The organism is Brakhagea baltica (assembly GCF_052161605.1).
GTDB lineage: Bacteria > Planctomycetota > Planctomycetia > Pirellulales > Pirellulaceae > JBKCUI01.
The window spans coordinates 5,536,463-5,767,148 of sequence record NZ_CP197409.1; the positions used below are offsets into that span (position 1 = coordinate 5,536,463).

A 230,686-nucleotide genomic window follows, 5' to 3' on the forward strand; every position below is an offset into this window, starting at 1 on the left:
TTGGGTCGACGACTTTAAAATTCAGCATCGAGGTGACGGGTTTACCGAATCGATCTTGGGTCTCGACGACGGCCCGATAGACTCCTTGGCCGAGTTTCCACTCCTGCTCGCTACTGCCGGCATCATTCGTTTCAAGGCCACGCTCCTCTACCAAATCGGCGGTCTCCCACGTTGCGATATTGCTCGGGTCAGCAGGAGCAGCGGGAGGGTTGATCACATTGCCCCGCATCGCGCGACCCCGTCGAACAGCGGGTCTCACGGCACCTAGTAGGTCGGGTCGGATGACACTCTCAGGCTGCTTGAGTGTAAAGAGCTTTATCTTGCCTGAGGCAGCAACTCCATCACCGTTAAGGGAAGTCGTGCTAAGAGCAATCTTTGTTGCTGAACTCGCGACATTCCAATCGGAGGTGGTCATGTTGGCTTGCAGAGCAACATACCCGACTGTGACGGACGAGGAACTCGAGCGAGTCTCGCCGGTAGTGTCTGTTACATCGGCTGTGATGCTATAGTGAAACTGCGGGCTATCACTTTCGTTTACCGATCGGTCTGGTTTCGCCAGGAATGTGATCTTGAACGTCCCGTCTGGTTCACTTTGCAATACGCCGTGCGCGATTTCTTGCGCCGAACCGGATTGAGGAGGCATGCGCCACGGAAAGCAGTAGCTGAACCAAATCGGCCAGCGAACGGATCGATTCACTCGGTATGTTACCTTGGCTCCCTGGATCGGCATGCCGGTATAGCTGAGAGCTTTGCCAATGACGACCACCTCATCGTTCAGCTTGGGAGATTCTTTGGGGGAACCTAGAGTCACCTCGAATTTCGGTCGTTTGTACTCTTCGACTTGGACTCCAGCCGTTTGGATGCCGTTGACGAGTAGAGTCATATGACCTGTGCCACGGTCTCTAGGTGTATCAAAGGTACCGCTGAAACTACCGAAGGCATTGGAGGTGAGCTCCTTGGTTTCAATCACTTGGCCATTGATGTCTCGCAATTCGACACTCACGCCAATATTGGAAACGGTGTTGTATTTGTTGTTAGCTTGGTCGACCGACAGAACGATTCCTTTGAAGTGAACGGTTTGTCCAGGGCGATAGAGGGCTCGATCCGTGAACATGGTGTACTGAACGTTGGGCCTCTGGGGCGGCTGAGATTGGCCTGTGTAGGCAAAATCTCGTGCGGCCAGCATGTGTCCTTTGTGTTCTGCGAGAATCATGACCGCTTGATTGACCATCGAGAACGAGAACCGGCCATCGGCTTTTGTCTTCGCCGAGGTTTCTTTCGTGGTGTTGTTTCTGTGATCGATCGTAAACGCACGGATGGTTGCGTCAGCGATCGGTGTCCCCGTTTTGCTATCGAGCAAAAATCCATCAACGGTTCCATTGTTCGTGTTTTGGTCGACCACGAGGGAAAGGTGTGAGACCCAAACGGTGGCTAACGAAACGACATTGTTCGTATTGCTGAAGCTGGCGTTGGAGCTGGTTAGCAAGTAATAGAAGCCAGGCTTGAGAGAATGAGGAATCGAAACATCCTGAGTTGAGTCCTGATAGTCTTCTGTTGGTGCTAAGTCCGCGTTCCATTCGAAGTCGGGTTTCGTATTTTTAACCGAATTCCACTCATCGCCGTTGAGATAGTTGGGTGCCGATCGATACTGTTTGAATCTTGCTAGCCAATCCGCTTTGTGAAGTCGGAAGTAGGCCTTGTTCACATTTCGGTATGCAACACGTACGGTGGACTTATCACTATCCCAGACTCGTTCGGTCACAGCAGAAAGACTTTTGCTTTCGATCTCCGCAATGAGATTTTTACAGCTTATACCTCCAACACTCTTGGGAAAAGTGTTAAAGCCTTGTTGAGCTACTTCGCGAGCTGCTACACGGTCCCCGCGTTCCATGAGAAGCAAGGCCCATCGATGGCGAGCGGTTGCCGAAAGTTCATGCTTGGCATTGGTTTCTGCAAACGATTTCAGAGCAGCTAGATAGCGTTCATTCTTTTCTTCGCCAACAGCATTGGCATGGCAGAATTGCAAACGGCCCAGCTCGGCATCGAGGTAGGCGCTTTGATCGCTATCGTCGCTGTGCAATCGCAGGAGCTTTTGGTAGAGCTTTACCGCTTTCATTTTGACCGAGTTTGCGTCGGTTGTGATCGGCTCCCAAGCAAGAAAGTCGGCTGTGGTGCCTAAAGCAGGACTGGATGCTTCGATTTCAAACGCATCTTCCGCCTTCGCTCCTGCTTGTTCCCCTGCCGAATAGAAATTGATGGCCTCGAAAGCCACAAAATCGAAGAGAGTCGGGCGGTAGGAATCAGGTAGCGTTCCGGCTTTCAGCAGCGGCTCGAAGCTAGCGACTGGCATGGAGCGGAGATAGTCTTCTGCTTCGAGTGCTTTTTCATAGTGGAATGCAATCTGATCGAAGAGCCGTTTCAGATCCCAAGTCGTAAAGTCATCACCCGTTGGTACAGCAGTCGTGGTGCGCTGCCCGAATCGCCAACGATTGTTCTCGAAGTAGTTCCAAAAGAATCGAGCTTGAATCGCGTGAAGGATAGGCTGAGCCTCGGCGGGTGCGATTGCCAGATCAGCGGCCAGTTTCTTGATGCTAGCTTCTGGGTTGTTTCCTTCGAGGCTTGATTCGAGGCTGGCCCGCATGGCAATCGCCTTGATCGCTTCGCCGAATTTCTTCTCGGCCAAGGCGGAATCTGCGATTGTAGTCAGGATTTCGATCGCGGTTTTGGGGAGTCCTTCGTTGCGAGCTTGTTCGACTTTTTTCCAACTGTCGTTGCGATTTTCTTGCTGGTAAGCCATCATCGTTCCCAAAAGGAGAGTAAAAAACGAAAAGGCAGCAAGCCACTCTTTGGCCTGAAGGACCTTGGCTAACATGAGGAAAGCTCCGCAGTAGGGGTGGTCGTGGGTTTGGTTTTTGCACCTAAAACACCAACGTACCAGAGATTGGAAAAGGAATCGAGCAGGCCCGGCTCGTTTGAGCAGGCCGGTCTTTTGAATTCGAAGTGCCCGTCAACTTCGAAGCGACTAGTCAATTGGACGAAACGGGCTCTAGTTCGGTTCCAGGAAATTTCCACGACGCACCGCGCCCCGAGACATCATTCTGCCCTGCATCATTCTGCCTACTAGGTTCTCATTTGCAGGTCCACCATAATCCCTCCATACATCACGGTGTTGTAACTTAGAATAATACTTCCTGATTGGGAACTCGTATAGCAAACCATACTCCGGCCGCACAAAATGGCTGCCTTGCGAATTTCCATGCCGCCACGAATGGTTTCTTTTGTGCGATGAGTTCTGCTATTGTGTCAAAATGCATTAAGGTTAGTAGCAAAAATGAATTCAACACGGTTACACGCGTTGAACTAAATGGCTTTGCTCTCTTCTATACCACCATCGTATCCAAGCTCTTCTGTCCGATGATCGCTTCGGTGCAGTAGCCTGCTCCTCGCCTTCTGCTTGCGTGCTCGGAAGTTTGGATGACTGCGTCGCTTTCTTGCTTGCAAGCAGACAAAGCCTTTTCTTTTTTTCTTCTCTCATTCATCCCACTACCGACCACGCTACGCCTTACCCCAACCGCAAACTCACCCAGTATCCCTTCCGGTTGTAACGATTACCGAACACAAATACTTTTCAACCCGTAACGAAGATTCCGATTAAATCACTTGCGCTATCTGTAACGCTAATCATCCTGATTTGTAGAGCCAGCTCTTTCGTTCTAGCTGGCCATTTTCACTTTCTGTTTCAGGATTAGGAACCGAGTTATGACTCCCTATCACAAACTTGTCACGGCCTTCACCAAACGCATGGCCGAACTGTATCTGTTCTATTGGGCAGCTACGCAATCTCTCACCCCGAACCATCGATGCCTACACCTATCACGTCGATCGATTCGCCCTACGGTTCGGAAAACACCCCGAAGAATTAGGAGGACCTGACGAAATCCGAGAGTTCCAACTCTGGATGATCAATGAGTTGAAATCCTCTTGGAGCCAATTCAATCAAGCCGTCTGTGCCCTACGATTCTTCTACACCGTCACTGCGAAGCGAGATTGGCTCGATAAGACCCGGGAGCTTGTCGCTCCCCGGAGTCACCTACTTCCAAGTCATCTTTACGCTTCCCGAGGAATTGTCTGCGTTAGCACTTGGTAACCGCAAGGAGATGTACGATCTCTTGTTCCAAGTCGCTTGGCGATGCCTGAGTCGCAAGATCGAGAAGGAGCTAGGGATCCGGAGTGCCGGGCAAGCCGTCTTGCACACGTGGAATCAAAGACTGGGGCATCATCCGCACGTGCACTTGGCTGTTCCCGGCAACGGCCCCAGTTTAGACGGCACGCGACTTAGCTGAACGGAACTGGAATGTCTTTATAGAACGTCCTCCGAAACCGGACATGCCAGCCGAGCGGATGTTCAAGTACTTGGCTCGCTATATGACTGGAGGCCCCATCTCAGATCGCAGGATCTTGGGAGAAAAGGATGGTCGCATCTGGTTCTTGGCCCGTAGTCTTAGGAAAGGCGAAGGCCAAATCGCAACATCGCTGGAGAGCGTCGAGTTCGTCAGGAGTTGGTGCATGCATGTTCTTCCCAAGGAGTATACCGAGGTCAGGAGCTATGGAGCATGGAGTTGCTCGAAACGGACCAAGTACCGGCAAGACTGCGAGCGATTGCATCCTGCGACCGTCGAGGAGTCGGAATCGACAAGAGAAAAGACGGAATTGGAAAAACCAAAAACCAAGACCGCCCCGAATTGCCCGCACTGCGGGCAGTGCATGGAGGTGCTTCGGTGCGATGATCGCCCGAGTTGGAGAGAAGTCATTTTAAAGAACGATCACCCTGGTTGGTATCAGCCAACGGATGTCGAGTGCGAGTTCCCCCCTGAACCGAAACCGTCTTGGGAGCATGCTTACGGGCCATATATTAGGCCTAAGAGTGACGAGCCTGACCTCTTTGACGAGATCATTGCCATGCGAGAGAGCTTAGCGGAGTCGAACACGGCCTGACAGGCTCAAAGCCTAGCAGACACAAACAACAAGACTATTACGCAGCCATTTAACGAGCAAACCGCTCGAGCACGTCCCCACTTTAGAAACACGCACAAAACCAGCAGTACCAAGACCCATCGCATGGCCCGCCCTCTCAATGCAAGCGGGTTTAGCGAGCGATAGAGCAGTTCACGTAGGAGTCTAAACAGAGCTCGGGGAGGAGCGAAAAAGAGAAGAATCCGCAGTTAGGTTGCAAACCGAGTCCGGTCAAGCGATAATCTCTCGGGATGCGGAGCAAAGCCACACAGTTCAACGCACAATCTATCCCACCGCTCTGCTACGCTCCGGTAGGGATAGATTGCAATTCGTTATCCAACGGAATTACAATGATGCATGACACAACTCTGAATCCATCTACCGCACCAATTATTTTTAAGTCCGGCGTACAATCGAGGCTACCAAATTCGCAGCTCTTTCGACTGGGACTGTCGACGCTCTCCACATCACTCTTCGTGATCGTTTTACTCCAATCATTTGTATGGCAAGGGCATTTCCGGCTTTATTCGCTCCATGACAAAGCGCACTTGATTGCACTGATCGTATCGGCTGGCCTCGCGATTGCCGCCTGCCTTTCCCATTTCATCACCCGTAAATTTTCGTTCCGATATTCGGCAAACATTCTAACTGCTCTACTCGGTATTACCGCAATTGGCGTTTTAACATTTTGGTCGTGGCCGATTATGATTCCTCCCTCGATGTTTATCGACCTATCCAAAGTATTTGCCATTTACACCGCTATAGGTCTGATTCCAGCACTCGTCGTGTCATCGCCGCGGATGCTCACCCGAGCGGGATGGGCAGCGATTGCATCTTTGACTGCTGTTGCAATACTTGCCCTATTCGCCAGTACGCAATGACTACACAATTGCGGACAACATAGATAGGCTTAGCTGTTGCGTCCGATAGTTGGGGGAGGGCGTAGGTCGAGCCTGATTGTTTTTATTCGCTTCTTTGCGGGGACGTTGAATAGAGTTTGGCTATCCCCAGATCGTCCACAGAATAAACGTACCGACCAGAAGACGATAGATCGCAAACGGTATAAATCCCCGAGTCCGTACCCATGCAATGAACCAAGCGATAACAGCATAGGCGACTATAAAGCTCACCACGAAACCTACGGCTAGGTTGATCCATTCGGCGGAGGTTGGCATTGAGTGTTTCAACATGAATTGCAACAGCTTGAATGCCGCAGCGGCCAGCATCACAGGTATGGCGAGGAAGAAGCTGAATTCCAGTGCAGCGGTTCGGGACAGGCCAAAGAGTTGTCCACCGACGATGGTCGACATAGAGCGGCTGGTACCAGGGAACGCGGCCGCGAGAATTTGAAATAGTCCTATCGCGATCGCTTGTTTCGGAGAAATTTCCTCGATGCTGTGTGTCGTCGGATTCTTGCCAAACCAATAGTCGACCACGATCATCACTATGGCTCCCACGATCAGGGCGATTGCGATGACGAGCTGACTCTCCATGTTGTCACCGATCAGTTTGTCGATGAGCAAGCATGGAACGGCGGTCACAACAAAACTGAGCATGACGAGTGACAACGGATGAGTGAGCCAGTGCGTTTTGGTGGCGGCTGATTTGCTCCCTTTTTCGCCCGAGGATGAGGCCGACTCGGATGGAGAATCTACTGCTTCGGGGGCGATGCGTGCACTGCCTTTGGAGTGTTTCCATGCAACCCAGAACGACTCGACAAAGCCAAGCAATCGCGAGCGAAAAAAGACCACAACCGACAGGATCGCTCCCAACTGGATAAAGACGGTGTACATTTTCCAAAACGGGGATTCTCGGTCTGTCCCGAGTAGCTCTTGGGTCAGCAAAATATGGGCTGTGGAGCTAACCGGCAGGAATTCGGTTAGGCCCTCAACGATGCCTTGAATGATGGAGGAGAGCAGGTCGTTCATTGGAGAAACTTCGAGCTTGAGTAATACTGTCGTCAGCCAGTGTGAAGTCCAAGACCGCCAGAAGGCGACCTTATTGGCCGAGTTTACTCAAATTAACGAGCCTCAGCCGAAACTTTTTGGTCTGTAGCGATTATGAGGATGGGAATACACTGCTGCCTATGAAGCTTAGATTGCGATTATGGGGTAAGAAAAAAGGTGGCCGGATGACTGGCTGGTGGATCATTGGGTCCCTCGGCGAGGCATTTTTTTTTGCGGCCTGTTTCATCGTTGGGGTTCTGGGGCTCTCCACCTTTGTCAATTGGTTTGAAGTTGGGGGAGGTTTTTGGCTCCTGGTTGGGGTTTCGACAACCTTGATCATCCTCGGTGCAGTGGGGTTTTGGTACGGCGTCATCAAAGTTGCGATGAGTGACGAGCACCGAGAAGCCATCTCGCAGAGCGGTTTGTTACCTAAACCCAAGGGGCGTGCGAAGAAGATTCCGCCTCCGATGATTCCATCGCTCGAATCGTTTACGGACAGCCCGGGCGCCAAACTGGCGTATCGCCTACCTGGTTTTGCGAGGGAACGTTTTTCACTGATCGCACTTGGGCTGCTGGCCATGGCTTGGAATGCAATGCTAGCAGTGTTTCTGGTCGTAGCTGTGCGCAGGATGGCGGATGGTCAATTCCCGTTCGTTCTGCTGGTGTTGATCGGTTTAGGTGTCTTTATCGGATTTCGAGTTTCGAAGCTTTTCGTGAAGTCCTATGTCCAAGCGATTGGGATCGGGTCGACGACGGTTGAGATTGAGGAGTTGCCGCTGGTTCCTGGTCGGACTTATCGGATTGTTTTGGTTCAATATGGCAAGTTGGTGTTGAAGAAACTGACTTTGAGACTGGTATGTGAGGAGGAAAGCACCTATCATTTTGGGACAGACGTTCGCACAGAGAGAGCGATTGTCCAGGAGCAGCCTGTACTCAATCAAGGTAGAACCAGGATTGATTGGGGCCGGCCGTTAGAGCTCGAGGGGGAAGTGCACATCCCGGTAGATGCGATGCATTCCTTTCAGAGTCTTCATAACGCAATACATTGGAAGTTTATTGTCGAAGGAGAAGCGAATCGATGGCCATCGTACTGCCGAGATTTCCCCGTGGTGGTGTACCCACGCGAAGCGAAGTCGCTAGCCGAGGCAAAGTCATGATTCGATTGCTCGGACTGCAGCCTGCTTACATGCCCAACGACGTGCTCGAGTTCGAGTACACGATCGAGAACATCGACGAATCGAATATATCTGCCGTAGAGGTTTCGGTATTGTGGTTAACGGAGGGCAAGGGAACCGAGGATATGGGAGTTCACTTCTTCCAGCGACTGGCTGGCAATTCGCTGGGCTCGATTGATTGGTCTATCCCCCAGACGCTGAAGGTCCCGTTGCCAGAGTCTCCGTTATCCTATGAGGGACGGATCGTCAAAATTTCCTGGTGCGTTCGAGCTCGGTTCTATATGAGTGACGGAACGGAGTATTTGGGCCAAGAGCCCTTTTATCTGGGGGCGATCACCAGGGCGATTTAGCGGGAATGTAGCCAAGGGATCTGGAGTTGGCGGTCTGAAACTGCCGACTTGAACTTGACACAAAGGAGCTAGATTGGAAAATCTGGCTCCTCTGGACGGTTAGCTCAGTTGGTTAGAGCACCACGTTGACATCGTGGGGGTCGTTGGTTCGAGTCCAATATCGTCCACTAGTAAAAACCTGGGGTTTACACTAGGTTTCTTTAATTCCTGAGGGGTGTCTTCCCTCATAGGCTCGCGGTTCCACACCATTGGGCGTTTTTCGTACAATGATTGGTGGCTCAGGCGAATAGGTCGAATGAGTCTTATAGGATCTATATGTCCCATGAGTCCTATGTGTCCTATTCTCTTTAGGATTTCAACCATGAGCGGTTTTATTCCAGCCCACGGTGGGTACGAGGAACTACTGTCCTTTCGCAAGTCCCGCATCGTATACGACGGTACTGTCCGCTTCTGTGAGCGATTCCTCGACCGACGCGACCGGACCGTGGACCAGATGGTGCAGGCCGCCCGATCCGGCAAACAGAATATCCTCGAAGGCTGCATGGCCAGCGCTACGTCCAAAGAAACGGAAATCAAACTCGTCAATGTAGCCCGCGCGAGTCTAGAAGAGCTGCTGGAGGACTACCGGGACTTTCTACGCACTCGCGGCCACGCGCTTTGGGAAAAGGATTCCCGCGAAGCGACTTTTGTTCGAAAGTTGGGTGCTAAGAGTAATGTGTCCTATGAGTCATATAGGACCTATATTGAAACCCGGCCAGCCGAGACAGTGGCCAACATCCTAGTCTGCATCATCCATCAAACCAACTACCTTCTAGACCAACAAATCCGAGCTCTGGAAAAGGCATTCCTCGCCGAAGGCGGCCTCCGCGAGCGGATGACCCGTGCTCGCCTAGAGGCCAGAAGCAAACAGCAGCGGGGAGACTCATGAGCCAGCCTGCAAGATAAACTCTACCGAGCCGTTGGGTTACGAGCCCAGAGGGAGATCTACTGCGCTAGTTGCACTCAACCAAGACGGTTTTACCGCAGATAATCGAGTAGCCATTTGGTATAGGCCTCGGAGGCAGATACCTCGAACCATAAGATTTCGGGAGTCTCATAGGGGTGTTGCTTTTTGAGCGAGCCTAGCAAGGACTCCAGCTTGCTACGACACGTCTTGACCGTGAGACGAAACTCAGTCGACTCTTCGATGGTTCCTTGCCAGCTGTAGGTGCTACAAATGGGACCATCGATCTGGACACATGCAGCCAGCCGCTCCTCGACCAGCGCGCGTGCCACTCGATCAGCCGACTCTCGCGTATCCAACGTGGTGAACAACTGAATGATCGAGTACTCCGCAGTCTCCGGCGATCCTTCCAATTTCCCATGCCCCCAGTGTTGTAGTTACGCCATTCCCCGTTCGACCAGATCTCGTTCGTGCGACTCCTCGTCGAGTATCTCACTATGAAGCTTGCGAAAGTCGTCGCTGATATCTGCAATCTCATCACGCTGAGGGTCGAAATTCTGTACATGATGGATGATATTGTCGAGCTGGTCGATCAGACGGCATTGCCAGCACTCAATATCTCGCAACTCAGAATACATGCCCGGTCTCCGGCATGCGACGTTCTCCAAATACCCTTCGCCTGCAACACGCGTAAAGTGCTGATCGAGCACCCAACGGAAGCTGACCAAGTGCTCCATGAGTTTAGTCCAGGGAACACGCTGATGCGGATGTTCGCACCAACTCCGGAAATCCGCTTCCAATTCCACAAGGCCCTCCTCAATACCGGCCTGGCTGTGATTGAGACTCAGTTTCACATTCGCCCTATTGCTCGCTCTTTCCTTCATGACCAACCCCTCAACAATGATTTTGGACAATGACCCGGAGACGAAGATACGAACCAAACATGCGGCTCGCAGTACTTGACCTGTTGCAACTCATCGAAGAATCCCTAAATTTTCGCAGACAGGTCCCTCGGGCGTCAAGGAAATCCGATGCATAAATCGAAATTTCCCCCTGAAACCCTGTTCGTCGATCTCCACTCGAACAAAGCAGCAAATTTGATACCATATGGGGAGTCGTCAGTCGATGTTGTTAACTCCACCCGATTCCGCCTCGATTTGGATCTTGGATGTCAAAGGTTATTGATTGGAAATCTGCAAGCGATCCCAGGGACGTTGTTCACCTAGCAGTCCAAGCGATTGCGGAAGGGCACGTTGTCGCAGTTCCCTCCGATTGCTCTTATTTGTTGGTCGCTTCCGGGCTTCAGAAGGACAGTGTGGCACAGTTGTCACAACTAGCTCAAACAGGAAGGTCACAATCACCGTCGCTGGTTCTCCGGTCCCCATCGGAGTTACAGGATTATTTTCCGAGCGCATCGCCCGCCATTAGAAGGCTCGCTTCCAAGGTTTGGCCAGGACCAATTTCCTTCGACTTCGAAGCTGGCCAAGAACTGAGCTTGCTGAAGCAAATAGAGCCGGGCGTTCTCCGAGACATTCAGCTCGAGAACCAAAAGGTAAGGGTTTCTATGCCCGCTCATCCCTTGCTCGACCAGCTGTCGAGATTGCTGGCTGGCCCTCTGGTGAGTTTTCCTGTTCTCGATTCCAAGGGAGGCCTTGCTCGTAAGATCGAGATCGTAGATTCCAGCCTCTATACGCTAGCTGTGGATGACGGCAACTCGACGATCGCCACTGCCCCAACTGTGCTTGATTTCGAAGGGAGCAAGGGACGTGTGCTGCGAGAAGGGGCACTTCCTGCGGAGTATCTAAAAATGCTTTCGCGTTGGACCGTCCTTTTTGTCTGTACTGGCAATACCTGCCGCTCCCCGATGGCTCAAGCCATGATGAACCGCAAAATCGAGGAGAAATTTTCGAAACAGTTCGGAGCGCGTGATCTGCCGATCTATGCTATATCCGCTGGCGTCGCAGCCTATGGAGGAGATCCTGCTTCGCCGGGAGCCCAGCAAGCTATCAAGAAATACAGAGCCAGTCTCGACAAACATCAAAGCAACCAACTTACAATGGAGCTTGTTGACCAAGCCGACTTGATATTGACTATGGGAAGCCGGCACAAGCACGTGATCATGTCTCAATGGCCAGCAGCAGGCAACAAAGTTCAGATGATCTCGCCTGATGGGTCTGAGATTGCTGATCCCTTTGGTGGGCCTCTCGAAATATATGCACGCTGCGCCGAGCAATTGGATCAATGCACGGACTACTGGATCGATCGGCTGAATGTTTCTGATCTCATTGAATGGTCATAAGGAGAAGTTCGCATGAGAATTGCAATCGGAAGCGATCATCGCGGCTTCCAAATCAAAGGAAAGCTTGTCACGCTGCTAAACGCTGATGGTCACGAGGTGGAAGACTATGGTACGCATAGCGATCAGCCTGTGGATTATCCAGACTACGCGATTAGCGTCGCGAAGCGGGTGGCCGAAGGAGCTGTCGAGCGAGGAATTCTGATCTGCGGAACGGGGTTCGGAATGGCTATCGCAGCAAACAAATTTAAAGGGGTTCGAGCGGCGTCTTGCTGCGACGAAGTGATGGCAGAGATGTGCCGTCGCCACAACGACGTCAATGTGCTCTGTTTGCCTGGCGATCTAATTGGGGACCGACCTGTCGGAGATTTAGTCCGCGTATGGCTGGCGACTGAGTTCGAAGGTGGTCGTCACAGTCGTAGGATTGAAAAGATCTACGACATCGAAGGCACTGAAGCTCACTCGCAGTAGCTCTCACCCATCGAATCGGGGGTGAAGCACTGGGGACGATTGGGGGGCATATCCTGAGAAAATAAAAGAGGGGATCAACTGCACGCCCTTCGTTTCTCAGAGCGTGCCACACGGACCATCCCGCATGAATAAGTTAGGTGAATCACCAAGACCTCAATTTTTCCAGATACCAGAATCGATCAGTTGTTGAAGGACGGTTCCCTCCCAGTCGCGGTTCGCGGCAGGAGATGCCGGGCTGGGATGAAGGATTCTGGAAATGCGAAAAGTACTTTCATCCCCGGTAACTCGCCGCAAACATTGCTCTGCAAACGCCCCAACTCCTACCAGAGTATCTGGTTTTAAGGCAGCTAAAATGCGGCTGAGGTGTTCGTCGCAAACGAGGTTTAGCAGCGTGGCATCATCCCGTTTGAGCTTGTCGGGAGTAATATTACGACCTCCGTCATCCATAAAGACGAGCGGGCAGTAGTTGGTCACAAAATGGGTACGGAAAAACTCTTGGGGCGTGGCGAACCTACTCGCGAACATACCCCAAAGTCGGCGACCGGAGACCTCCGATTTCGTGCACGCGAACCCTTCTACGGGACGCTTAGGATGCTCGTTTGCGGGCTTCGCGATCTCCGTTTCAATTCCCAACCAGTCTTTGACGGCCGCAATTTCGCCGAAAGGAACTCCCGTTTGCGCCATGCCGTATGGTCCGGGGTTCATGCCAAGAAACAACACTTGGCAGGTCGATTTGGCATATTTTTTCACGTAGCTTTCGTGAGCGGACCAAGCGTAGTCCAACGGATTATATTTCCACGATACCGGTGATTGAAATGTCAGCTTATCGCACTCGTCGCGAAGCCACGAAGCCGCATCGAGGAGTTGTTGCACCAGCTTGCTCATGCAGTTACGTTTCGAATTAAGGCTTGAGGATTTTGCGACCAAGAGTTGGATTAAAGGGCGTCCATGGATCTTTGGTTCGATCTGATTCGATCATTCCCCGTGCAGAACTCAGCTTGGCATCCATCTCGTCGAGGTAATGAAATGCTAAGGCTTCCAGGGTCATCGGAACCTTTGGGCTGCCATGCTCTAAGCAACCGTGATGGCTTACGATGATGTGCTGCAGACGAAGTATTCTTGCGGCATCTAATTGTACTCCCTGCGAGGTGAGCTTGTCTCGATGTCGGTCTATCATCTGGACACCTTGAACCAAGTGTCCGAGCAATTGCCCTGCGTCGGTATACCCCAGTTCGCTACCAAACGACATCTCTTCCAATTTGCCAATGTCGTGTACAAGGGCACCTGCAATCATGAGGCTGCGATCTAAGTCGCCGTAGTGTGATGCTGAAAGATCGGCAAGCTTCATAAGGGAAACGATATGCTCGAGCAAGCCGCCGGGATAAGCATGATGCGCCTTGATACCAGCGGGGGCCATCTTCAGGCTCGATACAATCGTTGAGTCTTGAACGAGAGAATCGCACAGTTGCTTCAGAGTCTCGCATTCGATTCGGTTTACCAGGCTCATCAATTCTGACCAAAGGGCTTCTACATCAACGCGATTGGCCGCGTCAAATTCCTCTATGTCGACGCTATTGGATTCAACGCTCTGCATGTTGTTAACGATGAGTTGCAAAGCGCCGTTGTGTAATTGGGATGCGGCTTGAATTCGAGCAAAGCTTCCCTTGGGGAATTTTTCCACAATCCGCTCGTCGGCATTCCATCTCATTCCTGAGATCGTGCCTGTGCGATCCTGCAATTGGAGCAGAAGATAGTGATTACCCTGCCGGTTGGCCCTCAGTTGGCGATCCACGATTCGAAAGACTTCGTCGACGTGCTGTTGGGGCTGGATATCGCTAATAAACTGTCTCGGCATTATTTTTGGTCCTTTGGAGAAGCTAGCTGCTGGCGCTCGAGTAGCTGCGCAAGGCGCGAAGAAACACGAATCGACTTAAGAGTAACGCGAGAACTGTGGCCATCAACGCAAAAAACGCAAGGCCCCACTCCCAGTTTTGGGTCGGCACCAGAGGTTGGGCTAGGAGGCGAGCGGGCACATTCACAACCACCAAAACGGGAACGATAAAGGTGAAGAGATACCACAAAGGGATGCCCCAACTCCCTTGATAAATGTCGGCGGGATACCTGGAAAAGTTGGTTATGTAAAACCAAAAATCGTAGAGGCTCTGATTTCTACCTAACCAAATGCTGGTAGCTGCCAAGCAGATCATCAAACTATAGAGGATCGCGACCCCGCAACAAATGTAAAAAACGTATAGCCCTAGAACCAGAGGCTGAAACACCCACGGAGGCTCTGTCCGCGAGCTTAACTGAACCAAAGCATAAATTAAGATAACGATGCCAAATACAAAGTTGCTGAGAGCGGACCACTCTACCTTGCGAAAGGAAATCAGGAACTGCGTATCAACGGGTTTCAGCAATGCAAAATCCAATCCCCCCGTTCGGATGAGTTCGCTGAACTCCTGTGCGTTAGGCATCAAGAACGCTTGAATCAAAGAGTTGATGAGCCAGGTGGTAGCGAGGAAGACGAAAAACTCGTTTCGCCCCCAGCCTGTATTTAGGCCTATCGATTGGACGTGATGAAACACGATGAGGTAGAAACCTAGATTCATCAGCAACCACGACAAGCTAGAAACACAATCGAGGAGAAAGTTACTGCGAAAGGTCATATCGCGGATGAGGCTGTTCCTCGCGAACGCAAAGAAGATTCGCAAGTACTCGCTCCATCTACCTCGGTCGGAGATTTCGCGTTCTCGCATTCGTTCGTTCGTGCCTTTTCATCAAGGACCTAAGGCTCGCGTGCACGGCGAGCCCCATTCGATTCCATTGGTAACACAATAAAAAAAGGCTATGGGAATACCATAGCCTGTTATAGTTAATGCAGTTGACTACTCTGCGGCAGCAGTCGCGGCCTCTGGCGCTGCCGAGTCCCCAAAGGCTGGTTTGGTTGCCTTAGCTACAACCCGATCGTTCTTTCCAACGAACTCGAGGATCGCACGAGTACCGTTGTCGCCGAGTCGCGGCTTAGCTAGACGCATGATCCTTGTGTAACCACCGGGACGATCTGTGAACCGTGGAGCGATTCGGTCAAATAAAATTTTGACTGCATCACGATCTTTAACGATTGCATACACTCGTCGCCGAGCAGTAACGCCAGGGGAGCGGGCAGCAGCCCACTTTTGCCATTGTTCACTCGCTCGCCATTTCTTCCATTCTTCACTACCCTTTTCGGCGGTGGTGGCGAACTCAAGTGCCTTTTGTTCGGCAGCCAAGCCTTTCTTGGCGATCGTAACAACGCGCTCCACCATAGGACGCACTTCCTTGGCTTTTTCCAAAGTCGTGATGATTCGGCCAGCGACCTTTGGTGGGTTTGGGTCCAATTCGGTCACTTCTCGCTCGGTCAATATGATGGCAGTGATCAAATTGGAGAAGAGGGCTTTTCTGTGCGACGGAGCACGTCCCAGTACGCGGCCTTTTCTACGGTGTCTCATAACTGTCTATCCAGTATCAATAAATTGCTTTTTTGCTGTTCAGTAACCGACCAATTAAAAAGGTCGGACAAAAGTTATCGAATCGAGGAAGGAATCCTCATGCCTAGGTGCAAGCCCATCGAGGCCAAAGTCTCTCGAACTTCACTCAGAGTCGTCTCACCAAAATTGCGAACCTCGAGCAACTGATCCTCGGTTCGCTGAACCAAATCCCTAACTAATCGGATACCTTCGGACTCGAGGCAATTGTTAGCTCGAACCGACAACTTGAGGTCCATAACACGTTGGTTGAGTTTGGCTTCGAGTTGTGCCTCTGCACTGCCAGGTCCGCCACGAGCGGCAGCGTGAACTTGCCGTCCGAGCTCCGACGACTGCACGAATGGGTTGAGATGCTTTCGGAGGATCTTTGCTCCTTCGACGAGAGCCATCTCTGGATGTACTGAACCATCCGTCCAGATCTCAACTACCAATCGATCGTAATTGGTTTTTTGACCAACCCGAGTCTCTTCCACGGTGTAACGCACTCGAACCACAGGACTGTAGACAGCGTCGACAGGGATGATGCCGATCTCGTGATCGCCAGCGCTGTGTTCCGTACCAGGTACGTAGCCGCGACCGTTCTCAACCACCATTTCCATCATAAAAGATGTATCGGCGGTTAGAGTCGCTAGGACGTGTTCTTTGTTGATGATCTCGACATCAGAGTCGGTTTGAATATCGGCTCCCGTGATCAACCCAGCCTTGTCAGCCGCAACAGTAAGAACTCGCGTGTTGTCGCTGTGGTTTTTGACCACCAAGCTTTTCACGTTCAAGACGATCTCGGTAACGTCTTCCAAGACGCCTGGAATCGAGGAGAACTCATGCTGAGCACCGCGAATCTTGATCTGGGTGACCGCACTACCTTCCAAGCTTGAGAGCAAAACACGTCGCAAGCTATTGCCGATGGTCGCACCGAAACCTCTTTCGAAGGGCTCAGCTACAAACCGACCATAGGTTTGGCTGAGAGTTGAGCGATCGACGCTAACTTGGCTCGGTAGTTCTAATCCACGCCAACGAACATGCATTCCAGAGGTACTCCAATAAAAGAAACGGTGGAAATCTGATAACCGGTATTAAACGCGACGCTTTTTACGAGGACGGCATCCGTTGTGCGGAATCGGTGTAATGTCTTCTATCTGCTTAACAGAAATTCCGGCAGCTTGGATGGCGGTGATAGCGGATTCTCGTCCCGATCCCGGTCCGTTGACTCGAACTTCGATTTCCTTCATCCCATACTTCATCGCCTTTTCGGCAGCTTGTTGAGCGGCTAATTGGCCCGCGAAGGGAGTGCTCTTGCGAGATCCTTTGAAACCGCTCGTCCCGGCGCTCGCCCAACAAAGTGTGTCGCCTTTGGTATCAGTTATGGTCACGTGCGTGTTGTTAAAGGTCGCCTTGATGTGGGCGATCCCTGCCGTGACGTTTCGACGGACTTTTCGTCTCTTGTTTGCGTCCTTAGCGCCAGATTTCTGTTGTTGCTTGGCCACGGAATTTCCTTCGAATCACTTAAACATTATTCAGTACTATGGATCTAATCGGCGAGGTTGTAATCTCGCCCGGTTCAGTGCGATAACATTCCCACTGAACCTCTTCTGAGCGTCGTTTGATTTGCATTCCAGCTAGTTGCCTCACCCTTAGCCAGCTCGATTTCGTACAGAGCAGGTTCCTGGCGGGGTTGTCCACTGGCGGGGCCATCCAAAGGACTACTTCAAGTCCTTAACGCCCTTCTTACCGGCAACAGTCTTCCTCGGACCCTTTCGAGTGCGAGCGTTGGTTCGGGTCCGCTGACCTCGCACAGGCAAACCGGCTCGGTGCCGAAGCCCGCGATAGCAACGCACCTCTCGGAGCCGTCCGATGCTTTGAGAGACCTGCCGACGCAGAGGCCCCTCAACGGTGTAATCTCGTTCCAAAAGGCTAGCGAGACGGCTCAACTCGTCCTCGTCCAGCTCCTTGGCTTTCTTCGTCGGATCAATTTTTGTTGTCACGCAAACCTGACGAGCGACCGCAGGCCCCACTCCATACAAATACTGAAGGGAATAAAGGACCTGTTTGTCGTTTGGAAGGTCAACACCGAGAAGACGCGGCATTCTAGCCCACTCCTAAAGGTAGTGAAAATCACGAGTTACACTGGTTTCGACCGGCCCCTACGGAAGAGGAGCCGCTCAATTGCCGAAATTGGAAGCCCCAGAGTGTACTAAGGAGTGGTTCGATCTGGCAAGGCTTAATTCGCCAGATTGGCACGCATTTTTCAGTGAGACTCTGGTTGGCAAAGGAAAACTACTCCGTTTTTTCCGTTTGCTTCTCGCTTTTTGGCATCACGAAACGTCCATGATCGGCCGCTAGGTACGCCGTAATGTAGAAAAGACGTGCTGCCGAGACAAGTTTTTTGTAATTGATCTTTTCAGGCTTGTCGGTTGGTTGATGGTAGTCTGGATGGAAACCGCCGAATAAGAAGGCAACAGAAACTCCCTTTTTGTAATAGTTTGCCTGATCGCTTCGACCAAACACCCCTTCCTCGTCGAATTCGAAGACTAGGTTGATGTATTGGTTCGATTGTTCGATGATGTCGTGCAGTGCCAAATCTCCCTTTTTGCTACCAACTAAATGGAGCGTGTCCTCATTTTCTGAGGCTGGCTCGTTCGGCTTTTCCTCGTTTCGCCCTACCATGTCAATGTTTAGCATGCAAACCATGTCTTCAAAAGGAAGAAGCGGGTTGTCGCAATAATATGCCGATCCCACCAGCCCGACTTCCTCCGCCGCGAACCAGGTAAAGAGGATGCTGCGTTTCGGTTTTACGGGATTGGCGGCCATGGCTTTGGCAATGTTGAGGATCGCAGTCGATCCCGACCCGTTGTCATCCGCTCCTGGGTACATAAGTCCCCCCTGGTAGCCTAGGTGGTCGAGGTGGGCTCCGATCACAATGTACTCATGTCGCAAATCGGGATCCGAGCCGGGTAGCCAAGCGAGAACGTTGGGGACTGCAACCGGCTCATCACGAATTCTCAGGGTTATCGATAGATCGAAGTCGGTAGTGGTCGAACCGGTCTTGTCTTCAGCCGAAATGCTGAGCCAGTCTGCGGAAACCCCACCAGCCTCAGCGATGGCTTGCGCCGCCTGCTTGGTGATCGTGCCTGAGGTTCCCGTTGGATTGCTCCGGGGGCGGCGAAGTTGGGGAGAGGAGCTTGGTGTGCCATCGACCACCCGTAGAACGACAGCAGGTCGCTGCCTGGCCAACAAAAAACTGGCACGACCGGCATTCTGCTCATCGGCGATGCATATGACGACTTTGTCTCGCAGATTCTCCTCGACGCGAGGGGAGTTGCCAACGAGCTTCACTACCGCCAACTTGCCAGCAATCTCAGCTTGGTTCAGGAATCGATCCAATCCAAACTCTGTTCCCGGGATGCTTAACCCCTCACCACCCACAATTTGCGACTGATCAGGATCGATGGTTTGTCGGGTTACAGGGAGGAATTGGAAATATGTACCCGCTTCTCCTTTGGGCTCGAGCCCAAACTCGGCCACCTTGCCTGCCACCCAGTGAGCTGCCCTTACATAACCTAACTGTCCCGTGCCACGTCCTTCGAAAACGGGGCCCGCTAAAATGCCAAGCCATTCTCGTGACTGCTCTTCAGACATGGCTTGAAAACCAGTAGCTAGGTGCTCAGGTGGCTCGACAGCACCGTTGTACTGCGAGAACGAGACGGATGCAGTCGTTGCGACTGCGGCGAAGAGAGAGGATCGAATAGCTTTGCTAAGAAAAATCATGTGTTAAACCAAGAATACGAAGCATGAAGAAACAAAACACCTGTGTCGCATCTTAAGCTCTAGCGGACGAAAATTCGATCCTTTAAGAAAAATAATCGGCCAAACTCCCCAGCGGTTGTTAGTGCCAAAGCCAAGTTCCCCCCCCTTCGCGAGCCAACCTATGCTAGTTTTCCTCGAGCTACGCATCTATTTCTGCTATCATAAGTAAGAAGCCTGGGTACACCTCTCTTCTTCGCCTGGGATCTCGATTGGATTGTCTATTCGGAGTTCCGGTATGAAGATGCGTTTTCAGTCACACGCACGTTGGATTCTAGGTTGGCTTAGTTTGCTCGGACTAGTTGGCGTCGCTAGCTCGCATCCTGCCTTAGCGAAAGACTATTTTTTGGTCGTCGGCGGTGGCTACAGCCCCGAAAGCAATCAAGCATCGCTCGAGGCAAATTTCATCTTCTTCCAAGATATCTTGGTGCAATTGAACAAGGGTGATGAGCCACAGTTTTATTTCTTCTCTGATGGTGATGATCCAAGCGAAGACTTGCAAGTAACTGCACCCAAGCCCAATGCAGAGCACGAACTGTTCAAACTCATGCGAGGAATCCATCGTCAGGAAACCGATGAAGTTATCTATCGAAATCATCAGGTGCCACGGGTAGAAGGGGCCAATACGCCAGCAAATGTGAAACAATGCCTCAAACGAATTGCTTCGGAGGCAACCGCCGGTGATCGAGTCATCATTTACATCACGGCCCATGGCGGTTCAGGCCCTCGCAAAACCCCACGCAATACAACCGTAATGGGGTGGAAACGCAGCTCGTTCTCCGTCTCTGACCTAGCGGGCTGGTTGCAATCGATACCAACCGAGGTGCCATGCATTTCCATCATGGCACAGTGCTATTGCGGCGGGTTTGCGGATTCGATTTTTGCGGATGGCGATGAAAAGAAATCTCTTACGGAGCGGCTGCAGATAGGTTTCTTTGCTCAGCAGCACAATCTTCCAGCAGCAGGCTGCCGCCCCGACATAGAGAACGACGAGGAGTTCAGCAGCTATTTTTGGGGGGCCATGATTGGACGATCTCGTACGGGTGAGCCTTTCCATGATGCCGATGAGAATCAAGATGGCAAAGTTTCATTCGCCGAGGCTTACGCTTTCACCGTTATTAAAAGCAGAACTATTGATATTCCATTGCGAGCATCTGAGCGACTGCTGCGTGTATACAGCACGCTCGATGTGGCTAGCAAGCGGGCAGTGACCGATGCGAACGAAAAGGCTAGTGCCGCCATCGACGAATCTAGCGTAGAACGCTCGCCCGACGAGATTGGGAGCGAGAAATTAAGTGCCCTCGAGCCCTCCAAGGGATTTAAGCTAGAAGGGGCCGTGAGCGACTTACTGGAGGACACCAACCCTACAACACGTCGCATTGCTGTCGAGCTGATGAAACAACTTGATGTACCTGAATCGGCAGAAGTAGCCGATGTATTCCGGCTTCAAGAGGACCGTGATGCGGTCAGTCGAAACACTGGCGGCCGGGGCCGTGATCGGTTTCGTTCCGGTCGGCGTCAGCTGCTAACGCTAATCGGTTCGCGATGGGAAAAGCTTGCCGACCGTGAGCAATGGAAAGTCTTTGCGGCGGAATTACCACAGGAAGAATGCGATTCTATCTTCCAAGAAATTCAGATTCTGGATGGTTTCAGCGACTACAACAAGCTTCGCGAGGAGACGCAAAATCGAGTCAAGCTATCGCAAGCGAAGGAGATGGACCAAGTAGCCTTTAAACGCTTGATTCATCAGCTAGAGCTTGCCGTGCTTGAGAAGAACCTACCTCTCGTCGCTTCGCCCGAGATCCAAGATCGCTACCGAGCGATGATAGCCCTAGAGAACGAATCACTATAAGGGGGCATTCGTAATCGAGTAACCTATTCGAGCCCGAACGCTGACTTGAGTTCCTCAATCACGCTCTGATTCATGGCAGAGATCTTGCCAAGGCTACTCGCGTTGATAATCGCTTCAGCCGTTGTCTCTAAGACTTCCAAGCGATCAAAGGCATCCAAGACACTGATACCCAAGACGACAACGCCATCATTATCGATCAAAGCTGCTGGTTGATTCAGGCTTATCGATCTGGCCAATATGCTTGCGTCCTCCTGATACTGAGATCCAAAGGGTAACCGCTTAACTTCCCGTAGGAAAATATAGCTTTCGGGAATGGTGCGAGAGTCCAAATCAAGATCGGTAATGCTGAAAGCGGTTGCGTTGACCGGATGGGCAAAAACAATCGACTTTACGTGTGGGTGCGCTTCGTAGATTGCGGCGTGCAAACGACATGCACGGCTCGGGCTCTTGCCGGTTTCGTGCTTGCCACCACTTACGCGAACCAAATCGGATACTTGCAAGGTTTCTCGGTCTTTTTGTGATGGAGTAATGAGAAACTCGTCGTTTCCTAACCGCGCAGAGAAACTGCCTTCCGTACTGATAAGTAGTCGTTGCTGACATCCTCGCTTCAAAAACTGGATCAATTGAACTCGGAGTTCTTTCTCCTCCGTTGTGGCTGGTCCCAAGTCGGTTGGTTCGCTTGTGCTCTGCCGCTGGTTAGCTTGGCTCAATTGATGCTCATCCAGATATCGAATCGTACCGGCGCGGCTGGCCTTGAGAATGGTCTTGGCGGAGAACTCGAACGCTTCAAATCGCTGAAAGGCTTGATCAAGCGAACCGGCCCCCACGACCACTCCATGATTTTCCAGCACGACGCTATCACAATTGTCGGCAAAGCTCGCGGCGATGTTCTCCCCTAACCTCTGACTTCCCGGCAAAGCGTACGGAGCAAAGCCCACCTGGCCCGACATAAAGTAGGACTGGTGGAAAATGCGGGTATTGGGAACTTGCCCACAAATACTAAAGGCGACCAACGCTACCGGATGGGCATGAACGATGGCGTTGATGTCGGGCCGAACATTATAAATCGCCCGATGGAAAGGGAATTCAGACGACGGTTTGTGCTGCCCAATGATTTGGCCGTTTGGCCGAACTGCAACAATATCGTCGCGTCTCAACCCACCTTTGTCGACCCTCGCTGGCGTGATCCATATGGTGCCATCTGTATCTCGAATAGATAGATTCCCACCAGAAGTTGTTGTCATTCGATAGCGATAGATGCGCTCCATTGTTTGGAGAATTTCATCTCGTGGAGGCAACTCGGACTTTTTAGTTGTTGGCAGGTTCAAAGGATTGCTCGCTCGCTAAAGGTCAATTGTCTGTTTGGAATTTCTATGCTTATCTAATAGTTGATGCGGTGGATTCCCCCAACGATTCTCGATTGGGAAACATCTCGTACCATGCGGCGATGTCTTTGACCGATGCATTCCCACCGCAAATGACAATCACAATGTTTTCGTCTTCTCGAAACGAAGCGTGCTGTCGCTCAGCAGCGGCTAAGCAACACGAAGCCGCCGGCTCCGTAAGCCACTTGCCACGTTCTAACAAGTAGAACAATTCCGACACTGCTTCGCGGTCCGAAACAACGAGAACCTCGTCTACCAATTCTTGAACCGCTTTCAGTGTCATTTGGCTTACGGCGGGCGAGCCAAGCGTCCGAGCGATGCTCGTGATAGCAGGCAACTGAACGATTTCCTTGGCCGCGACAGCTCTCGCCATCGCATCAGCACCCTCGGTTTCTACACCAATGATTCGTAGAGCAGTACCACTTGGCTCACCTTCACCAGACTCAAGGCCGGATTTGCTCCCTCGAAGTGCTGTCGCCACTCCTGTGATCAGACCACCTCCTCCAATGCTGACGTAGCAGCGAGATACGTTGGGCAAGTCTTCTAAGATTTCCAGCCCTACGGTTCCCTGCCCAGCCGCGATCCACACATCATCAAAGGGATGGATGAGCGTCATACCTTGCTTTCGCAAATTCTCGGCATCTTGAAACGCTTCGTGAATGGTGGGTGACAAACGAATCGTTGCACCGTAGCCCTCCGTAGCATCCAGATAGTTTCTAGGAGTTGTAGACGGCATGCAAATTGTCGCATCAATTCCAAGTGTCTTAGCTGCAAAGGCAAGCCCCTGTGCATGATTTCCACCGCTAACGCCGACAACGCCAGCAGATCGCTCATCGGCCCCTAAATTCAGTAGCTTGTAAAAAGCACCACGTGGCTTGAAGGAGCCGGTCTTCTGAAGCGACTCCATTTTCAAGTAAACGTTCGCTCCCCATCGGGTCGAGAGAGCTTGCGACCGAACCAGCGGTGTTCTATGAACGTAAGGCCAAATCTGCTGCTGTGCCTGACGAATCATTTCCAGTGTGATCATATTTGACCTCCTTACCGCAGACGCACACTGTACAACACTCCACCGCCGGTGACGTAGAGAGTCTTGGAATCCGAACCACCTAACGTACAGTTGGTGACCTCGTCGGTGGGAACAGCCAAGAAATCCAGTAGCTGACCGCAGATGTCCATCACGTAAATCCCTGCGCGGACCGTATCGTCAGGCTCATACGGCGGATTCGAATGGTTGAGCCCCGCCGCAACGAAAAACCGGCCTTGCGAATCCTCTACAAGCCCGTCTGGTCCTCGACCTCGTCCCCAATCAAAGAGCATCGTTTTCGAATCGAGATCTACTGTGCCATCCGCTCGCAAATCGAATCGCCAAAGTGCCCGAGTGGTCTGCTCGGAATTGTTGTTATTGTCGGCAACGAGCAAATACTTATCGTCTCGCGTCACTAACACGCCATTCGCTCGATCCACTTCCCGTCCAATGATCCGGTGCACGGAGCCATCCAAGTCAATAAGATACACTCCCTCGACTGTTTTACCTGACGCGTCGATCTGCTGCATATCGTCTCGTTCTCCGTATCGCGGATCGGAAAAGTAGATCCGACCTTTGGAATCGACCGTGATGTCATTCGGCTGATTGTAGGGCTTTCCCTCGTACGAATCCGTCAGAACCGTTTTCGTTCCATCGCGATCGACGCGGGTAACCCGCCGATACTTAGGTTCACAGCACAACAACCGGCCTTGTTTATCGAAAAGCAATCCGTTTGTTCCTGCACCTTCCAAGAAGACAGACTTGGTTCCGTCAGGGGAGAGACGCTGGATGTTTCCGTTTCCACTAGTTAGCACGCCAAGATCAGCATCCCATGCAGGCCCTTCACCTCCATGACCTTGATCGGCTTCGATTTTTAACACGCTACCTGGTTCAAACACTCGCCTCGTCTCGACCCTTGGGATCGAAAGTATGGAATTCGCGAACTGCTTTCCGAGGTCGATGTATCCCATCGAGTCGTAGTGCCAGGGATCAGAGTAAGCGTAGAGATCGGTATCTATTACAACCTTGGCTGCGGCATCCTCTGCTGCGAACCTCCTCTGTTGTGCTCGCAACTGGTCTCCATACTTCCAAGTGCGATTCGCCTGCCCCTTCTGAGAATCAGAGATCAAGCCGATCACGACTGGCAGATCATCAACTCGCAAAGATGCCCGCATGAGATCCATCAATCGCTTTAAATTCGCACCGTAGTTGTTCGCAATCTCTTCGGTAGCGGTCGCGTCACTCTCCCCTTGCATCCACAAAATCCCCGCAGGAATCAATCGATCCTTAATGCCATCGCCGTCGATGTCGTCAACGTCCATGGCGTTGCGTACCGTTGCAAGAAAGTGATCGTATTGATTGATATCGCGCCAATCCCCCTCTGCCGCTTGAAAGTCTGGTTCCCAACATCCCCACGGCCCTGCTGCTGGAGCAGCGATGGAGGAGCCATTGCGAGCATATTTGATGATGGCAATTTTGCGACCGGGTTTGCGGTTTCGCATTTCCCTCGCAAAACTCAACTCCAAACCGAAACGATCGGATTTACGACTACTCGTTCCATCGGTAGAAAAACCTGTTCCGTGCCCCGGTTCAACAGCTTCCCATTTCCCCAGCCCCAACGCGGGAACTTGGTCTGGCAATGCTGTAGAGTGAAATATCAGCGCTCCCTCGATCGGCTGTTTCCAATCATCCGACAGATGCGAGTTGGTGCCAAAGCCTTCCATGTTGGATTGCCCACCTAGAAAGTAGACATCGAAATCGTCGGCCAAAGTACGCGATTCAAAACCACCTAAAAGACTCAGGACGGAAACAAGTGCACTTAGGCGCACAAGATTGTTCGTTATCTTGATTGGACGCAAGCAACAATAGTGATACATATTGATGTTCTTATGGAAAGGAATTGGTCGGCAAGCGGAATGAGGTCAAGGTTATTCCCATACAAACCGGCGGCCCCTAGCTTCGTTGTCGTGATGGAATGAGACCAAGTTCAGATGATGAGCCAGGGCTCGCGCGATGGCTCGGTCTACTGCTTTTTAAGGGTGGTGAGATACTCGACTAAGTCGACTAGGCCTTGGTCGGAAAAGAGCTCATGGAGGTTCTCGGGCATCAACGACTTTTCCTGCTTTTTAAGCTCATCGATATCCTCTTTGGCGAACGTGAAGTCGATTCCCTTGGCATCCCGCAACGTGATCGCTTGATCGGTATTGGAAACCATCAACCCTACTACGATCTCATCATCCTTGGTTCGCACCGCGAATGATTCGTAGTTATGGCTTATCCCCGCACTGGGAGACAAAATCGAGACATACATCGCTTCCTTGGTGAGCTTGCTGCCGATCTCGGTCAAGCTAGGCCCGACGTTCTTTCCTTCTGTTCCCACCGTATGACACTGCGAACAAGTGGCTACGCCAAAGTACAGATTCTTGCCTTCCTGTACGTTTCCACGTTGTTTAACAAGCTGCTGCACAGATGGCATTTCCCGAGCGTTTGCAGAACTAGCCGGGAATAGTTCTTGAGCCGCTTTGCGAACTTCCTCGTTCTCGGAAGTTCTGAGAGTCGGCCCGAGGAGCATCTTGGTATCGTCTGGGATTTTCCCTGCCCGAACCAACTCCACTAGCTTCGGATGGTACGCCGTATTGCGAGCCAAAGCCACGACAGCCTCCGAACGGACGAATTTGCTGGCTTCCTGTCCGCTAAGCAACTCTTCTTGAAGTTGTAAGAACTCTCGTTTGTTGCTGAGAGAAACGATTCTCGCCAACGTAAACGTTTCCTCGGTAGGACTCGCATCGCAAAGCTTCCGCTTGATGAGCTCCAAACCTTCTTGCTGAGCAATCAGCTCGACCGCTTGAACCGAAGAGGTCGACATCCCCCACTCCATCGCTTTGCTTAACAACCGATCAGTCAATCCTGACAAGCGAAGCTTTCGGGCAATCTCGATCTGTTTCGGGTCGTCGCCTAGCGAATCAATATAACGTAGAACGGTTTGCTTGAGCTCATCATTCGCGTTCACATCGACGCTCGGCAAACGAGTTAACGCCTCCACCACGATGCGATCACGAACGGCTTGTTTGGTCGCAACGTCGTCCGTCTCGAGAAAATGGGAGCGGACTAGTCCGGTTCCCGCGTTGGATACTAAACCAAAGCTCAGAGTAATGAGTAGTAAGCGTTTGGTCGAAAATGGGAATCTCATAAAGTCACCAAGGGATCGCGTTGTAGGTTAGAATGGATTGTTGGAGGAATCGAGGACAGCCAAGTCGCTGTACTACGGAGCCAGATTCAGCAGACTCTTCAATGCGGCTTCTCTCGACTCTCGATCTTGAAAATCCAACGCCCGGAACAACGCGGGGACGGACTCTTCGGTGATGCTGTCTTGTTTCAGCAATGCCGCTTGCATACTGGCTGCCTGGCTACCTCTCGCACGCCAAATGAGCCCCTCCATGGCCTTGGCATTAGACAGTGGCTTGGCCTTTAGCATGGCCAAGCATTCCGCCCAACGGTCAGTCGCCGCAATCCCGAGGCTTTCCAGATACCAGCGATCCTTGCCATCGTAGCGAGATGCTAGGGCTAACCAGTAAGATGGCATCTCTGCGGAAGTGTCCTCACGAAGCGCCAAGGCCCCTTCTCGCAGCACATTAGCTTCGGAATCTTCGAGTACCTTGGGCATGTAGGTCTTCGTGGGCAGCCCTGCTTGGCGAGCAATGCGAATCCCCGTGCAACGAACATTTGAGTCGGCGTCCGCAAGTGCTTGCTGAACCACCTTGGTTGGGTCAGAGATCTTGGACAGAACCCACAAACCACGAGCTCGCATGCGAGGGTTCTCGTGCTTGGCGAGCTTTTCAACTGCAGATTTGGCCGCAGCACCCATGCCGACCAAGCTCTTGTAGGCCATGTACCGAACCGAATTGTTAGGATTCATCAGTGCCTTGGTGGCTCCCTCGGCGGTTGAGAAGTCATAGTCTGGAACGATATATTTGGTATTCGGGGGAGCCAGTCGGAAAAGTCGTCCGCGATTCATATCCTCCATGTGGTGCCCCCCGACTCCGGGATCGTACCAATCGGATACGAACAGGGAGCCGTCAGGAGCAACGCAAACATCCGCAGGTCGGAACCAACGGTCTCGAGCGCCGACGAGCAAGTTCTCGATGATTGCCGTGTAGCCCGCTCCATCTTTGGTGGTTGGGTAAGCTCGAACGACGTTCGGACCGGCATCGCAATGGATGACTTCGTTTTGGAATCGCTTCGGTAAGAGGTCCCCTTCGTAGACCGTTATACCTGTGGGTGAGCCTGCGCCAGTGAGGAGCATGGTTGGCACGACCCCAGGATCGTTCAAGTGCCAATGCCGCTCGGGGATTTCCTTTTCCCAGTTCGCTCGCTCGACTTGCCAGCCAGCGCCAGTCAGCTCGTCGACGTATCCATAGTTACCGAACTCCATCACAAAATTGATTCGGGTAGCTCGGTTGCCATCATCGTCGTTATCGGATTGCCAAAGTGCACCAAACGAGTCAATGGCCACTTCGTAGTTATTGCGGAAGTTGTGCCCCAGCACTTCCATGTCGGACAGGTCTTCGTTGCAGCGGAAAACCATGCCTTGGCGATACGGTCTTCCCGAGTCATTGATGTCGCGTCCCCATCTATCTTTTATGGGATTGCCATCCTTGTCACAAAGCTGTTTGCCAGTGTTGCCAAAGTTGAAGTAGAGTTTGTTGTCTGGTCCGAAAACAAAGGAGTGCACCGAATGATCGTGTTGCGGTTCGCCTGTCTTGGTAAGTATGGCCGTCTTGCGATCTGGGATGTCGTCCCCGTCTTCGTCGATGAATTCGAGCACGTAGGGGGCCGCGCTGACTAGGACGCGATTACCCAGCACGCATAAGCCGAGGGCCGAATCGATATCTCGGCCTTGGTAGAAGACCGTTGTTTTGTCCATGATCCCGTCCTGATTGGTATCTTCCAAAATCAGAATGCGATCTCCCTCCGGCCGATCGTTTCTGTGGCCTCGATAGTTTACGACTTCGCAAACCCAAACTCGGCCTCGATGGTCAATGTCGATATTGGTAAGGCTCTTGATGACTGGCTCGGATTGAGACAATGTCGCTTGGAGCCCCTCTGCGACATCGAGACCTGCGACTGCGTTCTGCGGGTCTCGAGTTTCGGAACTACCAGCTGGATCTTTGCCCCAATCGTTGAGGCCACCTGGGACTCCACCGGTTGCAACATGAAACTTCACCGAGGTCGCTTCGCCGTTGTTCTGATTCACTCCGCCGTCATCCAAAGCACAGGTGACTTTCAAGGTTTCATATCCTTCAGGTAAGTCGTAGGCGATGACGCTAAGAGCATGAGTGCCGATGCCTGAGACTCGTTGCCCTTGGACTGACATCGCGTCCCCGTTTGCATTGGCGTTCTTTCTCACCTCGCCCCAACCCGTTGTGGCTTGCTTCCATTTCAAATCGAGAAGTGACATCTCCCCTTTTGGCCCTACCAATACGGGGTTGACCCAATTCGCCCAATCACAAGCAAATCCGTCCAGCCCGGGGGTGACGATCAAGTACAGGTCCTTGGCCTCTTTGATGTCAACTTCGGCGGCAACTTTTTGCCCTGGCGTCTGCGAAGTTAAAACAGGGCTAGAGTAAAGGAGTTTTGATTGCCTTCTCCGCGAGGTCACCGGGCGGCCTGCGGGCACACCGAACTCCTGAGCCGTTTTCGAAGTATCGAAGTTGGCGGGAGGCTGTTCGTCTTGATTGGCGAGCAGACGATCCATCGTCAGGCCATCGATTGGGATTCCTGATTCTGGTACATTAACTTTGGTGGCCCAAAGAATAGCATTCGCCACCAATCTCGTTTGGTCTGCGCGTCCCCAATTCCAGTGGAAATGCCCACCGGTGAATCCGAACGAACGGCCTCCATTGCTTCTTTCGGTAGCCCAAGCGACATGTTGCTTGTCACCACGAGCGACTTCTTCGCGAACTGCCGGGTTGCCGCTGTGGGGGCCATCGGGGCGTTCCATCGTGCTCTGTGGAGGGACAGCGGATAGAATTGGAGTCACACCGTCCATGTTATCGCGAAACCGCATGTGGAAGTACCATTCGTCGAACATAGTAAAGGGCTGCACGCCGCGTGTAATTTCATGAGTGGGGAGCTCTTTGAACTCCGCGTTCCAAATCGGGTTTACCGACCAATGGGTTTCGAAGTAGCCACCGAGCCAATCTTTGAAGAGGTCGCCCGGCGGTCCCTCGGGAACCTCGACTGCATAGTGCAGGCAGACGAAGCCAACGCCGCGATCGATCTGCTTTTTGAGTCGGTCTAAATGGGGCATGGCGGGATGGCCACCACCTCCGTCTGCGTAGATACAAATCGTATCGGCCGTATCCAGCAGGCTGTCGTCTTTTGGCCAACCATCTTTAATGACATGGCATTCAACTTCTGGATAGGATTTTTCGATGAGATCGGCGAGTAGTCGGCAACCGGCGTAGTGTTCGTGGGAGCCATAACCGTGACTCGCTCGACCGGCGATGAACACAATTTGCTTTTTCGCTTCGAGTTTTGGTACAGACTCCGCTCGGCTGACCTTTGCCAAAAGCAAGTTGGTGAACAGCACGACCGTCAGCAAACAAGCCGCCGTTCGAAGCCAAGAAAACATCTGAGCCAACATGGGAGAACCCTCGCAGGAAGTTAGAACGGATTTGGCCGGGAGAAAGGGCTCGGTTGGTGAGCCTGGATTACGAGTCATCAGCATCATGATATAAGGGTGCAGTCTGATGGGGCAGGAGGGAGAGGTGTATTGGGTAGGTTCGCAGCGACACGGGAGCATCGTAAGCGATAACCACGATTTTAGTTCAAAATCTACGCCCTAGGGGCCTGGTTCGTCAACCATTCTCGAGAAAAACTTGCGCAGCGAATCGACTTACCCGATTCTTGTGAGCTCCAGCCGATTCAACCGGTCCGGCAGAAGTCATGAGCGACCAGGGGCTGGAGTTACAGGCGTTACCAATTCTCAGTAGTCTGGTTACCCAACTACAGCAGCGCCTGCGAAGTCGAGATGCCTAAGCGGCTGGCTGAGTCCGACCACGCAACTATTTCAAACCCGAAAATGTAGAGAAAGCGGACCGCCTTAGGTGATGAGCCGTGAGCGCATTGTTGCTCTTATGTGGAAGCATTTCCGCAGTTCTTGGTTTCGCTGTGCGGAGAAAAATGTATTTGTCTGGTAGTTTTTCGTCTGTCGATCGCCTAGCGATCTACTTGGCCCCTTCGGTTTGAAGACTGCGAAAGTAGGCTTGAATCGCTTGGTCGAAATCGGGATCGAAGACTTCTCGCGAGCCTTCGAGATTCTGATCTGCCGCTTGCTTGCGTAGCTTGCCCCATTCGCTCTTCCTAGCGGGATCGGCATCCGGCAAAAAGTAAGAGTCATAGCTGGTGCGTTCGTCGGCCATTGTCTGTCCCGACATGCCGGCTGATCGGGACGATTGGCCCGTAGCCGATTGTTGTGTAGAAGACTGGCTCTGACCTGAGGATTGCATCTGACGGTTTCGTTGCTGCGACATGCGGGACGAAAGTTCATTCGCTGCGCTACGCAACGATGATTGCATTGAATCCGATGAGGCATTCGTACCGCTAGGCGATGAATTCGAGTTGCCCGAAAACACCATACGATCCATTCGATCAAGCAACTGGGCTCGCTCACGAGATCGTAAAATATCCGAACGACTTTCTGATCGATTGGTGGTGCTCGCGGTATTGGAGGTTTCAGATTGTTGGCCTGAAGAGGATTGGGACTGGATGATTGGATCGTTTTCTATCGATCTCCCCAGCGATTGTAGTTGCTGGGCTGCTTGGCCCAAGGCTGCTATTTCTTCCTGAACGGTAGGACGCGTTAACGGCTCGGTTAGCTCACGGTTTTGATTAGCTTGACTGAAATCTTTTTCTGTTGATTCCATTTGATTGGCGGCATCGGAAAGCTGAGTCTCCAAGGGACCCAATGTCGACTCTCTGAGCCCTTCGAGCTGTCGCTGGTAGTTCTGGAGGGCCTTACTGCTCGCTGATTGTTGCAGTCGGTCCTGGTGGCGAGCATTTCGTTGCAATTCGTCCTGAATACGATTCGCCGCTTGATTGATTTGGTTTTGTCGCTCGGTCGCAGCGGACAGGGTTTCCTGTTCCGCCTGAGGCGGAGCCCATTCTGATGAGGCTTGACTGGCAGACATTTCGGCCACCGCGTTGAAAAACTCCTGAGCCCGCTTAAGTTGATCCGTTATCAGACCCGCTGTGGGGTTGATATCAATGGAGGCCGGGGTGTATTGCGATTCTTCGAGAGCTTGTGCTTTGGCTGATAGTTCCGATGCTGTTGCCGCGATCTGCTCCATGGTAGCCTTCATAGCTTCGAGACTCTTGGCCTTGCGGTCGACTTCAATCGTTTTGCGTCGCAGTTCGTCTTGCGCCCAGGAGTCATCGGGTTTTCGGTTTGCGTTCTCTTGTGCTCGCGATCTGGATTCCTGGGACCGTTTCCAATCCTTTTCGGCTTGCTCGTACCTTTGGCTTTGTCGCTTTAATTCATCGTTCCAATTTCGCTCCAATTGAGTAGCAGTTGTTTTGCTTTCCCGCTGAAAGTTACGCTGCAAATCCTCGACCATCTTCGCGGTATCCCGAGCACGGCGAGCAGGTGCGACAACAGCGTCCGCAGTAGTCTTCGAGGCCTCCAATAGTTCCTGAATCTCTTTCGTTCCCTCTTGCAAAGTCGACTCGAGTCTCTGCCGAGCCTCGGCCAAAGTCCATGAGTCGGTGTTCTCATCCATGTTGCGAGCCTTATTAGCGGCGCTCTCCAAGGATCGACGCAACGGCTCCATCGAGCTTGCTAGCCTCTCGTTCCAAAATCCATCGCCTTTGTTCTGTGAGCTAACAGTTCGCATCGCATGTTGTAATTTTTGCATCCCGACACCATTGATAAAATCGGCCATAAGGCGGAGCTCGAGGGCTTGCTGACGCTTGCGTTCGCGCAAGATCGGATCCGATCGTTCGAGTTCACGTGCTGTGTTCTCCTCCGCCTTGCCGAGTGCTTGTAGCTCGCCTGATACACTTTGCTGCTGGGTATCAACAATCTCCATCAATTCTTCTTGCATGGTAGGATTGATTTGAAGCTCTTGCTCTAGTTGCCGAAGCAGATCTTCTTGGTTTGCTGATGCCAGTGCAGCGAGTTGTTCGGCTTTTTCGTAACCGGCTTCCAGATTGGCATCAGGAGATTCCGCTATAGGATTTGTCTGATTCGGATTTTGTGGTCGGAATTGTTCATCAAAGCGTTCCTGGATCGCTTCAAAGGTTGTCTCCAAGCGTTTCTCTGCTTGAAGGGCATTGGTTACGGACTCCTGGTTTGGGGGTTCGGCATTGCGGAGGGATTCCATCGCACGATCGAGTGCTTCTTTTGCTCGGTTGATCATGCCCAAGGCTGCGTCGCTATCGCGTGCTTTTTGACGCATCTCGCGATCGAGAAGATCCTGTCGCGATGCCTCGTCCGCAAGGGCTTCCTGCAGTCGTTTGGTGGCAGACTCGAGATTCTGTTCTGCTTGTTCGACGGCTTGTTTGGCCTGCTCTGAAGATGCCTTTTCCATCGCGGTTTCGGAGTCGAGGTTAGTTGACTCAAGGAGATCGCGAGTCCGGTCTTCGAGTTGTCTGGTTTTCTCGGCAGCGGTTTGGGCAAGCTCCGAAAGGGAGGGAGCTAGTTTACGTAATGCATTGCGAGCTTCTTCAATAAATGGCGAGGCCAAGCGATCCAGTTCGTTCCACTCGGCAAGTACTAAATCGAGGTCGGGTGAAGCCGAGTATCGCTCCATCTTTTTCGTATCCATGCGAGAAGAGAGCGCATTACTGGCGTTCGCGTAAGGAGCGGTCCAACGCAGTCCGTTGTAGCGATCGTGAAGTCCATCGGGGAAACGCGCTCGCCTCATACGCTGATGAGCACTTTCAAGTTGATGGGAGACTGCGGACCAGTGAAGATTGTGATCCAAACGACCTGCTGTGCTGGAGAAGTCGAAGCGATCAGATTCGGCTAAGCGTTCCAGTCCGACGCGAGCATCATTGGCTTGGTGGGCCGCGTCGAGAACTCGATACGCGTTGCGAACGATTTGCAAGTAGCTTTCGCTCATCTTCTGAGGAGGAGTTCCTCGGTTTGCGGAATCAGCCGTATCTGAGAGGTATTCGAGAGCACGCCAAGCCAGTCCCATATCCGATGGATAAGTCTGGTCCTGAATCGTGCGTTTAAGGTGGAGATCCCGTTGGGATTTGAGTTTCTCGACAAGGAGCGTTGCAAGAGCTGTTCGTTCGTTCTCCAGCAACCGACGTTGCCATCCTAATTCGGAGGTAGAGAGTTCTTTGTTCGTTGCCAAGCGATCCAGTGAGCCGGTAAGCTCGATCATACGCTGAAACATGGCATCGATCATGTCAGATCGATTGCGAAGCTCTTTTCGACGCGATTCGGTCGTCCAATAAAGATTGCCGTCCAAGTGCAGCAGCCAATGTCGGTAGCTCCACTCGCGGATTTCGTTCGCCACCAGTTGCGTTAGTTCCTCCAGGTTTTGCTCGGGTTGTTTCAGGTCTGTGTAGTCGGCGATTCGGCCTCGCGTCTCAGCCAGCCAACGGCGCCATTCCTCCAATCTATCCCCTAAACCTTTAGGAATGTCATCTCGCATCGATGATACTAGTTCGAGCATTGCATCCGCAATTTGCGAAACGAGGAATTGCGAGCGAGGTAGCGAAGCGGGGGAACTTTCGGATAGTTGTAAAGCTTCGGTTTGACGCTGCATGATATAAGTCGCATCTTTGGTGAGGGCACACTGGAGCCCCAGCCCAAGCAGATTTTGATGGAACTCATGGAGCTCTTTGGCTAAGTCTCCCCCGCGGTTGATCGAGTCACTCGCTTGTTGGAACAACTTTTGGCGAGTTTCTTCGACAGCCGCGCGATCGGCGTTTGGTTGGCTCTCCGTTTGAAGTAAAAGGAGCGATTCCTTTAGTTTGGGAAGGAATTCCCATTCGAGCCGCGCCACCTCGTTGAGAACCAGCTCGGTGTCATGCTGATCTATGTAGGCTGTCAGCAGAGGCAATAACGTCGCGCCAGTTTGCTCGGCAGCACGCAACGCGACATCGATGTTTGCAAGCCACTTCTGGATCGCTTCGAGGTTGGATTTTCGAAGCTCTTCGTCCGAATCCATTTGCACGAACGGCTGCAACGATTCTTGAATGGCATTGCGATTTGCATTCCAGGCAGCGTTTAGTTCGCGGAGGGGTAGGGAGAGTTGCCTTTTCAGTAGTAATTGGGCGTGCCGGTTGGAGGGGAAGTCGGATTCGGCGATGGAGAAGGAAAGAATTTCTGATTCACCACGTTGGTGCATGCGGTCGAAGGCCACGGCTCGGATTTGAACGTTGTCTCCCGTTTTAAGTCGATAGGAAAGCAGATCCCAATCCAGTTGATGAACGGAGGAGCTCCGTTTTTTACCTGCCACCGTGATGTCGGTTGATGCTGGGGAATCAACTCGATGCAACGCGGCCCAAGGTTGATCATTGATGGCGATTTCGTATTCGATTGAGGCGATAGGAAAATCGTCGTAGGTTTGGCAAGCGAGTTCCACAATCTCGGTATTCGCAATCATCCAATAGGTGGCTTTACGCGGGATTTTGGCGGAGGAGAGAGGTGATAGGGAGGCTCGGATCGGTTCTCTCCAGAGCGTGTTCGGAGTAACGACCCAGGCAACCGTTGGGGGCAAGTCGGAAAGCCATGCGAGGTTATGCCATGGTCGAAAGGAATTTTCGATCGGTTGATCATTAATCTTAGTTTTCGATGTTAAGTGAATTTGAAAGCGACCACTCCCCAGATTCGGGACTTCGACTGCCCAGTTTTCGACGTCATCTTTTATCGAGGAGGAACTTGAAATCTGTTGCAGCGGCAGGGTTGCTGTGGTTCCCGATTCACCTTCCCAGCGGAGAACGACATCCTGCATCGACTGGTTGACTGAGATGTGCAGCTTCAGCGTACTGCCTTGTAATACCGCCAGATCTCCTTCGGTCTGGAGGCGAATTTCTTCACTGGGTGGCTCGTTGGGAGAACTGGTGTAAGCTGGTGACATAATATGCCACTCGTACGCGAGGACTTTTGGGCGTTCTACAGGTTCGATGTAGCGATATGTTGTTCTGGCATCGGCTGCTAAAAAGCGGTATCGGATTTTGCGATTTCCCACGGGAGCGGTTACCGAGTAGGTCTGCTCGCGAACGTCATCGACTAACATGGGGACACGATTAGGAGAGGTCCAACCACTGGCCTCTTGGTCGCTCTGTTCCATCCATTCGAGTGTTACATCTTGATTCAATCCGGAGCTCGTCAAATATGACCCCAGTTTCACCGAGTATTGGATGTACTGTTCTGCGGGGGATTGTTCTATGGGAGACTTTGGGGCAAGAACCTCAAGCCGCCATATCGAGATGGGGGGAAGGTCGACGAGGGGAAGCACGGCACGCTGCAATCGTTCCGGAAAACGAAGACTTGGGATGAGGCACAGAGTTAGCATAGTCGCTAAGCCGATGGTGATAGCGATCAGGGTGTTGCGAAGCCGATCCCATGGGAACAGTTCTGTGATGCTGATTCGATTCAGCTCGACTGCGGTATCGTGTTCCAGCCGCTGCAAGAAAACTTCGCTACCGCTTTTGCTCGATCCATCTGGGATCCGCAGTTCGACACTGGCTAGGAGGCTCTCGCGAAAATGGGGGCAATGAGACTCCACTTCTCGCGCCAGATCTTCGCCCGTCGGTTTAAACAGGAGCGAACGGACAGCTCGTCCTAGACCGTTTCGCCAAGATGCAAAAGCCGTTACTCCGTACCCGAAGAGAATAAGAGTCCAGCGAACTGGTTCCGAAAGGAGTCCCGTACTATCGAACAAAACCATAAGCCACACGAGCGCGAGCCCGCAGACCAGAGCGGTGGCAGCTCCACGAAGCGCGTGATAGCGAGTTCGAACGACTTGGAATCGTTTTAGCCTAGACTGGATCGCGGATGCGGCCCTGCTTTTGGTTGCGGAGCTTCGGTTGGGTGTCGCGATTGCCTGACTCATCGCTCTCCTGACGGGATTCGCGTTAGGTAGATTAGCTGCTTGCAGAACCGTTGCCTACACATGACCGCATTCGCAAAGCGATCTGCCCGGCTGGATACCCATTTTAGCGGTAGCCTTGTCTCAGAGGCGTTCGCGATGCCAATTTGGGCTCAAGTATTTTCGCTGAAGCAGTTCTTCGGTGCGAGCGTGCCACTGATACCGGAAGGGGAATTCGGCCCAAGATTCGTTAGCTTGCCACGCCGTTGCCAGCTCCGCGATAAGTTGCTGTTTGAACTCGGCCTGATGGGAGAAGTCATCGGGGAGGAGATTGCATACAAAATCGCCGTGATCGCGATCGTTTCGGTATTCTGGTTGCCGGGGAGGCTGGAGAAGGTATCGGGAAATGTGATCGAGCGGCATGTGAAGCAGGATAGTACCGTGGTAGATCATGAAGTGGCGGCGGCAACGGAGCGCGTTTCCCGAAAATTTTCTACCGTCGATGGTCAAGTCGCAGGTTCCTTGCCAGTCCACCTTGCGATCCATGGCAAACGCATCGAGCGTGCTTTGGACGGCGACGGAGAGGCCGTTCATGACTTGTTGGTGAGCCACATCGAGCATCCGCCATGCGGGTCGGCTGCGGTAGTCAATGAGCAAGGTGTACATCAAGCAGCCTGGGCCAGCTACGATGGAGGCCCCGCCGCTCGATCGGCGAAGGTAGGGGATTTGGTCCTGCTCGCAGGCTTGGACATTGATCTCTTCGGAGATACGAGACGACCTGCCCATGACCGCAACGACTTGCGAGAACTCCCAAAGCCTAAGAACCTCCGCAGGCATCAAGTTCTCAGACGCGCTGAATTCAGGTTGCTCGTCTGAGATCTCAGACGCTAAAGTCGCATCCATGACATCCACTAGAGCTTCGTCTTTGGCGAGATCGGTTTCTGGAGATGTGGGTTGGTCAACTAGAAAGAACATCTGGAGCGGCAGTGGTATCAGAAAAATTAATATAAAATTCGAAATGCGAGAAGTAGTCCTGGGGCTTCGTCAACCGATTTCCGGCTTTTTTGAGTTGCGGGGGGGGAGTAGCTCGGTCAAACGGGGGGGTGGCTTGAATTGAGGGGCAAAACAAAACTTTTTTCTGTTCGGGAACTTCTTTAGCCAAAATCTCTCTAAATTCGGGATTTTCGGAAAAAGTGCTACGGACGGCTTATCGGGCTACCAAGGCATGATGATTGGGGAATTTGGGGGGACTAGGAAATATCTCGTTGAAATCCCGTCGGCGACTAGCTAACCTCACTGTACAGACTATACGCGATAATCCTGCGCAAACTATCCGTAGACCGTTCCTTTCTTGTCCTAGGTGGAAGAATCGATGACCGTTTTGCCAAAGCGAAATGCTAGCAAGTCCAAGGCTGCGACCAAGCCTGCCAACACCAATCGTCTCGAGAAAAAACGCTTGCTTTCCCGGGCGTTGAAGCTGGAAACGTTGGAGAAACGCGAGCTTTTCAATGTGGATGTGCCCGCCTTCCATAATGGGATGATCCCCCAGGATGTCGACGGAGATTTCTCGATCGGCCCGCTTGACGTCTTAGCCATCGTCAATCGACTGAATTCCGAAGGGGGGAGTGTTTATCTCGGAGATCAGGAAAGGAATCACTTTGACCCATTTCTTGACGTTGATGGGGACAATTTTCTCACACCTTTGGACGCGCTTTCGGTAATCAACTTTATCAACAGCGGCGAGGGGCTCGGGGAAATAGCGGGAATCCGGTACCAAGTTTTTGCCGCAAATCCTGATGGGACGCCTGATCTCAGCAGAATGCTCGGGCAGTCAGGAGGAGCATCCCCGGCGGTAATCGAGATCGGGGTTGGTCAAAATATCGTGATTCGTACGCAGGTCAACGACCTAAGGACGGGCGAGCATCGGGGGGGTGTTTTCGCAGGCTATCACGAATTGCGATACGAGAACGTGGACGGTTCGACCGCTGAGAGGTTGGAACTTTTGTGGGGTGAATATAACGAGATTCGTATTCCCACCTCGGCGACATCGGGCAGCTTTGGACTTTCCTATGCGGCGACATCTAGCCACCCTGCTACGACTGTGACGATCCAACCTGTGTACGTGAATAACGTCATCAACGCTGCTCAGACTAGAGCCGCTATTGTCAATGCGTTGCAGGCCGCATTCGGACCAAATACGATTCGAATGCAAACGTTGCCACCTTTGCCTGCTGTCGAAGACGGTAACTTCGTCTTCCGGTTTAATTTCACGGGCTCTCGTGCGCGGACGAATATTGGGGATGCTGTTGTTGTGAATAACAGCCTTTCCAATACGCAAGGGCCGCTGACGCCGACTTATGTGAACGATGCTAACCCGTCCCCCTTTAACACCCGAAACGTATCCCCTGCTAGAAACCACGATTTAGTTAGTCGGGTGGTAGACGAACTAGGCGATCTCGTTAATGCAAATGTACGGTACACGGACGGCGTAAGCGGTAACCTAAGGGCCCCAACCTCTGTACGGCTTGCAACGTCTCAGAATTATGTACTGACCACGAACAATTTCGTAGATTTTGAGCTCATCGACGACATTAGAACGATCGACGGAATCTCCATTTCCCCGGGAGATAGAATTTTAGTGCGTGCGCAAACAACAGCGTCGCAGAATGGTGTCTATGTTGTTACCGACCGCACCGTCAATAGTGTTACGAAGAGAACCTTAGTACGTGCCGATGATGCAGATGAGCCGGGAGAATTGGTTGATGCGTTTGTAATTGTCACGGAAGGAACCTTCGCCAATCAGACGTTCCAGCAGAAGACGGCGATCGTGAACGTTGGGTTCAGCCCGATCGTTTGGGGAGACAGCAATGTCTTTATGTTGGAAACTCTCGGGGGCTTCAGCCCTAACCGTTTGCAGGACAGCATTGCAGCGTCGACTTATGTAGATGTCGTCGATGTTCTATTCCGAGGTGGTGCTGCGGGAGAGGTGCGTCTGGACGGGCAACTCTCACGTGTCCCTAGTGCTGGCTTGCCACCTGGCGCCGTGCCAGGGCTTGCATTGCATGGAACATCCACTTACATCACCGACCCAAGCGTGGTCGTTCTGCCGAACAACGTACGAATCCGAATCCTGGATGAACTTACAGCATTCCCCGATTTCTATACCATTCAAGAGGATGCCCCTGCGACGCTACTCAACGTTCTAGAAAACGATCGCGACCGTGAAAACAGGTCTTTCTCAATTGTTGCTGGTGGAATCTCAGTACTGAGTGGGGCAGATCGCGCGACGGTAGCTGTGGCAAACAGCGGGTCAAGAGTCTTGTTCACACCGGCTCCGAATGCAAATGGTGAGGTCGTCTTTACCTACCGCATACGAAATACGGCCAATTTTGAGTCCGTCGGTACAGTCACAGTTAATATCACGCCGGTAAACGACCCGCCGATCGCTTTGACGCCAACGTTAACGGTTGCTGAAGACACTGCCGCTCCCGGTTTGGTTGTTCCGCCATCAACTTTATTTTTGCCTGGACCTCCAGACGAAGTTGCTGAGGGGCAAACGGTAACATTGACCGGGGTCGCGAACGTTCAAAATGGTACTGCGACCATCAACTCACAGGGTAGTCTGAGCTTCATTCCCGCTCCAGACTTCTTTGGGACTGCGACTCTATCCGTGACCGGTCAGGATAATTTGGGACTTTCCACCACGGGTGTATTCACGATCACTGTTACACCGGTGAACGATGCACCGATCGCCTTGACGACAAGCTTCCAAATTGCCGAGGATACATCGCTGCCCGCGGTACCGGCAACGACATTGTTCAGCCCAGGGCCTCCGAACGAGTCAACACAAACCGTAACACTTTCTATTCAACAGGCCCCTCCTGCCGCTCAAGGGACTGCTGCAATCCAGAACAATTCGCTGGTATTTACCCCAGCACCAAACTTCTTTGGCACTGTCGTCTTCACGGTGAGAGGAACGGACAACGGCGTTGGCACTCCGTCCAATCCGACAGCACCCAATCCACTGTCGACCGATTCCCAAATCACCGTCGTTGTAACGCCGGTTAACGATCCGCCGATTGCGGTGGATGATAGCTTATCCGTGATTGCAGCCGTGGGTGTACCGCAGACGCTGGATGTTTTGGATAATGATAGCCCTGGTCCGTTCGAAGAACAGATCGATAGCATCCGAGTCGTTGCAGTGACCCAACCTGCCGCTGGTGGTGGTGTGGTAACGATTGGCCCTGAGGGTGCGAACGTCATCTTCACTCCGGATGGAACCATCATCGAGGGAGTCGTTACCTTCAGTTACACCATACGGGACACGGGCAATCTCGAGGATTCCGCAACGGTTACTCTGCAGATTGTTCCACCAGCTAGGCCATATGCGTTAGACGATCGATTCACAATCGACGAGGATTCTCCGCAACAGACCTTTAATGTGCTTGCGAACGATTTTGTGCGTGAGGGAGCAACAGCACAGATCGATTCTGTGACCAGCATTCCTGCCAGCCAAGGCACCTTGATTGTTCAAAACAATCTCATTCTGTTTACTCCGACACCTGACTTCTTTGGTAACGTAGTATTCAGTTATACGATGTCAGACACCTCCGGGCTTCCACCCGAAGAGGAGAGCCGGCTGACTGCGGTCGTTACAGTTGTTGTTCGAGAGGTGAATGATCCGCCGGTTGCGGTAGAACGCCAACGAACAACGGCAGAAGACGTGGATCTGTTCATGTCCAATTTGAGCATCACGAATGGCGTTGGTAGCGAACAAAGACTTAGTCGCGGCCCGAACGAAGACTCGCAAACGCTGACGATCACTGCCGCTAGAGTCGTGAATCCGGCCACGGGAACCGTCGTGCTGCAACCCAACGGCGACTTGTTGTTCAGCCCTGCCCCCGATTACTTCGGTGAAGCTCTGATTGAGTACACTGTTACGGACAACGGAACCACCCGTGGTCAACCAGATCCACTTTCATCCACATCGACAATCCGGATTAATGTTACACCGGTAAACGATCCGCCAATCCCGGTTAACAAGAACTTCACGGCTGTTGAAGACACGCCTAGGAATTTCACAATTGCTTCTTTGATCGAAGGAGACTTACCTGGTCCGATCAATGAACAAGAGTTGCTCGGTCAAACGGTCATCTTCGATGGATTGCCTTCTGATAGAACTTCGCAAGGAGGCACGCTTGCTATCGTAGGAAACAGCGTCGTCTACACCCCGGCTCCAGATTTCTTTGGAGTGGATACGTTCCTTTACCAAATACGGGACAGCGATACTCCACCGCTTAGTGCGATCGGTACAGTTACTATCACGGTTTCCGAAGTCAACGATCCACCTGTTGCGACCGACGTTTCCAGAGATGGGATTTTCGCAAGCGTACGTACGGTCATCGATCTTAGTGCCGAGCTAGCACTGATGTCCCGTGGTGCACCGAACGAAGCAGATCAAACGCTTCGGATCGTTGCCGTAGGGCCCTCTGCAAACGGAGTTCAACCTACAATCGGAGCTGACGGAACCTCGATAATTTACATCGCACCGCTTGGTGCGAGCGGTCTCGATTCCTTCAGCTACACGATTGAAGATAACGGAACGACTAACGGTCAGCCTGATCCTCAACGATCAACAGCAACGGTTAGCGTCAACGTTCTCCCATTCATCCCAAGTTCGTTCTCCGGTCGTGTTTGGATTGATGAAGACATCAATCGCAACAACATGATCGATCCAGGGGAGCTGATGGTCTCAGGTGTAGACGTCTACCTGTTCGAGGGGACGATGGATAATCCAGCGCCCCAATCCACTTGGAGGCATGATATTACGGATAGGGATGGATACTATAGCTTTAATCTGCTGCCCCCTGGCACCTTTACTGTCATGTTTGTCGTCCCAGATATGATGATAGACTCTCAGGTGGCAAATTTCTTCACGCAAACCATCGTTGCGCCTGGCGATGTTAATGTGGAATACAATTTTGCCCTGCACGGTCCTAATGCAGCATTGGGTGTTCAACTAGAGAATTTGTCCTCGAGTTACTATCTAACCGACGCTGGAATGAGGAAGGATGGATTTGTCGCAGCAATCGGAGCTGACGGAACATCGCTCTGGACCATAGCTCGCGGTCGATTCGATAACGATATCTTCCATGAGATCGTTCTCTCTGCTGATGCAAGAACTGCTTACATAACCGCTATTCGAGAGAATAACGAAGTGTATACCGCTTCTATCGGCAGGAACCAATTCCGACGTGTTATTGATCCGACTACAGGTGGAATGCTCCTGCGAGTTCTGGCACGCAATAGCGAATTGAATTGGACAAAAGTCGATATGGCCGCCCCGCCCGTCAACAGTGCGGCTAAGTATCTTCGCTCGATCGACGAGTTCTTTTCAACGATGTAAATAGGCTGGATGGGGTACTTAGTTGTTCCCCGCTCGGTTAGATGAAATGGCATCGCCGCGAGTGCGGCGATGCTGCATTTAGGCCTCTAGTTTCCGCTACAAATCACCTGCCCGTGAGAGTAAGAGTCGGCAAACCAAGCCAGTACGTAACTGTTTCCACCGTTTCGAACGTCGACGTTGATCGATTTTCTTGGACCGTTTACACGGCCTCCACTCAGTGGAGCCAACTCCAATCTCGATATCCCCTTGGGAACCTCGACTCGCAACACTTGAATCTCGCTCGGCAAAAGTCCCCAACAACGCGTGTCAGCCGTCTCGAGAGCCTCCCAGGCAACACCAGCAAGATCCATACCCAATCGAGTTATACCGTCTCCCCCCATTTTCTCCTTGGCTGCAACGACTGTCGCTTTCTTGATTACACGTCTAGCTACTGCACGGGCCAAAATGATGTTCTTTTCAGCCTGATACGTCTCCAGTGCAAAATCTCGAATATTCGCGACGCAAAATGTTGGGCCGATAAACTGGCCGTTCATACTCACCGCGACGGCATCAATGTCGTTTCTAGGAACAACGATTTCAGGAATCTTGATCGGTGCAATGGTGGGTGGAAGATGGTAAGGGCCTACCGCCGAAATAATCCGATCAGCGATTAACAGTGCGTCGCTAGTTGGCTCTTCGGTGACCTCGACTTTGTAGGGGCCTTTTCCAACCAACGCTAAAACGTAAACGACTCCATTGCCAGGTTGGGAATGGACTCCACTCTCAGCTCGATTGCAGTCCCAATGCAGGGGCAGGCTGTTCGGAAGTAAGTCTCGGGCCGCCGAATAATTGCGAAAAGCATCGTCGTAGTCGCGCAAGGTTGCTTCTCTCAATAATCCTCGTAGATAGAATCCGAATGGCAGGGGACGATACGGAATCTTCGTTTGACTCTTTTCAGCAACCTTCTGCATCAGTCTCTCATGCGTTGCTTGCAATTGTAAGGTGTGACTCTCTGCGTCTCCTCCATCGTGAAGCAGATTAGAGATGGCGAGAAATGCATGAATCAGAATCTTCTCGTAGGATTCCCCGGCGTAAGCTCTCGTCTTATCATCGGTCCACATCGACAACGCTTTCTCTGCAATCGATTCCTTCTCCAGTTCAAGGAAACGGTCACGTGTTTCCTTGAGGAGCGTCTCCGCTTTCTTGGCATCGCCGTCCAATAAAGTCGCCATGGCCAAGTCGAGCTGCACGACATCTCGATCATGCCGAAAAGGTTGCGAAAGTTTCTCCAAACTCGTTCTGCACTCGGAAAGCTTGCCGTTATAGAACAAATTCCGAGACGTGGAGACCCGTTTTGCATGCGTCATGCAGCCGCTGACTCCACTCAATAGGAATAGAGCGATCAGCACCAAACTGCCGAACGGCAACCACCTGCTCATGGCACAGCGATTGGTCATCGCTTGAAAGGATTGTAATTCCAAGCGGCTCCAGCAGCCGTCTTATGATACCCCTTGCGTACCTCAGCCGACTCCTTATCGGAAACGCCTGAGTGAATATTCACCAGCTCCAAGGTAAGAGTATGGCTGCGCTGAGTTGAAGAATTACGTACTGTGGTTCCACTCGTTAGCACAGCATACAGCAAGTAGTCAACCGGTGCACCGTCTCGTTCTAAGACCGACATCAGCAATCTCATATTATCTGGGATGTATAGCGAGTCAGGACGCAACCGAGTTTCGAATAACGCTGCATCCAACATGCGCCGCGTGATAGGGCGAAACGCTGGAGACCTAAGAAGTTGGGAATCGATTTGTTGGTAAAGCTGATCCTTAAAGTCTCCAATGTCCTCAGCACTCTTGTTCTCAACACCTACGAAGAAAACCGTTTTGGGAAGAGGGGTGCCGTCCGGCCCGATGGGGGTGTCCTGCGTAATCTGATGCTGCCTGGCTAGAAGCTTTGCAACCGCTTCGTCTACCAGTGGGTCGTATACCTCCGAGCCAGCCTTATGACTTCCCACCAAACTGGGTGAATCTGGTTTGACGACATGCCCAAACTGGTAACCGCGGCAACCGACAGATCCGCTTGCTAGCAAAACACCACAGCTAACCAACCAATCTCTGCGGTTCATATGGGCATCCCTTCCCTCGAGTTGAACAATCGCCTGAAAAACCGGGCTCTATCGCTACTTTCCGTGAGTATTATCGGACCTCATACCCCAAGTTGCAGTGGGAACTCAGTCGACAACCTCTCTAAATAGCCGAAATCGCGAATGGAGAAAATATCGGTCGCTCTCTCTCTGCTCGATGATTTTATTTACTTCCACGCACAGACTGAGGAACCCATAGGCCAACTCGCCGCCGATAGCTGCAGTATTCTTCACCAAATTGCTCCGTGAGCATCTGCTCCTCCAGTGGCCTCACCAAGAATTGCCAAATGAGACCCCCACAGAGTACATAGATCAAAACCAATGGGGAGCCATACATCAGACCGACCCCAAATCCCTGCGACAGCCCAGTTACTGCCATCGGATTGCGGATCCAACGATAGAGCCCCCGACTTACCAAACGGTTCGTTTTGTCGTACGGAAAAAGACTCCGGCCAGAAATAAACGAAATTTGACGGATAGAGAATGAGCCAACTCCACCATGCGACGACCGCAGCAGCTTGCAATACGCAATACCACACTATGACCGTACGGATCTCTTGCCGTGCCAAGCTATTCGATCGCTCCATGGTCGCCCAACTATAAATCACCCGGATTGTTTGGCACCAATGGTGACAAATTTAGCTGCAAGCTATCAAGAAACGCCAATCTGGCAGGAATCGATCGCTCGATGGTCTCAATTTGGCTAGGAGTTAAGCGATCTCGTCGGTGCCTGATAGCAAACCAAAGCAAAAAAGTCTCTGCTAGGTCCTCGCGGTTTGGATGATCCTTGGCGTAGGTCGAGATAGCTGTCGGATCGGATTGTTGTGCTTTGATCCAATCAGGATGTCGAGCGTAAAGGGGATCCAAAGACGTATGCGTTGCTTCGTGAATGAGAGTTTCCTCAAGGATGCTTTGCTTGCGATACTCAGTGGTTTGGTCGATGTGAATCAATAAATTCTCGTTCCCACCGCCAAAGAGCTGCTTTCCAGCATGGATCCAGCTAGTACGGACGTTCATGCGAAGGCACTTAGGCAATCTACCGAACTCTATTGCATACTCCTCCGCGAGCTCAGCGGCACGCTCAGCCGACTCAAATTCGCTGTTGACTTGGATTTCGATTTTGAGCCCATCCTCGTAAAAGGCATCGAACAGAAAAGGTTCGTTCTCGATAAACTTGTTCACCCTGCGGTCAAACATCCGCCGTTTAGCCGAATCTTTAGGCTCGATCCGTTCGAACACCGACTTGTCCTCTTCGGTAACAATGTTGCCATTGATGAAGATCGTTCCATGATAGGGCGGCTTGTTGTCATCTGCCAGTGCGATCGAGCAAGTGACAAAGAGAATCGCGAAAGCCAGTGGGTTGTAAAACGTTCCCGTTGGAAGTGATCCTCTCAGGCCAAATCGTTCGGTAAGAAACATTGGTGTTTGCTCCCGTCTCAGCCTAAGCACTCGGTTACCATCTGCTGGATCTGACATCATATCTTGTGGTGGATTGTAGGAAGGTGAACAGAAAGCCGACCGAGGTTTTACGATGAACATAACATTCTCACTTTACGATTAGGTCGCCATTCATGACCATCCAGTGGCCTGGGAATGTACATAGATACGGATACCGACCTGGCTGCTCGGGGACTTGGAAATAGATCGTGAACTCGTTCTTTGGTTCCACCACATCGGTGTAGCAGATCACAGCGTCGCTGGCGGGTACGTAGTGGGTCAAGTAAGCATCGGGATCGTTAACGAGTCCATTGGCCAGAGTCCCGATCCTCTCGAGTGAACCTGGTTGAATCAGAGCCCAATTGTGAGGCACGACATCGGGGTTCCTAAAGGTTAACTTAATTGTCTCTCCTGCTTTAACCTCAAGCGACCGTTCCGAGAATTGTAGATTGTCTCTAGCTTCGAGGACAATCGACCGTGCTCCCTCGATTTCTTTGCCCCAGGGATTGGGGACACTCTTTTGCAATCGATCCAAATCGCGATTCAGCGGATGTGGCAACTCCAGCTTTCCCGCAATCGAAACAGGATTCTCGAACTGTAAAAACGGTTCATCCAACTCGTGTACCGTGAGGTAGAGGTCAAGCGGTTGCGTTGCGTTCGATGAGGCATCTCTCATCGCGAGGTTGACGTGCAAGTGAAGCTGATTGCACTTGGGAATAGTAGGAATCTCTAAGAAAAGGGATTTGTTACCGTCCAAGACATGGGCGGATGTGATTGGTAATCGATCATGCCCAGCAATCGTTGGGGCAAATACTGAGTACTCTTTCGAACCATAGCCGGGCGAGTAGCGATAGTTCCAGCACTGCGCAAATTGCTTTGTTGCATCCGTCGCGGTCTCTGCATCTATCGCATGGGAAAAATCGATCCGCACCCCATTGTTGAAAACATGAAAGCCAACCGGTACCAGTACATCGTCGCCGGTGAATCGCAATCTTTCAAAGCAACCAGAATCGATGGCGTAGTTCCCCCATCCGTGCATACCGCTTAGGTATAGCTGACCATCTACAGGGTTAACCTTAGCTCGATGCACTCCTGATCGATATTCGCCTGGCAAGACGAACACGCCCCCCTGATCTACTCCCTTCACTTGATCCCGCAATAACAACATTGCGGTAGCCGAACCAAAGGAGGTATGGACGATTTGGTTGGCGATCGGCCCCATTCGCGAGTCGGAGATCCAAGCTTGTCCGCCACTGGAGTTATCAATCCCGCGCGGAAGATAAACAAGAGGCAACTCGATCGCTTGGTCGGCTCTCGGCCCTCGATATCCAAAAAAGGGAGGGGGAGACACTGCGAACTCAGCTGGTTCCCGTCCAGGCAAGGGGCGAATGAGATTAACCATGGAAGCCGGTGTCCATTCTCCCTCGGAAACGGGAACCGTAATGGATCCATCAGGAAGCAAGCCAATACCGTCAGGATTGCGAAATCCCGTGCCGATGACTTGAGCGGTTAGGCCATCGGCCGATATTTGCAGAACACCTTGATTCCCCGAAGCAGTATAAAAACGTCCTTCAGGGTCACGTACCAGCCCACAAATGTAGTCATGACCGTTTGGTGACGTCTCCATGGCATTGGAAAAGCATTCGTACCAATCGATCTCTTGGTCACCGTTCAGATCGTGAAGTCTCGTGATCTGATTTCGCCCTAGTACAAAAATTTCATCGTTGTGGATGGCGACTCCGAGCGGGTGATGCAGGCCAGCGGCAATGCGGCGCCACTTCGCTTTTGGCTCGCTTTGCCCAACTTGATACGCCACCCCTTCGGCTCGAAACACATCCCCCTGCATGGTCGCAACAATGGCTGTTCCGTCGCTGAGGAAATCATGATCACCGATGGCCATCGAGGCTCGCCATGGGTTATCAAAGGGAATCTCAATGGTGTCGACGGTATATCCCTGGTCTTTACCCAGCTTGATTGGTGTCTCAAGAATTTGTGGCGAACGAGATGGGCCTCCTTGCAACCATCGGGAGTCCGGCAACTCGGACTTGGGAATAATGTGGCGGGTGATTTTTTCCGAGTCTTCTTGAAGGAAATCCACATAGAGATTTTCTCCTACTTGAAATTCAAAGAAAACTCGATCGCCGTGCAGATAGAAACCTCGGTAGCGAATTGGAACTGCCGGGTCGATGTTCAACTCCTGAGCAGCCGGGCCTATTCTCTCTGGTTTTACGATTTCATGACCAGCGATTCGCACGCCGTCCATAAATCCATGCCGCACGTCGGAATAAGTGACAAAATCACCCTTCCAGAAGAAGTCATACTGCAAGCGATCGGAATCGTAGCTCGCGGACCACCCCAAATCCTTTCCAAAACGAAAGCAGACAGCTCGGTTCACCGTCTTGTTCGGGTGTACAAGCACGTTGCATTGCACGAGATTTGGCTCGACCGCGTTCCATTCGTTGCCTCGCCATGAGTCTTCGTTTTGGCTCCCCCAGTGACCGAACCGGTCTCCATCCAATCCAGGGAATTCTTGCAGGAGATCGATCTCCGAGGGTTGCGTCAGAGAGTAACGAGCCTGTTTAGAATAGAAATCGTAGAGACGATTCGTATTGATCGCTTCTACCCAACCGGGGCGTTGCTCAGGATGAATGGGTTTGTAATCATAGGGGAAACTCGCTGGCTCATGGCGAACCGCGTTTTGGATTACGGATTCCATGTGCGCTCGGTCGAGCGATGGATTGGTCCCGAGGTCGAGTAGAAACTTAACCAAGTCGGCTTGTTTATTGAATTCCAGCGACTCGAAAAGTCCATTTGGCATCAAGGAGAGGGACGGGCTTTGCTCTTCAATGGTCTCACGATCCAGGAGTTGGACTTGTCCGGTTGCAGGATCTTTCAGGGCAACCGATGCTGCGGTTGACTGATCCTGCAGGATGTAACCCGATGCAATCGAGCCATCCTCCATCAGGAGTTTCCAAGCTTGATAGTTCGGTTCCAGTTTGAGATTCGGCCAAAGTAAACTTTCCACGATTTCGACTGGTGGCCGACTTTTCCCTATGAGAGTCAATTCCGGTCCAATTTCCCCGCCTGCCTGGCCAATGCTATGACAGGATGAACAAGCTGCCTTAGCATTGGAAAACACTTTGAGCCCACGTGCGGAGTCGCCGTGACTCAAGGCGGCGTCGAGAATGCGCTGAATCTGTGCCTCACGTTCGGGTTCTGATGGGAATTCGTCGTTGCCGACGCAACAAAGGGCATGGAACGGAGCGACCGAGAGAAGACTCAGCCAAGCCATGACCGACATGATTCGAAAGCAGGATGGGATAGTGAATCGTCCGCAAGGGCATTGATTAAGGTAGGGTGCTAGCATCGTATCCAGGAGAGGCATCAGTGAACCAAGCTGCCAGCAAACCGAGCGAATGGTGGGATCGCAGTTGCCGTGAAATGGTATTCCCGCATTATAACATGATCAGCCCGCTCCAGAATCAGCGGCCACGTATTTGCTCTTCGAAAATCTTTTGGGACCTTTTCGTCGACTTATGGCTCGGAAGATTCGGATACGGTATTAATCGAGCTGGGGAGTCTTGATAGGATATCGATCCCAGTCATTCCGTCACCATTGAGAAAAATCATGAGCTTTCAGCAAGGAGAATTGTTTTCGAACGACATTCCTCCTTGGGAAATGGACGCCGCCAGCGAGACGCCTGCCGTCTCGGTCGTCTTTCCTGAAGCTCCTTTTGGCCCTTATGATTATCGCATCCCCGATGAGCTGACAGGACAAATCAAGCCATCGATGAGAGTGGTGGTGCCGCTGGGCAAGGGGAACCGAGAGCTAGTAGGCTACGTATTGAGTGTGCAAATCGCGATCCTACCTGCGACCGCTCTCAAGCCGATCATTCGTTTGGTGGATCACGAGCCCCTTTGCACGGGTCGGATCATTGAATTGATTCGATGGATGAGCCTTTACTATTTGGTCCCTCTCGGTCAAATATTCGAAGCGGTCATTCCCGCAGGCGTGCGCGCAGGAGCAGGAACCAGAAATCAGACCTTGCTAAAACCATCCGATCAAGCGAAAGATGATCGGATGATCCAAACTCTGCCCGTAAAGCAACGTCAAACGCTCCAACAATTGATCCTTGCAGACGAACCGTTGTCGGTCGATCAATTAAAGCACTTGGCACAATGCTCCGACGGGATTATCAAGAAGCTCAAGGACTCGGGGTTCATCACTACCTACAAAGAAAGAGTCATGACCTACGAGTCAGGTACGTCTAACGTCACGTTTGAACGAATACCGGCACCGGCTCTTTCCGCTGACCAACGCATCGCTTTAAGAACGATTTACGAATCGATCGATTCCGGTGAGCACTCCACTATTTTACTACACGGAGTGACCGGTAGTGGCAAAACCGAAGTCTATATGCAAGCGATCGAACAAGTCGTCTCGTTCGGTAGGCAAGCCATCGTGCTAGTCCCAGAGATTAGCCTAACCCCCCAAACGAGAACTCGATTTCAAAATCGTTTCTCATCCGTGGCGGTGTTGCACTCCAATATGAGCGGGCCAGAACGCCATTATCAGTGGCGACGCATCGCAGACGGTCATGCACAAGTCATCATAGGTCCGAGGAGCGCCATCTTTGCACCAGCACCGTACCTCGGCTTAATCATTCTCGACGAAGAGCATGAGAACACATTCAAACAGGAAACCGTCCCTCGTTACCACGCGAGAGATGTCGCTATTCACCGCGCATCGCTTGAGAAGATTCCTTTGGTGCTAGGTTCCGCAACACCGTCTTTAGAAACATTCGAACGAGCCCAGCGGGGGGCTTATAAAAAAGTATCTCTCCCCAGAAGAATATTGAATAGGCCGCTTCCGGAGGTCACCACGATCGATCTGCGATCTTCGCGAATTGATGTGAATCGCGGGTCCATGTCGACTCCTTTGCTAAAAGCGATCGACAAAACGATCGGTGAGGGTGGTCAGTGCATCCTGTTGTTAAACCGCAGAGGATATGCGACCTCCATCCAATGTCCTTCATGTGGTCACGTGGTCACATGCCCCGATTGCGACTTAGCACTTACGCACCATAGGGATGGTAGCAAAGCCACCTGTCACTATTGCGACTACACCATTGCTGCGCCCAATGTTTGTCCCAAATGTGGATTTGACGGGATTCGGTTCGCGGGGTTGGGAACGCAAAAGCTGGAGATGGAGGTGCAACAACGATTTCCAGAGGCCAAGATCGCTCGAATGGATTCCGACACCATGAAGAAGCCAGGCAGCCACGAAAGGGTCTTGTCCGAGTTTCGAGATGGCAAGACTCAGATCTTGCTTGGCACGCAGATGATAGCCAAGGGGTTAGACTTTCCCAACGTGCTACTGGTCGGAGTCATCAACGCTGATTCCACACTACATTTTCCAGATTTTCGAGCTTCTGAGCGGACCTTCCAGCTCGTTACCCAGGTCGCTGGTCGAACCGGGCGTGGTGAGCGAGCGGGGGAAGTGCTCGTGCAAACCTACTCGCCAGATCATCCGGCGATTGTTGCTGCTTGCCGTCACGACTATGAAATGTTTTCTGAAGCGGAACTAAAACAGAGGGAACAGTTCGGATACCCGCCTTATTCCTCGCTGGCCCGAATCATTTTTCGCGGTCCCGTTCAGGAAGAGGTGCATGAATTCTCCGAGGAGGTGATTAAGCGAATTCAATCCGAGATTGCCAAAGGTGGCTACAAGATCCGCGTGCTCGGTCCAGCGCCACCCCCGATCGCAAAACTGCGAGGTCATTATCGCTACCACGCTATGATAGTTACCAACGACTCAGCAGGCTTGCACATCGTATTGTCAAAAGTACAAGCGACCACAAAACCACCCGGCGATAACTTGTACCTGATCGACATCGACCCGGTGGATATGCTTTGAGTCCGGGGTATTCGTGTAGGCCGAAACAGGGCTCTACGCGATTACCGCATTCACTCTCCCTCGAGGGAGAGTCGAGCGTAGCTCGGAGAGGGGGCAACCGCATAGCATCGCATAAAGGCTCCGACTGGTCGACGATTTTAAAGCCCCCTCCCCTCGTGATCTTCCCTCCACTCTGGTCCTCCCGAATTCTTCGGGAGGGCGAATAAGAACGCGAACGCCTCCATCCAACCTCACGTCGGTGGAGCGATGACTAACAGGTTAGCAACCCATCCCCCGATTATATCCCTCCCCCTTCCCTCCTGTCTCGCCTGCGGCGAGACAGGAGGGAAGGGGGAGGAGAACGTCGTTGCTAGCTTGTTAGTCGTGCGTTCAAATTCTGTTCAGTGTTAATAATCGCAATAGCTGCATATGTCGTTCCCACGAGAAAACTTGTCTCCACAGTCTGGATCGCACCGCCACATGTCAATAGTCAACAATTTACCTGAAGCTATCATCTCTAGCTTCTGTCGAGGAAGATAGAAATACCATCGCCGAGGGTACTTGGCATTTTGCGCTCTTGGCATTGCAAAGTAGGTACATCCAAAAAATTGCTCACCATCTTCTTCGTACATGCCACCGTATGCGAAATCGCACTGTATCAAATCGTCGGAATGAATATTCGTGCACTTGGACTTTTTCTCTATCGCTGCAACAACTTGGCAAAAGAAATCCTTAAGCTCGGTTGGCACAGTAACCTGTTCAAGAATTTTCATGTTTAGGTAGCACCCTTGTGATTGGAAAGGGGACGGAGAGTAGTAAGCTTATCGCTCAAGATACAATGCCCCATTAGCAATCCCAAATACTCGAGTGGTAATCTCTTTCGTACCGGTGGTGCTATTCAAAGACTACATTTACTTGACTCGTCGACGGGGTCTGTAACCAGGCGTCGACGCGTTGGGGGCTGCATTGGGAACTTGACGCTGCTCTTTTCTGGAACCCTTTTTCTTTCGCTTGTCGTTGCTCGCGCTGGATTCCTTGCCATCCCTAGTCGATCCGGTAGACGGACTCTTCCCGGATCCCGCTCCGGCAGGATTCGGAATGGTGTGAACGTACTCCCCACGGAACCGCTGGTTGGCATCGCTGCGGCGTTTTTCGATTGCTTCCCGTGGCGGCTTGGATGGGATCAAGCAATCGCAGCCTTCTCCGATCAAGTCGGTGCGATTGACCGAACGCAGCGCGTCTCGAACTTCGAAATAGTTCTCGGGCTTAAAGAACTGCATCAGGGCTCGCTGAGACTTGCGATCTCGCAAGGCCTTTGCAATGAACACCGGCTTGAGACTAAACGGATCGAGGCCCGTGTAGTACATGCTGGTTGCGATATCTAGCGGCGCTGGGATAAAGTCCTGCACCTGATCTGGTTTGTAACCGTTACGCTTTAGGAACAACGCCAGTTCGATCATCGATTCGATCGAGCTCCCCGGATGAGAGGCGATGAAGTACGGAATGAGGTATTGCTTCTTGCCAGCTTCTGCCGATGCTTCTTTGAATTGTTCCGTGAAGAATTCGAAGTCGTCGTTGGCGGGTTTTCGCATCTTGTACAGCACGTCGGGATCAACGTGCTCAGGAGCGACCTTGAGATGGCCCCCTACGTGATGTTGCGTTAGCTCTTTGATGTACTCGGGGGATTGACGAGCCAAATCCATACGAATGCCGCTCGCGACGAGGACCTTTTTCACGCCTGGTACCTCGCGTGCTTCTCGCATCAGTTCGATCACAGGGGTGTGATCGACACCTAGCAGTTTGCAAATCTTGGGATGCACGCAGGATTGTCGTCGGCAAACCGCTTCGACGTCTGGTTTGGTGCAACGCATGTGGTACATGTTGGCCGTTGGTCCACCGATATCGCTAACGATTCCCTTGAAGTCTTTGTCTTCGGTCATATTCTTGATCTCGTTGAGCACGGACTCTTTCGAACGAGATTGGATAATTCGACCTTGGTGGGCGGTGATCGAGCAGAACGTACAGCCGCCGAAGCAGCCACGCATGATCGTGACCGAATTTTTGATCATCGTGAATGCTGGGATGGCTTCTTTGTAGCTTGGGTGCGGACGTCGCGTGTAGGGTAGTCCGTAGATCCGATCCATCGCCTCTTGGCTGATGGGCAATTGAGGTGGGTTAGCGACTATGATCTGGGTGGAATGCCTCTGCATCAAGCGCCGAGCGTTGAGGGGGTTTGTTTCGTGGTGAATCATACGAGTCGCTTTGGAGAAAGCTATCTTGTCGGCCACCACGTCTTCATAACTTGGTAGTTCTAAAGCGTCGTCAGGCGGAGTCTCGGATGCTCCTAACGCATAGGCAATCCCCTTCATGTCACGCAGATCTTTGACCGTTTCCCCTGCCTCTAGTCGTCGTGCCATTTCGACAATAGAGTTTTCTCCCATACCAAAGGCGACTAAGTCCGCTTTGCTGTCTAACAAAATGCTGCGCCGAACTTTGTCGCTCCAATAATCGTAGTGAGCAAACCGTCGGAGTGAGGCTTCCACGCCACCGGCGATGACGGGGACGCCTTTGAAGGCTTCGCGAGCGCGTTGGCAGTAGGCGAGTGTTGCCCGGTCAGGTCGCAAGCCGATTTTGCCACCGGGCGAATAGGCATCATCGTTTCGGACTTTGCGGTTGGCCGTGTAGTGATTGATCATGCTGTCCATATTGCCAGCACTGATTCCGAAGAACAGCCGTGGGCGGCCAAAGGTCTTCCAGGGATCACAGGATTGCCAATCGGGCTGGCTGATAATCCCGACGCGGTAGCCTGCTGCTTCGAGAACTCTTCCTAATATTGACATCGCAAAGCTTGGGTGATCGATGTAAGCGTCACCGGTGACAAAAACCACGTCAATTTCGTCCCAGCCACGATCCCGCGCTTCCTGCATCGACATCGGAAGGGGTTGTTTGGCCAGTGGGCCATGGGGTTGCCGGTCACCGCGATCGTTTCCCAGATTATCCAGGTAGCGGGAAACAACGTTCGTTTGTCCGCCAGAAGAAGTGTCGCAGGTGGCAGAGTCTGCCATTAAGGCGGTTTCGTCCAGGTTGATAACGGGTAATTGGTTGGTCATTGGTCGCAGGCCTTCCGAGCCGAAATTAGATCATTACGTCCACTGAATCTTATTCTATGCGGGAAATTGGATTGCCTAGTCCGATTTCTTTGTGATTGCCCATGTTTCTACTGGGCATTATATTCGTCGCGACGTTTGGGCAGTCCTTCAGGGAAAGCTCGGAGTCGTCGGACTGTTAGAGCTACCAAGATTTTGGGCTTTAAGGCGGGGTTCGGCGACGGTTTAGAAGAAAAAAACTTTGTTTGGAGAGGTATTCAGGTGGCACTTCGAATCGCAATTAACGGGTTTGGTCGAATCGGACGTTTGACGTTCCGCAACTTAATGAAGCGCCCTAGCGAGTTCGAAGTTGTGGCCGTTAACGACTTGACCGGAACCGACATGTTGGCAACTCTTCTCAAGTACGACAGCATTCATCGTCGTTACCCAGGCGAGGTTTCGCACGATGCAAACAACTTGATCGTTGATGGCAAGAAGATCGCTGTGATTGCCGAGAGGGATCCAGCCAAGCTTCCGTGGGCTGACCATGGAATCGACATCGTTATCGAGAGCACCGGTCTTTTCACAGGCCGTGCGAAAGATGGCAAGCCCGGTTACGACACCCACTTGGCCGCTGGTGCCAAGAAGGTGGTTTTGAGTGCTCCCGCAAAAGACGGGGCCGATTTGACCTGTGTACTAGGCGTCAACGACGACAAACTCACAAAGGATCTCAAGTGTATATCAAACGCATCCTGCACGACGAACTGTCTCGCTCCTGTAGCAAAAGTTCTCAACGATACCTTCGGAATCGAAACGGGTTTGATGACAACGGTCCACGCTTACACCAACGACCAACGCGTCCAAGATATGCCTCACGCGGATGCTTACCGCGCCCGGGCCGCTTCTCTGAACATCATTCCTACGACGACTGGAGCAGCTTCGGCAGTTGGTTTGGTTATTCCTGAGCTCAAGGGCAAGCTAACTGGTATCGCGATGCGAGTTCCGGTTCCAACCGGTTCGGTTGTTGATTTGACTGCCAATCTCACCAAGGAAGCCACCGTTGCAGAGATCAACGCTGCCGTTAAGGCTGCTGCGGAAGGCCCGATGAAGGGCGTACTCTGCTACACCGAAGACCCAATTGTCTCGACAGACATCATTGGTGATTCGCACAGCAGTATCTTTGCTGCCGACTTCACCCAAGTGCTCGGTGACAAAGGCAAGCTTGTCAAAGTCGTTTCTTGGTATGACAACGAGTGGGGTTACAGCTGCCGAACGGCGGATCTTTGTGCACGGCTAGCGTCCCTCATGTAAATTTCTGAGGCTGGCCAGCAAAGCCAAGTGAGCAGAGACCCTTTAGGTTCGAGGTAGTATGCCTCGAAACGAAGGTCGAAGCCAACTAGGGTCATTGAAAATGCAGGAAGGACTGCTACAGTCTTTCCTGCATTTGGCATTTAAGCCCTAGATTTTTGCAGGATATTCCGATCGATTCCTTCCCCCGCAGCCCGATAGAATGGACGTTTTATGGCAGCTACATCAATGTCAACTGAGCAGATCCAGCAGGTCATTCCGCACCGAAAGCCGATGCTTTTGGTTGACGAGGTCGTGGAGCAGACAGAGAAGTTGATCGTTTGTCGAAAAACGTTTTCTAGCGAAGAATTCTTTCTGCAGGGACATTTCCCCAATTTTCCACTCGTTCCCGGCGTGATACTTTGCGAGTGCTGTTTGCAGAGTGGAGCCATCTTACTAAGTCAGTTCACACCTCAAGACGGTTCCGTCGTGCCGGTCGCAACACGGCTGGATGGCGTAAAGTTCAAGAAGATGGTGCGTCCCGGTGACACTGTTACGATTGAAGTGACGCTTAATGACGTGGTCTCGTCCGCGTACTTTATGACGGGTAAGGTTACCGTAGATGGCAAGCTCGCAGCACGGCTTGATTTTGCGTGCAGCGTGGCGGCGCCGTCGTAGCCACCTTTTCCATTTTACTGGGTCGTATTCGCCCAATAGCCCATCGAAGTCGCTGTGGGTTTAACGGCGCAACACGTAATTGAGGGGACGCTCAGATGTCGACCAAATTTGAATCACAGTCATGGTTGTTGCGTGGGCAGACCAATAGCAGCAGTCCCGCTCAGATCTCTCCTTTGCCAGAATCGGTCGAAACGTTATCCGGTGGATTTAAGCTTCGTTGGGAGAACGCGCGAGCTTCGGGTCATTGGGGGGGGAAAGCGATGGGGATGGAGATCCTGACCATCGATACGGGGGCGGTCAAGGCGGTCGTGTTGCCAGATCGTGGGATGGGGATTTGGAAGTGTTGGTGCGATGAGACGGAGTTTGGTTGGCAAAGCCCGGTGGACGGACCGGTTCATCCCAGTTTAGTGCCCGTGGGGGACCCAAGCGGTATAGGCTGGCTTGAAGGTTTCGATGAGTTGCTGGTCCGATGTGGGTTGCACAGCAATGGTGCTCCCGAGTTCACCGACAATGGCCAAGTGAAATACCCTTTGCATGGGCGGATCGCCAATCTTCCTGCCAGCAGTCTTGAGATTGCGGTTGATGCCAGAGAGGGAACGTTGGATGTCATCGGGACGGTGACGGAGGCTAGGTTTCTGGTCTATTCGTTGCAGCTTCAGTCCCGCATGCGATTCCGCGCGGGGAGTTCGGTCATCGAGATCACGGACACGGTGACCAATCCGGGGTCGCTGCCTGTGAGTATGCAGCTACTTTATCACATCAACATCGGTCAGCCGGTTGTGGAGGCTGGCGCGAGAGTCCATGCTTCGCCAAAAACGATTTGCCCGCGCGATGCCACGGCAGCGAAGGCGGCGGAGGGGTGGGACCGATGCGAAGGCCCCGAGTCCGGGTTTGCGGAACAAGTTTATTTTATGCAAGCCGCTTCGGATTCGGCTCACTGGTCGGAGGCGATGATTGCGTCGGCGAGTCAGTGTAACGGTTTGTCCGTTCAGTTTTGCACTCGGACACTTCCTTACTTTAATCTTTGGAAGAACACGGCCGCTGTCGAGGATGGGTACGTCGTGGGGCTCGAGCCTGCCACGGGGTTTCCGAACCCGAAATCTTTTGAGGAAAAGCAAAAGCGGGTAGTGTTGCTAGCAGGTGGAGAGTCGAGGGTGTTTCGGCTCAAGCTCGAACCGCTTGCATCGACGGAAAAAGTGGAATCCGCTATCAAGAGGATCGCTGGGCGTCGAACAAGTCCAGGCGTTATCCACAACGAGCCGCAATCGGGCTGGTGTTCATAGGACTGTGGGCTCAGGGCCAAGGGGGCAGGAAAACCCGAATAGTCCTCAGGTTCTTTTTGCCCGTATCTAGCGGAGTTGGCCAAGAATTTGCTAGTCTGGCAAGAAGAATACTTCGCATCGCCGAATTGGCAGCTGGAAATGAGAACTATGGCAGAGGACTACTACAAAATTTTAGGGGTCGAGCGAAATGCTAGCAGCGATGAAATCACCAAGGCTTATCGTAAGCTGGCTAGAAAGCATCATCCTGATTTAAACCCTGATGACAATAATGCGAAGCAGCGCTTTCAGGAGATCCAATCGGCTTACGATTGTTTGAGCGATTCGGATAAGCGAGCTCGATACGATCAATTTGGCTCGAATTATGAGCAGTACGCGGCGGGAGGTGGCCCGAACCCCTACAGCGGTGGGCATGGATTCGACTTTGGTGACATTTTTGGTGGTGGTCAGGTCGATTTGGGCAGCATTTTTGGCAACATGGGGGGTGGAACGCGTTCGCGGAGGACGGCTCGCGGCTCGGACGTATCGGCGGAGATTACTGTTCCGATTCGCACGATGATTGCGGGCGGGGAAACTCAAATTTCTCTGAATTTGAATGGGAGGACCGACTCCATTTCGGTTAAAATCCCATCTGGGATTTTGCCAGGCAAGAAAATTCGCTTGCGGGGCCGTGGGCAGTCCGTCGTAGGCGGCAAGCCAGGAGATTTGCTTTTGACGGTTCAACCGGACACGAATTCTCACTACAAGATTTCGGGTTTGAACTTGGAACTGCGATTGCCCGTGACGCTTGAGGAGGCGGTAAAGGGTGGCAAGGTGGATGTGCAGACACCAAACGGGACGATAGCCTTAACTGTGCCTCCTATGAGTAGCAGTGGTCGAAAGTTGCGTTTAAAGGGACAGGGGTTCCGAACTTCCGACGGCGGCGTCGGGGACATGATTGTCGAGTTATTGATCAAACTCCCAGAGAATTTGAGCCCTGAGATGGTCAGTCATGTGGCTGACACGACGGGGGCTTACCATCGTCCGGTTCGAGACGGAGTACAATTGTAAAGGAAGCGGTTCTTGGTGCGGGGCAATCGTCCTGGCGCAGGGGACAACACAAACGGAACCACCATGTCAGTAGCCAGCCCTCATGACCAGACGCTAGATGCGGATAGCCCGTTGGCGATTCCGCAGCGCCCAGAGTTTGCGGGTGCGTCTCCGGCTGAGATGGAGTTACTGGAGGGGGACACTAGTTCCAGCAGGCATGCGAACGATCTGCTGCAAACGCGTCTCCGGACCGCTGCGTTTGCCTTGGGAATCGGTTTTCTCATCTTTTCGTTGTGGTCTCTGGTTCAATTAGTTTGGGAATTTCCTTCCAACTCCGGAACCACCACTTTGGGTGTGGAGTTGGTTACCACGGTCGTGCTCATGGGGGTTGCATGGTGGCTATCGAAGCAGCAACAGGCTACCGCGAATTGCTTGCGTTGGAGCGAGTTTTTGATTTTTGCTTCACCTGCGGCTTCTTTGCTAGTTATGCACTATCGCGACGTCGTATTCTTGGCGTCTCATTATTCCTTTATCCCGCATATTTCGATGTCGGGATGGTTGATTTTGATCTTTACTTATAACATATTCGTGCCCCGAAGCTGGCGTGTTGTCTTGACCGTGTGCTTGGTAATGGCTTTGGCACCGATTATCGCAACAGTAGTGGCCGTCATTCTTCACGAAGACATTCAGCGGAGTCTTTGGTTCGATCCGTCTTGTCTGATTGAAATGGTTTTGATTCTGGTGGCGACCGTGTCGGCTTGTTTACTGGGGGTTCGAATGATTGCGTATCTCCGGGGCAAGGTCGACGAGGCTAAAGAATTGGGTCGTTATCATTTGCGAGAGAAGCTAGGTTCTGGGGGTATGGGAGACGTCTACCTAGCTGAACACCGGTTGATGAAGCGACCTTGTGCTATCAAAGTTATACGCCCTGAGAAGGCGGGAGATCCTAAGTCGATCGCGCGGTTCGAACGAGAGGTACGCTCGACTTCGCGACTGAATCATTGGAATAACGTATCAATTTTTGATTACGGCCGGACGCCGGACGGTAAGTTCTATTACGTGATGGAGTATTTGACCGGCTTGAGTTTGCAGCAGCTCGTAAAAAGAAGGGGGCCATTGTCTCCCGGGAGAGCGGTCTATTTACTGAATCAAGTCTGCAATGCTCTGAATGAAGCACATTCTATTGGTTTGCTGCATCGGGATATCAAGCCCGCCAATTTAATGGTCACCGAACTCGGTGGCGCGTTCGACATGGTCAAGTTGCTCGATTTTGGATTGGTCAAGTCTATAGACTCTTCGATTCAGAATGGTGAGGACACCGATCTTACTATGGCTGGTTCTTTGACCGGATCCCCGCTTTATATGTCACCGGAGCAGGCTATGGGAAATGTTGTTCCGGATCAACGCTCTGACATTTATGCTTTGGGCGGAGTCGCTTATTTTATGCTGACCGGGAAGCCTCCCTTTGATTCGGGGCCGACCCTGAAGATATTGCTTGCGCACCTGCACGAGGTACCACTTGCTCCGTCACGGGAGAGAGACCCTGCCCTGATACAGCCCTCGGCTGCCTTTGATGATTTGGTTCTCAAGTGTTTGGAAAAGAGTCCCGATAGTCGCTTTCAGTCAGCCAAAGAGTTGCAGGCTGCTCTTCAGCTGTTGCCCGAATATAATGATTGGGACGCCAGCAAGGCAGAGGGCTGGTGGACTAGCAATTGCAGTCATTATCAGCTTCAGAACGGATAGCCACTTGGACTCGGAACAAACTCGATTAGAAGCCGACCTGCGGGGAATTTTAGACGGCGAGGTTTATTGCAGCCCCTTGTTCACGCAGCTCTACGCCTCCGATGCGTCCTTGTATGAAATCCCTCCGCATGCGGTTGTTCGTCCTCGAAACGAGTCGGATGTTGTCCAGTGTGTGAAATATGCCGCGGAAAACTCGATCCCCTTGTTTCCTCGCGGCGGGGGAACGGGGCAAGCCGGGCAGTCGCTGGGCCCTGGAATCGTCCTGGATTTTTCTCGTTTTATGCGGCGAGTTATCCAACTCGATCGCGAAAACATGACCATTCGAGTGCAACCAGGTTTGACATTGGCAGAGCTCAATCGGAGTCTGTCGAAACACCGGCTTGTTTTTGGCGCGGATCCGGTGACTCGTTCGGTTACGACGATTGGGAGTGTCGTTGCTATCGACTCGATCGGGAGCCATTATTTGGCCTACGGGACGGCATGCGATTCGGTCTTGGAGGCTAACGCCGTTTTGGCGAATGGTGACAAGGTTAGTCTCGGAAAGCAGCGATGGCGAGCTCCGGGCACAGGGAACTTTCATTTGGACAAGATTGCTTCTGGTGTAGGAGAAATTCTGGCCTCCTATAGAGCAGCTTCCAAGGGGCCGCCGTGGCGTGGTGTAGCGCGAGGTTGCGGTTATCGGATTGAGACCAGTAACGCTGAGTATGTAGACTTAGCAAAACTGCAATCGGGTGCTGAGGGGACGCTTTCGATTCTCACGGAATTAAAATTGAAGGTGCGTCCCATGCCCGAAGCTCGCGGGGTCGTGCTGTTGTTCTTCGAGCGACTCGAATCGGCTGTCAAAGCAGCGGCCGATGCACGTCGAGACAAGGTTGCGGCATGCGATCTCATGGACCGTCGGCTGATCGAGTTGGCTCGTGATATCGATTCTCGTTATGAAGCCATGTTGCCACGTGGTGTCGAGGCTTGTTTATTGATCGAACATCATGGAGATGAAGCCCTCGACGTGCGGAGTCGCTTGACAGCTTTGGTGCAGCGAATTGTTCGGCGATCACCCTCGACCAAGCAATCCCGTATCATTTTGGACGACAACGAACGTGACTTTATTTGGAAGTTGAGCCGCCGTGTCATCCCGCGGTTGTATCGAATAAAGGGGAATGCAAGGCCCATTCCCTTTGTGGAAGATATTTCCATACCTCCTGATCGATTGCCAGAGTTTTTGGTTGAGGTTCAGAACACACTCAAGGCGGAACGGGTGACTAGTGCGTTATTCTCGCATGCCGCGCACGGCCACATTCATTTGAGACCTTTCTTAGATCCGCATTCAGACGATGATGTTTTGAAAATGCAGCGGATTGCCGATCGGCTTTTCGAGAAGGTGATCGAGTACCGTGGAGTCATTTCCGGGGAACATGCTGTCGGTCTCAGTCGTAGTTCTTACGTTCGTCAGCAGTTGGGTGATTTGTATCCGGTTTGTCGATCGATCAAGGAATTATTCGATCCAAAAGGAATTCTCAATCCGGGCAAACTCATTACCGACGCACCACAGAAAATCACTGACAATCTTCGTCCACTCACGTCGTTGAAATCCGGAATAGATCACCAGCTTTCACAGAGTGGTAACGCAACGAATGGTTTAAACGTGGGCAATGGCCAAGAAAAAAGCGAGAACGACGGGGGAATTCACATACCATCTCGGACGAGGGCTTTCTTGCCTATCCTCTCATGGACCGCGTCCGATAGCTTAGAAACCGTTTCGGATTCCTGCAATGGTTGCGGTAGATGCCGCTCCACGGCACCGAATGAACGCATGTGCCCTATGTTCCGTGCTGGTCGTAACGAAGAGGCGTCTCCGAGGGCCAAAGCCAATCTGATGCGTGGTTTTTTGGATGGTCGGATTCCGTCCGTCCTGATCGAAAGTGATGAGTTAAAAGCAATTGCCGACTCTTGCTTTCACTGCCATCAATGTAGAATCGAGTGCCCTTCATCGGTGGACATTCCTAAGCTTGTTATGGAGTTCAAAGCCCAGTACGCGGCCATCAATGGATTGTCGTTGAGCGATCGAGTCCTAGGACGACTCGACTTGCTTAGCTCCATAGCTTCCCGAGCCCCGTGGTTGGCAAACTGGGGGATCGAAAACCGGTATGCTCGTTGGTTGTTAGAGAAGTCGACGGGCATATCACAGGGGCGGAGATTGCCATTGATTGCCAAGCAGCCTTTTATGCGTTGGGCGGCGAGAAATCGGTTGACGCGTCCCAATCGTGCGGGAGGCCGAAAGGTTTTGTTCTTGGTCGACCATTATGCTAATTGGAACAATCCGCAGTTGGGGATGGCCTTTGTCGCCGTCATGCAAAAACAGAATGTCGACGTCTTCGTTCCGGCGTGGCAATCGGTCACTTGGATGACGCGAATTGCCTTGGGTGACGTTGAGAGGGTTCGTAAATCGATTGCGCCTCAGATTCGGTTATTGGCTGAGGCGGTGCGGCAAGGCTACGAGATCGTCAGTACAGAGCCTACTGCCATTCTTTGCTTGAAGAACGAATATGTCCACATCGTTGACAATGATGATGCGAGGTTGGTTGCTAAGCATTCCTGGGAAGCAGGCCAGTACTTGTGGAAAATGCATCAGCAGAACGAACTCGAACTCGACTTAAAACCTCTTTCGCTATCTGTTGTCTATCACACCCCCTGTCATCTCAGGGCCATAGATCAAGACCATACGGGCTTGAATCTGCTTGGGCTTATCCCTGGTGTCACGGTTCAAAACGCCAACGCTGGTTGCAGTGGAATGGCGGGCACTTTTGGCTTGTTACGGCGAAACTATCGGACCTCGCTTCGGGTAGGTTGGGACTTGGTTAGCACTATGCAACAGACTTCGGCACAGATTGGAAGCACGGAGTGCGCTGCATGTAAATTGCAGATGGAACAGGGGACCGACAAGCCCACCATTCATCCGATTGCCCTACTCGCCTACGCTTATGGAAAACTCCCATCGGTTGGAGAGTGGATCTCAAGCCGCAATGAGGGGCTCTCGGTGAAGTAGTCAGCCATAATGCGAATTGCCATCAAGGTTTTTCAAACCGACGGCAGCGGTTATAATCGCGAGGACTGAGTCATAGCCGATGCAAAGAAAGCCTTATTCCGGAATGTTAACCCCAAAGATCGAGACCGCAACGACTAGCAACCAGACTCTGTTCGCAGCTAGTGGACGAAGCCGTATGGGGAGCTTGGCCGGCATACGTATCGCAGCGACCGGATCCTATGTTCCCGATCAAGTGGTCACCAATGACGATTTGGCAGAGCTCGGATGTGATAGTGAGTGGATTGTAGCTCGCACTGGCATTCTGGAGCGAAGACGAGCCGCCGATACACAGGCCACCAGCGACTTAGCATGGCATGCCGCCCTGGACTGCTTGAGGAATGCAAACGTAGCACCTCATGAAGTGGATCTTCTTATTTGTGCCACGATAACACCAGATTTTATCACCCCTAGTACGGCGTGCTTGCTCCAAAGCAAGCTTGGTTGCATTGCACCGGCATTTGACATCAACGCCGCGTGTGCTGGCTTTATGGTGGGTTTGGTTACTGCGGCTCAGTTTATTGCAGCCGGTACTTCGCGAAATGCGTTGGTCATCGGCAGTGATCTGATGAGCCGAACCATCGACAAGACCGATGTACGCACCTATCCCCTGTTTGGGGACGGTGCCGGTGCTGCTCTTTTACAGCCTTGTGCACCGGAGCCAATGAATGGACTCATCCGCTTCTGTATAGGATCCGAGGGGACGAATGAGCCGCTTTGTATTCCCGGTGGCGGATCGCGAGAGCCACTTACTCCCGCGACGATTCAGTCCGGAAAACAGTATCTGCAAATGGATGGACGGACCGTATTCAAGTGGGCTGTTCGTGTTGTTGAGGATAGTTTGACCGATGTGCTAGAGTCTGCCCACGTAACCCCCGATGAAATTGGACTCGTGATTCTTCATCAGGCAAACATTCGGATTCTTGACGCGGCGATAGACAAGCTGAATATTCCTAGAGAACGAATGTTTGTTAATTTGGATCGCTATGGAAATACCTCGGCCGCTAGTGTTCCTTTGGCACTGGATCAGGCTAATAAAGAGGGGTTACTCAGTCGCGGTGATTTGGTACTTTTGTGCGGGTTCGGAGCGGGACTTTCCTGGGGAACCAGTTTAATTCGTTGGTAGGGGCTGACGATACTTACGCATCTCAAGAGTTCACGTGGGGCGGGACATTGTCCGTAGTTGGGGCGGGGGGGGGTGATTGGCGGTGGCTTGGGAAGCGAATAGAATTGGAGGACTCCGTTCTCATCAATTATCGCACAGGTGCAACAGCACCGGGAGCTCGCTATGTACTATCAACTGATCCCACTTTCGGGTACGCAATCTAGAGAGTCGGGATGGAGGCTTGATCTACCCGCCACCGTCGGTCGAGGATCAGAGGCTAGTTTGTGTATTGATGATGAATCGATAAGTCGGAGCCATTGCCAGATCTACTTGGCACCGGACGAGTCCTTGCAAGTACGAGATCTCGGCTCGACGAATGGCACGTACGTAAACGGGGAGCGGATTCGGCAGCATCACTCTCTGTTTCCAGGAGATGTGCTTCAAATTGGAGGCTTGACGTTAAAGGTGCACTACGAATCGGACACAGATCCCGGCAGCATCAATCCTCTGCCTAGAAATCCATCTTCGAACAAAACCATGCAAATGCCGACGGTGCAATCGCCAACATTTACAATGCATGAAGTTCCTATGCCGACGAAGAAATGGTGGGAGTTCTGGAAATCCTAGTTTCCTAGCATCAGGAAGAGCTCGTCATTCTCAGAAAACACTCTGTATTCGTTTGCCAAGTTGCGAAAAGCCGGGCTAGAATACAGGCTCGTAGCAATTGAATCCACTTGGTTCGGGAGATCACGTTGAACGTACATCGTCGCACTCGGTTTTCGGTAATTCTTTCATTTCTTGGAGCCGCATCCATAGGGTGCGGTGTTGCGAGTGTAAGCGTTTGCTTCGGGCAAGACCAAGCGGCGTTCGAGGCCAAAGCTGCTGCAATAGCAGGTGCATCTGAAAAGACTTTACCTAGATTCGACGACGGCGAGGCTCAGGTCGTTGACGGCTTCAAAGAGAATTGGGTTCAGCATGATCTCTGGGTCGAGACCGAGTTCGATTCGGATGGAGATGGTAAGCCGGATCGGATGCACGTTTCTGTGACGAGGCAACAGCAAACGGAAACGGAGGGGTTAAAGGTACCAGTTGTTTATGAGTCGAGCCCGTATTACTCCGGGACTGGTTCTAATAATCCACGCTTTATGTGGAGTCCCAAGCAAGAGTTGGGAACCGATCCTCCTGTTCATGATGTTGCCCCCGCGATCAAGCAACAACCACGCAGAACGGTCTTGTCCAGAGGATTGCAGGAGCAATGGGTGCCGCGTGGATTTGCGGTCGTACATTCTTCGTCACCAGGAACAGGGCTTTCACAAGGGTGCCCAACGATAGGTGGTGACAACGAATCGCTGGCACCCAAGGCAGTCATTGATTGGTTGAACGGCCGCGCCAAAGGCTTCACCTCTCCCGATGGCGATGAAGAGGTTAAAGCGTATTGGTGCACTGGAAAAGTTGGGATGACGGGGACATCCTATAATGGCACGCTCGCGCTGGCGGCAGCGACGACCGGAGTTGATGGCTTAGAAGCGATTATCCCAGTCGCTCCCAACACGTCGTATTATCACTACTATCGTTCTCATGGACTGGTGCGGCATCCTGGTGGTTACATGGGAGAAGACATCGACGTGCTTTATGACTTTGTTAACAGCGGAGCGGAGGATCGTCGCGAGTATTGTAATACCGAGGTTCGTGACAACACTTTGATTGCGAATCTGGATCGCAAGACCGGCAATTACAATGATTTTTGGCAGGGTCGTGATTACATTCACAAGCTCGAGCCACTCAAAGCAGCGATGCTCATGGCGCATGCATTTAACGATTGGAACGTGATGCCTGAGCACAGCATCCGCATTTACGAAGCGGTCAAAGCCAAAGGGGTTCCGACGCAACTCTTCATGCACCAAGGTGGACATGGTGGTCCTCCACCGCTCAAGCAGATGAATCGATGGTTTACTCGGCACCTGTATGATATTGAAAATGGTGTTGAAAAGGATCCTCAATCATGGATTGTTCGCGAATCTGCGAACCGTCGTGACCCGACCCCATATGAGGCTTATCCCCACCCAGAGGCGGAGCCAGTCATTTTGCGTCCACAGGGCAAAGGTTTTGCGATTGGAGAGCTAGTGAAAGACGGAGCACAATCTCCGAACAAGCAATCGGAGTGGACGATTATTGATAACTACGCCTTCGACGCCCCGATGCTATGCAAAGTCGAGTGGTCGAATCACAGGCTTCTGTTTGCGACCCCCAAGCTCAAAGAGGCTTTGCATCTGTCTGGTACGCCAACGGTGAAGCTCCGGATCAAGAGTAATCGTCCCGCCGTGAACCTATCGGTTTGGCTCGTCTCGTTGCCTTGGACTGACAGTAAGTCCATCAATGACGACGTCATCAATCGGGGCTGGGTAGATCCCCAGAACCATAGATCTATCTTGGAGGATGATCCCCTTAAGTTGGGTGAGTGGCGAGAGATTGAGTTCACTTTGCAACCAGACGATCAAATTATCCCAGAGGGAGCGCAGCTGGGACTTATGATCTTCTCTAGCGATAAAGACTTTACGCTATGGCCTGAGCCGGGGACAGAACTCACTGTCGATTTAGGTATGACGTCGATCAAGATACCGATCGTCGGTGGCGGGAAAGCGTTATCGGCAGCGATCGACTAGATGTCTGAACGTGTTCTTAAGACTCTACTTCTAGGTGTCGGAAGGAACAGAGTTGGCAATCGGATTATGAAGTGAAATAGTTTTAGGAAGCATATGCCAGTGTTTCGAATACATTGTCCCAATGGGTAGGAAGGCTCTGCGTGTGCTGCTCGAATATCCTCTACGCCATGTGGCCAGTCGGTGATTCTAGCAATGACCTTCTTAAGCCAATTTCTACGATAGGGATAGAGTTGAGCTTGTTCAAGCCAGTCGGCAGGGATTGTTTTCTTACCATTGCAGGCACCAGACAAGCCGCCAGCAATGGCGGCAACTAACGCACATTCGCCTCCAAGACATGCTGTTCGTTCTACAACCGTACGGAAATTTTCGAGATGCCTAAGCCAGGCATAGACACTAAGAACCGCAATGATGTTCGTGTTCTTCGGAACCCCCCCTAGGTAGCCTAATCGCGCGGAAACCCGAGCGATGCTGTAACGTTTCTCCAGATAGACCTCGCAACTCCGCAGGAGAGATTTGATTTCCGATGATTGAGTGTTTTCTATCAAACACAAAAGAATTTTTTGTGCACCCAGTTCTCGTGCGTCGTAAAGTTGAGTGATCTGCATAGCTTGTGCAATCAATAGTGATGCGGCTATGCTGGCGTCATTGTCTGTCGTGACCCCATTGCTCAACTCGAGCCAAGCCTTTGCATTTGCAGTTCCTTGAACCAATAAACTTATCGGTAACGCCCGAATCAGCGGACACGCTAAGCGTCCTCGAAATGCATAAGAATCCGCTCCTCCTTTAAATTTAGGAATCAGAATACGAGCCGCTTCGCTAAGACCATGGGCCGTCCGGTATGTCCAGATTCGCTTTTTCAGGCACTTTGAAAAAAGGCGGTGGTCGGCTCGCGATTGAAAAATTGCTTGCAAGGTAATCAGCATCCCATGAGTTTGTTCTCCGGGAAGCGCTGCGCCTGGTTTGAAACAGAACTTCAAAGGGGGGCGGCCAAACAAACGAAAGCCATTCCATTTCGACATCCCGTCACGGGCCAGCGCAAGAGACTCCCCGATCGCAACTCCCCAAATCATTCCCTCTGCGGAACGCTCGCGTCTCGCGACGCCGGCAGATCGCTCCCACGAAAGTGAGACCGTTGGAAACAATTTTGATTCGGATTCATCGTCGGGCATGGGTCAAAATCGCAGGTTAAAAAATAAACTGTGGCGAGGGAGTGGACCGCGGGCAATTGCAGTCGAATGCGACCAATTTCTGAAAGGTTATATGATATTAACGATTCGTGAAGTCCAATACCCTTTGTGAACTGTCTAACCGAAAAAGTCAACCATACTTATCGTTACAGGTTGTTCAGAGCGAATTTCGCATTTCTATGCTTAGTCAACTGGAGCACATCGATGATTTTTGTCACAATGGGTTTTCCTAACACCATTTCTATTTCGTCTTGGTTTGGCAAATATTCGCTAACACAGGGATTCTCCGGACCGTGAACATCAATCGACGTATCTTACTTAGGGCGGCTGCGGCGACCGGAATGTCGTCATTTTTGCAAAATCTTGTTTACGGTCATGATCGCCTGCTGACCCCGGCCCAGACCAAGGGGCCTTTCTATCCCATCCCGGACATTGAAAAACAGGCGTTTTTTGATTTTGATTTGACTAGAAAGGGGCCCGATTCCCCGCTGGCGGAGGGGAGAGTGATTGCCATCCAGGGGGGGGTGATTGGGCATGATGAGAATTCCTTGGGAAATTCCATCGTCGAAGTCTGGCAAGCTTGCGAAACCGGGCGTTACAACCATCCAGACGACAAGAACGATCGCCCGATGGATCCAAACTTTCAATATTGGGGGCGTGTTCAGACTGGCGAAAGCGGGGAGTTCCGGTTTAAGACGATTTTGCCGGGAAAGTATCCGGGACGGACACCTCACATTCATTTTCGAATCCTTTCGCCCGGCCGAAAGGAGTTGATAACTCAACTCTACTTCGGTGAGCACGAAGAGCTAAATCGCAAGGATTCTCTGTACATGTCGATGAATGTCGCACAGCGGGATGGAGTCACTGCGCATTTAGAGAACGTCCCGATGGATCCTCAGGATCCCAGCAGTGAGTCGATACCCACCGGGCGATTCACCATTGTTTTGGGGGATCCTGAAGATACGAAGTCGACTCCGCCTATGTAGCGGACAGTGTCAATGCTTTGCAGTCGCACGACGTTTAACTGTTACCAGCGTAGCGACCCGCAGCGCGATAAGTTTGGCCGGCGGTTTTTGATCGGTTAGTATGATCAGACCGCTTCATTATGCCGATGCGCCGAAAAAACTGCGTGGAGGGGAGGTGAGGCTATGCTTGGTACGAAGCGTCGTTATGTCATTGGTTTATCGTTGGCAATCGTTGGGTGGATTGGCACGCAATTCGTTTCGTTGAGTGGCCTAGAGCAGGTCCGGTTGACCCCAAAACTTTCCTGGATACCTACGACAGGAGATGGGCAACCTCAAGCTTCGGGGCAACCTCGAGCTTCTCAAGGGGAGCGGGGCTTGGGTGGATGGAGTGATGCTGATGACGCGACATGGACTTTGGGGCCATCGTCACCGAGTTATGTATCTCACAGAATTTCCTCATCGGGATCCTTGACCGATGATTCCGTCAGAAAATTCTTTGCCTCGCCGAGCAGCGCAGGACTGGGGGCGGGGCAAGTTGCCTCGTCTAGACGTGGAAGCTTTGACGGAGCAAGTGCCGCGAATCCGAGGGGAAATGCCGCAGGGGTCAATGTGCCGAGGATTCGTATCGCTAGCTTCAATCTCGGCGAATTCGGTGAGGATAAGCTAAGAAAACTCCCTGTTACGGAGACACTGGTTCGAATCATCCGGCAGTTCGATGTCATCGCCCTGCAAGGCATAACGTCTCGCCAGTCTGATACTCTTCCTTTGTTGACCGAGCTCATCAACCGTAACGGTAGGGAATTTGAATTTCTTTTGGGGCCGCCGGTCGGTAGAGAGCAGAAGCAGCAATTTGCGTTCTTGTTCGATACGGCACGCATCGAAACGGACCGGGGCCAGCTCTATACGGTTGAAGATCCGCAGGATCTGATAACCTATGCCCCTTTGGTAGCTTGGTTCCGAACCAAGCTACCTCAGAGGTCGTCGAGTTTTACATTTAGTTTGGTAAACGTGCGGATAGCCCCGAAAAGGGCGGATGAAGAGATTCAGCTTCTTCCGAGTTTGATTCGGAGTGTTCGTAGCGACGGAAGGCTAGAGGACGATACTCTTTTGGCCGGTGAATTCATGGCTTCAAGTCAGCGATTGGCCGCTATACCAGGGTTAGATATGACGCTCGCTATCGAGGGAGTACCGACCACTGTGGCTGGCGATGCCATGACATGCAATATCCTTTTTCCCACACGCGCAACGGATGAGTTTACAGGACTCTCCGGGGTAGTCGACTTCCTACGGCAATTGAACCTCAGCTTAGATCAGGCATTGCAAGTATCTTCGAGTCTTCCGATCTGGGCAGAGTTTACTGCGTATGAAGGGTCAATCGATCGTTAGTTTTTTTTGTGAAATCTGTTACAATTCTCGATGTGATTCGTCGTTTGTCGGTCATTTCCATACATTGTATTGCTAGTTTAGAAGGACGTGCAAAGTGCTGCATCGAAGTAGGTTTCTTGGCAATTCGCTTCCGATTTATTGCTCGTTGGATGATTGATTGCACTCCATGGCAAGCGATAGACTCTTTTTGGATCAAGATCCGGGCAGGATTTTGATTGTTCGGCTTTCCTCGATCGGTGATGTGGTACTGAGCGTTCCCGCTCTTTGCGCGTTGCGTAAAAGGTTTCCTAACGCTCAGATTGGCTGGGTCGTTGAGGGCCAGGGGGCACAGCTTCTCGATGGGCACGAAGACCTCGACGAATTGTTTGTAACAACCAAGGCTGCCTTTAAGTCGCCTAAGGAATTTTTCAAGCTTGCGAAGATACTTCGTCAGTGGGGACCTGATGTTACGATTGACCTCCAGGGGTTGGCCAAGAGTGCTTGGCTCGCGTACTTCACGCGAGCTGAAACTCGATTAGGGTTCGCGAAAGGGGACTACGACGGGCGAGAGTTCAGCTGCTGGGTAAACAATCAAATCGTGACCCCTAAACATTCTCACTTGATATTGCGAGGCCTAGAAATCTTAAGGCCGCTCGGAGTCGCTTCTGAGGAGATCGAGTTTAGGCTGCCGGAACATCCCGAAGACACTAGGTTTTTCGAAGACACTCTCAAAAAAGAGTTTGGGGGGCGAAACTACGCATTAATCAATGTCGGCGCTAGATGGGTAAGTCGCTTGTGGCCGGCAGACAGATACGCCGAGGTAGCAGACTATCTTTCCAAACGGTGGGGATTGTTGCCCGTTATCCTCTGGAATGGAGAGACAGAACTCCAGATTGCGAAACAGGTTCAAGAGTTTTGTGAGGCAGAAAGTGTCCTGGGTCCTTCGTGTAGTCTTAAACAGCTGAGAAGTCTCATTCGTGGAGCAGCGATTTTCGTTGGGTCCGATACCGGTCCAATGCACTTGTCCGTTGCCGTTAGCACCCCTACTGTAGGTATGATCGGACCGATGCCCTTGGGCAGGACAGGGCCGATCGGCCCAAAACATCGTGCGGTGCAAAAGCAGAAGCTCCCACCGGAGCGGAAATCCGAGCGTCGGACGGACTGCGGGCCCATACTCTCGATTATGGCACAGGACGTCATCGAAGCCTGTGAATCGATCTTAGAGCAGTCTAAGTCGTAATGTGAGTCTCAACGACTTGGATTCCGAAGGGGTTTGCGGGATCTCGGCTGTTGTGATAACCGCAATTTCCGAAAGTTGGCAAAACATTAGCGATGTAAATCGCGATAAGATGAAAAAGACAGGCCCATTAATTTTTCACGCAGAAGTTTTTTTGCTAGCTTGGGACCTCCATGAACGAGCAAACATGGGTAATTGGAACTGAAGAACTCCAAATAGGCACAATTCTCAGCTTTGACTTACTGGACGCCAACGGCAATGTGCTTCACAAGGCGGGGACTCCTGTTAGCGAGCGTTTAAAAGAACGTTTGCGATCCAGTGGCATCGAATCGGTTTCCATTCGAGGTCGAAGCGAGTTTTCGTCTGAGCAAATCGAAAAGCTTCTCGACGACTCTTTCGACCTAGCTTTGAGAGAAAGAGCGAATGCGGCAATCGAAAGTACTCGGAATCGTGTAAAAGATTCTCTTGCTTTGCTCGCCAAGGGGCAGCCAATTGACGGTGCTGCTCTGAGAGCCGAATCCGAAAAATTCGTGGCATGTGCGTCGAAGGATGTTGCCGCCACGCTGTCGACCATTGTACGAAACCACAGTATGGCCGACTCCAGCAGTATTGAGGCAATCAGTCTGCATGCAGCGAAAATGGCATTGCTGGCCGTTTCTGCTTGTTTAACTCAAGGTCAGAGCGAAAGCTTTGCAACTTCAACGGGGTTTGCTGCCCTCCTGCACGACGTCGGGCTAGCTATTTCTCCCGGCCTTTATGAGAAAGCGTTGCAAGGCTCCTTGTCAATCACGGAGATTGAGCAATATCGCAGCCATCCCTTTGACTCTATGGACTTGCTTCGCAAATCCCCTGAAATCCCCGAAAGAATCCTTCAAATCGTTTCGCAAGTCCATGAACAGGCGGACGGATCTGGCTACCCGCTGGGCCTTAGGATTGGGGAGACCATGTATGAAGCCTCAATCCTGAATGCAATCGATACGTTCTTAACGCTTACCGACGCCAAGTATCGCAAACGAATCGTCCCGTCCGATGCAATCTTGTACCTGATTGCCAACGCGTCCAAAGGCCGTTATTGTCCTAAAGCGGTGCAGTCGATGATAAAATGTATGTCGGTGTTCCCCATCGGGTCTGTGGTCGTTCTCGATGACGAATCGAAAGCGGTTGTGATTCGTGCCAACCCGGAAGCTCCCGCGAAACCGACGGTCCGATTACTTAACAACGGGGCCGCACGCATCGACCTCCAGGAATCTCGGCTTGCCATTTCAGCCCCCTATGTCGACCTGCTGAACGGGTTCCACCGGTTGTCAAAGTCCGAAATGGGGAACTTGCTCTGGGGATTCCCCGTCCCTTCCTGACGCTTTCTAGTCGCGTTGCCTTTCCTCCTTCGCTCGAAAGTGATCACTTTCTGGGCTGCGGTGCTTCGCAAATAGCAGGCCCGCATCTCCGGTGACAAAGGGCGATTAAATCGCACTGAATGGAGCGTTATCTGCCTCTGTCCTCCAGCTGAGCGGCCTTGCTGTAGCATCGAGAGGAGCAAATAGCATGGAAAACGAGCAGGGGCTACGCAGCTTAGTTCTCCGCTATTTTTTAAAAAACGAAAGAATTGTGGTGGTTAATGGGAGATTTTTTTCCATTGAAAGGGCTTGCCGTCGAATCGTTGGTCGTCTGCATATTGGTCATGATCATACGAGACCAATTGGCATGGGAATCGCGATTGATTCAGAAACAGTTTCGTTTTCCAACCGGCCAAGGGACACTCTTTTGGCCCAAACACTCGCAGTGAGAATCATGACAGCTTTCGACTTGAATTGGGAAATCGCCAAGTCTCGTTCTAGTACGCGTTCAGAAAAATACCACAACACCAAAGCAAGCCAAGTGGATCTTGGTCGGCTTCCCACCAACTACATTTTCGCCCTTTTGTATCTGATGGTTATCGCATCGGTCGCGATCTACGACATCTATCTCACCTTTCAATATCAGAGAACTCTTTATGAAATGGAGCTTAACCCAATTGGACGTTGGATTATGGGGTTGGATAATCTGAAAATTCCCGGTGTTTACCCCGTCCAGCCGCCAAATGTTCTTCCGTTCATACTGCTGAAAGCTACGGGAACAGTAATCGTCCTGGGTGCAGTCTCGTTTTTGGTTGCCAGGTGGGGACGAATCGGGCATGGCGTGGGGATTGGAGTGTCCGTATTTCAACTGGGACTTGCTGCATTCCTAACCTTCGCTTAGCCTAACGTGGTTCCACGCCGACGAACCGTAGGCACAAGATGCTGAGCAACTCCCAATCAAACCTGTTTGATCTAGACCATCAGTACAAACCAGCCGGGGATCAACCTCAGGCCATCGAGACCTTGGTTCGCGGTTTGCGCGAAGGAAAAAAACACCAAGTCTTGATGGGGGTCACCGGTTCTGGCAAAACCTTCACGATGGCGAACGTTATCCAGCAGGTGCAGCGCCCGACCCTTGTTCTAAGTCACAACAAAACTCTCGCTGCACAGCTGTATTCCGAGTTCAAGGAATTCTTCCCAAGAAACGCGGTCCACTATTTCGTTAGCTATTACGACTACTACCAACCAGAAGCCTATATTCCGCAGCGAGACATCTACATCGAGAAGGACGCATCGATAAACGAGGAGATCGATCGCTTGCGATTGGCGTCGACCAGTGCTTTAGTGAGTCGGCGTGACTGCATCATCGTAGCTAGCGTGTCCTGTATCTACGGTTTAGGTTCTCCCGCCGATTACCGACGGATGGTGGTTCCCATATTTCGTGGCAAGGAAGTGGATCGCGAGAAGATGCTACTGCAGCTGATCGACATCCAATACCAACGAAATGAAATCGCGTTTGAACGAAGCAAATTCCGAGTCCGTGGCGACACGATTGAGATTTGGCCATCCTACGAAGAGTTTGCCTATCGCATTGAGTTCTGGGGGGATGAGGTAGAGCAAATCTCCGTTATCAACCCAACAAGCGGTGAGGTGATTTCGCGCCAATCCGAAGTCTACATCTTCCCAGCCAAACACTTTGTAACTTCGGAAGATCGCATTCAGTCTGCCATCAAAGTCTTGCGTGAAGAATTAGCACAGCAATTGGCGCGCTTTCAGAGTGAGGGCAAGATCCTCGAAGCGCAACGCTTGAACGCACGAACCAATTTTGACATCGAAATGCTAGGAGCGGTTGGCCATTGCCCTGGAATTGAAAACTACTCACGCCCGCTGTCCGGCAAACCACCCGGCGCAACGCCCGATACCCTCTACGACTTTTTCGACAAGGATTTCTTGCTACTGATAGACGAGTCTCACGTCACGATACCGCAGGTGCGTGCGATGTACGCAGGAGACCGCAGCAGAAAAACAACCTTGGTCGAACACGGCTTTCGATTGCCGTGCGCACTCGATAACAGGCCTCTCAAGTTTGAAGAGTGGGAGGAGAAAATCAACCAAGTGATTTTCGTCTCCGCCACTCCGAGTGACTACGAATTGGATTTGACGGATGGCGAAGTCGTGGAGCAAGTAATTCGCCCAACAGGATTGCTCGACCCGAAGATTGAAGTCGTCTCGGCCCGTGGACAGGTGATGCATTTGCTCGAGCAAATCCGAGAACGTATTGCTCTCGGGGATCGAACTTTGGTCACCGCATTGACGAAGCGGTTGGCTGAAGATCTCGCTAACTTTTTTGTTGAGAACGATATCAAGTGTCGATGGCTTCACAGTGAGCTAAATGCGTTTCAGCGGGTCGAACTGCTGCAGGAATTGCGTGATGGCCGTTGCGACGTTTTGGTAGGTGTTAATCTTTTGCGGGAAGGGCTCGATCTCCCCGAGGTCAGTTTGGTGGCGATTCTTGATGCTGACAAGGAAGGTTTTCTGCGAAGCGAGACGTCGCTCATTCAAACCATTGGGCGAGCTGCTCGAAACGCGAATTCGAAAGTCATCTTGTACGCCGATACGGTGACCGTATCGATGCAAAACGCAATCGAGGAAACACGCCGTCGTCGCGCAAAGCAAGAGGCCTACAATGCCGAGCATGGAATCACACCAGAAACGATTCGCAAAGTGGTGACCGCCTCAATTCATCAAGCAGCAGAGAATCGCAAACGAGCTCGCGATATTGTCAAAAGAACCCCCAACTCGGAGGTCATCACGGAGGAGTATCTCAAGAGCCTGGAAGAGGAAATGCTCGCAGCTGCCGAAGGGCTCGAATTTGAAAGAGCTGCGGCATTGCGAGACAAGATTCTACGCATGCGAGAGCGAGTTGGTCAGCCCATCGAGGAGGATAGTCCTCCTCAACAAATGGTTAAGGGACGCCAGCGACGCAAGTCCAGAAAAACCTGAGGATTAGCAACTGATTCGTTCAACCTGAAAACGGCCTCTGTGGATCAATTTTCCCGTAACAGTTCCGCCGTTTTGTCAAGGGGCTGATGACGTTTTCTTGGGACCGAGCACGGCAGACTTCGTCCGACCCTTACCAGCTGATATCAATGTTGGTATGCTACCTACTCTTCTGTCATGTAACCCTCGCACTATATTGGAGATCCTCAGACTATGGCACGACCAGTCACTCTATTTACGGGCCAGTGGGCGGACTTGCCTCTTTCCAGAATGGCACAGCTTACCAAAGAGTTCGGCTACGACGGTATTGAACTCGCGTGCTGGGGTGATCACTTCGAAGTGGACAAGGCCAATTCAGACCCTAACTACTGCAAAGCCAAGAGAGAATTCTTGGATAGTATGGGGCTCCAGTGTCATGCGATCAGCGCCCACTTGGTTGGGCAGGCTGTCTTGGATAATATTGACCAAAGGCACAAAGCGATTCTGCCTCCGTATGTTTGGGGGGATGGAAATCCTGCCGGTGTTAACGAGCGAGCCATCGAAGAGCTCAAGGCCACCGCTCGCGCCGCCAAAGCCTTCGGAGTCGGAGTCGTGAACGGCTTCACAGGTTCCAGCATATGGCACTTGAACTATTCCTTCCCGCCCGTTCCTCAATCAATGATTGATGACGGATTCGCATTGCTGGCCAAGCGGTTCAATCCGATCCTCGATGAGTTCGAAAAGAACGGCGTTCGATTCGCCTTGGAAGTACACCCGACCGAAATCGCCTTCGACATCTATTCCGCTCAAATGGCATTGAAGGCTTTGGATAACCGCCCCGAGTTCGGCTTTAACTTTGACCCGAGCCATTTGATTTGGCAAGGTGTCGACCCTGTCGAGTTCATTCGTGCTTTCCCCGATCGGATCTATCACGTTCACATCAAAGATGCCACCACCAAATTAAATGGCAAGTCTGGCATCCTGTGCAGCCATCTTAACTTTGGCGACCCTCGACGTGGTTGGGATTTCCGAAGCCCAGGTCGCGGCAGCGTCAATTTCGAAGAGATCATCCGCGCTTTGAACGATATCGGGTACGACGGACCACTTAGCGTCGAATGGGAAGATAGCGGCATGGACCGAGAGTTCGGCGCCTCCGAAGCAGCTAGCTTCGTGAAGAATCTAGACTTTGCACCGAGTGGTCGTGCTTTCGATTCCGCTTTTGAAAAAGAATAAATGAATAAAGCTGAACTATTGTTTTATCCAGATGATGCGGGCCTGCGGTTTCTTCCCGAAGGCCCGTACCCAATCGGTGACGGAAGATTTTCTTGGGTTGCCATTCAGCACGGTGCGGGTGCGAACGTTGGCTCGGTTAACGTGTTCGATCTGAAGACCAAGTCTAACGCAACGCATGTACTGCCAGGTCGTCCCGGTTTCGCTTTTCCAACGAATCGAGGACGATTCATTGTTGGTTGCGAGCGAATGGTAGGAATCTTTTCGCCGGAAACGAGCGAATTCCAAGTGGTTGCGCAAGGGATCGATGAGCAAGTTTTGGGCACCATTATAAACGATGGCGTAACCTGGGACGGTAATCTCATTTTCGGCACCAAGGATCTAGAATTCAAAACGAAGAAAGCGTCCTTGAACTTTTGGCGAGGCCGAGATCAAAAGCTATTCGTTTTGCGGAACGATCAGATCTGTAGCAACGGAAAGTGTATCGCAGCAACGGGAGATGGCTGGGTAGACTTGCTCGATATCGATTCCCCCACTCGCAAAGTGGTAAGGTATCGGATCAACACCGAGTCCGGTTGTATCGAGTCGGAGCAAACCGTTGTCGACTTGAGTCACGACGAAGCTGTCCCGGACGGCATGACGATGACCCTCGATGGCAAGAGTGTCATTATATCTTTGTACAACCCGAATCCTTCTGCCTTTGGTCGCACGATACAAGTGTCGCTGGAGACCGGAGTGTTGGAAACTGAATGGTGCACCGAAGGCAGCCCACAAGCGACTTGCCCGCAGTGGGTGACTTGCGACGGCAACCTCTGGTTGGTGATAACGACTGCAGTGGAGCACATGCCTGCTGATCGACAGCCCGCATCACCAAACGCTGGAGCGTTGTTCGCGGTTCCCTTTGGCAAGCTAGAGGACCGGCAAGCTTTGGAGCGAATCGTACCACTCTTCTTGGAACCATAGTACGGAAGACAATATGGATTTCCTGGGACTGCAGGATAAAAGAATCGTCGTTTTTGGCGTAGCCAACAAAAAGAGCGTTGCCTATGCCATTGGGAAAACGCTCGAAGGAGTGGGGGCCAAGGTTGACTACGTTGTTCGCAGCGAAAAACGCAAGGAAGAGCTTGGCAAGCTGCTCGCTGGTCGTCGCATTCTCGTCTGTGACGTCGAGAAGGAGGGAGAGATTGCGAGGGTAGCGGAGGAGTTCGCCGAGGACAACACGCCGATAGCCGGAGTCATTCACTCGATCGCTTTTGCAGACTACAGCGAGGGGATGAAGCCATTCCACGAAACGACCAAGCGGCAGTTCTTGCAGGCGATGGATATTTCGTGCTACTCGTTTATTGACATCAGCAACGCTCTCAAGAGCCAATTGGCAAAGGATGCGTCTATGGTGACGATAAGCATTTCCACGACCAAGATGGCGAGCGAGAGCTACGGTTTTATGGCCCCGGTCAAGGCTGCATTGGACTCGTCGCTAGCCTTTTTGACCAAGTCCTTTAGTCGCTTTTCTCACGTTCGATTTAATGCAGTCGGTGCCGGACTGCTGAAAACGAGCGCCTCCGCTGGAATCCCTGGATACGTCGATGCGTATTTGTTTGCAGAGAAAGCCATTCCGCGAGGGGAGGGAGTCACCACGCAAGAGGTCGCCAACACAGCAGCGTTCTTGCTCAGCCCTCGCTCTTCTGGGATTCAATCGCAAACCATCGTTGTCGACGCTGCGATGTCAACGAACTATTTTGATCGGGATATCATCCAAAGAGTTGCGGGCAACTAATAAGAGAGGAGATGCGAATGGCAAAAGCAGAAGTAGCGCACGCGTTCGATTTCCTGAAGGCTACCGTTGTTAAACCATTCCCCCCGGTTTTTGCATTTTTTGGTACCGATGACTTTCTGCGTCGCACTTCTATCCAACACTTGTTACAGGCAAGCGAGCTCGGTCCGGAATCAATACGAAGCTTTGATGGCGACGATTCGCAATGGCGGGACGTTCACGATCAATTAGCGACACGATCGCTATTCGATGATCTCGGTGCCCGGTGCGCCGTTGTACGACGAGCTGACTCCATGGTTTCGAAAGCTAAGGAGTTGATAGAAAAATGGATCGACTCTGCACCGAGCGACACGCTTCTCGTCATCGATTTACAAACGCTCGCTTCCAATACTAAGCTTTATAACCAAGTCGGCAAAAAGGGAACCTTGGTCAAATGCACACCTCCTCAGAAATCCTCATGGGGAAACCCGCCCGACGATAAGGCCATTGCGGCTTGGGTCATCGACTGGGGAAACACCAAACATGGCATCAAACTTACCACCAGCCAAGCCAACATTGTCGTGGAAAGAATCGGTGCAGTTTGTGGTTTGATCGATTGCGAGCTCGCTAAGTTGGCTTTGTTTGCAAACGAGGAGGGGAAGGTTCCCGATAAACGAGTCCTGGAGTTAGTGGGTGGTTGGCGTTGCCAAACCGCCTGGGAGGTGGCGGATGCTATAGCAGATGGCAAAGTTGCCGTCGCGATAGAGCAGCTAGATAAATTGATTCATGCAGGTCAGAACAGCATTGGAGTCATGGCACAAGTCGGGTGGTCCCTCCGGCGATTTGGAGTTGCGGCTCAGATTATTGAACAGTCTGAACGATGTGGCGAGCGAGTGAGTTTAGGGGTGGCGTTGGAGCGGGCTGGTTTCAATCGATTCGATTTGTCCAAAGCGGAGGTTAGGCTGCGGCGGATTGGTCGTGAAAGAGCTAAGAAATTGATTAACGATCTCGTGCTCCTAGAAACGCAAATGAAAGGGAGTCACAGCCACGAGGACAGGGCTCGATTCGCATTGGAGTCCCTCATTTTTTCTCTTGCTTAGCTGACAGTCCAGGTTTATACGTCATATTCCGAAAAACGCGAGAACGGTCGATTTCATCGTAGACCGGTCACTCTCGTCCGACCTACGTGCTCTCGTTCGGCCTACGTGCTCTCGTTCGGCCTACGTGCTCTCGTTCGGCCTACGTGCTCTCGTTCGGCCTACGTGCTCGCGGCGGGTAAGAGACCCCGCCGAATACCTATTGAGCCATTTGTAGAGCACGGGCTCAAACTCTACTTGTTCGCTGGAGTGGATCGATCTGCTTGAAGCGATGTGGGGCCAAACGTCTGCGTAAAGTCCAGATTGAACGGTTCCTTGCGGATATCATGTCCCGGTACGACTAACGGGTTGTAGGGAATTTCGTTTAGCAAATCTCGGCCTCTCAAGCCACCTGCTGCATCCTTTGACGATGAAGAAATGATGCCGAAATGTACGTTACGAATATTCACCAATACGCCACTTGTGCAGCAGCCAAAGGAAATATGCTCCGCTTCCATGGGAACCTCAAGCTCAATTGAGACCGTGCGCCACATAGCATCGGAGCTTGCTACGGCAGGGGTAGAATTTTCAACAATCGCTTTCTCGATACTCGAATGACCATCGCAGGAAACGTATCGAGCCGATAGATTTCGATGGCCGACATACGGGGAGTGATTGCGGAGCGGCGTTAAATGTTCTGGAGCAACACGAATCGGTGCCTCATACCGGCTCGCCCATGCGAAGACTCCCGCTCGATCGAGTGCCTCTTCATTGCACTGGATGTCCAGTTCCAACCTGACGGTTTTTCCTCGATAGTTTTCGGCATCCAGCGTTTGAGAGAAGATCGCAGGCATCTCGTAAGTCCCCTCTGCTGGCCCGACCGTAACTGTTGCCGGGGCCGCCTGCGATATGGCTGGAAACTGGCTCATTACAAAACTCTGCCACCCAGCTATTCGATTGAGATTCGCGATAATCGAACTGTTATCTAAGGAAGGTAGGACGATATCAAAGTGCACTACCACTTGGGAGTCCGAAGATGCAACCTTGACCGTGTTCCAAAAGGAACCAAAGATCTCATCCTCGAGTTCGTGCTTTTCTTTCTCTTCTAACGAAGAAACAAACGCTAATTTACCGACTTCAATCACTTGTTCGAGATGCTTCACGATTCTTTGAGCAGACACATCGTTCTTAGTGGTCGCAAGTAGGGTGCACGCGGGGGCTTGGCATCCATTGGCAAAGAAGCCAATAGACTGAACATCCTTGAAGAGTGGGGCCAACAGCCGGAATTCCTCTTCCTTTTTGGAGCCTTGGAAGAAGCTGCTTAGCTCGTGGTGCCAAGTATCGCAGTCCGAGCATACGAACGCGAACGCTGCATCTCGATAGTGGTGTAAAAATTCCGGAGGGATCGACGCTTCGCCGAACTCAGCTCCTCGAACGTAATTCTCAGCCTCCTCCCAGGTTCCCATGAAGAAGCCCTGTTCATCATCGACTTGCCAAAGAGTGGGTTTATCGGAAGTCGGAGTCTCAGAAACGGCCCTGAATTTGCGCCCGTCGATTTCTCGCCGAAACTCGGAATCCAGCCCTTCATGGACCCGAAACTGGCTATATCGCAGTAGGCGTGTAAGCTGACCAGGCAGAGTATTTTGTCCGAAACGAAGTTTCTGAGATAACATCAGCCGACCATGCTCCAGCTGGTCATCTTCCCATTCAGAGATAATCCCGCAATCAGCAAAGACATTGGAGGAACTGGGTAACGGCTGTCCTAGAATCTTAAAAAAGATCCAATCCTGCAACCATGCAGCTTCGGGACCGAACTCTCCGGCTCGCAATCGACCGGGGCGATAGACCATGGTTCCGTCGAGCTGGAGACGTTTACGTGGGAATACCCTATTAGACGCTGGTGCAACAGTTTGTTCCTGATCGTCAGGGGGTGCTTGGGCTGTCACGCTCTCAATAGCAATCTGCGATAATTCCTGTGTCGTTCCTCGAAGACCCGCGATTGGAATCGCCAGTATCGTCGTCGCTACGATCGCGCCTCGCATCCAGCGGGAAGACGACCATTTTGGTTTCAAGCTTCCTTGTAATAACATCTTAACTCTCCTTGTGATACAAACCTCACCAACCGTCAACATAGAGCCCAACCTCGGTTTCGAAGCTTCCAAGCTCAGTTGGCAGTTCAACGCTAATCTCGCCAAGGCTCGTCCATAAGTCTTGGCATCCCCCATCTTTCCAGCGGCCAACTGATCGGCTGCCAATTCTTGTTCGAGCCGAAGCCTCGCAATCACGACATGGATCCAGGGATGAAAAAATAGAAGGATCCCTGTCCAGCTAGCGACAATTACCCACAGAAAATCGTATCGAACGGCATGTGCCATCTCGTGCGAAATGACTGCCGAACGTTCTTGCTCCGTCCATTTCCTCCAGTCGGAATGTAACAGAATGGTCACATTCCAAAGTCCAACGGTTGCTCCAATAGGAATTTGTTCCGATTCTCGCACACATGGAATTCGCTGCAATCCAAACGCATAGGAGATCGACTCGACACTCTTTAGCAATGATTCATCTTGTATGGGACGACTCGACTTGAGAATGCTTTGGATGTACAGCCAGCTTGCTAGCCAAATGGAACCCATGCAGGTGAATCCAAGACCAAGGAACCAATTGATCGGCCATGACGGTCCCCCAGCCATTGGTCGTGACCATTCGTCGGTGCGTCTGACGTTGCGATCTACTTTGAGCAGAACACTCGAGAGCAACTCTTGGAATCTCTCTAGAGTACGATCGCTAGCGACCATTGCGACCGTTTGTTGGCTAGAGATCAAAGAAGAGCCGCCATCCTCTCGCTGCGAAGAAACCCGATTTTCTTCGCGGGTGATTGCGTTGTGATCCGGCATGGCGGTGGTGGATTCCGTTTCTAATGACAAACGCGTCCCCGATTCGTTGGACAAATTTTCGGCTACGGTCCATTGGAGCAGCGGAACGAACGCGATCGCCACGAGGATGACCGAGCCCAAGCAAGTTCCCGACAGTATTGCCGAAGTGAACTCAGGTTTACGTCCTCGCATAACCCATGCAACGACAAGTGCCAACGAGCATAGGATACTGATTTGTACCAAGGCCCACGCCAAGGCCACGCACGGAAGATTCATGATTCGGTCTCCTCTTCGTTGGCTAACAACTCTTCGAGCAGTTTACGTTTCGAAGCGGTGAGTTTTTTAGTTCCGACAATATGGAGCAAAAGTTTTTGGCGAGATCCTTGAAATACTCGATTAAGAAGGTCTGCAACGAATAACGACGAGACCTCTTGAAAGGATTTGGTAGGACGAAATTCAAAGGGTCGGGATTCGCCAAGACGTTCGAGATAGCCTTTCTCCCAGAGAATCTTGCAGAGGTTGGCAACCGTGGGATAGGTCAGCGTGCGGCCCCGTTTCTCTAGGCAATCCCTAGCTTCCTGAGCCGTACACTGTCCGTCTTCCCAAAAAACGTGCATGACTTCCAGTTCGCGATCCGTTAACGCTTCCGCCGGCGGTCGATTCATGCCAGGCCTCCTCCATGTAGCTCAAGTTCTCGGGTTTTGGATAACCAAATTTGGAAAACCAAACATAAGAAACTTAAACCGGCCCTGCAATCCCAAAGTCTAGATATTCCATCCCCCGATACCCTCAAGAAATCGGTCCGGCAACTAGAGATTTTTTTGTCCCTGGCCCCCGGCCATAGGCTGGCGCGGTACACTTTTTAATTGAGTATTTTGCGATTATTGGCTCCTAAAATTCGCGTGTCGCAATCTACGCATGCAGGGTGCAGAAAGTGTGCCTTGCAAATCTCCTCTTCCTCTTCTCACGTTGGAGTTATCCATGTTAAGAAAGTCTTTTGTATTTCTGCTGTTGGGGGTCTCATTTCATCCAATCTGTCAGGCGCAACAAGTGGTTCCGGTAGATGACTGGAAACCCGCTCCCACTAATCAAGATGGAAAGGAGTATCCTAAGGTTAACTCCGAGGGACGAGTTAAATTCCAAATTGTTGCCCCAGAAGCAACTAGCGTCTCATGCAGCTTTCGCGATAGCAGCGAATTTGTCAAAGACGAAAAGGGTGTATGGACTGGATTCACTCGTCCACTTGACGAAGGCTTTCACTATTACACCCTCAAGATTGATGGTGCAGAGGTTCCTGACCCCAATAGCAAGTACTATTTTGGGGCAATGCGATGGGGAAGTGGAGTGGAAGTCCCGGCCAAGGATCAAGATTTCTATGCTGTCAAGAATGTTCGGCATGGTCAGCTTCGTGAAGTGCTCTTCTTTTCCCCGAGCACCGATACGACCCGTCGAGCATTTGTTTATACTCCGCCAGGCTACGACGGCGACCAAGAAACGCGATATCCGGTCCTCTATCTGCAGCACGGCTGGGGCGAGAATGAATACGGTTGGGGAGCACAAGGGCATGCCGGCTTGATCATGGACAATCTCATCGCGGAAGGAAAAATCAAACCTTTCATCATCGCGATGACCTACGGCATGACGAACGAAGTTCGCATGGGAGGTATGGCCAACTATGATATTAAGCCTTTTGAGAAGGTACTGGTCGAGGAATTGATTCCCTACATCGATTCCAACTTTCGCACTCTATCGAACCAACCTAATCGTGCCATGGCAGGCCTCTCTATGGGAAGCATGCAAACCAAAACGATCACCCTCAAGCACTTGGACAAGTTCTCTCACATCGGATTGTTCAGTGGAGCCACACTGACTCCTGACGACGTGGAAAAGACTCCAGGCTTCAAAGAGAAAGTCCAGCTTGTGTTTGTCAGCTATGGAAGCAAAGAGGTTGGCGGAGGGGATCGCCCACGTCGAGGAGGTGATCCCGCTGCTGCGACCCATGCGATCAAGGAAATGGGCATCAACAGCCACTACTACCTGTCACCCGAAACCGCGCACGAGTGGCAAACCTGGCGACGAAGCCTGCTTGAATTCGCTCCGCTGTTGTTTCAGCCAGCAGAACCGGGCTAAAGTTCATAGTAAAACTAAGTGGATATTTCCTTTAGGCTTGGAGATACTGGTACCTTTCCTGAAAAGGTACCAGTGCGATGAAGCGGGGCTGCGAGATTCAGTGGACAAAAGGATGGTCTCAGTCAATGTTCCATTGGGCAATAGTGGTAGGCTTACTTGATAAGCTGGAACACTTTATAATCAGCGGGCTAATCCAAAGCGATCTGGGTGCACGAGTTCGATTCGTCGCACGGTTCGTCCTTTCCTCCCTTCCATTGAAAGACAATTATGAAATTCGGTATGAATCTGTTGCTGTGGTCCGGTGAACTCAATGATGGCATGCTTCCCGTACTAGAGAGCCTCAAAAAAATGGGCTATGACGGCGTGGAGGTTCCGATTTTCAATCTGGACTTGGACTACACCGCTTGGGGAAAGCGACTCGATGATTTGGGGCTTAGCCGAACCGCTGTCACCGTACGCAACGAAGGCGACAATCCGATCAGCCCCGACGCCAACATTCGAAAGAAAGGTGTCGAACTGAATAAACGAGCTCTCGATTGCTGTGCGGCTGCGGGGGTTGAAACTCTAGTTGGGCCGTATCACTCCGCGATCGGCTACTTTACCGGCGCAGGCCGCACCGAGGATGAGTGGAAGTGGGGCATCGAGAGCATGCGAGAGGTGGCGGAGCACGCGGGCAAAGTCGGGGTCATGCTAGCTGTCGAGCCACTCAATCGGTTCGAAGTCTACTTCCTCAATGCTCAGGCGGACGCCGCAGAGTTCTGTCGCCAAGTGGGGCACCCAAACTGCCGAATGATGTACGACACCTTCCATGCCAACATCGAAGAAAAGAGCATTACGAAAGCCATGCATGACATCAAGGACATGGTTTGCCATATCCATATCAGTGAAAACGACCGGAGCACTCCAGGAGCGGGCGATATCAAATGGCAAGAAACTTTTGATGCGATTCGATCGATCGGATACGATAACTGGCTTGTGATCGAAGCCTTTGGTCTATCCCTTCCGGAGTTAGCAGCCGCTACTAAGATTTGGCGACGCATGTTCGACGATGAACTCAAACTGGCCGAGGACGGGTTGAAATTTATGAAGGCCCAACTGGGCAGTTAGGGCGAGTTGGTAGATGAAAAGCTACCGGATTAATTCTGGCTAGTTCGCAAGAGAATCCTGCTGGCTCTTATGTCGTCGCTAAAAGCGACTTCCTGCTCGCTTCGCATCACTCTGCACTGTATAGCTTTCGCCGCGATGCTCCTATTTGCGTCGCGGCAGATCAACTGCGATGGGAGGTCCGATGAGAACGCGGCTAACGACGCTGATGGAACGACGCTTACTCCGCTGGTCCGATATAGGACTTGGCGATCACGACATTGTCAAAGTAAACAATGTTGACTCCGTTTTTTGTCCATCGGTCCGTGACATAAGATTCCAGGGTCAACGCATTTGCCATGAGTCGTTCACTGGTTCGCCAATTAATCCCTTTCCAATGGCCCAGCAGCTTTCCGTCAATCCAGAACGCTTGTTCGCCATCAGGCTTGCCCTGTGTATTGTGCTTGATCATAAACTCAGCGCAGATCCACTTGTCCTTGGGGATCAAATCTTGTTCGGGCACCATAAAGGCGTTCCCCCAATAGCGTCGATCACGAGATTGTTCCATTTCGTGCCAATAGCTATAGAAATTCCATTTACCGGGAGCCGGCCATGCTTCCCAATTTCCTGTAGGTTCCAGCGCCGTCGAGAATCGTTCGTCGCCAACAGGTTTGTTGCCCGCTCCTCCAAACCCACTCCAGCGATCTCTACCAACAAGTGACTTGTTTGCCCGCAGCGTGACAAAGTGATGTACGTAGTCGCATTCCTTGTCGAACTTAACGTAGAAGCGGAAGAAGAGTGTATCGGAGGGCTCGAACCATTTGGTGAGTCCTCCCCCTTCGTTCTTATTCAAGCGGGCAACCACTTTCATGCAGTGCTCTCCTCCGAGTTCGTGTTCTGGTGACACGAGATAGAGAGCCTCTTTGTCTTCGGACGTACGTTCATCCCAACCCTTGCCGAGTTTTCCCGATTCGAAGTTGTCGGCGAAGATTACGTCCTCATGAGACGATATGCCGTCATCCTTTGGGAAAGCTGCTGCAAGTCCCTTTCCGCTTGGTAGGGGACTCATGGCAACGTGATTCGCGAAAACGTCATCCGCTTGAACTTGGCTGATATGAACCTGGCTGAGTAATGGGGATGCAAGAGCAGCGAGGGCAAACGCGAATTTAGATCGATACCGTAACATGGTTTTCCTCCGAGGATGGTAGCGGTAGCAGTGCGGACGCACGAATCTCAAGGTGGGTAGGTCGATAAGTATACCAGCCAGCGACGCTAATTGATCGGGGGCCCCTCTGGCGAGAAATGCCCTTATCCATCTTGTATGATATCAGAGCGACGCGGAAAGTCCGCATCGTTCTGGCACCGCTTTGCCGCTAATCATCCAGTTTATCTTCCATGGCTTTAGAAAGCGACTCAATGACTTTGGTCAACTGATACCATGAGCAAAATGCATCATGAATATCGATGGATGTGGAATCGTTTCGCGAAAATCCACGCTCATTGATCTCAATGACCTCGTCGAGTTCAAAGATCGCCTCGTCAATGAATTCTTGGAGCGTCTTATCCTTCCATTGAGATTGTTCGAAGGCCAACGTCGCTCTACTGACGGTTCTCTGGATCACCCAAACAGCGGCGCATTGTTCGTCGAAGCAGTCGACAACGCCTCGTAAATTACCACTTTGAACATAAAACTTTGCCATTTGTCACTTTTCATTCTAGAAAGCCCTACGATGCTGCAACTCAAACCTGCGACACACCAAGGCTTTCGATCATTGCCCTACACGCAACTTGATATCGAAACTCAGGAGTCCAGTTTTGAGACAACTTCATCTTCGATGGCATGATTGACAAGGATGGTCACGAACCTCACTCGAAATCCTTTTCTTGCACATTTTTTCCAGAATGGAACAAGCTGGAAAACTTGATCTAGCCCTGCTCACAGATCGATTTTTCCAGCTGAGTTGCTTCAATCAAGCCCGTATGGGAATGCTAGCTTAGCGAAAGATCCGCTCTCGACTTGGAATCGAGTAATCGGCTAAAGTCCCGGCGATTGTCGTGAAGGCCACCGGAATTCCGGAATTACAGGTTGGAGTTAGATAGCTCATGAAAAACGAGGAATCGGATTTTGGGAAACGTCGAACCAAGAAGGGACGGCTAGGCCGTCTCGTAATCCTGACGGTCGTTGTGTTGGTCATTGTTGCCATCCTGGGTGTTCCGTTGGCAGTTCAAAACCGGAAGCTTGTTCTTTCATTGGCCAACAAGCATGCAGGGCTTGCACCGATACGCATCGATTTGGCTTCGATCGAGGCTGGTTGGCTCAAGCCGGTTAAAGTTCGCGATCTGCGATTGATCGATGCGAACGGAGCGGAGTTGGTCCGTATCGGTGAAGTCGAAACCGAGCTAACGTTGCTCAACCTGCTTACCAAGTACAGCGACCTGAAGAAGGTCACGGTCAAAGGGGCTGAATTGCATGTTCAAGTCCAACCGGGTACGACGAATCTTGAACAAGCTCTCCAGCCATGGCTCAACGGTGCACCAGCAGATGCGAGTCCATCTCAGCCTGCTGCTGCTCCGATGCACTTCACCGGTCGAATTGTGATCGCGGATGCTGTTGTCCATGCTACCGATAGCGTTGACCAAACCAGCTGGGACCTCGTGCTGAACCAAGTCGACATTCCCATTCCTACAGCCAGCCAGCCGATTCCTCCAATGACACTGTTGGGAACCCTGCGTCAAACCAAGGCTCATCCAGGTGAGGTTCTCATGGGTGGACAATTTCAAATTCGCACGGAGCCACTCGCGCAGATTGATTCAACAAAGAACAATAGTTTGCTTGGACCTGTTAAAATGACCATCGCAACGACTGGGTTGCCACTACATTGGATAAGCCTGGTCAAGCGAAGAGTGCCGGATCTGCCTATCGATCACCTCGCGGGTCTGGCGACGTTACAGACAGAGTTAGAAGTTCACAACAATCAATCGATCTTTGCCCGAATCCACACGGCGCAGATCGATTCTTTACAGATAGTTGCACCTAGCCTCGTCGGTGAAAAGGGAGCTAGCTTAAATCAGATTCGATTGACTGGGAATCTACAAAGCAGCAACAATCGACTCAAAGCCGAAGGGTTGATTCTTCAGACCGACGTCGGTGCGGTAACGGCATCCGCTGATCTGCCCTACGAATTTACTATTCCGACGATTAGTGAACCTTGGCTTGCCAATGCGGAGTACGAAATCGAAGGCAACATCGATCTAGCCCGTGTCGTCACCGTTGCACCAGACTTGATCCCGGTACAGGATCAAGTGCAACTGAGTAGTGGACGAGCGAACCTCCGGGCCTTTCAAAAATTCTCGGCCAATCCAAATTTGCCGCCGTCCAGCACTATTAAACTCGGGTTAGGTGGGCTCAAGGCGAGCGTGAATGGTACACAAATGAGCTGGGAGGAGGCCTTTTCTGCGGTTGTCAATATTTCATCAACACCAACCGGGCAACCGAGCTTGAAACTCGACTGCACGTCTGAGTTCGGTTCGATCAAAGGGGAAGGTGATCTGATTCGCGGAAGCATCGGCGGAAGCTTTGACTTAGAAGCGATGCATAATCGTCTTTCGCAATGGGTTGCCTTGCCGATGCAGCAGGTCCGAGGCTCGGCAGAATGCCAGGTCGCATGGCAGCAGGACGAGGGAAACCGATTGGTCGCTACCGGCGGGGTGCGAACGACTCCGATTTCGATACGCAATGCGAACGGTGAGCTGAAGGAGCCGAAGTGGGATGGCAATTTCCAAGTGGTTACACGCTTAGATCGCGGCCAAATCATTCAGATCGATAGAGCGAATCTTGAGCTCAAAGCCGAGAATGAATTGCTCTCCGCAATCGTCATGGAGCCTGTCTCATTGGTGCCAGCAACGCCAGGTACAGCGGGAATGCCACCAGCCGGAATTCAGTTGAAACTGATCGGAGACTTGGCCGGATGGCAGCGACGCGGGCAATTGTTAGCTGGTATAGATCTCGGCATCCTCATGGGAGGGCAGTGTAATTTAGATGCTCGAGGTATCATGGACGCGGCATCCTTGGAGATTCAAGATGCATCGCTGGATATCAAGTCCTTTCAAGTCCGATCAGGAGAGATGGTTTTCTCCGAGCCCGAACTCGTCGCAACCTTTAAGGGAGCTGCCAACTCTAACGATATTACGAAATTAAAGATCGATAACTTGCTTGTACGCGCTCTTTCCTTCGCGGTTCAGGCCAATGATGACGCCGACCCAAGCAAATCGTTCGGACGGCTTGGACAAGCCGCTTATCGCATCAATCCCAAACAACTCTTTGAGTCAATGGGATATGCCCAGGGGCCCGATGCTATCTATGTCGAGGGAGATGTCACTGGAACAGCACAATGGAGTCTGGATGCAGAGCTGATCCAATGGAGTATGGCGTCTAAAGGTGCCGCACTAAAGATTTTACAAAATCAGTCGAACAACGCTGCCATACTCGTTAGTACTTCGAACCAATCTAATGGAATTCCTCGCAATCAACTTTGGGCGGAACCTCAAGTAGAATTGATAGCCGAGGGAAGCTACGAGCTGGTAAAAGGACTTTTAAATGTGAGCAAGGCTCAAATGATGACAGAATGGCTGGCGTATGGTGGCGTGGCCACGGTTCAGCAAGCGAACGGTCAGACTAAGCTGATTTCCAAGGGGCAAATCCACTACGACGCCGCCCGAGTGGCAGAAAAGATCAAACCCTGGACTGGTTCTTATCTGGCTCTCAGTGGTCGCAAAACGCAACCACTCGATATTCAATGGATATCAAACGACACTGGGACAGGGACTTGGGCCGAAGCCTTGCAAGCCTCATCGCAGATAGGCTGGGAGGGGGCCAATGTGCTGGGCATCCCCGTTGGTCCAGCGGATATCCCAATCGTCGTAAGGAATGGCCACTTGCTCACGCAGGCAGACATTCCTGTTTCCCAGGGGCGTCTACGCTGGAATCTCGATGGAGATGTTGGAAGCAACCCGATCCAGATAACGCAGCAACCTCAGACCGTCATCGACAATGTGGCGATCACTCCGCAGATGTGCCAAGGCTGGTTGCGGTTCGTTGCACCCATCCTGGCTGATGTGACGAGTGTTCAAGGGAACTTGAGCCTAAAGATCGACGAAGCTGTGCTGGTCCCCACCAGCCTGATGAACCAAACGGTCAAAGGGCAGTTGATTGTGCACGGTGCCAACGTAGGGCCTGGACCACTTGCGGATCAGCTGATTGGGATCGTACAACAGGTAAGAAACTTTAAACGAGGTCTCGGGGCTGCCGAGCCGAACCAGTCAGCCAATTGGCTGCATATGCCGCAACAAGATATCGGATTCAACGTTCAGAATGGTCGGGTCATGCACCGAGATATGCGATTCCAAGCGGGAGAGGTGATGCTCACGACCAATGGCTCTGTTGGTATCGATGGCAGTTTGGAATTGAATGCGACCGTGCCTATACAAGCAGATTGGTTGGAACGCGCGAGCTCCTTAACTTCGCTGGCGGGCCAATCGATCGTCATTCCTATTCGCGGGACCATACAAAAGCCGCAACTGGACTACTCAAGCCTAACTTCACTTGCTCAACAAGTCGCATCTACGGCCTTGAGAGGCGAAGCCCAAAAGCAGATTGATAAAGGATTGAACAAACTGCTTGGGCCGATTTCGAATCAATTACAACCACTCCAACAAGGTGTCCAGCAAGGGGTTCAGCAGATGCAGCAGGGTGTTCAGAACAATCTTCCGCAACTCCCCAATCTTCAGAATTTTCAATTGCCTAGCTTCGGCGGCGGTTTGCCCTTTGGACAAAACACACCGCCACAGCCGCCACCGCCAAACGTGCCGCAGGCACCCCAGTAACTCGATTCCTATACTAAGCCTCTCGCGAGATGAACGGGGGCGATAGTCCGTGTCTCATGAGATGACGCCAGAGCTAAATGTTATGGCTGTATCTTTTGTCGGCATCCTGCTTCACTTTGAATCTACCGACCAACTGTGACATCTCATGTGCCAGTTGGCTAAGCTGGGTACCTGCATCCAGGGATTCGTCCGCGCCGGCGGCCGAACTAACGAGAACAGCATCAACCTTCGCGAAATTTTCAGTGAGTTCTCTGCTAGCCAGGGCTGTTTCCGAAATCCCATTCGCAACCGATTCCGCAGCAGTAGCCGTTTGCGCTACACTATCGGTAATTTGTTTGGTTGCGATACTCTGCTCTTCAACTGCGGCCGCGATACTTCGCGACACTTCGTTAACGTTCGTAATGACATCACTGATGGAACGAATGGAACCGACAGCATCTGCGGTTGATTCCTGTATTGCTTCTATACGAGCCCGAATGTCCTCGGTGGCTACGGCAGTCTGCTTTGCAAGCTCTTTAACTTCGGCAGCCACAACTGAGAATCCCTTGCCAGATTCGCCAGCTCGTGCAGCTTCAATAGTCGCATTGAGAGCCAGCAAATTGGTCTGTTCAGCAATATCCTGGATTACCTGAATCACTTTGCCAATCTCGTTCGCTGATAGCCCCAAGGCTGAGATTCGCTTGTTGCTTTCCTCAACTAAGGTAGCAGCGTCACCAGCGACCGCCGCACTTCTTTCAGCATTGCTCGCGATTTCGCGAATTGTAGCATTCATTTCTTCGACGCTGGCTGCAACCGCTTTGATAGAGCAACTCATGCTTTCCGAACTTTCTGATACGGTCTTCATGCTAACCGACATCTGCTCTGATGCAGCACTCACACTGTGTGACTGTTGTTTGCTTGAAGCGACCTGCTCTGCAAGAGATTCAGCAGAAATCTTCAGGTTCGACGATCTCGAATTGAGGAGTTGCGAATCCTTAAGAATGACACAAATTAAATCATGAATTCTTTCTGCGAACGCATTAAACCAACGTGAGAGTTCCCCCAATTCATCAGCCCTGGTTTCGTCGAGTCGTCGAGTAAGATCCCCATCACCCTCCGCGATATCTTTGAGTGTCAGTATCGTAGCGTTAATTGGGTTCATCAAACCCCGGATAATCCAGAGCGAAAAGGGAATCACAACACAAAGTGTTGTGCCCATCACACCGAATATCCAGAAGAGGAGGGCGGAACGTGCTTCCGCGTTCGTTTGGTTGACACTCTCAACCTGTGCGAGAGCCTCTTTAACAGGTTGATCGACGATCAATGCCCACTCCAACCCCAAAATCCGGAAGGGTGAGTAGCTACTTATAGTCTGTTGGTTCAAATAATTCTTCTCGAGCATTACACCCGATTCGCCTCGTAGTGCACGCGACACGGATTCTGTTCTGATCCTGCCATTCTCAGGATTTTTGAATGCGTTCACGATCGTGCGATTCTTGGGGTCTAGTCGACTGTCCGATCTTGGCAAGAAATCTGCACCTACAATGTAGGCTTCCGTACCCTTTCCTAACATGTTTCCGAGATCCATAACTCTATTCAGAGATTCGATCGAGGACATCTGAAGAATCAAAACACCCAAGCGTTCTTCACCATCAAAAATCGGGGCCGCTATAAAGCTTGCTGGCAACTCATAGGAGGGCAAATACGGTGCGAAATCGACAAGCTCGGCGCTGGCGTCTGGAGACGCTTCGTTGGCTCTTTGGAACGCCTCGCCAAGTGAAGATTTAGCGAATGGACCATCGATTAGGTTAGTTGCGAAATCAATCTCTTTGAATACCGAGTAAATAATGTCGCCGCTTTTCGAATCGACAAGAAACAAATCGTAGAAGTTAAATGTTTCGATATAATTCAGGAGTTGCTTGTGAACCTGTCTGTGGGCTGCATCATATACGGTACCAAGATCCGATTCGACCAACAGTGCCTTCTTCCCAAGCGGGTGAGGGTTGCCTGCGATAAATGTATTCTGCAAGGCCATTGCCTGTGGGGACAGTTTGCTGACTATGGATTCGATCTTGAGCGGCTTGCCAACATTTTTGGATCTGTAAAATTCCAGAAAGGTCGTTTCATAGAATTGACGTACGGCATTACTGTCGTCAACCTTGTCCATCGCCACGGTTTCGCGGTCATCAATGAATCGTTCAAACCCGGTTCTCAGAGGGCGGAAACGGCTAACGAGTTGTGTGTCCTGCGCCAGTGTTGTTACTTGATTGGCTGCTGTCTGGAAGTAATCCAACACGTGAGCTTTTTTGATTTCGTTTACAACAGAAATCGTTTTCTCCGATGATTCTTGCAGACACTCAACCGCATGGGTACCGAGTTTCCTGGAGGCTCGCTCCGAAACGATAAAGCTCGATACTCCGACTCCACAGATGGGCAGTATGCCAATCGCGATGAAAGAGCTCAACAGTTTCGTTCTAATCTTCATTTCTTCCGCCTAAAAATATGACCTGCGCAAACCCTTGATTGCAGCAATTGCTTTCACATCAACGTATATGCACTTACTGTGTTAATACGATGAATTTCGAGAATCAAGAAATGACTGCGTGTTGCTGTCAATCTTGCTATCCCGATCGACCCTACATAGAAGTAGGCTGGGCAAATGTATTCTTGGGAATTACAAACAAGTGTGTTAATTCTTTAAGAAATCGGCTTTTGTCAACGATGGTTAAGCGGCCATTCGGCAATCTGCATTCCCGACAAGGTCGCAAATGCTTATTCCAGCTCAAACCAGGGGGCACGTCTGCCTAACGATAAAGTACGATTGAGGGATCACGGGGAGCTTCAGTTGTTTTTTTATGAAAAATTTGACAACTTGCGAAGAAGATATCACTTCGGACGATTAGTCGAGATTACCTTGATTCAACTATTGTAATGAATCTATCGGCCAACGGTATCGGTACACGATCAATATTTCCAGACGGCCACTCGATCGAAAGCTCATAGGATTTTCCTTCTACCACAGGAAATATGATCTCTCGCGAATTGGATGCGTGGTACCCGTCTCCTGAAGTGACTTGCTGGGCAATCTGCTTGCCGTCGTTGTGCAACGTAACGATTGCCCCGATGGCATCTCGATTCGATTGTGTACCAACCAAGCGAATCGTGAGAGATGTGTCCTTGGTTTCCGAATAGTTCGTGAGCAACGAATAAGGATCCCGCAAGTGACCTACTACCAAGTCCATTTTTCCGTCGCGATTCCAATCCAACTTGACTGCCGCCCGGCCCAGTAGTTCCTCGCTAAAGTATTCTCCAACCCCCTGCAGCAATTGGAATCTCTTGTTGGATTGAAAGCTCATGAGTTGTGGTGGCATCCGGTACGGTTTACCAAAGTCTGATAAGTCGTCAACGTGCCCATTTGCGACAAATAATTCTGGAATGCCATCCAAGTTCGCATCTAGAAATTGAGCACCAAACCCGAGAGCGTCGTACGAAAGAGGTTCTAAGCCGCTTGTCTTTGTCCGATCAGCGTAAAGCCCTTCTCCTAAAGATTGATACAGCGTATTGGATTCTGCTAGGAAATTAGTCACTACAAAATCAAGATGCCCATCGCCATTGAGGTCGTGTACGGCAATTCCCATGGATCCCTCAGCCTTTCCGTTTTCATTGAAGGCGACGCCGCTATAGATCGCGGTGTCTTCCACCGTAAAAGTACTGTCAGCATTTCGATTAAAATTCAGTAGGAAATTGGGTTCGACATCGTTGGTAACAAACATCTGCAAACCGTTCGTTGTACCGCTGCGAAAAGCGACAGCACCCAAACCACGTCCGCGCGGCAAAAAGTTCTCGGACTGCTGTACAAATCCTCCTTGCCCATCGTTCAACCACAAGTAATCCTGCTCGGACTCAAAATCGGTCGGTTTGCACTGCACGACCTTTCCGTCCAACAAGCAAGTCCTAGTAAAAATGTCGGGCCCCGCAACGTAGTTGACATCATAAAGATCAGGGAAACCATCATTGTTTACATCTGCGACGAGACAGCTGGTCGTCCATGCCTTACCATACAAACCCGCCTCCTCAGTGACATCGTGAAACGTACCGTCCCCCCCATTGAGAAGTAGTCGATTTCCATCCGTCTGCGCGATGTAAATATCGGGGAAGCCATCATCGTTTACGTCACCAATCCCTATTCCTTGACCAAATCCGTCCACAGAGAGTGGCAAGGGTATAGGTGTGGAGAAAGTCCGCCCTTGCTCATTGCGGTACAGTAGATCCCTATAAGCTGGCTCGATAGTGCTTTCCGGTGGCCATGGTCTACCCTGAGAAAAAACTAGGTCTGGCCAACCGTCGAGATCATAGTCCAAGACGCCAATCCCTCCCCCAGTCAGTTCAAACATCAAATGGCGAATCGGTCCATCCGTCCCATCGTGAAAAACAAACTGAATTCCCCGTTCTTTCGCTTCATCCACAAATTGAATGGGCGGAGCTGTCTCCGTTTTTTTCTCTTCCGAGGGTGCGTCCATGGATCTAGCAAAGATCCACTCAGGGGGTTCGTATGTTTTCCAATCAAACTTACTCAATGGTGAAAGAGAATCGGCAACCATTACGAAGGGTTCGTTCAATAGAGCTGCGTCAAACGCCTCCAGCTCTCCAATTAGATCTTGTGACTGCGGGGCTAACTGTATTCCGAGTTGGCACCAGCCGTACGCTTCCCAAAGTCTCCCGCAGCGTGCATAAGCTTCTACGAGCATAAGTAAATCTTCCAAAGCTCGTGGCGTTTGCGTGAACAAGACTCGATCCTGTACCTCCCAAAGTTTTTGGATCCTAATCAAATAGTTGGAAAAAGTCGAAGCAGCAGCTACATTACCAGTTTGGGCTAACAAAGTAGCAAGCCGACTGATGGCAACTCGTGAGTCAGGCCTTCGTTTAAATGCTTCCACATAACATCCTATGGCGGCTTTCCAATCAGATGCCCTTTCCAGATACTGTCCCTGAAGCAACCAAACGGCAGCATGTTCGCGCAATCGCCGTTGAGATTCACGTGGCAAAGATTCCCAGAGGGCCTGGACCTTATCCCAGCGGTCTTGTTTCGCGAAAAGTCGCAATTGTAGACTCAATGCTGGAACGCAGTTCGGTTCTAAAGCCAAAGCTTTCTCAATAAAACCTTGAGAATTTGTTTCCTCGTTTGCGTCAAATGCATAAGTCGCTAACGCAGCCCATGGCAAAGGATCGTTAGGGAATTGCGATGCAGATCGTCTGAGGTAGGCTTCATTTTGGATCGCGCCGCTCTCACGTGCCAAAAGCATCAGAGTGTCGCCAGCTGCTCTTAGCTTGACCAGCCGAAGAATGTAGGGAATAGCTTCGTCACGTCGAGCGCATGTCCCCAAAAGCGTGATAAAACTCAGGCAACCGGCAGCATTCTCTGGATTAACCTCAAGTAGCCTTCTAAAGGCAATCTCGGCATTGCTTATGTCCCCGAGAGCTTGATAGGCTTCCCCTCGCATGTGCCATGCCATCTCCTTGATCGGATTCGCGAACCCTGGGTCATCGAGATTCAACTCGTCTAGATAGAGAAGGGCTTGGGCATGACGGCCCTGCTGGATGGCAAACTGTGCGGCTACGGCTACCGCCTCGGGCAAAGACGAATCGATCCGCCATGCCTGCCAAGCCCCCTTTTCGCCTTTATCGAGTAGCCCTAGGGCACCTTGTTGCACGGCATCATCAAATAACTGTCTTGCCCGCCAATGCTGTAGCATTTTCGAGCCAACCCAGATCACCAGAATGGCCGACAGCAGACCTAGCGTCAGCAGACTTGTTCTTCGAATTCGTGTATGGACTCGTTCTTGATTCTTTCGGTTCAATTGTGACATGAGCTTACGGTTGCCCCTCAACACACATTATCTCCGTGTTGATGCCATCGACAAGGTGTTCGCTAATTCGCCCACTGGGCCACTGGATGGTAAGCTTATTGATGCTGTCTACTGAGCCGAGCCCGAATTGAATGACCCGTTCGTTACTGCATTGATAACCATCTCCCGCCGTTAATTGCTTGGTCCACTCTCCTGCATCTGTCACCACCGTAACAATAGCCCCGATGGGAATTCGAGGAGACTCCGTACCGATCATCCGAACATTCAAGTAGCGTCCTGCATTTTGGGTACGATTCGACACGAGCATTGATGGCTCAAGTATATTCGAAACCACAAAGTCAACCAAACCGTCGCGATTCCAATCCAGCTTAGCCAACGCTCTACTTAAGTGTTTGGTTGTAAAGAAACTGCCGATCTCCTCACCCGGCACGACACTAAGTCTGCCTCTACCGTTGTTCCGATAGAATTGGGGGAGCATGGCATACTCGCCGCCTCTATCTCGGTAGTCATCGACATGTCCATTGACGACGACAACGTCAGGATTGCCATCGCGATCCGCATCGAGGAACTGGGTACCCCAGCCTACATACGGATAGCTGGCCGTTTGCATGCCAGCTGCCAAAGTCGAATCGGTGAACAATCCTGTAGAATCCTGAAGATAAACAGAGTTCGCCTCATTGGAAAAGTTGGTCACAAGCAAATCAAGGCTGCCACTGTTATCAAGATCGTCCGCCGCGATTCCCATGCAAGCCATTGACAATCCATCCATGTTCAGTGCAAGACCCCGAAGGAGAGCCTCATCCTCCAATGCAAACTTGCCATCACTTGTTTTCGAAGGAACAAGCAGGAAGTTGGGAACCTGATCATTTGCAATAAACAAGCTGTTCGTCTGCTCACCCTCGAGCCTCATGGCTAACACACCGAGACTCTTGCTCGCCTGGGGCGGCCCATCGCAGTTTTCGACGAATTCAAAGCTGCCATCCCCTTTGTTGAGCCAGCATCGGTTCACAGCACCAGAAAAATTGCTCGGAGAGCAGCCCTTGCCATTGCAAATCAGTGTGTAAATCTGCTCTCCTTCTAGGTAGTTCAGTTCGAAAATGTCTGGCAGAGAATCGCCATTAAGATCGACTATCACGGCACTGGTGGTCCAACTGTCCTGCGCTTCGAGAAGGCTCGCAGTCTCGTCTCGAAATGTACCGTCTCCATTGTTCATATACAAACGGCTGCGACCAATGACACCGACAAAGATATCGTCAAAACCGTCATTGTCTAAATCCCCAACGGTAACTCCTTGGCTGTAATCTAGCACCAAGATCCCAGAGAGTGCGGAACACTCTTTATACGATTGCCCCTGCATATTTCGGAACAGCGTGTCATGGTGCTTTGGGTCAGAAGTTGGATTCGCTTCGCCGCTGATCCATGGGCTACCCTGCGTGAAATAAAGATCGGGCCAACCATCGTTGTCAAAATCGAGGACGGCGACACCGCCTCCCGTCTGCTCAAACATTCTTACACCAGGAGTGGCCGGGTCATCGCCATTTTGATAAATGAAATCCAAACCGATCTTATCCTCTTGCTCGAATCGCACCAAGGATTGGTTTTCTTTCCCTTCTTGCACGGCTCGATTTACATCGGCCCACTTCATGGCTTTGAGAGGATCATTTTGCGCCTTGGCGGCGTACCGATTGACTGCGGATTGAACCGATTGAGATGTTTCTGCCGTCCGGACGTTGCGTTCAAGAAACGGCTTGGCGCGTTGGATCATGTCCATGGTCCATGTTGACTCGCCGTGTAGCCCCCTGCTTGTGACCGCCCAAGCCCACGCTTCACGGAACCGACCTAGCTTGGTACATGCATCAGACACCTTCTGCATCGGGATGGGTGACTGCCCGTTTGTCCCCAGAATCAAGTCTAACTGTTGGCTTGTTTCTGCTTGTAGCTTCGCTCGTTCGATAACCTCCTTAGCATTCTCGTCACCGAGTTTGGTTAACACCTGGCCTAACTGATACAAAGCAAGCCTATACTCGGGTACGATGGCGATGGCTTTGGAGTAGCAGATCGCGGCTATCTCAAGCTCTCCCTCTATCCGAGCCTGCTGGCCGCGAATGAACCATACGCTTGGGGATTTTTCTAGTGAGGCGGGCAACGCGCGATTCCAAGCCTCGAGGGCTGGCGCATCTCCCATTTGGTATATTGCTTCGCCCAGCATTTCAAAAACTGCGTTCGGTGCCGAGGAGTTCTTCGCGAGCGATTCCAGGATGGGTCTGGCAGTTTGAGGGTCGCCATCCACCATGAAATGATGCGTTCTAGCCAGCCTCACCACGAGATCGTTGGGTTGAGACTTGAAACTTTCTGCGACTAATTCCCTTTGCTCTATGGGACGCTCAATGTCCGTAAGAACAGACAGGGTTTGCAAATCCCAGCGTTGCAACTCCACTAACTTCATAAGGTGTGGCACCGACTCCCAGCGTTGACCACTTATGCCCAACAGAAACGCAACCCTCTCGCGGCTCTCTGCTTGATTAGGGTTGATTGTCAGCACATTCAAATAGCATGCGAGGGACTCTTGCCAGCGGGACTGAACGCGAAAAATCTCAGCCAAAGCGTATTGCGCAATAGGGAAAATCTCCGGGTGCGAAGAGGAAATCTCTTCATAAAATTTAATCGCTTGGTCGAGATCCCCCAGCTTAGTGAGGGCTTCTCCTGCTACAAGACAGGCCCGCGAACGAAGCTCAGAGGTTGATTCAATGAGAGACACAAACTTTACGGAGTCTTCGAATCGACCTGCAGCTAGCGACTCTTCAGCAGCTCTGAGGTAAGTCTCAGGTGTGTAGAATGAATCCTCGGGAGGTGGGAGGAAAAAGATGAGTACACCCAGTACGACAACCGCAAGAGCAGCAGATGTTACCACAAGTTTCGGCCACCGCGCACTTGTCTGTCCGTCAGAGAGTTTTGCCATCTGCACGATACCGGTTTAGCCTATATCCCTAGCTGGAACGCTACCTTTCCTTGGATTGAAATGGCGATCGTTCCCGTTTGCTCAAATGCATAATGCAGCATTGGCCAAGCTATTGTGCCTGGCCAATACTCACTCAAAACCTGCCTAGTTACAGCTCGATGTTGATTTCGTTTACTCCGCCAACCACATTCTTGGTTAGAGGCGTGGTGTCAGCTTTCATGTATTTCTCCGGTAGCAGAGATGAAGCAGATTTTTGTTGCCCTCCACGAGGGCCAGAGTGAGCGGGAGCGCCCGACGGACCGGCTCCTGTGGGATCATGGGCAGGCATGGATGGTGTAGAGGACGCAGCCTCGTTCATTTTATAAACCATGACCTTGTATAAACCCGCTGCCGCACCGTCTCCGGAGTCGTAAGTCGTCAAGGTATAGACACCCTGTCCGTCTGTGATACCCATCGCAGCCGGTGTACCGCTTTCTTGAGGAGAAAATGTGACTGTTGCCGATGCAACCGGCGATCCGTTGTAAGTGACTTTTCCGCTGACCTTGTGAGTCTGGACTCGTCCTTCCTTGGAATTGCATCCAGTTAGTAAAAAACCGATCATCAAAAAACTTAAAGCTAGACGAGCCATAATACCCTCTACTGAATTAAACGAGAAAACAACCGAGCTGGAACGCTTAGCAAACCTACTTGTTACCTGACAGCTATACGAACCCAGCATGAATTTGTTCGAGAAATGCGGTCATAACGCCGCCGCATTTATCCTAACATTAAAGCGTTGGGCAGCAACTCCATCGCGAACTATTGGCACGCCGATTATCCGCTGAATTTTCCAACATGCTCAAATAAAAAAGGCAAGAGCCACTTTCGACTCCTGCCTATTGAAAGAGACCTGGACTCAGAAGAGCCTACGTCAATCCTTGTTAAGTGCCTTCGGGGTTAGCAATATCGCCACCGCGAATGGATCCCATCGCACCCCAAACGCCATAACGGGTTGGCCCCATTCCTTGACCTGGAGCGTCAGCGGGAGGCAATGTGGTGTTTCCTGTATCAACGCCTTCGCCAATAAAGCGAACCGCACCGTCTCCGAAGACTGCGTTGACGCCGCCAGTGTGTCGGCTCATTGGCTCGTAAACTCCGTCCTCACCATCCCAGCCACCCTGAGTGCAGCTAGCGCGGTTTGGTCCAAGAATGGTTGTGTGACCCGTAAATGCTGGTGCACCATCGGTCCAGCGGCGGCCACCCCAAGCACCAACATCTCCTTGATAGACACGGTTAATGATGCGAGCTGGGCTCGCACAGTCGGCAGGATTGTCGTTGCGGAAAAATGCACCAATGTTAACAAGCGTTCCACCATCCAACACTCGTCGAGAACCGTCCTGCGCGATCGTTCGCTCGGACATTGCAATGCTGTTGCTCAATCCGTCCGTGAACGATCGGAAAGCAATCTGAGTGCCTCCCACCGGAGTCACACATGTGAACGCTCCCCGGAGCCCACGACCGCCATTGCCTGCCCACTGGTTATGATCCCATGTGGTATCGCCACGAGAGAACATGTAGTTGGTGGTCGAAACTTCGTTTGTTTGAAATCGACCAACGTCACTAGGGCACTGCAAAGTTGGAATTCGAGTGCGGAAGGGGATAAATCCCCCATCCCAAGGTACCAAACCTGGCCCACCGCCGCCGATGGCCTGTGCTTGTGCGGCAGAAATTTGCTCAAACAAAGCGCCTTGTTCGACAAAAGGCAGCAAAGCTACGTGACCGCTAAACCGCCGCCAGCTAACGTTTAGTGGTGGATCTGGCCAGCTGCAACCATACGGGAGCACTCTAAAAGCACTCTCGTAATTGTGTAGTGCCAAGCCCAGCTGCTTGAGATTGTTCGAGCACTGCATACGACGAGCAGCTTCTCGAGCAGCCTGGACCGCTGGAAGCAAAAGACCAACCAAAATACCGATAATCGCGATAACGACGAGCAACTCAACCAAAGTGAAACCCTGACGTTTCAGACTTTTTAAGTGCTTCATGAGGAAAACTCCTGACAAGAAAAGTTGGAATCAAAAAAGACGACGATACGGGCCTATAACCGATATTATCGCATCGGCGAAGACATTGTCAACCCGTTTGGGGGGAGTATCGGCCATTAAGTATCACCTAGATTCCTTTAAATGCACGATAGCTGATTCTTTCAAGGTAAACTCATCCGCTTTGCCGCTGGGCCACACGACCCGAACCTTCTGGCTGCCAGGAGGAGCAAAAATCTGCCGGGGAACAGCCGATGACAAATAGCTACCGCCCCCATACATCTCCCGATACCCTAAGACCTCTCCCAATCCCCCCAGGTACTCTAGCTTTCCTCCTGCACCGTTGCGGTTCGACTGAACACCAATGAGCTCAATTCGGCTAGCCTTAGGTGTCCATGTTTTGTTGATTAAGATCTGCGGACGGGCTAGTTGGTGCGAAACGACTAGATCCTCTAATCCGTCCTGGTTGAGATCGATTGCAACAACACCCCTCCCCAGCCACTCTTTTTCAAAGTATTCGCCGGCGAATTTTGTGACGTCTTGAAACTGGCCATTACCCAAATTTCGGAGCAGCAGCGGACGCATCGCGAACGGCTCGCCTCGTTCCGCCCATGTTCGATCCTCGACATGCCCGTTCGTGACAAACAAGTCCAACCAACCGTCTTGGTCGAAATCGACAAAAACGGTTCCCCAACCTAGAACGCTTTTGCTAGGGCTAGCGATGCCTGTACTGCGTGTTACATCCGCGAACCTCAGATCTCCTTGGTTCTTGTAGATCGTGTTCGTGTCCCCGTAGAAATTCGTTAGGTGGAGATCCATGGTGCCATTGTTATCGAAGTCACCAGCCGCAATCCCCATGCTGGCTTGAGCGTAACCAGAACGGCTCAAGGCCGCACCTGCATCGAAAGCATGATCTTCCAGAGCAATGCTTCCAGAATCGGAGATAGCGATCTTAAATAGAAAATTGGCTTGTCCGTCATTCGCAACGTAGATTTCCGGTGTTCCATCCCGATCCAAGTCGCTGATGAGGACCCCTAAGCCCTTTCCTTCCAGACCAGCCAAACCGCATTGGTTGGTCACATCTTTCGCACCGCCAGCTCCATCGTTCAAAAAGATTCGATCATCTACGCCACGATATTTCGACGGGGGGCACTGCTCCCTGCCGGATGGACTCCTAGGATTCGAGCACAATAGTGGGTCGGTGATCGAGTCCGCTAAGTAATTCACTACATACAGATCCAGATTGCCATCAAGGTTAAGATCTGCCATCGCGCAGCTTGTGCTCCATTCAGGCACCCGAACCCCCATCTCGTCTGTTCTTTCACTAAACGTTCCATCGCCATTATTCCTATAGAAGCCGTTTGGCCCCAAGGCTGTGATATAGATGTCATCGAAGCCGTCATTGTCCCAGTCCCCTACAGCAATCCCCTGGCAATACCCATCTTTGACCAATCCGCTAGCTACTGTTCGATCTACAAACTTCAGCTCACCTCGATGTTGGTACAACACGCATGTTGGATTACGCGAATCCGCTTCTTCGGGTAGTTTACACCCACCCATAAAGACCAAATCTACCAAGCCATCGCGATCATAATCCAATGCGCCAACGCCACCACCGGTCGACTCGAAAATGCGGCACTGGCCTCGCATGTCGTCTTCTCTGACAAAGTCTATCCCGCTATCCTTGAGTTCTTCAAAACGAATGGCTGAATCGGCTTTGAGATCCAGAGCTTCTTGAGCAGACCGCGTTTCTGATCTTCTAGCGGAATTACTCAGCTCTATTCTCTCTAATTCGCTCGCGTGATTCTCATTCTCGTCCCCTTGAAGGTTAGTGGAATTCGCGTCTTCTTTTTGTCCTTGTCGATCTATCGGTGTGTGCTCACAGCCGGTGCAAAACATATTCATCAGCAAGCAGCAAATCGACAGGCAAAACAATGGCTGCGAACCCGATTCCCGTCGATAAGTGCTCCAGAGTGGGGAAGTGCTCCAAAGTGGGGGCTTGTCAATCACATTCATCTCTCAATTGATGGTTTAATGACAGGTTGACTTCTTATTCGATCGGCATGAAACTCAAATACACGGGCTGCATCCTTCATTTCGACAGACTGGCACTGCTTCGCCAAATCAAGACAGGCTGCCTCGGCATCGGTTTGCACGCTGCCAAGATTTACTCGGATTTTGGCAAGCACTCCAGACCTTCTTAAAGCTTCCTTGTGGTTCACCGAATCCCTGAGCTTCTCGTAAGCCATCGCCACCCCCATTTGTGCGGGAGCGTTGGCCGGATCGACCTCTAATACACTTTTGAAGTAGCGAAGAGCATCGTCCCACTGCTCGCGGAACAAAGAGACCTCTCCTCTCATCCGAGTTAGAAGCCACGGTTCCGAAGATTCAAAACTGGGGAGTTTGTCTACTAGGTCGCTCGCTTCTTGCATGCGATCCGATTCGACAAATGCCTCGGCTAAGGCGGATGCAAGCCAAAGATCCTCGTTTCCTGTGCCGTAATACTTTTTCAAGCTGAGGATCGCATCATCGAACTCGCCAGCAAAGGTTTGATACCGTGCAGCGGCGACTTGCAAGACAACATTAGTCGGCTCTTTCTCCAACAATTTTGCAAGTCTTGTTCGCCCCGCAGGCGAATTCAGTATTAGTAGATTTGGGAAGAAGAGTTGCTTCGAATCCAGCGGGTCGGCTAGACCTATAGCATGCTGCTCTTCTAAGACTTTCTTTCTGTCCTCTTGGCGAACTTGTACCGAAAGCAGATACGTGAGCCATTTGAATCCATCGAGAACTTGTGCAGGGTCAAGAAATTCTGACTCTCTCGCCGCATCCAAGAAACTTCTAAGTTGTTGCTCCGCCTGCGTTGCGTAATTGAGCTTTATTAACGCAACTCCTTGCTCAAGTCTCGCCGTCATTCCTAAACGCGGCACATCGGTAGCAACCTGGGCGAAATATCGAACTGCTTTTTCGTACTGCTCCGCCGATACCGCCAGGCCGCCCGCAGCCAGCAACACTTCGGGCAGGCTGGGATTTTCCACTCCATGACTTTCCTTAAGCCATGCTAACGCTTGATCCGCATCCTCCTGAGCGAGGTCTAATTCGGGTGACGCTGGACGGGTATCACGTGCCAAGTACCCTACCTCCGGCTTCCCAGTCAGAGGTACTGAACGGGTTGCAGCATACCATAGGATGGCAACGCCACTCACAATTGCCACCAACGCCAACAATGCCAGCGGAATGCGTGGCATATTGTTCCAATTCACCGAAACCGACGATTTGCCATCGAAATCTGGGAGCACAGTTGATCACTAGGTTGGAGGGAAGGGAGGATGAGGCCGCATTCAATCGGAAAGCGACTACTTACTCAAGCAATCAAGATTGATATTGTAGCCCAACCTGCTGTCCCGTGCAGCAACCCACTTTTACTTTGGGGACAAAATTCAATGCCCTTCTAATCGTTTTTCAACCTTGAAAACCTGCCACTTATCTTGGCCTGTCTGCGCGCCGAGCGGATTTAAACCTGCTGTCTCCGCCAAGGTGTCAGAATATGGACTGATCACCACGTATCCGATTCCCAAATCGGAAAGCTCGGCGACAACTCGCTCGCTAAGACCCTCACCTCCAATCCTCCGAGCTAAACTTAACTGCTCCTCAGGAAAGAAACCCGAGTAGCCGTTCACCAGTGGCATGCCAGCCTGCAGACTTTGTAGCATCCACTCGGTTACGACTTCGTAATCACGAACCGCTCCCCCTTCGTGCAATGGTAAAATCAACACGCCGGACCGTGGTTCATTTTTCAAGCTGCTCACCCAGCCCGAACGCAATTCTTCAATCGCAGGGGCAACCCCTAACCTTGTAACTCCAGGCCAAGGATCGAGCATGCTCAACAACCCGAACGCCATGGCCATCCATCGTATGGTTTTGCGTCCAGCCTTAACAAGCGTGTCGATTCCTATCGCGCTCAAAAGAACAATGGCCATCTGTACAAAGTACGCAAATCGATACGCACTACGCACCTGCGAGAACCCTGGTACATAGCCAACCAATCCGCCCCAGGGAGACCAATTCCCTAGAGAAAGATGGTTTCCAAGTGAGAACAGAAAACTAACAGCTCCCAAAACCAGCAGAAAAAAAATCGCGAATCGATTGGCTTTACGGAAGAAGCATACAATCATGGCGACCAGCGCGAGAACTGTCGAAAGTCCTCCCGCACCAATTGGCCAATTTACCTGTGGTGCCCATCCCTTTCCCAAAATCCAATTCGAAAAGGAGTATCCATAGGTGAACGCGTATTGTGAGGGCCAGACTGACAACTGATCGACCAGATCGGCCTCTCGTTCAAAACCGTGTATCTTCCCAACCATATGATGCCGCCAAAGCATGGGGCCAATCAGCAGACCTGCGACAATCGCGTTCACCAAGCATGCTGAGCCGATTCTCTGCACCGCCTCTTTATTTCGGACTTGCCATAACACTAAGCAGGCTAATCCCAAAATGAAAAGAACCGATGCGAACAGTCCATGGTGAACACTCATGGCAAAAGTGCAAACCCAAGCCGCGCTGAGTTCCAATCCTTCCCGAACTCCCATTCGGATACTTTCGCGAGGCTCACCTGCCTCTATTTGCCCCCACCGCAGCAGAATATCCCATCCCCAAATCACTCCCCAGACGGGTATCAATTGTGAAACTCCTAGCTGCCAATGCACCATAGGCAGCAGAACCATACCCCCACCACCAAGCAATGCCACGGAAGCTGAAATCCCCTGATTTCTTAGCAGACGATTGGTAAACCAACCGTTCAGGGTCAGCGACACAAGCACATATATGTTGTAAGCCAATACTGATGAGCCCGTCAGCCACACCAACGGCGCTAGCATAGCCACTATCGGCTGGGCCTCCGACATGGCGAAACTATCTTGAACTGGAAAAAAGATCGGTGCGTCCCAGTATCCATTCGACCAGTAGAACTTACCCCTCTCGACGCACTGGACATTCCATTCCAGGGTCCAAAGATTGAATAAGGGAACTGTTCTGCATGACTCAGTGCCTAGCGGTAGACGGGACTTCAGCGACGCCAACAAGGGCCATGTTGATACACAAGCAAGTACAAAATAAAGCAAAAGGCTAATGCGACTCATGGAGACACAGGCTCGAGCGCCGATTCCAACTTGACCGCTGGAAAAAGAATCTTGTCAGGTTTTACGAGCCCCGGCTTGGCATAACGCAAATGAATCATCACCATGGTTTTATGCCGCTTTTGGTTTGTATCTGGAGAGATCCTTAGCTCGGATAGCTGATCGTGTGTCCATCCGATCGCAATAACTTCTCCTTGTCCAAACGGATAACGCGTCGCAACCATTTCTAACATCTTGCCTAGATACAAGCCATCAGTCAGCTCGCTCGAGGTCCATTTGTTACCGTTGCCCAAGATGAGATCTGGCTTGGAAAGTGTCGGGTTCAATTCCCACTGTGAGAACCATCTATCCACGGTTTTGGGAGTTTCGAGTTTGCAGGCTACTTCTCCACCTGCTTCCAAATCGCCAATCCAGCCTCTCAGGAATTGGCCACCATCGCTTGCACCGATTACCCCTACGTCATATAGATCGAGCTTACTTTGGTTGCTCAGCGTCAGGTTTCCCAACTCTTCGTCGATCTCTACATCAAAACTTCCTTCGAGATCCAGCATCTCTTCCGACGATAGCAGACCGGTTGTGTTCGATAAAACGGGCGCTTTGATCAATCCCACACCACCGTCCCCCGCAAAAGTGTAGTCGTATCCATCCACGCTCAAGCGTCGCTTAGCACCGGTACTATCGGAGGACAACGGAAGCGGAGTGACAACCCCAGTATCGTCTGGATAGCGGGCTTGGTAGTTCGTGGTTAGTGAAGTGTACAAAGCCAAGTAGTTCGATAGAACTCCTCGAGAATAACCTGCATGGCATTGCAAAAAACCGTACGAGGTCTGACTCCTAGAAAATCCGACATCCAACTGAACGCTTCGAGCGACGATGAATGCTCCCACGACAGCGATAATGGGTGCCATAATCCACGCCAGTTCCACACGGCCCGCGAGTCGGAAAACGGCCCAGTTGATCGGTACTAAAACGATGAGATAGCCTGCTAATAGCCACACGATCGTTTTGACTTTGGGGACCGTAATTCCGGACGACTCTTGCAGACTCGCTTTGGCGCTGTTTAATACAGCGGACTCCGCATTCCAGCCACCGAGTCCCGTTTTCTTCCCCTCAGGAAATTGACTCACAATTCGTTCTGGCAGCGAGGAATCTCCAGATATATTCCCTCCGGCTCCCCTGGACTCACCGAGTTTATGCGATGTTGAAAGATCTAAATCTCTAGCCCAAAGTCTCAAGCGTGTGCTGTGCATTGGATTGAGTTCCGTGCCCTGCAACGAGCCAGCGTACAAGGTGTCAAAAAGGGGAGTGTATTCCTCAGTCGTCAAACGATTGTTCGGGTTCAACGGGATCTCTTCTTTCGATTTAACTACCGTCCTGGATGGCATGCGAAAGACGGCATTGTGAACAAGCGAAGAATAAGAGGGCCAACGCTGAAAGCTAGGGTCGTTCATGGGAAAGGTCGTCATCACCACTCGACCTTGACCAACGAACTGCTCGGCAACAAGCCCTTCTAAATTGTCCATCCACCTCGCGCCCTCCCGCAATCGACCTTGGATCTTGGGAATAGCCCGCGCGGGCGTGAAGAGGGTGTCGTTGTCATCTTCCATGCGTGGAATCGTCCAGAAGCGGTTCAATTGCTCAGTATCAGCCTCTGACCATGAACCAGACTTAGCGTCCATCAGTGGGGTGTATGGTCTCAGAAAGCTCGACTCGACCCGATCCAGCCCCTCGATCCCGTTGATGATGATCGTTCCTCCAAAATGAAGCCAATCCAATACCGCTTGTTGCTGGTCGATCCCCAACAATGCAGGAGAACCGTCATTGATCATCAAATGCGAGATCGATGTCATCGCATATAGCCTGCTCGGAAACAACGTAGCGAGATCATCGTCTTTCAAATCCAAAATTCTGTGGGGCGTGATCCTCTCTTCCGGAGCTCGAATCTGTGACGACCATGTCGCACTATCCAAGGCTTTTAAATAAGAATGACGTGCAGGATCGCTACACAAGGTGACAACACAATACTGATATCCATACAAAAGTCGTAAAGGATTGTTCTCCTGCAAAAGTGGTGTACCAAATCCTTTGGCCGAATACTGCAGCCTCAACAACGCCGGCGTCGTATCCCTCGAGAAGTCCATGGAGTCCTGGTAGGAATTGAGAGAGATGTCAGGCTGGAGGACTAGAAGAGAAACATTCTTCTGTTGGCCACGTGCAAGCGACACCGTTCGCTCAAATCGAATCGGTGCCGTTCCAGCCGTCAACGGTACTTCTTTTTCTTGTCGGTCTATTGGTGCAAGGGAAACGACCAATGATTCGTCTTGTTGATTGGCGGTAAGTCTCGCGTTCGCTTGATACCAATGGCCAGGTTTTACGTAGCTGACGACCACCGCTGATTCGCTAGGAATGGTCGCGGTTCGATCCGAGACGATCCGCTGCTTCTGTCTGGCTTCCTCCGCATCTTTAGCTAGGTCCGCCTGCGAGGTTGGTTTCTCTTCTCGGCATCCCACCGGGAAAAACAAAAGACAGGCAAAGAGAAAAGTTTCCAGAATGCCGCGTGATTTCACCTTAGGCTCCCAAACAGAACGGATGTCAGTTACCCTGGATTCTATACGAACCAGTTCGAATGCGATACCATGATAGAGGTTGCGGGTCGCGATACGTGAACGCAACAATGTTCATGGTTGTCCCTAGAAACTACGGCGAAACTTATCTAGCTTGTCACCTGGATCTGATAAAAATACCCCCAGTCATACCCTGCATCAAACGATGGGTGAGCAGATGCGTGCAGAGGAGTTGTCTCTTCGCGCTACCATTCCGCCGGCCCAAGTCCCAGGATACAAGCTCGAAAGACTGCTCGGGCAGGGAGCCTTTGGCCAGGTCTGGATTGGAACAAACCTCAACACGGGACGCACCGTTGCTGTCAAATTCTACCTTCACCGTGGAGGGGTGAATTGGTCTCTGCTGTCGCGTGAAGTTAAGAATCTTGTCAGTATGTCTGGCAATCGACTTATTGTACAAGTGCTCGAGGTTGGCTGGGACTCGGAACCGCCCTATTACGTCATGGAGTATCTCGAGAACGGGTCCCTAGAGGATCTGATTCGCAAGCGGGGACAGATTCCCCTCGCCGAAGCGGTGGCGCTCTTTGTGGACATTGCCCGCGGACTAAATCATTCCCATGGAAAAGGGGTGCTTCACTGCGACTTGAAGCCGGCCAACGTTTTGCTCGATCCGGACCTGCACCCTAGACTAGCCGATTTTGGACAAAGCCGACTCACCGACGAGCAAACGCCATCGTTAGGGACCCTCTTCTACATGGCCCCCGAACAAGCGGACTTGAATGCATCTCCCGACGCACGCTGGGACGTTTACGCACTCGGGGCGATCCTGTATTGCATGTTGGTCGGTACGCCGCCCTACCGAAATCCTGATACCGTTACTACTCTGGACACTGCGACCAGTCTGGAAGAACGACTCAAGCGATATCGTGACACCATCTTCAAGTCGCACTTCCCAAGAGCTCACTACCGTGTCCCCGGAATGGATCGTTGGCTCTCCGGACTAATCGATCGTTGCCTAGCCAAAAAACCTGAGGATCGATTCCAAAACGTTCAGCAGGTTATTGAGGCTGTTGAGAGAAGAAACCTTGCGAAACTCAACCTCCCTTTAAAGCTGCTAGGAATTGTTGGTCCCATTTTGCTCTTGATGGTCATGGCGATTTTCTTCTGGAGGGGCGTCGGTGTTGCCGAGCGGGAATCCTCGGCTGAGCTGAAGGAGATGGTGATGCAGAATAATTTGTTCGCTGCTCGACTAGGGGCCCGAACGATGGAAAAGGAAATCGAATCCCTCTTTGAATCCGTTGAGGAAGAAGCAATTCGACCGGATTTACACAAACAGGTTCAGGATTTTCTCAATGAAGCGGGGGGGGATTACCTGAAGAGCCTTTCCGAAAATGCGAGCGAGAGAGAACGCTCGCGATTGGGGGAACTCGAACAGCAGAACGTTTTAGAGGCCTTTCTTGAAAATCGATTCCGAGAACTATCTAAGAATTCTGCGGCGCGATCTCAAACGCCTAGGTTCGATAGTTTATTTTTAACAGACCATCTAGGTACCATGATTGCTTGGGCTAGTTCTGACGAGTTCGCCACGACTAGGGTGGGATCAAATTTTTCGTATCGAGACTACTTTAATGGTCAGGCGGATAGCGGTCCGGCGAATGAACTGCTTGAAAGCCATACCCCTATCATCCATACTCACTTGAGTACGCCATTTCTTTCAACCACAACAAACCGCTGGAAGGTCGCCGTATCGACTCCTGTATGGTCAGAGTCCGAGATCCCAAACGACGGCCTTGAGAGTGTCACGCAAGCTGCGCAGATTATTGGTGTACTCGTACTCACCATTCAATTAGGAGATTTGGACCTACTCCCCCGCGATATGCCGAAGGGCAGGGACAGTTCTGCCGAGGAACAAAACCGACTTGCTGTCTTGGTGGATGGACATTCCAGCTCCAAAAATCAAGATTCGGAAGGAACGATTTTGCAGCATGTTGGCTTCGCAAAGATGTCGTGGAACAATATGGTTGAGCCGGATAAAGCCTATCGCATTGACAAAGATACCCTTCAAGTGCTCAAGCAAGGTGGAACGGCACTCTATCAGGATCCGCTCGCTCAACATCCCGATTGCTCGGAATTTTCAGGAAATTGGATTGCTGCTATGGCTCGCGTCGAGATTCCGAACAAACAGTTGCCCCGTGATCAACTGCTGGACAACTCTAGTCTCTGGGTACTCGTACAAGCTCGCAGCGATTCGGTCACGGCACCGGTTGCTCGAATGGCGAATCAGATGATCCGCGAGGGGATTATCGCTACCCTCATCCTTGTCGTCCTCATCTTTTCACTATGGGGAATCGTCGTCTGGGGGATGCGACTACCTGAGAACTTTCGAGCGGCCATTCGCTCACAGGGTTTAAGCAGCGATCGAACCAACGCCGTCGACGATATCACGATTGATGCGAATCGATAAATCACCACCTCTCGAACAGCAATTCTGACGCTGGGGGCAAGTCTAACGGTTATACCGACCCTAGGGGAGCTTTTCTTTCCTCCTTGCTACCGGTTCGTTTCCCCGCACTCTTTTTACGTGCAAGACTCTCTGCGGACCGCTTAATTTCCAGTTGGACGAAAACGGCGTTCACTCTTTCGGTAAACCCTTCCAAATTACAAGTCCTCCAGAATCTTCTGTAAAATCACTATGCAAGCTCTTGTTGGCAATTCGAACACAGGGATGCGATCTGCTTCGAGCCGAACCGTGAGAGTTCTGGTCACAGATGATACGGCGTTGTACCGCAGAATGCTAAGCGATTTATTTTCGCGAATCCCTGGTGTCGAGGTGGTCGGGACTGCTTACGACGGCAGCGACTGCTTGCAGATGATTGAGAAGGTTGATCCTGATTTGGTAACACTCGACATCAACATGCCACGCATGGATGGATTAGCCGCATTGGAGGAAATCCGTAAACGAAAACTCGGTGTCCATGTGGTAATGGTAAGTTCTCCCACCACCGAGAGTGCTGAACAGACCGTCCGTGCATTGCAAAATGGCGCATTGGATATGATTCTTAAGCCGAGCGGATCGAGTATCGAAGAGAATCGCAAATCACTCGAAAAACAGCTTTTGCAGCACGTGGAAACAGTCCAAGGGTTACTGAAACGAACGTCAAGTACCCCTTCGTCGAGAAAAACGGATACCACTCGTTACGCTGGTTCTCCTGCAATCGGATCAACTTGTCATTTTGCACCGTCCTCAATCAGTACAACTCGAGGGGCTAGTTCCGGATCAACTCATAATCGCAGGACAACTGGTAATTCCACGAGAGGTGGGCAATTCGAATGCCTTTGTATTGGAGTTTCCACCGGAGGGCCAGCCGCTCTCGCATGCATTTTGCCAAAGCTTCCCCGAGGGTTGCCTGTCCCGATTTTTGTGGTTCAGCACATGCCACCCGTCTTTACGAAAAGCATGGCGCTCCACTTATCCCAGAGTACATCTTTTCCAGTGATCGAAGCGGCTAACGGTTGTATTGCAGAACCGGGAACCGTCTATGTGGCACCGGGCGGACGCCAAATGAAGGTCACTAAAACAAACGGTAGATTCGAGATAACTATCACAGACGACCCGGCCGTAAATTCCTGTAAACCAAGCGTCGACTACTTGTTCGAATCCATCGCACAGGAGAGCAACGGCTCTGTTCTGGCTATGATCCTGACTGGAATGGGAAATGATGGGCTCGCGGGCTGCACCAAACTAAGTGCGGTGGGAGCGCATATTATCGCTCAGTCCGCCGAAACCTGTGTGGTCTATGGTATGCCTCGGCAAATCGTAGAAAAGAATCTTGCCGATGAAATCATCCCTTTACCAGACATCGCCAACCGTCTGTGCCAACTCCTAAAAGGCTAAAATGTCAGCTAACAGTCATGAGAATGTGCTTTTCATCTTCGACTTCATCGAAGATCTGTGCGGCATATCGCTCGATCAAAACAAAAGCTACCTGATCGATGCACGCCTATCACCGTTGGTAAAGCAATTCGGTGTACGTTCGGCTACAGAGTTGGTGGAAAAAGCGAAGTCAACGGGAGGTGATCCAATCCGACGTGCTCTCGTCGAAGCAATGACAACCCGAGAGACCTACTTTTTCCGCGACAAGAACATATACGACGCATTAAAATTTAAGGCGCTACCTGAGCTTATCGATCAAAAGCTAAAATCTAAAGTGAACCGGATCAAAATCTGGTCCGCTGCTGCGAGTACCGGACAAGAAGCCTGCTCTATCGCGATGATTCTTTCTGAGATGATTCCCGAAATTACCAAATGGAACATCGAGATCATCGGTACCGATATCTCCGAAGATGCATTAGCAAAGGCCAAAAAAGGGGTTTACACCAAACTCGATGTGGATCGCGGGATGCCGCCCGAGTTTGTCAGGAAGTTTATGCGGCCGGTTGCTGATGGCTATCAAGTGAGCGATTCCATTCTGAGGTTGATCAAGTATCAGCAGATTAACCTCTTGAGTCCGTTTCCATTTAGGGACCAATTCGACATTATCTTCTGCCGCAATGTGGCTATCTATTTCGAGAAGAAAGTCAAAATCGACCTTTTTCGCAGGATGCTCCCCCTGCTTCCGCCATATGGATACCTCTTTGTCGGCGGTTCGGAAACCCTGTTCGATTGCGGTCCAGAGTTTAAAGCGCAATCGCATTGTAAAGGTACCTTTTACCAGCCTAATCGCACTTGTTACGCGATCTCTGTCGGACAGGTTCAAGACGCGACTTCGGTCAACGTCAACGCAGGCATGTTGCCAACCTCGACTCCTCGGCCCGTTCCAAATCGACCCACTGTGCCTGCAACACCGAACCGTTTACCTGCCTCAAATTCGAATCGCCCAACATCCGCACCTTTAATGAACAGCAAACCACTTCCGGGGCGAAGACCATGAAACAGTTACATTGGTTCCAAAAATCGGTTCTACTTTTCGTGGCGACGATACTCTTCAGTAATATCGGCAACAGCCCGCTGTTCTCGCAAACCATCACCATCCCTTCATCGCCTACACCGCCAGCGACTTACCGCGTGCTGAACGCCAGTCCGATTCGGCATCACTCGAATAACACGGAAATCACTGCCGTTCTACAGCAAAAAAATCCCGCTCCGTACTCTTACGGTTGGTTCGGAGCATCGCAATCCGGACAGTGGTCTCGACAGCTAGGCTATTCTCGTAGCTACATTAACTGGAACAGAAAATAGCTAAGTCGCTGCAATTCGCCGATAACTTCGAAGCCACGCCAAGGTTGATTCGAAGGCTGCGGCCACGATTACCAGACCCAACAACCATCTCCATGACCCTTGCTGTGACTCCAGTTCTACGGCTCGCATTTGTCGCAACATAGACGCACTGGGATTAACGACTCTTCGTTCGTCCAGCGGTACGCCCCATTGCAGCAATCGGTTAGGTTCGATCGGAGTCAGTTGACTTTCCAACGGTGACAAGTTTGCTGAAATCGTCCTTGTGACGCCGTTTTCCTCGCTGAGCAAATAGTTACCGGGAGCTTGAATCAACCAGTTCTCTTTTTGACCGGCCGTGATCTGCTTTAAGCCCCCGTCCGGCGTTCGCAATGTGCATGGCCCCTCGAGGCGGAGTTCATCGCCTACCAGCAGACTCTCACCTTGAATCTGCTCAGGCAATGAACCTTGAATGTAACGCAATATCAAAGGTAGAAACTTGCTCGACAATGCAAACTGACTTTCACTAGGCTGCCAACCGGATGCCATGATGACGACATTCCCTTTTCCTAAAGATCGTCGAAGCAGCGCCGGCTTACCGTGATCGAAGCGCGCCAGGATTTGGAACGAGTTCTCGGCACGCAACTCAATATCGCGTTGCTTCCAGAACCGCACCTTGGTGAAGTCACTAAACTTGGCGTCGGCAAATTCGCTGAAGAGGTAGTGGCCGAAATCTATATCCTGTAGCAAACGAAAATCACCAACCTTGCCTTCCGATACGCCAGCGATGTCTCCTTCGCTGAGCCAGCTAAGGGCAGCCTCCCACTCTCTCGCAGTATCCGAGACAGAACTGTCGAGCAACCAAAACAACGCCCCACCGGTTTGGATAAAGTCTTTGATGCGAGCCCAAGAAGACTCTGGTGGTAGCCCAATTAAAAATACACATTTCTCCGATTGAGGGTCTAGCCCCCATTCCGAACCTAACTCTCGCACTTGAAAATCAACATCGAAAAACTCACCGCCGAGCGGGAGTTGTTGCAGGAAAAACTCTGCAGATTTCTCGTCGAAGTCGTTTCGATTCGTCAGGCAGACGATCTTGTGAGTCACCTTGGTCATCGGAGAACAATAAAACTCATTGTCGAATTCGACCCGATCCCCGATCAGACGAAGCGAACCGGCGTTGGCTGGCATCGATTCGATGGTAACATTGCGAGATTGCCCCGGCGAAACCAAGACTTCTTGGATGGTCGAGCCGATGATCTTGCCTTCTTGATCAACCCAGCCCAACTTCAAAGCTTCAACACGACTCTGAGCAAGATTGGTCACTCTGGCCTTCGTCATTCCCGTGAGACGAGAACGGGGCGACTCATTACCTCCCGATTGAGAGGTATCATTTTCGTCCGCTTCCTCGGTTAAATTTTGCAAGACTCGAACGAACGCGTTATCACTCGCCCCCTCCTGAACTCCAACCACAATTTGACGCACAACCAATCCCTTGGGCCACTCAATCGAAGCGAGCTCGTCGTACTGACCTCCTTGTTGAAAGTCTGACACGATGACCAACTCGAGTGTATCAGGCATTTCCGTATCGCTGCCCTCTCCTCGTTCGCTCTCGAGCCCCAACAGTTCCACGGCAGAACGAACGCTTCTGCCAAAGTTTGTTCCGAACCATGTCGCTTCTAGACCATTGACCGCATCCTTGGCCAAAGCCTGACGCTGTCCGGGACTTACCTCCATGCTGGACTCGATGCCAAATGCGGGAACCAACTCGCGATGAAAACCATAAACGGCAACCAAGTCTTCGGGTTGAGCCGACTGAATCCATTCGAGAGATCGTCGTCTCGCTTGATCCATGACCCCATCTCGCATCATGCTGGCACTGATGTCTACCATCAAAATGCGACGAGTTCCACTCCTCACAGCATCCGATGCGGTAGGGGTGTTCCAATAAGGTCTAGCAAAAGCCGCAGCGACCAAAAGGATCAAAAACCCACGCAGCAACAGCAGCCACCACTGGTCGATCTGACTACTCTTTGTTAATCGAGGGATATCCTTCTCCAAAAACAGGGAGCTGCTGAACTCGATTTTGTCCTTGGGTCTCTTTCTCACCAAATGGGCGATGATCGGGGCTGCAATCGCTAACGCAGCCAATGCATAAAAAGGAGCTAAAAAACTCATCGACTACTCCTGTTCGTACTCAACGTCTTGCTCAACGATTTTGTGCGGATACGGGACGTCTCTGGATTACACCCCCAGTTCGCTGCTGCCGCTTTAACAACTCGTAAAGCGCAATCTCAACGGATTCGTCCGTTCGCAAGGGTACCCAGCTTATGCCATGCTCACCAGCTAATTTGCTCCACGATTGCTGGTGCGAATCAAACCGCTTCTTGTAGGTTGCTTTCGCCGTTCTCGGGTCTACAAAAATTTCAGCTCCCGTTTCCATGTCTCGAACCATAGCAGGTTTATCTACCGTCCACTCGGTCTCGCTCGGGTCCAAGGTTTGTATTAACACGATCTCGTGCCCCCTGGCAGCTAAACGCGAAAAGGCGGGGAACACAGATTGGACTGGCACCAGGAAATCCGAGATCACCACGATCAAGCTTCGCTGCCGGACAATCTCAGCCAAATGCTGAATCGGGTCGAGAATGTTGGTCGTTTCGCCACTTCCCTCGCGCGACAACATCGAAAGAATGCGTTTCAACTGCCCCGGGCGAAATCGGGAGGGGAGCACATCCGCGATCTCTTTGTCGAAAGTCACCAGACCGACCGCGTCTCTCTGCAACGTCAAATAGAACGCCAATGTTGCCGCAACCGTTCTAGCGTACTCCGATTTCGTATAGCTCAACTTGCCGTACTGCATCGACCGGCTTTGATCGACCACCAAATAACATCGACGGTTGGTCTCGTCCTCAAACTTTTTCACATAGTAGCGATCGCATCGCGCATAGAGCTTCCAATCGATGGTACGAGGATCATCGCCTGTTGAGAACGGACGATATTCGCTGAACTCCACCGAGAACCCATGCTTGGGACTTCGGTGCAATCCATTGTGAAAACCGGTGACAATCGACTTGGCTCGCCACTGCAAATCATCCATTCGCATGATGGCAGCCATATCAATCCACCGATCCGAACCGGCGGAACTGGTCTTGGATACTGAAGTGCTAATGACTGGCTCGCATTTCCTGGGCGAAACGATCAGAACAAACTATTTTGTCCCCGCATTATAGCGTATGCCGCCAAGGAAATGTTTAAGGAAAATCGCGAGTCTCGCTTTGTCCGCCGGTGTACTAAGCTTCGAAATTCAGCGAAATTTCCGCTGGAGACTCTTCGAAGCTAGACATAAACTTTGGGGCGGGAGGTGCTCCCCGCTCCAGACTCTCCTGGCGTACGAACATCGCCCAGGATTCCATCTCGATTTCCAGGATTTCGGTGACGTTCTGCAATGCCTCGATATCGCGTTCGATCATGACTGCCACGACGAGCTTCGAGAGAAAAACGTAGAGATCGGAGGTGATTTGGGCTAGTTCATGATTCGGATCGACCACCCCTGCCAATAGTTCGGTCACGATGTCCTGTATCCGGATCACCCATTGTTCGGCTTCCGTGTGCCGATTCTCCTTCCACAAGTCACCGACGACCAAGCACAGTCCATGGGCTTTCTGGAGTAGTAGAAAACGAAGCTTCGCCGGCGAAGCTGATTCGATTTCTTGAAGTAGGAAAGCTTCTCTTTGGTCCATGTGTACTCTCAAACAAGCGGGAGCGTTGGAAATGCCTTACTCGCAGCCTGTGGAATCGGCAAACAGAGAATAATCGCATTCATGGATGTAGGGGATTTTCGCTACTTGTCTCACTTTCAGGTCGAACAATCGTTACATCCGCGCCGAACGGAAAATCTCCCTTTTAGAATCCTGCCATTGCTGGTCTATTACGACTAGTTTCATGGGTACCTTTCACTCTTTAAAACTTTTCTTTATGTCCTATCAGCTTACCAAGATCACCTCGCTTGACGGGGTCGAAGGTTTCCGAGCCCACAATCGCGCGATTGGAATTGAGATCGGTATCGACGATGTGATGATGTCGGGGCAGGAAAATCCTCTGTTGGGATCCGTGGCTTGGCGATGGAATGGTCAAGAACGAACCATCGGAAATCGTTTTGCCATCCAGCCGATGGAGGGTTGGGACGGAACGTCGACGGGCGGAGTTACCGCTCCCATGATCCGGCGTTGGCGAAGGTTTGGTGAAAGCGGAGCCAAGCTGATTTGGGGAGGAGAAGCTATGGCGGTCCGACCGGATGGACGGGCCAACCCCAACCAGCTTATCCTTAACGAACAGAACGTCGGTGATATCGCTCGACTAAGACTAGAACTCGTGGCAGCGCATGCTGAGACCTCCGGGACTACAGACGGTTTGGTTATCGGCTTTCAACTGACTCATTCAGGTAGATTCTGCCGTCCCAACGATAAGAAACGTTGGGAACCGCGAGTTGCATACCGCCACCCTTTACTCGATCCCAAGTTTGATGTGGACTCTGATGAGAAAGTTTGGACGGACAGCGATCTTCATGAGTTGATCCTTGATTATGGACGCGCTGCTCTACTCGCCAAGCAAGCGGGTGCAGATTTTGTAGACGTCAAATGTTGCCACGGCTATCTTTTGCATGAATTTCTAGGTGCGCATACGAGGCCGGGGCCCTTTGGTGGTAGCTTTGAGAACCGAACCAGACTACTCCTTGAAATTATCAAAGAGATCCAACGCGCTGCCCCTGGAATCGCGATCGGAGTCCGACTCAGCGCTTACGACTTCGTTCCCCATCAACCCAATCCGGCCACCGCCGAACCTGGTAAAACCGGCCAGGGAATGCCTACTCCCTTTGAAGAACATATTCCCTATCGTTTCGGGTTCGGACTCAATCCCGACAATCCACTGGAACGCGATTTGTCGGAACCTAGTCAGCTGCTAGGTTTGCTCGAGGCGCATGGGGTGACGTTGGTCAATATTTCAGCTGGCAGTCCGTATTATACACCTCACATTCTGCGGCCAGCATCTTATCCTCCGTCGGATGGTTATCAGCCGCATGAAGACCCTCTCATCTCCGTCGCCCGACACCTGGACGTAGCGAGCGAGCTCAAGGCTGCTCACCCGAATCTATTAATCGTGGGATCGGGATATTCCTATCTACAAGAGTTCCTGCCAAACGTCGCACAGCATCAAATACGCCATGGCAGGGTCGATTTTGTAGGCATGGGACGCATGGTGCTCTCGTATCCACGGCAGCTTCTGGATGCTATCCATGATGGGAAAAGCGAACGCAAGCTGGTCTGTCGGACCTTTTCTGATTGCACGACTGCCCCGCGAAACGGTCTCCCCTCGGGCTGTTATCCTCTTGACGAATACTATAAACGATCCGAGGATGCGAAACTACTCAAGCAAATCAAAGCGAAATAGACAAACCCGCATAAGCCCCCGGGCGATATTCACCAAAAAGTACTCATCATGAAGCGACGAAAATTAGGCGAGACCCAACTGGAACTCCCGATCCTCGGATTTGGTGCTTCGTCCATCGGGGCGGAATTCGGGCAACGAGACTTGCAACAATCACTCAGCAGCGCGCACGCAGCCATCGATGCCGGTCTGAACTATATCGATACGGCCCCCTATTACGGACGAGCGATGAGCGAAGTCCTCTTGGGATTTATCCTACCCAAATACAAACGGGAGGATTTGATCTTAAGCACAAAAGTAGGGCGTTACGGTCCAAACCATTTCGATTTTTCGGCCAAAAGAGTAGTCGAGAGCATCGATCTTTCCCTCGAACGTATGCAAGTCGAATATCTCGACATGGTATTCTGTCATGACATTGAGTACGGCGATTTGAACCAAATCGTCGAGGAAACGCTGCCAGCCCTGCGCCGCCAAGTGGAGAAGGGCAAGGTTCGGTACATCGGAATTAGTGGTTATCCGATGAAGATCTTCAAGACGATCATCCCGACGGGGGCCATCGATTGCGCCTTAACGTATAACCACTATACCTTGCAGAATGATATGGCGTTACAGCTCGTGCCCTTAGCCGAGAAGCACAACGTGGGTTTGATCAACGCCGCTCCGTTCTCCGCACGTTTGCTTACCCATATGCCGCTACCACCCTGGCACAAAGCGACTGATGAGGTGCGACGAGTTGCCAAAGAGGCCGTAGATTTTTGTCGCAGCCAGGGAACCTGTATAGAAAAGATTGCCTTGCAGTTCTCGCTCGCCAATCCATCCTTCGCTAGCTGCTTGGTAGGAAGTGCTCGCCTGGATGAGATCCAGCAATGGCTAACATGGATGGACGAGCCTATAGATACAACAATCACAGACCAAGTCAAACAGATCCTTGCCCCAATCCACAATTGGTTCTACGTCGAGGGTCGACCTGAGAACAACGATTTGGATTGGCCCACATCGACCATCTGGAATCCGCAGAGTTAAACCTCCGGGGCACAACAGCAATTACACGAATCCATACGCAATATCGAACACATCATCGATGCCACAGATTACTATCCAACAGCTCACCATGAGCTACAGCGGTCCGCAACTCCTTTCCGAAGTCAATTGCCGCATCGATGCCGGCGAAAAGATCGGATTGCTCGGTCGCAATGGGGCGGGCAAGACAACCTTTTTGAGGCTTCTGTCCGGTCAAGAAAGACCTGAAGCCGGTCAGATCGAACTAGCGCCCGATACCAACATCGCGATCCTACCACAGGATGTTCCGGACGATATCGCAGGCACCATCTCCGAAATCATTCTGAGTGGCTTGCCAGACGAATTGCAACAGCCAGAAAACCACTGGAAACGCGATCAGTACTTGGAACAAACACTGTCACAGCTCGAACTGGACGGAGATCGTCAATTCGAATCTCTGTCGACCGGGCTCAAAAGACGCACATTGCTAGGCAAAGCCATTGCCGGCAAGCCCGATGTTCTGCTGCTTGACGAACCGACGAACCACTTGGACATTGACGCGATTACTTGGCTAGAAGGATTTCTCGCAAATCTATCAACCACGTTGATATTCGTAACACACGACCGCGCATTTCTTACGCGGCTCGCGACTCGGATTCTCGAGGTGGATCGAGGTCGTCTGTTCGACTGGGCATGCGATTACCAAACGTTTCTAAAGCGTAAAGAGCAGGCTCTCTTAGCAGAAGAAAAGCAGCAAGCCTTGTTCGATAAAAAACTGGCTGAGGAAGAAGTTTGGATTCGCACCGGGATCAAGGCACGTAGGACGCGAAACGAAGGCCGAGTGAGACGACTTGAGGAGATGCGTCGCAATCGTTCACAACGTCCGAAAGCAGTTGGCGAGGTTCGTATGCAGATCGATACGGGGGATCGCAGCGGTAATCTCGTCTGTCATCTCGAAGGTGCATCGTTTGGTTACGAAGGCAAAACGATTGTAAAACCATTCGACCTCACCATAATGCGAGGGGACAAGGTTGGGGTCCTTGGACGCAATGGAATCGGAAAATCGACACTTTTAAAGGGGATACTTGGTCAGTTAGAACCCCTGAGTGGATCAGTTCGATTGGGCACTAAATTGGAAATTGCGTATTTTGATCAAACCCGCGATATCTTAGACCCCAATCAAACAGCCGAAGAGAATGTAGGGCAAGGAAAAACGACTATTACGGTCAACGGCAAATCGAAACACATCATTGGTTATTTGCAGGATTTTCTTTTTACTCCCGAACAAGCTCGTTCACCGATTCGATTTTTCTCCGGTGGGCAACGCAATAGGTTGCTGTTGGCAAAGTTGTTAGCGCGGCCAGCCAACTTGCTCATCATGGACGAACCAACCAACGATTTGGATTCCGAGACGTTGGAGCTGCTCGAAGAGCGAGTTGTCGATTATGAGGGAACCCTTATTGTCGTCAGCCACGATAGAGAGTTTCTAAATAATTGTGTCACAAGCATGCTAGTCTTTGAGGATGGGGCCATCAAAGAGTATGTCGGCGGCTATGACGATTGGTTGAGGCAACGCAAGAAGCCTGAAGCGCGCGCAAGTCAGAAGAAACAGGAAACGAAACAAGCTACTGCACCGCCCAAAGAAGAAGTTAAGGAATCCGGCAAGAAGCTGTCTTACAAAGAGAAACAGGAGCTGGAGAAACTGCCGCGGATGATTGAGGAGATGGAAGCCGAGGTAGGAACGATTCACGAGGAAATGTCGAATCCAGAGTATTTTCGTGGGCCGGCGGACAAGCAGACGAGGGATCAGAAGCGATTAGCGGAATTAGAGGCCAAGCTTCCGAAAGCCTACTCCCGCTGGGAAGAACTATCAGAACGCGATCAATAGTTTATTCGGATGGGACGGAGTTCTTTCTTGCTACGTTCCATTTCGAGTAAAATACAGGTCCGAGTTGAATACGCCAGAGGAGTCCTTTCCCCTTTTGAGTTTGTCTGGGAGTTAGTCGAATGTTGAATCGTACTCGTGTCGTTTTCGTTACTTTGGTGCTGCTAACGCCTTTTGTGAAGGATGTTGGTCCGTTCGTTTCCACGAGTCAGGCCCAAGACGAAATGCGGGGCATGCCGCTGGTCTTTGCCGATGATTTTGAGAGCGGGAGGGGTAAGTGGGTAACAACGGATGATGCTTCTTGGGATTTGGTCGAGGCGGATGGTAACCATACGTTTTCGATCAATAAACGAGTCAGCGACTACACGCCAAAGCACCGTTCACCACACAATATCGCATGGATCAAGGATCTCGAGCTAGCGAGTTTCGCGATCAAGTTTAGGGTTCGAAGCACACTCGACACTGGGAATCATCGCGATTGTTGTGTGTTTTTCGCGAAACAGAATGCAGACCAATTCTACTATGTTCACTTGGGTGCCAAGCCAGACCCCGCGAGCGGTCAGATCATGATCGTCAACAACGCTCCTCGCAGTCCGTTAACCACTAACGAAAAGCCGGTTCCGTGGGATGACAAATGGCACGAAGTAATGATCGTTCGTGATGCCAAGAGTGGTCTTATCGAAGTTTTCTTTGACGACATGGACGAACCACTCATGCAATGCAAAGACACAACCTTTCAAAAGGGTGGCATCGGACTAGGTTCGTTTGATGACCGAAACGAGTTTGATGATGTGCGAATTTACTCCGCGGATTTGACCAGCAAGGACTGATTACTTGCTTTGCTACGGAATTTATCTGCGGTGTTTTATTCGTAATCGGATAATCGCAAATCCGGCGATCGAGGTGATAAGTAGGACCGTCCCCGGCTCAGGAACAGCCGTGATATTCCAAGCAATTCCAAATCGCGAATCGAGGTTCGAGCTAAGCCGTAGTGTGTAGCGACCGGCTTCAAGATTTCGAAGATAGAGATGCTCAACGTTGTCAACAGGCGAGTCACTAAAGAAGAGCTCCTGTCCTAAAGACAATCCATCATAGGTATGAAGCGATAGACGCATATCAGCCAGTCGAAACGAACCGACCGAGAAATCACCATTGGCATCGGAGTAATCTGCGTTCCAGGTGACCAGGATCGACGCGCTTTCAATCCCGCCGATAGTACTAAAGTTCCAATAGAGATCTTGCGATGAGCTGATCTCTCGATAGTCCCACCCTTTCAGACCGCTGTCACCGACAGTGAAGGTAGAACTGCCCTCGAATTGTCCACCCTCCAAGATGCGATAGCTGTTATAAACGTTGACTTGTCCTGCACCGAAGACGCTGTCTAGCGGGCGGGTGCTCGTGTTAGACCATGAGGGAAAGGGATCTTTGTCAGCGCCAGCCATGATGATGGCTTTCATAGCCTCTGGGGCTTGTGCGTCATGGAACCCAAATGATTGTGCAGCAGAGTGAAGCAATGTCGCGGTAGAAGCTACAACGGGTGTTGCGTAGCTCGTAGCATTAAGGGGAGCAACGATATCAGGTTTGGTTCGGTGTGCACCGTTGATTGTGGTCACGCCTCGACTGTGATTCCCGTCGGAGCGACCGACGACAATTGAGTTGTAGGACTGAGCGTAAATTTGGGGAAGTAAGCCAGTGCCGTTATTGAGGGCGACCACGTTCGTAAACTGATCCCGTTGGATGGTGTAGTCCATCCGAGCGTTGGCCTGGATCGCCAGAGGAAGATCGGCGGCGGCGAAGTTCGCTATGAAAGAATGATTGAGAACGCGAAAGGGAACAACGGTTGGATTCAACTGAGAGCCGACCGCTTGCTTGTTACCGATAAAGTCGTTCGCATAATACAACCCGATGTTGTCTACACCGGGCGTTATGCTTCGCTGATTTCCAAAGAAATAGCGAGCTACCTCGGTCGCGTGCGAAGAGATGCCGTTAGGGGTGATTTGACTCAGGTCAGTAATTGTTTTGCCCGTGAACTCAGCACCTGATGAATTGACCAAGTAGTGGTGTAGCGTCTGCGAACCGCTGGTATTGGCCTCAACCAGACCTACGCTTATACCAGTCCCGTTCGGTGCTGTTTTGCCCTCATCCGCTAGTTCAGAAACTAGCCGCGTGTATCCAATAGCGTCCTCAAAGTCTCGACCGATGCTAGCCGCAGAAAACAATGAGATGGCTATCCAGCTAAAGATAGCCTGAAAGAAACGAAGCTTTATCGTGTGCATCAAACTATCCCCAAAAAAAGCAGAGCATCTCCATATCATAGACTGTTGAGGAAAAAAACAAGGCAAAACTTATTGGCAGCTCAACCTTCAGCACTTTCACTCCGTGCCACAATCTGCGACAAGACCGTTGGTGTTACTGCGATTGCCGCTTACTTTTTAATCAGACACCTTTTGATACACCCGGACCCAGTCAAGTTCCAGACGGCTCGGGAACGTTGTATCTGCATTCGGTGCTCCGACAAACCCGCCACCTACAGCGAGGTTGATCACCAAATGAAAGGGTTGATCGAACGGGGCGGGGAAAGGGCCGTTCTCAGACGACCATTTGTGTTGCGTTTGATAGAGATGACCATCTACATACCAACGTATTTCCCCTTCTTCCCATTCTAAAGCGAACTCGTGAAAATCTTCGGTAAAGCTACCGACAGGCAGCTGATACTGAGTTCCGGAAAATTTGTTGTTGGGCCACAAGCCACCATAGTGCAGAGTTCCCCAAGCGACTCGGGGTTCCTGCCCTTTAAATTCCAGGATGTCGATCTCGCCACTCGCAGCCCACGTTCCGTACTTTTCTTCGGTGGGCAACATCCAGATCGCAGGCCAAAGTCCTTGACCAGCGGGCATTTTCGCCCTGAACTCGAAGCGGCCATAGAGCCAGTCACCTCGATTTTTTGATCGGATTCTTCCGGAGGAATAAAGGCGAGATGTCCCTGCGATGCTGGCGTTATCCTTGTGAGCCTCGATGATCAATCGACCATCCGCCACTCTCACGTTCTTGGTCCGATCGGTGTAGATCTGCTCCTCTTGGTTCCCGCCGCCGAAAGCATTGACCTCAATCTCCCACTTCGAAAAGTCAAGCTTTTCTCCGTCAAATTCGTCATTCCAGACCATCTTCCAAGCAGAATCTTGAGCTCTTGCCATCGGAACAAGCATCGCCCAGAAGACTAGTAGAGCAAGCACCTTTGTAGCTTGTAACTTTGCGTATTGTGCAGTCATTAAGTTTTCTCCGCGATGGCCATTTTCGCAGGTTTGTAGTTACGAATATCCCATTCCAGGGTCGTTGGAAGCAGGGATAGCGGTGTTTTGTCTTCGAGCTCCACCGCGTACAACGAGCCCGCTGGGGATTTTTCTATCCAGGTCGACAACATACTTTTTAGGGCTTCACCTTGCGTTTCCCACAACGCGTAGGGCGGGCAACAAAAAACGATCCAAGGAACGGAATCCAAACGCAGGAACGAAAGGTTCTGTTCGAGCGTCTCGCTCCAGCGAATCACATCTTTCTGAAGCACCACGACCTTGTCTTTGATACCCAAAGATTCGCAATTTTTTCTAATGTCTAGGACTCCGTGGGCAAGCACGTCGAACAGGACTGCTCTCGTGGCACCGCGAGAAATGGCTTCAAAAGCCAAAACGCCCGTTCCTGCGAAAAGATCGAACGCGATCGAATCACCAAACGTACTGCCGAGCAGATTCATAACGGCTTCCCGTGTACGGTCCTTCATCGGACGTGTTCTCGGGTCGACGGTGAATTGTAGCTTGCGAGAACGCATGTCGCCGCCGATGATGCGTAGGCTGGTTTTTTCCACGGGTGAATTCAGTATCCTTAAGGGTATTATGGGATGCCCCCGCACTCCCTCGACCTGCTTTTTCGCCAGAAATGGTCGGGAAATCGGGTGGGAAAGTGAATTAGTCACTATGATCCTAGCTCAAACCCGGGCTTTGAATAGGTTTGCACTCCGTTTGTTTCCTCAAGGAAATTGTAATATGGCTACCAGAGCATTTTTGCTCGGACTTAGTTTGTCCTCGTTTTCATTCCCGTACTTGATAGATAACGCACTGGGCCAGGAACCTCCCAGGACCTCTCCCCGCCCGGACATTCCTTGGTTAAATGAAGAGATTTTCAAGTCGCTTGAGCCACAGCTCAGAGAAAGGCAAAAAAACCCTCCGATCGATTTCATGAAGAACTTAGAGGGTAAGCCCAAAGGGCCCCTAAGTCCCGAGCAACGCATGATCATCAAGGCTGAGTCAGAACTGATGGATAGTGCGGAATCGATCGCAAGAGAAATGGGGTTCGGCACTGTGTCAGAGGACGATCAAACCCCTTTGGCAATCGAGTACCGTGCTGTCTTGAAGGCATTTCACGAGTCGTCGGCGGATTTGGTAGCGGCCAGGAATCGACAAATATTGGCTTACAAACTTACGCCAGACCAAATTACCTCTCTCGAGGAAGTGTGGCATCAAACAATCGCCACCGCTGCAAAAAACAAAAGAGCTTGGATACAAAAAGGGGCGGAATTGTATGCATCGAACCCCGAAGTTTATGGGAATTTGGGCCAAACGGTGCTGGAAGCATTTTTGTTCGACATGCAGCATGATCGGTTTGATGGTTGGGTCGATCCTCTTATGGCTATCGTTTCGACTGAAGGGCCACTTGTAACCGAAGAAGTTTTGCTTTTGGGTATCACTGCATGCCTAGCAAACAATCGCTACACCGAAGCCGGCTCACTATTCGATCTACTTCGAGCGCGAGGGCTCATGGATGAAAACAAGGAGCGTTTCGCGACCGCACTCCCTGACCAACAGGCCAAATGGAATCAGGAGCTAGATCGAAGAAAAGCGGATAGCGAGCGGGATGACAACCCAATCGTTGAATTGCGAACCACTAAAGGAATCATGAAGATCGAATTGTTCGAGGACGACGCCCCCGAAGCGGTAAACAGTTTCATCTATCTTGTTGAACGTAGGTTCTACGATCTCAAACCATTTTTTCGCGTCGAGAAAGGGTTGGTTGCTCAAACAGGTTGCGAAAAGGGGGACGGTTCTGGCAGTGCTGGCTACACGTTTAAGGGGGAAGCGGATTTGCCAAACAAGCGTTTTCACTTTCGAGGTAGCTTGGCAGTCGCTCTCGGAGGCGACGGCCAAGGTAACGTTCTGCCCGATTCTGGGAGTTCACAGTTTTACATTGCGAAGACCGATTTGCCTCACCTCGACGAAGATTACACCGTATTTGGTCGGGTGGTCGAAGGAATTGACTCGCTCGGGCTCCTGCGACAACTTAATCTCGGTAACAAGGAGGAGCGTGAAGCGAAAAAGCGACCAGATATCATTATAAGCGCCAAAGTGATTCGAAAACGCAATCACGACTACAAACCGACCCCTGTGTCTGGCAAAGTTTTTGGCCTTACAAATTCTCCATAGCCCGATTGGTTTTGTTGGCCGATAGCGAGGATGCTACCCGATCATCCATCAGCTTTCAGCTGCGGCGGCGTCAGAGGGGGTCTTTTGTGCCCAAAAATGGGGCGTAGGTGAAGGAATCCAACTTTTTTGGAGATCGCCTATTGAACGGATGGGGCTTCTTGTCGTATACTTTGGAATCAGCGTCTGCGGATGATAGTCGCAGCAGGCAAGAACTCAGTCGCTGTTTTGATTTTTTTCTTTTCCTTGTTTCTGTTCAGGCGATCGCCTCACAATGTCTCGCTCCTCGAAACCCTCGACCTTACTACTGATAGCTGCAAAGCTAGCGGTGATGATTTTGGTCGTTGGATTGTCGGCGTCTCGAGGGCATGCGAGTTGCGGTGATTACTTGGAGCATAAACAGTTCGGAAAGGGTGATAACCCATTCGATCCTCCGCTAAACCGTGATCCTGGGGAACGTTGTCGTAACGGGGAATGCCATCGTGCGCCAACTCCACTGCCTGTTGATCCGTTAAGCTTACGAGTCACCGTCCGTGAAATTTCTGCGGCAACGGCTCCCAATTTTAGCGTGGAAGAGTCGGACAAAGAGGAATGGAGTTTAGTCATCCAGACCGAGCCGAATTCTGTGTTTCACGGCGTCCCTCTGAAACCGCCAATTCTTTAATCGCTCGCGCAGAGCGTTTTGTGTTGCGCGTTGTGCTGCGATGTTTCGTTTTCCAGCGGAATACATCGATCTCTCCTTCTACGAGTAAATCGTTTGCAGTGAGTTCTATGCGGCCACGCCATGTTCAAAGCGGAGTTTTTCTGTCCGGTAAGTCTTGAAGATTGCCTCGTGCGTCTTGACTCGCTCGGCTCTGACGGAACTCGGTATTCACGCGACTTCTTTTTCGACAAATTCCATGCAGGTGGGCTGAATGCTGCCTGCTCAAGAACACCAATTCGTGGATGAACCTTGGTTTTTATCAATCATTCTTACGTCGACTCCATCATTACTTATCAACCTATCAGAGGGTTTTCATTATGTCCTATAAGACTTTAGCTCGTGTCCGTCGCGGTTTTACACTCGTTGAATTGCTCGTCGTCATCGCCATCATCGGTATCTTGGTCGGATTGCTACTACCTGCGGTGCAAGCGGCCAGGGAAGCGGCACGACGCATGCAGTGCGGCAATAACATCAAGCAACTCGGCTTAGCAGTTCTCAACTACGAATCTGCTTTCAAGCGATTACCTGCTGGCCGAACCGCCGGAACTAACTTTTCGGCGTTCGCTGCTATCGCTCCCTTTATGGAGCAGACAAACACCTACAACCTGATCGACTTTGCAGTAAGCTCCAATCATGTGAACAATACTGCAGCCCGAAGTGTTCAGATTCCTACACTTCTTTGTCCCTCGGATCGGATTCAGATCATTCCGGTTGTCGGCTGGGCTGGAACCAACTATCGTACCAACCAAGGGGCTACGATTCTTAACAGCTTGCCGTCGACGACCCCAGGGGGCACGAATTTTGGTATGCCAGAACCCAACGGGCCGATGATTCCTGACCGCTATCGATCGCTTGGCAGCATCACCGACGGCCTTTCGAACACCGCCGCGATAAGCGAGCATGGTCTGGGGGATTTCAGCAACGCAGTTGCTTCGATAACCGACACGTTTCGGCCTGGAACTTATCCCAATACGCTTGACGAAGCTGTTCAGCAATGTAACGCAATCGACATCACCAACTTGAGCTTTCAAGGCAATAGCAATGTGGGGGCTCCTTGGACTTTGGGAGGCCACACGGCCTCAAATTACTTTCACGTAGCCCCACCGAACGGGCGATCGTGCATGTTCCCGCCACAGCGAATCGCGACCTCTGCCAAGAGTTATCACACTGGCGGCGTACAAGTAGGACGTTGCGATGGATCGGTTGGGTTTATCAACCAGAACATCAATTTGGATGTTTGGAGAGCATTTGGTTCCATCAACGGTGGCGAAACTCTGACTGGAGAGATTGACTAATGCATCGAGGCACTGCCAAATCCAGAGAGCGTATTTTGTGGATTTTAGGTTTCTTGCTCATAGGTGCACTTGGTTGTTCCAGTGCACCCAAGGTTGCGGATTCAGATCCCGCCAAAGCAAAGGAAGTCGCTACGACGATTCTCGAATCTTGGAAGAGTGGTGGGACGATGGACTCGCTCCAGAAGCAATCTCCACCGATCTATGCAGTGATCGACCTTTGGAAAAATGGCCACACTCTCGATTCCTACGAGATCATCGGGGATGGTGAGATGCTGGGACCGAATGTTCGGCTCCAGGTTCGATTTCAATGCCAGGACAAAGCTGGCAAGAAAGTGGACCGAACCATCAATTATCTGGTGACCACGACTCCAGCCATCACATTTATCAAAGAAGACGGTTAAGTAGCCAATTCTATCGATTGCGAATCACTATTCCCTTGTGCCTGACTAATTTCAGGACGAGGGGACGCACGTACCTGTCCAACGAATTCTATAATCCAAGTGCTAATCAAAATGCAAAAGAATATAATTACAGCATTGATCATAAGTGGTCTGTTCAGTCAAACAGGGATCGCCGGGGACGAGGGTGTGCCACGCCCCACGCCCTTGACTCGTCCCTTGCTCAAGCAATGGCTCGAGAGCGTAAAACAGAGAGAACCAAGAATACCACTTCCCGAGCTTACCGAAGAAGACAAAATTGCTTTGGGGCAACAATCCGACAGTTACGAGGCTCGGCTTAAACATCATTACCTGAACGGCATAGAAGCCTCTCGAGGGAGTGCTGTTCCTCCACAACAAAATTCCACACCGAATCGAGCGAGGGAATCCGATCCCGCATTCTCTCTCGATAACGCGTTCAAGGTGGAACTCTTTTGGATCGTGTCTCGGGTCAATAATTGCCAGTATTGCATCGGTCACCAAGAATCCAAGTTATTGGGGGCCGGGAAATCCGAGGATGAGATTGCATCACTCGACGGAGACTGGAAAGAGCAACCGGAGGGAAAACGAGTTGCATTTCAGTTTGCTAAGAAGTTTACCAACCAACCATACTTGCTCTCGGACCAAGACATCAAAAGCTTGCAACGCCATTATACTGACTTGCAAATTTTGGAAATGATCCTTTCGATGTGTGGTAACAATTCTATCAACCGTTGGAAAGAAGCGGTTGCCGTCCCACAAAGAGCAGACGAAGGTGGCTACTCTCGCATGGCCAGTTTGGGAGGGGGGCGGGGCGAGCCAAACCCCAATCTTCCACGAGGTACTTATTTGACTCCGACCTCTTCTGAGTATGAATTTCGAATCTCCTCTTTGTTTGACACGACAGGTATCGATATAGACCGGGACAATCTGTTACCAACACGAGCCGAGAGCCGAGTTTTAGAGTCCCGTGAGGATACCCTAAAGGAGTTGGCTCGTGCGAGTACACGTCAGGCTCGCATTCCACTCATCTCTAAGAAGGAAACGGTGGAGTTATTCCCGAATATTTCGTCAACAACGGAAGATGTGCCGAATTGGGCGCGCCTTTTGGCCAACTTCCCGCTTGCGGGCAAGTCGAGAGTAAGCTCGATTCTTGCAGCCGAAAGGGGAGGAGATATCTCAGCTTTGCTCAAGGCGCAATTGGCGTGGATTGCTGCGAGGCAAGATGGGGCCTGGTATGCGGCGGCCCATGCGATGAAGACCATGAAAGAGCTTGGGTTATCGGAAGACCAAATCTTTGCTTTAGACGGAAATCTGGAGGATTTTCCTGCTCGCGAGCAATCACTGTATGTCCTTGCAAAGAATCTCGCAGCATCTCCCGTGATCCTTACGACGGAACAAGTAGCAGAGGCGGTTAAGAGCGCTGGGCCGCGAGATACCGTTCAAGCCATAAGCTATATCTGCTCTCGAGCTAGTTTCAACAGGTTGACCGAAGCGGTTGGTCTACCCGTCGAGTAAGTCTTTGTAAAAAGACACGCATGCTTTGGCGTTTTGATTTATTAGCAGCGTAATTCACACTTCTTGGATATCGATCTACCGGCGAAGTGCTGGCTGCGAAAAGCGGTCTCACGCAACTCTCCGATCGATTTTGCGAACTACAGAATAAAAACAATCAATATGAGAAACCATCTATCATGTCTTACATCAAATTTGCTGTGCGGCGAACACGTTCTTCCGGATTCACTCTCGTCGAGCTCTTAGTGGTTATTGCCATCATCGGCATACTGGTCGGTTTATTATTGCCGGCAGTCCAATCCGCGAGAGAAGCGGCTCGTCGAATACAATGCCAAAACAATCTCAAGCAACTAGCCCTTGCCGCCCACAATTTTCATGACGCCTACAAACGCTTTCCCAGCGGCGGCTTGCCCCCAACGGCGACATCGGGCTCTCAGTTTTCAGCACTCGCACAACTCTTGCCGTTTATCGAGCAAGGGAATGTCTACGCGATGATCGATTTGTCGGTCCCTGTTCAACATGATGCCAATGCGAACGCCAGGAATACGCAGATAAGCACCTTTTTGTGTCCGTCTGAGCCCAGAATGAATCCCATGCCATCCTTGGGGGCTCCCACAAATTACATGTCGAACACAGGTGCTATGCCTTTTTTTGTCGTCCCTGGACCGCAGTTGTTCTCTGGAGTTTTTTACGTCAACACGACGGTGCGATTCGCTGACATTACCGACGGGACGAGCCAGACCGCTTTATTTAGCGAGCGTCTCATGTCGGATGGAAGCAATGGAATCATAAGTCCTCTCGAAGACGTATTTTTTCATCCTGGTAATCCTGCCACGAGCGATGAGACTCACACCCTTTGCCAGGGGGTGGATATCACAAATCTAGCAAATCAGTTTCCGTTGTTCATGGGGGCTCCTTGGCTCCACCATCAGCATCGATATCAGCACGTTTCCCCTCCCAATAGCCGTTCGTGTGGATTCTTCGTCGTTGGTAAGGCGACCATGGCCGCGACCAGTCGGCATGTTGGCGGAGTAAACGTCGCGCTCGCTGATGGATCGGTTACCTTCGTGACCTCGAATATCGACACCTCTACATGGAGAGCGATCGGGACTCGGAATGGTGGCGAGATTGCGTCCTTAACGAATTAGGAGGCAAACCATGTTGCGTCCTTTGAATATGTCGGGTTTTTTGGGGCTGTTTTATCTCATCTTTGTTTGTGGCTGCAATTTCAGTCCAAAAATGGCCCCTCCAGTGGAAGCAAATCTCGCGAAGGAATTACTCAAGACGACTCTTGAGAGTTGGAAGAATGGAGAGGAGATTACTAGCTTGGCTGCCCCCCCACACAAAATTGTGGTGCAAGATTTTGATTGGATGCAAAACCAAAAGTTGGTTAGCTACCGGATCGTTGATGAAGGCGTTGTTCAAGATGCCAATCTTCGAATTGGAGCAGAGTTAATGTTGGCCGGATCAACAAAACCAAAAACGGTTTACTACATTGTGGGGACAGCACCGGCACAGACCGTATTTCGTGCGTTTGAATAAAGAACGACGAACTGTAACATGAGAAGATCGCATTGTATTCCTAGGTCATGAAAATGAAAATCTTAACACAAACGCTTTTTCTGTTCTCGATTATCGGCCTTCGTGGATGGGGACAAGAGGCGAATGATCCCTCGGGAAATCCATCGAAATCCTTTGCTATTCCGTCTTTGGATGACTCGCAGAGAGAAGCGTTTGCGCAGTACCTGAGAGCATTGTTCCCCGATGGTGAGGCTCCGGAAGGGGCGCAGATGTTTACGGCGATTTTTTCTGGTTCCCAAATGGGGGCAGGTGAGGGCTGGTTTAAACGCAGCGAATCGAAGTACACATTTGATTGGCTTGTTGAAAATTTTGGCAAGAAAGCTGAAGACGGTTCCAACGTCCTGATTCTTGCGAAAGAAAACTTTGCCAACCACCTAGACCTATTCGACGTTTTGGACCGCAATCGCGACGGGCAGATTCAACCATTCGATCTGGATTGGAGCGATTCGAACCCCTATGTCGAAATGACCTATATGCTAGGGAGAGTCTTTCGCCGTATGGATCCAAAAGGTAAAGGTATTATCACGGAGGACGATTGGTTAAGTTTTTTTCGAGAGCAGAGTCAGGATGGCACCAAGCTAACAACGGAAGAATTTACGCGAGGTATTATGTCGGGTTTTTCGGCGGGCTTTATGCCTGGCGATGCTCCAAATCCAGAAGTCTTACTCAAGGGCTTTTTTTCCGGCGAAATAGGCTCCATGTATGAAGGTCCCTCGGTTGGTGATCGCGCTCCCCTATTTGAATTGCGAAAGGTAAAGAGTGAAGAAACGATTCGACTCAAGTCCTTACTCGGCGACAAGCCGATCGTTTTGGTGCTCGGTAACTTTACTTGCGGACCGTTTCGCAGCTACTATCCGGCAGTCGAACGGCTATTTGAGAAGTACGGCGACCGAGCACACTTTGTCATGGTCTATGTTCGGGAAGCTCATCCGGATGATGGATGGAAGATGCAATCGAATACGAGAGTTGGTGTTTCGGTTGTTCAACCAACATCCTTCGAAGATCGCGACAAGGTTGCTGGGCAATTTTGCGAGCGATTGGATCCCAAGATACCCGTTGTCGTAGACGAGGTAAATGATCCAACCGGGCATGCGTATAGTGGTATGCCAGCTAGACTCTATGTTATCGCACCAGATGGGAAAGTCGTTTACAAGAGCGGTCGCGGTCCTTTCGGGTTCAAGCCCCCGGAATTGGAGCAGGCCTTAGCAATGTCACTCCTCGAGCACGAACGACACTTACCCAAAAACGCGAAAGAGATTTCCACGAATACTCCTACTCGCGATGCTATCGACCAAGAAATCAACGACCAGGAAATATGGAATCTGCTACCCCCGGTAGTAGAGCGGGACGCATCTCACTTGCCTAATTGGGCTATAGTCATGGCCCATACGCTACCAAAGACGACAGCGGCCCTGCTAGAGTTAGACTATGCACATCGAACCAAGAATCCAATCGATGCAAAGCTCAGAGCCAAGCTTCGCTATTGGATCGCCTTTTTAAATCGCTGCGAGTATTCCAAGCAAGCTGCCCTTTCTGATTTCGTTCGTGCGGGTGGTAAACAAAAAGAACTCGACACGCTGACCGATGACGAATCCACCTGGGGAATGGAGGATTGTGATGAACTTCAGTTCATAAAGTTGCACACTATGGATGCACCCCGTATCGAGGACTCCCTATTTCATAAGTTGCTCACAAAACACGGAGCAAAAAATGTTGCTGCGATGGTTTTACTGGGTGCATATGGTAATTTCCAAGATCGGTTACTACTCGGTCTGAACATCCCCATGGAAGGGCGAGAGGCTCTACATCCCTTGAGTGTCAAGTTTGAACCAAGCACGTTTCAAACACAACCATTAATTCCCAAGAGTAATGATTTCAAGGAGTCGAAAGGACTGGGTAGGGATCTCGGGTTTCGAGAGCCCGATTGGTCCACAGTGACTTATGAGGAATTAACCAAAAGGCTCGAGCATCAAAAGCATCGGGTGCAACGTTTGCCAACTCCAAGCTGGGATGAAGTGGCGAGCAAGCTACCGGCTGGTTTCGTTACTAGGCCAACTCGGATCGTTTGGAATCTGGTATGCATGGGATACATCCCAGAGCTCGCAATTCCCTGGAGTGTTACGACACGAACCATGTGGGCCGAGGCACCTCAGGACCGTGTTATGGAGGAGAGTTTGTTTTGGATTCAAACGCGTGCTGTTAATTGCAATTATTGCATGGGGCATTGTGAAATGCTCCTAGAGGTAGCGGGACTTGACGAAGCTCAGATTGCGAACCGAATTCGATCCCTCGCAAGTGATGACTGGAGCGATTTTAGTGAAGCCGAACAACGAACGTTTCAATACGCCCGCAAGCTGACATCAACTCCCTGGTTACTTACCCAATCAGAATACGAACAACTAGAACAAGACCTGGGCAAAACGGAAGCTATGGCAACCTTCTTTTGGCTTTGCAGAGGTCTGTATATGACTCGGGTGTCCGATGGATTTCAGCTACAGCTCGAATCTGACAACGTTTTTGCTGACTATGCCAAGTCACAAAAGTAGTGACAGCATGGAGAGTTCGGGGTATTTCCATCATGCAATCGGCCTTTACTTACATAGGTATTTCTCTTCCACCAAACGGTATCTAACTTATGAACGTTCTGAATTTCAATCGATCAGGCATCGCCTTCATGATAATGCTTTTGGGGACACTAATGCTTTCTCCGGACCATCGTGTCTGCAAAGCCAACGAAGCAACCTTGACCGGATGGGATTTACCTCCCTCAAGTGAAGAGTGCTGGAAGACTCTCCCCCAGCCAATCGGATCGGACCGTCCGACGTTACCCTCATGGATCCGCATGATCGCACGAGAGATGCCGCGCACCGCTGCTGCGTTTATCGAGCTCGATTATGCGCAACGCCAGAGCGGTCCCGTCGATCATAAGCTTCGAGCGGCCATGCGTTGGGTCGCAGCAGAAGCCAATCGATGTCAATATACCATGAAAATTGCTGCCTATGATGCAATGCAAGCAGGAGTCTCGCAAGATAAATGGGAGTCACTGACAATAGGAGATCGGGCGAAATGGAGTCCAACAGAGCGAGCGGCTCTGGAATTTGCGTATGGTATGACGCGCGACTCTGATGGTGTAACAGACGAACTGTTTTCTTATTTAGCTAAGGAGCTAGGTGATCGTGTGGTGGCATCCATAGTCCTACATATGGCTTACGCAAATTTCCAGGATCGCCTTATTCTTTGCCTTGGTTTGGAGGCTACCGAGAACGATCTTACTCCTCCAGTGAACGTGAGATTTTCCCCAGAAAGCCTAGAAAAAAGAACGATTGCTCCATCACCGAACACGCCTAAACAAATAGGAACACCGGAGTCGAAACCTCAAGATTTGATCGCACATGGCGAGTCATATACTTGGCTCCCTTATGAGAAGTTGCAGGAGAGGCTACAAATCCAAAAAGTACGAAAAACTCGGCTGCGTGTTCCTGATTGGCAAGAGTTCGCCAGCAAACTTCCAGATGGACTCATGCCTGTGGCAAGCGATATTGTTTGGTACAAGGTTGCTTTTGGCTATGCTCACGAGCTGGCAGTTCCCTTCGAAATCTATATGAGAACGGCGGGGTCGGAAATCTCGACCAATTGGGATCGAGCATTTGGAAATTCCATTTTTTGGATGGTCACCGATGCTATGAAATGTCCCTATTGCATGGGACATTGCGAAATGAATTGGGAGGTCGCTGGATTTGATCGAAGCAAAATTAGTCAGATCAGTCAACAACTCGCGGAGAACGATTGGTCCAATTTTAGTAGCCATGAGCAACAAGCCTTAGACTTTGCAAGACGCTTGACCCTTTCGCCGGGTTCAATCACGAAAGCTGACATGGATAAGCTCCGAGCAGGCTTCGGCGACCAAAGAGCTTTCTTCATTGCTGTGAATGCAAGCCGGTACAACTACATGACTCGTATAAGCAATGGGTTTCAGCTTACCCTCGAGTCAGGCAATCCGTTCTACCAATACTACAACATGGCTCCGCCGAAAACGAATGAGCTTGCGGCCACTCCTCGACCTACACCGGTGCATCGAGACGCAATGAAATCGCATTTGGAAGACATGAAACGTCGACGTGAGCGAGTCTCACTACCTCCAGTTTCCGACGAAGAGAGAGCATTGAGCGATGGACGAAATCCCACGTATGAGTCTCGCTTGAACCGGTTTTTTCTCGGGAATTCTTCAAGTGCAAGAAGCTATTTGAATTTCAGCGGTAGCCGGACTCCAAACGCGGGGTCAACTACCTCCCCAACGTTTTTAGAGCCGGATCCGATGTTGTCCTTGGATTATGAGTTCAAAACGCGATTGTTCTGGATCGCTTCGAGAGCCAATAACTGTCAGTATTGCTTGGGGCATCAAGAGTCGAAATTGCTGGCAGTAGGCATGACAGATGATTTGATTGCGGCGTTGGACGTCAATTGGTCACTGTTCCCTGAGAGTGAGCAAGCGGCTTTTGCTTTAGCTCGGCGCTTGACTCTCGAACCTCAACGACTTACAGATGCCGAAATTGATGCTTGCCGCAAGCATTATGGTGACATGGCAATTCTCGAAATGATTTTGTCAGTCGCGGGAAACAACGCGATCAACCGATGGAAAGAAGGGATCGGAGTTCCGCAATCTACAACGGGGGGGAATTTTGGAGCTAGCAATACTAGCGAGCATTCGTATCTCACGGAGACCAGTCCTAGCTTTGCGAATAGATCGTCAATCGTGATCGAAGGTAACGGGAACGATTCCGCGTCTGACACAGTTGTAACGAAATGGAATGATCGAAAGGCCAGTGAACTCCCCTCGACCTCAGCGGGTCTTGAAATGGTGAAAAACAGAACGCCACGATTTGCTGTCAGAACGGAGGAAGAAACGAGGGAAGCCTTTGGTGAACTATCTATTCCCAAGAATCCGCCGCAATGGATGAGACTATTGGCCAATTTTCCAGTGGCCGGCAAACGTCAAGTTGCTTCGATTCTGTCGGCAGAAAGTGACCTCGATTTGAGCGACCTCACGCGTGCGCGTTTGGCATGGGTGATCGCAAGACAAAACGGGGCATGGTACTCATTGTCAGAAGCGGATACGAAGCTGCTCAGGATGGGGCAAACGCGGGAACAGATTACTCTCCTTGAAAATTTTGAACAATTGGATTCGGAGGAAACCCTAACCGCCCGCGACAAGGCATTGCTTACCGTTGCGAAGAACTTGGCTGCATCGCCTGTCGTCTTAACCGATCTCGAGGCGCAAAATGCCATCGATTTGGCTGGTCCGCGAGAGTTCGTTCAAACGGTTCATTTCACCGCCATTCGTTCGTTGTTTGACCGATTTACAGAAGCTAGCAATTTGCCAGCAGACAGGGAGTAGTTCGAAAGGGGCAGAAAAGCAGGGAGTGGATGATAGGTATCGTTGTGCGAGTTTGGTAACGAGTCCGAAGGCCAATTGGGTGGTTTGTTACAGTTTTGCCCGTTTGCCGGGAAAATAGAGGAGGGCGTTTTTGAAAAAGAGGTTCGAAAACGTCCTTCCTTCAGTTACTATGCCAGAATCCTGCAGTCTGGAATAGTTACCCGATCCGAACCATAAAACTATGCCGCTCTACGAAATCGAAACCAACGCCCACATTTTTATTACCTGGGCTGACGACGAAGCTGCCGCTAGGGAAGCACTGATCGATGCTTATCCAACCGACGCTATTCTCCGATTGACAAAGAGGCCACGGAATTCCTGGGTTATTTCCAAATCTGCACTCGGAACCATGGGTAGTCCAGTCAATATCTGCGGGATCGCAAGGGACTGCCTAGCCAAATCGTCCGGCGACAAACTGCATGCCATCAGACTCTACATGTCCGAGACTGGGGCAGATCTCGAAAAGGCCCGGCGTATCATAGAATCCAACATGGTTATGGGATGGTAAACACATGATCGTTCGGGACAAGAGCATTCAGGCGTTTGCGACTGCGAAGAAATTGATTCCAGGAGGGGTCAACTCACCTGCCAGAGCCTTTGGAGCGGTGGGGGGAGAACCGATCTTCATGGATCGGGCGAGCAGACAGTATCTGTTCGACATCGATGGGAACCGCTATATCGACTACATTGGCTCATGGGGGCCCATGATCCTCGGACACGCACATCCCGAGGTGCTTGACGCCATTCAGCAAGCGGCCTCGCGTGGCACATCTTTCGGTGCTCCGACCGAGCGAGAGTCGGGGCTCGCAGCCTTAATCCAGCAAATCATGCCGAGCATGGAGCGGGTTCGGCTGGTTAGCAGCGGAACCGAAGCCGTGATGAGTGCGATTCGCGTCGCACGAGGAGCGACGGGACGGGAGAAAGTGATCAAGTTTTCGGGTTGCTACCACGGTCACGTCGACTCACTTTTGGTGTCGGCCGGCTCGGCGGCGGCAACGTTGGGAGTTCCTGATTCGCCAGGGGTCACAAAAGGCACGTCGCAAGATACCATCGTCCTCAACTACAACGACTGCTCCTCTCTAAAGCACGCTTTTGAAGAGTTCCCAACTGCAATCGCCGCCGTTATTTTGGAGCCGGTCGTCGGGAATATGGGAACCGTCATTCCGACGCCTGAGTTCCTAAATGCCTTGCGCACGCTGTCGACCCAGCATGGAGCGGTGCTAATTTTCGATGAGGTCATGACCGGTTTCCGTGTGGCTCTCGGTGGCGCCCAAGAGCGATTCGGAATCAAGCCGGACTTGACCACGCTCGGCAAGATCGTCGGTGGCGGCATGCCACTGGCTGCTTATGGCGGACGAGCGGACATCATGGACCACGTTATGCCCGCAGGCAAGGTTTATCAAGCGGGAACCCTTGCCGGTAATCCGCTGGCTACGGCCGCAGGCACCAAAACGCTTGAACTACTCCGAAAGGATCCCCCTTACCAACGGCTAGAGACCACTTGCAAACGACTCGGTGACGGATTGCTGCAGGCGGCTCAATCCCACGGCATCGCAGCACAGATGCAACGAGTGGGAAGCATGTTGACTCTATTCTTCAACCAGAATCCGGTGGTGGATTGGCCTAGCGCGGACAAATCAGACCGCAAGCTTTTCGCCGACTACTTTTGGTCCCTTATCAATGACGGTGTGTACATGCCTTGCAGTCAATTTGAGGCACTCTTCGTGAGCGACTGCCATACCGAAGAAGATATCGAGACGACCATTGCAGCGGCCAATCGTTTTTTTGAACACACCAGTGCATGAATCTGTTCGAAAGAGCTGTCCTATTTGGAATCGTAGCCCTTTGGTGGGGCGGACTCACGTTTTACTCGGCAGTCGTCGTTCCTGTGGGAACAGATGTTCTGGATAGCTCTGAACTACAAGGGATGGTCACGCAGCAGGTCACGCGTTACCTAAACGCCTTAGGTGTGGTGATGATAGCGGCGTTCGGTTGGTGCTTATTTAGGTCTCGGACATGGCGTAAATCATTGGCATTTCCAGCCTTACTGCTTTGCACAGCACTTTTACTGGCCTTGCAAGTTGGCCTGTACTGGCTACATGGAGAAATGGTGCAGCAATTGGCTGCCGATGCGGATCGCGATAATTTCTATCAGACCCATCGCCTCTACCTCATCGCGGTTGCGGTACAATGGACGGTCGGTCTCTTGTCGATGGTCCTGGTATTGAAGATTTGGCGGAGGATTGATCATGAAAAGGCGGTCGTTTCTAACTCAGACTACGGCGGCGGTTCTGCTGTCGGGATTGCTACCTCGCACAAAAGCTAACGGCTTCGCAAATGGTGGCGTTCTAGCGAACGCGGGTCTCATGCTGGAAGCAGATGATTCGTCATCTATACCGATAGTCGATACCCACCAGCATTTGTGGGATCTCAAGCGTTTTACGTTGCCTTGGATACCCAAGGATTCCAGCTCGGTTCTGGCGCGAGATTATCTCATGAGTGACTACATAGAGGCAACGAAATCCAGCAGTGTTGTAAAGGCAGTCTACATGGAGGTCGATGTCACGCCGGAACAACATAACGCAGAAGCGGACTACGTCATCGAATTGTGCAAACAAGACGACAACCCGACTGTGGGTGCGGTCATCTCGGGCCGACCTGGCGACAAGTCGTTTCCCAAATATATGCAGCGGTTTGAGGATGTGAGGTGGATCAAGGGGGTACGGCAAGTGCTGCACGGTGGCACTCCGCGAGGATACTGTCTCGAGCCACAGTTTGTACAAAGTATTCAGCACCTCGGTTCGATTGGCAAATGCTATGACCTCTGCATGCGACCGAGTGAATTGCTCGATGGGGCACGGTTAGTTGAAAAATGTCCCAAGACTCGTTTTGTTTTGGACCACTGCGGCAACGGTCCCATTCGACCTGAAAACAAGTCGGACTTTGAGCTTTGGCAGAAAGGAATTCGCGAGATCGCAAAGTTTGACAATGTGGTTTGCAAGATTTCCGGGATTGTCGCGTCGGCTCCAGAGGGCTGGACACCGAGCGATCTCGAACCGGTTGTGCTCGAAACCATCGACGCGTTCGGCGAAGACCGGATCATGTTCGCTGGAGATTGGCCGGTTTGCCTGCTTCGGGCCACCTTCGAGGAGTGGGTTCTGGGGCTAAAATCGATCGTGAAGGACCGATCAACAGCCTTCCAAAGAAAGCTTTTTCATGACAACTCGGTAGCGTTTTACGACCTGGGCTAATGGCGCGGTCGGCTCAGATTGACTAGTTAGTCGGTCAGGTTCTGTGGAAAATGCGAAGAGTTCCCCTTTCCCTGCGGCTTCTGGAACGCACAATAGAAGAACTCGGGCGTTGCTCTGGGTAAATTTGCAAATCTCCTTCCCTTCCATTTCTCTGGAGTTCCCAAATGCTTGCAAAAACGATCCCTTGGAAAGCGATTCTTGCCGGCGCACCTATACTGGCAATGAGCATAATAGCCCTTGCTGCTGCGGTCGCTATTCCTCCCACTCAAACGGCTCAAGACTCAAAAAACTCGAAGAAAGTGGATCCAAACGTGAAAACGGAAAAGGCGATTCTGGCAGGTGGTTGTTTCTGGGGTATGGAGGATCTGTTTCGCAAGCAGCCTGGGGTGATCTCTACTCGAGTCGGCTACACGGGCGGCGACGTAAAAAACGCTACCTATAGAAACCACGGCACTCATGCCGAAGCCATTGAGGTGATATACGATCCGACGAAAACGGATTTCCGGAAGATGCTGGAATTCTTTTTCCAGATTCACGACCCTACAACCAGAAATCGCCAAGGGAACGACCGCGGCACCTCGTACCGATCTGCTATTTACTACGTTGACGAAGAGCAAAAACGCATTGCCTTGGACACCATTGAGGATGTTAACGCGTCTGGACTTTGGCCCGGTAAGGTTGTAACAGAAGTCGAGCCTGAGGGAGATTTTTGGGAGGCCGAACCAGAACACCAGAACTACTTAGTTCGCAACCCTGGTGGCTACACGTGCCACTATCCTCGCAAAAACTGGGTCTTGCCGAAGAGATCAGAGACGAAAAACGACTAGCCGTAGCCACGAGCTTTTGGATCTTGTGGCGTTAGTGTTCGTAGAGGAGTTTGAGAGAGCGACTCTCTTTATCGTTGGTCTGGCGTGTCACCAGTTGCTAGTTCGCAACTAACGGCCATGCGGTGAAAAATGAAGGCACCAACCAAAGACGCTCCACTATAAACTAAAGGAAGATAAGAATAGACCGCTTCCTTAGGGTTGATGTAGACCAATACAAACAAAGCCGCAGCCATGATCAGAGTTAACGAAATACCGAGATAAACGGCGTGCTTCGCTTGCTGAACAGTGCTTCCCTCGACTAGGGCAGCTTGTTTGGTCACGCGTTTCTTGGATGGAGTATTGGTCATCATTTTTCCTCGGAATAGTATAGGTAGTTGTTGTAAAGTTTGAACGGCTTGGTCAACGTGGAATAACAAGCAGGTTTTGAAAAACACGCCTAGAACTCGGGAGCGGCTGATAACGATTCTCGCTTCAAGCACCTCGTCACCTCGTCGTCGGATTTCCCTGCCAATCTCTCGATACAAAGACATGGCCATCCGCACGGCGAATCGACATCGCCAGGGCAAGTAGTGTAGACCCGATTCGGCCACTCGATATTGACGCTCTGATTCCTCGATTAGACTAAGGATCTCATTGAGCAAAACTTCTCGAGGTGTATCTAGCGGACTCTCAATCCCTGGTAGATAGCACCGGCCTCGTAAAGCGTCTTCTCGCACGTCTCTCGCAATGTTTGTCATCTGCATGGCAACACCAAGGGCGATAGCATGCCGCTTCGCTGCCAAAGCCTGGACACCCATCAACCGGGATAGCATCAATCCCACAGTTCCTGCAACATGATAAGAGTATTGCCATAATCTGGCGTCACTCGTTACCTGGAACCCTTGAATATCCATACGCATGCCGACCAACAACTCTCTGGCGTACTGGATATCCAAGGAGCCGTTCGCGACGAGGGGTTCTATCCAATGAGAAGCAGGATGCTCTAGCTGGTTACGACCGGAACTCAGCTTTTCTAAATCAGATTCGAGCTGGCGGAGTTCGCATTCCGCTTGCTCTTTACAGGTCGCGGAATCGACGCAATCGTCGGCAGCTCGGCACCATGCATAAAGGCGACAAACAGAATCTCGCACCGAAGCGGGGAGCAATCGTGATGCGATCGAAAACGAGCGACTATGTCGCTGAATGACTTCATTTGCTTGCTGTATCTTGTCAACCGGCTTGGATAGTTTGTCTGTGAGACTAGTGTTCATGATGACTGCCCTTGGAGAACTCGGGCAAAGTCTTGAGCGATGATTCCCGCCGTTGCCTTTGCCGTGTTGACAACCCCAGGAACTCCAGCCCCCGGATGAGTTCCTCCACCCACGATGTAGAGACCGGGAATCCGTTCCGATTTGTTATGAGGTCGGAAATACGCGCTCTGCGTTAACTTTGGAGCTACCGAAAAGGCTGAGCCGTTGTAAGCATTCAATTGCGTCTGAAAATCATTCGGTGTGAAATGACGGCGGGTTACGATTGAGCTTCGAAGACCGGGCAAGTGATGTTCTAGGGATTCCAGTATCGCGTCACCGTATTGCTTTGCCATCTTATCCCAATCGAGATTTGCGCGACCCAAATGGGGTACAGGACTCAGCACGTAGAACGCCTCGCCTCCGGGGGGGGAGAGACTCGGGTCGGATACAGTTGGCGCATGCAAATAAAGACTAAAATCATCCGGCAGACTGTTCCCGTGAAAAATATCTCGTAACAACGCTCGGTAGCGGTCCCCGAAAAGGATGGTGTGGTGAGCTAATTCTTCATATCGTCGGTTCGTGCCAAAATACATGACAAACAGAGACATAGACCAATCCATCCGTTCCAGTCGACGCTGCATAGTCCGTCCACCTCGGTGATCTCGATACAAATGTGCATAGGTGTGGTGAATGTCTGCATTGGAAACGACTAGATCATAGGTTTCGATGTCCCCATGTTGATCGGTGATTCGGTGTACAGGGGGATCATTTCCGAGGACTTCAATCCGATCAACACCGGAGTTCAATCGCAACTCACCTCCTAACCGTTGAAACAGACCGACAAGCGATTCCACCAAGGCTCCCGTGCCTCCCCTCGGAAAAAAGACTCCCCACTTTCTTTCAATCCAATGAATCAATGTATAAATCGAGCTCGTCTCCATAGGGTTACCCCCTACCAAAAGCGGGTGGAAGCTGAACGCTTGCCTAAGTCGGTCATCTTTAACAAACCGCGAAACCGCCGAATAGACGCTGCGATCCGCTCGCAGCTTCATCAGGTCTGGTGCGCATCGCAGCATGTCTCGAAAATTTAGAAAGGGAGTTGCACCGAGCTCCATATAACCTTTCTCAAATACTTTTCGCGTGTAGTTGGCGAAACGGTGGTAGCCCTCAACATCGTTAGGTGACAAATTCTGGATTTGTTGGACTAGTTTCGTTTCATCGCTGCTGTAATCGAATCGACTACCATCAGGCCATTGCAACCGATACATCGGATCTACGGGAATAAGATCGACATGATCCGACATTTGCTCGTTACCTAAGGCAAATAGTTCCTCTAAACAATGAGGAGCCGTAATCACCGTGGGGCCTGCATCAAACGTGTAGCCAGCATCTTGATATACGTAAGCCCTACCCCCTGCCTTGTCTCGGGCCTCGTAGCAAACCGTTTCGAATCCCATGGCTTGTAAACGAATAGCCGCTGCTAACCCACCAAAACCACTCCCAATCACAGCCGCTCTCCCACGAGCACGCTTTGCTCCATCATTCCTGATGTAGCCAGAATCCGATGTGGAGGCAGGTTCTTTAGCCAATGCGGTTTCCAAGGTTTTCATAATCATGACGTTGCTCCTAAACCGGAAACGAGTTTGCTAGGGTACGGAGCCGTCGACTCGACCGATCCCGCATATTGAAAATGCGATTTAGCAATCGGACTTAAACAATCTCGAAGCTCATTCAAACGTTCTTGATCAACAACATGTTCTCCGAGCAGTCGCAACTGTTCATTGATAAGGCTCGATATCGTATTGTTTCCGTACTCTAGAACTACTTCCACGAGGCTCTTGGCTACCCTCAATCGATCCAAATCGGATCGATCTACCTGTTGAACGTAAAAGCTGCACAGGGAATCGCTCGTTTTCTCAGCGGCCCAAACCCAAGGCCATGTGATACGCAGGTTCCGCAGATCGTCATCGCGTAAAGGGGCGTCTCGGTCATCTAGGGATGTATTCGCAAAATGCACCAACTCATCCAGATCGTTCCGCATCTGCAAAGCAATGCCAATTTGATTTCCAAAAGTCGTCAGTGCTGTTGTTAGAACGGTGCAGGCACCGGCAGCAACACACCCCATATGAATCGCGAGTTCTACAAGTGCTCCCGTTTTGAGCGTACTGATCGCTTCTGCGGTATCCCTCCACTCGGATACGGGAATTCGATCAAGTCGAGCATAAAGATCTATAGCTTGGCCCTCGTGGCAACGACGACCGGTTTTTACCATTGCACTAATCAACTGTGTTTGTTGGTGCATGGGTAAAGAAGTCGAATCTAGCAACTCTAGAGCCTTAAAATACATCCAATTTCCAGTGTTGATCGCTAAAGGTACCCCGATCTTGTTGTGCAGGGTTGGTGCGCCGCGGCGATATCTCGAATCGTCTTGGATATCATCGATAATCAACGAGCCAGCGTGAAGGCACTCAATAGCTTGAGCAAGTGTTTCAGAAAATCGGCCATCGCCTCCTGCCAATCCGAAACAAATCTGAACAAGCTTCCCGCGGATCCGTTTTCCTTCTCTGTACTTGGACTCCTCGACATGTTGGAGAAGAGCCTGATCTATCAAATGATTCGCGATCGGATTCATGTGGCTGCCTCATTTGTGATAGGAGTGTTGGTGTTGACCGAAATCTGGGGGTTCGATGTCAGATAACTGCGAAAGAATTGGATGGGCCGCAGGCCGCGTGGTGGGATACCGACTACGATACGAAATGCATCAAAGCACGTGAATCGATGTCCGTAAAACCTGGCAATCCTAGACTCACCTAAAACGCTATAGAATCGCCGAAAGATTTGGTAACGAGTTTGTGGTTTTACCAGATCGAATAGCAAACGATTGAGGAATCTCGCAAACTTTGCTCTGCCATGATGCGCAGTTTGCAAAGTCTTCCATGCAGTTTGCAATTCGGATGGCGGAGTCGTTGCAACTAAACTTGCCAATTGAATTGCCATTGGCATGGAATAACCAGTTGCGGCATGAAACCAGCCTCCTCTGTATCCACCTGCTAAAGTTGGCAGACTATATCCCGGCATCTTTCCATCTGTAGGCATGGGGAGCACACCGGATTCTTCCCGAAGAACTCGCCAGTCGCGGTAGCCATGTTTCGATAGGTAACGGGTTACTTGCTGCAAACATTCGCCGCGGTCTATGTGGGTAGAATTCGAGAATCGAGTATCTTCCACCAACACTCTTCGGGGCTCAAAGGGAAGCGTGTACAAGAATCGAAATCCATCTGTCTGCTCAATGCTATCGTCCATGATTCGCGGGTGAGGTAAAAACCAATCGTGATCTAGCTCGACCTCGAATCCCCAAAACTTCTGAAAGCCACCCTTGTGTTCGGCGATGTCCGTCCCCTGCGGCCCACGATTGTCGATGACTACGTTCGCCCGTAGCTGTTGCCCATTGCTCAATCTCACCTCATTGGAAGAGACATCGATTGCTTGCGCACCAGTGAAAATCCTTAACCGACTGTTCGACGCCTGCTGCCCAAGAACGGAGGCAAAATGGCTTGAGGAAACCGTGTAATACTCCAATCGCACTCTACGCTGATATTTCCCAACGAAAACATCGTATTCGGGCCAGCGTGATTCCACCAAAGGCTGAATCCAGGGACTGCTTTCCTCCGATACATCAGTGCTATGAAATGACCAAGTATGATTACCACCGAGCACGGAACCACGCTCCAGGATTGCAACCCTCGCGCCAGGTTGATGGTGTCCGATAGCCAAAGCCATTAGCCCGCTCTGCAAACCACCACCAACTAATATGTAATCCAATTCATCTACTTCTAAAGTCATACAAACTGCTCCTGAGTAGCGGTGGAATTGTTGATAAAAGAATCAATCTCGTGCACAACTAAATGAGGTATGGCTATGGCCGACAGCCCAATAAATGTCATCTGCAAGAGTGCTGTGTCATTACCGATAGTGGCTCCGTAGTACCACCAACCAAACAGACCGATCCCACCGATTGCAGCGAGAGAAAGTGGAGCCACGTGTCGCAGGAATTGCCGATGGGTGAGCGATTCGCTACTGCGCAGGCGACTCAATCCCTGCAACGAATGCCAGCCACAGAAAAACAATGTGAAGGTTACAAGAATCGGAGCGATTATCGCGGTTATCGTCGTCGCGATTGGAATCCAAGATCGCAATGAACTTGCCGAATTCTTTGCCCGGTAGCTGAAGCTCACGGCAGCAATCGGCAAAAGTGCAACCGCCAGTATCTGTGTCACAAAGACGATCTGTCCGATACCTTGCCTGTTTTGCGCAGGAACAATGTAGGTCAATAATTGGGCGAACTCATGACTCCTAGCGAGCACAGGGACCCAAATTACAATTCCACCTAGCGATATCGCGGATACAACATTGAAAAGCTTTGGAAAACCTCTCAAGCTGAGCTTGCTGTGGCCAGATTCACTCGCTCGTTCATCTTCACGTCCAAAATGCCAAGCCGACAGAACAAAGAAGGTGACTACTGTGATCACTGGGAAACGGTACCAACCTGCGGTAAAGATGGCACCAATGATCAGATACATTGGGAAAAAAACGAGCCACCATAGGGAGCCCAGCTTGCTGTACAGCAACCTCTTGCCAACCCAGTGGTCGAGCCCGCCATGGGGCACGCCCAGCAGGGCAACACTTAGAGAAGTAAATAATAGGATCAGATAATCGCTTGGTTCACCGAACATAAGCATACCGATGCAAATCGCCAGACTTGTTCCAAGGTAAAGCTGAGTATGCATAGGGATGCTCACTAATCGAGAAGAGAAAACCTCGCCCGTCCGTCGCCCCATCAGCCTTGTTTAGATCGTAATGCAAGGCTGATGGTCCACTCAAAGCTCACGTCCTACGCGAGTGCAGGTACCGGCTCGGCGTTGCTGCTGGTAGCCACTCCCTGGCTCTTAGCGCGAGCAATGAAGTAAATCAGCAATCCAAATCCTGCCTTTGCTGTCATGTCTGCAATTGCGTATCCAACTTGTAGCCCAACGATGCCTCCTGCATCCACGGCGCCGCCAGCCTTCGCTTCTAGAGCTGTCATGGTTCCTCCCAAAGCATAAGCGATTGGGTAGACAGCCCAAGTCAGCAACAATACGAGCCGAGCAAGTTCGATCAACTTACGAGCTGCAACGGGCTGGGTATCGAGCGATTTTGTCAGTTCGGTCCAAAGCACATAGAGGATGTAGAAGAAGGGAACCGAAGACAATGCGCCCCAGATGACCCGAGTGGTCCACCCTTCTGGACTGGAAATCACTTCGCCTGGATAGCCCAGTGCGATCATGAGGGCGGCAGCAATTACCAATCGTGTTAACAGCGATCTCGCCTTGCCAGCCTCCAAACGCATCACGGCAATCAGTTCCACCATCAACAGTGGCACCGTCAGAATCCAGTCGGCGTAGCGATAAAAATCGTTAAACGCCGCCCCCGTGCCCTTGTACCCTCCATCCGCCAGAGTATACGCGTCCTGCCACGAATGGCGGATCATAAAATAGTGGTAACACGCGATACTGACCACGATACCACTGACCATTAGTGCGGGACGATAAGCTTCATCCACACTCGAGCGCGACAGGAAAAAGAACAGCGCTGCCGCGCCCATGGTAGCGACCGTCATCGAAAAGATGTTGTCCACGATGGTGTACTGAAGCACCGTTAGGTCGGGCATGCCCATCGCCAAAATCGAAAAAGACTCAAACATTTCTACCCTCTCCAGATTGGATTGTGATACCCTGCCGTCGTTATGTCACAGATTAGCGACGGCCCCAACAGCGCGAGACAGAGCTGTCTCAAAACTACCAAAACTGTCAGGCATTCCACTGTAAACCCTTGTCAAGGAGGTTTTTAACCCCTTAGGGTGATTATTGGGAATAAATTGAAAGAATTGATAGTTTTTGCTGCTTTACTCAAAGGATGGATGGCAGGCTATTGAGGAGGTGCTTTGAGAAGGTGGCGCACCTGCATCGGAACTAGGGCTTTCAGCCAAAACGATTACCTTCTAAAACTTGGACCCGGTCGACGGCATGGTTCCGGCCGTTTGGGACGACTTAAGCGGAATTTAATAGTGGTAAGATCTCTCTCAACATCCGAGTTTGCGAAGGCATTAGGAGTCAGCGATTCTTCTGTTCGTAGAATGGCTGACGCTGGGGATCTGGAAATCCACCGCACACGGGGTGGACATCGTAGGATTCCGATCTCAGAGGCGGTCCGCTACATTCGTGAAACGCGCGCCAAGGTGTATCACCCCGAGTTGCTAGGCTTGGAGATTGCTCCCCAGGAGTTGGATCCTGTCTCTACTAACTCAAAGATGTTAGAGGTTTTGGAGGCAGGTCATGCGACCGCTGTGATCGGTTTGTTGCAGTCGCTATATGCTTCCGGCATGAATATTGCCGAGATTTGTGATGGGCCGATTTTCTCGGCCATGAAACAGATCGGTGACAGATGGCCTCATGACAAAAGGGCGATTTTTGTTGAGCATCGCGCCACCATTTTATGCTGCCGAGCTTTAAATCAGCTACGCCTGTCAATTCCCGACCCAGACGAGGATGCTCCCAAGGCTATTGGTGCCGCTATGAGCGGCGATATGTATCTGATGCCGACGTTGATCGTGTCGCTGATGCTCCATGAGATCGGTTTTAACGATATCAACTTGGGTCCGAATACACCTCTCGATGTTCTTGCAGATGCAGTCATCGATGAGCGGCCAAAACTAGTATGGCTGAGCGTTGCAGAACCGATTCGCAGCAAGAGTCAAATCAGCGAAGCGATCAAGCTTGCCGAGGTTGCAAACCACCATGCCGCGACCATGGTTATCGGGGGACGTCATGCAATGGATTTGCACACGTCGGTTGTGGAGATGAATAACAAGAGTCGTTGGATTTACTGCAATTCCATGTCGCAATTACGCCAACTGGCACTTGCGATGCCCTAAAGTGTTTACTCCTAGGTTCTCAATCATTCATTCTCCCTCGAGGGAGGGTCGAGCGTAGCTCGGAGAGGGGGAAAGGCACAGCATCGGATAAAGGCTCCGACTTGTCAGCGATTCTAAAGCACCCTCCCCTGGTGGTCGTCCCTCCACTCTGGTCCTCCCGAATTTTTCGGGAGGGTGAAGGAAAGTTCGTACACACGTGCAAGTAACTTGGAACTGTCGGTGGTTCAATTAACACTGCCAGAGAACTAAGTGCTTTGCCAATCCGGACACGCTGATCTGATATTCTAACGGTCAAAGAACTTCTTGAACGAGTAAATCGTGGCCGCTCGCCCTGCTCTCGCGATCGATGTCGTGAGCGGAATCTCCTTGGGGCACACCGCGACGCAATTTTGAGCATTTCCGCAAGCTTGGATACCACCAGCGCCCACCAAGGCTTCCATGCGTTCGTTCGCAATGCTCTTGCCAACTGGGTGCGCATTAAACAAGATGGCTTGGGAAATGGCGTGAGCCCCGAGGAATCCCTCGTTGTAGGCAGCTTCTTTCCTAGCTTGGAACGCTTCGTCCGTTTCACCGGCCTGCTTCTGCAACTCGATCTTGGTGAACTGTGGGCACGCTTCCAGGCAACAACCGCAGCTCATGCACTGGCTAAGCGGATAGTTTTGCTCTTGGTCGGCTCGAGCAATTCTCGGGCCTGCTCCCATATCGTACGAACCGTCTACAGGTACCCATGCCTTGACTCGCTTGAGATTGTTGAACAATCGGGAACGATCGATGAGTAGATCCCTCACAACCGGGAACTTGGTCATTGGTCGCAGCTCGATCTCCTGCGGATTGTCTTCAAGCAGACGATCCACTAGAGCACTACAACTCTGTCGAACACGTCCGTTTATGACCATCGTGCAAGAGCCACAGACCTCTTCCAAGCAACCACAATCCCACGCCACAGGACAAACCTTCTTGCCTTCGGCTGTGGTGGACTGTGCAGCGACCTTTTGTAGGACGCTGATAACGTTCATATCCGGCTCGTATTCTACTTGGTGTCTCTCCCAATAGGGTGGCATTCCCGGACCATCTTGTCGCAGTACGCGCACGTTGACTTTGGAAGGCTTGCGTTGAGGAGCATCAGTTCCTGGAGCGATCATGGTAAGTAACTTATCGATTAATTAGTATTTTTAGTGAGTAATATTGGAGGCCGAAAACAAAAGGGCTAAGTTGCAGCGGCTGTGAGTGAGCCAGCTTCACTGTTGCTTCGTTCCTTCCAAACTTGTTCAATAGCTTCTGCACCCACCAATCCGTACAGACGTGGACGCGGAGACATGAGTCGCATATCGATCTCTTCAAAATTGTGTATCGGCTCCTGGTCACCCCAGGTGCAAACAGTTGTCTTGAGGAACTTATCGTTGTTCTTTTCGAAAGAATCACACCATTGTTCTGCCTCGACCTGACGCGAAGCTTCGTCCGTCGACTTCAAACTTGGAGGTGAAAACGCTGGCTTGTAGTGAGCACCGCGACACTCGTCTCGCATTCGAGCACCCTTGAGGATACTGAGAGCAATCGGGAACATGTCTTGTACGGACTTCGTGAAAATCACGTTCTGGTTTGTCCAGCTTCCGGTATCGCTCAGTGAGCAGTTCTTAGATCGGGCCTGCAATTCGAGAACTTTCGCGTAAGCTTGATCGATCTGCGAATTCTCCCGGACCACCGTAGCGGCACGAGTCATCGTATCGCCTAACTCTTGATGGATGAGGTACGGGTTCTCTGTCCCGGAGTTGTTCGATAGCAGCTGCTGGTGCCGGTCCTTTTGTGCCGCGACGGCTTTCTCGAAAACGCTTGGAGCCAAAGACGAAGGAGACTTGGAGCTCTTCATCCAATTGGCCAACCCAGGAGCGACGAACAACCCGCTGAAAATGCAGCTCAAAAGCGAGTTCGCACCAAGCCGGTTCGCACCATGGTACTGGTAGTCGCACTCTCCGATCGCATAGAGACCAGGAACGTTGGTAACCTGGTTCTTGGGGGATCCAGCGAGCAATCCGCCGTCAGCATTTGCTTCGTAGTCGACCCAAAGTCCCCCCATGCTGTAGTGAACCGCGGGGAAAATCTTCATCGGCTCATCGCGCGGGTCGACGCCTTGGAATTTCTCGTAGATTTCTAGGATGCCACCGAGCTTCCGGTCTAATTCCGCTCGTGGGATGTGAGTCAAATCGAGGTAAACGCACATCCTGGTCGGGTCGACCGACAGTCCCTCGTTGACGCAAATGTTGAAGATTTCTCGCGTCGCGATGTCGCGAGGCACAAGATTGCCGTACTTGGGGAACCGCTCTTCGAGGAAATAATATCGCTCGTTTTGCGGGATATCTTTGGGATAACGCGAATCGCCAGGCTTGCGGGGCACCCAAACTCGTCCACCTTCACCCCGGGCCGACTCACTCATCAATCGCAGCTTGTCTGCCCCTGGAATCGCGGTCGGGTGGACCTGGATAAACTCAGGATTTCCAAGTTTCGCACCTGCTTGGAAGCAACGGCTCGCCGCACTCCCGGTGCAGAATACCGACATCGTTGATCGTCCGAACACCAATCCGTTTCCGCCTGTTGCGACAACAACTGCTCCAGCAGGAAAGGCCCTGATTTCCATAGAAACCATGTCTTGGGCAGTCACGCCAACACAGCGTCCAGAATCGTCTAAAATAGGCCCGAGGAAGTCCCAGAATTCATACTTCTTGATAAGCCCCTCACTCTCGTAGCGGCGAACTTGCTCGTCCAAAGCATACAGGAGTTGCTGTCCGGTCGTCGCACCGGCGAAGGCGGTCCTTTTGAAGAGGGTGCCGCCGAACCGGCGTCGATCAATGAAGCCTTCCGGAGTTCGGTTGAAAGGCACACCGAGACGGTCCATGAGGTCGATGACCTTGGGAGCCCAATAGGCCATCTCCTTAACTGGCGGCTGGTTTTGCAGAAAGTCACCGCCGTAGATCGTGTCGTCGAAGTGCTTCCACTCGTCATCACCCTGCTGACGAGTAAGGTCGTTGACGCTGTTGATCCCACCTTGAGCACAAACGCTGTGAGATCGCTTTACAGGAGTCAGGCTGAGCAGATCCACGGAAATACCGAGTTCTGCTAATTTCATGGCGGCTGCGAGGCCCGCTAAACCACCACCTACTACAACGATTCTGTCTGCCATAATTCGTGATCTTTATTTGTAGTTACACTTGATGAACTATTAAGGAAACCGGTTCTCTCTCCCGCAATTAACGGAGAGCCGTTGGGGGGGACGGACCAAGCGGTGGCAGGCATTACCCGCCAGCACCTCAGAGATCGTCCTACTTCATGCCGATTGGTTCGGGGGTGATGGTCTTGTGACCGTCCGTACGCTTGTGATCGTTAGGTGTGGTCATGTGGCCTTTGACACGTACATCATACATTTCGTCTTCGATTTGCTTGGCTTGCACGGGGTCAGTTTTCAGAACTGCCACGACCGAAGTGATGCCAGCCAGTCCGATGAAAACGCCGAAGATGGTACATGCGATCGAGGCTCGGTGCTGCGACTTGGGCGTTAACCAGAGCCCCCAAGTGATTCCTGCCGTCCAGACCCCATTAGCGAGGTGGAATGTGCTGACGAGAACACCCGCAAGGTAGAATATCGGCCAAACAATGCTCAGCGAATTCATAGCCAGAGCCAGAGAGCTTGCTGCGTTATACGGTCGAAATTGCGCCATACCGAGCGGTTCGGCAATCATGCTCAGCCACCAATCCCAGTGGAACCAACCGTGCAGATGAAACACATGGGTGAAGATGAACAGGATAGCGATGTAGCCGCTGATTCGCTGTAGATAATAGCGATAATTGCTGGTTAATCGGTAATTTTGCGTGTTGTTCTTGCCCGTGCGGGCGATCCACACCCCAACCGCAGCATGAAAAATGATCGGGGCAAAGATAAACGTCCACTCGATGAGTGGAAGCATCGGCAGGGCATGGATATTGAATACGTTGTTCTGAAATGTAGCCGGCCCAGCAATCAAACTAGCGTTCACGATCAAGTGAACGCACATATAGGCACCGACAGGCACCAAGCCGCTCAGCGAGTGCAATCGTCTGATTAGAAACTCGTGCCGGAGAAAAAAAGATGATGAAACGGAGGGGGTCGAACTGCTGGCAGTCATGTTTTTTGATTATTTTGGGAGCATACCTCGGCTGGGCCAATGCCTTAGCCACCGAATTACTGGCTGATCTACTGTAAAGATTCTGACAGTTTTAACTAGGTCACGAAGTCAAAACCGCTGGTCTTTTTCCCCGAACCGTCAAAATCGCACCAACTACTCCAGTTTAGCAGACTGGCTATCTGCCGCGAGCCATTGCCCTGGGGTTTTGTCCGGAGGGTGGGCTGGTCCGGGGGATCCTGGGACAATCGCAGGAAACAGAAAGCTTTTCGTTGACAGTCGAGAATTGACCTAACTATACTCGAACCTTAGCGTCTGAAACTTTGTACGAAAATGGGTGCGGAATCCCGTTTTCCAGGCTACTTTGCCCCTCGTCGCATTCCTCTGTTTCGGTGACACGATGAATTTTCTCGGTCGAATTTTCGTAGGTCTCATTTTTATCGCGAGCATTGGGTTCTTCTTCGCAGCGATCTTTGCGAACAGTTCCCACATGGACTACACGGAAAAGTTGTCGGACCTCCGATCCAAAAACGACCAGCTCACCAGAACGGTGAACGAAGCCAAACTGGCCCAAGAAAAATTGCAGACTGCACTTCTTCAAGAACAGATCGCTCGAACCGCGGCACTGGCAGCTCTCCAGCAACAATTGGGGGACCAGACCGAAGAGCTACAACAAGCCAATACCAAGCTCAGCCAAATGAATTCGGTCAACACCACCATGACCCAAAAGCTGGCCGAGACTTTGGATCGTCTCAAGGCAACCATGATCAACAACGACACGCTTCGCGCCGAGAACGACAAAGTCATCACGGATCGTAACGTTGTTCGCAAGAAGGTGATCGAACTGACCGACGAACTTAACGAACTCAACAGCAAGATGGCCGACTTGAAGGAAATGCGTGATCAGCTCCAAGAAAGCGAAACCATCCAGCGTGCTCTCGCTGAAACTCGGCTAAACACTTTGCGTCTAGCCGGTATCCAAGATGCCGAAGATTTCCCGCCGGCTGATCTCCAAGGGCAAGTCCTCGCCGTAAGCGGAAACCAATTGGAAATCTCACTAGGACGCGATGATGGAGTTCGAACAGGCCACACTTTGGAGGTTTATCGCGGCGCGAAATACATCGCTCGGGTACAGATTGAACGCACTGACAACGACAAGTCGATTGGACGCGTCATGAACACGCACCGAAAAGGGTATATTCAACAGGGTGACAAGGTAGCCTCAAAGCTGCTTGATTAAAGATGGTTTCGTAAACAGGCCACTACCTTCCGTATGTAAAGACCGCCTTCCGTATGTAAAGACCGCCACGTCAGCATCAATCTTCTTATCCGAAAACACCGACGATTTTCATCAATATGTCCACTCAAAAGCATCCCATGTCTATCTACCACGTCATGCTGATCCTGTCTGCGATCTTCATGTTTCTCGCATCGATCCTGATGGCACTCGAAGCACGACGCTGGTGGGATACCGGACCTCGTGCTCAAGTGGTCAACAGCCGATTGATGTAAGGCTGCTCTGGCGAACAACTAGTTTTGCAGCAATGCAGTTCGACCTTCTGAAACCCTCGTGAGATAAACTTCCCGAGGGTTTTTTGTTGAATGAAATAAATCCGAAGCGCCGCATGGGAAACGACTCCTATTGCTGGATCCCCAATTCGTAGCCAGCCTGCTAGAATCCAGGAGATCGTAGTCACGCGAACGGAATGATTACGCGAACTGTACTGATAACCTGCCCTAGACGGAGCTATGCATGAAGTATTGGCTACTCAAGACTGAGCCCGATGTGTTTTCGATCGACGATTTATCACAGGCCCCTAATCGCACCACGCATTGGGATGGTGTTCGGAACTACCAAGCCCGAAACTTTATGCGAGACGACATGGAGGTTGGAGACCGCATACTGATTTATCATAGCAATGCGCAGCCCCCTTCGGTCGTCGGGACTGCTACTGTTGCTAAAGCGGCCTACCCTGACTGGACCGCCTGGGACGAGAACGATCCACACTTCGATCCTAAGAGCACACCCGAATCACCCCGTTGGTTTATGGTAGATGTTCAATTCGAATCGAAGCTGGCTCGCCCGGTTTCCTTGTCTGAGCTAAGAACTGTACCCGCCTTGGAGAGGATGGTTCTCCTTCAAAAAGGTTCGAGATTGAGCGTCCAGCCGGTCACCAAGGCCCAATTCTCTGCTATCGTGAAGCTAGGAAGGGCGGTGGCTACAAGTTAGCTCTTACTTCAACGGTGGAGGATACATCATGTCGCAACTCATCATGTCGCAACTCATCGGCCATTATAGCATCGCACATCTCGGGAGCACCGTTTCGAACTCCTCTGCCGCGACTGTTTCTAGAGTTTTTGCACTCAAACTTGTTACCGTGGCTTTCGCCCTGGTGCTGCTGGTTTCTGTAACGGAAGCGTGGGCGTCACCTCCCGCTTGGCAAATTGACGAGCCAGCGGAGGCCTCCAAGCTTTTAGAGCAACTAGCTAAAGAGCTGGATTCCAATCGACTCGCCGAAAGAGACCAAGCCGAAGCCAAGATGATAGCGCTCGGCCCTAGCTACCTACCATTCTTCCCCGCGATTTCCGACGATCAGTCCCCCGAGCTATCGATGCGTCTGGAACGGATTCGTGCGAAAATGGATGAGCAAGAAACGCTACTCACTCAAAAGCCATCGGTCGTAAACCTCGTTGGGGCATTTAAGGGCCTCGATGCTTTACAGAAACTTGCAAGCCAAACGGGAAACCTTATCGACACCGGTGATTCCGAACACTTACAGCAAACGATTTCGGTTGAATTCAAAGAAACTCCCTTCTGGAAGAGCCTCGATGAAATACTGGATCAGTTAGGTCTGACAATCCCTCACTACGACGGTATGAAGATAGAGGTAATCGAGAGCAGGCCAGAATCACCGTTGCGAATCAGTTCGGCTGTTTACTCCGGAGCATTTCGGCTCGAACCGATACGAGTTACCAAAAACAGCGAACTCGTGCTGCCATCACGAAGCAGCTTGACTATCAGTTTGCTGATTTCCTGGGAGCCGCGGTTGAGCCCCTCAGAGATTCAGCTTGCACCTGAGTCTCTCGCCTTCCTATGTGAAAACGGCGAGCGTTTGGAATGCGTGGAACGTGAGCCGATTTCCATAATCCCTTCTGGAGGAAATCAAGCAGTGGTGGAACTGGAGTTTCGCATGCCGAGCAACCGCGCCGATTCGGTGATGACCTGGAGTGGTGAGCTTGATATCACGTACCCAGGCCGGTTAGCTGCTGTTGCTTTTTCTGACCTTGAGACCGCACAAGGCAAAAGTTTAGAAACGGGAATGATGACCGTAACAGTGGACTCAATTCGAAAAAACCGAAGCGTTCGGGAAATCTCGCTATCGGTCGCGGTTGGTTCTCGCGATGGGAGCGATACAGCTTGGGACTCACTGGCGACCATGCAGGAGGCGCTCTTGTACGCGCCGGATGGAGCCCAGATCGAAAACGTTGGCTGGTCGTCTGACCCGCTGGGTAACGGTAAGCAAGGCTTTTCTTACTTGTTCGAGCTCCCCGATCAGATCCAGGGGTATCGACTCGTATTCCGAGCTCCTGCCACTGTGGGAAAGGAGAGGCTCCCTTTCACAGGTGGCGAGATAAAGCTGCCCTGAAGCCACGATCACAGGAGGAACTGTAGAGGGGGGCCGGCGTTATGGTGTGCGATATAGGTTGTGAACAACATTTCCCGAGAAGTCCCTTTGCCTGAAGACCGGCACGATGCTGTTTCACTAGTTGCGAGACTGATAGTAGACGATCGAATAACGAGGAACAGCAACAATTCTTTCTAATCGCACAGCCCGGTTTTCACTCGATACAGCGCCGTGTCGGATAAAGATTCTTTAGATGCAAGTTCATGCAGAATAACGCTTTACGGTAGAGGGCGGGGGCTTTCGCCACCCGGAAGTCAGCGGGATGCTGTCTACTAACTGTCAATCTTCGGCTGGGATCGCAGCGAGGCAAATATACTAGCTAAGTTGCGGGTACAGGTTGACACCTGTTTTCGGTGTGCTAACTTTCCATCTTACGTAATTTACGCAAAGCCCCTGATCGGAATATTTTGCCAGATGGTTAACCCTGGCAATTTAGTCCGCAAGGAGCGCCGGAGCGGTTTCTGGCGCGAGTGGTCCATAGAAATTTCAGGATGTGCATCGTGGCGTTTGCGTGGACACAGTTTCAGAATCCCTTGGGAGGAATTGAGAATGGTTAAAGTTCGTTTGGCTTCTTTGGCATTGGCAGCGGTTGCCTTGTCCAGCTCGTTCGCTTCGGCTTCTTGCGGTGGCCGCGTTGGCCTCTTGGCAAAGCTTCAAGCATCAAAGGCTTCCTGCTGCGAGCCAGCACCAGTTTGTGCACCAGCACCAGTTTGTGCTCCAGCTCCGACCTGCTGCGAGCCAGCTCCAGCATGTGGCGGTCGAGTAGGTCTTTTGGCTAAGCTCAAGGCACGCAAGGCTGCTTGCTGCGAGCCAGCTCCAGTTTGCTGCGAGCCAGCTCCAGCTCCTGTTTGCTGCGATGCAGCTCCAGCTTGCTGTGAGCCAGCACCAACCTGCGGTGGCCGAGTTGGTCTTTTCGCTAAGCTCCGCGCTCGTCGTGCATCTTGCTGCGAGCCAGCACCAGCATGCTGCGAAGCTCCAGCTCCTGCTTGCGGATGCGGAACAACTGTTGTTACCTCCGGTTGCAGCACCTGCGGAACCACCGTTGACATGGGTTCCGTAAGCACCAGCGAAGCAGCACCTCCAGCAGCACCAGCTGCTCCTTCGGCTAGCGATGCTCCAACGACCTAGTCTTTGGAAAATCTGAGTTTGAATTAGAATGAACCGGGGTGGAAACACTCCGGTTTTTTTATTGTGCTACTCGCAAGCCTTCCAAGCCTTGGCAAAGCTGATCCATGCAAAAGAATTCCCGTGCCCAACAGCCTCCCAGCTCCCAGCCTGTCAGCTCCCAGAGTGTAAGTTCCCCGGGGCAGGGAGCTAGCCACTACTCCCAACCAAGTGGCTTGGTTCGTGCTCTCGTGTATGCTCTAGCCATCATCCACTTTTCAGTCCTTGCAATCGCCTATTCAGGAAACTGGTTAAAGTCGTCGTCAAAAGATCGATTGATCACGCGACTGAAACCCTACCTGATTGGACTCAACTGGAACCTGGAGATGTTTCCAGTCGAATGGAATCGTATCGATCCAGATGAAGGTTGTGCGAGGCTTGTCCTGAAAACCCCTGAGGGAGAAACGTTTGTCGCACTCAGCACCAACTCGCCCAACGCCGATCGATTGCGAGAGCGTCAATTGCTTGGGCTTATGAACAGCATGGCGTTGAACGCGAACGATGATGGCCTCTCGTTACTGCTCGCTTCGGCTGTTCGGTTCGCAGAGAAATCGCAAAGTAGAACCTTTTCTTCGATCGTTATCGAACAGCGAGAATACGGAACCGCAGATTACTTCGTCACCTATGAAGCCAAAAAAGTGCTGATCGACGGAGCGATCACGTTTTTACCTCTCCTAGAACCGCAACGAACGGTGCAGAGCCTTGTTACGGCGTCCATCGTAGACGATGCGACGCGTGCGGAGGGAGTCGAATGAGAGCGACCGAGCTAAACAAACCCAAACCCACAGTTGCCGGCTGGTTGAGTTCTGTGGATTCTGTCTGGGGGGAGTTTTGGTTTGCCCCACTCCCGACACCGCAAATTCGAACCACAAGATTCATCGTTGGCTTGGTATCGTTTTTCTTGTTCTTAAGCTATGCATTAATCGGAAACAAATGGTTTACCGATCGTGGCTGGTTTGACAGCACGGCGGGGCTATTCCTTGTGGGAGAAGGATTGCCTGATATGGGAGCCGAATTTCGGATCACTCCGTTTTATCAAAATCCACAGTGGGTTTTTCCTGTTGCCATCGTGGGTGCGATAGCATCGATTGCTTTAGCCATCGGTCGATTGGCTCCGATCGCTGCTTTGGTTGCATTCCTCAGCATCATGTTTTTTCATAATCGCGCCCCCTTGCTAGTCACCTACAGCGAACCGCTGGTATCAGCCTTTCTGTTCTACTCAATCCTCGTGCCGAGCGGCTTGTATAAATCCAATAAAGCTTACTTTGCGACGGTGGGCATGAGGCTCATTCAGATCCACTTTGTGCTCTGGATTGGGTTTAGCCTGTTTAGCATGCTCTCCAATGAAGGTTGGTGGACCGGGGAGTCCGTTCGCCGTTTGATTGAGGATCGCCAAGGGCTTCTTCCCTCATCATGGGGTATGCCAGTCTTTGCAGAATGCATGACAGTCCTAATCGTTATCTCGCAAATCCTGTTTTTAATTTGCGTAGCGAGGCCTTCGTGGCGACAGTACGGTTTCTGGGCTATGCTTGTTTTTGTCCTGGCTATGCTAATCGTCATTGCAGATTGGATGTATGCTTTGACGGTTGTGGCCGGACTTTTGTCGCTCGCTATGCTACCTTTGTTTTTATCCAAAAGAATTTTAGCCTACTCATGACTCCCCGCTTTCCACCCTCCCAAGGAACTTCGCGACGCGAGTTTCTGTGCGACTCAGCCATAGCCGCCGCCTCTGTCGCAGCAGGCATTTCCATAACGAGTTCTGCCTCGGCTGCATCTCCCCCAATTACCTCTCCTAGTCCCACAATCACCTCTTCCAGCAGCGAGGCAAAGCAGATGAAATTTTGTCTAAACACCAGCACCATCCAAGGGGACAAGATTCCGATTCGGGAGCAAGTGGAAATCGCCAAAAAGGCTGGTTACGATGGAATCGAGATATGGCTACGCGATGTGGACAAGTTTGAGAAAGAGGGTGGCAAGCGAAGTGACCTCAAAAAGCACATCGCAGACTCGGGACTTGCTTTGGAGAGTGCAATCGCATTTGCAGCCTGGATCGTTGACGATGACGAAGCGCGAAGCAAAGGACTCGAACAGGCCAAGCGAGAAATGCAAATGGTTGTCGATTTGGGTGGCCATCGCATCGCAGCACCACCCGCCGGAGCATCGAATTCGGACTCACCCTCCATCTCGCTCGACGCAGCCGGACGCAGATATGCGGACCTTTTAGAGGTGGGGGCTCAATTGGGTTGCACACCAATGCTCGAGGTGTGGGGGTTCTCAAAGAATCTTTCCAAACTCCCCGAGGTGCTTTACATAGCTTCCGCTTCGCAACATCCCAATGCGTGCATCCTCCCCGACATCTACCACCTTTACAAAGGGGGCTCGACGTTTGAAGACATCAAATTCCTTTCAGGAAAAAAGATCCCAGTCTTTCATCTAAACGATTACCCTGATATCCCGAGAGACGAGATCAACGATGCAGATCGCGTGTACCCCGGCGATGGCGTCGCCCCCATTACGGAAGTATTGCGACAAGTCATTGCGACAGGGTTCGATGGAGTCGTGTCGCTAGAATTGTTCAATCGAAAGTATTGGGAACAAGATCCGAATGTTGTCGCCGCAGAAGGTTTGCGCAAAATGAAAGCCGTCATCCCAAACTAGAAAGCCGTTATGCTAAGAACGAAAATCCTGTTAAGCAAAGCTCTCACCTGCGCACTTTTGGTCGCTGCTGTCTCTCAGGCGCAGCAACCTGTTCAAGAATTCCAAGCACCTAAAGAACTGACCCCACCCTCGATAGGCTTGGGAACCATGCCGGAATGGATTACCCAGTTCTCGGCAGACCAGGATACCATGCGCCGTAGATTTCGGCTTCCGGCTGATCCGTATCTCTACGAGTTCACGGAGAATCTGCTATCCAGCTGGCGTGAAAGAATGGACTCGCTCGATTTCAATTCACTCGAATATGACGACCAAATCGATTGGTTGATGCTCTCTCGCGAGATCGACCACCTGGACTATTGGCAAAATCGAAACAAGCTCAGAGATACGGAGGCATTAAAGCTCATCCCTTATGCAAACTTGCTGGGACGATTTTCTGCAGCGAAAGAACACGGAATCAAACTCGAAGCGGAAGAAGCTGCAGAGTTGCTAGACCAAGTTGCCAAGATGGCAGAAACAGCTCGCGGTGAACTGTACGCCCCGAAATCATCCGAATCGGACGAACAAGTTCGTGCGACGTTAGCGATTACCGCAATTCGAGCCGCTGAACTGATCGATCAATTTTCTCGCTACGCTCGGGACACTCACAATTTTTACGATGGCTACGACCCTAAGTACATGTGGTGGGCGGGCAAGCCGTTCACCGCAGCGATGGAAGCGGTTAAGAATCATGGGCGAGCGGTCCGAGAGAAGTTAGCTGGCATCCGAGAAGATGACAAAGACAAGATCATTGGATTGCCAATCGGCGATGAGGCATTACAGCAATCTCTCGTTCATGCTTGGATGCCTTACACGGTGGAAGAGCTGATCAAGATAGGTGAGCGCGAATTAGAGTGGTGCGAAGCGGAATTCAAAAAGGCAGCCGATGAATTGGGGTTCGACGGTGATGCGAGGAAGGCATTGAATCTCGTTAAATCGAGATACGTCGATCCAGGCGATCAGCCGGACATGATCCGTGATCTGGCTTGGGAAGCGATTCATTTTCTCGAAGAGAACGATCTGCTAACCATACCGAACATGGCCAAGCACGGATGGCGGCTCGAAATGATGAGCCCCGAAGCACAGCGGGTGAATCCGTACTTCCTAGGTGGCAACAATATCATCGTTTCGTACCCTACGAACACGATGACCCATGAGGAAAAGCTCATGAGTCTGCGCAGCAACAATATTCATTTTTGTCGTGCTACGGTGCATCACGAGCTGATTCCTGGACACCACATGCAATACTACACCCTCGCTCGTTATCGTCCGTATCGAGCTCTGTTTAACTCACCTTTCTGGATGGAGGGTTGGGCGTTGTATTGGGAGATGGTGCTGTGGGACAAGAACTTTGGCAAGACACCAGAAGATCGAGTGGGAATGCTCTTTTGGAGACGCCACCGCGCGGCGCGAATCATTTTTTCACTGAACTATCAATCGGGAAAATGGAGTGCTGAGGAGTGTGTCAAGTATCTGACTGAACGCGTAGGACATGAGCCCAGCGCAGCAGCCGCCGAGGTGCGTCGTTCCGTCATGGGCAACTACGGGCCGCTTTACCAAGCAGCTTATATGCTAGGTGGTCTTCAGTTGAGATCGTTGGAACGCGAGCTAGTCCATTCGGGCAAAATGACCTACAAAGAGTTTCACGATGCCATCCTCAAGGAGAACTACATGCCCTTTGAACTCCTCCGCGCCAAGCTCCTGCGGCTGCCGCTGAGCAAAGACCAGATTTCGACCTGGAAGTTTTAGTCCGCAAAAGTAGCCTCATCCTATTGTCACTTTAGAGGGCAACCATGCAAGGAACGCAAGTATATCGCGAATATTGACTTTAAAAGCGCAGCACGGGTTGGCTCCATCCCGCGAATCCTTGAAATTACACTTCGTTTATGCAATTGTTCTAGCTGGACATACGATGCAACTTTCGGACTGCATATTCGATACATTCCTCACATTGGTATCGGAAGCAACTGCAATGCGGTCATGGATATTGGAAATTTATGGCTTCTGCTCGCCCGTAACCAAGCATTAAGGTTGCGTAGGTGGCCCGCCGCGTGCCTAGAGATTCTCTGGACCGACTTTCACTGAAAATGAATAAAGGGTGTGGACATGAACAATCCAGGTGTTTGCTCGATCGTCGTTGAGGAACTGCGTGATATGCTAACTCAAGAACGGTCGGCTCGTATCAAGGCTGAAGTAAGAGCAGAAGAGCTCGAACGTCAGCTACAGCAGGCTAAGTGTCAGCATCAAGAGTGCACCGAGGAACTGGATCGTGAACAACAAAGAACGCGCGCTATGTTCGGACCAATCCCCGATACAAGATTTGGCGAGATAGACTAGTCGATCGGTCGTTATCGGCCTGGTATCGAATATCGGGCTTCCAAAGCAGTCCGCAATCACTAGTCCGCAATCACTTTTGACGTTCCAGTCGCTTTCGGATATCCCTAGCTGCGTTCTTGGCGAAAAACTCTCTCACTCGACTGGGTTGGCTTAAGTACTCGATCGATTTCTCTGTGCCACATTTATCTTTCAACAATCTGAGCAAGCTACTCTGAACTGCGAAGTCGTCGGTGGTGCTCAGGGCTTCCAAGATCGTTGCCTCCGCATCTGGTCCCCACGCGAGAAGCTTCGCATCCAATTTCATCCGGGTGGAAAAATCGGTCGACTTGCTCAGATATTGTTCCATTAGCCAAGGAGCTTGATCGATCGACGTACTCTTCAACACTCTCTCGAAAATCAATTCTGAGGCAGGAGCTGGTAGACTGGCAAGCTCTCGGAGTTTTGTGGAGTCAGACTCGTTGGCCCAGTGAAGCACCGCCCAAACTCCATCGATTAGCACGGGTAAGTCCGAAATCTGCTCCGTGGGCAAACTCAAAAGGGACCGTATTCCTTCGCGAACCACAGTGGGTTGATCGTCCGGTGTCGGACTAAGTACCGCTAGATCTCGGTAAGCTTGAGAAAGCTCGTTAGGTTGGGAACTCTGCTCTAAGACCTTTATGGCTCCCTTGGCGTCGAGCGACTGCTGGCCTTTGTTAAAGCTGTTAGGAGACATCCAGGTAACTTGTTTCCCTGCTTCATTAATGATGTATCGAACTTGTGTCTCCCCGGTGCGATTACTCTGGGAACTTCTCATGATGCTACGGCCAGATCCCGGTGTGGGGAAATTCATGCCGGAACGTTCTGCTCCAAAGCTAATGCTGCTGCTATCGGTTCCGAATCCTTGAGCCGGTGGATTAGATGGAATCGACGGACCTCTGGGGCTAGCTGAAAAGTTTGGAGCCGTAGGCCCTCGTGAGGGTGATTCGTTATGATTGAATTCTGTTCGCCCATTCGCCATGCCAGAAGAACCATTTTCTTGGCTTGGAAAGTTGGCGGGAGCATTTCTACCTACTCCAGCATTATTAGGCTGTACTGGGACAGTCGGACGTCCAACGTTTGGTGGTTGCGCAGAAAAGCCCGGGTTATTTGATGGTCGAAAGCTCGCACGGTATGAGAGGCCACCCAACAGCAGAGCTGTTCCCACGCCGACGATCCCTAAGCATCCGACACCGAGTCCCGCGTACACCAGAGTGTGTTTACCCTTTTTAGATGTGTTGGCCGAGGGATGAGCCGGTGGTGAATAAGAATAGGGAGCAGGGGAATCGTGAAATGGATCGGGGACTTCGCCACGCAAGCCATTCTGTAAGCTGTTAGAAGAAGCTACCGCGAGGGGACTATCGGTCGCCTCTGAACGTCCAAGCTCCATCTCCTGCGATATCGGTTGCAGACTCGCTACAGCTTCCGAGGATTCGTTCGCAACACATTGCTCGATTTCCTCTACCGTACACGCTAGGCTGCCAAAGGTTCGGAAATAGAGTTGGCCGTATTGGTTAAGAAAGTGATTGCTAGCTTCGATCGTTGTCGTGGGATCATCCGCGTCAGGGAGCTTTGGAATCAAGTATTTGACGAGATTGATGTCCCTTTGCGCATGCTCAAACGGATAGGGTACACCTGCCAATTGATACGAGAGATTAGATAGTTGATGGTTAAGTGAAGCAATCAATCTTTTGAATTCCGCATCGACTTTGTTAGAGCTTTTATTTCCAGAGATCGAATTCAACAGCCCGACCAGCGAGACAAACTCATTGCGTAGCGTATTAGCGGGGCCTAAGATCTGGTTCATCGCGGTGAGTGGTGAAAGCACCTGAGCTGTTCGGGCTAACCATGCCTCCTTTCGCTGGGGCGTCAGGCTCTCTGGAGTATCATTCGCGAATAACAACTGCACGGCAGCATCGGTTCTAAGTGCAACGTGTTGTTCAAAACGAACGAGTTGATCGTGCAATTGGCCGCATTGGTATCGAAATTGATTCTCAGATTCGGCGAGAGCTTGAGGGTTGCCTACATTGAGATTAGGCCAATCCGACTGCTTCAATGTTAAACCCGAACGATGAAACGTCAGAGCTTGCAACGCTTCGACCCAACCGTCATCCGCTTTTTGCAACGCTTGACTAAGTTCCTCATAGGTTTTCAGTTGAGACTTCATAGCGTTTCGGGATTGAGCCATTTGTCCCAGCAATTGGTTAGCCGACTGACCACGATATTGCATGGAGGGGAGTTGTATTGCTCGTGGTAGCCCAAAGTGTTCCCCGAACCATCGAACGCTGGCTTCGTGAGATGCTTTGGCATGCGACCGGTGCGCTCGCAACTGTTCCACGCTGGCCAACATGTCAGGCTTGAATTCCTCTTCAAAGATATCGCGATAGCAGTTTATGGTCACTTGCTTTTGATACACACCCAGGTGCCGAAATAGGGCCGATGCGGGGAACTCTCCCTCGATCTTGCCCGAACTGTTCCATTTTTTAGCTGCCGCAATGCGGTCCCGATTGGCAGGGTGCGTATCCAGCAATCCGGTCGGCGATTCCCGGTCGGATTTAGCTAGTTCGTCAAGAATTTCCTTGGGTAGATCTTTTCGAACGTAACGAATCCAATGCGGAAGATCATCCACTAGTTTGCCGTCCTGGAAGAATTCACCCACCTCTGCGAGGGCCATGTGGGCCGATATCGCCAATGGCCCGAGTTCTTGACAGGTGGACACAAATGCTTCGGAGCCTGCGAAGCGGATCTCATGCAAATCGGCGTCGTACTCCATCTGACGCATGAGCATGCAGGACATGGCGTGCCCAATCATCATGAGGCACCAAAGTATACGACGCGTTAGCCAAACGAAAAACATCGCTGCATAGAGAATGATTCCGATTCGGAAATCGATGCCACTCGCCCAGCCTTGCAATCGTTCATCCCATTCATCGCGTTCGTAAACGACTCGTGCGAACCACGCATTGACCGAGCGAACGACATAGGTGATACGCATCCCGGCACCTTGGGAAAAGTGCCCGAACTCGTGTGCTAAGACCCCGGAAAACTCTCTCAACGACAATCCGTTCACCAACGGGAGGCCAATCGTGAGCACCAAATCTTCACGTCGAAAAATACTCCAGAGTCCGGAGCGTAACGACGCAGACGCGTTAACCTCGTGGTCGACATCTATACGTTTCGGGACCGGCGCATGAACGCATCGACACAGTTTCTCTATATAGGCAAACAGCAATGGCTCATTCTTGCGATCTAGCACTACACGTTCGCCTTGTTTACCAGGGCGTGCCAAGAGAGGCTTTATCATAAAGAAGATTGCGACAATGGCGATTACAATAGGGGCAAAGACCATGAAAGCCCCTCGGGAGCTACGCCCCGGATTGTTCATGACTTCCGAAAATGTCGATATGGCGAATTGGGTGTAACGGAAGGTACCCCAGCATAGACCTAGAATCATTCCTAGGTATAGCAGTGGTAACAAAACCATGACGATTGCCACAGCGGACATCGCAATCGTGTACCCCCAAGTTGTTGGAACAGCGACGATGGGGCTTCCGATGGAATTGAGTATAGCCTCGTCCGAGAACCTAGCCTTGGCTTTGGCAACCGAGGGTTTTGCCACTGCGGAAGCGGGCTGTTTCTGTACCGTCGCTTTAGAAGGCGATGGTTTCTGCTGAGTTGGTTTCTGTACAGTTGGTTGTGGAGTTGCCTGTTTCGGAGCTACTTGTTTTGTTGGCTTCGCAGCGGATGGCGGCACGGATCGTGTGTCGGTCTTTTGCGTGAGCTGGATGCTTCTGGTTTCGTCGGGAGTGTTGGGGATGTCAACGCGGGCGTTGCACTTGGTACAGCGAGCCTTTCGTCCTGCAAAACTATCTGCAACTCGTAGTTTGGTTTGGCAGTCAGGACAAGTGAAAGTGATAGGCATAATGAGATTACCAGAAAGAAATAGAAGAGCTGGATTTCTAAATCGAGACAAGTTGACGAGCCAGTGAGTTTCCTGGCCAGCGACCGATCCACTCACCCCATAGGCGACGGGCCCTATTGTAATAGAAACCGATTGGACCGTGTGTCGCTCTTTGAAGGCAGCGATGCGGAAGTGGAGGAAAAACTGCGATCGCGAATTCGCGCAGGTTATGAAATCGGGTTAGCTGCAAAGATAGTATCGTGACCGAAGAGCAGGTACTGGTTAAATGCCTCAGTAGGCTTGAAGGATCTGGCATGGATTACATGTAAATCGGCTCGATTGAAACCTTCAGTGCAACCTTCCGGCGCGGCAGGACATTCTGGAAAAATGCGTTCGAGAACTCGGTGCTATTTGTCGCGTTGATGGTGCGACTTGAGTTTTGCGGACTGCTCGCGTAGTACCATCCACAAAATTACACTCGTTGGGTGATGCAATTCATTTATCTTCTCGAAGTTATCTCTTGGGGTGATTGAGCGATCAAGTTCGGAATCAGATCTGGATTCTTTACCCATAGCTCTCAGGTATCAGGATCGTTTGGTTCTCGGTGGGAACACTCTCACCCCGGCTGCGTGTATACTTCTCGGTTCCTGCATTTGGAAATGTCATGACGGAATCCTAAGTGCGAACCCGTTTTGCACCAACGGTTTCTACTAAGTACCCAGGAGCCACGCTATGTCGAATAAAGAATTTCTACCCACTCCACACAACAACTTCTTTCAGTTTGCCCTGTCGCATTTGCCCAGCGCTCGCAGCCTGATTGCCACGCAGTTTGAGCCCCAGGTACTGCAAGGACTGAACCTAGAGACCTTGCGCCCTGAAACGGTCAGCTTTGTAGATGCCGACCTGCGGGAGAAGTTCTCGGATCTACTATTCTCGGTCGATTTGGCTCGTCACCCCAGACCTCGCGTTCGGTCGGCCCATGTCTACGTCTTGTTCGAACACAAGAGCCAGACCGACCCACTGACCGCCTTTCAATTGCTATCGTACATTGTGCGGATTGGGGAGCGACGGTTGCGAGAAGGACTAGATTTATGTCCGGTCTATCCACTGGTGATTTACCATGGAGAAGGTGCTTGGACAGCGGCACGAAGTTTCCGAGATTTACTAAACGTTCCGGCACCTTTGTTGGCATATCAGGTCGATTTTCGTTTTGCGTTGCTGGATTTGAATCAGTTAAAGGACGAGGAAATTCTGGGAGAGCCGATTTTGCAAAGTACGTTGGGGCTGCTAAAATATAGCCGAAGCGTGCAGTTGCGAGACAAGCTGCAAGGGATCTTAAAGGGCTTTGCGATGGCGGCTTTGCAAGAGCGGTTAGGGCAGAGGCAGTTGGAACAGTGGCTTGAAGCGATTGGGAGTTACATGATGGCGGTCAATAAAGGGATGGATGGTCAATACTACAAGCAGACGTTGGCGAGTGTTTTTCCTACTCAGTTCGAGCCGGGTTCTCTGGCAGATCGACTGCTGATCCAGGGCCGCGAGGAAGGACGTCAAGAAGGACGTCAAGAAGGACGTCAAGAAGGACGTCAGGAAGGACGTCAGGAGGGCATACTGGCTGGCAAAGCCCAAATGTTACAAGAGTTGTTAGGCGAGCCGGTTTTGAGCGATCAGGAGCTTATGTCGCTGGAGCTATCGGGTCTCAGTAGTTTGGTTACCCAACTGCAGGATCGATTACGAAGTCGAGACGCATAATACGATTGGTGGTTAATCCTTGGTGGCTCCGTCGTTAGCAGAGCTGCTGTTGAGGTCAATATGACCGTCGCTATCCATCACTGGGGCTCTCTTCGTTGCGTAGGAACCAAAGGGCGGTAGCGCCATCAGGCCTCTTCCTCCTCCCCTCCTGTTAGCGTCGATTAAGGGCACTTTTCAGTTGACATCCGGGAATGAGTTTTCCGGATGTGGTTCAATCTTAGGAAGTGGTACTGGGTCGGGTTCTGGGTCAGGGTCAGGTGGCAGCTATAGTACCGGCGGAACACATGCCAGTGGATGGAGTTCAGGCAGTTCGGATGGTTAGAGTTGGTCTTATCCATCCTCCTCCTCGGCATCGATTCCGTTCAGGGATTGAATTCGCTGGGGCTTTCGACTTGGGCTGCCCTCTCGGCCGCCGAAACGTTCTGGGATGCCGTCGATACCGTACTAGATGTGTACGCTTGGGCGGGCGAGCAGATGGGCCATCTCTTGCATACTATCGATGTATGGATTCGTGATTTCGAGGCTTCCCTTGCTGCCATGTGGGAAGAATTCGGGCCGCTCATCGTGGGCTCGTTCCTCGAATCAATGTTTGGCGATAATCTGATTACCCCCGTTGGGGGGCAAATGCATCAATGGATCAATTATGCGCAGCAACTGATCTCGAACACAAGCGCGAGTGATGTACTGGACGGCATCCAGTTAGCCTTGGATGTGGTCGGTTTGATTCCTGGTGTTGGAGAAGTCGCCGATGGTGTTAATGCGGCGATTTCTTTAGCACGGGGGGATTACCTAGGTGCCGGATTATCACTTCTCTCGATGATTCCGGTGGTTGGTGACGCGCTCGGTAAAGGTGGCAAGTTAACTCGAGCGGCGATCAAGAAGTCCGACGAGCTGATGGAAGCGGGCAAGTCTACACTGGGAATGTTGCCCAACAAAGGAAAAAGCAATTCTTTAAAAGATCAATTGCTTTCCGATCCATCGGTAATTCATAATAATAGTGGCCCAAAGGGGGCTGCGACCCCTGGCGGAAGAACTCTGTCGGATCACGCGGCTTCAGAATCGCTGGTTCGGCATGGGTTTAAGCCACCATTTGGCCAAATCGATGAAATCATAAAACAAGCGCAATGGACAAGCCGGCAGGCAGACGGTGCAATTGTACATATACACAAGCAGGCAGGACGCGGTCGTTCATATAGCGTCGTCGTCGAAGGTGTTGACGGAAAGGTCGTAACGGCGATGAAGGATCTTTCTCCCGCAGAACTCGGTCGTCTATCTAGCAGATACGGATTCGGACTTCCATGGTAGATTTAACCAAGACGTTTTCTATTTCGATTGGCGAGACCAAAGTCAATTTCGTTTTTCGTCGCTCGATTGAGCTTGGGCAATCATTCGATTTATCAATCTCGTTATTGTCATCAAAAGTGTCGATCCGAAGCAATCCTACAATTATATCAAGAGATGACGTGATCGGTCTTAGCGAGTACATCGAGAAATCAATGGGGCAAGATCCCGAAACCGGATTTGTAACCTGGAATCTGGGATTTGAGTTCCTGGTCTACGACAACGACGACTACGTTACAACGATCGACCTTTTTCTGTTGGTAGCGGAACCTCAAGATACAAGACGTAGCTATCTAGGCTGTCGAGGTCCTGTATTGAGCGAAGAACTTTTGCGCTTCGCCAGCCAACTCAGGGATTATGCTTCAAGAAGCTGAAACTCTGCGCCATTTTAGCTAGAGGATGCGGGGGCTTGGGCGAGTGAAGCTACGGGGTGGAGTGGCTTTGCCATGGCAGGCTCCTTTGTAGGAGGCTTGGTCAGTGGTGTTGGCGATGTCTTGGGGGCGATGGTCAATTGGCCCGGCACCCTAGGGAGCATGATCGATACGATCTCGAACATGAGCGCCAGCGACATCCTCGATGGTGTGCAAGTAGCTCTCGATGTGGTCGGGTTCATCCCCGTGGTTGGTGAGATCGCTGACGGGATCAACGGCGTGATTCACTTGGCCCGCGGGAACTATGCCGACGCAGCCTTGTCGTTCACCTCTATGATCCCGGTCGTGGGAGATGCGATCGGCAAGGGAGGCAAAGCGGCGAAGTTTCTCATCAACAAAGCCGATGACATTCTGGCTGCTGGGAAATGGGTCAAGTGCAAGGTCACCGGCAAGGGTTGTTTCGTTGCAGGTACCAAGGTCTGGGTGTCGGCGACAGTGGACGCTTCGGTGGGTAGCGCTCACGCCAACCTTGCTTCGTCACCCTTCCGCGATTCCGATCCAACGAAGTTTACCGAGGTAGCACTCCTTGCAGGGACGATTGACAAGCAATCGATCGAAACGGTCGCGATCGGTTCTCGTGTGGCGGGGGAGAATCCTCGTCCGTGGGAATACGATGGTGAATTTTCGGAGCCTGATTCGGCGACTTGGTCCCTAGCTCGCTTCTCGTTGCAGAAGGAGGATGGGAGCTGGATTGACGTCGAGATGATTCGGCCTGCCGAGTACTGGGAACAGCAAGGGGCGGTTCCCGGAGAGCTGACGTACGTCGAATTCCCGGAACTCGAAGCATCGGGACTTGCCAAGGTAACATCCATTGAGCCGTGTCCTCCGATTGCAAGCGGGACGGGACAAGTGGTTACGGCGCGGATTGTAACTCGGCAGGTAGCTGAGTTGGTGGAGATCGAATTCGTTGGTGGTGAGACGCTTGCGGGGACTCCGCAGCACCCGATTTGGTCGATCGAGCGTCAAGATTGGGTGGAGCTGGGTGAGTTAGAGGTCGGTGAGCATCTCTGGACCGAAGCTGGTCCGATCGAGATTTCCTCAACTCGTCTCCTCAGCACAGGCGAGAGCGTTTATAATCTGGAAGTGCATGGGCACCACATCTACCAAGTCACCGAACTTGGGGTGTTGGTGCATAATGCTGGTGGGATTCAAAAATACAACAGTGGTTGGATAGGCAAGCTCATCAAGTCTGGAAGGAAAATTCCTGATGCCATAAAGGACAGTGCACGGCTTCATGGTCATCACATCGTGATGAAGGCAAAATTTTGGGGCAAATCATGGGGACGATATGTCAGGGGTTCTCAAGAAATTTTGCGTCGTGCTGGAATTAACATCAATGACCTTCGAAACCTTGCAATCGCCATCAATCAATGACATACCAAAGAATACGCCAAGGCCGTATTCAAAGCCCTCCGAGAAGCACAGAAAAAGTCAAAGAACCAAGCTGAGCTAACAAATAATGTGACGGACGCACTTAAAAATATTGCAGATACTTTGGGCAAAGGAAGGACTTTTCCATGAGTGACGAATTATACACAGGTACCCCATACGCGAATCTCTTCAGTGCATTGAATTTTCAACATGATTTAGGGATGATTCAAAAGATCCTCGACGAGTACCCTCGTCTAAAGAAAAAGGTCGGCCTTAAGTTTTTGTGTGAAGCGGCACGAAGATCGACGCCCGAGATCATAAGCTGGCTGGCGCAGAACGGTTGGGATGTCAATCATTTTGATGGCTATTTTAGCGTGCTGTCATCTGCGATTACGAATGGTAAGTACGAGAATGCGAAGTGCTTGTTGGATCTGGGGGCTGACCCGGATCTTGACTGTCCATTGTTCGCAGTTGCAGGTGCAAGTGACGAAACCGATGATCTTGTTCCGTTGGCGCAACTTCTGCTAGATTACGGTGCAGATATTAATCAAGTCTATGTTGTAGACAACACGCAGGTGCCTGATAAAACGCCGCTTGATCGTGCGGAAGAATTAGGACTTGCTGAACTCACCGCATTTTTGCGATCCAAAGGGGCGTTGCGAGCCAGAGAGCTTTCTGGCAGCAACGCTCCGTTGAACGACGACCACCACGATGTCGTTTCACGACATTTTGCAAAGATAGGGCCGGTAGAGGCTACCTCCTATACGCAAATCGTTTCACCCACGCAAATTGTCGTTCGAATAATGAAGGACGATGAAGCTGGCCTAGCATTGCTTTTTACAGAGGGCTTAAGTCGGTACGAACTCAAGGTACCAAAGGGAAAGGAGGCTTTTCGATTCGCAGAGCTGATGCTTTATGTGCCAATCGCAATGATAGACCCAAAAATAACTGGACTTGATCCAACGAAGGCCTGGCCAGTTCAGTGGATGTTTAAGATTGCGACGTACACAGTGGAGTCTGGAAATTGGCTTGGGGAGGGCGCTACCAGCTTCGCAGACGAAGAGTTACTGCCACTTGGACCAGGGACTAGTTTTACTGCATGGATGCTTGCGCTTGCGACCGGAAATGAATTTAGAATTCCATTTGGAACTAAAGAAGAGATTAGGATGTATCAGATGTTTCCACTTTACACGGAAGAGTATCTATTATTCAGGGACGAAGGTTTTGAGGCGTTGTTCGAACGACTTGAAGACGTGGGGTTTCCCGAATTCGTAGATGTCAATCGCCAGAACTTGGTTGCTAGCCGTAAATGAATGTGCAAATTAGCCTTCCGGCGCTGCAGGACATTCTGGAAAAATGCGTTCGAGAACTCGGCGTTATTAGATGAGTTGATGGTGCGGCTAGAGTTTCCCTGAGACGCATCTTGTGCAATCGATGAACCAAGGCTCACTTCGGTGCAATTGGGCGATCTGTTGGGGTGTTTCTATAGTTTTGTGAGTTGGTTCTCACTCGATTTTCTGACTTTCGACGGACTGTCAGACATCACTCGAGCTTGCTGCGCGCTTGGTGCTCCACTTTTCTTGGTTCATGGCACATGTGCACATGGCTTAGCTCGTGTTGTTTTGGAGGGAGACAAGCGATCGTTCGCGTTCCCTTCGCTGCTTCCTTGAGGAGTTTGGCTGACGTACCGGAGTGGATTACAGGTGCTTAACGATCAAGCGGCAAGAGGCGGACACGAAGACGCGCACGATCAATGATCATAAGTGCGCCTGAGTTTAAATCGGACTCATGTGCATTCAATTCCCCTAACAAAAGCTTACCAATTTGAGAAGGCATTAGCTCTTGAGTTCGAACTTGCACAACGCTTGGCTTCGCTGCTCTAGTGGCAGTTAACATTGCTCCAAAGTCTAAATCATGGGTCAACAATATCGCAATAAGACAGTGCTGCCCTAATATCCTCTCGTTCCAAATACGGATATGCACCGAGAATGTCGTCTTCAGAAGAACCCGTTGCAAGTAAACCAACAATTGTGCCCACCGTTACCCGAAGTCCCCTTACGCAGGGCTTACCACCCATAACTAATGGGTCTAACTTAATTCGTGATTCAAAGCTCATGTCATGCCTCAATTTGATCGCCTATGTCTTAATTTTACCACAATAATCTTGCAACACAAATAGGGCGGGACAATTTGGTGCCATCCATCGATTGAGCGTTCCTAGCTCGCTTCTCATTGCAGAAGGAGGATGGGAGCTGGATCGATGTCGAGATGATTCGGCCTGCCGAGTACTGGGAACAGCAAGGAGCGGTTCCCGGAGAGCTGACGTACGTGGAATTCCCGGAACTCGAAGCATCGGGACTTGCCAAGGTAACGTCCATTGAGCCGTGTCCTCCCATTGCAAGCGGGACGGGAAACAATCAGTGCCACCCAGGTAATCTCCCGCACAGTGTCTCCATGGCGCTCCCTGCCTTAAAATATTCACACCGCAAGAGATAAGAGAAACGCAAGAGGAACAATGATCAACTATTCTCAAGACAACTCTTGCGTCACTCCCATCTCTCGCGGTGTAATCCTGTCAACCGAGTTTCGCGGGTCGCTTCGCGCTGTGTCCCTCACTTTTTAGGCCATTAGCGGTCTCCGTTCTTCCAGATCGGAAGACCAACTCACGAAGACGATGATCATACGAGTTCTGTTGGCGTTTGCGGCTAGGTCGGCCCGCTCTTGCTCCGTAAATTTTCCTTCATTTTTACGATCCATCAAAGACGCGAGATGCCGGTCAGCTCGCTCCGGCAATTTGAGTGTTGCAACAGTCTCGACCCATTTTTGTTAACTCAATGGTTCGAGATGGAATACTAGTCCAATTGGAAGGCAAGTTTGAAGAACAGTTTCGAACTCGTTCCGACCTTGAGTAACCGACCGAGCGGGGCTCGAACCCATCTAAACGTCTGCCTGCAAACAACTTGCGTAATTTTCGAAAAGAGAGTATTGTTACGAAGAGGGTTGCGGTCGGGGAGGTGACCTGGGGATGGGGGCAACCATGAGCAGAATTCAAGACGTCGAACAACTTCAGCTAGAAGCGTACCGTCGCATGACGGGTGAGGAGCGGTTGCGCATTGGGCTTGGACTCTACGAGGCGTCGCTAGCAGTTGCTCGTGAGGGAATTCGCAATCGATTCCCAGAAGCCGACGATACGGAGGTTGAGGAGAGATTGCGCACGCGAATTCGTGCAGGGTATGAAATCGAGTCGTCGCGGCAGAGGCGATCGTGACGGAGGAGGAGTTGCTGGTTGATTGCCTCCGAAGGCTGGAAGATTCCGGCATTGGTTACATGTTGGTCGGATCTATGGCGGGCAACTTTTGGGGCGTGCCTCGTTCGACCCACGATATCGACTTTGTGATCGAGTACGACGAGACTCAGATCGCCGCAATCATCTCGGCTTTTCAAGATGATTTCTTCATCCAAGAAATCAGTGTTCAGTCCGGTCTTCGTCCTCCGCACCAATTCAAAGCTCTCGATAATCGATCCGCGTTGAAAGTTGACTTCTTCCGAGTGGCAGGTGACGAGTATGAATTTGAAAGGTTCCGGCGGCGAAAGCGAGTCAGCTTGTTCAAACAGCCCGCGTGGATCGCTGCGGCTGAAGATGTGCTGCTACATAAGTTGCGTTGGCACAAGATGAGTCCTACTGACCGTCAATTGAGCGACGCTCGCGGTATCCTGCTCGTATCAGGCGAAACTTTGGACCAAGCCTACATGGAGCATTGGGCTGATCAAATCGGTGTTATAGATTTGCTGCTTAGAGTAATGCGTGACTAATGCGTTTTCGAGGCGTCCTACTCTTCGATCAAGCATTAGGTTTGACGAACCGCTCTCCGTCGCGGCAGGACATTCTGGAAAAATGCGTTCGAGAACTCTCGGCACGGTTAGCGTCTATTTACGCAAACCCTAACTCAGACGCGTCGTGGTTGGTGAAAGAATGGTCAGCCCCAAGAATGGGTATGACGATCGCGTTGGGAATCGATGTTTTGGAGGTTAATACTACGCCATCGTTGATCAAATCAACGTTAGGTTGTCCCGATGGATAACCTCTTCGTAGGGGCACCGACCAAGTATCTGTGCAATGAGGTCGGAGCGGCAGCCTCGTATCTTGCGCAAGCTTTCCGCGTTGTAGTTGATGAGCCCCCGTGCGATTTCGTTGCCTTCCAAGGTGAGAACGGAAACGATGTCCCCCTTTTGAAAGTTACCGACCACCTCCTTGATTCCGATGGCAAGCAAGCTTCGCCCTTTCTCAATCATGGCTGAAGCAGCTCCTGCGTCGACGATCAATCCACCGTTGGGTTGGGCTGAGAATCCAATCCATCGCTTCTTAGGAGCAAGCGTTCGAAGTTGGGGTAGAAACGCGGTACCAATTTCATCTCCCTCGAAGAGTCTGATGAGAATATCAGGTTCCCTGCCGCCTGCGATTACCACACCCTGGCCACTCATGGTAACGAAGCGAGCTGCCGCTAGCTTGCTCGCCATGCCTCCCTTACTAACCCCTGTCTTCTTATCTTTGACGAGCTCCTCAACCGATTCGTCGACCGTCGCAACCGTAGAGATCACTTTGGCATTCGCGTCCGATGGATCTCGATCATAGAGCCCACTCACGTCGGACAATATCACGAGGCTGCTTCGCTCCAGCAGCCCTGCCACCATACCTGCTAGCCGATCATTGTCTCCAAAGGTGGTTTGCAATTCATCGATCGCTACCGTGTCGTTTTCGTTGATAATGGGAATGGCTCCCAGTTCGAGTAGGCGGCGAATCGTATTTCGCACATTGAGGTACGCCACCCGATCATCGAGCTCCGAGGCCGTCAGCAGAATCTGGGCCGCGAATTTCGAATGCTTTGCAAAGATCTCTTCGTAGACTTGAATCAAATGAGTTTGCCCGACCGCAGCGACCGCTTGCAAGGTTGCTAGATCAGAGGGGCGCCCTGGCAAACCGAGACGTCCAACACCACTCGCAACGGCACCGCTGGAAACCAGCACCACCTGCTTCTTGGCGTTAGCCAGAAACACGAGCTGCCGAGCAAGGTTTTCGACCTGCTCCCGGTCCAGAATCCCACCCTCCTTGGTCAAGGTTCGGGATCCCACTTTTACTACCCATATATCCGACTCGAGGAGAAACTGCCTCGGGGTAATGCTGTTCATGTTCAAATTCGTTGGAGGACAAAACCGTTTCAGGAAAAACTAGTTGGAGAGCGTTGAGCTGCCAATTTGCGATATGCCAATTTGCGATATGCTAGCCGATGTTAAGCCATTTTGGGGACGAAGGAGAATGGGGAATTGTCGGAAAAACAGTCCTCTCATCGCGACGCGTGTTGAGCTGCCGCCTAGTGAACCGACACTAAGCCCCCCGCAATGGCAATTACCTGGCCTTTGCGTTGAAACAGCCTGTCTGATAATGCACGTTGCCTAGGTGATTTGTTGGGTGTGCAAAAAAGCTTGGCACCTCACTTTTCTTGCTAAGGGTTTTGAACTAGCCACAAACCTGGAAATCGAAACAATAGGTGAGGCTGGCAAAATCTCTTGAAATCGGCGGAATGGGTCCGATTCTCGCAGGCGGCCGATAATCCTTCCCCCACTGGTAACTTAGCATGGAAACATCATTAGTCTTATTGAAACCTGATTGTGTACAGCGGCGTCTCGTCGGCGAGGTTATCGCCCGATTCGAGCGAAAGGGATTGAACATCGTCGCGATGAAAATGATCCAGGTAACCCCCGAGCTATCGAAGCAGCACTACGCAGAGCACGTAACCAAGTCCTTTTATCAAAACCTAGAGGACTTTATCACTTCCGCACCGATCGTGGCCATGGCCGTCGAAGGTCTGGAAGCGATTCGGGTCATCCGTGAAATGCTGGGTGCGACCAACGGCCTTAAGGCGGCCCCCGGAACGATTCGAGGGGATTTTTCGAGCTCCCGACAAATGAACTTGGTTCACGCATCGGATAGTCCTGAGTCCGCTGCTCGCGAGTTGGCATTGTATTTCGAAGCGTCGGAAATTTGCTCGTACACTCCGACCTTGGTCGGTAGCTTCCGAGCGAGTGACGAAGGCTAGCTGTAGTCGGTTTGGGGATCTCGCGACCCGAACCGCAAAGAAGCTGTAGACGATCTTATTCGGTATGTTCGAACCTTTGCAGTGTGCAGAGGTCGCTAGGATAGAGGTCGCGTTAGTATTGAATATAAAGATCTGATCTGTCATGCGTCGTAACGACATCCGCAATATTGTAATCATCGCTCACGTTGACCATGGTAAGACCACCATGGTAGATTGCTTGCTCAAGCAAAGTGGTCAGTATCGGGATTCCCAGTTGCAAGGTGAACGAATTCTCGACAGTAACGATTTAGAGCGAGAGCGGGGGATCACGATTCTGTCGAAGAACATCGCGATCGACTACAAAGGGGTTAAGATCAATTTGATCGATACCCCGGGTCACGCGGACTTTGGGGGCGAAGTCGAGCGAGTTGTCCGTATGGCCGACGGTGCGTTGGTTTTGATGGACGCAGCCGAAGGGCCGATGCCACAGACGCGTTTCGTGCTGGCTAAGGCATTGGAGGTTGGGGTCAAACCGATCGTTGTCATCAACAAGATCGACCGGCCCGATGCTCGTTGCGACGAGGTCGTGGAGGAAGCGTTGATGCTCCTGTGTGATCTCGGTGGCGACGATTACATGGATCGCTTTGATGTTATCTTCGCTTCGGGCCGCAGTGGCTACGCAACTCACGATTGGAAGACACCCGGCGACAGCATGGTTCCGTTGCTGGATATGATGCTCGAAAAGATCCCGGGGCCAGATGTCGAGCCTGATGCTCCTCTTCAGATGCTGGTCACCAACCTGGATTGGTCCGACTACGTGGGGCGGATCGCTATCGGTCGAATTCAGTCCGGCTCCATTCGAAAGAATCAGCAGATCGATATAGCCAAGGATGGAAAGATCGTCCCTGCACAGGTTACGAATCTTCAAATGTTTGACAAGCTAGGGCGCATCGATGCAACAGAAGCCCAGGCGGGCGATATCGTAGCTGTGGTTGGTATCGAAAATATTGAGATCGGAGATACGATTTGCAATCGAGGCGAGGTAAATGCACTACCACGACTGACGGTCGACGAGCCTACCCTCGAGATGATTTTTAGCATCAACACATCCCCTTTGGCTGGTAAGGATGGCAAATATGTAACCACGCGGCAACTCAAGGAGCGATTGGATCGCGAACTCGAGCGAAATGTCGCCCTTCGTGTTCGCCCCATAGAAGGAAGCGAAGCCTTTGCCGTTCGCGGCCGGGGCGTGTTGCACCTGTCGGTCTTGATCGAGACCATGCGTCGGGAAGGCTATGAGATGAGCATTTCGAAGCCGCGGGTAGTCTTAAAAGAAATCGATGGAGTCAAGCACGAGCCCTACGAGACCCTCAACGTCGAGGTCCCAACAGATAAGGTTGGTCCTGTGATGGAAATGGTCGGCAATAGAAGAGGTTTGTTGGAAGAGATGACAAGCCGTAGCGAGTACACACTACTGAGATTCTCGATTCCTGCTCGCGGGCTCATCGGACTCAGGACCAAGATGCTTAACGCCACTCAAGGTACCGCGATCATCCACCACCGGTTCTCCGGTTACAAGCCAGTGGATGCGGATCTGCCGAGGCGCCAGAACGGCGTTTTGGTATCCATGGTTCCTGGACGGGCAATTCCCTACACATTGTTCGCACTTCAGGAGCGAGCAGAGTTGTTTGTGGCCCCGGGCGATGACGTTTACGAAGGAATGATTGTTGGCGAAAATGCCCGCGATAATGATCTCGTCGTCAATCCAACCAAGGAAAAGAAGTTGACCAACGTTCGTGCATCAGGCAGCGATGAAAACATCATTCTCAAGCCACCGCGACAGCTTTTCCTGGAAGCGGCTCTCGAATACATCGAGGACGACGAGCTCGTCGAGGTCACTCCGAATGTGATTCGTCTCCGAAAGGTTTATCTCCGAGAGAACGATCGCAAGCGTCATACGAAGTCTCCAGGTGAGCTGGTCGCGAACTAGCGTTCCTAGGGAGATAGGCCCTGCTTCTATTAGTAGTTGCCATGGAGTCGTATTGACCAATCCTATTAGTTGTCGATATTAATCATCTTCTGATAGGACTTAGATCGATTCCATTTTAGGCAAGAGTAGAGGTAAGAACGTGACGATTACACGAGTCGGAACCAACGAGAAGTACGCATCCAATTGGGACTTAGTTTTCGGCGGCAAGAAAAAGGGTGCGTCGGGCAAACCGGCTGCGGCTGCCAAGTCAGCTCCAGCCAAAAAGTCCGCCAAGAAAACAACTAAAGCCGCTGCTAAGGCGGCCCCTGTAAAGCAAGCCAAAAAGGCTGCTAAAGCAAAGAAAAAGTGAGTTATCAGCCGATTGTAGGTTGGGAGGAAAACGAGGCCCGTCTAAGTCGGAACCGAAGGACGGTCGCGCCCGTGTGATCGGACTTGCACAGCAAATTCTGCCGGAATCTAAGTCTGCTACCAGAGTAACTGCTGGAGGCAATCGACTACAATGAAGGAGACTTCTACCTTCTTCATTTTATGAACAGTGAACCCAATCATCCGCCAACACCGCCTCCTGCGGAGCCATTTCTGCCTCGTGCGGCGGAGTCTCGCGCTGCTTCCCCGCTCGATTCGGAGAAAACGCATATCGCTGCATCCAGGCGGGAATCGTCCATCGAACGCTTGGCAAACAGCAGTGCGTCCCCCGCTACTACCCCCGTGAGTGTGCGCTGGCAGGAGATTGCGAATTCTCTGGTCGGACAGCAGCTCGATCACTTTCGCATCGACTCCTTGGTGGGGATCGGGGGCATGGGGGCCGTTTTTCGTGGCGAAGACTTGCGATTGAACCGGGAGGTTGCCATCAAAGCGGTCGCTCTAGAAGGGCGGGACCCAGAGGCCATGCGACGGTTTCGGTTTGAAGCCCAATCCGCGGCAAAGCTGGACCATCCTAACATTGCTCGCGTTTACTACGTTGGTGAAACTCCCTTTTGGAGCTACATCGTTTTCGAGTTTGTGGAGGGGATCAATCTTCGTGATTTGGTCATGAGGCAAGGTCCGCTTTCGGTTGACCACAGCGTCTATTTGGTCAGGCAAGTTGCCCAAGCGTTGCAGCATGCGAGCGATCGCCAGGTCGTTCACAGGGATATCAAGCCTTCCAACATTGTTTTGGCGTCAAACGGCCAAGCAAAAATTGTTGACATGGGGTTAGCGCGGGTGACCGAACTGGATCGCTCCACCAATGACCTGACGGCCAGTGGGGTGACATTGGGAACGTTTGACTACATTTCGCCAGAGCAAGCGAACGATCCACGCGATGCCGATGTCCGCAGCGATCTCTATTCCCTTGGTTGCACATGGTATTATTTGCTAACCGGGATTCCTCCCTTTCCCGATGGGACCGCGCTGCAAAAACTTCTCATGCACGGTTCCAAGATGCCCGAGGACCCGCGCGTCTTTCGGTCTGATTTGAGTGACTCGCTCATTGCAATTTTGCGCAAGCTCATCGCTAAGAGACCTGCGGATCGCTACCAACAGCCGCTCGATTTGATTGATGATCTGCAAACTTTGGCCATACTCGAAAACTTGGAATGGACGCGAAATACGGATCCTCGCGAATCGGTTGGAGAACAACCCGTTTCCATTCTAAGGTTGGTTGCTCCGTATCTTGTATCGGTAGTCTTGTTGCTGGCGAGTACGTTGTGGTTTTACATAGACTCTTTGAGGCATACTGTTGCTAGTTTACCACCTCCCGTGATTTCTGAGATGCCTACGAGTCTGTCGGTGGCAAACGCGAATTCCTCCGGCAGTAAGCTGGATGCATCGGTAATTCTGTCGTTGCCGGAAGATTCTCAGAGCATAATCGTGGATGCAACCCTCACGCAGAATCAATTGGAAACGAATATGCAATTGGCCTCTTCACTCGAGCAAGCGATTGAAAGGGCCAATATTGTTTCGTCTGTAAGCCAGATCGTGATCCAGTCCCCGACGGTCGTCTCCACCGAAACGCTTCGCTCTATCTCCCCCTTGCGGTCACAACTGAAGATCCTCGGTGCATCCGGCGGAAGATGTCGAATCGAGATTGTTCCAGTAAAGGACCTCAGGGATAGTAAGTTCTGGATGGACTGTGGAGCCAACCAAGTCACCTTTGAAAACTGTGATCTAGTCTGGAAACCCGCTGACCAGCGTCAGCCGTTATTTCTCTGCCGACCTGGCGCGCAACTGACGTTTGAGCGTTGCACGATCCGCGTTGATCTACCGGGTCTCACCAACGGAGTGTCGGCACTGCCTCCAGTCATTCAGTTTGAGCAATCGACAACACTAGGAGTGGGGGCGACGGACGCATTGCCTGCTGGTAGTTCTCGGCTATTCATTCGAGACTCGATCATTTCGGGGAATGTCGACTTGATACGGTACGCCTCACCTATGCGATTGGAAACACAGTGGAGCAACTCATTGATTGCCGTTTCTGGTTCAGTGATCTCGATACCGAGGCTGAATATAGTCAGCAGGATGGCAGCGAACATTCGCATGGATCTCGAGTCCGTCACGACTTGGACAGCGAAATCTTGGATCGAGAAGACGTGGTCCAGTTCGATGGTGACCCCCATTCCGATCGTGAGAACAGCCCGTAATTGCGTTTTCGCTGGTATGGAGACATTGGTCGCCTGGGATGTTTCTGCTAATGAGGACTGGCAGTTTTGGGATCAGACGAGACAAGGAGTCGAGTTGTCGAGATGGATTGATTTCCGTGGTGCGGACAATATCTACGACGAGTCGATAAGGAAGCTAGTGGAGGCGAGCTTGAGCAACGGCATGACCGAGCAGTTGGTATTCTCCGCCGATGCAAAGTTGCTTTCTGAGGAGCGAGGGCTGGAGTTTTCCATTCCTTGGAAGAGGAGGCCGACGGCGGAAACCGTTTTGAGCCCCACCTTTTCGCCCGGGCTTTTTCAGTTGGAGGAGAGCACATTTCCTCGAGGCGCTAATATCGCGACACTTCCCGTGGCAGGCCGATAGGCTGGGTGGCACGCTCTGAGGAACAAAGGGCGTGTTATGTCAACGAGGAAGAATGAAACGCAATCGTAAGACCGCAATCATCCTTGTCGCAATGTTGTTGGTCATGGCGATCATCGCGTCGTGAATAGTCTTCACGATCCTACCGGTTTCACACGAACAGCTCTCGCTGACAATGGGCTGTCTTGTCATTGTCGGGATCGGCTGGAATCGCATGGTGCGATTGACGGATGCCGCAAAACCACTGGGAGATCCAATTGAGCTTCAAGTGGTGACAATACCCGACGCACTCGCCTTGTACAACAAACTCAAGGCCGAGGGTCGGGGGGGCATGTTTCTCGTGCACAGTACGCGCGAATACATTAATGCAGACGGAAAGTGAACTGGCATAGCTGTTGCGTCGGATCGTCGGTTTGCACAAGCTTCATAACGAGCGTTGGAGCTAGATTACCTAGGAGTCTAAAGTAAGCTCAAATGGAGCGAATAGGAAAAGAGTCTGTAGATGGTTGCACACCGCAACCGTTCAAGTGATAATCTCCAGTGTAACGGAGCAATCCAAACAGTTCAGTAACGCAATCTGTCCTACGGCTCCGCTACGCTCAAGTAGGGATCGATTGCTTTTCGTTCCGCTTATGAAAATCCGTGCAACACCACAAACAATTTGGAAGCGTCCTGCGTACCTTCCCTATGTCCAATCAGCCCTGAACGAGGAAACGTTAGCTGCGGCGGAGAAACAGCTTGGTCATTCACTGCCGGCAGAGTTGGTCGAAATTCTCAAGGTTCAAAATGGTGGGCCAATCCGATTCAAACTTCCAGAATCCGTTGGCGATACGATCGCCGGTATTGGCGATCAATTCCCATCACTTCTCGATCGAATCTTAAATGATGCTCAAGAATACGTCGACTTTTCATTAGAGGGTTTGATTCCGTTTGATGGTGATGGACATTGGTATAACTGTCTTGATTTCCGGGGTGACCCTCGGAATCCAGGCGTTTCGTACATTGATGTGGAATGCAACAGCGAACATCGCATTGCCAACTCGTTTGCGGAGTACTTGAATCTCTTGGAGTTGGATATTGATCGTGAGCTAGTTTTGAGGAACGTCAAAGATTTTGACGACGCAAGACACCGTCTGCAGAGTATTTTTGGTGTGCCCCCCGAAGAGAAAATCTCTAATGTTGGTGTACCGTACACGAAGTACCAGATCGGTAATGACTGGCGGGTTTGCTGTTGGATTTCATCCAATCGTGTTGCAGCTGGCTATTCGGGTGATTCACCAGAGTCGTTTATTTTTAGAGGAGAAGCGGCGCTTTTTCCAGAATTAACCGAAAATGCGGTGATTTTTGAATGTCCTGAGGGACAGCTGCGATCATACCGCCAATTGTTACACGCTCACGATATGGAGCTTGTAACCATCGAACAAGCTGCAAATGTGGAATAACATAAATAGGCTTCGATGCTGCGTTGGATGGTCGAGCTCGAGATGATGCTGCAGAGGTTTAGCTGCCAGGGAATGTGGATTGCGTCGAGCTTGATGTCCCCTGGTACTTATTGAGAACCGCTTGAACCTGGGCCCGAAAGGCCAACAGGGATGAGTCTTGGAACACGTGCCCTTTTTTTGCCTTGATTAATGCGAGTGCCAACGGCTGTTTACGCTGCCACTGTGCTAGATCGTATTGGCGGACGTCTTCGTAAGGAACTTCTAGTCGAGGTGCGATCTTGGCAACGACGTGGAATCCATCATGCGCCCGCACCAAACTATAGTGCATGACAAAGAACAACGAGACCATGCCAGTCAACAATCCGATTACAAAGTTCCCAGCACGATCCATCGCATTCCCTTTCCCAAATCCGAAAGATAGGTAGTTTCGAACAGACTGGGTAATTACGAAAAAACGAAGTTCTTCGCAAGATCTATTACTTCTTGCCCAAACGACGCTTGGCAGCAAAGAATTCTGTCAACATGCTCCCGCATTCATGTGCCAAGACCCCTCCTTGCAGCTCGCAACGATGATTAAGCCGTTGATCGCTTAATAGATGATAGAGCGATTCCACTGCACCCGCTTTGGGGTCGATGGCACCGTACACGACCTTGGGAATGCGAGATTGCAAAATGGCACCCGCGCACATCGGACAAGGCTCCAGCGTCACGTACAATTCGCACTGCTCGAGACGCCAGGATTGAAGATGGGCAGCGGCCTGCGTTATCGCAATCATCTCGGCGTGGGCCGTTGGGTCCGCCAAGGACTCTCGCTGGTTATAGGCCTCGGCAATGATTTGTCCTTTGTGAACGATCACTGCTCCGACTGGAACTTCGTCCTGGTAGGCAGCCTCCTGAGCCAGCTCCATCGCTCTCCGCATGTAGTATTCGGCGCGACCTGGGAGCAAATCGTCATCATCGAGACTCATCGAGCCCGTCCTCGATCATTTGGCGAAGCACCTCAGGAACGGTTCGCTGAAACGCCTCCTCAGGCACCTTAAAGTGTTCGCACATCGTCTTCATTCGTCGCATGAAGTCACGCAAGGCACTGCTTGATGCGTCGGTCTTCGGGTTGAGACGCCCCGATTTAACGTCTTTCGTACATACCTGCTGCATGGCAAACTCCATGTCCTGCAATGACAACTTGCCAGAAGCAGCTAATGCAAACCATCGGTCGCATAGAGCGGTAAATTCGGTCTTCTCCTCGTCCGACATGTCCGATTCCTGGGCGGCTGCATCCAGCTTTTGAACGGCGCCCCATTGCAAGATGACGCTATCAGAGAGCCTAGCATTAAGCCGACTCAACTGCCGACTAGTCAGCTCTTCCCGCTTCATCTGTTCCGCAAGAATTTCGAGCTCATCGATGACATCGCGTCGATCCTTCTGGCTTAGGTGAGACTGCTCGACCCAAGGGATCAATTGTTCGTAAATCGCCCTCGCAGCACGGCTCCCCGAGTTGCCCATCAATACGATCGACATGTAAACGAAGAACAAACTTACGCCAACTAGGAAGAAAACGAACAAAACAAAGCAGGCTGGGCCATAGGTCACCTCGCCCTGTTTGTTGGGTTTTGCGTTGGTGTTTGCCATACAGGTCCCTTAAAGCCGCGCGATTCGTGGAATGATCGATTTACTCTTCGAAGTCTATGGAGAGGATCTCATATTTTAAAGTGCCCCTGGGAGCTTGAACTTCAACGATTTCCCCAACTTTTTTGCCGGTCAACGCGAGACCGAACGGGCTGCTCGAAAGTATCTTGCCCGTCTCGTAGTCTTCGTCTCCCGCACCGACTAGAGTGTAAACCTCTTCGTCGCCCCAAGAGTCTTTCACCTTGACCGTCGCCCCAAAGCCAACCTGATCTTTAGGAACCGAGGACGTATCCACGATGTGCGCGCGATTCAGCTTCTGCTTGAGCTGATTGATTTTTGCCTGAAGCATGCCTTGGTTTTCGCGCTGAGCGTGATACTCCGCGTTTTCTTTGAGGTCACCCTCGGCTCGGGCTTCCGCGATCTTCTCGGCGATCAAAGGCATCTCAACATTTTCGAGCCGTTCCACTTCCGCCTTGATTCGGTTATAGCCTTCCCGAGTCATCGAGAAAAATTCGTCCATCGTTTCCATCTCCCGTCCAGGCAAAAAAGAAACGACTCTCATCCGCAACCGCGGAAGAGAGCCGCTTCGTAAGTATCAGCTTGTGTCAGAATTTAACGCCCCAGGCTCAGCTAGGTCGAAACCGTATCCCGTATTTTGACCCGGAGCCCCCCCTAGTCAAGCCCAATCACCCGATAGGGACTAGGGCGATCGACTCATGAAAGACTACCAGATGTAGTGGGATTCGCCAGAATTCCCTGTATGGTAATGGAATTCGGGCGAATCCCACTACGTTAGAACTATGACGGCCGGTTACCTACTCTACTCCTTGAGTTCGCCGCAATCCTTGATAACGATCTTCTTACTAGTGCGTCCGGAATTGCTACCGAAGGATTCGACGTTTTTTACGATATCCATGCCTTCGACAACCCGGCCAAAAACAACGTGCTTGCCATCCAACCACTCGGTCTTTACCGTTGTGATGAAGAACTGAGAGCCGTTGGTGTTAGGCCCAGCATTGGCCATGCTGAGCAGACCTTCGCCATCGTGCACGAACTTGAAGTTTTCGTCTGCAAACTTCGCACCGTAGATGCTCTCGCCGCCGGTTCCGTTGCCGTTGGTGAAGTCGCCACCCTGAAGCATGAAGTTGGGGATGACTCGGTGAAAAATCGAACCCTTGAAGTGCAGAGGCTTGCCGCTCTTACCAGTTCCTTTTTCGCCTGTGCAGAGGCTTCTGAAATTCTCCGCCGTCTTGGGAACATCGTCCCCGAAAAGCCCCATAACGATCCGCCCAGCGTCTTTGCCGTCGATTTCAACGTCAAAGTAAACCTTGGTGGTCACCTTGCCGTTGCTCGGTGAATCAGCCATTGCACTACCCATAAAAACCATCGCAATCAAAAAAGTGAGAGAAAGCAAACGCATTGTCTTTAGTTCCGTTCGTATAGGTTCAGGAAATCAATCGGACTCGCGCCCATCCAGCGTTTCAAACTACCAAAAAAGTTCGAATTTGACAATGAGCAACACCGGTGAGCGACGCACTGGACGCGAAATCGCATCATCGCGCCATCCCCCGGTTCAGTCCCGTTTTTCCTGCTCTACAAACCGAGCCCAACTCCAATAAACACCGGTCGGCACATGAAAAATCCTTAAATGCTCGAGCTGGACACCTAAGTCAGCAGGGGTGAGCACGTTTAGCAATCTCTCCCAAGCGGAGAGGGGGGCCGCCCCCTTGAGGTCCAGGTACTCAATGGCGTCATCCCGGTCGTAGATCATGCCATCAATTTGACCGACCGGGGCTCCCGCTTCTCGGACCGCCCACACGAACGAACCATCCATCTCGAAATAGAGCCCTGGCCAATTCGACACTTGGTCTGCAAAGGACTCGAGGGTCACGGTAAAGCGTTGATTATCGGGGGCGTATACCAAGACGTGGTTGACAGGTTTCACTCTAGGAATTTGGGTTCACGTGAGAGGGAATCGGTGGTCCAGGGTTTTGGTCGTCCCGTTAGGGACGAAATGTTGGTAGACCGTCGCGACCGCCCCCCCCCCTTTCCGTCCCGATAGGGACGAAATGTTAGTTTGTCGGGGGCGTTCAGCGCAACTGAAGTTATGTCCCTAAGGGGACATGTGGGAAATATCGGGCTCCTACCGATCGGTGGGGACCTTCGACAGCTTTTTGAAGTACGCTTCTACGACATCTCTGTAGTGACTCGGCAAGTCCTTGGTCATATCCTGGATGGCTTCTTTGCGTTGAGCGGGAGGCAAATTCCCCCATCCACTTGATTTGCCGATATCCTTGTTGTCCACGTCGCCAGCCCCTTTGACGTCGGCGATTTGAGATTCCTCCAACGGGTTGGACGATCCGCCTGCCGGCTTTCTCTGTTGCTGCTGCTGCTGTTGCTGTCGCTGCTGTTGCATTTGCTGGATCTGTTGCTCGAGCTGCTCGATACTCTTGTCCAGCTTGTCCACAATGGTCTGCTGCTTGTCTCGAACCAGCTTGCCCGTGCGACCAAGAGTTAGACGCCTCTCGACATCGTTCATCAACCGAGATATCTCATCCAGTGAATCCTCTTTGAGGGGCTGTATATCTGCCTCCATCAACCGGGCTGTGATCGCGTACCGAGTTGGCAACTCCATCTCTCGCTCTAGCAACCTCGACAAATTTTCCAAGCACTCTTCACGACTGAGTAAATGGTGCTGACAAATAGCTTTGTAGAACAAATAGGTGGATGGATCGGACACTTGGTCGACGTCGATCAACTTAAGCTGCTGTATCGCCTCATCGTAAAGTGCGTTTTGAACCAACACTCGACAGACATATAGCTGAACGTCAGACTTGAGCCAATTCGGGATGCCCCCATTGGCCATCATCGAACTGAGTGCGGCGTCGATACTGGGAGCTGTTTGCGAAGACACCTCTCCCGAAAGCAACTCTCGAATCTTGGCAACACTCGGGTCGCATTCCGCTGCAATAGCGACCACGTTTTCGAGCAAGGCGACACCTCGCAACGATGTTAGCTCGGACAAACGACTCTTGATGGCGGGAGTATTGGATCGATTGGCGATCGTTCCTAAAAAGTCTTCAAAGCGAGTGATCACCGATTGGCTCTCAGGCCAGTTCCACGTCGACTGCTTCTTTAACGAACTGTCGCTCGCAACTAAAGATCCAGGAAACGATGCCAAGCAGGCTACGCCTAAGGCGATCGGTAAGAATCCCTTTTTCCATCGAGTCATGTCTACTCCTTGAAGAGAGCTACAAGTTCACGTCGACATCCCATTCAGATCGTCGAACCTATTCACTATAACGTTTGTAAAAGGGGAGTTTCTAGGAAACAGGAAGGTTTTTCGACGAAGCGATCAAGTTTCTGGTCGCCTGCAACGGGAAAACTCGCCCAATATTAGGCGGGTTGATTTAGTCATCCTCAATGAACTCTTCGGCTCTACCGCTTGGCAAGTGCTTGCTCGCTGGCTCCTGAAAGTTCTTTGTCGGCGTTTCGATCGATGTCGAGTTGGGCTAAACGGACAGCTTGCTGCTCACTCTTTGCCGTTTGTCTTTCTTTCGATGGCTTGATCAGAGCCAGCCGATAGCGTTCCTCGAGATGCTTTTTATCAAGCCGCTCGGGATCGTACTGCGTCCAAGTCTCGCGGAAGAGTGGGCTGCGTATCGACCTCACGATGGCTTGATCCGAATCGAGCCAATCTACGTGATACTGATCCGTTGTGGCGTTCCAAACAGGTCGTCGATTCAGAGACTCGCGATCTTCGATCAAGCACCAGGCTCGAACACGGAATTGTCCGGTACTCGCTAGACGTTCATAGAAGATCACTTGATCGTAAACGTGTCGCCCTTGTCGATCAAAGAAGTGATTGAGTTCGATCATATCGACCGATTCCGATACATGACCCATATCATGCAATCGGTTGTTGGAACCTACGAAAGCCAACAAGATAAAGAAACTGGAAACCATGACCGCAACCTCTCATGCTAAGGCCATTGCGAAACTTAGACGCATTAGGCGTTGAGAGCGATCAACCAAACCGCGAATCGTGACGCGGAAATTGTTCCAGACAACGTTGTGTGTGAGAGCTGGCCTGGAACCAATTGGGGCCGGAGAGAGAAGTCCCGTGTCACATCTTCAGACGATCAAGCAATTCGATCACCTCACTACTAACGAGCCACCAAAGACAAAATAAAGGGACGGCCTGCTCGCAGTCGCTGACTGCATGCTACAAGCACTCCGCAGGTCATCTCATAACAAATCTTCGGACCTTAACTCAAGCTTAATTCAGCGGAAATTTGGTTTCAAAGAAAAAAAGACGCGATCCGCTATTTCGCTTGCACTACTCTGCACATCGCTTGCACTCGAAAAACTTACACTACCATGAGTAGTATTCTCTGATGCCGCTGGCGATTTCCCCAGGCGGTACCTCAATGAATCCGTCCGAGCGACTAAGGGATGCGATATCTCCTGAGCCTTGGCTCGGGATAACATACGCGTGCCCGTCGGACAATAACCTCACCAATCGAAACCATGTCAGGGCAATCGTCTTGGCGTCGTCGCACGTGGCTTCAACTTTTTGCGTCGCTTGCTCGGATTCTATTCCTGCCACGTACATCAACAATGGCAAGGCATATCGCCGCCATGTCACAGCAACACTGAGTGGATTCCCTGGCAAGCCCATGATCAGCTTTCCTGAACTAGTTGATGCGCCCATGAGAGGCTTGCCGGGACGAATCGGAATGCGGTGAAATAGGATTCGTCCTCCAACATTCTGAACAGCTCGTGGCACGTAATCGGTCTCCCCCATCGATACGCCACCCGTTAACAAAACGGCATCGGATTCTTCTAAGGCTTGTCGCAGGTGTGTTTCAATCGCGTCGAGCGTGTCTGGAACCTTTCGTCGTTGAACTGATACCCAGGGGTATCTTTGCAATGCACCCTCCAAAAAAGGACCATTGGAGTCCCTGATTTGCCAGTACTCTAGCGGCTCACCGAGTGGAACCAGCTCATCTCCGGTGTTGAGAATGGTCACGCGAACCTGCCGATAGACTTGGACCGCATTCTGATCCACAAAAGTCGCGATGCCCGCCAACGTCTGAGGGCCGATGACAGTTCCCTTGCTCAAGATCTCGTCACCCGTGCGGGCATTCTCGCCACGGACGCGAATGTTGGCTCCCGATTTGAGCCGACTCACAGCAGGTTCGAACGAGACCAAGCCCTGCTCCTCGCAGGTATCTTCCTTGCGAACCACCACCTCTGTTCCGGGAGGCACGACCGCTCCCGTCAGAATGCGAATCGCCTTGCCCAGCTCGAGTGGTACTGGTTCACTTCCCGCAAAAATCGTCGTTTGGACCTGTGGTTTACTTGGCAAATCGCACATCCGGACTGCATACCCGTCCATGGCGGAGACATCCGCCGCCGGGCTATCTCGTGATGCAAGAACAGGTCGGCTCAGCACTCGCCCCTGCGATTGGGCAATCGATAATGGCTCGTCATCTACGATTCGTAATGTTTCTCGCAATTCGAGCAGTTTGGCTTGGATGCTGGAAACAACCGGTAGGTCCGTCATATTAATCGCCGTAAAACTAGGTTATATTGTTCGTCGTGTTGGATGAATGTGAGGTTGGAGCTGCCGCACAAATGACGTGGCAGCTGCTCCGATCACACCCGCTAGATTGTATCCCTCCCCCTTCCTTTCCGCATCTGTTAATACCAAAGGGCACCACTCATGCGTCGTCGTTTTTTGTCTGCATTGTCGACCGTATTTTTATCAACACTCAGCGTTGCCATTCCATCCTCGATTAACACGACGGCTTGCGCGGACGGACCAACCGATCGACCTTTCAAAACGCCAGAGACGAGTAACACCACAGGGCATCTGGTCCAAATCATTGACAATGGGATTACCCTTCCCGTAGCTGTGGTTCGTGGGACTCCCTACGAAATGGGGTTCCAGTTGGGACAACTTTTCGGTGAGCAAATTCGTGGTGTTGTACCCAGCTTGGTGGAGTCGGTTAGCCAGGAAATGGGCTTAACGACCAGCGATCTTCAAGAAACATGGGCTCGCACAGCAGCTTACGGCGACGATCGCCTCGAACAAGAGCTGACCGGTTTGGCCGACGGGTCTGGAGTAAGTCTCATCACCCTCCAATCGATGCATGCCATCCCTTTGTTGATGCCTTATTCTTGTAGCAGCATCGCAGCATGGGGGGACGCTACCGTAGATGGCCACCTGTACCAAACAAGAAACTTGGATTGGAACATTAATATCGGTGTGCACAACTACCCGATGATTGTTCTGTATATCCCGAACGAAGGTGTTCCGCATGTGGTTCCCTCATTCGCTGGGATGATCGGTGCTCATACCGGTATGAACGCTAAGGGAATCGCGCTCTCGGAGATGGGAGATGCCTCCAAAAAAGAAGCCCCCTACCACGTACATGCTCCTCACTTCACGTGCTTCTTCCGAACGATGCTGTACGATTCGCAAAGCTTGTCGGATGCCGTTCGAATCTTTCGTGCCCAACCGCAAACTAAACGTTATCACTTCGTGTTCGGTGACGGGCAAACCGAATTGGGGGCCGTCAAGGTACGCACTAATGCCTCAAAACCAACTGCGACCGAGATCGAGGTTTGGCAGGACAATGACAAGACCGATGAGTTTTACCCGAACGTCCTTTCCTGCGTCGTTTACAACGATGAGGGCCGCGGTGCCTTTCCAACACTCAAATCCCAATCTGGCAAATTGGACGGCCCGAAGCTGGTAGCGTTGGCGAATCAAATCCCGATCAAGGGAGGAAACGTTGAAAACGTCGTGTATGATGCAACCGCTCTTCGAATGTGGGTGTCGTATGCCAAAGGAAGCGAGGAAGCCTACAAACGGCCTTACGTTTTCATCGATCTGAAAAAGATCGACGCGAATGGAAACGGGGTTCCTGATTTGGAGGAATAGACGATAAACTGCGTCTCCCACTCTTCTTCACGAACTGCTGACCGATCACCTCCATGCTATACGAAGCCAACTCTCTTGCTATCGTTGTTTTTATCGCGCTCGTCGGTGCAACGTTAGGTTTCAGTTTTTGGCTAGGAGCCCGAGCCAAGTCCAGTCAGGCCTACTTTGCAGCCGGTGGTCAAATCCACTGGTTCGTCAACGGTATCGCCTTTGCCGGTGACTACCTCTCCGCAGCATCCTTTTTGGGGATCTGCGGCATGATTGCGTTTTATGGCTTTGATGGATTCTTATACTCAATTGGATATTTGGCGGGCTGGATCGTCGCGTTGCTCGTGATTGCTGAGCCCCTTAAGCGACTCGGGCGGTTTACCTTTGCTGACGCTCTCGATAGCCAGTTCCAATCGCGTGGCATCAAAGCTGCGGCGGGCGTGAGCACTTTGATCGTCAGCATGTGCTACCTCATTCCGCAAATGGTCGGGGCGGGGACTCTTATCAAGCCACTACTGGGGCTTGAGTATTGGCACGGAGTGGTATTGGTCGGTGCCGTAGTCGTCTTGATCGTGGTTTCCGCAGGCATGGTAAGCACCACGTACGTGCAATTTTTAAAGGGTGCCCTTTTAGTCGTCTTCTCGTTCTTACTGACGGTTTTGATTTTACAACGAGGTCTCACGGTTGCACCTCCTGAGGAGCTAGGGAAAACGCAAGTTCTCGAGAAGAGCAATGGAGTCACACTCATCGACGGAGTTCCGTTCGGTTTAAAGAAGGGTGAAGCCAACGTCAAACCGGTCGGGCGATTAGCAAAGCTACCGGATGGGCTGGGAAATGCTGACGAACGGCAAGCGACGGGCCCATTGGGACCTATCGCGTTTCTGCAAACCATCGCCCATTCCGAAATCGAAATCACCCGCGAGAAGAAAGAGCTGACGGAAACCGGGGAGATCAAGAGGTTCGTTCCTGTGCGGGTTACTGGTTCCGAAGTGCTCAGTCCTGGGAATCTACCTTCCTTTGCAGGCATCCGCGGCGATAGCTGGATCGCCAAACTCGATTTCATTTCGCTGATGCTCGCGTTGTTTGCTGGCACCGCATCGTTGCCTCATATTCTTATTCGGTACTATACCGTCAAAGACCAAGCATCCGCCCGCAAGAGTACGATAGTCGGCATCACATCGATCGGCTTCTTCTATGTTTTGACGTTGTTCATCGGTCTAGGTGCCATGGTTAGCGGCACGCTCGATCCATCGGATACGAATATGGCTGCACCCTTGTTAGCAAAAAGCTTTAGCAATCTCCTCTTTGCTGCGGTGTCCGCGATCGCGTTTACCACGGTGCTCGGAACGGTCAGTGGCCTGATCGTGGCAGCCGGTGGAAGTGTCGCACATGACATCGTAGGAGGTTTCTTCGGAGTCCAGTTGTCGGAACATAATGCGGTTCGTGTGGCCAAGATCGCTTCGACCGTCATTGGGGTCGTTGCCATTCAATTGGGCCTCGCATTCGAAGGAGTCAACGTTACGTTCTTGGTCGGTTGGGCATTTGCGATCGCTGCTTCGGCCAATTTGCCAGCCCTTTTGATGCTGCTTTTTTGGAAAGGGACCACTAAACAAGGACTTATCGCCGGGATATTGACTGGTGTATTGGCATCTTTGGCATGGGTTATTGTTTCGCCCGACATGGTAACGAAATTGTTTCAATGGAGTGCCCAGGACGCTTGGGTTCCTATGAATCAGCCCGGTCTATTTACGATTCCCTTGAGCTTTCTCGTCATCGTTGTTGTTTCCAAGCTCACCCGCAAAACCACTTTAATGTAACGCGCACGAGGTAACCACTATGATCGAATTCAACAATCGACGACAATTCATGCAGATCGGCGCAGCGGCCTGTTTGGCTTCTGTTGGAGGTGGCCATCTATTCGGTGGTCCTGCCGAGCGAAAGAAGATCGCCTTTTTAGGGACAGAGGTAAGAACCCATTCTCATTCGCAGCATTTTCTAGACAGGCTAGCGATGGGGTATGCTTACAACGGGCAGTGGGAGCTACCTAGGCTCGACATTGCTTCGGTTTTTATCGATCAACATCCCGAAAACGATTTAACGCCAGGTAGATTAGATCGCTATGGATTGCAATCTTATGACACCATCGAGGATGCATTGACGTTGGGATCTGGCAAGTTGGCTGTCGATGGAGTCGTCATTATTGCGGAGCATGGTGATTACCCTGTGAACGACAAGGGGCAGCGAAGATATCCACGTTACGAGTGGTTCAAACGGGTCGTCAAGGTTTTCGAAGCCAGCGGTCGCTCGGTCCCGGTTTTTAACGACAAACATTTATCGACGGAGTGGAGCGAGTGCTTGGAGATGGTCGAGGACTCCAAGCGTTTGGGATTTCCCTTTATGGCGGGATCCTCTTTACCGGTGACTTGGAGGTTACCGATGATTGATATGCCGCATGATGTGCCGCTGCGCGAGAGCGTATGCGTGTGTTATGGTGGCATCGACAGTTACGACATCCACGGTTTGGAGACGGCCCAGTGCATGTCGGAGCGACGGCGAGGAGGTGAGGCAGGAGTGGCCAGCGTCGTTGCGTATCGAGGCGAATCGCTATGGGCCAAGCTTCGCGAGGATGGTTACCGAGACACGCGGCGTTTGATTGAGGCCGCATTAAGAAGGAGCCATAATTTGCCTGTAGAAACGGGTTACCCGACCCATCCGGTGGATTTTGAATGGGCACAACGGACCTTGGCGAGCTCGATCGGTTACATCATTGAGCATGTGGATGGCTTTCGAACCACAATGTTGTTATCGCCGATACGAGACTTCAATTATGCCGGGTTGAGAGCGGACCGGGATGAGATCGTATCCTGTCAAATGTATCTTCCGATGCCAACACACGGATCCACTACAGCAGATTTCTTCACTCCGCTGGTCCGTCACATTGAAGATTTGGTTTTGACGGGCAAGCCCCCCTATCCGATCGAACGCAATTTGTTGACATCGGGCATGGTGATCGCGGGAGTCAATTCGCTTCATCGCGGTTCCGAGGTCATCGCGACTCCGGAGATGAAGATAGCTTATAAGGTAGGCAAGGATTCAACCTTCTGGCGCGAGTAAATTGGAGACTGCACTTATTGGGAAGCCCCCTACTGCGAAGCAGTTTCACAACCTAGCCCGGGGTCGCGGAGCGCACCCCGGGTCAACGAACAAATGATCGGCCAACCCCAACGGGGTTGCACACAGGCCCATGTTGAACCCCGTTGGGGTTCGTTCTATAAACCAGGCACGGTATCCCGGGGTGCGCTCCGCGACCCCGGGCTTTGATGTTTGACCGCTTCGCGGTTGATAATGTATTTGTGCCAGCCATGTTTTGATGCTCTTCGCACTTCTGCACATGGCTTTTCAATTAGTGCCACCCAATTTTTGTTGCGGACCGGTTGGAATGCCGATGTCATCGTCGGCGTTGGTTCGTCTGTTCAACACCTACGGCGTTGATCTTAATTCGACGAGGAAGAAAAGGGGACGGAGGAAGAAAAGGGGACGGGGGAAGTTTCATTAACGCTTTCCCGCCATAATGCCTCTTTTGGAGTTGATCATGCCACGACAAAAACGAGTCGATGAGGCCGGAGTCATTTACCACGCCATCAATCGCGAGAGTTGGGAGGGACACGACATGTTTGCATCGCGGCACGTTAAATTTGAGGGGCTACAAAAATGCAACGTCCGGAGGTGTTTACACCCTTAGGATATTCACACCGCTAGAGATAAGAGAAACGCAAGAGGAACAATGATCGACTGTTTTCAAGCTAACTCTTGTGTCACTCTCATCTCTCGCGGTGTAATCCTGCCAACCCTCCGGCGTTGCGGGATATTCTGGGACACAGCATTTTTACCGTTTTTATGGATTGGACCGCCAGGCAATTGGTAAAGGGCAAACGAGGAGCAACCCCAGCAGATGCCGCTCCCATTTTCCTGCGACTAGGTTTGACGGAAGAGGTGTGGGGCGAGTTAGTACGGGACTTTGGCAAGCTCTTTCAGTGCGGTGGCGGGTAAACCGAGAGTGATTGACTCGACCAGGAGCCCTCGGCGGCAACAGCGTTACAACACCCGTCCGCGTACGCGGGAGCTTCTTTCGAGCTAGCTTGTCGCGTTGCGGTAACGTAAGCCATGCACATATAGCCCGCGAGTCCGTGATTTTCTTTTGGCTTTCCGACAAGAGCGGGGAAGCGGTCTGTTCTCAAGGTCCGCGATTCCTGTATTCCTCTGTTATCGAGCTTCGCAAGAGCGATTGTTTCTGAAAGAAGTAGTCCCGATTGAGCACCGACCACTTTCTTGCATGTCATCATCATGGCAGGTACAATTCGACGGTCGATGAAAATGCTGTGTCCCCCATGTGCTTTCCAAGTTCCAGCGGAAACCGAGCCAGCGGCAAGGGGCTTTTGGAGTTAAGCGGTGCTGGGAATATCGAGTTGTTCTCCTGCGATCCGAAACGCAATTTCAGAGCAGCATTATGGAGCGAGCAACTTTAGCGTCACCCAGGCATCCCACTTCTAAGCTCATACACCATATTCCAAAGTCGGTCGATTTCGCCTCGTTCGATTACTTCCATCGGCTTGAGGCCGTCAAACGCATCATTCGGCTCTTGAAACCAATTACCCAGCGAATCCACTTCTGCAACATCGCCGAGTGCTTCCAGCAATCGATAGACTTCATTGTAGGGCCTCTTGAGCTTTTCCGCAGTGTCCGTTTCTGACTCTACCTTTGCAATCGTCCGTTCAGAGACATTCACAACGCGACCAAAGAGAGGCCGCGACATACCGAGTCGATCCCGCAATTCGAGCTTGGATTCACTTCCTAGTCGGAGCAAGCCCTTGCCCTTGAGCCCAGGAATCGCCTTCGATTGGACGAGACCCGATGCTTTGGCGGCAACCGCCTTTCTCGCAACTCTCGCTGGCAGTGCGTCTTTCTTAGACGAGGGAACTGATTTTCTCGTTCTTGTGGTCATGTAACATGCCTCCTGGTTCAGCGGCGGTTCTCCAAATCCCCCTATGAAACAGCACGTTTAGCTCGTGCAGCTTATGCAGATTTGCTTTCGATTCTGGCCGCGATTGCTGTATTCCCATGGAATCGTACTTCGCAGGACTAGATCAAGCCCTCGGCTGTCGGCACTCCTGTAGGCTAGTTGGATGGTCCGAAGTATTTTTTAACGATCCACTCGGGTTGCCATTGATCGGGCGGTCGCTTCTGGTCCGAGAAATCAAACGGCGGGGGAGAAACACTTTTAGAAGACACTTCTACTTGGTCGTTCATAGTCCCTTGCCATCGTTGCATCAATTCGAGTAGCCGAGCCACATCGGATTGCCGCTCGGGCTCATCGATTAGGTTTCTCGTTTCGTTCGGATCTTGCTCCAAATCAAAGAGTTGTAAGTGCTGAATCTTGGGATAGGCTATCAATTTCCATCGATCATCTCGAATGGCTCGCTGTATCTTTAGGTAGGGAAGAAAGATGCTGTCTCGAACCTCGGACTGGGCATCAGCCAACACGGGAGTGAGGCTCTTGCCAGCCAAGTTGTCTGGATAACCTATGCCAGCAAGCTCGCCTAATGTTGGGAACACATCCAGCAGATAGGCAAAGGCATTCGTCGACTGATCTGCGGGAATGCCGGGCCCGGAAAGTATGAGGGGGACGTGCATGCTGTGCTCGTAGACGTTTTGCTTTCCCAGCAAACCATGGCTGCCCATGGCCAAGCCATTATCCGAGGCGAATACGATTATGGTTTCATCCCTACGTCCGGTTTCGTCAAGCGCTGCGAGTATCCGTCCGATCTGTTGATCCATGTGGGTGATCAATCCATAGTACTCGGCGATTTGCTCTCGAATCATTTTCTCTGGCCTCGGCCAAGGGGCCAGATTCTCATCGCGTAGATTCTTGAGCATGCCGTTATCAAAAGGGTGCTGGGGGGTAAAGTTTGCGGGTAACGGTGGCAACGTCTCATAGTAGGGGCCTACAAACTCGGCAGGTGGTTGGCGGGGATCGTGCGGTGCGGTAAAAGCAACGTAAGCAAAGAAGGGCTTGGTCGAGTCCGCTCGATTCAGGAAATCGATCGCGGCATCGGCAAAAAGAACGGACGAAAACGATTCACCGATTCGCACGTCCGACAAGGCACCGTCAGGCAAGAGGTCACATATCGGCACCTTGGTGTGATCAGACATTCCACCGAACATAATGGACTTGCCCGACTGAAAGGCACGCAGCCAAGAGTCTCGTCCATTATGCCATTTGCCTGTGCGAAACGTTTGGTACCCCAACGAACCGAACCATTCCGGCATGAGCATTTCGTTTTTGAGGTTTTGCGTATCAATGTGCATCCACGATTTCGCGGTCAGCAGCATCGCTCGACTGGGAATGCAGACGGCACCGCTATTACCTCCTTGGACGTAGCACCGGCGGACGCTGGTGCCACCGCGAATCAAGGAATCGATGTGCGGAGTGCTGATATGAGGATTGCCATAAGCAGCGATTGCATCGGCTCGCATATCGTCTGCAAACAAGAACAGCACATTCGGTTTCCGAATATCTGCCCCCTGTGCGGAGCCAGTACACGCGGGATTCACCATCGCCAGAAGGGGCAATAACATCCACCAAGCCACTGCAATTCTTCGTCCCATAGCTATTCCTTTCCGTTCTAGAGTTGTATGCTAACTATCATACTGCACGCGGGGGATGCGTTTTTATAGGCTCCCGATTTTCAGCGTTCTGGACTGTTCACTTCGTAGTTATGAATCCGACACCTGTATCCTTGAAAACCACGGAAAATCGCTCTCTTGAAATGGAATGGAGCGATGGAGTTCGCCTCAATTATCCCTACAAAAAGTTGCGGGATAGCTGCCCCTGCGCCACGTGTCGAGAAAAAAAGCGTGCTCAGAAAGATAAACCGAAGAATATTCTCAGTATTTTGTCAGCAGAAGAAACAGTGCCTCTAGCGATTGCGGCGATGCGACCAGTAGGAAATTACGCCTACAACATCACTTTTTCCGATGGACATAGCTCAGGGCTGTATACAATAGAGTTATTGCGGTCGTTGGGAGAGCCCATCGTCGCATAGATTTATTGCTGTTTCCGATTCCTGCTCGAATAGGTTTCGCTTGAGTCCTATTCTCCGAATGTCTGAAATGATCCAAACTGCAATCGAACGCGTCCATCGAAATGAGCGGACGGAGGAATTGTTGTTGGTGGGATGGTGTGAATCGGTATCGTTACCTGGGTTGGGAGTCGAAGGGCTAACGGCAAAGCTGGATACCGGTGCCGTGATTTCTTCGTTGCATGCAACCCATATCGAGTACTATTCTAAGAAGCGAGTTGACTACGTTCGGTTCCGCACGTTTGACCAAGCGATGGCCCCCACGGACATCATCCGATGTGAGGCGAAGCTTGTTGATCGCAAAAGCATCCGCAGCTCGAATGGAAGTGTAGAAATTAGACCGGTTGTCGAGACTTCGTTATTCCTAGGCGGTTTCGAATGGACAATTGAGTTGTCCCTCAACGATCGATCCAAACTGGAGTGCCCCCTCTTATTAGGTCGATTGGCGCTTCAATCAAGATGCTTGATCGATTGCTCTCGACGGTACGTTCTCAGTACTGCGCTCGATGTCAGTCGCTAGATTTTTCTTATAGGACTTAATTGTAACCACTAAATTCGCGCGTACGTTCGTTTCCAATTCGCGATAGCGATACCGAGAATCATTCGAACTCCGTGCAAGGCTAACACCAACCCAACGGTGGCATCGATAGCCAATGGCCATCGAATCCTAGCAATCCCACCATTCGCCAACGACTGTACCGTCCCCTTCCAATTCAGGAATTCGAAGTACAGCACTGATGGCCCGAGTACAACAGCGAGCAAGCCAGCAAGCATCCAAAGACCGGGATCGGTTCGCCACCTACGTAAGCGCAGTCCATAGATTCCCATTGAGAACATTGCAAAGCCTGAGAAAAAGCCAAAGCCCCAACCGTTAGGCAAGCGGAATTGTAGGACCATCAAGCCAATCCCCAGAGCCAGGAACACTCTGCTGCTGGCAACGAATTGATCTAGCTGAGAATCTCTAGGAAGTAGCATATTTCGGCTTCGATCTTACCACGAACCGGCGACAAGCTTCATTGTAATGGATTCTATTGGGTAATTATTGCGATGGGTAGCTGTTCAGCTAATTGACCTATTTTGTGGAAATGCCCCACGGGAATATCTGTGACTGGGGCCGCAAATTCGCTTTCTTGCTGCCATCAACCATTAGCGATATACTGCTATTAAGGAGTCAGGAGATGAATGAAGCCGATTTACTCACGAGAATATCAACGAATCCCGCAATTCTTGGCGGAAAACCCGTGGTGCGAGGCACCCGGCTTTCTGTTGAGTTTATCCTCAAGTTGCTTGCTCACGGAACGAGTTCGCAGGAAATCCTTGAAGAGTATCCTGGGTTGCAAGAAAGTGACATTCAGGCCTGCTTGCTGTTCGCTTCAAGATCCATTGCAAACACTTCGTTTATGCCATTGGTCGCGGAACCGGCATAAATGAGGTTTTTGATCGCAGGCCTAAGTAGCGAGAAACGTAAGGTTCACCTGGGCAAGCCAAGTGCATTATCCGTTAGTAGTTAATCAATTGAAGAGAAAACCTCCATCGCAATATGCACCCACGCATCGGCGGATTTTACTAGCGCGAGCCGTAGCGATCTCGTCTCAAAGTAATTTAACGCGACCAAGGGGAAGTAACAAAACGATGCTATAGAAATTGCAATCAATGCTGCTGCGCCAAGCTTCTCGAGCGATCGCTGCCAATCACAAGCATAATAGGCAAGGAGAATTCCAATGGGTAATAGTGGAACCATGAAACCCAAAATCATGCAACGCTTCACTCGTAAATTTCCGTGCTTGAGCCATTCCAGGACTTTTTCGTTGTCTGTCAGTAGGCTGTATAGATGGCAGAGCTAGGCGGTCTTTTCGGATTTTTTTAACGGCTATACCGGATCGGTTGCTCGGAATCTCGTCTACTGCGATCGAGGGAGGGCAACTGGGGGGGCCTGGTGCATGCTCTTGGCTTGTTAACGATCTGGCTTAAAGGGACGGGCTTCGTTTACACCACTCGCCATAGGGCAATCGAAGCTTCGCGACTCGCTTCATCCCACGGGACATGTAAAAGTGAAGGATTCGTTCTGACAAGGACATTCGATCTGCAAGAAACCCAAGTTTCTCGATAACTCGGATCGAGCGACGATTGCTTGTAAATGCACAGGCTACGAACTCGATATCGTTCCTTGTGGCAAAACGCTTCTGGAACAGTTGTTCTAACGCCTGAACCATCAATCCTTGCCCCCAAAACTCAGGACGCAAGTTCCAACCAAGCTGAATAACGAGAACTCCGTTTTTCCTCATGGAGCAGGCCTCTGAGATATGACCTGCAACGCTACTATCAACCAAAATAGTCGAGCATTTAAAGCCTACAGCAGGAATCTCAGGACCAGGTTGGGCAGAAGACACATAGCTTCCGGAAATCTCAAAAATCGACGGCGCATACTGCATTCCACGCAACCGTGGGTCCCATCGCAAACGATCGATTTGTGTCGCATCTTCTGCCGTCGCATCGCGTATGATCACGGAACCTGGTTGCCGGGCATCTCTTTTGAACAATGCATTCCCTTGGTATATAAGGAGTCGATAACCTGGCTACAAGTGTTGCCTGGAGCCCATGAAAAAAGCCCCTACATTTTTTTGCCCCACTTCCAATCCAGTATCTCCGGCATATCTTCGCCGTGTTCCGCAATGTATTGTTTGTGCTCGATGCGTTTATCACGTAACGCCTGCTTTGCATACGCTGCACGTCCACTCAAGCCCGGTACGCGATCGATGACGTCGGCCACCAAATGGTATCGGTCGATGTCGTTCAGCACACACATATCGAAAGGAGTGGTCGTCGTGCCCTCTTCTTTGTAGCCACGCACGTGCAGATTTGTGTGGTTGGTTCGGCGATAGGTAAGCCTATGGATTAACCATGGGTAACCGTGGAACGCGAAGATAATCGGTTTGTCGGTTGTGAAAAGTGAGTCGAAATCGGCGTCGTTCAAGCCGTGTGGATGCTCGCTCGTTGGTTGTAACTTCATGAGGTTGACAACGTTGATGACGCGCACCTTGAGTTCCGGGAAGAACTCTCGAAGCAGTTCTACCGCTGCCAACGTCTCTAACGTCGGCACGTCGCCACAGCATGCCATAACGACGTCTGGCTCGCCATCTGAATCGTTGCTGGCCCACTTCCAAATACCGATGCCTGCCGTGCAATGCTTGATCGCTTCATCCATGGTCAGCCACTGGGGAGATGGTTGTTTGCCCGCGACGACCACATTGACGTAGTTGCGGCTCTTGAGGCAATGCTGCGTCACGCACAAAAGCGTATTTGCGTCAGGAGGCAAATAGACGCGTATGATTTCGGCCTTTTTGTTTACAACGTGATCTATGAAGCCGGGGTCTTGATGGCTGAATCCGTTATGGTCCTGCCTCCAAACGTGGGACGACAGCAAATAGTTGAGGGATGCGATCGGACGCCGCCAAGGAATATGGCTACATACCTTGAGCCACTTGGCGTGCTGGTTGAACATCGAATCGATGATATGGATGAATGCTTCGTAGCAACTGAAAAATCCATGGCGACCGGTGAGCAGATAACCTTCTAGCCAGCCCTGGCATTGGTGCTCAGAGAGAACTTCCATGACCCGTCCATCGGGTGATAGATGATCATCCTCGGGGTAGATGTCGGCAACGAAACAACGATCGGTTACCTCTAAGATATCCTGCCATCGATTGGAGTTGTTTTCGTCGGGACTAAAGACGCGAAAGTTCTTGCTATCCAGATTGAGTTTCATCACGTCGCGAAGATATTGGCCCTGGACACGAGTCGCCTCGGCTATCGTTGCTCCGGGACTGGGTACGTCGACCGCGTAGTTCTTAAACTCCGGCAAACGAAGTTCCTTTAGCAGTTTGCCCCCGTTGGCATGCGGGTTCGCGCTCATGCGTCGTTCCCCTTTGGGAGCTAGCTCGGCGATCTCTGGCTTTAACCGCCCCGTTTCATCGAATAGTTCTTCGGGGCGATAGCTTTTCATCCATTGTTCCAGGATCTCGACATGGCCGGGCTTACCCATATCCCCCATCGGCACTTGATGGCTGCGCCAATAGTCCTCGCACTTTTTGCCATCGATCTCGGCTGGGCATGTCCATCCCTTAGGGGTGCGGAAAACAATCATTGGCCAGATCGGTCGCTTGACCGTTTTGCTGGAAGCCGTGGTGGAGCGAGCCTCGGCCCAGATCTGCTTGATCTCGGCGACCGCTTGATCTAGTACTGCGGCTAGCTCACTGTGCAGCTTCTCCGGTTCATGACCTTCGACGAAGTACGGTTTGTAGCCGTATCCCTCGAACATCTTTTGTAACTCTTCTTTTGGAATACGAGCTAGGAAGCAGGGATTCGCGATCTTGTAGCCGTTGAGATGCAGAATAGGTAGAACACAACCATCGCGAGCGGGATTGAGGTATTTATTGCTGTGCCAGCTGGTTGCGAGGGGACCGGTTTCCGCTTCGCCGTCCCCCACAACGCAGGCGACAATCAGGTCCGGGTTGTCGAATGCTGCTCCAAAGGCATGAGATAGCGCATAGCCGAGCTCTCCTCCTTCATGAATCGACCCGGGAGTCTCGGGGGCGACGTGGCTTGGAATGCCACCGGGAAAACTGAACTGCTTAAACAGCTTCTGCATACCCTCTTCGTCTTGAGTAATGTTGGGGTAAACCTCGCTGTAGGTGCCTTCCAAATAGGACAGGGCAACCAAAGACGGTCCACCGTGGCCGGGCCCGGTGATATAGAGCATGCTCAAATCGTCGCGTTGAATCACACGGTTGAGATGGACATAAAGAAAATTTAGTCCGGGGGACGTTCCCCAATGTCCGAGCAGTCGCGGTTTGACGTGCTCTCGCTTCAAAGGTTCTCGAAGCAATGGGTTCTTGTACAGGTAGATTTGCCCAACGGACAAATAGTTCGACGCTCGCCAGTAAGCATCCATTTTGGCAAGCAACTCTGGACTCAGTGGGTTCGACATTTTATCCCTTTCGTTTTGGGGTAGGCTCTCGCACCGGTGAGCATATCTGTTCAGCCACTTTTTTCAACCGGCAGTAGGTGGTATCCAAGTCCGTCCCGTTCGGTTTCGACTGGCTACCCATAATACGCATGCTCCGAGAGCTAGCGACTATTATCTCAATGGAAAATGGTGACAAAGGGGCTAGGCCCGAAAACCTCATTCAAAGTCGCGAGTTCCTGCCTAGCACAGATTGAGTCAGTCCGATAAGGTTTGGATTGGCGAAGCACATCGTGAGGAATGCAGGAAAAAAATGTTGCCCACTGTCGAAACGATCATACTTATCGGAAGCGTGTTGCTTTTGCTGGGGATACTCTCCAGTAAATTTTCTGCACGTATGGGGATGCCGGTTCTGGTCATGTTCCTCGGACTAGGAATGCTAGCAGGTTCCGAAGGCATCGGCGGGATCATATTCGAGGATTACAGCCTTTCCTATGCGATCGGTACACTTGCCCTGGCTCTCATCTTGTTTAGTGGTGGATTATCAACACCCTATCATGCGGTGCGGGACGCCTGGAAACCAGCGTCTGTTCTTGCGACTGCCGGAGTCTTCGTCACAGCACTCATTACTGGATTAGCGGCTGCTTGGATATTGAAGATCGACCTAATGCAGGGTTTGCTCTTGGGCAGTATTGTTGGCTCAACCGATGCAGCCGCTGTGTTTTCAATACTCCGAACCGGTGGAGTCCATTTACGTCGTCGACTCTCAGATACGTTAGAGGTGGAGAGCGGATCGAACGACCCGATGGCCATCTTTATGACGGTCGGGTTGATCCAGATTTTAACGGGTCAAGTTAGTTCTCCGCTAGGACTCTTGGGATTGCTGGTTTCTCAAATGGGGATCGGCCTCGTTGCGGGATTAGCTATTGGATACATTGCGGTCTGGGTCATTCGCAATATTCATCTCGATACAGCGGGCTTGTATCCTATCTTAGCGACCGCGTTCGGCTTGCTCTCGTTTGGGCTCGCTGCTGATTTAGGTGGCAGTGGTTTTTTATCTGTCTACATAACAGGGATGGTGATTGGTAACAAGAAAGTCGTGCTCCAGCGCGGCATTGAGATGTTTCACGATGCTGGGGCGTGGATGGCGCAGATCGTAATGTTTATCGTGCTGGGCTTGCTCAGCTTTCCCAGTCGGCTGCTGGCGGTTTGGTTGCCTGGCCTGGCGATTGCGGCCGTGCTACTGTTTTTCGCCCGACCTATCGCAGTCTTTCTGTGCTTGTGCCGTTCTCGATTTTCATTTCGAGAGCAGCTCTTTCTATCTTGGGTGGGGTTAAAAGGGGCCGTTCCGATCACCCTCGCGATCTTTCCGCTCCTCTCGAATATTGACAGCTCGATCAAGATTGAGAGCGCCAAGATTATTTTCGACGTTGTCTTCTTCGTGGTATTGGTTTCAGCGATCCTCCAAGGCTGGAGTTTACCATGGTTTGCACGTAAGTTAGGTTTGGAATCGCCAGCCAGAAAAATACCGGCCGTTACACTTGAGATAAGCTCCTTGAAAGATGTCGAGGGAGATATCGTGGACTACTTTGTTGATCCAGAGTGTCGAGCCGCCGGCAAGATGATTCGTGAACTAGCCCTGCCGGAGGAGGTCGTCGTCGCTCTAATTGTTCACCACCAAAAAATCACCCTCCCGAAAGGAAGCTCAATAATCGAGCCAGGCGATCACGTCATCGTGGTGCTCCGGCCCCACGTGCGAGCGATGGTGGATCGGATCTTCTCTCGCCCCAGTGCTCGAGAAAAAGAAAAGTCCTGGCCGGTTTCTTCCGAGTTTCCTTTGCGAGCTGATATGACAGTCGGAGATCTAGAAGATTTTTACGATATCAAATTAGATGTGGAACGAGAAATTGGCCTTGGTGAGTGGCTACGTGTGCAGATCAAGCGTGAGAGGCTTACCACGAATGAGTTTGTGGACAGGGCCGGGCTACGATTGAGAATAATCAGCTTGGATACGAGTGGAGTAATCAGTTTGGTAGGCATGACCTTTCTGCCCGTTGAGCAGCCAGTCTCAACTGCTGAATCTACCACCGCTGAATCTACCACCGCAGAATCTACCACCGCAGAATCTACCACCGCAGAATCTACCACCGCAGAATCTACCACCGCAGAATCTACCACCGAGGAATCCTCCACCGAGGAATCCTCCATCGAGGAATCCTCCATCGAGGAATCCTCCACCGAGAAATCCTTAGATAAGACTGCCGAACTGTAGCGCGTTTTTACCAGCAGCGTTCGCTAAGCGATTCACGACGCCTCGTACGGTTTGAACAGCCTGTTTTACTTCGTCTAAGGTATTGTTGTGTGAAAAGCTGAATCGCAACCCGCCATTGACAACATCCATCGGCAATCCCATTGCGACTAGAACGTGTGACGGTTGACTGGATCCGCTAGCACACGCCGATCCTGTGCTGCACGCCAGCCCCTCCAGATCTAAAGCGACCTGGATCGCTTGACGGTTCAATTCGGGAAAGGCGACACTGCTCGTGTGCGGAAGTCGATTCGCGCTGGCTCCAACGATCATTGCGTTGGGAACGGATTCTAAGAGTAGAGTTTCAAACGTGTTTCTCAGCGAACTCAAGCAAGCCTTTCGGTTTTCAATATCAGAGAATCGTTCTACTGCATTAGCGAACGCGTCGGCAAGAACAGGTGGCTCTGTGCCGGGTCTCAAGCCGAGCTGTTGGAAGCCGCCAAAGAGTTGGGGGCCTATAGAAACCCCATTTTTCAACACCAAAGCACCGACACCTACGGGGCCATGCAGTTTATGAGCTGTGATCGTCATGGCGTCCAGCCCGAGTTGTTCGAATTGAGTCGATTCTTTGCCCAGCATTTGAACCGCATCGCTATGAATCAGTACCCCATGTTCACGGCAGAGTTGGGCAGCCTGCTGGATCGGCTGAATCACACCCGTTTCGTTGTTTGCGGCCATAATCGAAACGAGTGCAATCGGATCGGAAGCTGCCCTCTCAAGCAATTGCTTCAGCAGCGACAGGTCAACGACTCCATCGCGACTAACGGGCAACCGGTGAACCACGCGGCCTTGGCTTTCGAGCTTCTCAGCCGCCCCGAGGACGCTCGGGTGTTCGATAGCGGATACAACAATCGCCCCGGGCTTTTGTTCTGCCAGTCCGAACACGGCGAGATTGTTCGCTTCCGTTCCACCACTTGTGAAGAGCAACTGGTCGGACGACATGCCCCGCGTGCACGCACCGATCTTGGCCAGGATTCGATCGCGAGCACCCTCGACAAGCTGTCGCGCGACGCGTCCGAACCGATGCTGGCTGCTGGGGTTGGCAAGTCCCTGCCGATACAGCTCGAGCATTCGCTCGGCGATGTTGGTATCGATCAGGCTGGTGGCGTTGTTGTCGAAGTAAATCATGAATAAAACCGACGCGACGGGGCTTTCCCCTTTTTGTTCTTGTTCGAGAGAATTGCGACAGGTGGGGCAGGCTGTTTCCACACGTTATAAGTACCGAATTTCCCGTTCTGGGCAATACAGGAAGTTTGACAGGAAATTCGAATTCAAGCCACTAAATGTCGCAAAAAACCATCTAAATCTTGCGCGTCTTCGCCAGCGGGGCTCCTTAGGCTAGAATGCGAGGCCGCGCTAACGATACCCGAATCAGAGGGTCGCCTAGGGAGGGATGGGCTGGAATCAGGCCGAACAGTTTAGACTCGCAGAGGTTTTCTACGGATGGCAAAAAACAACAAGCGATTTGACCGCGATGGAGACAATCCTAAGAAGTCGCAGACACCACACATTCTCGATCGATCTCCCCCTTTTGATTTGGCGGCGGAATCTGGTGTGCTGGGTAGCTTGCTACTGAATCCCGACGTCGCCAACGAGCTGACCCTCGTTCTGCGAGACAGCGATTTTTACGATGATGCCAATCGAAAAATCTACTCGGCCATGATCGAAATGTTCGACACGGGACGAAAGATCGACGTAACGCTGCTTGTCAGCGAGTTGAAAGCACGGGGCGATTTCGATTTGATCGGCGGTGCCGCTTATTTAGCGAAACTCGCCAATAGCGTGCCTAATGCGGCTCACGCTGTCTACTACGCGGAGATTGTGCGAACCAAAGCGACTCTCAGACGCTTGATCGATGCCTCGACCACGATCTTGAACGAAGCCTACGACGAAACATTCGATGCCAAGGAGCTGGTGTCGCAAGCCGAGCAGCGGATCTTTCAAATCCAAGATGAACGCAACGCGAACTCGGCTGCTCAAGTCGGTGATGTTTTAAAGACCGCCATGGAGCGGATCGATTTGAGGATGCAAGGGGTGCAGCTCAATTCTGGGGTAATGACCCACTTTACCGATTTCGATGCCATGACAGGCGGGCTGCACGATGGTGAGCTTATTATTCTGGCAGCTCGTCCTAGTATGGGTAAGACGGCCTTTGCGATGAACATCGCCGAGCAAGTTGCCATGAGAGAGAACGCACCGGTTCTCTTCGTAAGCTTGGAAATGAACGCGGTGGAATTGGTGGACCGGCTCCTTTGTTCGGTCGCCAAGGTCAATGGCTCTCGATTGCGTGTAGGCACGATCTCGCAAGATGACCAAAAGCGATTGATCTCGAGCGCCGCAAAAATTGCAACTTCTCCGCTCTACATCGACGATGCCCCCAGTCGTACCGTCAGCGAAGTAGCCGCTGTCGCTCGTCGTATCACGCAACAAGAGCTTCGAAAGCCTAACGGTCGGAAGCTGGGGCTTATCGTCATCGACTATTTGCAGTTGCTCGAACCTGACAACCCAAAGGATCCTCGTCAGGAACAAGTGGCAAAGATTGCACGACGTCTCAAGATGCTCGCACGGGAACAAAAGGTCCCCATTCTGTGCTTGTCACAGCTCAACCGGCAGTCGGAAGAAGGCAAGGACCACAAACCCAAGCTAAGCCATCTGCGAGAATCGGGAGCTATTGAGCAGGATGCCGACGTGGTTATGTTCGTTCACCGGGAGGGATACTATCATCGCGGCGAAGATGCCGAGCAGTACGCCGGTCAGGCGGAAATCATCATTGCCAAGCAACGAAACGGCCCGGTCGGTGACGTCGAGATGATCTGGGAAAAGGATTACACTCGCTTCCTCAACAAGGCCCCTGAACGTCACGAGGAATTCAGTGCCTACAGCGATTTCTCCACCCCCGGCGGGTACTAGTTCCACGCTGGGCGGGAGTATCCCGCTCTGATCGCCACCGCGCAAGCCGTGCGTAATGTAAGCGTAATGGCGCAAGCCATACGGTGTCTCCGGCAATGCGAAGCGAGCCGAATTGGCCTTTGGAGAAAGCGGGGGGAGCCAAAGGGAGACGGAGTTCACCGGTTGAACTGATGGGCGGTGAGGGTGCTGGAGCCCTACCGTACGTCTAGCGCCGTTACGCTACCATTGGCATCGCAACGCGATGTTGATCCGCGAGGCGGCTCCCGCGACAACATGAAAGATGGTCATTCCATCTGGAAAACTGCCGCTACTTGGTTTCTTCCATTTCGCGGATGTACGCTCTCAACCGCTCGAGCTCATCTTCGGTCCCCTTGAGCTTGAGCATGTTTTGAACCCGCTTGTGTAGCTCGAGCGAGTTGACCGGCTTGGAAAGGAAGTCATCTGTTCCAGCCTCGACGGCTCGTTCGATATCTCCGAGTTCACTCAAAGCTGTTACCATCAGTATCATGATACAGGAGGTGGCTTTGTCAGACTTAAGCTTTCGACAGACCTCGAAACCATTCAGTTTTGGCATCATGACGTCGAGCAAGATCAAGTCCGGTCGAAAGGTCTGCACCTTGTCGAGCGTATCCTGCCCATCGACCGAAAACTCGGTTTCGCAATCAATCTTTGTAAGCAACGCTTCGAGCAACTCGCGGTTTTGCGCATTGTCGTCCGCAATTAAAATTCTTGGAGTGGCCACGATTGGGAACCTTTAGACTGCGACGCAATGCGAAGAAGGGGATTCGGAAAGCAACGATGCTGGCACGGGAAATTGCATAGCAAGCTGCTTGACTTCTGCACGGATGGCAGCCAGCTTGGTCGCATCGTCATGAGACTTGAGGGCCGAAACAATCCATCCACCGATTGCCTTGAACTCATCAGTCCCCATTCCTCGGGTGGTCAGAGCTGGAGTGCCGATACGAATACCGCTCGGATCCATCGGTTTTCGTGTATCAAATGGGATCATGTTCATATTGACCGTGATACCGCATTGATCAAGAGCCTTTTCTGCAATCTTTCCACCGATGCCAAAGCTGGTGACGTCGACCAGAACCAAATGATTGTCTGAGCCTCCGCTAATGAGCCGCAGTCCGCTTGCGATGAGCGTTTCGGCGAGCGTCTTGCAGTTCGCCACCACTTGCTTGCCGTACTCTTGGAAAGCCGGGGTCATCGCTTCGCCAAAACAAACCGCCTTGCCCGCGACCACGTGCATTAGCGGCCCACCTTGGATTCCAGGAAACACAGCACTATTGATTGGTTTCGCAAATTCTGACTTGCAAAGAATCAAGCCGCTGCGTGGACCGCGAAGGGTCTTGTGAGTCGTCGTCGTGACGTAATCTGCGTAGGGAACAGGTGAGTTATGTACTCCCGCTGCCACCAAGCCTGCGTAGTGGGCCATGTCGACCATTAGCTTTGCTCCCACCTCCCGGGCGATCTCAGCAAACTTGTCGTGGAAAATTTCGCGTGGATACGCACTCGCTCCAGCCACGATCATCTTGGGCTTGTGTTCGCGAGCTAGTTTGGCGACTTGATCAAAGTCGATCCGATGGTTTACAGGGTCGACTCCATATGCAAAAAACTTGTAGAGTTTTCCGCTAATATTCAGGTGCATACCGTGCGTCAAGTGGCCGCCTTGGGCGAGGTCAAGCCCGAGAACGACATCTCCTGGGTTGAGAGCCGAGAGGTAAACTGCCATGTTGGCTTGGGAGCCAGAGTGAGGCTGCACGTTCGCATGCTCGGCACCAAACAGTTCCTTGGCTCGTTCGATCGCAATGGTTTCAACCGTGTCGACATGTTCGCAGCCGCCGTAGTATCGACGACCTGGATATCCCTCAGCGTATTTGTTGGTCAGCACGCTACCCACTGCTTGCATGACTGCGGCGCTGGTGTAGTTCTCGCTGGCGATCATTTCCAGCCCTTCCTGTTGGCGGACGGCTTCGCTCTCGACGGCTGCCCAAACAGCGGGGTCTTGGGTCTGAAGAATATTCATTTGCAAAGGATGATTAGTTGTTGAAAAAAGACCATGAAAAAGGGCTTCCGGCCAATCGCCACAGTCGAGTTACTAAGCGGCCGGACAGCTGCGAAGATTGGTTTCCTACGAACGAAACTGTATTCTCTGTCGGATTCTTCACCCCGTCAACCGTCGGAATCGCGCGGGCGGGCTATCTCGGCATCACAGCCCGCGAATTCGTCAAAAGTCCCACATCCGATTGCGCGGCAGAGTCGAACGATCACGATTGTCAATGCTCGCTCGCAAACTTCCGCGTGGCAACATTCGATATTGCCAATACTGCGGGATGTTTCACTTTGCGCTCTACGGAGAGAGCATAAAACTTCTCTTTGACTCGGGGGACTTTGGCGATGACCTCAACGTTGTACATGGTCTCTACCTCCTTTCCGATCACACTCGCGACCGGGAAAATACCAGCTCCAACACTACCCATAATTTTTAACATGGCACTGTCTTGAAACTCGCCAACAATTTTTGGGCGGATGTCGTTTGCCTCGAACCAATAATCCAAGGAACGCCTGAGAATGGTGTTTTCCATGGGGAGCAACATGGGGGCTCCGTTCAAAGATTGGGGAAACTTGTCCCGCAATTTCTTTGCAAATTGCTTTGTTCCAACAAAAACCACGTCCGATTCCCCTAACAAGTGGGAGTACGCTTTGACTTTCATGCTGGGATCGATAGGGGTGTCTGAAAGCACGACATCCAGTTTGTGAATGGCTAGATCAGCGATAAGTTTCGTTATATCTCCCTCCGAGCAGGAAAGCCGAATGTCTTCGGACATTTCCAGAGTCGGCGTCAGGAGTTGATAAGCCACCAGCTTAGGAAGCACATCCTTAATCCCCACCCGGAGCACCATTGGGCCGCCGACCGGACGACCGTTGACCATGTCCAGCAGCTCTTGTCCGGTCGCAAAAATGTCGTCCGCATAGGCCTGAACCGCCACCCCCATGTCGGTTAAGGCTAAGCCACGCCCCGATTTGCGAAGCAGCTCGACCCCGAGCGATTTTTCTAAATCACGGAGCTGAATGCTTATGGTTGCGGGCGTAACATGCAAAATCTCGCTGGCTCTTGCGACCGAACCTTCACGAGCCACGACCCAAAAATACTGCAAATGATGGTAATTCAGCCAGTTCACCAGACTCTCTCTTTGTTAGCTTAAATCAAGTTTTCGTTGCTCAGGATTCAATTTGTTCTAGCTTTCTGGCAAGGGATAATCAAGTAACCGAACACGCCTTTCGCGAGAAATACAGGAGAAACCTGATGCTAATTCTGGTGCATGGAAACGGCTTTGAACTGGACTCTTTGTTAAGAAGACAGGTGCAATCCAAGATTGAATCGAGCATGTCTCGGTTTGAAAATCGCATTGGGACGGTCAAAGCTTACCTTGCCGATCTTAACGGCCCCAAGAACGGAATCGATAAATCCATTCGGCTCGTGATCGGTGTGCAGAAAAAACGAGCCGTCGTTCTGGATGAGAGGGGGGAGAACTGGCTCTCCATGCTGGATTCGGTCTCCGATCGAGCGTCCTATACGATCTCCAAACTGATTGCACGACATCGTCGGCATCGCAAGCGATCCTCCGCTGCCTTGGACGACTAGTTCTGCTGAGGCAATCGGCAGGTAGAAATCTATTGCTAGTGGTCGGAACGGCTTCGCACGCAAATAGGAGCGTCACGGCGTAAGCCGTACGGTATCTCTGGCAATGCGAAGCGAACCGAGGTCTCCTTCGGAGGCGAACCCCTAAACTACCGGGAGCGGCAGATTGCTGGCTGAGCTGATGGGCGGTGAGGGTGCTGGAGCCCTACCGTACGTCTGGCGCCGTTACGCTACCATTTTTATCGCTGCGCGATTGGGCCGAACAGTGACTTCCGTGAACACGGTTTCGTACTTTCGCTGCTAGTCTGTGATTGAGCTTGTCGGGCGACGTACCCCTACTCGCCAATCACCTACGCGTTCTGTCTCTTCCCATCCCTCATAGTAGGAAGCTCGGACCGCCCCTGTTCGTTCGCTTGAAAGTGCGTCACTCTCCGGCGGGATTACCATGCAGATGGAAGTATCCTCTTGCAGGATAGATTGGATTCGTTGTTGTTCTTCAAACGTTAGCATGCGAGGCCAAAAGGTTGGATTGGCGGCAGTTAGCGGTTTGGTATCGGTCCAGAAGTAAAAACGGTTGTGATTGTGACCGTCGAAGACCAACCTTTCACAACCTGTTCTTGCAATAGCTCTCGCGATTTGTAATTCCTGTTCGCATGTTACCGGATCGAGTCGTAACCACTCGCTACCCCGAAGTCCTATCGGGGAGTAGCTAAGCCAACGCTGCCACCCCACAATCGACACCATTATCCCTAATGAAATACTCATCAGCGGTAGCAACCTTACATTCCCAGCCTCGAATCGGAGCTTAGTTTGGTCGGCCACTAAATTCCGAGGGGAGGCGTAAGTGGCAAGTGACCTACAGCAAAAGGAGGCTAACACGCCAAACACAATCCAACCAAAAGAGGTTCCGAGTGTTAACTGGGTGCCCGGGGTTGGATAGGCCATTAACGGGGCTAACCATGTGACTCCTATCACATAGGGGCTCAGCGAGCGTGCCGTTTCATCCGATCGCAACAGCCAAATCGACATGGCAGGACCAATAATGACCAACCAAGTCGACGCTCCACGAGGCTCTAATCCATGTATCAGCGGCGACCACCAATCGCTTACGGCTTGATAGGCCGCGACTGCTACCGCTGATAGCACAAGAAAACAAAGAGTCGTATTACCAAATGCGGATTCCTTGTTCTTGCGACCACCATGGTTTGTGTTTTTCCAAACGAAAGCTGCAAGGCAGCAGAAACCAAATAGTATGGCGGGTGCCGATACTGGAATAAGGTGATAGAAATCGTTCGCGAATCCTCTGTGCTGGCCAACGAGCCCCCACAAGAACTGCTCGGCGGTGATACCCATGCCCAAGGAAAGCACAAATACGGCGACAGTAGCTCCCGCTCCGCCAGCCAACACCTGATACATCGCACTTCTCTGTGCACTATCTTGCTTGTAAGCGACCAGAGCTTGTATGATCAAGGGAACTGCAAACAGAAAGCCACAGTTGATTTTGATCATGCCGATCAAGCCGACCGCTATGGCTGCCAATAGCCAACGATATCGATTCGTCCCAACAACATACCAAAACGATAGCAGTGAGAGCACCAGGATCCACTCTTGAGGGTGTCCCGGTTCCAACGCGAGCTTGGATAGATGTAAATGAAATAGGGTAGCGAAGAACAAGGTGATGGGAACGCCCCAGCCCAGTCGCCTCAGGATGGAATATGCCAGCAGGGTTGAAAGACACCAGAAAATAACCGTCTTGACTCGGACGCCGTCTTGAGTCAATGGAATCCCCATGACACTATGCAGCGAACCAGTTAGCAAATAGTACGCAGGTCCGTATTGCGTATGGGTTTTCCCATAGAGCGTTTCGCCAGCGAGAAACGTCTTGACGGTCATCATCACGTAACCTTGATCGTCATACGGAGCGAGTGTGCTCATGACGATAGGAAATGCACTTGCGAATGCTAGTAGTATTAAGCAAGCGACCAAAATCGACTCGCGTAGGGGGCTCCGCTGCATCATGTTACTGCATCATGTTGCAGGGGGAGTGATCGGTTGTGACGTTGATCGCAGTGGCTGATCCTTAGCGGCTTTGCTTACGTCAGAATCAATCGAACTAGCTACAAAGACCTTTAGCTCCTCCACCTCGCCAAGGAACTCGTGTACATCAGATTGCGATGGCTGATCGCCGTTCGATTTCCTCGCGATAATATAAGTGGGTCTCGCTCGCACTTGGTCATAGATCCGAGCGACATACTCACCCAGAATCGCAATTCCAAGAGCGTTCATGGCTCCGAAGAACGCACTGATGCTTGTCGTAGATGCCCAACCTGGGATGGCAAGCCCAGTGAAAAGTTTGTGAAACGCAGCGTAGCCGATCAGGCTCAGAGAGACCACCGCACAGACAAATGCGATCCCGTAAAATGCCAAGAGTGGAACTCGCGAGAACCCGAACAACGCTGTTTTCGCGAGAGAAACTAGCCCGCTCAAGCTGACTCGCGGATTGTCATCGTATCGCTCCAATCGTTCCACGATGAGAGACTCTTGCCGAAAACCGGTCCAAGATCGCAGGCCAGGGATGTAGCGATCCACCTCCGGCAGTCGTTTAATCTGATCGACCACCTTGCGATCCATCAATCCGAAATTGCCAGCGTCTTTCGGGATAGAAACCGACGACAACTGCTGAAGCGTTCGATAGAAGCCCGCAAAAAGGCAACGCTTCCAGAAGCTCTCCTTTCTCGCAACTCTCACCGCATAGACAACCTGTACACCGTCGAGCCATCTGTCAATCATGCGAGGAATCGCAAGCGGATCATCTTGTCCGTCGCTATCCATCAAGATAACGGCATCGGCATCCGATTCATCCAGACCAGCTCGCACGGCAGCACTATGCCCGAAGTTGCGTGACAGATGAACGACTCGAATAGAACGGTCGGTTGCCGCGATTCGATCGAGCTCTTCGCCGCTGCCATCGCGAGACCCATCGTTGACAAAGATGATCTCCGAGCTGATCGGTAGCTCGTGAAGCGATTGTTGAATCCTAGCAGTCAGTGGTCGAAGGTTTTCCTTCTCGTTGTAGACGGGCAGTACGATGGCGACACGAAGACCTGTCAATCGTCGCTCCTCGTCATGCCTCACGCCTGTTTTTACGCCGTGCCTGACGTCGGACGAAGGGTTCATTTCGACAGAACTCCGACCAAGGACAGTCCCATAGGAACCGGCATCTTGTCCGCGAGGGATCGTTCCCAACCAGCTAATCGAATCAGCATTTGATTGGTGAATCGCGAAACTCTTGGAAACTCGGTCCCTGATCGTGATGGGAAGAATTTGCGCATCATCCGCAACACAAATGCAACCGGCAACGTGAACGAGTTCCAGTGCGATAACTTCTCAACTCGCAAGCCGGCTTCGGTTGCATGTTGCCGAATGGTGTCGGAGGTATAACGGCGAAAGTGCCCTAATCGCTCATCCCAATCCGAATACAAAATCGGATAGGCGGGAACCGTGAAGATGATCTTCCCATGGTCGGTCAAGCTTTCAGCCGCGTTGCGGAGAGCCAGCACGGGATACTTGAGATGCTCCAGCACATCGAGAAGAACAACAGCTTGCGCCGAATCTGGTTGCACAGGCCATTTCTCGTGCAGGTCGTGGCGATACACACGGGAAAGCCCGAGCCGCGATGCATGCTCGACCGACTCCTCTAGGAAGTCCAGGCCGGTCACTTGATAGCCCATGTCTCGCCAGCGGACTAGGTTGCCGGCAGCACCAATCCCACCCTCGATAATCTGGGAAGGAGGCGTAGCGTAAGATCTCAGTAGTTGCGTGGCCCAAGACCGCTTGGCAACATGCCACCAATAATTGTCCTCGAGTTCGATCAGTTGGTTGAGATGTGCAATCTCCACGATCCATCCTCCCTGGGTAAAACCAAGCTGCAAATCTCGGTCAATCGCATAGTTTTCGGCGAGAGATCGAGGGAAGCCGTCTCGCGCATCGAGCGGCGAGCCTTGAAACGGTAGCTCACCGTCCCTGCCCTGCCGACAATTCCACTTAGGAGGAGCTAGGAATTCGCGAAAACCCGGCTGATTAGTGGAACACTAACGTTTGTAGGAACTGTGCTGTTCAACTATTCTAGAAGCTCGTTTAGAGTCACGAACCATGAATGAACGGAAAACCGATGAAGGCAAATTCCCTTGCAAAGAGACGCAGTTTTGCGATCGCCTTGCTGTTTACAGCAGCTGGCTGGATGTCGACTACCACTCCGATCGCGTTTGGACAGGACGTGCCCAGCCCGCTCAGTGGCTATGCAACGTTCACCCAGATGGAAAAACGGCTTGAGAAATTGGCGGAGTCTCCCTACGCCACCGTAAAGTCGCTGGGGGTTACAAAGGGGAACCGCAATCTGTGGCTGCTCACCATTTCGAAAAGCGAGGCCCAGCAGCGACCGGCCATCGTTGTGGTCGGAAACGTAGTAGGGGCACACGTCTTGGGGCGAGAGCTTTCGCTGCGGATGGCCGAGCAGATGGTTGCCTCGATTGATAACAACCCAGCCATGGCGGAACTCCTAGAGCGGTTCACGGTCTACGTAATTCCCTGCCCAACACCGGACGAAACCGAAAAGCACTATCGTTTTCCAGTCTACGAACATTCCGGCAACGAAACCAAAACGGACGACGACCGAGATTTTTCCATCGGTGAAGATCCCCCCAAGGACTTGAATGGAGATGGCTGGATCACCTCTATGCGGGTCTACGAGCCATTCGGTACACACAGGAAACATTCCGACGACGATCGGATTCTCGTTCCAGTAGATCCCAAGAAGGGAGAGACCGGAGAGTTTCGAATTCTGACCGAAGGAGTCGATGCTGACGGAGATGACCAGTTTGCCGAGGATGCATCAGATGGCGTGGCCTTCAACAGAAACTTTACCTTTAACTATCCGTACTTCGCGAAAGGGGCAGGACCTCACCAAGTTTCCGAAGTCGAGACCCGGGCCATCGCCGATTTCTTATATGACCACCCCAGCGTCGGTGCAGTCATTTGCTTCTCGCCAGAGGACAATTTGTTTAACACATGGAAGGGAAGTGCACAGACCGATAGTGCTCGCATCAAGACCAAGATTCTGACTTCAGATCAAGTGCTTCAGGATCAGATCGCCGAAGCGTTTCGAGGCGTTCATCCAGGCAAAGATGCTCCAGAGTCCCCGGCAGGAGAAGGTTCCTTTTCCGATTGGGCTTATTTTCACTACGGACGTTGGTCGTTCGCTTCCCGAGGTTGGTGGGTGCCCAAAGCAGCAGAAGAGAAGAAAGCCGAATCGGGAACCACAGAGCCTGGAGCTACCGAGTCAGCAAACGCTGGGGCAGAAACCGACGATAAACGTGCAGGCAGCAAGCCGATGGCGAAAGACGATAAGCGAGGCGCATCGGAGTTGAACGCCATGCGTTGGTTTGAGCAGCAAGGCATTCAAGCCTTCTCACCGTGGCAAACGCACGAACATCCCGACCTCCCTGGCAAGAAGGTAGAGATTGGCGGATGGAAGCCGCTCTATCTTTTGAATCCGCCCGAGAAGATGGTGGATGAACTGGTCGAACCGCATGTCGAGCTGATTCGAACCCTGACGAAGAAATGGCCAGCGATTGAGCTAAAGGAGGTTAAGGCGAAAAAGCTAGGTGAGGGATTGATCGAGGTAACCTGTGAAGTGGTTAATGTCGGTCAACTACCAACCATGCCCGAAATGGGAAACATCTCCGGGCACTGGTATCCGATCCAAGTGACATTGCACGGATCCGAAGGAGCGAAGTGGATTGAGGGGAGCCCGCGTCAATCGGTTGGCCGCTTAAAAGAGCTTGGCGGCAAGCAGGAATTGCGATGGTTGCTTTTGCTCCCGTCCGAATCACTTGGTAGCCGCGAATGGAAAATTACGGCCACCGCGCCCACGCTTTTGCCTGTCGAACAATCATTGGAGGTTAAGTAATTATGAGTCTAAAGGAAACACGATCTCCCATGAAAGTTAATGCTATGTTGAATTGCAGTTCCAAGTCGATCGTCCGTGCGATGTTGCTAACCGGATTGTCGTTCGGTTGCAGCTGGTCCCTTCTGGGGTCGCTAGCGTTTTCGCAAGATGCGTCACCGTCTGTTGAAGCAGTCAAGTCGGTTGTCCCATCCGGCCAGGATATCAAAGTACAAGCGATCTATAAGGCTGTCGGTGGTCCCACTCAGCCCAAAGTGCCTGTGTACTGGAATCGTTATCACGACAACGAAGAGATTGAGAGTATTCTCAAGCAATTAGAGGCCCAGTATCCCAAACTGGTGAAGATCGAATCGGTTGGCAAATCGATTCAAGGCCGAGAGATGTGGGTTGCTACGATAACCAATTGGGAAGTTGGTGAAGAGAATCGCAAGCCAGGGTTCTGGATTGATGGTGGCATTCATGCGAACGAGATCCAAGCGAACGAGGTCGCTCTCTATACTGCTTGGTTCTTGGCGGAGATGCACGGAGAGAACAAGTTCGTGCAAGAACTGCTTCGCGATCGGGTCTTTTACATACTTCCGAGCATGAGTCCCGACTCGCGACACGCTCACTTCTACGAACCCAATTCGACCAACTCGCCACGGTCTGGTCAGCGAGAGGTAGACGACGACCGCGATGGGCTCGTCAACGAAGATTCGTTCAACGATTTGAACGGAGACGGGCACATCACTCAAATGCGAATCCGTGACCCGAACGGTCGCTACAAATCGCATCCCAAGTATCCGAATCTCATGGTCCCAGTCGAGCCTGGTGAAAAGGGTGAGTTCACCTTGATTGGCATTGAGGGATACGACGTCGACGGCGATGGTCGTGCCAACGAGGACGGAGATGGATCGTATGACCCGAACCGCGATTGGCCGTGGAAATGGGAGCCTGGTTATGTGCAGCGAGGCGCGTTCCGCTATCCGTTTTCTCTGGTTGAGAATCGGAACATGGCCGAGTTCGTTTTAAAGCATCCCAACATCGCGGGTGCACAGACCTATCACAACACTGGTGGTATGCTTCTGCGGGGACCTGGCTCCAAGCAAGACGCTTACGAGGCAACGGACCTCAGAGTCTATGATCGGATTGGCAAGACGGGCGAAAGAATTTTGCCCGGTTACCGCTACTTGAACGTTGCCAACGATCTTTACGAAGTCTGGGGTGGCGAGATCGATTGGTTTCATCAGATGTTGGGAGTCTTCACTTTTACCAACGAGCTCTTTGTTTCCTATAACTACTTCCATCAGCCTTCGGGCAGTCCAGAGCAATCGCATGAGTTCGATCAGTTGTTGTTGTTCGGAGATGGGTTAGTGGAATGGGAAGAGGTGGATCACCCGACTTATGGCAAAGTCGAAGTGGGAGGATTTAAGAAAAACTGGGGGCGACAACCGCCGGGATTCATGTTGCAAGAAGAATGTCATCGCAACATGGCCTTCACATTGTACCATGCCAATCAGATGCCTTTGCTAAAGGTCCAATCGGTGTCAGTGAAATCGCTTGGAGACGGATTGCAAGAGGTAACGGCCATTGTAGAGAATGAGCGATTGACTCCGACCCACTCGGCGATCGATCTCAAGCAGAAGATAACACCGCCGGTTTCGGTTCAGTTGGAGTCCTCGGATTTGAAGGTTTTGACCTCTCATTACTCGACCGATGTCCTCATGAGGAACCCGACAGTGCAAAACAAGTCCCCCAAGGAGGTGCAGGTCCCGAGCATTCCAGGCTCGGGGATCGTTTATGTCCGTTGGATTGTATCGGGTAAGGGGACAGGTAAGATAACCGTGACGAGTGTCAAGGGTGGATCGGCCGAGTCCCAGGTCAGCATCCCATAGATCGCATGAAATCCAGGAAGGCAACGGGGAAAGCAGAGATGTTCGTTGACACATCCTGCTCCCTGATGCTATTCTTTGGGTAGTGTCGCTAGTTGGCTGTGGTGGCGTCGAGAAGCGACGAGAGACCGAACCACTAGTCGCATAAGATGCCCTCGTAGCTCAGTTGGATAGAGCGCGGCTTTCCTAAAGCTGAGGTCACAGGTTCGAACCCTGTCGGGGGTACTTGGGTTTTCCTTGATGAAACCGCGATTCTGCGAAAGCTCTTTTTGGTCTCAGGGACCATTTCGGGGACCAAGCCGGTTCCGCTCTTCCGCTGCCGTGACCAAAAGAGTCACTCTTCGTTGGTATCTTTGCACCACAATTTAAGGGTGCATGCAACATGAAGAAACCGTTTTTTGTTAAGGCTAGATCCTGCTGGTATGTGAAGGATGACCAGGGGCGAAAAATCCGTCTGGATCCGGTTGAAGAGAAGGCCTTCGGTATCTGGGAGCGGATGCGTTCCATGGCGGACTACCGACATATGGACGCAACGGTCGAAGCCATCTTCGAAGGCTGGCTGGCCTTCTATGAACTCAAAGCGACCGAGGAGCGATACCAAAAAGCAGTATCACTCCTCTCTTCATTTGCCAATCACTTCTGCCCCACTCGAAAGATGAGGGATTTGACTTGTTTGGAGCTCGACAAATGGCTCAATACGAAACGGCAGCGTGGCAAGAAGGAATACACCCGGTCAGTGGCTCGGAAGCGTGACGCGGCCCAATTCGTGCTGCGTGCTTACCGATGCGCTCACTTGCAGGGTTGGATTCCGGAGTCTGATATTTTGGTGCACCGTTCCGAGACTCCTGAGCCACGTATCGTCCTGGTTGATCGAGCGACTCATGAAAAGTGCGTCAAGTCGACGCGAGAAGGACGAAGGGCGGGGCGACCATTTGGTTTGGTTCTTGTCTCTCTTTGGCACTCCGGGGTTCGGTCGGTGCAGATTCGAGAACTGACTGCCAAGCATGTTCCCCCCCATGGCGATTGGGTATTCGCAAGGCATCCGATAAACCATCATTGGTGACATAGTAGGGACGAATGGGTGTAGTTGGCTTCAAGAGCCCACTCTTGGCGCTGAGGATGTACCACCGAAGTTCGCGAGATAACGGACCGAGAAACGGAAGGTCACTATGGCACGAATACGCACAATCAAGCCCGAGTTCTGGGCCGATGGACGAAGCATCAACGCGTCGACAAGCTACAGAAACAGGGCTCGCTCCCACACGAGTCGAGGGGAAGAGCAAAAGCTTTCAGACGGCTTGGAATCGATGGCGATCTCACTAGCGGGAGAACTTCACCCACTGACTCCGACGTCGGAGGAGGCTGCCCTATGGAGCTGAACCGATGCTTCCCATACAACGAGCCATAGCCAGCCCCCAGGATCCGAAATCCGGCAAAGCGAAGCGGCATGACGTTCGAAACGAGTTCGAGTGGACACACAAGCGGGGGCAATCAACGTTGGTGTACGATCCGATCCTCGGGCCGTTTCTCGCAGACGTGATGCGAGTGCGTGGGCAGTGGTGCAATGGAGCGATTTCGGAGAACGATCGAGATCGAAGGATCATGGAGTTGGAAAAACAAGCGTTGGCAAAGGTTGGCCAGAAAAGGAAAGAAGCAACTTGCGCGTAGCAAAGAAAACCACCAAACCGATAACCCCCCGTTCGACCGTTCGAGATTGAACTGCTAGAGCGTGGCTTCGTATGCAGCGAACGGAAACGGTTCGAGGAAGAATGCAAGAAGGATTCTAATCAAACTCGATGGAACACCCCGCCGAGGTTTGAGTACAAGAACGGCTGGCGATCACCTAGCCCCCTGGGGCTTAGGCGCATGGGTTTGTTATCCGCTTTTAGCTTGCGAGAAGGGCTCTTCGACTTGTAGAAATTGCAAGTTGTTTACCAAGTTGCTTCAGAAACACCGGTGTCAGCATCAAACTTCCACCCCGCCTTTGTCTTCTTCATCTTTTGCGAAAGGATAGCAACACTCCACCCCGGAACTTCGAACTTTAGATCGACAGTAGTTTCGTCGATATTTCTAACCGCGAGAGCCCGAAAGCTCGTTGCAGTAACTTTAGCATGCTGGAGCCACTGACGTTGGGCTTCAGGGTTGTTTATCTTATCTGGAGAATCAAGGCAGGCTTTGCTAATGACGTCCGGCTTTTGTTCACGCACTGCCCACATGAATGTTTGTAAGGTCGCCTGTGGAGTATCGAATCCAACGTTTCGCCATGATTTCGCTTCTAGTATTTTCTCGGGTAACACATGAATTTCAGAAGCCTCTTCCTTTTCTGTCACAGGCGGCTGAGACATCGCAGTCCTCGGAACTGCGGTAAAACCAATTTGAAGAGCAACAGCGAGGAAAAAGATAGCTTTGCGTTTCATAGGGGAATCCTTTCAAAATAGTGAAAACCGAAGTGTGTGACGATACACACTTGCAGTTGGGCGGCAAAGACGAATTTCATGAGGATAACGATTGCCGTCAGCGGGGGGCGGGAGAAGATCATGAGCGAACCAAATAAACCACCCACCTCCGCTCCGTTGCACGGCGTGGTTATGTTGCCGCGTCTAGTTGGTGTGAGTAAACATCATATCACACGCCCCGCCGAGTAGTAGCCGATTCCAGTAATGCCGGAATTCGTTAGTACTGTACGAGGGGTGTGACCGGTTGTTCTGTTAGTTACGACGCCATTGCCAAGAACTGATCGCTATAGTTCACTCGTTTCTTACCGTAGATCGAGAGGTTTACCGTTCGGTGCGTTGTGGCTAAGACATCCCAAAGCTCACTCGCTTCGATGCAGCGAAGGTTCAGCATGGTCTGGGCTCCTTTTTCCTTCCATCTCATCCCACTCTTTTCCATTCGATCCTTGGGCACATGCCGACAGGCTCCTTCAATATACCCAGTGCATATCGGATAGCCTTTTGCCAAATACTCACCGTACTTGATTCGTGAGCGGTTGTTTTCCAAATACTTCACGATCTTGCCAAGCTCTTCGCGTTGTGCTTTTTTTATGCCCTTGCGTCTCATCGCAGTCTTGATTCCTATGATCATTAGACCTTCGGTTCCCTTAAGCAGTAGCAGCAGCTGTTCGCGAACATACGAGCTTTGCGAATCTGGTTGGATGATCTTCGCGGCTGCCCAGATTCGCGGAAGTACATGCATCAGGTCCAGTATTTCAATCGTGTTCCATCCCTCCTGGTACTCATGCGCTAAGTTCCAAAGTGATGGTTGCCCGTCGTGCATAACCAAAATCTCTTGACCCTCTCGGTGGCGTCGGAGCGTATTGGCAGTTAGCCATTGCTGAGCTTGCTCTTCAGCGGACTTACCGATCACGTTTCCGTTAGAATCATGCTTGGTCAACGCCCCAAAGTACCGAGGATTCTTCGGCTTAGCTTCTGATCTACTTGTCTCGCCTGACTCAGGCTCATGGAATAAAGCATCAATGATTT

At 51.5% G+C, this 230,686-nt stretch carries 179 protein-coding genes, 2 tRNA genes and 1 pseudogene (2 of these 182 cut by a window edge); 97 read left to right on the top strand and 85 right to left on the bottom strand.

Annotated elements, in window-relative coordinates; all coding sequences use genetic code 11:
* Positions 1 to 2,872, bottom strand: the beginning of a protein-coding gene (locus SH449x_RS21510) for an alpha-2-macroglobulin family protein (protein ID WP_482378137.1). The gene continues 3,203 nt to the left of window position 1, outside the view; the window shows 2,872 of its 6,075 coding nt (coding positions 1-2,872); it begins with the start codon at positions 2,870 to 2,872; its stop codon lies beyond the left edge, outside the window.
* Positions 2,873 to 3,380: 508 nt separating this feature from the next.
* Positions 3,381 to 3,539, bottom strand: a complete 159-nt coding sequence (locus SH449x_RS21515) for a hypothetical protein (protein WP_482378138.1) — start codon at positions 3,537 to 3,539, stop codon at positions 3,381 to 3,383.
* A 239-nt stretch (positions 3,540 to 3,778) separates the two neighbouring features.
* Here SH449x_RS21515 and SH449x_RS21520 point away from each other — a divergent pair.
* The 4 genes and pseudogenes from SH449x_RS21520 to SH449x_RS21535 all read left to right on the top strand — a co-directional run.
* Positions 3,779 to 3,991, top strand: a pseudogene (locus tag SH449x_RS21520) (phage integrase N-terminal SAM-like domain-containing protein); the annotation flags it as partial.
* Positions 3,992 to 4,007: 16 nt separating this feature from the next.
* Positions 4,008 to 4,343, top strand: a complete 336-nt coding sequence (locus SH449x_RS21525; RefSeq protein WP_482378139.1) for a transposase — start codon at positions 4,008 to 4,010, stop codon at positions 4,341 to 4,343.
* A gap of 43 nt (positions 4,344 to 4,386) precedes the next feature.
* A complete protein-coding gene (locus SH449x_RS21530) occupies positions 4,387 to 4,995 on the top strand; it encodes a transposase (protein ID WP_482378140.1) in 609 nt (202 codons plus the stop codon).
* A 368-nt stretch (positions 4,996 to 5,363) separates the two neighbouring features.
* Positions 5,364 to 5,894 (top strand): hypothetical protein, encoded by a 531-nt coding sequence (locus SH449x_RS21535; protein ID WP_482378141.1) that lies wholly within the window; start codon positions 5,364 to 5,366, stop codon positions 5,892 to 5,894.
* A 120-nt stretch (positions 5,895 to 6,014) separates the two neighbouring features.
* Here the strand turns inward: SH449x_RS21535 and SH449x_RS21540 are convergent, their stop codons facing one another.
* A complete protein-coding gene (locus tag SH449x_RS21540; RefSeq protein WP_482378142.1) occupies positions 6,015 to 6,941 on the bottom strand; it encodes an undecaprenyl-diphosphate phosphatase in 927 nt (308 codons plus the stop codon).
* A 158-nt stretch (positions 6,942 to 7,099) separates the two neighbouring features.
* Between SH449x_RS21540 and SH449x_RS21545 the strand changes: the two genes are divergently transcribed.
* The 4 genes from SH449x_RS21545 (at position 7,100) to SH449x_RS21560 (ending at position 9,412) form a co-directional block, all read left to right on the top strand.
* Positions 7,100 to 8,116: a hypothetical protein gene (locus SH449x_RS21545; protein ID WP_482378143.1), complete on the top strand. Its 1,017-nt coding sequence runs from the start codon at positions 7,100 to 7,102 to the stop codon at positions 8,114 to 8,116.
* A complete protein-coding gene (locus tag SH449x_RS21550) occupies positions 8,113 to 8,484 on the top strand; it encodes a hypothetical protein (RefSeq protein ID WP_482378144.1) in 372 nt (123 codons plus the stop codon). The genes SH449x_RS21545 and SH449x_RS21550 overlap by 4 nt, the downstream gene beginning before the upstream one ends.
* A gap of 93 nt (positions 8,485 to 8,577) precedes the next feature.
* Positions 8,578 to 8,651, top strand: a tRNA-Val gene (locus tag SH449x_RS21555).
* 194 nt (positions 8,652 to 8,845) lie between these two features.
* Positions 8,846 to 9,412 carry a four helix bundle suffix domain-containing protein gene (locus tag SH449x_RS21560; protein ID WP_482378145.1) on the top strand — a complete coding sequence of 189 codons (567 nt, stop codon included), beginning with the start codon at positions 8,846 to 8,848 and terminating at the stop codon, positions 9,410 to 9,412.
* Between the two features lie 89 nt (positions 9,413 to 9,501).
* On the opposite strand, the gene cutA is transcribed toward SH449x_RS21560, so the two are convergent.
* Positions 9,502 to 9,840: a divalent-cation tolerance protein CutA gene (cutA, locus tag SH449x_RS21565; protein WP_482378146.1), complete on the bottom strand. Its 339-nt coding sequence runs from the start codon at positions 9,838 to 9,840 to the stop codon at positions 9,502 to 9,504.
* Between the two features lie 24 nt (positions 9,841 to 9,864).
* On the bottom strand, positions 9,865 to 10,311 hold the full coding sequence (locus tag SH449x_RS21570; RefSeq protein ID WP_482378147.1) for a hypothetical protein: 447 nt from the start codon (positions 10,309 to 10,311) through the stop codon (positions 9,865 to 9,867).
* A gap of 284 nt (positions 10,312 to 10,595) precedes the next feature.
* Here SH449x_RS21570 and SH449x_RS21575 point away from each other — a divergent pair, with 284 nt between their 5' ends.
* Positions 10,596 to 11,726 (top strand): arsenate reductase/protein-tyrosine-phosphatase family protein, encoded by a 1,131-nt coding sequence (locus tag SH449x_RS21575; RefSeq protein WP_482378148.1) that lies wholly within the window; start codon positions 10,596 to 10,598, stop codon positions 11,724 to 11,726.
* 12 nt (positions 11,727 to 11,738) lie between these two features.
* Complete coding sequence (rpiB, locus tag SH449x_RS21580) at positions 11,739 to 12,194, top strand: ribose 5-phosphate isomerase B (RefSeq protein WP_482378149.1); 456 nt, start codon at positions 11,739 to 11,741, stop codon at positions 12,192 to 12,194.
* Positions 12,195 to 12,347: 153 nt separating this feature from the next.
* Here rpiB and SH449x_RS21585 read toward each other — a convergent pair whose 3' ends face one another.
* The 8 genes from SH449x_RS21585 to SH449x_RS21620 all read right to left on the bottom strand — a co-directional run bounded on the left by SH449x_RS21585 (position 12,348) and on the right by SH449x_RS21620 (position 19,483).
* On the bottom strand, positions 12,348 to 13,079 hold the full coding sequence (locus tag SH449x_RS21585; RefSeq protein ID WP_482378150.1) for a uracil-DNA glycosylase family protein: 732 nt from the start codon (positions 13,077 to 13,079) through the stop codon (positions 12,348 to 12,350).
* Between the two features lie 16 nt (positions 13,080 to 13,095).
* Positions 13,096 to 14,049 (bottom strand): 3'-5' exoribonuclease YhaM family protein, encoded by a 954-nt coding sequence (locus tag SH449x_RS21590; RefSeq protein WP_482378151.1) that lies wholly within the window; start codon positions 14,047 to 14,049, stop codon positions 13,096 to 13,098.
* 22 nt (positions 14,050 to 14,071) lie between these two features.
* The gene (locus SH449x_RS21595) at positions 14,072 to 14,950 is read right to left on the bottom strand and encodes an ABC transporter permease (RefSeq protein ID WP_482378152.1); all 879 of its coding nucleotides are present in this window, start codon (positions 14,948 to 14,950) and stop codon (positions 14,072 to 14,074) included.
* 129 nt (positions 14,951 to 15,079) lie between these two features.
* Positions 15,080 to 15,682, bottom strand: coding sequence for a bL17 family ribosomal protein (locus SH449x_RS21600; RefSeq protein ID WP_482378153.1), 603 nt, complete (start codon positions 15,680 to 15,682; stop codon positions 15,080 to 15,082).
* 74 nt (positions 15,683 to 15,756) lie between these two features.
* On the bottom strand, positions 15,757 to 16,743 hold the full coding sequence (locus SH449x_RS21605) for a DNA-directed RNA polymerase subunit alpha (RefSeq protein WP_482378154.1): 987 nt from the start codon (positions 16,741 to 16,743) through the stop codon (positions 15,757 to 15,759).
* A gap of 48 nt (positions 16,744 to 16,791) precedes the next feature.
* Complete coding sequence (gene rpsK / locus SH449x_RS21610) at positions 16,792 to 17,202, bottom strand: 30S ribosomal protein S11 (protein ID WP_482378155.1); 411 nt, start codon at positions 17,200 to 17,202, stop codon at positions 16,792 to 16,794.
* Positions 17,203 to 17,418: 216 nt separating this feature from the next.
* Entirely contained in the window at positions 17,419 to 17,802 is a 384-nt protein-coding gene (rpsM, locus tag SH449x_RS21615) for a 30S ribosomal protein S13 (RefSeq protein ID WP_482378156.1), read from the bottom strand.
* 190 nt (positions 17,803 to 17,992) lie between these two features.
* Positions 17,993 to 19,483 carry a M28 family metallopeptidase gene (locus tag SH449x_RS21620; protein ID WP_482378157.1) on the bottom strand — a complete coding sequence of 497 codons (1,491 nt, stop codon included), beginning with the start codon at positions 19,481 to 19,483 and terminating at the stop codon, positions 17,993 to 17,995.
* A gap of 274 nt (positions 19,484 to 19,757) precedes the next feature.
* Between SH449x_RS21620 and SH449x_RS21625 the strand changes: the two genes are divergently transcribed.
* Complete coding sequence (locus tag SH449x_RS21625) at positions 19,758 to 21,371, top strand: hypothetical protein (RefSeq protein ID WP_482378158.1); 1,614 nt, start codon at positions 19,758 to 19,760, stop codon at positions 21,369 to 21,371.
* A gap of 23 nt (positions 21,372 to 21,394) precedes the next feature.
* Here the strand turns inward: SH449x_RS21625 and SH449x_RS21630 are convergent, their stop codons facing one another.
* From SH449x_RS21630 to SH449x_RS21660, 7 genes are all read right to left on the bottom strand, one after another.
* Positions 21,395 to 22,699 (bottom strand): class II aldolase/adducin family protein, encoded by a 1,305-nt coding sequence (locus SH449x_RS21630; RefSeq protein ID WP_482378159.1) that lies wholly within the window; start codon positions 22,697 to 22,699, stop codon positions 21,395 to 21,397.
* Between the two features lie 49 nt (positions 22,700 to 22,748).
* Positions 22,749 to 23,783, bottom strand: a complete 1,035-nt coding sequence (locus SH449x_RS21635) for a threonine/serine dehydratase family protein (RefSeq protein WP_482378160.1) — start codon at positions 23,781 to 23,783, stop codon at positions 22,749 to 22,751.
* Positions 23,784 to 23,794: 11 nt separating this feature from the next.
* Entirely contained in the window at positions 23,795 to 25,657 is a 1,863-nt protein-coding gene (locus SH449x_RS21640) for an SMP-30/gluconolactonase/LRE family protein (protein ID WP_482378161.1), read from the bottom strand.
* A 146-nt stretch (positions 25,658 to 25,803) separates the two neighbouring features.
* Positions 25,804 to 26,970: a c-type cytochrome gene (locus SH449x_RS21645; RefSeq protein ID WP_482378162.1), complete on the bottom strand. Its 1,167-nt coding sequence runs from the start codon at positions 26,968 to 26,970 to the stop codon at positions 25,804 to 25,806.
* A 72-nt stretch (positions 26,971 to 27,042) separates the two neighbouring features.
* Positions 27,043 to 30,426 carry a PVC-type heme-binding CxxCH protein gene (locus tag SH449x_RS21650; protein WP_482378163.1) on the bottom strand — a complete coding sequence of 1,128 codons (3,384 nt, stop codon included), beginning with the start codon at positions 30,424 to 30,426 and terminating at the stop codon, positions 27,043 to 27,045.
* Between the two features lie 583 nt (positions 30,427 to 31,009).
* Positions 31,010 to 36,856, bottom strand: a complete 5,847-nt coding sequence (locus SH449x_RS21655; RefSeq protein ID WP_482378164.1) for a hypothetical protein — start codon at positions 36,854 to 36,856, stop codon at positions 31,010 to 31,012.
* A gap of 120 nt (positions 36,857 to 36,976) precedes the next feature.
* Positions 36,977 to 37,807, bottom strand: a complete 831-nt coding sequence (locus SH449x_RS21660; protein WP_482378165.1) for a lipoate--protein ligase family protein — start codon at positions 37,805 to 37,807, stop codon at positions 36,977 to 36,979.
* Positions 37,808 to 38,204: 397 nt separating this feature from the next.
* Here SH449x_RS21660 and SH449x_RS21665 point away from each other — a divergent pair, with 397 nt between their 5' ends.
* Positions 38,205 to 43,238 (top strand): Ig-like domain-containing protein, encoded by a 5,034-nt coding sequence (locus tag SH449x_RS21665; protein ID WP_482378166.1) that lies wholly within the window; start codon positions 38,205 to 38,207, stop codon positions 43,236 to 43,238.
* Positions 43,239 to 43,324: 86 nt separating this feature from the next.
* Here the strand turns inward: SH449x_RS21665 and SH449x_RS21670 are convergent, their stop codons facing one another.
* The 5 genes from SH449x_RS21670 to SH449x_RS21690 all read right to left on the bottom strand — a co-directional run bounded on the left by SH449x_RS21670 (position 43,325) and on the right by SH449x_RS21690 (position 50,089).
* A complete protein-coding gene (locus SH449x_RS21670) occupies positions 43,325 to 44,656 on the bottom strand; it encodes a COG3014 family protein (RefSeq protein WP_482378167.1) in 1,332 nt (443 codons plus the stop codon).
* A 14-nt stretch (positions 44,657 to 44,670) separates the two neighbouring features.
* On the bottom strand, positions 44,671 to 45,342 hold the full coding sequence (locus tag SH449x_RS21675; RefSeq protein ID WP_482378168.1) for a penicillin-binding protein activator LpoB: 672 nt from the start codon (positions 45,340 to 45,342) through the stop codon (positions 44,671 to 44,673).
* A gap of 181 nt (positions 45,343 to 45,523) precedes the next feature.
* Positions 45,524 to 45,778, bottom strand: coding sequence for a methyltransferase family protein (locus SH449x_RS21680; RefSeq protein ID WP_482378169.1), 255 nt, complete (start codon positions 45,776 to 45,778; stop codon positions 45,524 to 45,526).
* A gap of 179 nt (positions 45,779 to 45,957) precedes the next feature.
* On the bottom strand, positions 45,958 to 46,839 hold the full coding sequence (locus SH449x_RS21685; protein ID WP_482378170.1) for a hypothetical protein: 882 nt from the start codon (positions 46,837 to 46,839) through the stop codon (positions 45,958 to 45,960).
* A 67-nt stretch (positions 46,840 to 46,906) separates the two neighbouring features.
* Complete coding sequence (locus tag SH449x_RS21690) at positions 46,907 to 50,089, bottom strand: DUF6797 domain-containing protein (protein WP_482378171.1); 3,183 nt, start codon at positions 50,087 to 50,089, stop codon at positions 46,907 to 46,909.
* Between the two features lie 336 nt (positions 50,090 to 50,425).
* Here SH449x_RS21690 and priA point away from each other — a divergent pair, with 336 nt between their 5' ends.
* A complete protein-coding gene (gene priA, locus SH449x_RS21695; RefSeq protein WP_482378172.1) occupies positions 50,426 to 52,714 on the top strand; it encodes a replication restart helicase PriA in 2,289 nt (762 codons plus the stop codon).
* Positions 52,715 to 53,100: 386 nt separating this feature from the next.
* Here priA and SH449x_RS21700 read toward each other — a convergent pair whose 3' ends face one another.
* Together SH449x_RS21700 and SH449x_RS21705 are read right to left on the bottom strand one after the other, a co-directional pair.
* Positions 53,101 to 53,466 carry a hypothetical protein gene (locus tag SH449x_RS21700; RefSeq protein WP_482378173.1) on the bottom strand — a complete coding sequence of 122 codons (366 nt, stop codon included), beginning with the start codon at positions 53,464 to 53,466 and terminating at the stop codon, positions 53,101 to 53,103.
* A gap of 138 nt (positions 53,467 to 53,604) precedes the next feature.
* Complete coding sequence (locus SH449x_RS21705) at positions 53,605 to 55,803, bottom strand: YgiQ family radical SAM protein (protein ID WP_482378174.1); 2,199 nt, start codon at positions 55,801 to 55,803, stop codon at positions 53,605 to 53,607.
* 258 nt (positions 55,804 to 56,061) lie between these two features.
* Between SH449x_RS21705 and gap the strand changes: the two genes are divergently transcribed.
* The 9 genes from gap to SH449x_RS21750 all read left to right on the top strand — a co-directional run bounded on the left by gap (position 56,062) and on the right by SH449x_RS21750 (position 68,643).
* A complete protein-coding gene (gene gap, locus SH449x_RS21710; RefSeq protein ID WP_482378175.1) occupies positions 56,062 to 57,090 on the top strand; it encodes a type I glyceraldehyde-3-phosphate dehydrogenase in 1,029 nt (342 codons plus the stop codon).
* A gap of 210 nt (positions 57,091 to 57,300) precedes the next feature.
* The gene (fabZ, locus tag SH449x_RS21715; protein ID WP_482378176.1) at positions 57,301 to 57,744 is read left to right on the top strand and encodes a 3-hydroxyacyl-ACP dehydratase FabZ; all 444 of its coding nucleotides are present in this window, start codon (positions 57,301 to 57,303) and stop codon (positions 57,742 to 57,744) included.
* Positions 57,745 to 57,839: 95 nt separating this feature from the next.
* Positions 57,840 to 59,027: an aldose 1-epimerase family protein gene (locus SH449x_RS21720; RefSeq protein ID WP_482378177.1), complete on the top strand. Its 1,188-nt coding sequence runs from the start codon at positions 57,840 to 57,842 to the stop codon at positions 59,025 to 59,027.
* Positions 59,028 to 59,174: 147 nt separating this feature from the next.
* The gene (locus tag SH449x_RS21725; RefSeq protein WP_482378178.1) at positions 59,175 to 60,074 is read left to right on the top strand and encodes a DnaJ C-terminal domain-containing protein; all 900 of its coding nucleotides are present in this window, start codon (positions 59,175 to 59,177) and stop codon (positions 60,072 to 60,074) included.
* Positions 60,075 to 60,137: 63 nt separating this feature from the next.
* Positions 60,138 to 61,796 (top strand): serine/threonine protein kinase, encoded by a 1,659-nt coding sequence (locus SH449x_RS21730; RefSeq protein WP_482378179.1) that lies wholly within the window; start codon positions 60,138 to 60,140, stop codon positions 61,794 to 61,796.
* Between the two features lie 4 nt (positions 61,797 to 61,800).
* Positions 61,801 to 64,839, top strand: coding sequence for an FAD-linked oxidase C-terminal domain-containing protein (locus SH449x_RS21735; RefSeq protein WP_482378180.1), 3,039 nt, complete (start codon positions 61,801 to 61,803; stop codon positions 64,837 to 64,839).
* A gap of 103 nt (positions 64,840 to 64,942) precedes the next feature.
* Positions 64,943 to 66,001 (top strand): beta-ketoacyl-ACP synthase III, encoded by a 1,059-nt coding sequence (locus SH449x_RS21740; RefSeq protein WP_482378181.1) that lies wholly within the window; start codon positions 64,943 to 64,945, stop codon positions 65,999 to 66,001.
* Positions 66,002 to 66,163: 162 nt separating this feature from the next.
* Positions 66,164 to 66,607, top strand: coding sequence for an FHA domain-containing protein (locus SH449x_RS21745; protein ID WP_482378182.1), 444 nt, complete (start codon positions 66,164 to 66,166; stop codon positions 66,605 to 66,607).
* A 125-nt stretch (positions 66,608 to 66,732) separates the two neighbouring features.
* Complete coding sequence (locus SH449x_RS21750; protein WP_482378183.1) at positions 66,733 to 68,643, top strand: Xaa-Pro dipeptidyl-peptidase; 1,911 nt, start codon at positions 66,733 to 66,735, stop codon at positions 68,641 to 68,643.
* On the opposite strand, the gene SH449x_RS21755 is transcribed toward SH449x_RS21750, so the two are convergent.
* A complete protein-coding gene (locus SH449x_RS21755) occupies positions 68,640 to 69,812 on the bottom strand; it encodes an ADP-ribosylglycohydrolase family protein (RefSeq protein WP_482378184.1) in 1,173 nt (390 codons plus the stop codon). The two genes, SH449x_RS21750 and SH449x_RS21755, sit on opposite strands and share 4 nt — an antisense overlap.
* Before the next feature lie 311 nt (positions 69,813 to 70,123).
* On the opposite strand from SH449x_RS21755, the gene SH449x_RS21760 reads away from it, so the two are divergent.
* The 11 genes from SH449x_RS21760 to holA all read left to right on the top strand — a co-directional run bounded on the left by SH449x_RS21760 (position 70,124) and on the right by holA (position 81,793).
* A complete protein-coding gene (locus tag SH449x_RS21760) occupies positions 70,124 to 70,816 on the top strand; it encodes a dioxygenase family protein (protein ID WP_482378185.1) in 693 nt (230 codons plus the stop codon).
* Positions 70,817 to 70,978: 162 nt separating this feature from the next.
* Positions 70,979 to 72,181 carry an exonuclease/endonuclease/phosphatase family protein gene (locus SH449x_RS21765; protein ID WP_482378186.1) on the top strand — a complete coding sequence of 401 codons (1,203 nt, stop codon included), beginning with the start codon at positions 70,979 to 70,981 and terminating at the stop codon, positions 72,179 to 72,181.
* Positions 72,182 to 72,347: 166 nt separating this feature from the next.
* Positions 72,348 to 73,400: a glycosyltransferase family 9 protein gene (locus tag SH449x_RS21770; RefSeq protein ID WP_482378187.1), complete on the top strand. Its 1,053-nt coding sequence runs from the start codon at positions 72,348 to 72,350 to the stop codon at positions 73,398 to 73,400.
* A gap of 170 nt (positions 73,401 to 73,570) precedes the next feature.
* On the top strand, positions 73,571 to 74,752 hold the full coding sequence (locus SH449x_RS21775; RefSeq protein WP_482378188.1) for an HD-GYP domain-containing protein: 1,182 nt from the start codon (positions 73,571 to 73,573) through the stop codon (positions 74,750 to 74,752).
* A 260-nt stretch (positions 74,753 to 75,012) separates the two neighbouring features.
* Entirely contained in the window at positions 75,013 to 75,180 is a 168-nt protein-coding gene (locus tag SH449x_RS21780) for a hypothetical protein (protein ID WP_482378189.1), read from the top strand.
* A gap of 5 nt (positions 75,181 to 75,185) precedes the next feature.
* Positions 75,186 to 75,632 (top strand): hypothetical protein, encoded by a 447-nt coding sequence (locus SH449x_RS21785; RefSeq protein ID WP_482378190.1) that lies wholly within the window; start codon positions 75,186 to 75,188, stop codon positions 75,630 to 75,632.
* A 38-nt stretch (positions 75,633 to 75,670) separates the two neighbouring features.
* Complete coding sequence (uvrB, locus tag SH449x_RS21790; protein ID WP_482378191.1) at positions 75,671 to 77,734, top strand: excinuclease ABC subunit UvrB; 2,064 nt, start codon at positions 75,671 to 75,673, stop codon at positions 77,732 to 77,734.
* A gap of 210 nt (positions 77,735 to 77,944) precedes the next feature.
* A complete protein-coding gene (locus SH449x_RS21795; protein ID WP_482378192.1) occupies positions 77,945 to 78,943 on the top strand; it encodes a sugar phosphate isomerase/epimerase family protein in 999 nt (332 codons plus the stop codon).
* Positions 78,944 to 79,903, top strand: a complete 960-nt coding sequence (locus SH449x_RS21800) for an SMP-30/gluconolactonase/LRE family protein (protein ID WP_482378193.1) — start codon at positions 78,944 to 78,946, stop codon at positions 79,901 to 79,903. It abuts the gene before it with no gap.
* A gap of 13 nt (positions 79,904 to 79,916) precedes the next feature.
* Positions 79,917 to 80,717, top strand: coding sequence for an enoyl-ACP reductase FabI (locus tag SH449x_RS21805; protein ID WP_482378194.1), 801 nt, complete (start codon positions 79,917 to 79,919; stop codon positions 80,715 to 80,717).
* Between the two features lie 17 nt (positions 80,718 to 80,734).
* Positions 80,735 to 81,793 (top strand): DNA polymerase III subunit delta, encoded by a 1,059-nt coding sequence (gene holA, locus SH449x_RS21810; RefSeq protein WP_482378195.1) that lies wholly within the window; start codon positions 80,735 to 80,737, stop codon positions 81,791 to 81,793.
* Positions 81,794 to 82,023: 230 nt separating this feature from the next.
* Here the strand turns inward: holA and SH449x_RS21815 are convergent, their stop codons facing one another.
* Both SH449x_RS21815 and SH449x_RS21820 read right to left on the bottom strand, forming a co-directional pair.
* A complete protein-coding gene (locus SH449x_RS21815; RefSeq protein WP_482378196.1) occupies positions 82,024 to 84,918 on the bottom strand; it encodes a M56 family metallopeptidase in 2,895 nt (964 codons plus the stop codon).
* Positions 84,915 to 85,307 (bottom strand): BlaI/MecI/CopY family transcriptional regulator, encoded by a 393-nt coding sequence (locus tag SH449x_RS21820; protein WP_482378197.1) that lies wholly within the window; start codon positions 85,305 to 85,307, stop codon positions 84,915 to 84,917. The genes SH449x_RS21815 and SH449x_RS21820 overlap by 4 nt, the downstream gene beginning before the upstream one ends.
* Before the next feature lie 316 nt (positions 85,308 to 85,623).
* On the opposite strand from SH449x_RS21820, the gene SH449x_RS21825 reads away from it, so the two are divergent.
* Together SH449x_RS21825 and SH449x_RS21830 are read left to right on the top strand one after the other, a co-directional pair.
* A complete protein-coding gene (locus tag SH449x_RS21825; protein WP_482378198.1) occupies positions 85,624 to 86,772 on the top strand; it encodes an alpha/beta hydrolase-fold protein in 1,149 nt (382 codons plus the stop codon).
* A 267-nt stretch (positions 86,773 to 87,039) separates the two neighbouring features.
* Entirely contained in the window at positions 87,040 to 87,879 is an 840-nt protein-coding gene (locus SH449x_RS21830) for a sugar phosphate isomerase/epimerase family protein (RefSeq protein WP_482378199.1), read from the top strand.
* 217 nt (positions 87,880 to 88,096) lie between these two features.
* Here SH449x_RS21830 and SH449x_RS21835 read toward each other — a convergent pair whose 3' ends face one another.
* Positions 88,097 to 89,041, bottom strand: a complete 945-nt coding sequence (locus SH449x_RS21835; protein WP_482378200.1) for a hypothetical protein — start codon at positions 89,039 to 89,041, stop codon at positions 88,097 to 88,099.
* 187 nt (positions 89,042 to 89,228) lie between these two features.
* Positions 89,229 to 89,555, bottom strand: coding sequence for a hypothetical protein (locus SH449x_RS21840; RefSeq protein WP_482378201.1), 327 nt, complete (start codon positions 89,553 to 89,555; stop codon positions 89,229 to 89,231).
* 403 nt (positions 89,556 to 89,958) lie between these two features.
* On the opposite strand from SH449x_RS21840, the gene SH449x_RS21845 reads away from it, so the two are divergent.
* The gene (locus SH449x_RS21845; RefSeq protein WP_482378202.1) at positions 89,959 to 93,738 is read left to right on the top strand and encodes a hypothetical protein; all 3,780 of its coding nucleotides are present in this window, start codon (positions 89,959 to 89,961) and stop codon (positions 93,736 to 93,738) included.
* Positions 93,739 to 93,811: 73 nt separating this feature from the next.
* On the opposite strand, the gene SH449x_RS21850 is transcribed toward SH449x_RS21845, so the two are convergent.
* From SH449x_RS21850 to SH449x_RS21890, 9 genes are all read right to left on the bottom strand, one after another.
* The gene (locus SH449x_RS21850; RefSeq protein ID WP_482378203.1) at positions 93,812 to 96,202 is read right to left on the bottom strand and encodes a methyl-accepting chemotaxis protein; all 2,391 of its coding nucleotides are present in this window, start codon (positions 96,200 to 96,202) and stop codon (positions 93,812 to 93,814) included.
* Between the two features lie 424 nt (positions 96,203 to 96,626).
* Positions 96,627 to 99,584, bottom strand: a complete 2,958-nt coding sequence (locus SH449x_RS21855) for a CRTAC1 family protein (RefSeq protein ID WP_482378204.1) — start codon at positions 99,582 to 99,584, stop codon at positions 96,627 to 96,629.
* A 4-nt stretch (positions 99,585 to 99,588) separates the two neighbouring features.
* On the bottom strand, positions 99,589 to 102,543 hold the full coding sequence (locus SH449x_RS21860) for an FG-GAP-like repeat-containing protein (RefSeq protein ID WP_482378205.1): 2,955 nt from the start codon (positions 102,541 to 102,543) through the stop codon (positions 99,589 to 99,591).
* Between the two features lie 148 nt (positions 102,544 to 102,691).
* Complete coding sequence (locus SH449x_RS21865; protein ID WP_482378206.1) at positions 102,692 to 103,171, bottom strand: carboxypeptidase-like regulatory domain-containing protein; 480 nt, start codon at positions 103,169 to 103,171, stop codon at positions 102,692 to 102,694.
* Between the two features lie 292 nt (positions 103,172 to 103,463).
* Positions 103,464 to 104,564, bottom strand: coding sequence for a DUF1559 family PulG-like putative transporter (locus tag SH449x_RS21870; protein WP_482378207.1), 1,101 nt, complete (start codon positions 104,562 to 104,564; stop codon positions 103,464 to 103,466).
* Positions 104,565 to 104,687: 123 nt separating this feature from the next.
* On the bottom strand, positions 104,688 to 106,466 hold the full coding sequence (locus SH449x_RS21875) for a CRTAC1 family protein (protein ID WP_482378208.1): 1,779 nt from the start codon (positions 106,464 to 106,466) through the stop codon (positions 104,688 to 104,690).
* 107 nt (positions 106,467 to 106,573) lie between these two features.
* Entirely contained in the window at positions 106,574 to 107,857 is a 1,284-nt protein-coding gene (locus SH449x_RS21880) for a tetratricopeptide repeat protein (protein ID WP_482378209.1), read from the bottom strand.
* 141 nt (positions 107,858 to 107,998) lie between these two features.
* Positions 107,999 to 109,696, bottom strand: coding sequence for a hypothetical protein (locus SH449x_RS21885; RefSeq protein WP_482378210.1), 1,698 nt, complete (start codon positions 109,694 to 109,696; stop codon positions 107,999 to 108,001).
* On the bottom strand, positions 109,693 to 112,368 hold the full coding sequence (locus SH449x_RS21890) for a hypothetical protein (protein ID WP_482378211.1): 2,676 nt from the start codon (positions 112,366 to 112,368) through the stop codon (positions 109,693 to 109,695). The genes SH449x_RS21885 and SH449x_RS21890 overlap by 4 nt, the downstream gene beginning before the upstream one ends.
* Positions 112,369 to 112,462: 94 nt before the next feature.
* Here SH449x_RS21890 and SH449x_RS21895 point away from each other — a divergent pair, with 94 nt between their 5' ends.
* The 4 genes from SH449x_RS21895 (at position 112,463) to SH449x_RS21910 (ending at position 117,493) form a co-directional block, all read left to right on the top strand.
* Complete coding sequence (locus SH449x_RS21895; protein ID WP_482378212.1) at positions 112,463 to 114,718, top strand: protein kinase domain-containing protein; 2,256 nt, start codon at positions 112,463 to 112,465, stop codon at positions 114,716 to 114,718.
* Positions 114,719 to 114,946: 228 nt separating this feature from the next.
* Positions 114,947 to 116,149, top strand: a complete 1,203-nt coding sequence (cheB, locus tag SH449x_RS21900) for a chemotaxis-specific protein-glutamate methyltransferase CheB (RefSeq protein ID WP_482378213.1) — start codon at positions 114,947 to 114,949, stop codon at positions 116,147 to 116,149.
* A gap of 1 nt (position 116,150) precedes the next feature.
* Positions 116,151 to 117,185, top strand: coding sequence for a CheR family methyltransferase (locus SH449x_RS21905; protein ID WP_482378214.1), 1,035 nt, complete (start codon positions 116,151 to 116,153; stop codon positions 117,183 to 117,185).
* Complete coding sequence (locus tag SH449x_RS21910; RefSeq protein WP_482378215.1) at positions 117,182 to 117,493, top strand: hypothetical protein; 312 nt, start codon at positions 117,182 to 117,184, stop codon at positions 117,491 to 117,493. The genes SH449x_RS21905 and SH449x_RS21910 overlap by 4 nt, the downstream gene beginning before the upstream one ends.
* Here SH449x_RS21910 and SH449x_RS21915 read toward each other — a convergent pair whose 3' ends face one another.
* From SH449x_RS21915 to SH449x_RS21925, 3 genes are all read right to left on the bottom strand, one after another.
* Positions 117,494 to 119,647, bottom strand: a complete 2,154-nt coding sequence (locus tag SH449x_RS21915; RefSeq protein WP_482378216.1) for a BatA domain-containing protein — start codon at positions 119,645 to 119,647, stop codon at positions 117,494 to 117,496. It abuts the gene before it with no gap.
* Positions 119,648 to 119,678: 31 nt separating this feature from the next.
* Positions 119,679 to 120,584 (bottom strand): DUF58 domain-containing protein, encoded by a 906-nt coding sequence (locus SH449x_RS21920; protein WP_482378217.1) that lies wholly within the window; start codon positions 120,582 to 120,584, stop codon positions 119,679 to 119,681.
* Between the two features lie 175 nt (positions 120,585 to 120,759).
* Positions 120,760 to 121,209 carry a flagellar export chaperone FliS gene (locus tag SH449x_RS21925; RefSeq protein ID WP_482378218.1) on the bottom strand — a complete coding sequence of 150 codons (450 nt, stop codon included), beginning with the start codon at positions 121,207 to 121,209 and terminating at the stop codon, positions 120,760 to 120,762.
* A 235-nt stretch (positions 121,210 to 121,444) separates the two neighbouring features.
* Here SH449x_RS21925 and SH449x_RS21930 point away from each other — a divergent pair, with 235 nt between their 5' ends.
* The 4 genes from SH449x_RS21930 to SH449x_RS21945 all read left to right on the top strand — a co-directional run bounded on the left by SH449x_RS21930 (position 121,445) and on the right by SH449x_RS21945 (position 126,628).
* Complete coding sequence (locus SH449x_RS21930) at positions 121,445 to 122,917, top strand: oxidoreductase (RefSeq protein ID WP_482378219.1); 1,473 nt, start codon at positions 121,445 to 121,447, stop codon at positions 122,915 to 122,917.
* Between the two features lie 48 nt (positions 122,918 to 122,965).
* A complete protein-coding gene (locus SH449x_RS21935) occupies positions 122,966 to 123,937 on the top strand; it encodes an aldo/keto reductase (RefSeq protein WP_482378220.1) in 972 nt (323 codons plus the stop codon).
* Between the two features lie 58 nt (positions 123,938 to 123,995).
* Positions 123,996 to 125,801, top strand: a complete 1,806-nt coding sequence (locus SH449x_RS21940) for an ATP-binding cassette domain-containing protein (protein ID WP_482378221.1) — start codon at positions 123,996 to 123,998, stop codon at positions 125,799 to 125,801.
* Positions 125,802 to 125,920: 119 nt separating this feature from the next.
* Positions 125,921 to 126,628 (top strand): LamG domain-containing protein, encoded by a 708-nt coding sequence (locus SH449x_RS21945; RefSeq protein WP_482378222.1) that lies wholly within the window; start codon positions 125,921 to 125,923, stop codon positions 126,626 to 126,628.
* Between the two features lie 21 nt (positions 126,629 to 126,649).
* On the opposite strand, the gene SH449x_RS21950 is transcribed toward SH449x_RS21945, so the two are convergent.
* The 3 genes from SH449x_RS21950 to SH449x_RS21960 all read right to left on the bottom strand — a co-directional run bounded on the left by SH449x_RS21950 (position 126,650) and on the right by SH449x_RS21960 (position 129,657).
* Positions 126,650 to 128,074, bottom strand: coding sequence for a S8/S53 family peptidase (locus SH449x_RS21950; protein WP_482378223.1), 1,425 nt, complete (start codon positions 128,072 to 128,074; stop codon positions 126,650 to 126,652).
* Positions 128,075 to 128,230: 156 nt separating this feature from the next.
* Complete coding sequence (locus tag SH449x_RS21955) at positions 128,231 to 129,067, bottom strand: glycoside hydrolase family 16 protein (protein ID WP_482378224.1); 837 nt, start codon at positions 129,065 to 129,067, stop codon at positions 128,231 to 128,233.
* A complete protein-coding gene (locus tag SH449x_RS21960) occupies positions 129,067 to 129,657 on the bottom strand; it encodes an RsmD family RNA methyltransferase (RefSeq protein ID WP_482378225.1) in 591 nt (196 codons plus the stop codon). The genes SH449x_RS21955 and SH449x_RS21960 overlap by 1 nt, the downstream gene beginning before the upstream one ends.
* A gap of 370 nt (positions 129,658 to 130,027) precedes the next feature.
* On the opposite strand from SH449x_RS21960, the gene SH449x_RS21965 reads away from it, so the two are divergent.
* From SH449x_RS21965 to msrA, 14 genes are all read left to right on the top strand, one after another.
* Positions 130,028 to 131,269, top strand: a complete 1,242-nt coding sequence (locus tag SH449x_RS21965) for a peptidylprolyl isomerase (RefSeq protein WP_482378226.1) — start codon at positions 130,028 to 130,030, stop codon at positions 131,267 to 131,269.
* A 271-nt stretch (positions 131,270 to 131,540) separates the two neighbouring features.
* A complete protein-coding gene (locus SH449x_RS21970) occupies positions 131,541 to 131,930 on the top strand; it encodes a hypothetical protein (protein WP_482378227.1) in 390 nt (129 codons plus the stop codon).
* 356 nt (positions 131,931 to 132,286) lie between these two features.
* Positions 132,287 to 133,264 (top strand): DUF1559 family PulG-like putative transporter, encoded by a 978-nt coding sequence (locus tag SH449x_RS21975; RefSeq protein WP_482378228.1) that lies wholly within the window; start codon positions 132,287 to 132,289, stop codon positions 133,262 to 133,264.
* Positions 133,264 to 133,665, top strand: a complete 402-nt coding sequence (locus SH449x_RS21980) for a hypothetical protein (RefSeq protein WP_482378229.1) — start codon at positions 133,264 to 133,266, stop codon at positions 133,663 to 133,665. The genes SH449x_RS21975 and SH449x_RS21980 overlap by 1 nt, the downstream gene beginning before the upstream one ends.
* Before the next feature lie 111 nt (positions 133,666 to 133,776).
* A complete protein-coding gene (locus tag SH449x_RS21985) occupies positions 133,777 to 135,198 on the top strand; it encodes a carboxymuconolactone decarboxylase family protein (protein ID WP_482378230.1) in 1,422 nt (473 codons plus the stop codon).
* A 176-nt stretch (positions 135,199 to 135,374) separates the two neighbouring features.
* Entirely contained in the window at positions 135,375 to 136,343 is a 969-nt protein-coding gene (locus SH449x_RS21990; RefSeq protein WP_482378231.1) for a DUF1559 family PulG-like putative transporter, read from the top strand.
* 10 nt (positions 136,344 to 136,353) lie between these two features.
* Complete coding sequence (locus SH449x_RS21995) at positions 136,354 to 136,737, top strand: hypothetical protein (protein ID WP_482378232.1); 384 nt, start codon at positions 136,354 to 136,356, stop codon at positions 136,735 to 136,737.
* A 53-nt stretch (positions 136,738 to 136,790) separates the two neighbouring features.
* On the top strand, positions 136,791 to 139,322 hold the full coding sequence (locus SH449x_RS22000; RefSeq protein WP_482378233.1) for a deiodinase family protein: 2,532 nt from the start codon (positions 136,791 to 136,793) through the stop codon (positions 139,320 to 139,322).
* Positions 139,323 to 139,411: 89 nt separating this feature from the next.
* Complete coding sequence (locus SH449x_RS22005) at positions 139,412 to 142,171, top strand: carboxymuconolactone decarboxylase family protein (protein WP_482378234.1); 2,760 nt, start codon at positions 139,412 to 139,414, stop codon at positions 142,169 to 142,171.
* Between the two features lie 220 nt (positions 142,172 to 142,391).
* Positions 142,392 to 142,718, top strand: a complete 327-nt coding sequence (locus tag SH449x_RS22010; RefSeq protein WP_482378235.1) for a DUF6793 family protein — start codon at positions 142,392 to 142,394, stop codon at positions 142,716 to 142,718.
* A 4-nt stretch (positions 142,719 to 142,722) separates the two neighbouring features.
* Positions 142,723 to 144,015 carry a glutamate-1-semialdehyde 2,1-aminomutase gene (gene hemL / locus SH449x_RS22015; RefSeq protein WP_482378236.1) on the top strand — a complete coding sequence of 431 codons (1,293 nt, stop codon included), beginning with the start codon at positions 142,723 to 142,725 and terminating at the stop codon, positions 144,013 to 144,015.
* Positions 144,012 to 144,536: a hypothetical protein gene (locus SH449x_RS22020; protein WP_482378237.1), complete on the top strand. Its 525-nt coding sequence runs from the start codon at positions 144,012 to 144,014 to the stop codon at positions 144,534 to 144,536. The genes hemL and SH449x_RS22020 overlap by 4 nt, the downstream gene beginning before the upstream one ends.
* On the top strand, positions 144,460 to 145,461 hold the full coding sequence (locus SH449x_RS22025; RefSeq protein WP_482378238.1) for an amidohydrolase family protein: 1,002 nt from the start codon (positions 144,460 to 144,462) through the stop codon (positions 145,459 to 145,461). Before SH449x_RS22020 ends, SH449x_RS22025 begins: the two co-directional genes overlap by 77 nt.
* Before the next feature lie 164 nt (positions 145,462 to 145,625).
* Positions 145,626 to 146,288, top strand: a complete 663-nt coding sequence (gene msrA, locus SH449x_RS22030; protein ID WP_482378239.1) for a peptide-methionine (S)-S-oxide reductase MsrA — start codon at positions 145,626 to 145,628, stop codon at positions 146,286 to 146,288.
* A 68-nt stretch (positions 146,289 to 146,356) separates the two neighbouring features.
* Here the strand turns inward: msrA and SH449x_RS22035 are convergent, their stop codons facing one another.
* From SH449x_RS22035 to SH449x_RS22060, 6 genes are all read right to left on the bottom strand, one after another.
* Positions 146,357 to 147,538 (bottom strand): phytoene/squalene synthase family protein, encoded by a 1,182-nt coding sequence (locus tag SH449x_RS22035; RefSeq protein WP_482378240.1) that lies wholly within the window; start codon positions 147,536 to 147,538, stop codon positions 146,357 to 146,359.
* Positions 147,535 to 149,133 (bottom strand): phytoene desaturase, encoded by a 1,599-nt coding sequence (locus SH449x_RS22040; protein WP_482378241.1) that lies wholly within the window; start codon positions 149,131 to 149,133, stop codon positions 147,535 to 147,537. Before SH449x_RS22040 ends, SH449x_RS22035 begins: the two co-directional genes overlap by 4 nt.
* Positions 149,130 to 150,149: a polyprenyl synthetase family protein gene (locus SH449x_RS22045; RefSeq protein WP_482378242.1), complete on the bottom strand. Its 1,020-nt coding sequence runs from the start codon at positions 150,147 to 150,149 to the stop codon at positions 149,130 to 149,132. The genes SH449x_RS22040 and SH449x_RS22045 overlap by 4 nt, the downstream gene beginning before the upstream one ends.
* Entirely contained in the window at positions 150,146 to 151,360 is a 1,215-nt protein-coding gene (gene crtY / locus SH449x_RS22050; protein ID WP_482378243.1) for a lycopene beta-cyclase CrtY, read from the bottom strand. Before crtY ends, SH449x_RS22045 begins: the two co-directional genes overlap by 4 nt.
* Positions 151,357 to 152,304: a Brp/Blh family beta-carotene 15,15'-dioxygenase gene (locus tag SH449x_RS22055; protein ID WP_482378244.1), complete on the bottom strand. Its 948-nt coding sequence runs from the start codon at positions 152,302 to 152,304 to the stop codon at positions 151,357 to 151,359. Before SH449x_RS22055 ends, crtY begins: the two co-directional genes overlap by 4 nt.
* 104 nt (positions 152,305 to 152,408) lie before the next feature.
* Positions 152,409 to 153,257 carry a bacteriorhodopsin-like gene (locus tag SH449x_RS22060; RefSeq protein ID WP_482378245.1) on the bottom strand — a complete coding sequence of 283 codons (849 nt, stop codon included), beginning with the start codon at positions 153,255 to 153,257 and terminating at the stop codon, positions 152,409 to 152,411.
* Positions 153,258 to 153,620: 363 nt separating this feature from the next.
* Between SH449x_RS22060 and SH449x_RS22065 the strand changes: the two genes are divergently transcribed.
* Positions 153,621 to 154,487 carry a cobalamin B12-binding domain-containing protein gene (locus SH449x_RS22065; RefSeq protein ID WP_482378246.1) on the top strand — a complete coding sequence of 289 codons (867 nt, stop codon included), beginning with the start codon at positions 153,621 to 153,623 and terminating at the stop codon, positions 154,485 to 154,487.
* A 284-nt stretch (positions 154,488 to 154,771) separates the two neighbouring features.
* On the opposite strand, the gene sdhB is transcribed toward SH449x_RS22065, so the two are convergent.
* From sdhB to SH449x_RS22080, 3 genes are all read right to left on the bottom strand, one after another.
* The gene (sdhB, locus tag SH449x_RS22070) at positions 154,772 to 155,629 is read right to left on the bottom strand and encodes a succinate dehydrogenase iron-sulfur subunit (RefSeq protein WP_482378247.1); all 858 of its coding nucleotides are present in this window, start codon (positions 155,627 to 155,629) and stop codon (positions 154,772 to 154,774) included.
* Positions 155,630 to 155,694: 65 nt separating this feature from the next.
* Positions 155,695 to 157,662, bottom strand: coding sequence for a succinate dehydrogenase flavoprotein subunit (gene sdhA / locus SH449x_RS22075; RefSeq protein WP_482378248.1), 1,968 nt, complete (start codon positions 157,660 to 157,662; stop codon positions 155,695 to 155,697).
* Between the two features lie 139 nt (positions 157,663 to 157,801).
* The gene (locus SH449x_RS22080) at positions 157,802 to 158,641 is read right to left on the bottom strand and encodes a succinate dehydrogenase cytochrome b558 subunit (protein ID WP_482378249.1); all 840 of its coding nucleotides are present in this window, start codon (positions 158,639 to 158,641) and stop codon (positions 157,802 to 157,804) included.
* 397 nt (positions 158,642 to 159,038) lie between these two features.
* Here SH449x_RS22080 and SH449x_RS22085 point away from each other — a divergent pair, with 397 nt between their 5' ends.
* From SH449x_RS22085 to SH449x_RS22100, 4 genes are all read left to right on the top strand, one after another.
* Positions 159,039 to 159,878: a hypothetical protein gene (locus SH449x_RS22085; protein WP_482378250.1), complete on the top strand. Its 840-nt coding sequence runs from the start codon at positions 159,039 to 159,041 to the stop codon at positions 159,876 to 159,878.
* Positions 159,879 to 160,015: 137 nt separating this feature from the next.
* Positions 160,016 to 160,150, top strand: a complete 135-nt coding sequence (locus tag SH449x_RS22090; RefSeq protein WP_482378251.1) for a hypothetical protein — start codon at positions 160,016 to 160,018, stop codon at positions 160,148 to 160,150.
* A 241-nt stretch (positions 160,151 to 160,391) separates the two neighbouring features.
* Complete coding sequence (locus SH449x_RS22095; protein ID WP_482378252.1) at positions 160,392 to 160,868, top strand: EVE domain-containing protein; 477 nt, start codon at positions 160,392 to 160,394, stop codon at positions 160,866 to 160,868.
* Positions 160,869 to 160,896: 28 nt separating this feature from the next.
* Positions 160,897 to 162,285 (top strand): hypothetical protein, encoded by a 1,389-nt coding sequence (locus tag SH449x_RS22100; protein WP_482378253.1) that lies wholly within the window; start codon positions 160,897 to 160,899, stop codon positions 162,283 to 162,285.
* A 692-nt stretch (positions 162,286 to 162,977) separates the two neighbouring features.
* Here the strand turns inward: SH449x_RS22100 and SH449x_RS22105 are convergent.
* Positions 162,978 to 163,373 carry a hypothetical protein gene (locus SH449x_RS22105; protein WP_482378254.1) on the bottom strand — a complete coding sequence of 132 codons (396 nt, stop codon included), beginning with the start codon at positions 163,371 to 163,373 and terminating at the stop codon, positions 162,978 to 162,980.
* A gap of 183 nt (positions 163,374 to 163,556) precedes the next feature.
* On the opposite strand from SH449x_RS22105, the gene SH449x_RS22110 reads away from it, so the two are divergent.
* The 5 genes from SH449x_RS22110 (at position 163,557) to SH449x_RS22130 (ending at position 168,519) form a co-directional block, all read left to right on the top strand.
* A complete protein-coding gene (locus tag SH449x_RS22110) occupies positions 163,557 to 164,243 on the top strand; it encodes a hypothetical protein (RefSeq protein WP_482378255.1) in 687 nt (228 codons plus the stop codon).
* Positions 164,240 to 165,145: a hypothetical protein gene (locus tag SH449x_RS22115; protein ID WP_482378256.1), complete on the top strand. Its 906-nt coding sequence runs from the start codon at positions 164,240 to 164,242 to the stop codon at positions 165,143 to 165,145. Before SH449x_RS22110 ends, SH449x_RS22115 begins: the two co-directional genes overlap by 4 nt.
* A 176-nt stretch (positions 165,146 to 165,321) precedes the next feature.
* Positions 165,322 to 166,146: a sugar phosphate isomerase/epimerase family protein gene (locus tag SH449x_RS22120; RefSeq protein WP_482378257.1), complete on the top strand. Its 825-nt coding sequence runs from the start codon at positions 165,322 to 165,324 to the stop codon at positions 166,144 to 166,146.
* A 9-nt stretch (positions 166,147 to 166,155) separates the two neighbouring features.
* A complete protein-coding gene (locus SH449x_RS22125; protein ID WP_482378258.1) occupies positions 166,156 to 167,931 on the top strand; it encodes a DUF885 family protein in 1,776 nt (591 codons plus the stop codon).
* 357 nt (positions 167,932 to 168,288) lie between these two features.
* On the top strand, positions 168,289 to 168,519 hold the full coding sequence (locus SH449x_RS22130; RefSeq protein ID WP_482378259.1) for a hypothetical protein: 231 nt from the start codon (positions 168,289 to 168,291) through the stop codon (positions 168,517 to 168,519).
* Between the two features lie 70 nt (positions 168,520 to 168,589).
* Here the strand turns inward: SH449x_RS22130 and SH449x_RS22135 are convergent, their stop codons facing one another.
* Positions 168,590 to 172,456, bottom strand: a complete 3,867-nt coding sequence (locus SH449x_RS22135) for a M48 family metalloprotease (RefSeq protein WP_482378260.1) — start codon at positions 172,454 to 172,456, stop codon at positions 168,590 to 168,592.
* Between the two features lie 711 nt (positions 172,457 to 173,167).
* Here SH449x_RS22135 and SH449x_RS22140 point away from each other — a divergent pair.
* The 5 genes from SH449x_RS22140 (at position 173,168) to SH449x_RS22160 (ending at position 178,640) form a co-directional block, all read left to right on the top strand.
* A complete protein-coding gene (locus SH449x_RS22140) occupies positions 173,168 to 174,184 on the top strand; it encodes an Rpn family recombination-promoting nuclease/putative transposase (protein WP_482378261.1) in 1,017 nt (338 codons plus the stop codon).
* A 324-nt stretch (positions 174,185 to 174,508) separates the two neighbouring features.
* On the top strand, positions 174,509 to 175,489 hold the full coding sequence (locus SH449x_RS22145; protein WP_482378262.1) for a hypothetical protein: 981 nt from the start codon (positions 174,509 to 174,511) through the stop codon (positions 175,487 to 175,489).
* Positions 175,483 to 175,899 (top strand): hypothetical protein, encoded by a 417-nt coding sequence (locus SH449x_RS22150; RefSeq protein ID WP_482378263.1) that lies wholly within the window; start codon positions 175,483 to 175,485, stop codon positions 175,897 to 175,899. The genes SH449x_RS22145 and SH449x_RS22150 overlap by 7 nt, the downstream gene beginning before the upstream one ends.
* Before the next feature lie 72 nt (positions 175,900 to 175,971).
* Positions 175,972 to 177,330, top strand: a complete 1,359-nt coding sequence (locus tag SH449x_RS22155) for a polymorphic toxin-type HINT domain-containing protein (RefSeq protein WP_482378264.1) — start codon at positions 175,972 to 175,974, stop codon at positions 177,328 to 177,330.
* Positions 177,331 to 177,473: 143 nt separating this feature from the next.
* The gene (locus tag SH449x_RS22160) at positions 177,474 to 178,640 is read left to right on the top strand and encodes a suppressor of fused domain protein (protein WP_482378265.1); all 1,167 of its coding nucleotides are present in this window, start codon (positions 177,474 to 177,476) and stop codon (positions 178,638 to 178,640) included.
* Positions 178,641 to 179,034: 394 nt separating this feature from the next.
* Here the strand turns inward: SH449x_RS22160 and SH449x_RS22165 are convergent, their stop codons facing one another.
* Positions 179,035 to 179,310, bottom strand: coding sequence for a DUF5615 family PIN-like protein (locus SH449x_RS22165; RefSeq protein WP_482378266.1), 276 nt, complete (start codon positions 179,308 to 179,310; stop codon positions 179,035 to 179,037).
* A complete protein-coding gene (locus SH449x_RS22170; protein ID WP_482378267.1) occupies positions 179,240 to 179,443 on the bottom strand; it encodes a DUF433 domain-containing protein in 204 nt (67 codons plus the stop codon). Before SH449x_RS22170 ends, SH449x_RS22165 begins: the two co-directional genes overlap by 71 nt.
* 921 nt (positions 179,444 to 180,364) lie before the next feature.
* On the opposite strand from SH449x_RS22170, the gene SH449x_RS22175 reads away from it, so the two are divergent.
* On the top strand, positions 180,365 to 180,595 hold the full coding sequence (locus SH449x_RS22175) for a hypothetical protein (RefSeq protein ID WP_482378268.1): 231 nt from the start codon (positions 180,365 to 180,367) through the stop codon (positions 180,593 to 180,595).
* Positions 180,592 to 181,140, top strand: coding sequence for a hypothetical protein (locus SH449x_RS22180; protein ID WP_482378269.1), 549 nt, complete (start codon positions 180,592 to 180,594; stop codon positions 181,138 to 181,140). The genes SH449x_RS22175 and SH449x_RS22180 overlap by 4 nt, the downstream gene beginning before the upstream one ends.
* Positions 181,141 to 181,377: 237 nt before the next feature.
* Here the strand turns inward: SH449x_RS22180 and proB are convergent, their stop codons facing one another.
* Positions 181,378 to 182,514 (bottom strand): glutamate 5-kinase, encoded by a 1,137-nt coding sequence (proB, locus tag SH449x_RS22185; RefSeq protein WP_482378270.1) that lies wholly within the window; start codon positions 182,512 to 182,514, stop codon positions 181,378 to 181,380.
* A gap of 446 nt (positions 182,515 to 182,960) precedes the next feature.
* On the opposite strand from proB, the gene ndk reads away from it, so the two are divergent.
* The 6 genes from ndk to SH449x_RS22215 all read left to right on the top strand — a co-directional run bounded on the left by ndk (position 182,961) and on the right by SH449x_RS22215 (position 189,833).
* Complete coding sequence (ndk, locus tag SH449x_RS22190; protein ID WP_482378271.1) at positions 182,961 to 183,422, top strand: nucleoside-diphosphate kinase; 462 nt, start codon at positions 182,961 to 182,963, stop codon at positions 183,420 to 183,422.
* Positions 183,423 to 183,564: 142 nt separating this feature from the next.
* On the top strand, positions 183,565 to 185,391 hold the full coding sequence (gene typA, locus SH449x_RS22195) for a translational GTPase TypA (protein WP_482378272.1): 1,827 nt from the start codon (positions 183,565 to 183,567) through the stop codon (positions 185,389 to 185,391).
* A 139-nt stretch (positions 185,392 to 185,530) separates the two neighbouring features.
* Complete coding sequence (locus tag SH449x_RS22200) at positions 185,531 to 185,740, top strand: hypothetical protein (protein ID WP_482378273.1); 210 nt, start codon at positions 185,531 to 185,533, stop codon at positions 185,738 to 185,740.
* A 179-nt stretch (positions 185,741 to 185,919) separates the two neighbouring features.
* The gene (locus SH449x_RS22205) at positions 185,920 to 188,394 is read left to right on the top strand and encodes a serine/threonine-protein kinase (RefSeq protein ID WP_482378274.1); all 2,475 of its coding nucleotides are present in this window, start codon (positions 185,920 to 185,922) and stop codon (positions 188,392 to 188,394) included.
* Positions 188,395 to 188,566: 172 nt separating this feature from the next.
* Complete coding sequence (locus SH449x_RS22210; RefSeq protein WP_482378275.1) at positions 188,567 to 188,773, top strand: hypothetical protein; 207 nt, start codon at positions 188,567 to 188,569, stop codon at positions 188,771 to 188,773.
* A gap of 250 nt (positions 188,774 to 189,023) precedes the next feature.
* Entirely contained in the window at positions 189,024 to 189,833 is an 810-nt protein-coding gene (locus SH449x_RS22215) for an SMI1/KNR4 family protein (protein ID WP_482378276.1), read from the top strand.
* Positions 189,834 to 189,891: 58 nt separating this feature from the next.
* On the opposite strand, the gene SH449x_RS22220 is transcribed toward SH449x_RS22215, so the two are convergent.
* The 9 genes from SH449x_RS22220 to SH449x_RS22260 all read right to left on the bottom strand — a co-directional run bounded on the left by SH449x_RS22220 (position 189,892) and on the right by SH449x_RS22260 (position 197,028).
* Positions 189,892 to 190,224 carry a hypothetical protein gene (locus tag SH449x_RS22220; RefSeq protein ID WP_482378277.1) on the bottom strand — a complete coding sequence of 111 codons (333 nt, stop codon included), beginning with the start codon at positions 190,222 to 190,224 and terminating at the stop codon, positions 189,892 to 189,894.
* An 85-nt stretch (positions 190,225 to 190,309) separates the two neighbouring features.
* Positions 190,310 to 190,801: a tRNA adenosine(34) deaminase TadA gene (gene tadA / locus SH449x_RS22225; RefSeq protein WP_482378278.1), complete on the bottom strand. Its 492-nt coding sequence runs from the start codon at positions 190,799 to 190,801 to the stop codon at positions 190,310 to 190,312.
* Positions 190,788 to 191,462 carry a hypothetical protein gene (locus SH449x_RS22230; protein ID WP_482378279.1) on the bottom strand — a complete coding sequence of 225 codons (675 nt, stop codon included), beginning with the start codon at positions 191,460 to 191,462 and terminating at the stop codon, positions 190,788 to 190,790. Before SH449x_RS22230 ends, tadA begins: the two co-directional genes overlap by 14 nt.
* A gap of 40 nt (positions 191,463 to 191,502) precedes the next feature.
* The gene (gene greA / locus SH449x_RS22235) at positions 191,503 to 191,979 is read right to left on the bottom strand and encodes a transcription elongation factor GreA (RefSeq protein ID WP_482378280.1); all 477 of its coding nucleotides are present in this window, start codon (positions 191,977 to 191,979) and stop codon (positions 191,503 to 191,505) included.
* Between the two features lie 300 nt (positions 191,980 to 192,279).
* Entirely contained in the window at positions 192,280 to 192,879 is a 600-nt protein-coding gene (locus SH449x_RS22240) for a peptidylprolyl isomerase (RefSeq protein WP_482378281.1), read from the bottom strand.
* 153 nt (positions 192,880 to 193,032) lie between these two features.
* On the bottom strand, positions 193,033 to 193,404 hold the full coding sequence (locus SH449x_RS22245; RefSeq protein WP_482378282.1) for a hypothetical protein: 372 nt from the start codon (positions 193,402 to 193,404) through the stop codon (positions 193,033 to 193,035).
* Between the two features lie 198 nt (positions 193,405 to 193,602).
* Positions 193,603 to 194,691 carry a hypothetical protein gene (locus SH449x_RS22250; RefSeq protein WP_482378283.1) on the bottom strand — a complete coding sequence of 363 codons (1,089 nt, stop codon included), beginning with the start codon at positions 194,689 to 194,691 and terminating at the stop codon, positions 193,603 to 193,605.
* 206 nt (positions 194,692 to 194,897) lie between these two features.
* Complete coding sequence (locus tag SH449x_RS22255; protein ID WP_482378284.1) at positions 194,898 to 195,425, bottom strand: hypothetical protein; 528 nt, start codon at positions 195,423 to 195,425, stop codon at positions 194,898 to 194,900.
* Between the two features lie 409 nt (positions 195,426 to 195,834).
* A complete protein-coding gene (locus SH449x_RS22260) occupies positions 195,835 to 197,028 on the bottom strand; it encodes a molybdopterin molybdotransferase MoeA (RefSeq protein WP_482378285.1) in 1,194 nt (397 codons plus the stop codon).
* Between the two features lie 159 nt (positions 197,029 to 197,187).
* Between SH449x_RS22260 and SH449x_RS22265 the strand changes: the two genes are divergently transcribed.
* The 4 genes from SH449x_RS22265 to SH449x_RS22280 all read left to right on the top strand — a co-directional run bounded on the left by SH449x_RS22265 (position 197,188) and on the right by SH449x_RS22280 (position 202,449).
* Complete coding sequence (locus SH449x_RS22265) at positions 197,188 to 198,411, top strand: C45 family autoproteolytic acyltransferase/hydrolase (RefSeq protein ID WP_482378286.1); 1,224 nt, start codon at positions 197,188 to 197,190, stop codon at positions 198,409 to 198,411.
* Between the two features lie 53 nt (positions 198,412 to 198,464).
* Positions 198,465 to 200,216: a sodium/solute symporter gene (locus SH449x_RS22270; protein WP_482378287.1), complete on the top strand. Its 1,752-nt coding sequence runs from the start codon at positions 198,465 to 198,467 to the stop codon at positions 200,214 to 200,216.
* Positions 200,217 to 200,235: 19 nt separating this feature from the next.
* Entirely contained in the window at positions 200,236 to 201,513 is a 1,278-nt protein-coding gene (locus SH449x_RS22275) for a hypothetical protein (protein WP_482378288.1), read from the top strand.
* Between the two features lie 783 nt (positions 201,514 to 202,296).
* Positions 202,297 to 202,449: a hypothetical protein gene (locus tag SH449x_RS22280; protein WP_482378289.1), complete on the top strand. Its 153-nt coding sequence runs from the start codon at positions 202,297 to 202,299 to the stop codon at positions 202,447 to 202,449.
* A 478-nt stretch (positions 202,450 to 202,927) separates the two neighbouring features.
* Here SH449x_RS22280 and SH449x_RS22285 read toward each other — a convergent pair whose 3' ends face one another.
* Both SH449x_RS22285 and SH449x_RS22290 read right to left on the bottom strand, forming a co-directional pair.
* Entirely contained in the window at positions 202,928 to 203,401 is a 474-nt protein-coding gene (locus SH449x_RS22285; RefSeq protein ID WP_482378290.1) for a hypothetical protein, read from the bottom strand.
* 173 nt (positions 203,402 to 203,574) lie between these two features.
* Entirely contained in the window at positions 203,575 to 205,065 is a 1,491-nt protein-coding gene (locus SH449x_RS22290) for a sulfatase family protein (RefSeq protein ID WP_482378291.1), read from the bottom strand.
* 110 nt (positions 205,066 to 205,175) lie between these two features.
* Between SH449x_RS22290 and SH449x_RS22295 the strand changes: the two genes are divergently transcribed.
* Positions 205,176 to 205,502: a gamma-butyrobetaine hydroxylase-like domain-containing protein gene (locus SH449x_RS22295; RefSeq protein WP_482378292.1), complete on the top strand. Its 327-nt coding sequence runs from the start codon at positions 205,176 to 205,178 to the stop codon at positions 205,500 to 205,502.
* A gap of 67 nt (positions 205,503 to 205,569) precedes the next feature.
* Positions 205,570 to 206,058: an ATP-dependent zinc protease family protein gene (locus SH449x_RS22300; RefSeq protein ID WP_482378293.1), complete on the top strand. Its 489-nt coding sequence runs from the start codon at positions 205,570 to 205,572 to the stop codon at positions 206,056 to 206,058.
* A gap of 29 nt (positions 206,059 to 206,087) precedes the next feature.
* Here SH449x_RS22300 and SH449x_RS22305 read toward each other — a convergent pair whose 3' ends face one another.
* Positions 206,088 to 206,513 (bottom strand): hypothetical protein, encoded by a 426-nt coding sequence (locus tag SH449x_RS22305; RefSeq protein WP_482378294.1) that lies wholly within the window; start codon positions 206,511 to 206,513, stop codon positions 206,088 to 206,090.
* A gap of 203 nt (positions 206,514 to 206,716) precedes the next feature.
* Here SH449x_RS22305 and SH449x_RS22310 point away from each other — a divergent pair, with 203 nt between their 5' ends.
* A complete protein-coding gene (locus SH449x_RS22310) occupies positions 206,717 to 206,965 on the top strand; it encodes a DUF433 domain-containing protein (RefSeq protein WP_482378295.1) in 249 nt (82 codons plus the stop codon).
* A gap of 80 nt (positions 206,966 to 207,045) precedes the next feature.
* Here the strand turns inward: SH449x_RS22310 and SH449x_RS22315 are convergent, their stop codons facing one another.
* From SH449x_RS22315 to SH449x_RS22325, 3 genes are all read right to left on the bottom strand, one after another.
* A complete protein-coding gene (locus SH449x_RS22315; protein WP_482381846.1) occupies positions 207,046 to 207,294 on the bottom strand; it encodes a hypothetical protein in 249 nt (82 codons plus the stop codon).
* A 211-nt stretch (positions 207,295 to 207,505) separates the two neighbouring features.
* Complete coding sequence (locus tag SH449x_RS22320; protein ID WP_482378296.1) at positions 207,506 to 208,078, bottom strand: GNAT family N-acetyltransferase; 573 nt, start codon at positions 208,076 to 208,078, stop codon at positions 207,506 to 207,508.
* A 71-nt stretch (positions 208,079 to 208,149) separates the two neighbouring features.
* Positions 208,150 to 210,525: a phosphoketolase family protein gene (locus SH449x_RS22325; protein WP_482378297.1), complete on the bottom strand. Its 2,376-nt coding sequence runs from the start codon at positions 210,523 to 210,525 to the stop codon at positions 208,150 to 208,152.
* Positions 210,526 to 210,814: 289 nt separating this feature from the next.
* Between SH449x_RS22325 and SH449x_RS22330 the strand changes: the two genes are divergently transcribed.
* A complete protein-coding gene (locus tag SH449x_RS22330) occupies positions 210,815 to 212,773 on the top strand; it encodes a potassium/proton antiporter (protein ID WP_482378298.1) in 1,959 nt (652 codons plus the stop codon).
* Here SH449x_RS22330 and SH449x_RS22335 read toward each other — a convergent pair.
* Entirely contained in the window at positions 212,750 to 213,937 is a 1,188-nt protein-coding gene (locus SH449x_RS22335; protein ID WP_482378299.1) for a cysteine desulfurase family protein, read from the bottom strand. The two genes, SH449x_RS22330 and SH449x_RS22335, sit on opposite strands and share 24 nt — an antisense overlap.
* 315 nt (positions 213,938 to 214,252) lie before the next feature.
* On the opposite strand from SH449x_RS22335, the gene dnaB reads away from it, so the two are divergent.
* Entirely contained in the window at positions 214,253 to 215,719 is a 1,467-nt protein-coding gene (dnaB, locus tag SH449x_RS22340) for a replicative DNA helicase (protein WP_482378300.1), read from the top strand.
* A 307-nt stretch (positions 215,720 to 216,026) separates the two neighbouring features.
* Here dnaB and SH449x_RS22345 read toward each other — a convergent pair whose 3' ends face one another.
* From SH449x_RS22345 to nhaR, 3 genes are all read right to left on the bottom strand, one after another.
* On the bottom strand, positions 216,027 to 216,464 hold the full coding sequence (locus SH449x_RS22345) for a response regulator (RefSeq protein WP_482381847.1): 438 nt from the start codon (positions 216,462 to 216,464) through the stop codon (positions 216,027 to 216,029).
* A 9-nt stretch (positions 216,465 to 216,473) separates the two neighbouring features.
* Positions 216,474 to 217,751 carry a serine hydroxymethyltransferase gene (locus SH449x_RS22350; RefSeq protein WP_482378301.1) on the bottom strand — a complete coding sequence of 426 codons (1,278 nt, stop codon included), beginning with the start codon at positions 217,749 to 217,751 and terminating at the stop codon, positions 216,474 to 216,476.
* A 250-nt stretch (positions 217,752 to 218,001) separates the two neighbouring features.
* The gene (gene nhaR / locus SH449x_RS22355) at positions 218,002 to 218,907 is read right to left on the bottom strand and encodes a transcriptional activator NhaR (RefSeq protein WP_482378302.1); all 906 of its coding nucleotides are present in this window, start codon (positions 218,905 to 218,907) and stop codon (positions 218,002 to 218,004) included.
* Positions 218,908 to 219,032: 125 nt separating this feature from the next.
* Here nhaR and SH449x_RS22360 point away from each other — a divergent pair, with 125 nt between their 5' ends.
* Positions 219,033 to 219,371 carry a hypothetical protein gene (locus SH449x_RS22360; protein WP_482378303.1) on the top strand — a complete coding sequence of 113 codons (339 nt, stop codon included), beginning with the start codon at positions 219,033 to 219,035 and terminating at the stop codon, positions 219,369 to 219,371.
* Between the two features lie 297 nt (positions 219,372 to 219,668).
* On the opposite strand, the gene SH449x_RS22365 is transcribed toward SH449x_RS22360, so the two are convergent.
* Genes SH449x_RS22365 through SH449x_RS22375 form a run of 3 tightly spaced genes read right to left on the bottom strand, consistent with a single transcriptional unit; the run spans position 219,669 to position 223,267 of the window.
* The gene (locus SH449x_RS22365; protein WP_482378304.1) at positions 219,669 to 221,387 is read right to left on the bottom strand and encodes a hypothetical protein; all 1,719 of its coding nucleotides are present in this window, start codon (positions 221,385 to 221,387) and stop codon (positions 219,669 to 219,671) included.
* Positions 221,388 to 221,396: 9 nt separating this feature from the next.
* Positions 221,397 to 222,545, bottom strand: a complete 1,149-nt coding sequence (locus SH449x_RS22370; RefSeq protein ID WP_482378305.1) for a glycosyltransferase family 2 protein — start codon at positions 222,543 to 222,545, stop codon at positions 221,397 to 221,399.
* Positions 222,542 to 223,267 carry a class I SAM-dependent methyltransferase gene (locus SH449x_RS22375; protein ID WP_482378306.1) on the bottom strand — a complete coding sequence of 242 codons (726 nt, stop codon included), beginning with the start codon at positions 223,265 to 223,267 and terminating at the stop codon, positions 222,542 to 222,544. Before SH449x_RS22375 ends, SH449x_RS22370 begins: the two co-directional genes overlap by 4 nt.
* Before the next feature lie 272 nt (positions 223,268 to 223,539).
* Between SH449x_RS22375 and SH449x_RS22380 the strand changes: the two genes are divergently transcribed.
* From SH449x_RS22380 to SH449x_RS22405, 6 genes are all read left to right on the top strand, one after another.
* A complete protein-coding gene (locus SH449x_RS22380; RefSeq protein WP_482378307.1) occupies positions 223,540 to 225,336 on the top strand; it encodes a M14 family metallopeptidase in 1,797 nt (598 codons plus the stop codon).
* Positions 225,337 to 225,365: 29 nt separating this feature from the next.
* On the top strand, positions 225,366 to 227,207 hold the full coding sequence (locus SH449x_RS22385) for a M14 family metallopeptidase (RefSeq protein WP_482378308.1): 1,842 nt from the start codon (positions 225,366 to 225,368) through the stop codon (positions 227,205 to 227,207).
* 148 nt (positions 227,208 to 227,355) lie between these two features.
* Positions 227,356 to 227,429: transfer RNA gene (locus SH449x_RS22390), tRNA-Arg, on the top strand.
* A 157-nt stretch (positions 227,430 to 227,586) separates the two neighbouring features.
* Positions 227,587 to 228,267, top strand: a complete 681-nt coding sequence (locus SH449x_RS22395; RefSeq protein ID WP_482378309.1) for a hypothetical protein — start codon at positions 227,587 to 227,589, stop codon at positions 228,265 to 228,267.
* Between the two features lie 106 nt (positions 228,268 to 228,373).
* Positions 228,374 to 228,583, top strand: a complete 210-nt coding sequence (locus tag SH449x_RS22400; RefSeq protein WP_482378310.1) for a hypothetical protein — start codon at positions 228,374 to 228,376, stop codon at positions 228,581 to 228,583.
* A gap of 4 nt (positions 228,584 to 228,587) precedes the next feature.
* Positions 228,588 to 228,872 carry a hypothetical protein gene (locus tag SH449x_RS22405; protein WP_482378311.1) on the top strand — a complete coding sequence of 95 codons (285 nt, stop codon included), beginning with the start codon at positions 228,588 to 228,590 and terminating at the stop codon, positions 228,870 to 228,872.
* Between the two features lie 263 nt (positions 228,873 to 229,135).
* Here SH449x_RS22405 and SH449x_RS22410 read toward each other — a convergent pair whose 3' ends face one another.
* Entirely contained in the window at positions 229,136 to 229,621 is a 486-nt protein-coding gene (locus SH449x_RS22410; protein WP_482378312.1) for a hypothetical protein, read from the bottom strand.
* Positions 229,622 to 229,916: 295 nt separating this feature from the next.
* Positions 229,917 to 230,686, bottom strand: partial view of an ISKra4 family transposase gene (locus tag SH449x_RS22415; protein WP_482376812.1) — the 3' portion only. 727 nt of this gene lie beyond the right edge of the window; only the last 770 of its 1,497 coding nucleotides appear in the window; its start codon lies beyond the right edge, outside the window; the stop codon is at positions 229,917 to 229,919.

Coding starts and splice junctions, on each gene's coding strand:
- SH449x_RS21515 (WP_482378138.1), bottom strand. CDS start 3,539: ATGAATGAGAGAAGAAAAAAAGAAAAGGCTTTGTCTGCTTGCAAGCAA.
- SH449x_RS21530 (WP_482378140.1), top strand. CDS start 4,387: ATGCCAGCCGAGCGGATGTTCAAGTACTTGGCTCGCTATATGACTGGA.
- SH449x_RS21535 (WP_482378141.1), top strand. CDS start 5,364: ATGATGCATGACACAACTCTGAATCCATCTACCGCACCAATTATTTTT.
- SH449x_RS21540 (WP_482378142.1), bottom strand. CDS start 6,941: ATGAACGACCTGCTCTCCTCCATCATTCAAGGCATCGTTGAGGGCCTA.
- SH449x_RS21545 (WP_482378143.1), top strand. CDS start 7,100: ATGAAGCTTAGATTGCGATTATGGGGTAAGAAAAAAGGTGGCCGGATG.
- SH449x_RS21550 (WP_482378144.1), top strand. CDS start 8,113: ATGATTCGATTGCTCGGACTGCAGCCTGCTTACATGCCCAACGACGTG.
- SH449x_RS21560 (WP_482378145.1), top strand. CDS start 8,846: ATGAGCGGTTTTATTCCAGCCCACGGTGGGTACGAGGAACTACTGTCC.
- SH449x_RS21570 (WP_482378147.1), bottom strand. CDS start 10,311: ATGAAGGAAAGAGCGAGCAATAGGGCGAATGTGAAACTGAGTCTCAAT.
- SH449x_RS21575 (WP_482378148.1), top strand. CDS start 10,596: ATGTCAAAGGTTATTGATTGGAAATCTGCAAGCGATCCCAGGGACGTT.
- rpiB (WP_482378149.1), top strand. CDS start 11,739: ATGAGAATTGCAATCGGAAGCGATCATCGCGGCTTCCAAATCAAAGGA.
- SH449x_RS21585 (WP_482378150.1), bottom strand. CDS start 13,079: ATGAGCAAGCTGGTGCAACAACTCCTCGATGCGGCTTCGTGGCTTCGC.
- SH449x_RS21590 (WP_482378151.1), bottom strand. CDS start 14,049: ATGCCGAGACAGTTTATTAGCGATATCCAGCCCCAACAGCACGTCGAC.
- SH449x_RS21595 (WP_482378152.1), bottom strand. CDS start 14,950: ATGCGAGAACGCGAAATCTCCGACCGAGGTAGATGGAGCGAGTACTTG.
- SH449x_RS21600 (WP_482378153.1), bottom strand. CDS start 15,682: ATGAGACACCGTAGAAAAGGCCGCGTACTGGGACGTGCTCCGTCGCAC.
- SH449x_RS21605 (WP_482378154.1), bottom strand. CDS start 16,743: ATGCATGTTCGTTGGCGTGGATTAGAACTACCGAGCCAAGTTAGCGTC.
- rpsM (WP_482378156.1), bottom strand. CDS start 17,802: ATGCCGCGTCTTCTCGGTGTTGACCTTCCAAACGACAAACAGGTCCTT.
- SH449x_RS21620 (WP_482378157.1), bottom strand. CDS start 19,483: ATGATTTTTCTTAGCAAAGCTATTCGATCCTCTCTCTTCGCCGCAGTC.
- SH449x_RS21625 (WP_482378158.1), top strand. CDS start 19,758: ATGAAGATGCGTTTTCAGTCACACGCACGTTGGATTCTAGGTTGGCTT.
- SH449x_RS21635 (WP_482378160.1), bottom strand. CDS start 23,783: ATGATCACACTGGAAATGATTCGTCAGGCACAGCAGCAGATTTGGCCT.
- SH449x_RS21640 (WP_482378161.1), bottom strand. CDS start 25,657: ATGTATCACTATTGTTGCTTGCGTCCAATCAAGATAACGAACAATCTT.
- SH449x_RS21645 (WP_482378162.1), bottom strand. CDS start 26,970: ATGAGATTCCCATTTTCGACCAAACGCTTACTACTCATTACTCTGAGC.
- SH449x_RS21650 (WP_482378163.1), bottom strand. CDS start 30,426: ATGTTGGCTCAGATGTTTTCTTGGCTTCGAACGGCGGCTTGTTTGCTG.
- SH449x_RS21655 (WP_482378164.1), bottom strand. CDS start 36,856: ATGAGTCAGGCAATCGCGACACCCAACCGAAGCTCCGCAACCAAAAGC.
- SH449x_RS21660 (WP_482378165.1), bottom strand. CDS start 37,807: ATGTTCTTTCTAGTTGACCAACCCACATCTCCAGAAACCGATCTCGCC.
- SH449x_RS21665 (WP_482378166.1), top strand. CDS start 38,205: ATGACCGTTTTGCCAAAGCGAAATGCTAGCAAGTCCAAGGCTGCGACC.
- SH449x_RS21670 (WP_482378167.1), bottom strand. CDS start 44,656: ATGAGCAGGTGGTTGCCGTTCGGCAGTTTGGTGCTGATCGCTCTATTC.
- SH449x_RS21675 (WP_482378168.1), bottom strand. CDS start 45,342: ATGAACCGCAGAGATTGGTTGGTTAGCTGTGGTGTTTTGCTAGCAAGC.
- SH449x_RS21685 (WP_482378170.1), bottom strand. CDS start 46,839: ATGATGTCAGATCCAGCAGATGGTAACCGAGTGCTTAGGCTGAGACGG.
- SH449x_RS21690 (WP_482378171.1), bottom strand. CDS start 50,089: ATGGCTTGGCTGAGTCTTCTCTCGGTCGCTCCGTTCCATGCCCTTTGT.
- priA (WP_482378172.1), top strand. CDS start 50,426: ATGAGCTTTCAGCAAGGAGAATTGTTTTCGAACGACATTCCTCCTTGG.
- SH449x_RS21700 (WP_482378173.1), bottom strand. CDS start 53,466: ATGAAAATTCTTGAACAGGTTACTGTGCCAACCGAGCTTAAGGATTTC.
- SH449x_RS21705 (WP_482378174.1), bottom strand. CDS start 55,803: ATGACCAACCAATTACCCGTTATCAACCTGGACGAAACCGCCTTAATG.
- fabZ (WP_482378176.1), top strand. CDS start 57,301: ATGGCAGCTACATCAATGTCAACTGAGCAGATCCAGCAGGTCATTCCG.
- SH449x_RS21720 (WP_482378177.1), top strand. CDS start 57,840: ATGTCGACCAAATTTGAATCACAGTCATGGTTGTTGCGTGGGCAGACC.
- SH449x_RS21725 (WP_482378178.1), top strand. CDS start 59,175: ATGGCAGAGGACTACTACAAAATTTTAGGGGTCGAGCGAAATGCTAGC.
- SH449x_RS21730 (WP_482378179.1), top strand. CDS start 60,138: ATGTCAGTAGCCAGCCCTCATGACCAGACGCTAGATGCGGATAGCCCG.
- SH449x_RS21740 (WP_482378181.1), top strand. CDS start 64,943: ATGTTAACCCCAAAGATCGAGACCGCAACGACTAGCAACCAGACTCTG.
- SH449x_RS21745 (WP_482378182.1), top strand. CDS start 66,164: ATGTACTATCAACTGATCCCACTTTCGGGTACGCAATCTAGAGAGTCG.
- SH449x_RS21755 (WP_482378184.1), bottom strand. CDS start 69,812: ATGCCCGACGATGAATCCGAATCAAAATTGTTTCCAACGGTCTCACTT.
- SH449x_RS21765 (WP_482378186.1), top strand. CDS start 70,979: ATGCTTGGTACGAAGCGTCGTTATGTCATTGGTTTATCGTTGGCAATC.
- SH449x_RS21770 (WP_482378187.1), top strand. CDS start 72,348: ATGGCAAGCGATAGACTCTTTTTGGATCAAGATCCGGGCAGGATTTTG.
- SH449x_RS21775 (WP_482378188.1), top strand. CDS start 73,571: ATGAACGAGCAAACATGGGTAATTGGAACTGAAGAACTCCAAATAGGC.
- SH449x_RS21780 (WP_482378189.1), top strand. CDS start 75,013: ATGGGAGATTTTTTTCCATTGAAAGGGCTTGCCGTCGAATCGTTGGTC.
- SH449x_RS21785 (WP_482378190.1), top strand. CDS start 75,186: ATGACAGCTTTCGACTTGAATTGGGAAATCGCCAAGTCTCGTTCTAGT.
- uvrB (WP_482378191.1), top strand. CDS start 75,671: ATGCTGAGCAACTCCCAATCAAACCTGTTTGATCTAGACCATCAGTAC.
- SH449x_RS21795 (WP_482378192.1), top strand. CDS start 77,945: ATGGCACGACCAGTCACTCTATTTACGGGCCAGTGGGCGGACTTGCCT.
- SH449x_RS21800 (WP_482378193.1), top strand. CDS start 78,944: ATGAATAAAGCTGAACTATTGTTTTATCCAGATGATGCGGGCCTGCGG.
- SH449x_RS21805 (WP_482378194.1), top strand. CDS start 79,917: ATGGATTTCCTGGGACTGCAGGATAAAAGAATCGTCGTTTTTGGCGTA.
- holA (WP_482378195.1), top strand. CDS start 80,735: ATGGCAAAAGCAGAAGTAGCGCACGCGTTCGATTTCCTGAAGGCTACC.
- SH449x_RS21815 (WP_482378196.1), bottom strand. CDS start 84,918: ATGAATCTTCCGTGCGTGGCCTTGGCGTGGGCCTTGGTACAAATCAGT.
- SH449x_RS21820 (WP_482378197.1), bottom strand. CDS start 85,307: ATGAATCGACCGCCGGCGGAAGCGTTAACGGATCGCGAACTGGAAGTC.
- SH449x_RS21825 (WP_482378198.1), top strand. CDS start 85,624: ATGTTAAGAAAGTCTTTTGTATTTCTGCTGTTGGGGGTCTCATTTCAT.
- SH449x_RS21830 (WP_482378199.1), top strand. CDS start 87,040: ATGAAATTCGGTATGAATCTGTTGCTGTGGTCCGGTGAACTCAATGAT.
- SH449x_RS21835 (WP_482378200.1), bottom strand. CDS start 89,041: ATGTTACGGTATCGATCTAAATTCGCGTTTGCCCTCGCTGCTCTTGCA.
- SH449x_RS21840 (WP_482378201.1), bottom strand. CDS start 89,555: ATGGCAAAGTTTTATGTTCAAAGTGGTAATTTACGAGGCGTTGTCGAC.
- SH449x_RS21845 (WP_482378202.1), top strand. CDS start 89,959: ATGAAAAACGAGGAATCGGATTTTGGGAAACGTCGAACCAAGAAGGGA.
- SH449x_RS21850 (WP_482378203.1), bottom strand. CDS start 96,202: ATGAAGATTAGAACGAAACTGTTGAGCTCTTTCATCGCGATTGGCATA.
- SH449x_RS21855 (WP_482378204.1), bottom strand. CDS start 99,584: ATGTCACAATTGAACCGAAAGAATCAAGAACGAGTCCATACACGAATT.
- SH449x_RS21860 (WP_482378205.1), bottom strand. CDS start 102,543: ATGGCAAAACTCTCTGACGGACAGACAAGTGCGCGGTGGCCGAAACTT.
- SH449x_RS21865 (WP_482378206.1), bottom strand. CDS start 103,171: ATGGCTCGTCTAGCTTTAAGTTTTTTGATGATCGGTTTTTTACTAACT.
- SH449x_RS21870 (WP_482378207.1), bottom strand. CDS start 104,564: ATGAAGCACTTAAAAAGTCTGAAACGTCAGGGTTTCACTTTGGTTGAG.
- SH449x_RS21875 (WP_482378208.1), bottom strand. CDS start 106,466: ATGAATATGTTTTGCACCGGCTGTGAGCACACACCGATAGATCGACAA.
- SH449x_RS21885 (WP_482378210.1), bottom strand. CDS start 109,696: ATGAGTCGCATTAGCCTTTTGCTTTATTTTGTACTTGCTTGTGTATCA.
- SH449x_RS21895 (WP_482378212.1), top strand. CDS start 112,463: ATGGGTGAGCAGATGCGTGCAGAGGAGTTGTCTCTTCGCGCTACCATT.
- cheB (WP_482378213.1), top strand. CDS start 114,947: ATGCAAGCTCTTGTTGGCAATTCGAACACAGGGATGCGATCTGCTTCG.
- SH449x_RS21905 (WP_482378214.1), top strand. CDS start 116,151: ATGTCAGCTAACAGTCATGAGAATGTGCTTTTCATCTTCGACTTCATC.
- SH449x_RS21910 (WP_482378215.1), top strand. CDS start 117,182: ATGAAACAGTTACATTGGTTCCAAAAATCGGTTCTACTTTTCGTGGCG.
- SH449x_RS21915 (WP_482378216.1), bottom strand. CDS start 119,647: ATGAGTTTTTTAGCTCCTTTTTATGCATTGGCTGCGTTAGCGATTGCA.
- SH449x_RS21920 (WP_482378217.1), bottom strand. CDS start 120,584: ATGGCTGCCATCATGCGAATGGATGATTTGCAGTGGCGAGCCAAGTCG.
- SH449x_RS21925 (WP_482378218.1), bottom strand. CDS start 121,209: ATGGACCAAAGAGAAGCTTTCCTACTTCAAGAAATCGAATCAGCTTCG.
- SH449x_RS21930 (WP_482378219.1), top strand. CDS start 121,445: ATGTCCTATCAGCTTACCAAGATCACCTCGCTTGACGGGGTCGAAGGT.
- SH449x_RS21935 (WP_482378220.1), top strand. CDS start 122,966: ATGAAGCGACGAAAATTAGGCGAGACCCAACTGGAACTCCCGATCCTC.
- SH449x_RS21940 (WP_482378221.1), top strand. CDS start 123,996: ATGCCACAGATTACTATCCAACAGCTCACCATGAGCTACAGCGGTCCG.
- SH449x_RS21945 (WP_482378222.1), top strand. CDS start 125,921: ATGTTGAATCGTACTCGTGTCGTTTTCGTTACTTTGGTGCTGCTAACG.
- SH449x_RS21950 (WP_482378223.1), bottom strand. CDS start 128,074: ATGCACACGATAAAGCTTCGTTTCTTTCAGGCTATCTTTAGCTGGATA.
- SH449x_RS21955 (WP_482378224.1), bottom strand. CDS start 129,067: ATGACTGCACAATACGCAAAGTTACAAGCTACAAAGGTGCTTGCTCTA.
- SH449x_RS21965 (WP_482378226.1), top strand. CDS start 130,028: ATGAAGAACTTAGAGGGTAAGCCCAAAGGGCCCCTAAGTCCCGAGCAA.
- SH449x_RS21970 (WP_482378227.1), top strand. CDS start 131,541: ATGTCTCGCTCCTCGAAACCCTCGACCTTACTACTGATAGCTGCAAAG.
- SH449x_RS21975 (WP_482378228.1), top strand. CDS start 132,287: ATGTCCTATAAGACTTTAGCTCGTGTCCGTCGCGGTTTTACACTCGTT.
- SH449x_RS21980 (WP_482378229.1), top strand. CDS start 133,264: ATGCATCGAGGCACTGCCAAATCCAGAGAGCGTATTTTGTGGATTTTA.
- SH449x_RS21985 (WP_482378230.1), top strand. CDS start 133,777: ATGCAAAAGAATATAATTACAGCATTGATCATAAGTGGTCTGTTCAGT.
- SH449x_RS21990 (WP_482378231.1), top strand. CDS start 135,375: ATGTCTTACATCAAATTTGCTGTGCGGCGAACACGTTCTTCCGGATTC.
- SH449x_RS21995 (WP_482378232.1), top strand. CDS start 136,354: ATGTTGCGTCCTTTGAATATGTCGGGTTTTTTGGGGCTGTTTTATCTC.
- SH449x_RS22000 (WP_482378233.1), top strand. CDS start 136,791: ATGAAAATCTTAACACAAACGCTTTTTCTGTTCTCGATTATCGGCCTT.
- SH449x_RS22005 (WP_482378234.1), top strand. CDS start 139,412: ATGAACGTTCTGAATTTCAATCGATCAGGCATCGCCTTCATGATAATG.
- SH449x_RS22010 (WP_482378235.1), top strand. CDS start 142,392: ATGCCGCTCTACGAAATCGAAACCAACGCCCACATTTTTATTACCTGG.
- hemL (WP_482378236.1), top strand. CDS start 142,723: ATGATCGTTCGGGACAAGAGCATTCAGGCGTTTGCGACTGCGAAGAAA.
- SH449x_RS22020 (WP_482378237.1), top strand. CDS start 144,012: ATGAATCTGTTCGAAAGAGCTGTCCTATTTGGAATCGTAGCCCTTTGG.
- SH449x_RS22025 (WP_482378238.1), top strand. CDS start 144,460: ATGAAAAGGCGGTCGTTTCTAACTCAGACTACGGCGGCGGTTCTGCTG.
- msrA (WP_482378239.1), top strand. CDS start 145,626: ATGCTTGCAAAAACGATCCCTTGGAAAGCGATTCTTGCCGGCGCACCT.
- SH449x_RS22035 (WP_482378240.1), bottom strand. CDS start 147,538: ATGAACACTAGTCTCACAGACAAACTATCCAAGCCGGTTGACAAGATA.
- SH449x_RS22040 (WP_482378241.1), bottom strand. CDS start 149,133: ATGATTATGAAAACCTTGGAAACCGCATTGGCTAAAGAACCTGCCTCC.
- SH449x_RS22045 (WP_482378242.1), bottom strand. CDS start 150,149: ATGAATCCGATCGCGAATCATTTGATAGATCAGGCTCTTCTCCAACAT.
- crtY (WP_482378243.1), bottom strand. CDS start 151,360: ATGACTTTAGAAGTAGATGAATTGGATTACATATTAGTTGGTGGTGGT.
- SH449x_RS22055 (WP_482378244.1), bottom strand. CDS start 152,304: ATGCATACTCAGCTTTACCTTGGAACAAGTCTGGCGATTTGCATCGGT.
- SH449x_RS22060 (WP_482378245.1), bottom strand. CDS start 153,257: ATGTTTGAGTCTTTTTCGATTTTGGCGATGGGCATGCCCGACCTAACG.
- sdhB (WP_482378247.1), bottom strand. CDS start 155,629: ATGATCGCTCCAGGAACTGATGCTCCTCAACGCAAGCCTTCCAAAGTC.
- sdhA (WP_482378248.1), bottom strand. CDS start 157,662: ATGGCAGACAGAATCGTTGTAGTAGGTGGTGGTTTAGCGGGCCTCGCA.
- SH449x_RS22080 (WP_482378249.1), bottom strand. CDS start 158,641: ATGACTGCCAGCAGTTCGACCCCCTCCGTTTCATCATCTTTTTTTCTC.
- SH449x_RS22085 (WP_482378250.1), top strand. CDS start 159,039: ATGAATTTTCTCGGTCGAATTTTCGTAGGTCTCATTTTTATCGCGAGC.
- SH449x_RS22090 (WP_482378251.1), top strand. CDS start 160,016: ATGTCTATCTACCACGTCATGCTGATCCTGTCTGCGATCTTCATGTTT.
- SH449x_RS22095 (WP_482378252.1), top strand. CDS start 160,392: ATGAAGTATTGGCTACTCAAGACTGAGCCCGATGTGTTTTCGATCGAC.
- SH449x_RS22100 (WP_482378253.1), top strand. CDS start 160,897: ATGTCGCAACTCATCATGTCGCAACTCATCGGCCATTATAGCATCGCA.
- SH449x_RS22105 (WP_482378254.1), bottom strand. CDS start 163,373: ATGTCAACGGTGGTTCCGCAGGTGCTGCAACCGGAGGTAACAACAGTT.
- SH449x_RS22110 (WP_482378255.1), top strand. CDS start 163,557: ATGCAAAAGAATTCCCGTGCCCAACAGCCTCCCAGCTCCCAGCCTGTC.
- SH449x_RS22115 (WP_482378256.1), top strand. CDS start 164,240: ATGAGAGCGACCGAGCTAAACAAACCCAAACCCACAGTTGCCGGCTGG.
- SH449x_RS22120 (WP_482378257.1), top strand. CDS start 165,322: ATGAAATTTTGTCTAAACACCAGCACCATCCAAGGGGACAAGATTCCG.
- SH449x_RS22125 (WP_482378258.1), top strand. CDS start 166,156: ATGCTAAGAACGAAAATCCTGTTAAGCAAAGCTCTCACCTGCGCACTT.
- SH449x_RS22130 (WP_482378259.1), top strand. CDS start 168,289: ATGAACAATCCAGGTGTTTGCTCGATCGTCGTTGAGGAACTGCGTGAT.
- SH449x_RS22135 (WP_482378260.1), bottom strand. CDS start 172,456: ATGCCTATCACTTTCACTTGTCCTGACTGCCAAACCAAACTACGAGTT.
- SH449x_RS22140 (WP_482378261.1), top strand. CDS start 173,168: ATGTCGAATAAAGAATTTCTACCCACTCCACACAACAACTTCTTTCAG.
- SH449x_RS22150 (WP_482378263.1), top strand. CDS start 175,483: ATGGTAGATTTAACCAAGACGTTTTCTATTTCGATTGGCGAGACCAAA.
- SH449x_RS22155 (WP_482378264.1), top strand. CDS start 175,972: ATGGCAGGCTCCTTTGTAGGAGGCTTGGTCAGTGGTGTTGGCGATGTC.
- SH449x_RS22160 (WP_482378265.1), top strand. CDS start 177,474: ATGAGTGACGAATTATACACAGGTACCCCATACGCGAATCTCTTCAGT.
- SH449x_RS22170 (WP_482378267.1), bottom strand. CDS start 179,443: ATGAGCTTTGAATCACGAATTAAGTTAGACCCATTAGTTATGGGTGGT.
- SH449x_RS22175 (WP_482378268.1), top strand. CDS start 180,365: ATGAGCAGAATTCAAGACGTCGAACAACTTCAGCTAGAAGCGTACCGT.
- proB (WP_482378270.1), bottom strand. CDS start 182,514: ATGAACAGCATTACCCCGAGGCAGTTTCTCCTCGAGTCGGATATATGG.
- ndk (WP_482378271.1), top strand. CDS start 182,961: ATGGAAACATCATTAGTCTTATTGAAACCTGATTGTGTACAGCGGCGT.
- typA (WP_482378272.1), top strand. CDS start 183,565: ATGCGTCGTAACGACATCCGCAATATTGTAATCATCGCTCACGTTGAC.
- SH449x_RS22205 (WP_482378274.1), top strand. CDS start 185,920: ATGAACAGTGAACCCAATCATCCGCCAACACCGCCTCCTGCGGAGCCA.
- SH449x_RS22210 (WP_482378275.1), top strand. CDS start 188,567: ATGGGCTGTCTTGTCATTGTCGGGATCGGCTGGAATCGCATGGTGCGA.
- SH449x_RS22215 (WP_482378276.1), top strand. CDS start 189,024: ATGAAAATCCGTGCAACACCACAAACAATTTGGAAGCGTCCTGCGTAC.
- SH449x_RS22220 (WP_482378277.1), bottom strand. CDS start 190,224: ATGGATCGTGCTGGGAACTTTGTAATCGGATTGTTGACTGGCATGGTC.
- tadA (WP_482378278.1), bottom strand. CDS start 190,801: ATGAGTCTCGATGATGACGATTTGCTCCCAGGTCGCGCCGAATACTAC.
- SH449x_RS22230 (WP_482378279.1), bottom strand. CDS start 191,462: ATGGCAAACACCAACGCAAAACCCAACAAACAGGGCGAGGTGACCTAT.
- greA (WP_482378280.1), bottom strand. CDS start 191,979: ATGGACGAATTTTTCTCGATGACTCGGGAAGGCTATAACCGAATCAAG.
- SH449x_RS22240 (WP_482378281.1), bottom strand. CDS start 192,879: ATGCGTTTGCTTTCTCTCACTTTTTTGATTGCGATGGTTTTTATGGGT.
- SH449x_RS22250 (WP_482378283.1), bottom strand. CDS start 194,691: ATGACTCGATGGAAAAAGGGATTCTTACCGATCGCCTTAGGCGTAGCC.
- SH449x_RS22255 (WP_482378284.1), bottom strand. CDS start 195,425: ATGGTTTCCAGTTTCTTTATCTTGTTGGCTTTCGTAGGTTCCAACAAC.
- SH449x_RS22260 (WP_482378285.1), bottom strand. CDS start 197,028: ATGACGGACCTACCGGTTGTTTCCAGCATCCAAGCCAAACTGCTCGAA.
- SH449x_RS22265 (WP_482378286.1), top strand. CDS start 197,188: ATGCGTCGTCGTTTTTTGTCTGCATTGTCGACCGTATTTTTATCAACA.
- SH449x_RS22270 (WP_482378287.1), top strand. CDS start 198,465: ATGCTATACGAAGCCAACTCTCTTGCTATCGTTGTTTTTATCGCGCTC.
- SH449x_RS22275 (WP_482378288.1), top strand. CDS start 200,236: ATGATCGAATTCAACAATCGACGACAATTCATGCAGATCGGCGCAGCG.
- SH449x_RS22280 (WP_482378289.1), top strand. CDS start 202,297: ATGGATTGGACCGCCAGGCAATTGGTAAAGGGCAAACGAGGAGCAACC.
- SH449x_RS22285 (WP_482378290.1), bottom strand. CDS start 203,401: ATGACCACAAGAACGAGAAAATCAGTTCCCTCGTCTAAGAAAGACGCA.
- SH449x_RS22290 (WP_482378291.1), bottom strand. CDS start 205,065: ATGGGACGAAGAATTGCAGTGGCTTGGTGGATGTTATTGCCCCTTCTG.
- SH449x_RS22295 (WP_482378292.1), top strand. CDS start 205,176: ATGAATCCGACACCTGTATCCTTGAAAACCACGGAAAATCGCTCTCTT.
- SH449x_RS22300 (WP_482378293.1), top strand. CDS start 205,570: ATGATCCAAACTGCAATCGAACGCGTCCATCGAAATGAGCGGACGGAG.
- SH449x_RS22305 (WP_482378294.1), bottom strand. CDS start 206,513: ATGCTACTTCCTAGAGATTCTCAGCTAGATCAATTCGTTGCCAGCAGC.
- SH449x_RS22310 (WP_482378295.1), top strand. CDS start 206,717: ATGAATGAAGCCGATTTACTCACGAGAATATCAACGAATCCCGCAATT.
- SH449x_RS22315 (WP_482381846.1), bottom strand. CDS start 207,294: ATGATTTTGGGTTTCATGGTTCCACTATTACCCATTGGAATTCTCCTT.
- SH449x_RS22325 (WP_482378297.1), bottom strand. CDS start 210,525: ATGTCGAACCCACTGAGTCCAGAGTTGCTTGCCAAAATGGATGCTTAC.
- SH449x_RS22330 (WP_482378298.1), top strand. CDS start 210,815: ATGTTGCCCACTGTCGAAACGATCATACTTATCGGAAGCGTGTTGCTT.
- SH449x_RS22335 (WP_482378299.1), bottom strand. CDS start 213,937: ATGATTTACTTCGACAACAACGCCACCAGCCTGATCGATACCAACATC.
- dnaB (WP_482378300.1), top strand. CDS start 214,253: ATGGCAAAAAACAACAAGCGATTTGACCGCGATGGAGACAATCCTAAG.
- SH449x_RS22350 (WP_482378301.1), bottom strand. CDS start 217,751: ATGAATATTCTTCAGACCCAAGACCCCGCTGTTTGGGCAGCCGTCGAG.
- SH449x_RS22360 (WP_482378303.1), top strand. CDS start 219,033: ATGCTAATTCTGGTGCATGGAAACGGCTTTGAACTGGACTCTTTGTTA.
- SH449x_RS22365 (WP_482378304.1), bottom strand. CDS start 221,387: ATGATGCAGCGGAGCCCCCTACGCGAGTCGATTTTGGTCGCTTGCTTA.
- SH449x_RS22370 (WP_482378305.1), bottom strand. CDS start 222,545: ATGAACCCTTCGTCCGACGTCAGGCACGGCGTAAAAACAGGCGTGAGG.
- SH449x_RS22380 (WP_482378307.1), top strand. CDS start 223,540: ATGAAGGCAAATTCCCTTGCAAAGAGACGCAGTTTTGCGATCGCCTTG.
- SH449x_RS22385 (WP_482378308.1), top strand. CDS start 225,366: ATGAAAGTTAATGCTATGTTGAATTGCAGTTCCAAGTCGATCGTCCGT.
- SH449x_RS22395 (WP_482378309.1), top strand. CDS start 227,587: ATGAAGAAACCGTTTTTTGTTAAGGCTAGATCCTGCTGGTATGTGAAG.
- SH449x_RS22400 (WP_482378310.1), top strand. CDS start 228,374: ATGGCACGAATACGCACAATCAAGCCCGAGTTCTGGGCCGATGGACGA.
- SH449x_RS22405 (WP_482378311.1), top strand. CDS start 228,588: ATGCTTCCCATACAACGAGCCATAGCCAGCCCCCAGGATCCGAAATCC.
- SH449x_RS22410 (WP_482378312.1), bottom strand. CDS start 229,621: ATGAAACGCAAAGCTATCTTTTTCCTCGCTGTTGCTCTTCAAATTGGT.